Annotated in this window: 190 protein-coding genes, 5 tRNA genes and 2 pseudogenes (1 of these 197 running past the window's edge); 99 read left to right on the top strand and 98 right to left on the bottom strand. The window is 60.0% G+C overall.

What is annotated here, in order from left to right; translation table 11 throughout:
• A protein-coding gene (locus AC1Z24_RS23885; protein ID WP_483742979.1) for a S9 family peptidase crosses the window boundary here: on the bottom strand, positions 1–1,291 show its 5' portion. It extends 767 nt beyond the left edge of the window; the window shows 1,291 of its 2,058 coding nt (coding positions 1–1,291); the start codon lies at positions 1,289–1,291; the stop codon falls past the left edge of the window.
• 151 nt (positions 1,292–1,442) lie between these two features.
• On the opposite strand from AC1Z24_RS23885, the gene AC1Z24_RS23880 reads away from it, so the two are divergent.
• The 6 genes from AC1Z24_RS23880 (at position 1,443) to AC1Z24_RS23855 (ending at position 5,974) form a co-directional block, all read left to right on the top strand.
• Positions 1,443–1,922 (top strand): MFS transporter, encoded by a 480-nt coding sequence (locus tag AC1Z24_RS23880; protein WP_483742978.1) that lies wholly within the window; start codon positions 1,443–1,445, stop codon positions 1,920–1,922.
• Between the two features lie 59 nt (positions 1,923–1,981).
• Positions 1,982–2,755 (top strand): class II glutamine amidotransferase, encoded by a 774-nt coding sequence (locus AC1Z24_RS23875; RefSeq protein ID WP_483742977.1) that lies wholly within the window; start codon positions 1,982–1,984, stop codon positions 2,753–2,755.
• A 30-nt stretch (positions 2,756–2,785) separates the two neighbouring features.
• A complete protein-coding gene (locus tag AC1Z24_RS23870; protein WP_483742976.1) occupies positions 2,786–3,313 on the top strand; it encodes a DUF2937 family protein in 528 nt (175 codons plus the stop codon).
• 284 nt (positions 3,314–3,597) lie between these two features.
• Complete coding sequence (locus tag AC1Z24_RS23865) at positions 3,598–4,350, top strand: 5-oxoprolinase subunit PxpA (protein ID WP_483742975.1); 753 nt, start codon at positions 3,598–3,600, stop codon at positions 4,348–4,350.
• Positions 4,347–5,051 carry a 5-oxoprolinase subunit PxpB gene (gene pxpB, locus AC1Z24_RS23860; protein WP_483742974.1) on the top strand — a complete coding sequence of 235 codons (705 nt, stop codon included), beginning with the start codon at positions 4,347–4,349 and terminating at the stop codon, positions 5,049–5,051. Before AC1Z24_RS23865 ends, pxpB begins: the two co-directional genes overlap by 4 nt.
• Complete coding sequence (locus AC1Z24_RS23855; RefSeq protein WP_483742973.1) at positions 5,048–5,974, top strand: 5-oxoprolinase subunit C family protein; 927 nt, start codon at positions 5,048–5,050, stop codon at positions 5,972–5,974. Before pxpB ends, AC1Z24_RS23855 begins: the two co-directional genes overlap by 4 nt.
• Positions 5,975–6,133: 159 nt before the next feature.
• Here the strand turns inward: AC1Z24_RS23855 and AC1Z24_RS23850 are convergent, their stop codons facing one another.
• Together AC1Z24_RS23850 and AC1Z24_RS23845 are read right to left on the bottom strand one after the other, a co-directional pair.
• Complete coding sequence (locus AC1Z24_RS23850) at positions 6,134–7,312, bottom strand: vWA domain-containing protein (RefSeq protein ID WP_483742972.1); 1,179 nt, start codon at positions 7,310–7,312, stop codon at positions 6,134–6,136.
• A gap of 21 nt (positions 7,313–7,333) precedes the next feature.
• Positions 7,334–8,179, bottom strand: a complete 846-nt coding sequence (locus tag AC1Z24_RS23845) for an AAA family ATPase (RefSeq protein WP_413308986.1) — start codon at positions 8,177–8,179, stop codon at positions 7,334–7,336.
• Positions 8,180–8,459: 280 nt separating this feature from the next.
• Between AC1Z24_RS23845 and cysK the strand changes: the two genes are divergently transcribed.
• From cysK to AC1Z24_RS23820, 5 genes are all read left to right on the top strand, one after another.
• The gene (gene cysK, locus AC1Z24_RS23840) at positions 8,460–9,434 is read left to right on the top strand and encodes a cysteine synthase A (RefSeq protein ID WP_483742971.1); all 975 of its coding nucleotides are present in this window, start codon (positions 8,460–8,462) and stop codon (positions 9,432–9,434) included.
• A gap of 174 nt (positions 9,435–9,608) precedes the next feature.
• Positions 9,609–10,547: an aspartyl/asparaginyl beta-hydroxylase domain-containing protein gene (locus tag AC1Z24_RS23835; protein ID WP_483742970.1), complete on the top strand. Its 939-nt coding sequence runs from the start codon at positions 9,609–9,611 to the stop codon at positions 10,545–10,547.
• Positions 10,548–10,687: 140 nt separating this feature from the next.
• Entirely contained in the window at positions 10,688–11,608 is a 921-nt protein-coding gene (locus AC1Z24_RS23830) for a glyoxalase (RefSeq protein ID WP_483742969.1), read from the top strand.
• Positions 11,609–11,727: 119 nt separating this feature from the next.
• Entirely contained in the window at positions 11,728–13,131 is a 1,404-nt protein-coding gene (locus AC1Z24_RS23825; RefSeq protein ID WP_483742968.1) for an alginate export family protein, read from the top strand.
• A 477-nt stretch (positions 13,132–13,608) separates the two neighbouring features.
• A complete protein-coding gene (locus AC1Z24_RS23820; protein WP_483742967.1) occupies positions 13,609–14,463 on the top strand; it encodes a DMT family transporter in 855 nt (284 codons plus the stop codon).
• Positions 14,464–14,634: 171 nt separating this feature from the next.
• Here AC1Z24_RS23820 and AC1Z24_RS23815 read toward each other — a convergent pair whose 3' ends face one another.
• The 4 genes from AC1Z24_RS23815 to AC1Z24_RS23800 form a co-directional block, all read right to left on the bottom strand.
• Positions 14,635–16,068 carry a catalase gene (locus tag AC1Z24_RS23815; protein ID WP_483742966.1) on the bottom strand — a complete coding sequence of 478 codons (1,434 nt, stop codon included), beginning with the start codon at positions 16,066–16,068 and terminating at the stop codon, positions 14,635–14,637.
• A 268-nt stretch (positions 16,069–16,336) separates the two neighbouring features.
• A complete protein-coding gene (locus AC1Z24_RS23810; RefSeq protein WP_483742965.1) occupies positions 16,337–17,242 on the bottom strand; it encodes a DMT family transporter in 906 nt (301 codons plus the stop codon).
• 168 nt (positions 17,243–17,410) lie between these two features.
• Positions 17,411–17,623: a DUF6124 family protein gene (locus AC1Z24_RS23805; RefSeq protein ID WP_483742964.1), complete on the bottom strand. Its 213-nt coding sequence runs from the start codon at positions 17,621–17,623 to the stop codon at positions 17,411–17,413.
• Positions 17,624–18,047: 424 nt separating this feature from the next.
• A complete protein-coding gene (locus AC1Z24_RS23800) occupies positions 18,048–21,518 on the bottom strand; it encodes a hybrid sensor histidine kinase/response regulator (RefSeq protein ID WP_483742963.1) in 3,471 nt (1,156 codons plus the stop codon).
• A gap of 317 nt (positions 21,519–21,835) precedes the next feature.
• On the opposite strand from AC1Z24_RS23800, the gene AC1Z24_RS23795 reads away from it, so the two are divergent.
• Both AC1Z24_RS23795 and AC1Z24_RS23790 read left to right on the top strand, forming a co-directional pair.
• Entirely contained in the window at positions 21,836–22,981 is a 1,146-nt protein-coding gene (locus tag AC1Z24_RS23795; RefSeq protein WP_483742962.1) for a TDT family transporter, read from the top strand.
• 65 nt (positions 22,982–23,046) lie between these two features.
• Entirely contained in the window at positions 23,047–24,921 is a 1,875-nt protein-coding gene (locus tag AC1Z24_RS23790) for an MFS transporter (protein WP_483742961.1), read from the top strand.
• Positions 24,922–25,063: 142 nt separating this feature from the next.
• Here AC1Z24_RS23790 and AC1Z24_RS23785 read toward each other — a convergent pair whose 3' ends face one another.
• Positions 25,064–26,026, bottom strand: coding sequence for a bile acid:sodium symporter family protein (locus AC1Z24_RS23785; protein WP_483742960.1), 963 nt, complete (start codon positions 26,024–26,026; stop codon positions 25,064–25,066).
• Between the two features lie 149 nt (positions 26,027–26,175).
• Positions 26,176–27,096 carry a recombination-associated protein RdgC gene (rdgC, locus tag AC1Z24_RS23780; RefSeq protein WP_259102611.1) on the bottom strand — a complete coding sequence of 307 codons (921 nt, stop codon included), beginning with the start codon at positions 27,094–27,096 and terminating at the stop codon, positions 26,176–26,178.
• A 161-nt stretch (positions 27,097–27,257) separates the two neighbouring features.
• Between rdgC and AC1Z24_RS23775 the strand changes: the two genes are divergently transcribed.
• The 3 genes from AC1Z24_RS23775 to AC1Z24_RS23765 all read left to right on the top strand — a co-directional run bounded on the left by AC1Z24_RS23775 (position 27,258) and on the right by AC1Z24_RS23765 (position 27,921).
• Positions 27,258–27,333, top strand: a tRNA-Val gene (locus AC1Z24_RS23775).
• A 22-nt stretch (positions 27,334–27,355) separates the two neighbouring features.
• Positions 27,356–27,432 (top strand) — tRNA-Asp (locus tag AC1Z24_RS23770).
• Positions 27,433–27,726: 294 nt separating this feature from the next.
• Positions 27,727–27,921: a DUF7740 domain-containing protein gene (locus AC1Z24_RS23765; RefSeq protein ID WP_259102609.1), complete on the top strand. Its 195-nt coding sequence runs from the start codon at positions 27,727–27,729 to the stop codon at positions 27,919–27,921.
• An 18-nt stretch (positions 27,922–27,939) separates the two neighbouring features.
• On the opposite strand, the gene AC1Z24_RS23760 is transcribed toward AC1Z24_RS23765, so the two are convergent.
• Entirely contained in the window at positions 27,940–28,350 is a 411-nt protein-coding gene (locus AC1Z24_RS23760) for a winged helix-turn-helix transcriptional regulator (protein WP_483742959.1), read from the bottom strand.
• A gap of 70 nt (positions 28,351–28,420) precedes the next feature.
• Between AC1Z24_RS23760 and AC1Z24_RS23755 the strand changes: the two genes are divergently transcribed.
• The 5 genes from AC1Z24_RS23755 (at position 28,421) to AC1Z24_RS23735 (ending at position 32,312) form a co-directional block, all read left to right on the top strand.
• Positions 28,421–29,545 (top strand): NADH:flavin oxidoreductase, encoded by a 1,125-nt coding sequence (locus AC1Z24_RS23755; protein ID WP_483742958.1) that lies wholly within the window; start codon positions 28,421–28,423, stop codon positions 29,543–29,545.
• Positions 29,546–29,791: 246 nt separating this feature from the next.
• Complete coding sequence (gene bamJ, locus AC1Z24_RS23750; protein ID WP_259102604.1) at positions 29,792–30,559, top strand: BamJ family beta-barrel-assembly machinery protein; 768 nt, start codon at positions 29,792–29,794, stop codon at positions 30,557–30,559.
• A gap of 490 nt (positions 30,560–31,049) precedes the next feature.
• On the top strand, positions 31,050–31,520 hold the full coding sequence (locus tag AC1Z24_RS23745) for a YkvA family protein (RefSeq protein WP_483742957.1): 471 nt from the start codon (positions 31,050–31,052) through the stop codon (positions 31,518–31,520).
• A 97-nt stretch (positions 31,521–31,617) separates the two neighbouring features.
• Positions 31,618–31,950, top strand: coding sequence for a helix-turn-helix domain-containing protein (locus AC1Z24_RS23740; protein WP_483742956.1), 333 nt, complete (start codon positions 31,618–31,620; stop codon positions 31,948–31,950).
• The gene (locus AC1Z24_RS23735) at positions 31,947–32,312 is read left to right on the top strand and encodes a hypothetical protein (RefSeq protein ID WP_483742955.1); all 366 of its coding nucleotides are present in this window, start codon (positions 31,947–31,949) and stop codon (positions 32,310–32,312) included. Before AC1Z24_RS23740 ends, AC1Z24_RS23735 begins: the two co-directional genes overlap by 4 nt.
• A gap of 115 nt (positions 32,313–32,427) precedes the next feature.
• On the opposite strand, the gene AC1Z24_RS23730 is transcribed toward AC1Z24_RS23735, so the two are convergent.
• Together AC1Z24_RS23730 and AC1Z24_RS23725 are read right to left on the bottom strand one after the other, a co-directional pair.
• Positions 32,428–34,206, bottom strand: a complete 1,779-nt coding sequence (locus tag AC1Z24_RS23730; protein WP_483742954.1) for a bifunctional diguanylate cyclase/phosphodiesterase — start codon at positions 34,204–34,206, stop codon at positions 32,428–32,430.
• Between the two features lie 114 nt (positions 34,207–34,320).
• Positions 34,321–36,402 carry a carboxy terminal-processing peptidase gene (locus AC1Z24_RS23725; protein ID WP_483742953.1) on the bottom strand — a complete coding sequence of 694 codons (2,082 nt, stop codon included), beginning with the start codon at positions 36,400–36,402 and terminating at the stop codon, positions 34,321–34,323.
• Between the two features lie 141 nt (positions 36,403–36,543).
• Between AC1Z24_RS23725 and AC1Z24_RS23720 the strand changes: the two genes are divergently transcribed.
• Positions 36,544–37,506: an NAD(P)H-quinone oxidoreductase gene (locus AC1Z24_RS23720; protein WP_483742952.1), complete on the top strand. Its 963-nt coding sequence runs from the start codon at positions 36,544–36,546 to the stop codon at positions 37,504–37,506.
• A 114-nt stretch (positions 37,507–37,620) separates the two neighbouring features.
• On the opposite strand, the gene AC1Z24_RS23715 is transcribed toward AC1Z24_RS23720, so the two are convergent.
• The 6 genes from AC1Z24_RS23715 to AC1Z24_RS23690 all read right to left on the bottom strand — a co-directional run bounded on the left by AC1Z24_RS23715 (position 37,621) and on the right by AC1Z24_RS23690 (position 43,019).
• Complete coding sequence (locus tag AC1Z24_RS23715) at positions 37,621–38,274, bottom strand: HAD family hydrolase (protein ID WP_483742951.1); 654 nt, start codon at positions 38,272–38,274, stop codon at positions 37,621–37,623.
• A 145-nt stretch (positions 38,275–38,419) separates the two neighbouring features.
• On the bottom strand, positions 38,420–39,409 hold the full coding sequence (locus tag AC1Z24_RS23710) for an ABC transporter ATP-binding protein (RefSeq protein ID WP_483742950.1): 990 nt from the start codon (positions 39,407–39,409) through the stop codon (positions 38,420–38,422).
• A 1-nt stretch (position 39,410) separates the two neighbouring features.
• Positions 39,411–40,208, bottom strand: a complete 798-nt coding sequence (locus AC1Z24_RS23705; protein ID WP_259102592.1) for an ABC transporter permease — start codon at positions 40,206–40,208, stop codon at positions 39,411–39,413.
• Positions 40,195–41,040, bottom strand: coding sequence for an ABC transporter permease (locus tag AC1Z24_RS23700; protein WP_259102591.1), 846 nt, complete (start codon positions 41,038–41,040; stop codon positions 40,195–40,197). Before AC1Z24_RS23700 ends, AC1Z24_RS23705 begins: the two co-directional genes overlap by 14 nt.
• On the bottom strand, positions 41,037–41,843 hold the full coding sequence (locus AC1Z24_RS23695) for an alkaline phosphatase family protein (RefSeq protein ID WP_483742949.1): 807 nt from the start codon (positions 41,841–41,843) through the stop codon (positions 41,037–41,039). Before AC1Z24_RS23695 ends, AC1Z24_RS23700 begins: the two co-directional genes overlap by 4 nt.
• A 108-nt stretch (positions 41,844–41,951) precedes the next feature.
• Complete coding sequence (locus AC1Z24_RS23690; protein ID WP_483742948.1) at positions 41,952–43,019, bottom strand: ABC transporter substrate-binding protein; 1,068 nt, start codon at positions 43,017–43,019, stop codon at positions 41,952–41,954.
• A 361-nt stretch (positions 43,020–43,380) separates the two neighbouring features.
• Here AC1Z24_RS23690 and AC1Z24_RS23685 point away from each other — a divergent pair, with 361 nt between their 5' ends.
• The gene (locus AC1Z24_RS23685; protein ID WP_259102583.1) at positions 43,381–44,100 is read left to right on the top strand and encodes a UTRA domain-containing protein; all 720 of its coding nucleotides are present in this window, start codon (positions 43,381–43,383) and stop codon (positions 44,098–44,100) included.
• Here the strand turns inward: AC1Z24_RS23685 and AC1Z24_RS23680 are convergent.
• The 7 genes from AC1Z24_RS23680 to minC form a co-directional block, all read right to left on the bottom strand.
• The gene (locus tag AC1Z24_RS23680) at positions 44,097–46,268 is read right to left on the bottom strand and encodes a mechanosensitive ion channel family protein (protein WP_483746699.1); all 2,172 of its coding nucleotides are present in this window, start codon (positions 46,266–46,268) and stop codon (positions 44,097–44,099) included. The genes AC1Z24_RS23685 and AC1Z24_RS23680 overlap by 4 nt on opposite strands.
• A 64-nt stretch (positions 46,269–46,332) precedes the next feature.
• Positions 46,333–46,497 carry a hypothetical protein gene (locus AC1Z24_RS23675; protein ID WP_259102581.1) on the bottom strand — a complete coding sequence of 55 codons (165 nt, stop codon included), beginning with the start codon at positions 46,495–46,497 and terminating at the stop codon, positions 46,333–46,335.
• Between the two features lie 135 nt (positions 46,498–46,632).
• Positions 46,633–47,919 carry a M18 family aminopeptidase gene (locus AC1Z24_RS23670; RefSeq protein WP_483742947.1) on the bottom strand — a complete coding sequence of 429 codons (1,287 nt, stop codon included), beginning with the start codon at positions 47,917–47,919 and terminating at the stop codon, positions 46,633–46,635.
• Positions 47,920–48,135: 216 nt separating this feature from the next.
• Positions 48,136–48,771, bottom strand: coding sequence for an RluA family pseudouridine synthase (locus tag AC1Z24_RS23665; protein ID WP_483742946.1), 636 nt, complete (start codon positions 48,769–48,771; stop codon positions 48,136–48,138).
• A gap of 87 nt (positions 48,772–48,858) precedes the next feature.
• Entirely contained in the window at positions 48,859–49,113 is a 255-nt protein-coding gene (gene minE / locus AC1Z24_RS23660; protein ID WP_259102577.1) for a cell division topological specificity factor MinE, read from the bottom strand.
• A complete protein-coding gene (minD, locus tag AC1Z24_RS23655) occupies positions 49,113–49,925 on the bottom strand; it encodes a septum site-determining protein MinD (protein WP_259102575.1) in 813 nt (270 codons plus the stop codon). The genes minE and minD overlap by 1 nt, the downstream gene beginning before the upstream one ends.
• A gap of 180 nt (positions 49,926–50,105) precedes the next feature.
• Positions 50,106–50,846: a septum site-determining protein MinC gene (gene minC / locus AC1Z24_RS23650; protein WP_483742945.1), complete on the bottom strand. Its 741-nt coding sequence runs from the start codon at positions 50,844–50,846 to the stop codon at positions 50,106–50,108.
• A gap of 119 nt (positions 50,847–50,965) precedes the next feature.
• Here minC and AC1Z24_RS23645 point away from each other — a divergent pair, with 119 nt between their 5' ends.
• Complete coding sequence (locus AC1Z24_RS23645; protein WP_483742944.1) at positions 50,966–51,898, top strand: lipid A biosynthesis lauroyl acyltransferase; 933 nt, start codon at positions 50,966–50,968, stop codon at positions 51,896–51,898.
• 20 nt (positions 51,899–51,918) lie between these two features.
• A complete protein-coding gene (locus tag AC1Z24_RS23640) occupies positions 51,919–53,103 on the top strand; it encodes a patatin-like phospholipase family protein (protein ID WP_483742943.1) in 1,185 nt (394 codons plus the stop codon).
• A gap of 150 nt (positions 53,104–53,253) precedes the next feature.
• Here AC1Z24_RS23640 and AC1Z24_RS23635 read toward each other — a convergent pair whose 3' ends face one another.
• From AC1Z24_RS23635 to AC1Z24_RS23625, 3 genes are all read right to left on the bottom strand, one after another.
• Positions 53,254–54,108, bottom strand: a complete 855-nt coding sequence (locus tag AC1Z24_RS23635) for a pirin family protein (RefSeq protein ID WP_483742942.1) — start codon at positions 54,106–54,108, stop codon at positions 53,254–53,256.
• 170 nt (positions 54,109–54,278) lie between these two features.
• Positions 54,279–55,088 (bottom strand): MlaA family lipoprotein, encoded by an 810-nt coding sequence (locus AC1Z24_RS23630; protein ID WP_483742941.1) that lies wholly within the window; start codon positions 55,086–55,088, stop codon positions 54,279–54,281.
• A complete protein-coding gene (locus AC1Z24_RS23625) occupies positions 55,081–56,379 on the bottom strand; it encodes a serine/threonine protein kinase (protein ID WP_483742940.1) in 1,299 nt (432 codons plus the stop codon). Before AC1Z24_RS23625 ends, AC1Z24_RS23630 begins: the two co-directional genes overlap by 8 nt.
• 1,253 nt (positions 56,380–57,632) lie before the next feature.
• Between AC1Z24_RS23625 and AC1Z24_RS23620 the strand changes: the two genes are divergently transcribed.
• The 3 genes from AC1Z24_RS23620 to AC1Z24_RS23610 all read left to right on the top strand — a co-directional run bounded on the left by AC1Z24_RS23620 (position 57,633) and on the right by AC1Z24_RS23610 (position 60,725).
• Positions 57,633–58,481: a glycine betaine ABC transporter substrate-binding protein gene (locus AC1Z24_RS23620; protein ID WP_483742939.1), complete on the top strand. Its 849-nt coding sequence runs from the start codon at positions 57,633–57,635 to the stop codon at positions 58,479–58,481.
• Positions 58,482–58,758: 277 nt separating this feature from the next.
• The gene (locus tag AC1Z24_RS23615; protein WP_483742938.1) at positions 58,759–59,070 is read left to right on the top strand and encodes a DUF485 domain-containing protein; all 312 of its coding nucleotides are present in this window, start codon (positions 58,759–58,761) and stop codon (positions 59,068–59,070) included.
• Positions 59,067–60,725, top strand: a complete 1,659-nt coding sequence (locus tag AC1Z24_RS23610) for a cation acetate symporter (RefSeq protein ID WP_483742937.1) — start codon at positions 59,067–59,069, stop codon at positions 60,723–60,725. The genes AC1Z24_RS23615 and AC1Z24_RS23610 overlap by 4 nt, the downstream gene beginning before the upstream one ends.
• 77 nt (positions 60,726–60,802) lie before the next feature.
• On the opposite strand, the gene AC1Z24_RS23605 is transcribed toward AC1Z24_RS23610, so the two are convergent.
• Positions 60,803–60,961: a DUF3309 family protein gene (locus AC1Z24_RS23605; RefSeq protein ID WP_231651111.1), complete on the bottom strand. Its 159-nt coding sequence runs from the start codon at positions 60,959–60,961 to the stop codon at positions 60,803–60,805.
• A 383-nt stretch (positions 60,962–61,344) separates the two neighbouring features.
• Between AC1Z24_RS23605 and AC1Z24_RS23600 the strand changes: the two genes are divergently transcribed.
• The 3 genes from AC1Z24_RS23600 (at position 61,345) to csrA (ending at position 63,033) form a co-directional block, all read left to right on the top strand.
• Positions 61,345–62,154 (top strand): SDR family oxidoreductase, encoded by an 810-nt coding sequence (locus AC1Z24_RS23600; protein WP_483742936.1) that lies wholly within the window; start codon positions 61,345–61,347, stop codon positions 62,152–62,154.
• A 49-nt stretch (positions 62,155–62,203) separates the two neighbouring features.
• Positions 62,204–62,536: a YnfA family protein gene (locus AC1Z24_RS23595; RefSeq protein WP_483742935.1), complete on the top strand. Its 333-nt coding sequence runs from the start codon at positions 62,204–62,206 to the stop codon at positions 62,534–62,536.
• A 293-nt stretch (positions 62,537–62,829) separates the two neighbouring features.
• A complete protein-coding gene (csrA, locus tag AC1Z24_RS23590) occupies positions 62,830–63,033 on the top strand; it encodes a carbon storage regulator CsrA (RefSeq protein WP_259102556.1) in 204 nt (67 codons plus the stop codon).
• A 5-nt stretch (positions 63,034–63,038) separates the two neighbouring features.
• Here csrA and AC1Z24_RS23585 read toward each other — a convergent pair whose 3' ends face one another.
• The 4 genes from AC1Z24_RS23585 to AC1Z24_RS23570 all read right to left on the bottom strand — a co-directional run bounded on the left by AC1Z24_RS23585 (position 63,039) and on the right by AC1Z24_RS23570 (position 68,154).
• A complete protein-coding gene (locus AC1Z24_RS23585) occupies positions 63,039–63,266 on the bottom strand; it encodes a YheU family protein (RefSeq protein WP_259102554.1) in 228 nt (75 codons plus the stop codon).
• A 31-nt stretch (positions 63,267–63,297) separates the two neighbouring features.
• Positions 63,298–64,497, bottom strand: a complete 1,200-nt coding sequence (locus AC1Z24_RS23580) for an osmoprotectant NAGGN system M42 family peptidase (RefSeq protein ID WP_483742934.1) — start codon at positions 64,495–64,497, stop codon at positions 63,298–63,300.
• A gap of 135 nt (positions 64,498–64,632) precedes the next feature.
• Positions 64,633–66,378 (bottom strand): N-acetylglutaminylglutamine synthetase, encoded by a 1,746-nt coding sequence (gene ngg / locus AC1Z24_RS23575; protein ID WP_483742933.1) that lies wholly within the window; start codon positions 66,376–66,378, stop codon positions 64,633–64,635.
• Positions 66,379–66,381: 3 nt separating this feature from the next.
• Positions 66,382–68,154 (bottom strand): N-acetylglutaminylglutamine amidotransferase, encoded by a 1,773-nt coding sequence (locus AC1Z24_RS23570; RefSeq protein ID WP_483742932.1) that lies wholly within the window; start codon positions 68,152–68,154, stop codon positions 66,382–66,384.
• Positions 68,155–68,486: 332 nt separating this feature from the next.
• Here AC1Z24_RS23570 and AC1Z24_RS23565 point away from each other — a divergent pair, with 332 nt between their 5' ends.
• Positions 68,487–69,356: a putidacin L1 family lectin-like bacteriocin gene (locus AC1Z24_RS23565; protein WP_483742931.1), complete on the top strand. Its 870-nt coding sequence runs from the start codon at positions 68,487–68,489 to the stop codon at positions 69,354–69,356.
• 402 nt (positions 69,357–69,758) lie between these two features.
• Here AC1Z24_RS23565 and AC1Z24_RS23560 read toward each other — a convergent pair whose 3' ends face one another.
• The 5 genes from AC1Z24_RS23560 to mnmC all read right to left on the bottom strand — a co-directional run bounded on the left by AC1Z24_RS23560 (position 69,759) and on the right by mnmC (position 76,631).
• Positions 69,759–69,980, bottom strand: a complete 222-nt coding sequence (locus AC1Z24_RS23560; RefSeq protein WP_483742930.1) for a DUF6124 family protein — start codon at positions 69,978–69,980, stop codon at positions 69,759–69,761.
• A 331-nt stretch (positions 69,981–70,311) separates the two neighbouring features.
• The gene (locus AC1Z24_RS23555) at positions 70,312–71,373 is read right to left on the bottom strand and encodes a lipocalin-like domain-containing protein (RefSeq protein WP_483742929.1); all 1,062 of its coding nucleotides are present in this window, start codon (positions 71,371–71,373) and stop codon (positions 70,312–70,314) included.
• Complete coding sequence (locus tag AC1Z24_RS23550) at positions 71,363–73,822, bottom strand: ABC transporter permease (protein ID WP_483742928.1); 2,460 nt, start codon at positions 73,820–73,822, stop codon at positions 71,363–71,365. The genes AC1Z24_RS23555 and AC1Z24_RS23550 overlap by 11 nt, the downstream gene beginning before the upstream one ends.
• Positions 73,819–74,481, bottom strand: a complete 663-nt coding sequence (locus AC1Z24_RS23545; RefSeq protein ID WP_483742927.1) for an ABC transporter ATP-binding protein — start codon at positions 74,479–74,481, stop codon at positions 73,819–73,821. The genes AC1Z24_RS23550 and AC1Z24_RS23545 overlap by 4 nt, the downstream gene beginning before the upstream one ends.
• A 173-nt stretch (positions 74,482–74,654) precedes the next feature.
• Positions 74,655–76,631 carry a bifunctional tRNA (5-methylaminomethyl-2-thiouridine)(34)-methyltransferase MnmC2/FAD-dependent 5-carboxymethylaminomethyl-2-thiouridine(34) oxidoreductase MnmC1 gene (gene mnmC / locus AC1Z24_RS23540; RefSeq protein ID WP_483742926.1) on the bottom strand — a complete coding sequence of 659 codons (1,977 nt, stop codon included), beginning with the start codon at positions 76,629–76,631 and terminating at the stop codon, positions 74,655–74,657.
• A gap of 136 nt (positions 76,632–76,767) precedes the next feature.
• Here mnmC and AC1Z24_RS23535 point away from each other — a divergent pair, with 136 nt between their 5' ends.
• Together AC1Z24_RS23535 and pap are read left to right on the top strand one after the other, a co-directional pair.
• On the top strand, positions 76,768–81,789 hold the full coding sequence (locus AC1Z24_RS23535) for an NEL-type E3 ubiquitin ligase domain-containing protein (protein ID WP_483742925.1): 5,022 nt from the start codon (positions 76,768–76,770) through the stop codon (positions 81,787–81,789).
• A gap of 232 nt (positions 81,790–82,021) precedes the next feature.
• A complete protein-coding gene (gene pap / locus AC1Z24_RS23530) occupies positions 82,022–83,518 on the top strand; it encodes a polyphosphate:AMP phosphotransferase (protein WP_483742924.1) in 1,497 nt (498 codons plus the stop codon).
• Positions 83,519–83,927: 409 nt separating this feature from the next.
• On the opposite strand, the gene AC1Z24_RS23525 is transcribed toward pap, so the two are convergent.
• On the bottom strand, positions 83,928–84,650 hold the full coding sequence (locus AC1Z24_RS23525; protein WP_483742923.1) for a FadR/GntR family transcriptional regulator: 723 nt from the start codon (positions 84,648–84,650) through the stop codon (positions 83,928–83,930).
• A gap of 159 nt (positions 84,651–84,809) precedes the next feature.
• Positions 84,810–86,546 (bottom strand): IlvD/Edd family dehydratase, encoded by a 1,737-nt coding sequence (locus tag AC1Z24_RS23520; protein WP_483742922.1) that lies wholly within the window; start codon positions 86,544–86,546, stop codon positions 84,810–84,812.
• 192 nt (positions 86,547–86,738) lie between these two features.
• Here AC1Z24_RS23520 and AC1Z24_RS23515 point away from each other — a divergent pair, with 192 nt between their 5' ends.
• The 8 genes from AC1Z24_RS23515 (at position 86,739) to AC1Z24_RS23480 (ending at position 92,716) form a co-directional block, all read left to right on the top strand.
• Positions 86,739–88,058, top strand: a complete 1,320-nt coding sequence (locus AC1Z24_RS23515; protein ID WP_483742921.1) for an MFS transporter — start codon at positions 86,739–86,741, stop codon at positions 88,056–88,058.
• Positions 88,059–88,204: 146 nt separating this feature from the next.
• Complete coding sequence (araD1, locus tag AC1Z24_RS23510; RefSeq protein ID WP_483742920.1) at positions 88,205–89,200, top strand: AraD1 family protein; 996 nt, start codon at positions 88,205–88,207, stop codon at positions 89,198–89,200.
• Positions 89,201–89,255: 55 nt separating this feature from the next.
• Positions 89,256–89,546 carry a DUF5629 family protein gene (locus tag AC1Z24_RS23505; protein ID WP_483742919.1) on the top strand — a complete coding sequence of 97 codons (291 nt, stop codon included), beginning with the start codon at positions 89,256–89,258 and terminating at the stop codon, positions 89,544–89,546.
• A gap of 234 nt (positions 89,547–89,780) precedes the next feature.
• Positions 89,781–90,287, top strand: coding sequence for a hypothetical protein (locus AC1Z24_RS23500; RefSeq protein ID WP_483742918.1), 507 nt, complete (start codon positions 89,781–89,783; stop codon positions 90,285–90,287).
• Between the two features lie 63 nt (positions 90,288–90,350).
• The gene (locus AC1Z24_RS23495) at positions 90,351–91,514 is read left to right on the top strand and encodes a lactonase family protein (RefSeq protein WP_483742917.1); all 1,164 of its coding nucleotides are present in this window, start codon (positions 90,351–90,353) and stop codon (positions 91,512–91,514) included.
• Positions 91,515–91,698: 184 nt separating this feature from the next.
• A complete protein-coding gene (locus tag AC1Z24_RS23490) occupies positions 91,699–91,878 on the top strand; it encodes a hypothetical protein (RefSeq protein WP_483742916.1) in 180 nt (59 codons plus the stop codon).
• 428 nt (positions 91,879–92,306) lie between these two features.
• Complete coding sequence (locus AC1Z24_RS23485) at positions 92,307–92,498, top strand: hypothetical protein (RefSeq protein WP_483742915.1); 192 nt, start codon at positions 92,307–92,309, stop codon at positions 92,496–92,498.
• Positions 92,495–92,716 (top strand): hypothetical protein, encoded by a 222-nt coding sequence (locus tag AC1Z24_RS23480; protein ID WP_259102517.1) that lies wholly within the window; start codon positions 92,495–92,497, stop codon positions 92,714–92,716. Before AC1Z24_RS23485 ends, AC1Z24_RS23480 begins: the two co-directional genes overlap by 4 nt.
• Before the next feature lie 25 nt (positions 92,717–92,741).
• On the opposite strand, the gene AC1Z24_RS23475 is transcribed toward AC1Z24_RS23480, so the two are convergent.
• The 9 genes from AC1Z24_RS23475 to AC1Z24_RS23435 all read right to left on the bottom strand — a co-directional run bounded on the left by AC1Z24_RS23475 (position 92,742) and on the right by AC1Z24_RS23435 (position 105,310).
• On the bottom strand, positions 92,742–96,383 hold the full coding sequence (locus tag AC1Z24_RS23475) for an AAA family ATPase (protein ID WP_483742914.1): 3,642 nt from the start codon (positions 96,381–96,383) through the stop codon (positions 92,742–92,744).
• Positions 96,380–97,624, bottom strand: coding sequence for an exonuclease SbcCD subunit D C-terminal domain-containing protein (locus AC1Z24_RS23470; RefSeq protein WP_483742913.1), 1,245 nt, complete (start codon positions 97,622–97,624; stop codon positions 96,380–96,382). The genes AC1Z24_RS23475 and AC1Z24_RS23470 overlap by 4 nt, the downstream gene beginning before the upstream one ends.
• Positions 97,625–97,803: 179 nt before the next feature.
• Complete coding sequence (locus AC1Z24_RS23465) at positions 97,804–99,447, bottom strand: BatD family protein (protein ID WP_483746698.1); 1,644 nt, start codon at positions 99,445–99,447, stop codon at positions 97,804–97,806.
• A complete protein-coding gene (locus tag AC1Z24_RS23460) occupies positions 99,447–101,180 on the bottom strand; it encodes a VWA domain-containing protein (RefSeq protein WP_483742912.1) in 1,734 nt (577 codons plus the stop codon). Before AC1Z24_RS23460 ends, AC1Z24_RS23465 begins: the two co-directional genes overlap by 1 nt.
• Positions 101,177–102,247, bottom strand: a complete 1,071-nt coding sequence (locus AC1Z24_RS23455) for a vWA domain-containing protein (RefSeq protein ID WP_483742911.1) — start codon at positions 102,245–102,247, stop codon at positions 101,177–101,179. Before AC1Z24_RS23455 ends, AC1Z24_RS23460 begins: the two co-directional genes overlap by 4 nt.
• Complete coding sequence (locus tag AC1Z24_RS23450) at positions 102,240–102,734, bottom strand: DUF4381 domain-containing protein (RefSeq protein WP_259102509.1); 495 nt, start codon at positions 102,732–102,734, stop codon at positions 102,240–102,242. Before AC1Z24_RS23450 ends, AC1Z24_RS23455 begins: the two co-directional genes overlap by 8 nt.
• Positions 102,731–103,696 (bottom strand): DUF58 domain-containing protein, encoded by a 966-nt coding sequence (locus tag AC1Z24_RS23445; protein ID WP_409033904.1) that lies wholly within the window; start codon positions 103,694–103,696, stop codon positions 102,731–102,733. The genes AC1Z24_RS23450 and AC1Z24_RS23445 overlap by 4 nt, the downstream gene beginning before the upstream one ends.
• Positions 103,677–104,636 (bottom strand): AAA family ATPase, encoded by a 960-nt coding sequence (locus AC1Z24_RS23440; protein WP_259102507.1) that lies wholly within the window; start codon positions 104,634–104,636, stop codon positions 103,677–103,679. Before AC1Z24_RS23440 ends, AC1Z24_RS23445 begins: the two co-directional genes overlap by 20 nt.
• Positions 104,637–104,950: 314 nt before the next feature.
• Positions 104,951–105,310 carry a hypothetical protein gene (locus AC1Z24_RS23435; protein WP_483742910.1) on the bottom strand — a complete coding sequence of 120 codons (360 nt, stop codon included), beginning with the start codon at positions 105,308–105,310 and terminating at the stop codon, positions 104,951–104,953.
• 462 nt (positions 105,311–105,772) lie between these two features.
• On the opposite strand from AC1Z24_RS23435, the gene AC1Z24_RS23430 reads away from it, so the two are divergent.
• Positions 105,773–110,629: an NAD-glutamate dehydrogenase gene (locus AC1Z24_RS23430; RefSeq protein ID WP_483742909.1), complete on the top strand. Its 4,857-nt coding sequence runs from the start codon at positions 105,773–105,775 to the stop codon at positions 110,627–110,629.
• Between the two features lie 279 nt (positions 110,630–110,908).
• Here AC1Z24_RS23430 and acnB read toward each other — a convergent pair whose 3' ends face one another.
• Entirely contained in the window at positions 110,909–113,509 is a 2,601-nt protein-coding gene (gene acnB / locus AC1Z24_RS23425) for a bifunctional aconitate hydratase 2/2-methylisocitrate dehydratase (protein WP_483746697.1), read from the bottom strand.
• Between the two features lie 390 nt (positions 113,510–113,899).
• Here acnB and AC1Z24_RS23420 point away from each other — a divergent pair, with 390 nt between their 5' ends.
• Positions 113,900–114,364, top strand: coding sequence for a DUF1289 domain-containing protein (locus tag AC1Z24_RS23420; RefSeq protein WP_483742908.1), 465 nt, complete (start codon positions 113,900–113,902; stop codon positions 114,362–114,364).
• 50 nt (positions 114,365–114,414) lie between these two features.
• Here AC1Z24_RS23420 and AC1Z24_RS23415 read toward each other — a convergent pair whose 3' ends face one another.
• Entirely contained in the window at positions 114,415–115,290 is an 876-nt protein-coding gene (locus AC1Z24_RS23415) for a universal stress protein (RefSeq protein WP_483742907.1), read from the bottom strand.
• Positions 115,291–115,454: 164 nt separating this feature from the next.
• On the opposite strand from AC1Z24_RS23415, the gene AC1Z24_RS23410 reads away from it, so the two are divergent.
• The 5 genes from AC1Z24_RS23410 (at position 115,455) to AC1Z24_RS23390 (ending at position 121,199) form a co-directional block, all read left to right on the top strand.
• On the top strand, positions 115,455–116,069 hold the full coding sequence (locus AC1Z24_RS23410; protein WP_483742906.1) for a MiaE family protein: 615 nt from the start codon (positions 115,455–115,457) through the stop codon (positions 116,067–116,069).
• A 345-nt stretch (positions 116,070–116,414) separates the two neighbouring features.
• A complete protein-coding gene (locus tag AC1Z24_RS23405; protein WP_483746696.1) occupies positions 116,415–116,870 on the top strand; it encodes a MarR family winged helix-turn-helix transcriptional regulator in 456 nt (151 codons plus the stop codon).
• Complete coding sequence (locus tag AC1Z24_RS23400; protein WP_483742905.1) at positions 116,867–118,348, top strand: efflux transporter outer membrane subunit; 1,482 nt, start codon at positions 116,867–116,869, stop codon at positions 118,346–118,348. Before AC1Z24_RS23405 ends, AC1Z24_RS23400 begins: the two co-directional genes overlap by 4 nt.
• A 10-nt stretch (positions 118,349–118,358) precedes the next feature.
• A complete protein-coding gene (locus AC1Z24_RS23395; RefSeq protein WP_483742904.1) occupies positions 118,359–119,597 on the top strand; it encodes an EmrA/EmrK family multidrug efflux transporter periplasmic adaptor subunit in 1,239 nt (412 codons plus the stop codon).
• A gap of 63 nt (positions 119,598–119,660) precedes the next feature.
• Entirely contained in the window at positions 119,661–121,199 is a 1,539-nt protein-coding gene (locus AC1Z24_RS23390) for a DHA2 family efflux MFS transporter permease subunit (protein WP_259102487.1), read from the top strand.
• Between the two features lie 109 nt (positions 121,200–121,308).
• Here the strand turns inward: AC1Z24_RS23390 and lpxH are convergent, their stop codons facing one another.
• Positions 121,309–122,055: a UDP-2,3-diacylglucosamine diphosphatase gene (gene lpxH, locus AC1Z24_RS23385; RefSeq protein ID WP_483742903.1), complete on the bottom strand. Its 747-nt coding sequence runs from the start codon at positions 122,053–122,055 to the stop codon at positions 121,309–121,311.
• Complete coding sequence (locus AC1Z24_RS23380; RefSeq protein WP_259102484.1) at positions 122,052–122,555, bottom strand: peptidylprolyl isomerase; 504 nt, start codon at positions 122,553–122,555, stop codon at positions 122,052–122,054. The genes lpxH and AC1Z24_RS23380 overlap by 4 nt, the downstream gene beginning before the upstream one ends.
• Before the next feature lie 215 nt (positions 122,556–122,770).
• On the opposite strand from AC1Z24_RS23380, the gene AC1Z24_RS23375 reads away from it, so the two are divergent.
• Both AC1Z24_RS23375 and cysS read left to right on the top strand, forming a co-directional pair.
• A complete protein-coding gene (locus AC1Z24_RS23375; RefSeq protein WP_483742902.1) occupies positions 122,771–124,465 on the top strand; it encodes a glutamine--tRNA ligase/YqeY domain fusion protein in 1,695 nt (564 codons plus the stop codon).
• 10 nt (positions 124,466–124,475) lie between these two features.
• Positions 124,476–125,858 (top strand): cysteine--tRNA ligase, encoded by a 1,383-nt coding sequence (gene cysS, locus AC1Z24_RS23370; RefSeq protein ID WP_259102481.1) that lies wholly within the window; start codon positions 124,476–124,478, stop codon positions 125,856–125,858.
• A 154-nt stretch (positions 125,859–126,012) separates the two neighbouring features.
• Here the strand turns inward: cysS and AC1Z24_RS23365 are convergent.
• A pseudogene (locus tag AC1Z24_RS23365) lies at positions 126,013–126,933 on the bottom strand (sigma-54-dependent Fis family transcriptional regulator); the annotation flags it as partial.
• Between the two features lie 1,278 nt (positions 126,934–128,211).
• Between AC1Z24_RS23365 and AC1Z24_RS23360 the strand changes: the two are divergent.
• The 6 genes from AC1Z24_RS23360 to AC1Z24_RS23335 all read left to right on the top strand — a co-directional run bounded on the left by AC1Z24_RS23360 (position 128,212) and on the right by AC1Z24_RS23335 (position 134,227).
• Positions 128,212–129,306 (top strand): ABC transporter ATP-binding protein, encoded by a 1,095-nt coding sequence (locus tag AC1Z24_RS23360; protein WP_483742901.1) that lies wholly within the window; start codon positions 128,212–128,214, stop codon positions 129,304–129,306.
• Complete coding sequence (locus tag AC1Z24_RS23355) at positions 129,306–130,406, top strand: ABC transporter ATP-binding protein (protein ID WP_483742900.1); 1,101 nt, start codon at positions 129,306–129,308, stop codon at positions 130,404–130,406. Before AC1Z24_RS23360 ends, AC1Z24_RS23355 begins: the two co-directional genes overlap by 1 nt.
• Positions 130,399–131,262 carry a carbohydrate ABC transporter permease gene (locus tag AC1Z24_RS23350; protein ID WP_259102474.1) on the top strand — a complete coding sequence of 288 codons (864 nt, stop codon included), beginning with the start codon at positions 130,399–130,401 and terminating at the stop codon, positions 131,260–131,262. Before AC1Z24_RS23355 ends, AC1Z24_RS23350 begins: the two co-directional genes overlap by 8 nt.
• 9 nt (positions 131,263–131,271) lie before the next feature.
• Positions 131,272–132,072: a carbohydrate ABC transporter permease gene (locus AC1Z24_RS23345; RefSeq protein WP_259102472.1), complete on the top strand. Its 801-nt coding sequence runs from the start codon at positions 131,272–131,274 to the stop codon at positions 132,070–132,072.
• An 11-nt stretch (positions 132,073–132,083) separates the two neighbouring features.
• Complete coding sequence (locus AC1Z24_RS23340; RefSeq protein WP_259102697.1) at positions 132,084–132,356, top strand: DUF2160 domain-containing protein; 273 nt, start codon at positions 132,084–132,086, stop codon at positions 132,354–132,356.
• Positions 132,357–132,454: 98 nt separating this feature from the next.
• On the top strand, positions 132,455–134,227 hold the full coding sequence (locus tag AC1Z24_RS23335; RefSeq protein ID WP_483742899.1) for an ABC transporter substrate-binding protein: 1,773 nt from the start codon (positions 132,455–132,457) through the stop codon (positions 134,225–134,227).
• Between the two features lie 64 nt (positions 134,228–134,291).
• Here AC1Z24_RS23335 and folD read toward each other — a convergent pair whose 3' ends face one another.
• Positions 134,292–135,146 carry a bifunctional methylenetetrahydrofolate dehydrogenase/methenyltetrahydrofolate cyclohydrolase FolD gene (folD, locus tag AC1Z24_RS23330; protein WP_259102468.1) on the bottom strand — a complete coding sequence of 285 codons (855 nt, stop codon included), beginning with the start codon at positions 135,144–135,146 and terminating at the stop codon, positions 134,292–134,294.
• Positions 135,147–135,440: 294 nt separating this feature from the next.
• Between folD and AC1Z24_RS23325 the strand changes: the two genes are divergently transcribed.
• From AC1Z24_RS23325 to AC1Z24_RS23285, 9 genes are all read left to right on the top strand, one after another.
• Positions 135,441–135,517 (top strand) — tRNA-Arg (locus AC1Z24_RS23325).
• Positions 135,518–135,566: 49 nt separating this feature from the next.
• Positions 135,567–135,642 (top strand) — tRNA-His (locus AC1Z24_RS23320).
• Between the two features lie 61 nt (positions 135,643–135,703).
• Positions 135,704–135,788: transfer RNA gene (locus tag AC1Z24_RS23315), tRNA-Leu, on the top strand.
• A gap of 345 nt (positions 135,789–136,133) precedes the next feature.
• The gene (tig, locus tag AC1Z24_RS23310) at positions 136,134–137,444 is read left to right on the top strand and encodes a trigger factor (protein WP_483742898.1); all 1,311 of its coding nucleotides are present in this window, start codon (positions 136,134–136,136) and stop codon (positions 137,442–137,444) included.
• 91 nt (positions 137,445–137,535) lie between these two features.
• A complete protein-coding gene (gene clpP, locus AC1Z24_RS23305; RefSeq protein WP_259102465.1) occupies positions 137,536–138,171 on the top strand; it encodes an ATP-dependent Clp endopeptidase proteolytic subunit ClpP in 636 nt (211 codons plus the stop codon).
• A gap of 111 nt (positions 138,172–138,282) precedes the next feature.
• The gene (clpX, locus tag AC1Z24_RS23300; RefSeq protein WP_259102463.1) at positions 138,283–139,566 is read left to right on the top strand and encodes an ATP-dependent Clp protease ATP-binding subunit ClpX; all 1,284 of its coding nucleotides are present in this window, start codon (positions 138,283–138,285) and stop codon (positions 139,564–139,566) included.
• Positions 139,567–139,715: 149 nt separating this feature from the next.
• Positions 139,716–142,112, top strand: coding sequence for an endopeptidase La (gene lon, locus AC1Z24_RS23295; protein WP_483742897.1), 2,397 nt, complete (start codon positions 139,716–139,718; stop codon positions 142,110–142,112).
• Between the two features lie 139 nt (positions 142,113–142,251).
• A complete protein-coding gene (locus tag AC1Z24_RS23290) occupies positions 142,252–142,524 on the top strand; it encodes an HU family DNA-binding protein (RefSeq protein ID WP_002552737.1) in 273 nt (90 codons plus the stop codon).
• 221 nt (positions 142,525–142,745) lie between these two features.
• The gene (locus AC1Z24_RS23285) at positions 142,746–144,620 is read left to right on the top strand and encodes a SurA N-terminal domain-containing protein (protein ID WP_483742896.1); all 1,875 of its coding nucleotides are present in this window, start codon (positions 142,746–142,748) and stop codon (positions 144,618–144,620) included.
• A gap of 152 nt (positions 144,621–144,772) precedes the next feature.
• On the opposite strand, the gene fabI is transcribed toward AC1Z24_RS23285, so the two are convergent.
• The 8 genes from fabI to gloB form a co-directional block, all read right to left on the bottom strand.
• Entirely contained in the window at positions 144,773–145,567 is a 795-nt protein-coding gene (fabI, locus tag AC1Z24_RS23280) for an enoyl-ACP reductase FabI (protein ID WP_483742895.1), read from the bottom strand.
• Positions 145,568–145,585: 18 nt separating this feature from the next.
• Entirely contained in the window at positions 145,586–147,196 is a 1,611-nt protein-coding gene (locus AC1Z24_RS23275) for an ABC transporter ATP-binding protein (protein ID WP_483742894.1), read from the bottom strand.
• 1 nt (position 147,197) lies between these two features.
• Positions 147,198–148,217: an ABC transporter permease gene (locus tag AC1Z24_RS23270; RefSeq protein WP_259102334.1), complete on the bottom strand. Its 1,020-nt coding sequence runs from the start codon at positions 148,215–148,217 to the stop codon at positions 147,198–147,200.
• Between the two features lies 1 nt (position 148,218).
• The gene (locus AC1Z24_RS23265; RefSeq protein ID WP_483742893.1) at positions 148,219–149,292 is read right to left on the bottom strand and encodes a microcin C ABC transporter permease YejB; all 1,074 of its coding nucleotides are present in this window, start codon (positions 149,290–149,292) and stop codon (positions 148,219–148,221) included.
• Between the two features lies 1 nt (position 149,293).
• Complete coding sequence (locus tag AC1Z24_RS23260) at positions 149,294–151,150, bottom strand: extracellular solute-binding protein (protein ID WP_483742892.1); 1,857 nt, start codon at positions 151,148–151,150, stop codon at positions 149,294–149,296.
• Positions 151,147–152,985: an extracellular solute-binding protein gene (locus AC1Z24_RS23255; RefSeq protein WP_483742891.1), complete on the bottom strand. Its 1,839-nt coding sequence runs from the start codon at positions 152,983–152,985 to the stop codon at positions 151,147–151,149. Before AC1Z24_RS23255 ends, AC1Z24_RS23260 begins: the two co-directional genes overlap by 4 nt.
• Before the next feature lie 109 nt (positions 152,986–153,094).
• Positions 153,095–154,600: a lytic transglycosylase domain-containing protein gene (locus tag AC1Z24_RS23250; protein WP_483742890.1), complete on the bottom strand. Its 1,506-nt coding sequence runs from the start codon at positions 154,598–154,600 to the stop codon at positions 153,095–153,097.
• A 98-nt stretch (positions 154,601–154,698) separates the two neighbouring features.
• Complete coding sequence (gene gloB / locus AC1Z24_RS23245; protein ID WP_483742889.1) at positions 154,699–155,478, bottom strand: hydroxyacylglutathione hydrolase; 780 nt, start codon at positions 155,476–155,478, stop codon at positions 154,699–154,701.
• A gap of 83 nt (positions 155,479–155,561) precedes the next feature.
• On the opposite strand from gloB, the gene AC1Z24_RS23240 reads away from it, so the two are divergent.
• From AC1Z24_RS23240 to AC1Z24_RS23225, 4 genes are all read left to right on the top strand, one after another.
• Complete coding sequence (locus AC1Z24_RS23240; protein ID WP_483742888.1) at positions 155,562–156,320, top strand: class I SAM-dependent methyltransferase; 759 nt, start codon at positions 155,562–155,564, stop codon at positions 156,318–156,320.
• 132 nt (positions 156,321–156,452) lie between these two features.
• Positions 156,453–156,905 carry a ribonuclease HI gene (gene rnhA / locus AC1Z24_RS23235; RefSeq protein ID WP_483742887.1) on the top strand — a complete coding sequence of 151 codons (453 nt, stop codon included), beginning with the start codon at positions 156,453–156,455 and terminating at the stop codon, positions 156,903–156,905.
• An 84-nt stretch (positions 156,906–156,989) separates the two neighbouring features.
• Positions 156,990–157,763 carry a DNA polymerase III subunit epsilon gene (dnaQ, locus tag AC1Z24_RS23230; protein WP_483742886.1) on the top strand — a complete coding sequence of 258 codons (774 nt, stop codon included), beginning with the start codon at positions 156,990–156,992 and terminating at the stop codon, positions 157,761–157,763.
• Between the two features lie 14 nt (positions 157,764–157,777).
• Entirely contained in the window at positions 157,778–158,323 is a 546-nt protein-coding gene (locus tag AC1Z24_RS23225) for a GNAT family N-acetyltransferase (protein WP_483742885.1), read from the top strand.
• A 99-nt stretch (positions 158,324–158,422) separates the two neighbouring features.
• On the opposite strand, the gene AC1Z24_RS23220 is transcribed toward AC1Z24_RS23225, so the two are convergent.
• Positions 158,423–158,647, bottom strand: coding sequence for a hypothetical protein (locus AC1Z24_RS23220; protein ID WP_483742884.1), 225 nt, complete (start codon positions 158,645–158,647; stop codon positions 158,423–158,425).
• Between the two features lie 262 nt (positions 158,648–158,909).
• Here AC1Z24_RS23220 and AC1Z24_RS23215 point away from each other — a divergent pair, with 262 nt between their 5' ends.
• On the top strand, positions 158,910–159,467 hold the full coding sequence (locus AC1Z24_RS23215; RefSeq protein WP_483742883.1) for an NADPH-dependent FMN reductase: 558 nt from the start codon (positions 158,910–158,912) through the stop codon (positions 159,465–159,467).
• A 126-nt stretch (positions 159,468–159,593) separates the two neighbouring features.
• Complete coding sequence (locus tag AC1Z24_RS23210; protein ID WP_483742882.1) at positions 159,594–164,888, top strand: dermonecrotic toxin domain-containing protein; 5,295 nt, start codon at positions 159,594–159,596, stop codon at positions 164,886–164,888.
• Positions 164,889–164,894: 6 nt separating this feature from the next.
• Here AC1Z24_RS23210 and AC1Z24_RS23205 read toward each other — a convergent pair whose 3' ends face one another.
• From AC1Z24_RS23205 to egtB, 3 genes are all read right to left on the bottom strand, one after another.
• On the bottom strand, positions 164,895–166,046 hold the full coding sequence (locus tag AC1Z24_RS23205; protein ID WP_483742881.1) for an acyl-CoA dehydrogenase family protein: 1,152 nt from the start codon (positions 166,044–166,046) through the stop codon (positions 164,895–164,897).
• Positions 166,047–166,049: 3 nt separating this feature from the next.
• Positions 166,050–167,147, bottom strand: coding sequence for an enoyl-CoA hydratase/isomerase family protein (locus AC1Z24_RS23200; RefSeq protein ID WP_483742880.1), 1,098 nt, complete (start codon positions 167,145–167,147; stop codon positions 166,050–166,052).
• A 230-nt stretch (positions 167,148–167,377) separates the two neighbouring features.
• The gene (gene egtB, locus AC1Z24_RS23195) at positions 167,378–168,628 is read right to left on the bottom strand and encodes an ergothioneine biosynthesis protein EgtB (RefSeq protein ID WP_483742879.1); all 1,251 of its coding nucleotides are present in this window, start codon (positions 168,626–168,628) and stop codon (positions 167,378–167,380) included.
• Positions 168,629–168,874: 246 nt separating this feature from the next.
• Here egtB and AC1Z24_RS23190 point away from each other — a divergent pair, with 246 nt between their 5' ends.
• The 3 genes from AC1Z24_RS23190 (at position 168,875) to AC1Z24_RS23180 (ending at position 173,119) form a co-directional block, all read left to right on the top strand.
• Complete coding sequence (locus AC1Z24_RS23190; protein ID WP_483742878.1) at positions 168,875–170,041, top strand: XdhC family protein; 1,167 nt, start codon at positions 168,875–168,877, stop codon at positions 170,039–170,041.
• A 235-nt stretch (positions 170,042–170,276) separates the two neighbouring features.
• Positions 170,277–171,956 carry an MFS transporter gene (locus AC1Z24_RS23185; RefSeq protein ID WP_483742877.1) on the top strand — a complete coding sequence of 560 codons (1,680 nt, stop codon included), beginning with the start codon at positions 170,277–170,279 and terminating at the stop codon, positions 171,954–171,956.
• On the top strand, positions 171,953–173,119 hold the full coding sequence (locus tag AC1Z24_RS23180; RefSeq protein ID WP_483742876.1) for an HlyD family secretion protein: 1,167 nt from the start codon (positions 171,953–171,955) through the stop codon (positions 173,117–173,119). The genes AC1Z24_RS23185 and AC1Z24_RS23180 overlap by 4 nt, the downstream gene beginning before the upstream one ends.
• 182 nt (positions 173,120–173,301) lie before the next feature.
• Here AC1Z24_RS23180 and AC1Z24_RS23175 read toward each other — a convergent pair whose 3' ends face one another.
• The 8 genes from AC1Z24_RS23175 to AC1Z24_RS23140 form a co-directional block, all read right to left on the bottom strand.
• On the bottom strand, positions 173,302–174,918 hold the full coding sequence (locus AC1Z24_RS23175; protein ID WP_483742875.1) for an inorganic phosphate transporter: 1,617 nt from the start codon (positions 174,916–174,918) through the stop codon (positions 173,302–173,304).
• 108 nt (positions 174,919–175,026) lie between these two features.
• On the bottom strand, positions 175,027–176,043 hold the full coding sequence (locus tag AC1Z24_RS23170; RefSeq protein WP_483742874.1) for a transporter: 1,017 nt from the start codon (positions 176,041–176,043) through the stop codon (positions 175,027–175,029).
• A 122-nt stretch (positions 176,044–176,165) separates the two neighbouring features.
• Complete coding sequence (locus AC1Z24_RS23165) at positions 176,166–176,987, bottom strand: aldo/keto reductase (RefSeq protein ID WP_483742873.1); 822 nt, start codon at positions 176,985–176,987, stop codon at positions 176,166–176,168.
• Between the two features lie 159 nt (positions 176,988–177,146).
• A complete protein-coding gene (locus tag AC1Z24_RS23160) occupies positions 177,147–178,583 on the bottom strand; it encodes an efflux transporter outer membrane subunit (protein ID WP_483742872.1) in 1,437 nt (478 codons plus the stop codon).
• Complete coding sequence (locus tag AC1Z24_RS23155; RefSeq protein WP_483742871.1) at positions 178,580–179,491, bottom strand: efflux RND transporter periplasmic adaptor subunit; 912 nt, start codon at positions 179,489–179,491, stop codon at positions 178,580–178,582. The genes AC1Z24_RS23160 and AC1Z24_RS23155 overlap by 4 nt, the downstream gene beginning before the upstream one ends.
• On the bottom strand, positions 179,488–179,697 hold the full coding sequence (locus AC1Z24_RS23150; protein WP_259102282.1) for a DUF1656 domain-containing protein: 210 nt from the start codon (positions 179,695–179,697) through the stop codon (positions 179,488–179,490). The genes AC1Z24_RS23155 and AC1Z24_RS23150 overlap by 4 nt, the downstream gene beginning before the upstream one ends.
• Positions 179,694–181,781 carry an FUSC family protein gene (locus tag AC1Z24_RS23145; protein ID WP_483742870.1) on the bottom strand — a complete coding sequence of 696 codons (2,088 nt, stop codon included), beginning with the start codon at positions 181,779–181,781 and terminating at the stop codon, positions 179,694–179,696. The genes AC1Z24_RS23150 and AC1Z24_RS23145 overlap by 4 nt, the downstream gene beginning before the upstream one ends.
• Positions 181,778–182,230 (bottom strand): MarR family winged helix-turn-helix transcriptional regulator, encoded by a 453-nt coding sequence (locus tag AC1Z24_RS23140; RefSeq protein WP_483742869.1) that lies wholly within the window; start codon positions 182,228–182,230, stop codon positions 181,778–181,780. Before AC1Z24_RS23140 ends, AC1Z24_RS23145 begins: the two co-directional genes overlap by 4 nt.
• Before the next feature lie 185 nt (positions 182,231–182,415).
• Between AC1Z24_RS23140 and AC1Z24_RS23135 the strand changes: the two genes are divergently transcribed.
• A complete protein-coding gene (locus AC1Z24_RS23135; protein WP_483742868.1) occupies positions 182,416–182,982 on the top strand; it encodes a YbhB/YbcL family Raf kinase inhibitor-like protein in 567 nt (188 codons plus the stop codon).
• 466 nt (positions 182,983–183,448) lie between these two features.
• On the top strand, positions 183,449–184,117 hold the full coding sequence (locus tag AC1Z24_RS23130) for a polysaccharide lyase family 7 protein (RefSeq protein WP_483742867.1): 669 nt from the start codon (positions 183,449–183,451) through the stop codon (positions 184,115–184,117).
• A 5-nt stretch (positions 184,118–184,122) separates the two neighbouring features.
• Here AC1Z24_RS23130 and AC1Z24_RS23125 read toward each other — a convergent pair whose 3' ends face one another.
• Together AC1Z24_RS23125 and AC1Z24_RS23120 are read right to left on the bottom strand one after the other, a co-directional pair.
• Positions 184,123–185,517 (bottom strand): heavy metal sensor histidine kinase, encoded by a 1,395-nt coding sequence (locus AC1Z24_RS23125; RefSeq protein ID WP_483742866.1) that lies wholly within the window; start codon positions 185,515–185,517, stop codon positions 184,123–184,125.
• Positions 185,493–186,185 (bottom strand): heavy metal response regulator transcription factor, encoded by a 693-nt coding sequence (locus tag AC1Z24_RS23120; protein ID WP_483742865.1) that lies wholly within the window; start codon positions 186,183–186,185, stop codon positions 185,493–185,495. The genes AC1Z24_RS23125 and AC1Z24_RS23120 overlap by 25 nt, the downstream gene beginning before the upstream one ends.
• A 203-nt stretch (positions 186,186–186,388) precedes the next feature.
• Here AC1Z24_RS23120 and AC1Z24_RS23115 point away from each other — a divergent pair.
• A protein-coding gene (locus AC1Z24_RS23115; RefSeq protein ID WP_483742864.1) for an IS3 family transposase occupies positions 186,389–187,941 on the top strand; the annotation gives its coding sequence in 2 pieces (ribosomal slippage) (positions 186,389–186,851 and positions 186,851–187,941; 1,554 coding nt in all).
• A 218-nt stretch (positions 187,942–188,159) separates the two neighbouring features.
• A complete protein-coding gene (locus AC1Z24_RS23110) occupies positions 188,160–188,738 on the top strand; it encodes a hypothetical protein (protein ID WP_483742863.1) in 579 nt (192 codons plus the stop codon).
• Between the two features lie 62 nt (positions 188,739–188,800).
• Here the strand turns inward: AC1Z24_RS23110 and AC1Z24_RS23105 are convergent, their stop codons facing one another.
• Together AC1Z24_RS23105 and AC1Z24_RS23100 are read right to left on the bottom strand one after the other, a co-directional pair.
• Complete coding sequence (locus AC1Z24_RS23105) at positions 188,801–189,481, bottom strand: hypothetical protein (protein ID WP_483742862.1); 681 nt, start codon at positions 189,479–189,481, stop codon at positions 188,801–188,803.
• On the bottom strand, positions 189,478–189,708 hold the full coding sequence (locus tag AC1Z24_RS23100; RefSeq protein ID WP_483742861.1) for a hypothetical protein: 231 nt from the start codon (positions 189,706–189,708) through the stop codon (positions 189,478–189,480). The genes AC1Z24_RS23105 and AC1Z24_RS23100 overlap by 4 nt, the downstream gene beginning before the upstream one ends.
• A gap of 305 nt (positions 189,709–190,013) precedes the next feature.
• On the opposite strand from AC1Z24_RS23100, the gene AC1Z24_RS23095 reads away from it, so the two are divergent.
• From AC1Z24_RS23095 to AC1Z24_RS23085, 3 genes are all read left to right on the top strand, one after another.
• Positions 190,014–190,619, top strand: a complete 606-nt coding sequence (locus tag AC1Z24_RS23095) for a hypothetical protein (RefSeq protein WP_483742860.1) — start codon at positions 190,014–190,016, stop codon at positions 190,617–190,619.
• A 74-nt stretch (positions 190,620–190,693) separates the two neighbouring features.
• Positions 190,694–191,308: a cytochrome b/b6 domain-containing protein gene (locus AC1Z24_RS23090; protein WP_483742859.1), complete on the top strand. Its 615-nt coding sequence runs from the start codon at positions 190,694–190,696 to the stop codon at positions 191,306–191,308.
• Positions 191,301–192,071 carry a molybdopterin-dependent oxidoreductase gene (locus tag AC1Z24_RS23085; RefSeq protein WP_483742858.1) on the top strand — a complete coding sequence of 257 codons (771 nt, stop codon included), beginning with the start codon at positions 191,301–191,303 and terminating at the stop codon, positions 192,069–192,071. The genes AC1Z24_RS23090 and AC1Z24_RS23085 overlap by 8 nt, the downstream gene beginning before the upstream one ends.
• A 153-nt stretch (positions 192,072–192,224) precedes the next feature.
• Here the strand turns inward: AC1Z24_RS23085 and efeO (AC1Z24_RS23080) are convergent, their stop codons facing one another.
• The 5 genes from efeO (AC1Z24_RS23080) to AC1Z24_RS23060 form a co-directional block, all read right to left on the bottom strand.
• Positions 192,225–193,049 (bottom strand): iron uptake system protein EfeO, encoded by an 825-nt coding sequence (gene efeO / locus AC1Z24_RS23080; RefSeq protein ID WP_259102259.1) that lies wholly within the window; start codon positions 193,047–193,049, stop codon positions 192,225–192,227.
• 28 nt (positions 193,050–193,077) lie between these two features.
• Positions 193,078–194,340: an iron uptake transporter deferrochelatase/peroxidase subunit gene (gene efeB, locus AC1Z24_RS23075; protein WP_483746695.1), complete on the bottom strand. Its 1,263-nt coding sequence runs from the start codon at positions 194,338–194,340 to the stop codon at positions 193,078–193,080.
• Positions 194,341–194,502: 162 nt separating this feature from the next.
• A complete protein-coding gene (efeO, locus tag AC1Z24_RS23070) occupies positions 194,503–195,711 on the bottom strand; it encodes an iron uptake system protein EfeO (protein WP_483742857.1) in 1,209 nt (402 codons plus the stop codon).
• An 8-nt stretch (positions 195,712–195,719) separates the two neighbouring features.
• A complete protein-coding gene (efeU, locus tag AC1Z24_RS23065; RefSeq protein WP_483742856.1) occupies positions 195,720–196,583 on the bottom strand; it encodes an iron uptake transporter permease EfeU in 864 nt (287 codons plus the stop codon).
• Positions 196,584–196,878: 295 nt separating this feature from the next.
• Positions 196,879–197,760: a LysR family transcriptional regulator gene (locus AC1Z24_RS23060; protein WP_483742855.1), complete on the bottom strand. Its 882-nt coding sequence runs from the start codon at positions 197,758–197,760 to the stop codon at positions 196,879–196,881.
• A 194-nt stretch (positions 197,761–197,954) separates the two neighbouring features.
• Here AC1Z24_RS23060 and AC1Z24_RS23055 point away from each other — a divergent pair, with 194 nt between their 5' ends.
• From AC1Z24_RS23055 to AC1Z24_RS23045, 3 genes are read left to right on the top strand one after another with little or no spacing between them, the layout of a single operon-like run.
• Complete coding sequence (locus tag AC1Z24_RS23055; protein ID WP_483742854.1) at positions 197,955–199,247, top strand: CitMHS family transporter; 1,293 nt, start codon at positions 197,955–197,957, stop codon at positions 199,245–199,247.
• Positions 199,248–200,603 carry an acyclic terpene utilization AtuA family protein gene (locus AC1Z24_RS23050; RefSeq protein ID WP_483742853.1) on the top strand — a complete coding sequence of 452 codons (1,356 nt, stop codon included), beginning with the start codon at positions 199,248–199,250 and terminating at the stop codon, positions 200,601–200,603. It abuts the gene before it with no gap.
• A complete protein-coding gene (locus AC1Z24_RS23045; RefSeq protein WP_259102242.1) occupies positions 200,600–200,908 on the top strand; it encodes an AtuA-related protein in 309 nt (102 codons plus the stop codon). The genes AC1Z24_RS23050 and AC1Z24_RS23045 overlap by 4 nt, the downstream gene beginning before the upstream one ends.
• A gap of 118 nt (positions 200,909–201,026) precedes the next feature.
• Here AC1Z24_RS23045 and AC1Z24_RS23040 read toward each other — a convergent pair whose 3' ends face one another.
• From AC1Z24_RS23040 to AC1Z24_RS23030, 3 genes are all read right to left on the bottom strand, one after another.
• Entirely contained in the window at positions 201,027–201,731 is a 705-nt protein-coding gene (locus AC1Z24_RS23040) for a DUF3142 domain-containing protein (protein ID WP_483742852.1), read from the bottom strand.
• A 5-nt stretch (positions 201,732–201,736) separates the two neighbouring features.
• Positions 201,737–203,938, bottom strand: coding sequence for a PA5441 family protein (locus AC1Z24_RS23035; RefSeq protein ID WP_483742851.1), 2,202 nt, complete (start codon positions 203,936–203,938; stop codon positions 201,737–201,739).
• A gap of 257 nt (positions 203,939–204,195) precedes the next feature.
• Complete coding sequence (locus AC1Z24_RS23030) at positions 204,196–204,678, bottom strand: cytochrome b (protein WP_483746694.1); 483 nt, start codon at positions 204,676–204,678, stop codon at positions 204,196–204,198.
• Between the two features lie 935 nt (positions 204,679–205,613).
• On the opposite strand from AC1Z24_RS23030, the gene AC1Z24_RS23025 reads away from it, so the two are divergent.
• On the top strand, positions 205,614–206,378 hold the full coding sequence (locus AC1Z24_RS23025; RefSeq protein ID WP_483742850.1) for a hypothetical protein: 765 nt from the start codon (positions 205,614–205,616) through the stop codon (positions 206,376–206,378).
• 34 nt (positions 206,379–206,412) lie between these two features.
• Here the strand turns inward: AC1Z24_RS23025 and AC1Z24_RS23020 are convergent, their stop codons facing one another.
• Positions 206,413–207,720, bottom strand: a complete 1,308-nt coding sequence (locus tag AC1Z24_RS23020; protein ID WP_483742849.1) for a methyl-accepting chemotaxis protein — start codon at positions 207,718–207,720, stop codon at positions 206,413–206,415.
• Positions 207,721–208,125: 405 nt separating this feature from the next.
• On the opposite strand from AC1Z24_RS23020, the gene AC1Z24_RS23015 reads away from it, so the two are divergent.
• Together AC1Z24_RS23015 and AC1Z24_RS23010 are read left to right on the top strand one after the other, a co-directional pair.
• Positions 208,126–209,145, top strand: a complete 1,020-nt coding sequence (locus AC1Z24_RS23015; RefSeq protein WP_483742848.1) for a Gfo/Idh/MocA family protein — start codon at positions 208,126–208,128, stop codon at positions 209,143–209,145.
• A 367-nt stretch (positions 209,146–209,512) separates the two neighbouring features.
• Positions 209,513–209,917 (top strand): TraR/DksA family transcriptional regulator, encoded by a 405-nt coding sequence (locus AC1Z24_RS23010; protein ID WP_259102222.1) that lies wholly within the window; start codon positions 209,513–209,515, stop codon positions 209,915–209,917.
• Positions 209,918–210,004: 87 nt separating this feature from the next.
• Here the strand turns inward: AC1Z24_RS23010 and AC1Z24_RS23005 are convergent, their stop codons facing one another.
• The 4 genes from AC1Z24_RS23005 to AC1Z24_RS22990 all read right to left on the bottom strand — a co-directional run bounded on the left by AC1Z24_RS23005 (position 210,005) and on the right by AC1Z24_RS22990 (position 213,332).
• Positions 210,005–210,844, bottom strand: coding sequence for an ATP synthase subunit B family protein (locus tag AC1Z24_RS23005; protein ID WP_483742847.1), 840 nt, complete (start codon positions 210,842–210,844; stop codon positions 210,005–210,007).
• 75 nt (positions 210,845–210,919) lie between these two features.
• Positions 210,920–211,117 (bottom strand): bacteriocin immunity protein, encoded by a 198-nt coding sequence (locus AC1Z24_RS23000; RefSeq protein ID WP_483746693.1) that lies wholly within the window; start codon positions 211,115–211,117, stop codon positions 210,920–210,922.
• A 63-nt stretch (positions 211,118–211,180) separates the two neighbouring features.
• A complete protein-coding gene (locus AC1Z24_RS22995) occupies positions 211,181–211,444 on the bottom strand; it encodes a bacteriocin immunity protein (RefSeq protein WP_483742846.1) in 264 nt (87 codons plus the stop codon).
• Positions 211,437–213,332, bottom strand: coding sequence for an S-type pyocin domain-containing protein (locus AC1Z24_RS22990; RefSeq protein WP_483742845.1), 1,896 nt, complete (start codon positions 213,330–213,332; stop codon positions 211,437–211,439). Before AC1Z24_RS22990 ends, AC1Z24_RS22995 begins: the two co-directional genes overlap by 8 nt.
• A 509-nt stretch (positions 213,333–213,841) precedes the next feature.
• Here AC1Z24_RS22990 and AC1Z24_RS22985 point away from each other — a divergent pair.
• Together AC1Z24_RS22985 and AC1Z24_RS22980 are read left to right on the top strand one after the other, a co-directional pair.
• The gene (locus tag AC1Z24_RS22985) at positions 213,842–215,476 is read left to right on the top strand and encodes a methyl-accepting chemotaxis protein (RefSeq protein ID WP_483742844.1); all 1,635 of its coding nucleotides are present in this window, start codon (positions 213,842–213,844) and stop codon (positions 215,474–215,476) included.
• A gap of 297 nt (positions 215,477–215,773) precedes the next feature.
• Positions 215,774–217,243, top strand: a complete 1,470-nt coding sequence (locus AC1Z24_RS22980) for a T6SS phospholipase effector Tle1-like catalytic domain-containing protein (protein WP_483742843.1) — start codon at positions 215,774–215,776, stop codon at positions 217,241–217,243.
• A gap of 138 nt (positions 217,244–217,381) precedes the next feature.
• On the opposite strand, the gene AC1Z24_RS22975 is transcribed toward AC1Z24_RS22980, so the two are convergent.
• Complete coding sequence (locus tag AC1Z24_RS22975) at positions 217,382–217,618, bottom strand: DUF2789 domain-containing protein (protein WP_483742842.1); 237 nt, start codon at positions 217,616–217,618, stop codon at positions 217,382–217,384.
• A 395-nt stretch (positions 217,619–218,013) separates the two neighbouring features.
• Here AC1Z24_RS22975 and AC1Z24_RS22970 point away from each other — a divergent pair, with 395 nt between their 5' ends.
• Positions 218,014–218,481, top strand: a complete 468-nt coding sequence (locus AC1Z24_RS22970; RefSeq protein WP_259102212.1) for a hypothetical protein — start codon at positions 218,014–218,016, stop codon at positions 218,479–218,481.
• 48 nt (positions 218,482–218,529) lie between these two features.
• Here AC1Z24_RS22970 and AC1Z24_RS22965 read toward each other — a convergent pair whose 3' ends face one another.
• The gene (locus tag AC1Z24_RS22965; RefSeq protein WP_483742841.1) at positions 218,530–219,534 is read right to left on the bottom strand and encodes an NADP-dependent oxidoreductase; all 1,005 of its coding nucleotides are present in this window, start codon (positions 219,532–219,534) and stop codon (positions 218,530–218,532) included.
• 231 nt (positions 219,535–219,765) lie between these two features.
• Between AC1Z24_RS22965 and AC1Z24_RS22960 the strand changes: the two genes are divergently transcribed.
• From AC1Z24_RS22960 to AC1Z24_RS22940, 5 genes and pseudogenes are all read left to right on the top strand, one after another.
• Entirely contained in the window at positions 219,766–220,527 is a 762-nt protein-coding gene (locus AC1Z24_RS22960) for an SDR family oxidoreductase (RefSeq protein ID WP_483742840.1), read from the top strand.
• Positions 220,528–220,611: 84 nt separating this feature from the next.
• Complete coding sequence (locus tag AC1Z24_RS22955; RefSeq protein ID WP_483742839.1) at positions 220,612–222,096, top strand: mechanosensitive ion channel domain-containing protein; 1,485 nt, start codon at positions 220,612–220,614, stop codon at positions 222,094–222,096.
• Between the two features lie 69 nt (positions 222,097–222,165).
• Positions 222,166–223,098: a S66 peptidase family protein gene (locus AC1Z24_RS22950; protein ID WP_483742838.1), complete on the top strand. Its 933-nt coding sequence runs from the start codon at positions 222,166–222,168 to the stop codon at positions 223,096–223,098.
• A gap of 198 nt (positions 223,099–223,296) precedes the next feature.
• Positions 223,297–224,370: pseudogene (locus AC1Z24_RS22945) on the top strand (MCP four helix bundle domain-containing protein); the annotation flags it as partial.
• A 21-nt stretch (positions 224,371–224,391) separates the two neighbouring features.
• Entirely contained in the window at positions 224,392–225,276 is an 885-nt protein-coding gene (locus AC1Z24_RS22940) for a methyl-accepting chemotaxis protein (protein WP_483746692.1), read from the top strand.
• 136 nt (positions 225,277–225,412) lie between these two features.
• On the opposite strand, the gene AC1Z24_RS22935 is transcribed toward AC1Z24_RS22940, so the two are convergent.
• Positions 225,413–226,603 (bottom strand): benzoate/H(+) symporter BenE family transporter, encoded by a 1,191-nt coding sequence (locus AC1Z24_RS22935; RefSeq protein WP_259102196.1) that lies wholly within the window; start codon positions 226,601–226,603, stop codon positions 225,413–225,415.
• Between the two features lie 134 nt (positions 226,604–226,737).
• Positions 226,738–227,199 carry a MarR family transcriptional regulator gene (locus tag AC1Z24_RS22930; protein WP_483742837.1) on the bottom strand — a complete coding sequence of 154 codons (462 nt, stop codon included), beginning with the start codon at positions 227,197–227,199 and terminating at the stop codon, positions 226,738–226,740.
• A gap of 82 nt (positions 227,200–227,281) precedes the next feature.
• On the opposite strand from AC1Z24_RS22930, the gene AC1Z24_RS22925 reads away from it, so the two are divergent.
• The 3 genes from AC1Z24_RS22925 (at position 227,282) to AC1Z24_RS22915 (ending at position 229,643) form a co-directional block, all read left to right on the top strand.
• Entirely contained in the window at positions 227,282–228,448 is a 1,167-nt protein-coding gene (locus AC1Z24_RS22925; protein ID WP_483742836.1) for an aminotransferase-like domain-containing protein, read from the top strand.
• A gap of 27 nt (positions 228,449–228,475) precedes the next feature.
• Positions 228,476–229,078: a glutathione S-transferase family protein gene (locus AC1Z24_RS22920; protein WP_259102189.1), complete on the top strand. Its 603-nt coding sequence runs from the start codon at positions 228,476–228,478 to the stop codon at positions 229,076–229,078.
• 178 nt (positions 229,079–229,256) lie between these two features.
• On the top strand, positions 229,257–229,643 hold the full coding sequence (locus AC1Z24_RS22915; RefSeq protein ID WP_483742835.1) for a lysozyme inhibitor LprI family protein: 387 nt from the start codon (positions 229,257–229,259) through the stop codon (positions 229,641–229,643).
• A 15-nt stretch (positions 229,644–229,658) separates the two neighbouring features.
• Here AC1Z24_RS22915 and AC1Z24_RS22910 read toward each other — a convergent pair whose 3' ends face one another.
• Together AC1Z24_RS22910 and folE are read right to left on the bottom strand one after the other, a co-directional pair.
• The gene (locus AC1Z24_RS22910; protein WP_483742834.1) at positions 229,659–230,030 is read right to left on the bottom strand and encodes a glutaredoxin family protein; all 372 of its coding nucleotides are present in this window, start codon (positions 230,028–230,030) and stop codon (positions 229,659–229,661) included.
• 66 nt (positions 230,031–230,096) lie between these two features.
• Positions 230,097–230,642 (bottom strand): GTP cyclohydrolase I FolE, encoded by a 546-nt coding sequence (folE, locus tag AC1Z24_RS22905; protein ID WP_413306032.1) that lies wholly within the window; start codon positions 230,640–230,642, stop codon positions 230,097–230,099.
• Positions 230,643–230,686 lie beyond the last annotated feature (44 nt).

Here is a 230,686-nt window from a genome sequence, read left to right as displayed (position 1 = left end):
GCGCTGTGGCCCACAGACGCTGGCTGATATAGGCGTCAGCGTCGAACGGGCCGAGCACCGGGGTTTCCTTGAGCACCTGTTGTTCGCCAGTGGCCAGGGTCAGTTGACGCACTTGCGCCGGACGGTTCAGGGACTGGTAGCGCAGGCGGATCTTGTCGCTGTTGAATTCCAGGGAGTCCTGCACATACAGGCTGTAGGCGGCGTCCGGCAGTTGCACGCGGTAGGCGGGCAGGCCTTGCGGGCGCACTTCGATGATCGGCAGGCCGCCCTCACGCAGGCTCAGGCTCAAGGCCTGGGCGTTGAGGCTGACACCTTCGAGCATCACCGCTTCGTCGTGGGCGATCAGGGTCTGCCAGTCGGCGCGGGTCGGCACGGCGCTGGGCTGTTCGGCCGCCTGATAGAGGGCAAAGTTGATGCCGTCCTGATTGCTGCGGATCAGCCAGCTCCAGACGCCATCGACCTGGCCGTGATCAGGGAAGTACTCATGACCTTCGACCCGAGGCGCCAGGCAGATGAATCTGTCCTGCGGATGCTCGGCATCCAGCACCCAGGCTTCGCTGGTGGTCTTGCTGTTGAGCAGCACGATCAGTTGCCGTTCGGAGCTGCTGCGATAGCAATGCAGGAAGAAACGCCCGTCCGGCTCGTCGAACACCAGTTCGGCGCCTTCTTCGCCCAGTTGATGGCGATACAGCTTGCCGGGGCGATGGGTGTCGTCCAGTTCGCCGAAGAACAGGGTCTGGCTGTCGTTGGCCCAGGTCATGCTGCCGTCGCAGTCCTCGAACGGCAGGCTGCGCACTTCGCCGCCGGCCAGTTCCTTGACGTACAACTGGTAGACCTCTTCGCCGCTGGTATCCAGGCTGTAGGCCAGGCGTTGATGGTCAGGGCTGATGCTGAACGTGCCGAGGGAGAAGAAACCGCCGTTGGCCAGCACGTTGGGGTCGAGCAGCAGCTCTTCACGGCTTTCATCGACCTGCTGGGAATCGTCCGCCGGGCGCGGGCAACGATAGTGGCGGGCGTACTCGTCGCCTTCGGTGGTGCGGGTGTAATACAGGAACGGGCCCCAGGGGGAGGGCAGCGACAGGTCGGTTTCCAGAATGCGACCCTTGATCTCCTGGAACAGGGTTTCGCGCAGTTGCTTTTCCCCGGACAGTTGCTGTTCCTGCCAGGCGTTTTCGGCCTTGAGGTAGTCGAGCACTTCCTCGGTGTCGCGGTTCTGCAGCCAGGCATAGGGATCGGCGCCATCGGCCTGGCGGGCTGACGGGGCGGCGGAGGGTGCTTTGGATGCGGACATGGGCGGGTCTCTAAGAAGGTGCAAACCGTAAGGGGGCCGGGCGTAGCGCCTGATTTACAGGGCTGGCGGGCGAATACTTATGCCGGGGCAAGCCCGTTGGGCGAAAAGCCGTTATCATAAGCGCCACTCTACCTGCCTTACCACGGACACCATGATCAACAACGACTATACGATCGCCTGGAGCCTCTACGCCGTCGCCGCGCTGGGATGTCTGTGGGTGTGGCTCAAGCTGACCGGCTGGATGTGGCGCTATGTGAAAGAGCCATTGCGCGTGATCGGTCTGGTGCTGCTGTTCACCCCGACTATCGTCGATCCGGCGCGCGAGCAATACGCTCCGGCCCTGGCCATCAGTGCCATGGACCTGGCGCTCAAGGTCGGCAGTAACGTCTGGCGTGCGGCGTCGGACCTGCTGATGTACGGCATGTTCGCCTTTGGCCTGTATCTGTTGTTCGTGCTGATTCGCTGGCCGATTGAAAAAAACCGCAAGGCCCGTCAGCCCCAGCCTGTGGCCGAACAGCCAGCCAGTGAAGCGGATGCCGGGGATGATGACGAGCCGTTCGCCCGACCTGCCGCGCGCAAGCCGGCACCGGCGGTCAACGCCAGTCGTGCCAGGGTCGAGCCACGTTTGTAGCGTTTCCGCTTCGTTGGCAGGCGCCAACTGAGTCACAGGATTGAAGCGAGAACCCGAGCATGTGTGAACTATTGGGCATGAGTGCCAATGTCCCGACCGACATCGTTTTCAGCTTTACCGGGCTGATGCAGCGCGGCGGTCGCACCGGCCCCCACCGTGATGGTTGGGGTATCGGTTTCTATGAGGGGCGCGGCCTGCGCCTGTTTCAGGACCCGGCGGCGAGCAGCGAGTCGCAAGTCGCGCAACTGGTGCAGCGCTACCCGATCAAGAGCGAAGTGGTCATCGGCCATATCCGCCAGGCCAACGTCGGCAAGGTCTGCCTGTCCAACACCCATCCTTTTGTCCGTGAGCTGTGGGGCCGCAACTGGTGCTTCGCCCATAACGGCCAGCTCGCCGACTTCCAGCCCCCGGCCAGTTTCTACCGGCCGGTGGGCGATACAGACAGCGAAGCGGCGTTCTGCGACTTGCTCAACCGGGTGCGCGAAGCCTTCCCTGAGCCGGTCGACATCGAACAACTGCTGCCTTCACTGGTCGATGCCTGTAATGAGTATCGCGGCAAAGGCGTGTTTAACTGCCTGCTCAGTGATGGCGACTGGCTATTTTGTTTCTGCACCACCAAACTGGCGCAGATTACCCGTCGTGCGCCCTTTGGCCCGGCGCGACTGAAGGACGTTGATGTGATTGTCGACTTCCAGGCGGAAACCACGCCCAACGACGTGGTCACGGTAATCGCCACCGAACCCCTGACTGAAAATGAAACCTGGAACCGTTACGAGCCCGGCCAATGGGCGTTGTGGCGTCGCGGTGAGTGTGTGGCCCAAGGGCAAGGCTGAGTACCCATAACCATAACGAGAGGGATCTAAATGCTGCGAAGTTATCTGCGATTGGTCTTGTTTACGGCGGGTCTGTTGTGTGGCGTGCAGATTCCCGGTTTTGTCAGTGACTATGGCAAACGGGTCGAGGCGCACCTGATCGAGGCGCAGCAAAGCTTCAAGGGCTATAACGCAACCGCGCAGCAGTTCTTCAAGGGCGATGTGCAGGCGCTGATCCAGCATTACCGCAGCAGCGATGATCCGGTATTTCGCAGTGATGCCGACACCATCGCCAACCTGATGCAACGCACCCAGATCCTCGACCGCGAATGGCTGGCCATGCAGGGGCCGTGGTATGCCAAGGCTTGGCACGTCGCGGTATTCGCCGACGACGATATCCGTCGCGAGACTTACAACGGTTACACCTGGCAGGTCTTGATGTCTCCGGATGTGATTGCCTGGGGCATCGTCTCTGCACTGGTGCTGGCACTGGTGATCGAGAGTGTCTTCCTGCTGCTGGGCTGGGTGGTCAATGGTGGACGGCGACGCAAGCCGACCTTTGAGCGCGACTGGCGCTGAGTGGCCTCAAGGGCTTTTGTGGGACCGGCTTCAGCCGGGAAGACGCAGGTAAGATCGATATATTTCTTTCGCCAGCGATATCATCTTCCCGGCTGAAGCCGGTCCCAAATTGATTTCCTGTTTGCCGCCCCCATCAACTTTTCTTATCCCCCCCAGCGGCTTTTATTAGTTGGACGTCCCGAGCGCGCCCCTCAAGAATGCCAGCACAAGAATGGTTTGTTGCGGCGTGGTGAGCGCTAGACTTCAATCCTGTACCTGAATAGTCCCGCACAGGAGATACGCCCTTGGGCCGCCTGTTACTCAACTGTGATATCGGCGAAAGCTACGGCGCCTGGACCATGGGTCTGGATGCTGAAGTCATGCCATTTATCGATTGCGCCAACGTCGCCTGCGGCTTTCACGCCGGTGACCCCAGCGTGATGCGCAAGACCGTCAGTCTGGCGCTCAAGCATGACGTAATAATTGGTGCGCACCCGGCCTATCCGGACCTGGTCGGCTTCGGACGGCGCTCCATGGCCTGTACCCCGGAAGAAATCCAGGATCTGTTGCACTACCAGATCGGCGCTCTGGACGGTGTCTGCCGGGCCCAGGGCGGCCATGTGCGTTACGTCAAACCCCATGGTGCGATGTACAACGACATGATGGCCAACCCGACCCAGTTGCGCGCGGTCATTGAGGGTATCGCCCGTTACGACGAAAGCCTGCCGCTGATGCTCCTGGCGATGCGTGATAACCGCGCCGCCCAGGCCATTGCCGACGAATACGGCGTGAAACTCTGGTTCGAAGCCTTTGCCGACCGTGGTTATGACGCAGAAGGGCGATTGATGTCGCGCAAGCTGATTGGCGCTGTGCATCACGAACCCGATGTCATCGTCGCTCAGGCCATGACCCTGGCCCGTGGCGAACCTCTGCGCGCCTGTGACGACAGCGAACTGCGTCTGGCCGTCGATACCCTGTGTGTACATGGCGACAACGCCAGTTCCATCGCAGCGGTCCAGCGCATTCGTCAGTCCCTGGACGAGCTGTCGGCCTCATGAACTGGCGCATAGAAATCGTCGCCATCGATTGCCTGATGGTGCGCCTGTTCGACGCCATCGACGAAGCCAATATGCCGTGGATGCTGGCCGCCACCGCCCGTCTGCGGGAAGCCTTTGGCAGCCATCTACGCGATTTGGTGCCGTCCTATACCACCCTGATGGTGCATTACGACCTGCTGGCCGTCAGCCCGCAGCAGGCGCGCCAGTTGATCGCCCAGGCCATGGCCGACCTGGCTCCGGGCCCGCAAGCCAAAGGTCGGCAGCACGTCCTGCCGGTCTGGTATGACCTCAGCGTTGGCCCTGAGCTGCCACTGCTGGCACGCAATAGCGGGTTGTCGGTCAGTGACGTGATCCGTTGCCACAGCGAGCGCGAATATCAGGTGTTTGCCCTGGGCTTTGCGCCGGGCTTCGCTTTCATGGGGCTGGTCGATCCGCGCATCGCCACGCCACGCCTGAGTACCCCGCGCAAACGGGTGGCGGCGGGCAGTGTCGGGATCGGCGAGCAGCAGACGGCGGCCTATCCGGTGATGTCTCCCGGTGGCTGGAACATTATCGGGCGTACGCCAGCAAAACTGTTCGACCGTGAACTGGATGGCTACAGCCTGATGCAGCCCGGCGACAGCGTGCGGTTTGCCGCGATCGATCGAGCCGAGTTCGTCCGGCTGGACGGCGATGACACACCTTTGGAGGCGCAGGCATGACCGCACTGTTGATTGAGAGCAGCACGCCACTGTGCCTGTTGCAGGACGCCGGGCGCTTCGGCGTGCGTCACCTGGGCGTGACTCAGGGCGGGGCGGCGGACTGGGTATCGATGTCCTGGGCCAACTCGCTGCTGGCCAATTCGCTGGACGCCGCAGTGATCGAAATTACCCTGGGCGGTTTCAATCTGCTGGCCGAAGAAGACTGTTGCCTGGCCCTGGCCGGTGCCGATCTGGGTGCCATGCTCGACGACCGGCCCGTGCTGCCATGGCGCAGCTTCTTTTTGCGCAAGGGCCAGCGCCTGCGTTTCGGTCAGCCCGAAGTCGGCGCCCGAGCCTATCTGGCGGCCCCCGGCGGCTTTAATGCGCCTCAGGTGCTGGGCAGTTGCGCCACGGTTGGTCGTGAAGAACTGGGCGGCCTGGACGGTCACGGCAAGGCCTTGAACAAGGGCGATCGCCTGAGCTATTCCGGCTCGTCATTCCTGCTGCGCAGCCTCACAGATTTGCAGGCACCGAAGCTCGACGACAACGCGCCGCTGGAAGTTGTACTGGGGGCGCAGATCAGCGAGTTCAGCGGCCTGAGTTCATTCGAGGCGTTCAACAGCGAGTGGACCATCGACAGCCGCGCCGATCGCATGGGCATCCGCCTGTTGGGCCCGGTGTTGCAATATAAGGGCGCGCCGATGATTTCCGAGGGTATCCCCTTGGGCGCGATCCAGGTGCCGCCAGATGGCCAGCCCATTGTGCTGCTCAATGATCGCCAGACCATCGGCGGCTACCCGCGGATCGGCGCTCTGACGCCGCTGTCCCTGGCGCGTCTGGCGCAGATGTTACCGGGCGCTGCCCTGCGCTTGAAACCGGTGGTGCAGACCGTGGCGCATCAGCGGCAGGTGGATTACATGCGGGCGCTTCAGGCGTTTGCCTGAACGACTTCAAACAGCGTCGGATCTGTGGGACCGGCTTTGGCCGGGAAGGCGTCATTTCTGATCACGGAAATGTGTTGTCAGTCCCTCTTCCCGGCTGAAGCCGGTCCCACAAACATAATTCCAATTCAGATGGTTATGGCGTGTTTGATCGGAGCGCTTTCACTTTGAGAGAAACCGCATCCCTTCCTCCAGCCCCCGCAGCGTCAGCGGGTACATCTGATCCTCTACCAGATCCTTCACGATATGGGTCGAGGTGGTGTAGCCCCAGGCGTCCTTGGGGTAGGGGTTGATCCAGATAAGCTTCTTGAACTTGGCCATGAAGCGCTGCATCCACAGGTAGCCGGGTTCTTCGTTCCAGTGCTCGACGCTGCCGCCGGCCTGGGTGATTTCGTAAGGTGCCATGGCCGCGTCGCCGATGAAGATCACTTTGTAGTCGGCGCCGTACTTGTGCAGCAGGTCCTGGGTGGAGAAACGCTCGGAGGTGCGGCGCAGGTTGTTCTTCCACACCGACTCGTAAACGAAGTTGTGGAAGTAGTAATACTCCAGGTGCTTGAACTCGGTCTTGCAGGCCGAGAACAGCTCTTCGCAGGTCTTGACGTGAGCGTCCATCGAACCGCCGATATCGAACAGCAATAGCAGCTTGATGGTGTTGCGTCGCTCTGGGCGCATCTGGATATTCAGCAGCCCGGCGTCGCGGGCGGTGTGGTCGATGGTGCCGTCGATGTCCAGCTCGTCCGCCGCGCCTTGACGGGCGAACTTGCGCAGGCGGCGCAACGCCACTTTGATATTGCGCGTGCCCAGTTCGACCTGATCGTCGAGGTTCTTGTACTCACGCTGATCCCAGACCTTGACCGCCTTGCCCTGGCGCTTGCCTGCATCGCCGACGCGGATGCCTTCCGGGTTATAGCCGCCCGAGCCGAACGGGCTGGTGCCGCCGGTGCCGACCCATTTGTTGCCACCGGCATGACGTTCCTTCTGTTCTTCCAAGCGCTTCTTGAATTCCTCGATCAGCTTGTCCAGGCCGCCGAGGGTCTGAATCTGCGCGCGTTCCTCGTCGGTCAGCGAGCGCTCGAACTCCTTGCGCAGCCAATCCTCGGGGATCAGCGCCTGCAAGTGGTCATCGAGCTTTTCCAGACCGTTGAAATAGGCGCCGAACGCCCGGTCGAACTTGTCGTAATGGCGCTCGTCCTTGACCAGGATCGCCCTGGACAAGTAGTAGAACTCGTCCATGTCGGCGAAGGTCACCCGCTGTTTCAGGGCGTTGATCAGGTCCAGCAGCTCGCGCACCGACACCGGCACCTTGGCTGCGCGCATTTCGTTGAACAGGTTGAGCAGCATGGCTGACGTACCTCCGGGAAATCAGCGACTGCCGCGACGGCTCATGAACGCCAGGCGCTCGAGCAACTGCACGTCCTGCTCGTTCTTGACCAGGGCACCGGCCAGGGGCGGGATGGCCTTGGTGGGATCGCGCTCGCGCAGCACCGCTTCGCCGATATTGTCGGCCATCAGCAGCTTGAGCCAGTCCACCAGCTCCGAGGTCGACGGCTTTTTCTTCAGGCCCGGCACCTTGCGCACGTCGAAGAACACGTCCAGGGCTTCGCTGACCAGGTCCTTCTTGATATCGGGGTAGTGCACGTCGACGATGCGTTGCAGGGTCGGACGGTCCGGGAAGGCGATGTAGTGGAAGAAGCAGCGGCGCAGGAAGGCGTCCGGCAGTTCCTTCTCGTTGTTGGAGGTAATGATGATGATCGGGCGCTTCTTGGCCTTGATGGTCTCGTCGATTTCGTAGACGTAGAACTCCATCTTGTCGAGTTCCTGCAACAGGTCGTTGGGGAACTCGATATCGGCCTTGTCGATCTCGTCGATCAGCAGGATCACCCGCTCTTCGGACTCGAAAGCCTCCCACAGCTTGCCTTTCTTCAGGTAGTTGCGCACGTCATGGACCTTGTCCACGCCCAGTTGCGAGTCGCGCAGGCGGCTGACGGCATCGTATTCATACAGGCCCTGATGGGCCTTGGTGGTGGACTTGATATGCCAGGTAATCAGTTTGGCGCCAAAGGATTCGGCCAGTTGCTCGGCGAGCATGGTCTTGCCGGTGCCCGGTTCACCCTTGACCAGCAGCGGGCGCTCCAGGGTGATGGCTGCGTTGACCGCCAGTTTCAGGTCGTCGGTGGCGACATAGGCTTGGGTGCCTTCGAACTTCATCGGTGAATCCTCGAACGGAGCGCAATAATGCCCCGACTATAGCGTGCGGCTGCGGGCGCTGTGAACGCAGACGGGGCATTCAGTAGCTGAATGGAGCGTCACATGATGACTCATGTACTTTTGTGGGACCGGCTTTAGCCGGGAAGAGGTACGTACATCCAATACACATTTATAGCCTTGAATATTGCCTTCCCGGCTAAAGCCGGTCCCACATACTGGACGTGCACAGGCCGTGGGCATAGGCTTTGAACCCTTCATTACTGCCAACAAGGAGCTTGCCATGAGTCGCATTTACGCTGACAACGCCCATTCCATCGGTAATACGCCCTTGGTGCAGATCAATCGCCTGGCGCCGCGCGGTGTGACGATCCTGGCCAAGATCGAGGGCCGCAACCCGGGTTACTCGGTCAAGTGCCGCATCGGCGCCAATATGGTCTGGGACGCTGAAAGCAGCGGGCGGCTCAAGCCGGGCATGACCATCGTAGAACCGACCTCAGGTAATACCGGCATCGGCCTGGCCTTCGTCGCTGCCGCCCGTGGTTACCCACTGGTGCTGACCATGCCCGCGTCCATGAGCATCGAGCGGCGCAAGGTGCTCAAGGCCCTGGGGGCCGAACTGGTACTGACCGAGCCACCGTTGGGCATGAAAGGTGCCATCGCCAAGGCTGAAGAATTGGTCGTCAGTGACCCGGCCAAGTACTTCATGCCGGCCCAGTTCGAAAACCCGGCCAACCCGGCCATTCATGAAAAGACCACCGGCCCGGAAATCTGGAACGACACCGACGGCGCCATTGACGTACTGGTTGCAGGCGTCGGCACCGGTGGCACCATCAGCGGTGTGTCGCGCTATATCAAGCAGACGGCGGGCAAGCCGATTCTGTCGGTGGCCGTGGAGCCGTTGAGCTCGCCCATCATCACGCAAAAACTCGCCGGTGAAGAGATCAAGCCCAGCCCGCACAAGATCCAGGGCATCGGCGCCGGTTTCATCCCGAAAAACCTCGACCTGTCGTTGGTTGACCGGGTCGAACTGGTCAGCGATGACGAAGCCAAGGCCATGGCCCTGCGCCTGATGCAGGAAGAGGGCATTCTTTGCGGGATTTCCTGTGGCGCGGCCATGGCGGCTGCCGTGCGTCTGGCGGAAAAACCGGAGATGCAGGGCAAGACCATCGTGGTGATCCTGCCGGACTCCGGCGAGCGCTATCTGTCGAGCATGCTGTTCAGCGATCTGTTCACCGATCAGGAGTTGCAACAGTAAGGCGACAAGGGACCTGACCGCAGCGGCCACAAGGGTTTATCATGGCCGCCTTCTAACCCGCCGGATCTTGTCCTGCATCATCCGGCGGTGCTGTGCAGTCCTTTACTATCAACGGCATTTATCAAGACAGCGGCGCGTCCGATGACCGCTCATTGCCGTTTCGAGGAGATCTTCATGACGTGGTCATTTGCTGCCAAGGCATTGATTCTGATGCTGTTTGTGGCCAGCACGCTGTATGTGCACCTGCGCGGCACCGCGCGTCTGCCCCTGTTGCGCCAATTCGTCAACCATTCGGCGCTGTTCGCTCCTTATAACGCCTTGATGTACCTGTTTTCCCGCGTGCCGTCCGAGCCGTACCTGGACCGCAGCAAATTTCCCGAGCTGGATGTGTTGCGCGATAACTGGGAAGTGATCCGCGACGAAGCCATGCACTTGTTCGACGAGGGTTATATCCGCGCCGCCGAAAAGAACAACGACGCCGGTTTCGGTTCGTTCTTCAAGAAAGGCTGGAAGCGCTTCTACCTCAAGTGGTACGACAAAGCCCTGCCGTCCGCCGAAACCCTGTGTCCGCGTACTGTGGCCTTGGTCAACAGCATTCCCAACGTCAAGGGCGCGATGTTCGCGCTACTGCCCGGCGGCAGCCACCTGAACCCGCACCGCGACCCCTTTGCTGGCTCCCTGCGCTATCACCTGGGCCTGTCGACACCGAACTCCGATGACTGCCGCATCTTTGTCGATGGCAAGGTCTACGCCTGGCGCGATGGTCAGGACGTGATGTTCGACGAGACCTACGTGCACTGGGTCAAGAACGAAACCGAGATCACGCGGGTGATCCTGTTCTGCGATATCGAGCGGCCACTGCGTTCGCGCCTGATGACCTCGATCAACCGCAGCGTCAGCGCCTTCCTCGGTCGCGCCACCGCGCCGCAGAACCTCGACGACGAACGCGTCGGCGGGATTAACCAGGCCTATGCCTGGAGCAAGCGCTTCAGCGACGGTTTCAGTGGCAAGGTCAAACGGTTCAAACGCAGCAACCCCAAGGCCTACCGCATCCTGCGTCCGGTGCTGGCGGTGATCGTCCTGACCCTGCTGGGCTACTGGCTGTTCGGCTGATCCTTCGTTGCATCCCCTGGCCCGTTCGTGGTCAGGGGCTCTAAATCGGCCATTTCCGGCAAAGAAAGCACAGCCATACAATTTCACCACCGGTACTCGGTGGAGCATGAGCGCAGTCCTTTCTCCAGGAGATGCTGTTCATGGGTTCCAGATTTTTCGTGATTTCCGCTGCCGTGCTCACCCTGTCCGTGCCGGTGGCGGCGGTGGTGGCGCCGGCTGCGGCGCTGGCTGCGTCGAGCAAGTCGGCCATCGCCGTCGCCGTGGCGCCGCAATACGACACCACCCACGTCTATGTGGCGCCGGAAGATGTCGACAGCTTCGTGCAGAGCTTCACCGCTACCTTTGGCGGCAAGAGCACCCCGCAATACGTGGTGACGGTGACGCCAACGCCGAGCACCACCTCTTCGCAGTTGATCCAGACGCCGGTGGGTACTGTCTCGCTGTTCGGCTTCAAGACGCCGATCCCGCACCCATTCGGATACGAGCGCAACGGCTATCTGGTCAAAGACATTGATGTCGCCCTCAAGGAAGCGCGCAAGGCCGGGGCGGACGTCATCGTCTCCGACTTCCCGGACCCCATCGGCCGCGATGCCGTGGTGCAGTGGCCGGGTGGCGTGAACATGCAGCTGTACTGGCACAATACGGTGCCCAGCTACGCGCCGTTCCAGACCGTGCCGGAGAACCGCGTTTACGTTTCGGCGGACCGCGAGGCGGCCTTCGTCAAATCCTTCCTGGCCTTCTCCCACGGCAAAGTGGTGAGCGATGACAAGAAGGCGCCGGGCATCGAGATCGGGCGTCCCAACGACACCTACCATCGCCTGCGCATCGAGTCGGACTTCGGCAAAATGGCAGTCCTGGTCACTGACGGCCACCTGCCGTACCCCTATGGCCATGACAACACCGGATACGAAGTCAGCAACCTCAAGGACACCCTCGACAAGGCCAAGGCAGCCGGCGTAACCACCCTGGTTGAACCGTTCAGCACTGATGGCCGGACTGCGGCCGTGGTGAAATTCCCGGGCGGTTATGTCGCGGAAATTCATCAGTTGGCCGCCAAGTAATCTGTGGGAGCGTGGCTTGCCCGCGAATCGGTATTTCAGGCGCTAGAGATGTGATGAATGTACCGGCCTCTTCGCGGGCAAGCCTCGCTCCCACATTTGAATAGCGTTGGGAACGAACCATGACTATGCGCCCCACCCATCTGACCGGCCTGTGCGTGGCCATGCTGTTGCCCTTGTACGCCGCTGGCGCCAAGGCCGACAGCAGCGAAACCCGGCCCGCCATCAAGGCCAATCGCTGGCAGGAAGACTGGTCGGTGCTGGCCGATCCGGCGCTGCGAACTGCGCCCCTGGACAGCCTCAAGTACATCCCGCTGTCCGCCGACGATCCGGCGGCTTACCTGTCCCTGGGCGCCACGTTGCGTGAGCGTTTCGAGATGCAGGATGCCAGCGGCTTCGGCACCAAGGGCGTCGCCCGGGATGCCTATCAGCTGCAGCGCTTTCAGGTCCATGCCGACCTGCACCTGAATGAAAACTGGCGCATCTTTACTCAGCTTGAAGATGTGCGCGCCTTTGACAAGACCACCCTGTCACCTGCGGATCAGAACCGAACCGACTTGCGTCTGGCCTTTCTTGAATACACCAGGGCCTTTGGTGCCGACACCTTCAAGGCTCGGGTCGGACGTCAGGACTTTGCTTTCGACTTGCAGCGCTTCATCTCGTCGCGGGACGGCCCCAACGTGCGGCAGTCTTTCGATGCCCTGTGGGCTGACTGGGAGACGGGGGAGTGGCGTTTCATCGGCATTGCCAGCCGCCCGGTGCAGTATCAGGACGAACGCAATTTCGATGACCGCTCCAACCATGAGCAGCGCTTTCACATGCTGCGGGTCGAGCGCCAGGTACTGGGCAGCAATGAACTGTCGGCCTATTACGCGTTGTACGAGCGCGATATCGCCAGCTATCTGGACGCAAGTGGTGCCGAGCACCGCAATGTCTTCGATGGTCGTTTTGGCGGCGCCGCTCAAGGCTATGACTGGGACCTGGAGGGCATGGGCCAGACCGGTTCGGTGGGTGGCAAAAGCATCCGCGCGTGGGCGGCGGGCAGCCGTCTGGGCTACACCTTCAAGGATCAGCCCTGGACCCCGCGCCTGGGCCTGCAATTGGACGCCGCCTCGGGTGACCGGCAAAAAGGCGACAACACCCTGGGCACCTTCAACCCGCTGTTCCCCAATGGCTACTACTTCTCCTTGGCCGGTTACACCGGTTATGCCAACCTGCTGCACGTCAAGCCGTCGCTGACGGTTACGCCGCTGAACAAGCTGACCGTGATGACCGCCATCGGCCTGCAATGGCGGGAAACCACCGAGGATGCGGTCTACGTGCAACCCAATATCCCCGTCGCGGGCACGGCAGGGCAGGGTGGTCGCTGGAGCGGGGCCTACGCCCAGTTGCGCACCGACTATGCCTTTACCGCCAACCTGACCGGCGCCATCGAGGCAGTGCACTACGACATCGGCCAGGCCGTGCGCGATGCCGGTGGGCATGACAGTAATTATCTGGGGGTTGAATTGAAGTTCGGCTGGTAGCCCCAGGCTGTGGGAGCGAGGCTTGCCCGCGAAGGCAATCTTGCAGGCAACGATAGATGGGTTGAATGTATCGGCCTCTTCGCGGGCAAGCCACGCTCCCACATTGGCTGCAAAACAATGTTGCGCATTTCCCTCGGCGCTGGTTATAGTCAGCCCCGGTATGTAACGCCTTGTTGCGAACCATCTCCTCCTTTCAGAAGACGAGCCTAATGCCAGCTTCCAGCCCTCAATCGATGTTCGATGCCGCAGCATTCGCGGCTGTCGGGCTATTTGAGTGCAAGCAGCTCGCCTTCATGCGTTTCCCGCCTCCATCCCCTGTGACCAGTCCGGTCGTGTGCGCAGTTGTCGCACCGCCAGGCGTTGTCCTGCTCGGCTGATCGGTTTCCCCGGAACGCCGATTCGCCTGCAAACGCCCGCAAAACTTCCGTGCATCCGGTTCGTACCGGGTCCGATTTTGTCTGAATCACAGGTGACACCATGTTTGCCAATACACGACTGGCCTCGCTGGCCACGACGACCTTGTTTGTCCTGCTGTGGAGCAGCGGCGCCATTGTTTCGAAATGGGGCCTGGCCCACGCATCGCCCTTTGCCTTTTTGCTGTTCCGCTTTCTGCTGGCCCTGATCGGCCTGGCGCTGCTGTTCCCGATGCTCGGCTACAAGTTGCCGACCAGCCGCAGCGCGATGCTCTACGCAGCAGCCACCGGCACGGTGCTGTTGGGGGCTTATCAGATCTTCTACCTGCTGGCCCTGAACATGAAGGTCGCCCCCGGCGTCATGGCGACCATCATGGGCGTACAGCCGATCCTCACTGCCGTACTGGTGGAGCGCAACCGTTCCTGGAGTCGCATGTTCGGCCTGGCCCTGGGGCTGGCCGGGTTGGTCCTGGTGGTTTATCAGGGGATCGGTGATGGTGGTTCATTGGCCGGAATGTTGTTTGGCGTGTTGGGCATGTTGAGCATGACCGGCGGCTCGATCATGCAGAAACGCATCACCAGCAACCCCCTGGGCACCGTGCCTGTGCAGTACCTGGCCGGTGCATTGGTCTGCGCGGTGTTTGTGCCGTTCCAGCCGTTTCACTTCGAACAGAGCATCGGCTTCTTTGTACCGGTGCTGTATATGGGCCTGATCGTCTCGGTACTGGCGACCCTGCTGTTATATCGGCTGATCGCCCAGGGCAACCTGGTCAACGTCACCAGCCTGTTCTACCTGGTACCCGCGGTGACCGCGATCATGGACTACCTGATCTTCGGCAACCGCCTGGCCTGGTTGAGTCTGTTCGGTATGGTGCTGATCATCGTCGGATTGGGGTTTGTGTTTCGCAAGACTAAATGATGCCGGTTGAATAAAAGAAAAGGCCGGTGCAGTCAATGCACCGGCCTTTTTTGTGGGGCGCTGGCTTATGTGGGACCGGCTTCAGCCGGGAAGAGGCCCATACATCCGATACATCTTTATCGCCTGATAGTCACCTTCCCGGCTAAAGCCGGTCCCACACTCTTCAGGTATTTAGCCCAGTTGCTCGATGGCCTTGCGCACTCCCGCGCCATAAGCCGGATCAGCCTGGGTGCAGTGACCGATATGGCGCTCGATCACTTGTTGCGACGCGCCTTTGATCGCCCGTGCGGTGTTGTCGAACAGCGCCTGTTGCTGCTGCGGGTTCATCAACTGGAACAGCGCGCGCGGTTGGGAGAAGTAGTCGGTGTCTTCGCGATGGTTCCAGTGATCGGCTGCGCCTTCGATGCTCAGAGGCGGCTCGGCGAAGTCCGGTTGTTCTTCCCACTCGCCATTGCTGTTGGGCTCGTAGGACGTGGTGCCGCCCATATTGCCGTCCACCCGCATGGCGCCATCACGGTGGTAGCTGTGGGTAGGACATTTCGGCGCGTTGACCGGGATCAGGAAGTGATTGACCCCCAGGCGATAGCGCTGGGCATCACCGTAGGAAAACAGCCGGCCCTGGAGCATTTTGTCTGGCGAGAAACTGATACCCGGCACGATATTGGCCGGGTTGAACGCGGCCTGTTCCACTTCGGCGAAGAAGTTGTCGGCGTTGCGGTTCAGCTCCATGACGCCTACTTCGATCAGCGGGTAGTCGCCGTGTGGCCACACTTTGGTCAGGTCGAACGGGTTGATGTGGTAAGTCCCGGCTTCGTTCTCCGGCATGATCTGCACGAATACCGTCCAACGCGGAAAGTCGCCGTTTTCGATGCTTTCATACAGGTCGCGCTGATGAGTCTCACGGTCGCCGCCGACACGTTCGGCCGCTTCGGCGTCGGTCATGTTCTGGATGCCCTGTTGAGTCTTGAGGGTGAACTTGACCCAGAAACGCTCGTTGGCGGCATTGAGGAAACTGAAGGTGTGGCTGCCGAAGCCGTGCATATGGCGGAAGCTGGACGGAATGCCGCGATCGCTCATGACGATCGTGACCTGGTGCAGCGCTTCGGGCAGCGAGCTCCAGAAATCCCAGTTGCTGTTGGGGCTGCGCAGGCCGGTGCGTGGGTCGCGCTTGATGGCGTGGTTGAGGTCAGGAAACTTCAGCGGGTCGCGCAGGAAAAATACTGGCGTGTTATTGCCCACCAGGTCCCAGTTGCCTTCTTCGGTGTAGAACTTCAGGGCGAAGCCGCGAATATCACGCTCGGCATCCGCTGCGCCACGCTCACCGGCCACGGTGGAGAATCGGGCGAACATTGGCGTCTGCTTGCCGATCTGCGAGAACAGTTTGGCTTTGGTGTAGCGGGTGATGTCGTGAGTCACGGTGAAGGTGCCGTGGGCGCCGGAGCCCTTGGCGTGCATGCGGCGCTCCGGGATCACTTCGCGGTCGAAATGGGCCAGCTTTTCCAGGAACCAGACGTCTTGCAACAAGGCCGGGCCGCGCGGGCCTGCGGTCTGGATATTGTTGTTGTCGACGACGGGAGCGCCAAATGCAGTGGTCAGCTTTTTCATGCAGTCATCCTCAGGTCAGGCTTTGATTCACGGGATTCGATCTGTTTTTTCTAATGGTCCGCCCCCGAGATGACAGCGTGGGGGTGGCAATGAATTCGAATGGATGGCATCGAGCGCAGGTGAGTGTAGACAGCCTGAAGACACAGAAGTGCGGGATTGAACGGTGATCCGTTGGAGCGTGGCTTGCCCGCGAATTGCCCCATGCGTTAGATCAGAAAGACCGCGTCGAGGCCTTCGCGGGCAAGCCTCGCTCCCACGGGAAAGCCTGTCAGCCGTCAGTCGCCGCCTTGACCACCGCCCCAGGCTTCAACACCAGCCACAACGCCACACCAATCAGCAGGCCGCCATACAGGTGGGCCATGGACAGGGGTTCGTCGAGAAATAGCGCGCCCCACAACACGCCGAATGGCGGAATCATGAAGGTCACGGTCATGGAGCTGAGCGGGCCGATGCTGCTCATCAAGCGGAAATACAGGATGTAGGCGAACGCCGTGCAGACAAGGCCCAGGCCCAGCAGCGACAGCCAGACATTCAGCCCGCCCCAACTGGCCGGTGGATGAGCCAATGCGTTATAGCCGAACAGCGGCAATAGCAGCAGGGTGGCGCCGAGCATGCTGCCCATGGCCGACAGACGACTGTCGAGGCCGCCTTGATGATCGAGCCAGCGGCGTGTGAGAAATCCGGCAAAGCCGTAGGACGTGGTCGCGAGCAGACAGGCGACAGCGCCCATCAGCAGGTCGGCATTGAAGGTCACCGGCCCCGCGCGGGTCAGCACCGCCACGCCGAACAGCCCGAGAAACACGCCAGCGAGTTTGTTGAGGGTGAATTTCTCCGCGAAGCACAGGCCGCCGACCAGAATGCCCATCAAGGGCGTGGTGGCGTTGAAAATCGATGAGTAACCGGCAGGCAATACCTGGGCGGCCAGCGAGTAGAGGGTGGCGGGCAAGCCGGAGTTGATCACCCCGAGCATCAGGCAGATTTTGAACTTGCCGCGAAAGTCCCATTTGACCCGCATCACCCAGAGGATCAGCAGTAGCCCAACCGCCGCAATGGAAACCCGGAAGAACGCCGTAGGCATTGTCCCCAGTACCGGTGCGACGATACGCATGAAGAGAAAACTGGCGCCCCAGATGGCGGCCAGCACCAACAAACGGACGATATCGACAGGCTTCACGGTAAAACTCCTTCCATGGTCAGGGACGGAGTTTTACCGGGTGTTTCAAGCAGTGGCAATGGTTACAACACAAACCTCGACACCAAGCCATTCAAACCTGTGGCCAGGCGCGACAGCTCCTGACTGGCCGCTGATGTCTGGGTCCTATCTTGGAGAAAGCAGTGTGAATCAACGCGGTTCGAAATACGCCAGCGAGCTGTCCAGATCGCTTTGGATAACCTCGGTCAGATGCAGCGCCGAGAAAGCCAGGTCACGCTTGGCGCCGCTGAGGCTGTCGCCGGTTTCGTAGATGACTGCGGCGAGGCAGCGCACTACGGCTGAGGCGTGGAGAAGGGATTGTTCGAGTGCAGCCAGGGATGGATCTCTAGGTATATCGCTCATATTTACTCGCTCTGTTAAGGCCACCTGAGGTTCGCTGCTAAACGAAAGAGGTGGCGGCTTTGACGCGGGTTAGCAGACCGGAGAGCGATAGAACCCGGCGCGCCCGAAGACGCCCCACGCAAAGCCACCATGACGGTGAAACTTGCGCGATCTAACGCTGGCAGGCTGCTAAACCCGATCGCTGATATTCAGCGACCGGCGCAGACTAGAGAGCGAAAACGACCCGCACAAGTGGGCGGGGATTGTCTCGGAAACTTCACACAGAAGAAAGGGAAAGGCCCGGCGTAGAAGGGTTACGGCATCTTTCGGCGTTAGCCCTGACACCCGGGGTGAGGGGCAATGGAAGGCTAATGTGGGACCGGCTTTAGCCGGGAAAGCACTTCCCGGCTAAAGCCGGTCCCACAGGAAATTGAGAGCATCGGCCCTACAACGCAATATGCCGACTCAACAATGCCCGCAACGCCGCCGGCTTGACCGGCTTGGCCAGATAGCCCAGCCCGGCAGCATTGATCTGGCTGACCAGTTCCGGGCGGCCGTCGGCGCTGATGACCACGCCTGGCAGCGGCTCGCCCAGGCGGGTACGTAGCCAGGCCATGAGTTCGGTACCGGTATCGCCGTCGTCCAGGTGGTAGTCCACCAGGGCCAGTTGCGGGCGTACGCCGTCGTCGAGCAGAGCCTGGCATTCTTCACGACTGCGGGCGGTCCAGACCTGGCAGCCCCAGCGGGTCAGCAGGCTGTTCATGCCGATCAGGATGCTGTCTTCATTGTCCACACAAAGCACCGAGGTGCCGCTCAATGCCGTGCCGTTGGTTTCCTTGGGCGCGGCGGCTTGGCTTTGCTGGCGCTGGGCCAGTGGCACGCTGACGCTGAACACGCTGCCCTTGCCCGGCCAGGAGCGCACTTGCAGGCGATGACCAAGCACCCTGCACAGGCCGTCGGCAATCGCCAGACCGAGCCCCAAGCCCTTTTCAGCGCGGGTCTGATGGCTGTCCAGGCGTTTGAATTCCTCGAAAATCACTTGGCGCTTGTCTTCAGGAATACCGGGGCCGCGGTCCCAGACTTCCAGATTCAAGTGATTGCCCTGGCGGCGCACACCCAGCAGTACCGGGCCCTTGGCGTAGCGGAAGGCGTTGGTCAGGAAGTTTTGCAGGATGCGCCGCAGCAGTTTGATATCGCTGTCGACCCGTAGCGCCGTGCCGCGCACACGGAATTGCAGGCCCTGTTCCTGGGCCAGGGCCTTGAACTCAGCGCCCAGGGTGTCGAACAGGGCGTTAAGGGCAAAGGGCTGGCGGTCCGGGGTGATCTTGCCGTTTTCCAGACGGGAAATATCCAGCAGGTCGCTGATCAGGTCTTCGGCTGAGCGCAGGGAGCTGTCCAGATGCTGAATCAGCTGTTGAGCTTCATCCGGCAGGTGATCGCTGGTATGGGACAGCGCGGCGGAGAACAGCCGTGCGGCGTTCAGCGGCTGCATCAGGTCATGGCTGACGGCAGCAAGGAAGCGGGTTTTGGACTGGTTGGCGCTTTCTGCCACGCCCTTGGCTTCGGTCAGGGCCACGTTGAGTTGCGACAGCTCGCGGGTACGCTCGGCCACGCGCTGCTCCAGGCCCTCGTTGGCGCCCTTGAGCATGTGCTCGGCTTCGCGGAAGGTGGTGATGTCGGTGAAGCTCATGACAAAGCCGCCGCCGGGCATGGGGTTGCCGATCAGTTCGATGACCCGGCCATTGGGGAACATGCGTTCGGAGGTGTGGGCACGGCCCTGGCGCATCCAGTGCAGGCGCCGGGCCACATGAACCTCGGCCTCGCCCGGCCCGCACAGGCCACGCTCGGCGTTGTAGCGGATGATGTCGGCGATGGACCGGCCGACGCTGATCAGTCCTTCGGGGTAGTTGAATAGCTCCAGATAGCGGTGATTCCATGCCACCAGGCACAGGGACTGATCGACCACGCTGATGCCCTGGGTGATGTTTTCGATGGCGCCTTGCAGCAGGGCACGGTTGAATTGCAGCACCTCCGAGGCTTCGTCGGCGATGCGCACCACGTCCTCGAGCTGCATGTCGCGGCCTTCGATGGCCGCCTTGACCACCGCACGGGTCGAGGAGGCACCGAGGACACCGGCCAGCAGCCGTTCGGTGTGGGCGATCCAGTCGCCATTGGCATTCTGGTTGGGGTTGAAGCCCTTGCCCTGGCGGTAGGCGAAACGCATGAAGCTCTGCCGCGCCCGCTCTTCACCGACAAAGCGGGCCGAGAGGCTGAGCAGGTCGTCGATCTGCACCGCCAACAGTGGCCGGTTATTGCTGCGCGCATGGGTTTCCTGACCGATAAAACGCCCGGCCTGCCAGTGCTCGGACACCCGCGTGCGGGACAGTACCGAGACCCAGGCAAATAGAATGAAGTTACCGGCCAGGGACAGCACTACGCCTTGGGTCAATGGAGTGATCGGCAGGTTCAACGGGTTATTGTGCAGCCAACTCAGCAGCGGAAAAGTGCTCAGGGGCAAGCCCAGGCTATGGGCGGTGATCGGCAGGACCAGGGTGTAGAACCAGATGAAAATGCCCGCCGCCAATCCGGCAAACACGCCGCGACGGTTGGCCTGTTTCCAGTACAGCGCACCGCACATGGCCGGGGCCAGTTGGGTGATGGCGGCGAAAGCGATCTGGCCGATGGTCGCAAGGCTCGCCGTAGAACCGAGCAGGCGATAGCAGACATAAGCCAGCAGCAGAATGACCACGATGCTGACTCGGCGCACCGAGAGCATCCAGTGGCGGAACACTTCGAACGGCCGCTCGGCGGTCTGCTTGCGCAATAGCCAGGGCAACAGCATGTCATTTGAAACCATGGTCGACAGCGCGACACTGGCGACGATGACCATGCCGGTGGCCGCTGACGCACCGCCGATAAACGCCAGTAGCGCCAGGGATGGATGAGCGTGGGCCAAGGGCAGGCTAATGACGAAGGAGTCCGGCAGTACCGAGGCGGGCAACAGCAACTGCCCGGCCAGGGCAATGGGCACGACGAACAGGCCGGCCAGGGCCAGGTAGGCCGGGAACACCCATTTGGCCAGGCGCAGGTCCTGAGGATTGATATTTTCCACCACCGTGACATGGAACTGCCGGGGCAGGCAGACCATGGCCATCATCGCCACGCCGGTCTGCACCACCATCGATGGCCAGTTGATGGTTTCCTTCCAGTACTCTTCAAGGCGCGGCGCCAGCATTGCCTGATTGAACAGATCGTCAAAACCGTCGTACAGGCCATAAGTGACGAAAATGCCCACGGCCATAAAGGCAAACAGCTTGACTAGCGCCTCGAACGCTATGGCCAGCACCATACCCCGGTGGTGCTCGGTAACGTCGAGGTTGCGGGTGCCGAAGACGATGGTGAACAGGGCCAGGATCAGCGAGACGATCAGCGCCGTGTCCTGGGCCCGGGTGCCGGTAGCGTCGGCCACGGCGCCGATCAAAATGTTCACACCGAGGACAATGCCCTTGAGTTGCAGGGCGATGTACGGCAGTACGCCGACCAGGCAGATCAGCGCGACGACGACAGCCAGGGACTGCGATTTGCCGTAACGGGCGGCGATAAAGTCGGCGATGGAGGTGATGTTCTCCTGCTTGCTGATCATCACCATCTTTTGCTGCACCCACGGTGCCAACAGCATCAGCAGTATCGGGCCGATATAGATCGGCAGGAACGACCAGAACTGCTCGGCCGCCTGACCCACGGCGCCGAAGAAGGTCCAACTGGTGCAATACACCGCCAGCGACAGGCTATAGACCCACGCGCGCAGCGTCGGCGGCAGCGAAGCACTGCGCCGGTCGCCCCAGAAGGCGATGGCAAACATAATGGCCATATAGGCCAGGGCGACGGCGGCGATCAGTCCGCTGGACAACGACATAGCAAATTCAAGCCTCAAGACGTAACGATTCAGCTGGAGTCGGACAGTCTCGCATGCCGGGTGCGTGGCGTCTGTCTCGACCAAGGTCTGATCGGGTAGATGAACGTTGGGCTGTGGGAGCGAGGCTTGCCCGCGAAGAGGACAGTACAGTCGATAAATAATCTGAGTCTGATAAAACGCCTTCGCGGGCAAGCCTCGCTCCCACAGAGGAGAGTTTTTATCTATAAAATAGATGACCCATAGAGATATTACCCGCTTAGTAGATAAGCCCGCCCACCGTACCATGACTCCACCTCACCAGAGGACAGGAGCCCACCATGACCCGCATTGCCTTTTACCCCGCCAGACCCCTGAGCCAGCTTGGCCAGCCACTGGATGTGATCCGCCATTTCACCCCCAACTGGTTCGCCGCGACCATGGGTACGGGGATTCTCTCGTTGCTGCTCGGCCAGTTCGCCGCTCTGCGGGCCGTGGGCGAGGCGTTGTGGCTGCTCAATATCGTCCTGTTTGTGCTGTTCAGCCTTTTGTATGGCGCGCGCTGGGTGCTGTTTTTCGATGAGGCGCGGCGGGTGTTTGGGCATTCCACGGTATCGATGTTCTTCGGCACCATTCCCATGGGCCTGGCGACGCTGATCAACGGCGCCATGCTCTATGGCCTGCCCCGTTGGGGTGATGGCTTGCTGCCGTTGATCGAAGGGTTGTGGTGGCTGGATGTGGTCATGGCGCTGGTCTGTGGCGTGGCGATTCCGTTCATGATGTTTACCCGTCAGGAACACAGCATCGATCAGATGACCGCCGTCTGGCTGTTGCCGGTGGTGGCGGCGGAAGTGGCGGCGGCCAGTGGCGGGCAACTGGCGCCGCATCTGGCCGATACAACCACCCAGTTTCATGTGCTGATCACCAGTTATGTGCTGTGGGCCTTCTCGGTGCCGGTGGCGTTCAGCATTCTCGCCATCCTTATATTGCGCATGGCCCTGCACAAGCTGCCCCACGAAAATATGGCGGCATCGAGCTGGCTGGCCCTGGGCCCCATCGGCACCGGCGCATTGGGCATGCTGCTGCTCGGCAGCGAGGCCCCGGTGATCTTTGCGGCCAACAGTCTTGAAAGTGTCGGCGCCATGGCCGAAGGCATTGGCCTGGTGGCAGGGATCACGCTTTGGGGCTTTGGCCTGTGGTGGATGTTGCTGGCAGTGCTGATCACCCTGCGCTATCTGCGCAGCGGCATTCCGTTCAACCTGGGCTGGTGGGGGTTTACCTTTCCGTTGGGGGTCTATGCCACGGCCACGCTGAAGCTGGCGACGACTCTGCATTTGGGCTTCTTTACGGTGATGGGGGAGGGCCTGGTGGTCTGTCTGGCGCTGCTCTGGCTGCTGATCATGAGCCGGACTCTGCGCGGTGCCTGGCGTGGCGAGTTGTTTGTTTCGCCATGTATCGCCGGTCTGTGTAAACGCACCGACGGTTAGAGAGCTATCGACATCCGGCGGCTTAACGTCTTCAATGGCGCACGAGCCATTCAGGACCACGGATGATGAGCCAACCGTCACAATTCAAATTACTTGGAACCCGGCGCTTCCTGCCGTTTTTCATTACCCAGTCCCTCGGGGCGTTCAACGACAATATTTTCAAGCAGTCGCTGATCCTGGCGATCCTCTACAAATTGAGCATCACCGGGGATCGCTCCATCTGGGTCAACCTCTGCGCGCTGCTGTTTATTCTGCCGTTCTTTCTGTTCTCGGCCCTGGCCGGGCAGTTCGGCGAAAAGTACGCCAAGGACGCGCTGATCCGCCTGATCAAGCTGGGCGAGATCGCCATTATGGTGGTGGCCGCCCTGGGCTTTCTGTTCGATCACCTGTGGCTGATGCTGGTGGCGCTGTTTGCCATGGGCACCCACTCGTCGCTGTTCGGCCCGGTGAAGTATTCGATCCTGCCCCAGCACCTGCGCGAAGAGGAGCTGGTGGGCGGCAATGGTCTGGTGGAGATGGGCACCTTCCTGGCGATTCTGGCGGGGACCATTGGTGCCGGGATCATGATGTCGTCCGGTCACTACGCGCCGATTGTCGCCACGGCGATGATTCTGACCGCGGGCCTGGGCTACTTCGCCAGTCGCAGCATTCCTCGCGCTGCGGCCGCTGCGCCGGAGATGGTCCTCAACTGGAATATCTTCAGCCAGTCCTGGGCGACCCTGCGCATGGGCCTGGGGCAGACGCCTGCGGTGTCGCGCTCGATTGTCGGCAACTCGTGGTTTTGGTTCGTCGGGGCGATTTATCTGACGCAGATTCCGGCCTACGCCAAAGAGTGGCTGTATGGCGATGAGACCGTGGTCACCCTGATTCTCACCGTGTTCTCCATTGGCATCGCGGCCGGCTCCATGCTCTGCGAGCGGCTGTCGGGGCACAAAGTGGAAATCGGCCTGGTGCCTTTTGGCTCGTTCGGCCTGACCGTTTTCGGCCTGCTGCTGTGGTGGCATTCCGGTGCTCTGGCGCAGGATGCGCTGGCCTATGACTGGCTGACCCTGCTCGGCCATGGCCAAGCCTGGTGGGTGCTGTTTGACATCATGGGCCTGGGGCTGTTTGGCGGCTTCTATATCGTGCCGCTGTATGCGCTGATCCAGTCGCGCACCCCGGAGAACCAGCGTTCCCGGGTGATTGCCGCGAACAACATCCTCAACGCCCTGTTCATGGTGATCTCGGCGCTGTTCTCCATCGTCTTTCTCAGCCTGCTCAAACTACCGATTCCGGAGCTGTTCCTGGTGGTGTCGCTGATGAACATCGCGGTCAACACCTACATCTTCAAGATCGTCCCCGAGTTCACCATGCGTTTCATGATCTGGCTGCTCAGCCATTCCATGTACCGCGTCGAACACCGTGAGCTGGAGCGGATTCCCGATGAAGGCGCGGCACTGCTGGTGTGCAACCATGTGTCCTTCGTCGACGCTCTATTGATCACCGGGGCAGTGCGTCGGCCGATTCGCTTTGTCATGTACTACAAAATCTACAACCTGCCGGTGCTCAACTTTATCTTCCGCACCGCCGGGGCCATCCCGATTGCCGGACGCAGCGAGGACATCAAGGTCTTCGAGCGCGCGTTCGAGCGCATCGGCCAGTACCTGCGCGACGGTGAACTGGTGTGCATCTTTCCGGAAGGCAAGTTGACCGGGGATGGCGAGATCGACGAATTCAAGGGCGGCATGACGCGGATTCTCAAAGAGACGCCGGTGCCGGTGATTCCCCTGGCGTTGCAGGGGCTGTGGGGCAGCTTCTTCAGTCGTGATCCGCAGAAGGGCTTGTTCCGCCGCTTCTGGTCACGAGTGACGGTGGTGGCAGGGGCGCCGCTGGAAGGTGAGGATGCGGTGCCAGCCAGTGCCCGGGAGCGGGTGGCGGCGTTGCGTGGGGATGTGCGCTAGCAACAAATTCATGATTTGAAGCAGGGTTTTGTGGGACCGGCTTCAGCCGGGAAGACGTCCTTCCTGGCCAAGCAAATGCAGCGTCTGTGCCGGCTCTTTCCCGGCTAAAGCCGGTCCCACATAAAACCACTTCCGCAGGGACTCAGTTCAAGACCGGCTTGTCTTCGCTCACTACTGCGTCAGGCTCCATCTTCCTGAAATACGTCGACAGCAACGCTCCGGAGATATTGTGCCAGACGCTGAACAGCGCGCTCGGCACCGCCGCCAGTGGTGAGAAGTGGGCGCTGGCCAGGGCGGCGCCGAGGCCGGAGTTCTGCATGCCGACTTCCAGGGACAGCGACTTGCGCTGGGCCAGGGGCAGCTTGAACAGCTTGCCGGTGAAGTAACCCAGCAGGAAACCGAAGCTGTTGTGCAGGATCACCACGGCCATGATCAGCAGGCCGGATTCGGCGATCTTCGCCTGACTGGCGGCGACCACTGCGCAGACGATCATGACGATGCTCACCACCGAGATCAGTGGCAGGACGTCCACCGCGTAGCTGACTTTTTGCCCCAATACGCGCTGGGCTATTACGCCGAGGACGATCGGCAGCATGACCAGTTGCAGGATCGACCAGAACATTTCCATGAAGGACACCGGCAGCCAGGCCGAGGCCAACAGCCAGATCAGTGCCGGGGTCAGCAGCGGAGCGAGCAGGGTGGTGACGGCGGCGATGGCCACTGACAGCGCCAGATCGCCCTTGGCCAGCCAGGTCATGACATTCGACGAGGTGCCGCTCGGGCAGCAGCCAACGAGGATCACGCCCACGGCGATTTCCGGCGGCAGGTGGAACAGCTGGCACAGCAGCCAGGCCACGCCTGGCATGATCACGAAGTGGGCGACGACGCCCAGGGCCACGCGCCAGGGATGGCGCACGACCTCAGAGAAATCTTCGAGCTTGAGGGTCAGGCCCATGCCGAACATGACCAGGCCCAACAGGGGCACGATCAGGGTCTTGAGGACAATGAACCAGCTCGGGAACAGGAACGCCAGGACAGCGAACAACAGCACCCAGTATGCAAAGGTATTACCGACAAAACGACTCAATGCAGCCAGGGCACGCATGGCTCGCTCCTTTTATTTATTGTTGAGGCAGGTGTAGGTGGGACCGGCTTTAGCCGGGAAGGCAATATGGCAGATGATAGAAATGTATCGATCATGCCTGCGTCTTCCCGGCTAAAGCCGGTCCCACATGATTGGTGCGTGTTCGCTGGTCAGATCCCCTGGGGAATCTCCTCGCCACCCAGGGCCTCGAACAGCTCCGGCAGGAACTCGCCGAAGGTCAGCATCATCAGGGTGAAGCTGGCGTCGAGTTGGCCCAGGGCTTCTTCGCCGCCGTCCTGTTCGGCCTGATCCTGCAGCAGGTCTTCGAACTTCAGGCGCTTGACCACCATTTTGTCGTCGAGCACGAAGGACAGTTTGTCCATCCACGCCAGAGACAGCTGGGTCACCACTTTGCCGGTGCTCAGGTGCAGCTGGATCTCGTCGCTGGTCAGGTCCTGGCGCTTGCACCGGACGATGCCGCCATCTTCGTGGGTATCGCGCAGCTCGCATTCGTCGAGGACGAAGAAGTTGTCGGCGGCTTTCTGGGTCTTGACCCAGTCGGTCATGATCGCAGTTGGCGCGGTCTTGACGGTCAGCGGCCGCACCGGCAGCGTGCCGATCACTTCACGCAGGGTCGACAGCAGGTCTTCGGCGCGCTTGGGGCTGGCGCTGTTGACCAGGATCAGGCCCTGTTTCGGCGCGATGGCGGCGAAGGTGGACGAGCGACGAATAAAGGCACGGGGCAGGAAGGCCTGGATGATTTCATCCTTGAGCTGATCGCGCTCCTTCTTATAGACCTTGCGCATCTGCTCGGCTTCGATCTCCTCGACCTTCTCTTTAAGGGCATCGCGCACGACGCTGCCGGGCAGGATGCGTTCTTCTTTACGGGCCGCGATCAGCAGGAAGTCGCCGCTGACGTGAACCAGTGGAGCGTCAGCACCTTTACCGAAAGGGGCGACGAAACCGTAAGTGGTCAACTCCTGGCTGGCACAGGGGCGCGCCAGTTTGGTCGCCAGTGCAGTTTCCAGCGCCTCGGCGTCGAACGGCAGATCCTGGGTCAGGCGATAGACAAGCAGGTTTTTGAACCACATGGGGTATGTCTCTCCTTCTATACAAAGGGGGGCATTATTAGCTGCCCGGCCCCTGCGGCCAACCCTGCGCTAAGCCTTTGGAAGGATTATAAAATTTATTTCAAAAAGTGCTTGCCAGAGGTGAGGTCGCTCCGTAGAATGCGCGCCACACCGAGAGACATGGGTGATTAGCTCAGCCGGGAGAGCAGCTGCCTTACAAGCAGCGGGTCGGCGGTTCGATCCCGTCATCACCCACCACTCGATGTAAAAGGTGTTACGCGCAGCGGTAGTTCAGTCGGTTAGAATACCGGCCTGTCACGCCGGGGGTCGCGGGTTCGAGTCCCGTCCGCTGCGCCATATTGAGATACGAGGCCCTTGAACTCCTCATATCGACCAGAGAAGCGACTTTAGGGTCGCTTTTTTGTTGCCTGCGATTTTTATCGGCAGATCCCATTTGGGCAGATATTGATCCAGATCCGGTAGCGCGGTGACTTCTCAAGTCAAATCAAGCAATTAACAGGCTTGCGGCATTTCGAACAGTTGTTTGATGGAATTATTGAACTACTGTTTCGCGCTATCTGCAATAAAGTCGTGGTATGTAGTGCCGCAAGACCCAGTAAACTTCGCTGCGGATTTCTTCTGGACCCTGCCATGAATCTTTCGGACGCCACCCTGGTATTGCTGCTGGCCGCGCGTATCCATGGAACAGACGACGCTGTGCGTGCCTCGGCGCGGCGTTGCATGGAACAACTTCCCAATGACCTGCGCGATGTCATGCGCCAGGTCATCGCCAGCCCCCAACCCCTGCAATCGGCAAGAGACCTGGCGCGCACGCTGGAAGGCTGAAGCCATTGCCCTAAGCGGTCATGCCGGCTCTGTCTGGGTCGTGCGTTGATCGAATGCCTGCTGTGCCTGTTCGACCTGCTGTTTGTGCTGCTCGGTCCAGGCGTAGAGCATCTGGAAGGGCGCCTTCAGGCTCTGGCCCAAGGGCGTGATGCTGTACTCGACCGCAATCGGTGAGTCGGTAATGACCCGGCGGGCGATCATGCCATTGCGTTCCAGGCGTCGCAGGGTCTGGGTCAGAGACTTTTGCGTGATGCCCTCCAGCCGACGGCGGATCACGTTGAAGCGCGTGGGCGAGGCGCACAGCGCGGCAATCACCAGAATCGACCATTTATCGGCGATCTGGTCCAGTAGCAGGCGGCTGGAGCAGTTGGCGTGAAAGACCGGTGGTTGCTGGGCGTCAGCAGTTTCCTCGTGGATACCTGGTTTCATAAAAGTGCCTGATTGATATTAAGTATCCGGAAGATACCATAGCGCCTTCACGAAATTGGAGCGTCCTGGTATGACCGCACAAAATGTCGCTGCACTGTTCCAGCCTTTCCAGGTGAAATCTCTGGCGTTGAAGAACCGTATTGTCATGGCGCCGATGACCCGCTCCTTCGCCCCCGAAGGCGTGCCGGACAGCAATATCGCCGCTTACTATCGCCGTCGCGCCGAGGCGGACGTCGGCCTGATCCTCTCCGAAGGCACAGTGATCAACCGTCCGGCTGCGCGCAATCAGCCGGGTATTCCTTTCTTTCACGGTGAAGCGGCCCTGGCCGGCTGGCAGCAGGTCATCAATGGCGTGCACGCCGCAGGTGGCAAGATGGGGCCGCAGATCTGGCATACGGGCTCTGTGCCGAGCACCCAGACTGACTGGGTACCGGACAGCCCGGTAGAAAGCCCTTCGGGTCTGGTGGCGCCTGGCACGCCCCGTGGCGAGATCATGAGTGACAACGCCATTGCCGACACCATCGCCGCGTTCGCCCAAGCCGCCCTGGATGCCAAGACCCTGGGTTTCGACACCGTGGAAATTCACGGCGCCCACGGTTACCTGATCGACCAGTTCTTCTGGGAAGGCACCAACCTGCGCACTGATGCGTTCGGCGGCGCGACCCTCAAGCAGCGTTCGCGATTTGCCGCTGAAGTGGTCAAGGCTATCCGTCAGGCTGTCGGCCCTGAATTCCCGCTGATCCTGCGGGTCAGCCAGTGGAAGCAACAGGACTTCACCTCGCGCCTGGCCACCACGCCGGACGCCATGACCGACTGGCTGTTGCCGTTGGTAGAAGCGGGCGTCGACGTGCTGCACTGCTCGCAACGGCGTTTCTGGGAAGCGGAATTTCCGGAACTCGACGGCGAGCAAGGGCTGAATTTCGCCGGTTGGGCGAAGAAACTCACCGGCGCGGCGACCATCAGCGTCGGTTCGGTCGGCTTGTCCGGCGACTTCGTCGATACCTTCACCACCGGCCAGTCTTCGTCGCCTGCCAGCCTGGACAATCTGGTCCAGCGCCTGGAGCGCAATGAATTTGACCTGATCGCCGTCGGCCGCGCCCTGCTGAGCGACCCGCGCTGGGTCAGCAAAGTGCAGGGCGGCGACAGCGCCAGCCTCGAGGACTTCACCGTAGCGGCACTGGGCCAGTTGGTCTGATCCGCAGGCGACAGGGTCATCGGCCCTGTCGCCCACAAGGCCTAAAGATGCGACAGCGGGTCGCAGGCGAGCAGGGTGGATGACTGAACCCCGACTGAACGGCGGGGCAACTGTCCGGGAAAACCTTTGGATACCTGAACTTATCTCTCTTTTTCCTCTCTGATGCCGGTAGCCATTGGTCGCGGCGGACTGATAAGCTCGCGGCTTTACTCGTTTGCCCTATTGGCGCATGAACAAGGAAACAGCATGAAACAGCATCGGTTGGCAGCGGCGATTGCCCTGGTCGGTCTGGTACTCGCGGGTTGTGACAAGCAGGCCAGCACCGTTGAGCTGAAAACCCCGGCACAAAAAGCGTCTTATGGCATCGGCCTGAACATGGGCAAGAGCCTGGCTCAGGAAGGCATGGACGATCTCGACTCCAAGGCTGTAGCCCTGGGTATCGAAGACGCCATCGGCAAGAAAGAACAGAAACTAAAAGACGAAGACCTGGTTGCTGCTTTCGCCGCGCTGCAAAAGCGTGCTGAAGAGCGCCTGACCAAGATGAGCGAAGAGTCGGCAGCCGCCGGCAAGAAATTCCTCGCCGACAACGCCAAGAAAGCCGGTGTAACCACCACGGCTTCGGGCCTGCAATACGAAATCGTCAAGAAAGCCGACGGCCCACAGCCTAAGCCGACCGACGTCGTCACCGTTCACTACGAAGGCAAGCTGATCGATGGCAAGGTCTTCGACAGCTCGGTTGAACGTGGCAGCCCGATCGATCTGCCGGTCAGCGGCGTGATTCCGGGGTGGGTCGAAGGCCTGCAACTGATGCACGTAGGCGAGAAGATCAAGCTCTACATCCCGAGTGAACTGGCTTACGGCGCACAAAGCCCAAGCCCGATGATCCCGGCCAACTCGGTTCTGGTCTTCGACCTGGAACTGCTGGGCATCAAAGATCCGGCAGCCGCTCCAGCTCCAGGCGCCGATGCTGATGAAGAAGCAGCCCCGGCTGCCGACGCTCCAGCCAAGAAGTAAGCGTTCTACCGGCTACAAGACAACGCCCCGTTTCGACGGGGCGTTGTCGTTTTTGTCGAACGCCGTCGAACGGATGAGAGGTCGGACAGTCCCAATTAGCGGATAAAGTCCTTCGAAGGAGCGGGATTGTCAGACGATCCAGTAAAACGGTGGATAAACGCTGTGGGTAACTTCTGAACAAGCCTAAGTCAACGAATTTATAGGTTTTTTTTATGTGAGTAAAAAATGCCCGATTTAAGCCCAGGCCCTGTAGAACGGGGGTTCTGGCGTTTTATTACGCTGCTGTTCACAAGGTTATCCACAGGATGTGTGGATAACCTTGTCATGGAAAAAGCACGGATGCGTGTATTGCTGTAGGAGAACCTTGTGGGACCGGCTTTAGCCGGGAATGGGCTGTGAGGTCGATAGATTTTCAGCGCCGATAGCATTGCCTTCCCGGCTAAAGCCGGTCCCACCGACTCCACCATTCAGATGTTTCAGGGGACAAATCATGAAAGCACCATGGAATATCCTGCGCTATCTACCCATGGCCCGTCGTCTGATGGCGGCCGGGCGCTTGCCGGGCCTGTTGTTTGCCGTGGCGCGCAAGGGCGCCAGCGAGGGCAGTCGCTTGGGCAAGCTCAAGGAAGATCTGCGCCTGTTGCAGGCCCTGTGCCTGGCCTATTGGCGGGGTGAGTACCGTGCCATCAGCCCGAAGGCGATTCTCTCGGTAGTGGCGGGGCTGATGTACTTTCTCAGCCCTCTGGACGCTATTCCTGACTGGATTCCCGGCATCGGCATGCTCGACGATATCGCCGTACTGGCCTGGGTCATGAAAAGCCTCGAGGCCGAACTGGATGCCTTCCGCGCCTGGCGAGCCCGGCAGGTTCCGGAGAAGCTCGCGGTGGTCGAGCGCCTGCCGGCCAACCAGGCTTTGCTGGAACAGGAAAAGTCCAAGGATTTGCCCCATAGCGGCGACTAGATATGTTCATGGCAAGTAAGTACAGGCGTACCGCCCCCGAGCGCTGTTAAGATGCCGGTACATGGATATGCCTAATTGCACAGTTGTTGGGGGTTGTATGGATCTTCAGGTCATTTCTCGTGATGGAGAGCCAGAATACGCGGTCTTGCCATGGGCGCAGTACCAGGCCTTGCTCAAGGCCGCCGGTCTTGCCTCTGCGCCAACACCACAGGCTGCGGCCGCCGCTACCGAAGGCGAACTGCCCGGCTTCGAACAGCTCGGCGCCCTGCGCACTGCCAAGGGCCTGGAGCTTGCTCAATTGGCCCGTACCGTCGGTATCAGCCCCTCCTATCTGCAAATGATCGAAAGCGGTGAGCGTCTACCGGACGCCGCGATTCGCCGCAGTCTGGCCTGGGAGTTGGGCGTGGCGGGCTGGAGGGATACGCCATGAGCGTGCGCATCAGCCGCCAGCATTGGGACGCGCTGCTGACGGAGCTGGACCAGGCGCGCCGCCAGCGTCATCTGCTGACCTACCGCGCGCTGCTCGAACGCCTGCACCTGCCCAGCCCGGCCATGCAGACCCTGACTGCGGCCCTTGAACACCTGGCCGCACTGGATGCCCGCGCCGAACAGCCGCTGCGCAGCTCCCTGGTGATCAGCCAGGGCGCCAGTCGGTTACCGCGGACTGGTTTTTTCGAGTGTGCCGAACGACTTGGACGTTTTTCCGGGCCGTCCGATGGCGTCGCTGCGGCGTCGTGGCATGCTTCGGAAGTGGTGCGGGTATTCGAGTTCAGTTATCCGGTGGCGGAGTAACTTGTGGGACCGGCTTTAGCCGGGAAAGGGTCGACATATCTTTATTGCTGCACCATGGCCTTCCCGGCTGAAGCCGGTCCCACAGGATTGCATCCGGGTCCCACGGGGTCGCGGTTCAGGCCAATTTCTGGGTCAGATCCACATCCCGCAGATCAATCACATGCACACTCGCTCCCGGTACATCCTTGGCGTAGTGCTTGGCCTGTGAAGCCAGCTCGGCCAACTGGCTGGCATCGACCAGAGTGCAGGCTTCCGGGCGCAGGTGCACCACGCCGATGGACAAGGACAGCAAGGGAAACTCCTGACGCTGGCCCTGGCGGTTCAGGGCGATGAAGCAGCCGGCTTCCAGGTGTTCGGCGCGGTAGAAGCGCCGGCACTGGTTCTGGAAGTCTTCCAGCAGATGGTTCAGACGCTTGCGCCAGTCGTCCGAGCCCAGCACCATGAGAAAGTCATCGCCGCCAATATGGCCGACGAAATCGCGGCTGGGGTCGATGCGGTCGTTCAGGCACTGGGCCAGGCACAACAGCACTTCATCGCCGCGCCCGTAGCCGTAGATATCGTTGAACGGCTTGAAGCTGTCGATATCCACGTAGCAAATCATCGACTCGCGCCCTTGTTGCAGCAGGCGCGTCAGACACTGCTGGATCGGCACGTTGCCGGGCAGCAGGGTCAGCGGGTTGGCGTAGCGGGCCTGCTGGATCTTCAATTCGGTGATCAGCTTGAGCACGTCGATCACCCGTCCCAGGCCCAGGTAGGCCCCGTTGAGGGTGATGACAAAATCTTCTTCGATCCGTTGCCGGGCGCGGCTGGTGATCAGGCGGCTGACCTGTTGCAGCGACTGATTCAGTTCCACGGCAAGGAAATCGTCGCTCATCAGGCGGCTGATCGGCTTGCGCGCAAACAGTTCGGTGGCAAAGGGTTGCAGCAGCACATCGGACAGCGAATGCCGATGCACGATACCGACCGGCTGCGACTGACTGTCCAGCACTGCCAGGGAATTGAGATTGGCCTGCTTGCGGAAGGCTTCGAGGACGTTGGCGGTAGGTGTTGTCTGGTCCACAGCGGGCTGTTCGATCAGCAGGGCGCTGAGATCGGCGCTTTCGTCGGCCATGTTCGGCGAACCTAGGGGCTCAAGCCTGGACAGCATCACCCGTGCATCCCGCGGCGGCAGCTCCTGGGGGCGGCAGAGCAGGTAGCCCTGAACTAGGTCCACGCCCATGTCGATCAGCACCGCCAGTTCTTCCGGCAACTCGATGCCTTCGGCGATCACCAGTGCCCGGGAGGCCTTGGCCATTTGCAGCATGGAGCCGACGAACTCGCGCTTGACCGCGTCCTGATGGATGCCGTCGATGAAGTGGCGGTCGATCTTTACATAGTCGGGGCGCAGTTCTGACCACAGGCGCAGGCTTGAGTAGCCCGCACCGAGGTCGTCCAGGGCGATGGAGAAACCCATGTCGCGATAGTGATGCAGTGCGTTGTAGAGCAGCTCGAAGTCATCGGTGGGGGTCTGCTCGGTCAGCTCGATCACAACGTTCTTCGGCTCGATGCCGTAGCGTTGCAGCAGTTGCAGGGTGCGACCCGGCGGGTGCGAGGCTTCGAGCAGGGATTCGGGGGAGATGTTGAGGAACAGCTTGCCGTCCAGATTCTGCTCGGCGAAACGGCGGCAGGCGCTTTCCCGGCAGGCCAGTTCCAGCTCGCTCAAGCGTCCGGCCTGACGCGCCACGGCGAACAGGCTGACAGGAGAATGCAGTGAGCTGTTGGATGGACCGCGAGTCAAGGCTTCGTAGCCGAGGATGCGGCGTTCCGACAGTGAAACGATAGGTTGGAACAGGCTGGATAGATCACGTTGAGCCAGAATTGAACTCAAGGCGCTCAGCTGCTCGGTCACGGTCATGGCAATCTCGGTTCAAAAAAAGGGGCTGGGCGATCAAGCCGCCCAGCCCCGTTATTTCACGACAGATTCATGACTGTTTGATGACGAAAGACTCTCCGTCATCGGTTTCGGCCTTTATTTATTGGCCACAGACGAGTTCAAGCCGAGATAGTCGATCAGGATTCGCCCGGTTTCCGACAGGTAGGCGTCGTCTTCCGGTTTGGTCTTGGAATCGTCCGGCGGCAGAGCGTCTTCGTCTTCCTTTTTGAGTTCCTTGAGCGGTGCTTCACCCTTGGCCTTGCGGCGGGTGTTTTCCATCACCAGTTGCTCGTTTTCGATGCGAGCGTGTTCGGCGCGACGATCGGCTTCGTTGAGGCTGACGGTTTTTTCGCTCATCAGCTTTTTGGCCAGGGCCAGTTTCTCTTCGACGAAGACAAACTCGGCGTCCTTGGCCGAACGGGCGTCGTGACGGGCCTGCAACTGCGCCAGGAACGGCTTGAACGGATCGACTACGGGCTTGATGGCCGGTTTGATCGTGTCGTAGGCCATGGCCTCAGGCAGGGCGCTCTCGCCGATTTCCTTGGTGTCGATGATCGACGGGTAGGAAATGTCCGGCAGTACGCCCTGATGCTGGGTGCTCTGGCCGGAGACGCGGTAGAACTTGGCCAGGGTCAGCTTCAGCTCGCCATGGTTCAGCGGCTGAATGGTCTGCACGGTGCCTTTGCCGAAGGTCTGGCCGCCGATGATCAACGCGCGGTGGTAGTCCTGCATGGCGCCGGCGAAAATCTCCGAGGCCGACGCCGAGAGGCGATTGACCAGCAGAGCCATCGGGCCTTTGTAGAAGGCGCCGCTGTCTTCGTCTTCGAGAACGTCGACCTTGCCGTCGGCGTTACGCACCAGCACGGTCGGGCCCTTGTCGATGAACAGGCTGGTCAGCTCGGTGGCTTCCTGCAACGAACCACCACCGTTGTTGCGCAGATCCAGAACCACGCCATCGACCTTCTCAGCCTGCAGCTCGGTCAGCAGTTTCTTCACGTCGCGGGTGGTGCTCTTGTACTCGGGGTCGCCGGCACGGTAGGCCTTGAAGTCCAGGTAGAAAGCCGGGATGTCGATCACGCCGAGCTTGTAGTCACGGCCGTCCTGGTTCAGGTGCAGGATGGATTTCTTCGCCGCCTGCTCTTCAAGCTTCACCGCTTCACGGGTGATCGGCACGATCTTGCTGGTCTGGTCGTTCGGTGCATTGCTGGCCGGGATCACTTCCAGGCGGACCACCGAACCTTTCGGCCCGCGGATCAGCTTGACCACTTCATCCAGGCGCCAGCCGATCACGTCGACCATTTCCTTGTCGCCCTGGGCGACACCGACGATCTTGTCGGCGGGTGCAACCTGCTTGGTCTTGTCGGCGGGGCCGGCCGGAACCAGGCGCACGATCTTGACGTTGTCGTTGTCGCTTTGCAGTACGGCACCGATACCTTCGAGCGACAGGCTCATGTTGATATCGAAGTTTTCCGCGCTTTCTGGCGACAGGTAATTGGTATGCGGGTCGTAGGACATCGCAAAGGTGTTGATGTACGCCTGGAAGATATCCTCGGCGCGGGTCTGGGACAGACGCGCCAATTGATTCTTGTAGCGCTTGGTCAGGGTTTCCTGGATTTTCGCCGGGTCTTTGCCTGCGATCTTCAGGCGCAACACCTCATCCTTGACGCGCTTGCGCCAAAGGTCGTCCAGCTCGGCTTCGTTCTTCGGCCAGGCGGCGTCCTTGCGTTCGATCAGCAGGGTTTCGTGGGTGTTGAGGTCGATCTTGTCGACGCCCTTGCTCAGCTCGGCCAGGGCGAAGTCCAGACGCGACTTGATGCGGTCCAGATAACGCTTGTAGATGGTGAAGCCGGGGTTCAGGTCGCCGCTCTTGAGGAAGTCGTCGAACTGAGTCTGCCACTTGTCGAACTCGGCGATATCGCTGGCCAGGAAGTAGCTGCGTGCCGGATCGAGCAGTTTCAGGTAGCTCTGGTAGATGATCACCGAGCGCTTGTCGTCAAGCGGCGGCTTGCTGTAGTGGTGCCGTTTGAGCAGCTCGACGATGTTCAGGCTGGCAATGGTTTCATCGCGGTCAGGCTGAAGATTATCCCAGCTGTTGGCGGCAAAAGTGCTGGCGGACATTGGCAGGACGCTGAGGCCGATGACAAGGGCGAGGGCGCTGCCTGGTAGAAAATGCTTCATGCCGATTCGACGCGGGGACAATTGATAACGCATATTAGGCCGTCTTTGAAGTCGCCGGCTCCGTCGGATCCGGTCGCATAATGCAAAAAGCCCGGTCGTTTACTAGCTCCGGGCTCAGTCCAGACTCACTATGGAGGCACTGTGAAGGCATTGCAAGGCGTTGACGGTCATGTGGAATGGGTCGAGGAGCCGAGTCCGGCCCTTGATGTGGGTCAGGTTCGGATCAAGGTGGCCGCTGCCGGTTTGAATCGCGCCGATTTATTGCAGCGCGCGGGACTGTATCCGCCGCCGCCGGGGGTGACGCAGATCCTCGGCATGGAGTGCTCCGGGGTGATTGCCGAAGTCGGCTCCGGCACGGCCTGGCAGGTCGGCGACCGCGTCTGTGCGTTGGTTGCGGGCGGCGCCATGGCTGAAGAAGTGGTGGTCGATGCGCGTCATGTGCTGGCGGTGCCCGAGGGCATCAGCCTGGCTGAAGCGGCGGGGATCCCGGAAGTTTATGCCACGGCCTGGCTGAATCTGTTCCAGCTGGCAGGCCTCAAGCCCGGTGAAAAAGTTTTGCTGCACGCCGGCGCAAGTGGCGTTGGTTCAGCCGGTATTCAGCTGTGCAAGGCCTTTGGCAACCCGGTCTGGGTCAGCGTCGGTTCGGCCGAGCGTCTGGCCTACTGTGAAGCGCTGGGCGCCCAAGGCGGGGCGATCCGTGACGAGAGTCTGGACAGCCTCAGCGACTTCGCGCCTTTCGACGTTGTGCTCGACCCGGTCGGTGCCAACTATGCCGCGCTGAACCTCAAGGTGCTGGGTGTCGACGGGCGCCTGGTGCTGATCGGTTTGATGGGCGGGCGCAAGGCCGAGCTGGATTTTGCCCAGGTGTTGGGCAAGCGCATTCAGATTCTCGGTTCGACCCTGCGCAGCCGCAGCGATCAGTTCAAGGCCGATCTGTTGAGCGATCTGGGCCAGCACGTCTGGCCGCTGTTCAGCGAAGGCCGACTGAGCCCGCAACTGGCCAGAACCTTCGCCATCACTGACGCCGAAGCGGCGTTTGCCGAGCTTGCGACCAATCAGGTGTCGGGCAAGGTGGTGTTGGTGATTGATGACAGTCTGACCTGATCCAGTGGGACCGGTTTTAGCCGGGAAGACAATGTGACAGACGATAGAGATGTGTCGGTCATACCTATGCCTTCCCGGCTAAAGCCGGTCCCACATCGGCGTTTAGCCGGGGGTTTATTTCCAGCTATGCACCGGCCAGCCGTTCTTTTCTGCGTGTTCGCGCAGCACCGGATCCGGATTGACCACTTGCGGGTGATCGACCTTGAGCAACAGCGGCAGGTCGTTGCGCGAGTCGGAATAGAAAAACGCGCCTTCGAGATTTTCCCCTTCCTTGTCCAGCCACTCCATCAGGCGGGTCACCTTGCCGTCGCGGTAGGTCAGCACGCCTTCGGTGGCGCCGCTGTAGACGCCATTGATCACTTGCAGGTCGATGGCCAGCACTTCGTCGACGCCGATGCGTGCGGCGATGGCCTGGACCAGATGCACGCCCGACGCCGAGATCACCAGGATACGGTCGCCATTGGCGCGGTGTTTGGCGATGCAGGTGCACGCTTCGCTGTAGATGATCGGTTCGATGAAGTCCTCGACCCAGGGCTCGACCAGATGATCGATCTCTTCCGGCGTGCGCCCGGCCATGGGCTCCAGGGCGAAGGTCATGTAGTCCTCCATCGCCAGTTCGCCTTTGCTGTAGGCGTCCATCAGCTCGTTGTTGCGCTGCATGAATGACGCGGGATCGACCCAGCCCAGGCGTCCCATCTGTTCGGCCCACAGGGTGGCGCAGTCGCCACCGATGAGGGTTTCGTCCAGGTCAAAAATTGCCAGTGCCATTGCGCGCTTCCTTCTAAATCCTAGTCTGTTGGATCGGTGGTTCGCGGGCGGCTACAAGCTTCAAGCTGCGGCAGCCCTCAAGATCGACGCGCTGTTCTCTTGCAGCTTGTAGCTTGAAGCTCGTAGCTGCCCGCATATATAACTCTTAAGCCACTACACAGAGGGCGGAGGGCTCAATATTAAGCGTCACTCGCCGCCCATCCGGGTGCAGATCATCCGCGCTGCGGTTGAGTACGTCGACCACTACTTCCACGCCACGGGCTTCGACGCGGTAGCGAATAACGTTGCCCAACAGGCTGTGGCTGCGTACTTCGCCTTCCAGGCTGCCGGTCAGGCTCAACTGAATGGCTTCCGGGCGGATGGCCACGCGGCTGTTGATTGGCCGTTGCAGCAGGCGGCTGGCGTCGTCGGCTTCGAGCAGATTGTAGTTGCCGATGAAACCGGCGGCGAAGGCGTCCACCGGTGCGGTGTAGAGGGTTTCGGCGTCGCCGCTCTGGACGATGCGGCCCTGATTCATCAGGAAGATGCGGTCCGACATGGTCAGCGCCTCTTCCTGATCGTGGGTCACGAAAATGGTGGTCAGGCCCAGTTCGCGCTGGATGGCGCGGATCTGTTCGCGCAGGTGTTTGCGAATCCGTGCGTCGAGGGCCGACAGCGGCTCATCGAGCAGCAGCAGGCGCGGGCGGGTGACCAGAGAGCGGGCCAGGGCCACGCGTTGGCACTGGCCGCCGGACATCTGGTGCGGATAGCGGCTGGAAAAGTCGGTCAGTTCGACCATCTTCAGCGCCTCGGCTACGCGCTTGTGGGTGTCGTCGCTGTTGATCTTCTGCATGCGCAGACCGAAGGCGACGTTCTGCTCCACGGTCATGTTGGGGAACAGCGCGTAGCTCTGGAACACCATGCCGATATTGCGCTTCTGCGGGCTCAGGGGAACGATGTCCTGGCCGTCGAGGATGATCTTGCCGCTGTTGACCGACGTCAGGCCGGCGATGCAGCGCAGCAGGGTGGACTTGCCGCAGCCGGACGGGCCGAGCAGGGTGACGAATTCGCCCCGGCTGATGGTGCAGTTGATATCGCTGAACACAGCCGTGCTGGCGTAGCTCTTTTGCAGGTTTTCAACGCTGACGTAACTCATCTCAGTCTTTGTCCTTGTTCAGTCGATTGGCAGCCCAGGTCAGCACCAGCACGAAGAGGAAGTAGGAAATCACCAGCGCACTGTTGAAGTGACCGCTGCTGTTACGCATGTTGTTCAGATAGACCTGCAGGGTTTCGTAACGCGTGCCGACCAGCAGGTTGGCGAAGACGAACTCGCCGAACAGGAAGGAGAACGACAGCAGCAAGGCCACCATCAAACCCTTGCGCAGATTGGGCAGTACCACCAGCACGGCGGCCTGCCAGGTGCTGGCGCCGAGCAGCTGCGAGGCGTCCATCAGGTCGCGCAGGTTGATCGCCTGCAGGTTGTTGGTAATGGCGCGGTACATGAACGGCAGGGCTACGGTGAAGTAGCAGCCGATCAGAATCCATGGCGTGCCGACCATGGCCAGCGGCCCCGAGCCGTAGAGCTGCAATAAGCCCACCGAGGACACCACGGGTGGCACCGCGAAGGGCAGCAGGATGAGGATGTTCATCAGCGCATCCAGGCGCGGGAAGTGGTAATGCACCACGAACAGCAGCGGCAGGATCAGCACCACGGAAAGGATCAGCGCACTGACGCACACCAACAGCGACTGGCCGAACGCCATGAGAAAGCGCGGGTCGCTCCACAGGGCGATGTACCACTTGAAGGTCAGGCCGCTGGGCAAAATGGTTGCGCCCCAACTGCTGGCGAAGGAATACAGCAGCGTACCGGCCAGGGGCAGCAGCAGGATCAGGAACAGGGCATAGACCACGAAACGGTGGTAGAGCCCGACGGGACTGCGTTCAGCGCGAGACATGGTAGCTCCTCTTGAGCAGCCACTGATGGACGATGGTCACCAGCGTCATCAACCCCACCAGAATCATGGCCAGCGCACTGGCCATGTTCGGGTCCAGGGTGATATCGCCGGCAACCATCGCAGCGATTCGGATCGGCAACACGTTGAAGTTGCCAGTGGTCAGTGCATACACCGTGGCGTAGGCGCCCAGGGCGTTGGCCAGCAGGATGACGAAGGTGCCGAGCAGCGCCGGAGTCAGCACCGGCAGGCCGATATGCCGCCAGAAATCAAAGCTGCTGGCACCGAGCAGGGACGCCGACTCACGCCAGTCTTCACGCAGGGCGTCGAAGGCCGGGTAGAGCAGCAGCACGCCCAGGGGGATCTGGAAGTAGGTGTAGAGAATGATCAGGCCGGTCTTGGAGTACAGGTTGAAGTCTTCGATGATCCCGCTTTGTTTGAGGATCAGCGTGATGCAGCCGTTGAAACCCAACAGGATGATGAAGGCGAAGGCCAGTGGCACCCCGGAGAAGTTACTGGTCATGTTGGCAAAAGCGTTGACGAAGTCGCGCAGCCGCGAATCGACCTTGCGCAACGAATAGGCACCGAGGATCGCAATGAGAATGCCGAACAGGCTCGACCAGAAACTGATCTCCAGGCTGTATTGCATGGCCTGGCGATAGAAGCGCGAGTCGAAGGCGCGGACGAAGTTGCTGATGCCCCAGCCGCTGTCTTCCGAGTACAGGCTGTTGATCGCCACCCAGGCCAGCGGGGCGATCTGGAACACGATAAAGAACAGGGCAAAGGGCACCAGGCACAGGATCGCCAGCCATTTGCCTCGGGTGAATGTTTTCACTTGAGCATCTCCCGGCAGACCGGTTTGTCGTGGGCAACGCCCAGCAATTCGCAGACCGTGCCGCATAGCTCGGTCTGCAATGGCTGGGCATCGGGGTTGAGGCTGAAAGCATCGCCCAGCACGAACAGCGGCACTTCGCGCTCTTCGGGCAACAGGCCGTTATGGGAGCGGTCGTTGTTCATGCCGTGGTCCGCAGTCACCAGCACCTGATAACCGGCGTCGAGCCAGCCTTGCAGGTAGTCGGCCAGGATAATGTCGGCGCTGCGCGCGCTATTGCGGTATTGCGCGGTGTCGAGACCGTGCTTGTGCCCGGCGTCGTCGATATTCATGGGGTGGATCAGTAGGAAGTTCGGTGCGTGGGCCAGGCGCAGGCTCTCGGCATCGGCGAACAGGTGCGAATCCGGGTAATGGTCGACCCAATAGAACAGGCCATGCTGGATTGGCAGGTCGGCATCGTTGGTGTGGCGGTCCCGGGCCGCCAGAAACGGCGTGCGGTTATACAGCTCGCTGACCCAGTGATAGGCCGCTGCGGCGGTACTCAGCCCGGCGTCGCGGGCGTAATGGAAGATGCTGCGCTGGTTGGACAGGCGCGAAACATTGTTGTGCACGATGCCGCTGTCGATGGGCGCAACGCCGGTCATGATGCATTCGTACAAAGGCCGCGACAGGGCGGGCAGCTCGCATTCCAGCTTGTACAGCGCGGCGCGGCCGGCGTTGGCGTAGGCCTGCAAGTGCCCCATCGCATGCTGCGCCACCTGATAGTTCAGGCCGTCGAGCACGATCAGGATGACGTTGTGTTTCATGAGCAGGTGCTCCGGCAAGGTTTGCTGCGGTTTTTACCTAAAAGGGGCGAGGCAGCTAATGCTGGCTCGCCCTTTTTTGTCTTCATCCCTGAAGACCTGAAAACGGGATCAATTCATCTCGATGATGACTTGCTCGTTCCACTTCTGAGGCAGGGCTTTCGAGGTTTTTTCCCACGCGGCTGGGTCTTTGATCGGGGTGACGCCTTTGTACTGCTCGTTCGGCAGCAGCTTGGCCTGTACGTCGGCTGGCAGGGTCAGGTGATCGGCACGGATCGGACGCGCGTTGCCTTTGGCCAGGTTGATCTGGCCAGCGTCGCTGAAGATGTACTCACGAGCCCATTTGGCAGCGTTAGGGTGCTTGGCGTATTTGTTGATGATGGTGGTGTAGCCCGAGATCACCGAACCGTCGGACGGGATCAGGACCACGTAGTCATCCGGGTTGGCCATCTTGGCCTTGTAGCTCAGGCCGTTGAAGTCCCAGACCACGCCCACTTCCACTTCACCCTTTTCCATGGTCTGGATGGTCGGGTTAGCCAGGGAAATACGCTTCTGCTTGGCCAGTTCAGTGAACAGTTGCAGGCCTGGTTCGATATTGCTTTCGCTGCCTTTGTTGGCGATGGCGGCAGCCAGTACACCGTTAGCCGCTTGTGCTGCAGTGCTCACGTCACCGATGGCAACCTTGTACTTACCGGTTTTCAGGTCAGACCACTTGGTCGGAATGGCCGAGCCGTGTAGCAGTTTCTTGTTGACGATGAAAGCGATGGTGCCGGTGTAGGCCAGTGCCCAGTGACCGTCTTTGTCTTTGGCCCAGTCCGGAACCTGGCTCCAGGTGCTTGGCTTGTAGGGTTGGGTAACACCCTTGGTCACGGCGATGGGGCCAAAGGCCGCACCCACGTCACCGATGTCGGCGCTGGCGTTGTCTTTTTCGGCATCGAACTTGGCCACTTCCTGGGCCGAGCTCATGTCGGTGTCCATGTGGGTCAGGCCGTATTTGGTTTTCAGATCGGACCAGGTGTCTTTCCAGTTTGCCCAGTCATCGGGCATACCCACGCTATTGACCGCGCCTTCAGTCTTGGCGGCTGCTTCCAGTGCCTTGAGGTCGGTGTCTGCGGCCATGGCGGCTGTGCTCATGGCAATGGCGGAACCCAGGAGTGATGCCAACAAAACATGTTTCATTCGATGCTCCTTATGCACTTCAGCGGTGTTGTTCTAGAAGTGGTCGTTGCGGGGTGGTTGGTCTAGATCAGCAATACCTGAGCCAAGTTAGGCTCTTTCGATGACACTTTCATGTCGAAGGCTGCTTTTAGTGGCCCATTGAGCGTCTTTTTCTCAGGCTGCCGCATAAGCGTAGACCACCCGTAAACACTCGGTTTTATGAGGCTGCAGCACTGTTCAGGCGATGATTGGCATGCTTTATGAAGCGCTTTGTCACAGAACAGTCATCTGCACTGCCTAGGCTGGAACGCACCAGAAATCGGTGCACCAGGTGCGGGCACTGCCCTGTAATGGCGCTGGTCTAGTCCAGATAGGTAACCTGATGCGCGAAGATGTGCCACGAGCGGTGACGATCATCTGCAACGCTCTGCAAGAACAGATTGAACATGGCCTGCTGCCGCCGGGCAGTAAGTTGCCTGCCGAACGCAAGCTCAGTGAAGTATTCGATACCACGCGCATTACCTTGCGTGAAGCGTTGGTGCAATTGGAGGCCCTGGGGCTGATTTATCGCGAGGAGCGCCGTGGCTGGTTCATTTCGCCGCCACGCCTGGCCTATGACCTGATCCGCCGCAGCCACTTCCATGCCATGGTCACGGCCCAGGGGCGGGTGGCCGAGACCCAGGTCATCAGTGCGCGCCTGCAACCGGCGTCAGCGAGTATTTGCGAGCTGCTGCAATTGCCGGCGCTGTCCAGTGTGATCCAGATCTGCCGGGCGCGACGCATTGATCAGCGTCTGGTGTTGTACGTGGAGCACTATCTCAAGCCCGAGTTTTTTCCCGGCATCCTTGAGTTCGATCTCACTCAGTCCCTGACTGAGCTGTACGCCAGTCAGTATCAGTTGCGCTATGGCAAGGTGCGTTTCGAAATGGTGCCAACGGCGCTGCATGCCGAGGCCTCGGCGGCGTTGAAGGTGTCGTTGGGCAGCCCGGGCCTGCGCATTGCCCGGGTCAACTATGACCAGCAGGGTCGCCTGATCGACTGCGACCTGGAGTACTGGCGTCACGACGCGATACACGTCAGTGCCGTGGTCGAAGACATTTAACCTTGCACGGGCTGCTCGGCCTTCAGCGCGCCGCCCGCTGTCATCACCTGCACACTCAAGCGCGGTGTGGCCAGATCCAGTCCGGCCTCGTCCAGATGGCGCTTGAGCGACAGGTTGAAGGCCCGTGACACCTCCCACTGCTTGATCGGCGCGGTCTTGAAGCGGGCGCGCAGGATGGCATTGCCCGATTCGAAACTCTCTACACCCTGAATCTCCAGCGGCGACCAGATGTTCCGGCGCTGCAACGGATCGGTGCGCATTTTCTGGCCGACCTCGCGTACCACTTTCAACGCGTCATCGATGCTCATATTGAACGGGATGGCGATGCGGAAAATCGCGTAGCCGAACTCCCGGGAGTAGTTCTGGATGCTCTTGATCTCGCTGAACGGGATGGTGTGGACGATGCCGTCGATATCGCGCAGACGCACGGTACGGATGGTCAGGCCTTCTACAGTGCCGAGGTGGCCGCCGACGTCGACGTAGTCATCGATGGCCAGGGAGTCTTCGATAATGATGAACAGCCCGGTGATCAGATCCGCTACCAGGGATTGCGCGCCGAAACCGATGGCCAGGCCGATGACACCGGCACCGGCCAGCAACGGCGTGACGTTCATGCCCATGTTTGCCAGGGCGACGATAATGGCGATGACAAAAATGGCGAAGAACAGCACGTTGCGGATCAGCGGCATCATGGTTTGGGCGCGGGTATTGGCCAGGCCCTTGCGCGAACGGGTCAGAGCCAGCTGCACGGCGGTGTCGGCGACGATCCACAGCAGCCAGGCGAACAGCAGGGTCGCGCACAGGCTGACCAGTTTGACGCTGATATCGCGACCATCGCCTTCAGCGAAGCGAATCAGCGACAGCCCCCAGACCCGCAGGCCCAGTTCGATAAACACCAACCAGATGGCAATGTGCGCCAGGGTGTAGAAGAAGTTGCGCAGGCGGTCGGAATACAGGGCATGGCGACGGTGGCCATGGGGCTCCTTCAGGGCACGGCGTCGCACCAGGCCGTTGACCACCATGCACACCACCAGCAGCACCGTGCTGAACAGCGCCTGGCGCAGGGCGGTGCTGGTATCGCCGGCAGCAAAGAACGTAGAGAACAACGAGACCGTGACCAGCAGCAGGGCCGGGACGAACCAGAAGCTGCCGAGGATATCCAGGGTTTCGGTCAGTGCGCGGCGGGTCAGGCGCCGGGACAGCGGCTGGTTGCGGATCAGGTGGGCGATGGGGCGGCGGAAATGCAGGATGAACCAGCCGCTGCACAGCGCAGCGACGACGTTGGTGCAGGTTGCGGCCATATGGGCCAGGTGCGGGCCGAGGCTGCTGATCAGGCGCGGATCATTGAGCGCTTCACCAAAGGCGGCGAAGCTGCCGATCAGCCACAGCGGGCGGAAGGCCCGGTGCCGAAGGATATCCAGAGCGCGGTGGCGGTGCGGGCCGTCGAGAATGGAAAAGGCAATGACGCAGATCGCGGAAAACAGCGTGCCGACCATCAACGCATAGGCCAGCACCATGGCCAGGTCCTTGCCCAGAGAGTGGGGCAGGGAGTAGCTCAAGTAGACGGTAATGATCAGGGCAATCAGCCATGGCCCCAGCTTGCTCAGGGCAAAGCGCAGCAGGTCCAGGGTGCGTGGATGTTGCGGCAGTTTTTCCGACAGGTTGAAGCGCATGCGTACCCAGTGAGCCAGCCAGATCAGCGCCGCCGCCAGAAGACTCCAGACCAGTAGCACCAACGCGAAGGCAAAGATGATCGGCAGCCATTGCCGGGCAGGCAGCATCAGCGCCATTAACTCATCCTGAGCCAGGGCCAGTTCGTTGTCCCAGCGATTGATCGGGCTGTCGTCGCCCGTCAACTTCTTCTCGAAACTGCGCAGGGTACCGCTGATCAGGCCCAGCACCCCGTCGTCGGCCGTGGCCTGGGCCTTTTTGTTGGCATCGCGCAGGGTCTTGAGCTCAGTGAGCAACTGCGCCCGCTGTTGATCATTTTCCAGGCGGGTGATGACTTCATCCAGAGACTGGGCCAGCGGCTCCTGCGCCTGTGGTTGGGCCTTCGCCGAACCCCCCAGGGCGGCAGGCAAGGTCACCGCGTGGGCGGCGCTCATTGGCGCGAGAATCAGCAGGCAAAGGAAAAGCAGGCGGGGCAGGGTAAGCAGGCGGGCAATCACCAGTGAACCTCGGATCGGCATTTTCAGGCATGACAATGCAAGGAGTGTACGAGCGACGTGGGCGTCAGGCGAGCTTTTCGATGATCTTGAAGCCGATGGTGCCGATGATGAAAAACATGCCGATCCAGATCATGAACACTCCGCTACCACGCTCCTGATAGCTGAAGCCGACACACAGCAGCAACATGCCGAATACGATGGGTATCAGCATGGAATGGAAGGCGTCCATGGGAGTGGCCTGGGTGGACTGGATAGGTTCAGTCTAGACCGCAAACACAGGGCTGTAGGACCGGCTTTAGCCGGGAGGGCGCTCTCGCGGCTAAAGCCGCTCCTACAGAAAATCCTGTGATTGGTTCAAGTGTTGTTACGGCAACTCGTGACTGGCGTAGAACGCCGTCAACACCTTGACCAGATGGCTCAGGTCATGGCTGCCCGCCAGTTCGCGGATCGAGTGCATGGCGAAGGTCGGCAGGCCGATATCCACGGTGCGCACGCCCAGGTGGCTGGCGGTGATCGGACCGATGGTCGAGCCGCAGGCCATGTCGCTGCGCACCACGAAGCTCTGCACCGGGACTTCTTCGGCCATGCACAGATGGCGGAAGAACCCGGCGGTTTCGCTGTTGGTGGCGTAGCGCTGGTTGCTGTTGACCTTGATCACCGGGCCGGCATTGAGTTTCGGGCCGTGGTTGGCGTCGTGCTTGTCGGCGTAGTTGGGGTGCACGCCGTGGGCGTTGTCGGCGGAAATCAGCAGCGACCGCTGGATGGCGCGGACATAGTCGTCCCCCGGCAGCAGGCGTTGCAGGGTCTGCTCGAGCATTGGGCCGTCAGCGCCACAGGTCGACGAGGAACCTACTTCTTCATGGTCGGTGCAGACCAGCAGGCAGGTTTCCGATGTATCGCTGGTGAGCAATGCCTGCAAACCGGCGTAGCAGGACAGCAGGTTGTCCAGGCGCGCACCGGCAATGAAGTCGCCATTGAGGCCGACAACGGCAGCGCGTTGGGTATCGTAGAAACTCAGTTCGTAATCCAGCACCACGTCGGCGTTCAGGCCGTGTTCGCGAGCCAGTTGCTCGGTCAGCAGGGCGCGGAAGTCGGCGCGCTCGTCACCGGCGACCTGGGCGAGGATCGGTGGCAGTTCGTTCTGCGCATTGATCGGCCAGCCTTCGTTGGCGGTGCGGTTCAGGTGGATAGCTAGGTTGGGGATCACTGCAATCGGCAGCTTGAAGTCGATCAACTGGCTTTCGACCTTGCCGTCGCGACGGAAGGTCACGCGCCCGGCCAGGGACAGATCGCGGTCGAACCACGGCGCCAGCAATGCGCCACCGTAGACTTCGACGCCCAGTTGCCAGAAGCCTTGGCGTTGCAGCTCAGGCTGCGGCTTGACCCGCAGGCATGGGCTATCGGTGTGGGCGCCGACCATGCGGATACCGCCGACCAGTGGAGACTGGCGGCCCAGACGCAGGGCGATCAGCGACGAGTCGTTACGGGTGATGTAGTAGCGGCCGCCGGTCTCGGTGGACCAGGTTTCACGCTCGTCCAGACGCTGGAAGCCCGCGGCCTCCAGGTGCTGGACCAGGGTGGCGGTCGCATGAAAGGGGGTGGGAGAGGCCTTGAGGAAGTCGATCAGGCCCTGGTTAAGCTCTTCGCGCATAAGTTACTCCAGACAGCAATGGCGCGAGTTTACCGTATTTCCCAGCGCTGATAAGGAGAACGGTGCCCGCCATTTAGCCCTCAATCAAACACTCTGCAATCTCTGAACTTGTGGGAGCCGGCTTGCTGGCGATGACGTCAGTGAGTTCACCGACGCCATTGCGAGCGCTTCGCACTCGATCGCCAGCAAGCCAGCTCCCACAAGTAAGCGGCAGCTTCAGAACGGTGCCGGGCACTCAAAGCGCAAACGCTCACCGGTCTGCGGATGGGTAAAGCTCAGCATGCTGGCATGCAGGCACAGGCGCGGGTAGGCGGCGAGGGCATCGGGGTGGCCGTACAGGCCGTCACCGAGCAGTGGGTGGCCGATAGACAGCATATGCACGCGCAACTGGTGCGAACGTCCGGTAATCGGCGTCAGCTCGACCCGGCAGTGCTTTTCATAACGCTCCAGCACTTTCCAGAAGGTCAGGGCATGCTTGCCGAATTCGTGATCCACCACATGGCGCGGTTTGGTCGGCGGGTCGTAGCGCAGGGGCAGGTCGATGCTACCGCTGTCCAGCTGCGGTTGGCCCCAGCACAGGGCTGTGTAGGCTTTTTCGGTTTCGCGGTCGTGAAACTGCCGGGACAGCTCGCGATGAGTGTCAGGATCACGGGCGAGCAAAATGATTCCTGAGGTTTCCCAGTCCAGACGATGGACGATACGGGCCTCGGGGTAGCCGTTTTCCTGCAGGCGGGTGATCAGGCAATCCTTGTTGTCATCGGCACGGCCGGGGACGGAGAGCAGCAGGGTGGGTTTATCGACGACCAGAACGGCGGCGTCCTGGTGAATGATGCGGATGTTCGACAGCGGCATGTGGCCTCGAAGCGCTAAAACGCCGACGGCGACATGAACGGCGCTCCGTATGGAACGCCGCTCATGCCGCCGCGGACAACTGCCGGATCAACGATCTGGCAGGGTGATATTGAGTTCCAGAATCGAGACCGTACCCTGGTTTTCCAGGGCGACCTGAACCTGGTCACTGTCGATATTGACGTACTTGCGGATCACTTCCACCAGTTCCTTCTGCAAGGCTGGCAGGTAGTCCGGTGTGCTGCGCTGGCCGCGTTCGTGCGCCACGATGATCTGTAGACGCTCTTTCGCCACCGACGCGGTACTTACCTTTTTGTTGGCACGAAAGAAGTCAAAAATATTCATTAATTACCCCCGAACAGACGTTCAAAGAATCCTTTCTTCTGGACATCGAGGAAGCGATGTTCTTTGTCTTTGCCCAACAGGCGGTCTACGGCGTCGCTGTAGGCCTGGCCGGCATCACTCTGTTCGTCGAGGATGACCGGCACGCCCTGGTTGGACGCTTTGAGTACAGCCTGGGACTCCGGGATCACGCCCAGCAGGGTGACGGCCAGGATTTCCTTGACGTCTTCGACGCCGAGCATTTCGCCCTTGCTGACGCGCTCCGGGTTGTAGCGGGTCAGCAGCAGGTGTTCCTTGATCGGCTCTTCACCGCGCTCGGCGCGGCGCGACTTGCTCGCCAGCAGACCCAGCATGCGGTCGGAGTCACGCACCGACGACACTTCCGGGTTGGTCACGACGATGGCTTCATCGGCGAAGTACATCGCCAGATGGGCACCGGTCTCGATACCGGCCGGGGAATCGCAGACGACGAATTCGAAGGTTTCCTTCAATTCCATCAGGACTTTTTCCACGCCTTCCTTGGTCAGCGCGTCCTTGTCACGGGTCTGGCTGGCGGCCAGCACGTACAGACCTTCGATCTTCTTGTCCTTGATCAGGGCCTGTTGCAGGTTGGCTTCGCCGTTGACGACGTTGACGAAGTCATACACCACGCGGCGTTCGCAGCCCATGATCAAGTCGAGGTTACGCAAGCCGACGTCGAAGTCGACGATAACTGTCTTGTGGCCGCGCAGAGCGAGACCGGTGCCGATAGCGGCGCTGGTGGTGGTCTTACCCACACCACCCTTGCCGGATGTAACCACGAGAATCTTGGCCAAGGTGTTTCACCCCTAGAGGAATAGGACGATCAGTCCCAGAAGAGCATCCCTGATTGAAGCAGCGTTATTCGAACAACGACACATATCGGGTGTGAAACAGTACTTTTCCCGAACTAACTACAGTCTTTGCCACGTTTCGCGATGAGTCAGAGATGCTTTGAAAATGGCGGCAAGTATCCGTTAAAGCCGGGTGATGTTCAACACGTCACCGGTCAGGCTTATCTGGACTCCGCTGCCCCAGGCCGGATCACGGCGCAGGTCTTCGGAGACCTTGTATTGCCCGGCGATGGAGATCAATTCAGCGACCATTTGCTGGCAGAAAATCCGCGCCGTGGTATCACCTTTGATACCGGCCAGCGCTCTGCCACGCATGGGGCCGTAAACATGGATGTTGCCATCGGCCAGAAGTTCCGCACCGGGACTCACCGCCGCAATCACCACGAGGTCGCCACCCTGGGCATAAATCTGCTGTCCGCCGCGCACCGGCGCGGTTATCACGCGGGTTGGGCGGATCACCGGCTCGGGTGGTTTTTCCGGAATTTTTTTCGACGCTTCGGTTTCCACCGGGTCCACGGGCCGTTCCCGGGCACCGGATGGCGGAAGTACGGGCAAATCAATGGCGATGGCCGCAGCGATGTCTTCGATGCGGTTGGCGCGAATGGCCAGCGTGCGCAGGCCGTGCTGGCGGCAGACGCGCATCAGGCCGGGCAGGTCCACCGCGCCATCATCGGCCGGGAGCTTGTCCAGGGCCAGTACCAGCGGGGTGTTGCTGAAAAAGTTGGGGGCCTGCACGACTTTTGCCGCCAGTTGGCGATCCAGTGCGTCGAGGTTGTTGCGGGCCAGCTCCAGCACCGTGATGGCGAGCATGCTGCCCTTCAATTGAAAGACGGGATCCTGGTCTTGCGATTCGATTTGGCTCATGGTCGGCATACAGCAGCTTGTCGCTAAAAGTGCCGAGACTTATAACGATAACGCCCGCGACCCGCAAGCCGGGTCGAACCGATGTAGAATGCGCGGCCTTTGTTCTGACGGAAGCCTTAATGGACCGCCCGCAATTTCAAGCCCGTTTTCTTTCCCCGCGTTTCTGGCCGCTCTGGCTGGGGCTGGGGCTGCTGTGGCTGGTCGTGCAGCTGCCGTTTCGCGTACTGCTGGTCATCGGCCGCATTCTCGGCATGGTCATGTACCGCTTTGCCACTGATCGCAAATATATTGCCTCGCGCAATCTGGAACTGTGTTTCCCGCATATGTCCAAGGCCGAGCGCAAACGCCTGCTCAAGGAAAACTTCGCCTCCACGGGCATTGCATTCTTTGAGATGGCCATGAGCTGGTGGTGGCCGCGTGAGCGTCTGGCGCGCCTGGCCCATGTCGAAGGCCTGGAGCATCTGCGCCATGCCCAGGAGCAGGGCCAGGGGGTGATCCTCATGGCATTGCACTTCACCACCCTGGAAGTCGGTGCGGCCCTGCTGGGCCAGCAACACCCCATCGACGGCATGTACCGCGAACACAAGAACCCGTTGTTCGATTACATCCAGCGTCGCGGCCGCGAGCGGCACAACCTCGATTCCATTGCCGTGGAACGTGAAGACATTCGCGCCATGGTCAAGCAACTGCGCGCCGGCCGGGCGATCTGGTACGCGCCGGATCAGGACTACGGCGCCAAGCAGAGCATTTTCGTGCCGTTGTTCGGCATCCAGGCGGCTACCGTCCCCGCTACCAGCAAGTTCGCCAAGATGGGCCGCGCCGTGGTGGTGCCGTTTACTCAGCAACGGCTGGCCGACGGCAGCGGTTACAAACTGGTGATCGAGGCTCCGTTGACGGATTTCCCCGGCGAAAGCGACGAAGCCGACTGCATTCGCATCAATCAGTGGGTTGAACTTGCCATCACGCAATGTCCGTCCCAATATCTGTGGGCCCATCGGCGCTTCAAGAGCCGACCACCGGGAGCGCCTAAGCTGTATAAGAAACGCGGTTGATCATAGAGGCCGATCTATAAATGCCAGCTCCTGCCGTAGCGTCAGATGTTGTGAATGCCGTAGAACCCGTTACCGGGTTGATTCTTTCTGGAGGCGGGGCTCGCGCCGCGTATCAAGTCGGGGTACTGGCGGGGATCGGTGATCTGCTGCCTCCCGGTTCACCCAATCCGTTTCCGGTGATTGTCGGGACGTCCGCCGGGGCCATCAACGCGGTCAAACTGGCCAGCGGCGCGGCCCACTTCAGCAATGCCATTCATGAGCTGACCGCCTTCTGGCAATCATTCCGCAGCCATCAGGTGTTGCGCAGTGACTGGACTGGCGTATTGCGTCAGGCCACGCGCTTTTTCGGCAACAGCCTGATGGGCTTCGGCTCCCAGGTGCCGGTGGCGCTGCTCGACAGCTCGCCCCTGCGCGACCTGCTCAACGAGCGCCTGCGCATGCAGGGCATCCAGGAAGCCATCAACGCTCAGCATTTGCGCGCGGTAGCGGTTACGGCCTTTGGCTATGAGTCGGGCCGGGCGGTGACCTTCTATCAAGGTAAGGGCGCCATTGATCCCTGGCTGCGCCATCGGCGTATCGGCGTGCCCACCGAATTGACCGTCGACCATTTGCTGGCCAGCTCGGCGATTCCCTTGCTATTCGCCCCGGTGCGTCTGGATCAGGAATATTTCGGTGATGGCGCGGTGCGTCAGTCGGCGCCGATCAGCCCGGCCCTGCACCTGGGCGCCAACCGTGTGCTGGTGGTGGGCGTCAGCGGCAACCCACGGGGCACGGCGGCCAATAGCGGCGTACAGCGCGTGCTGAACGGCGTGCAGCCGAGCCTGGCGCAGATCAGTGGACACCTGATGAACAGCACCTTCATTGACAGCCTGGAAAGCGATATCGAACTGCTCGAACGGATGAACCTGGTCGGCCAGTTGCTGCCGTCCGAAGGCCAGTTCCATCGCCCTGGCCTGGCGCCGGTAGAAGTGCTGGTAATCGCCCCCAGCCAGCCCATCGACGAAATCGCCGCTCGCCACCGCCACGAACTGCCTCGGGCGCTGCGCACTTTCCTGCGCGGGCCGGGCGCGACCAAGACCAGCGGTGCCGGGGTGCTGAGTTATCTGCTGTTCGAGGCGGGGTATTGCCGGGAACTGGTCGAACTGGGCCGCCACGATGCAATGGCCCAGAGCGAGCAGTTGAAGAAGTTTTTGCGGTTGGAATAGCAGTGACGGAACCTATTGTGGGAGCGGATTCATCCGCGAAGACTCTAGTCTGGGCGACACGAATATGTCGGGTGTACTGGCCTCTTCGCGAATGAATTCGCACATTCGCTCCTGCAAAACTCCATTAAAAGCAGAATCTGTATTGGCAGCTCAAGCCGTCAACCGATCATCACGAAAATCCCGCAACGCCTGTTCGATCTCTTCGCGGCTGTTCATCACGAATGGGCCGTATTGCACGATCGGCTCGCCCAATGGTTTGCCGGCCAGCAACAATACCCGCGCGCCTTGCGTGCTGCTCAGATGCAGCTCGCCTTCTTCAGACAGGCGCACCATGCGGCTGGCGCTGATGGTCTGGTCCTGGCCTTCAATGTTCAGGCTGCCCTCATAGACATACAGCAATGCACGATGGCCTTTGGGCAGGCGCGGGTTGATGCGGCTGCCTGCGGGCAGGTGCAGGTCGAAGTACAGCGGTTCGGTGTCCGGGCGTTGCACGGCGCCGAGCTGCTGGACCTGGCCGTCATCGAAGGTCCCGGCGATGACGACGACACCGATACCGTCCGGCGTGGTGATACGCGGTACGTTCTGCGGCTGGATGTCCTGATAGCTGGCCTTATCCAGTTTGTTTTTGCCCGGCAGGTTCAGCCATAGCTGGAAGCCGCGCATGACGCCTTCTTCCTGCTCGGGCATCTCGCTGTGGATAATCCCGCGCGCAGCGGTCATCCATTGCACACCGCCGCCTTGCAGCAGGCCGACGTTACCCAGATGGTCTTCGTGGCGCATGCGCCCTTCGAGCATGTAGGTCACCGTCTCGAAGCCGCGGTGCGGGTGGGCGGGGAAGCCGGCGATATAGTCATCGGGCTTGTCCGAACCGAACTCGTCGAGCATCAGGAAGGGGTCGAACTGTTCAACGCCCGGCCCGCCAAACACGCGGGTCAGGCGCACACCGGCGCCGTCCGAGGTCGGCTGGCCAGCCTGGATCGACAACACTTTGCGCAGCAGGGTCATGGGAGTGCTCCTGATCGAATGGAATTGCTGATCATGGTATGCCTGTTGCTCCGATAGATGGTTGATGATTTTCTCAGTCAATCATCGAATAAATCGATTGTTACCGGATTTTTAAACAAAAAAACGGCCAGCCCGGTTACCCGACTGGCCGTTATTGCTACTTTGCGCTGTTACTCGGCGATCTGCAGTTTGCGTGACTCGGTGTAGACGTAACGCACTTTCTCGTACTCGAACGGCGAGTTCATCTGACCGTAACGGAAGCTGTTGGTGTAGCGCCGGTCGATGGCGCGCAGCACGTAGAGCTCCGGATGGTCGCTGCTGACCTGGGAGACATTGAGGAAGTTGATCTGCGCTTCAGCAGCGAAGTCAAAGACCAGGCCACCGGTATCACGCAGGTTCGACGGCCCGAGGATCGGCAGGATCAGGTAAGGACCGGCTGGCACGCCATAGAAGCCCAGGGTCTGGCCGAAGTCTTCGCTCTGCTTGGGCAGGCCGATTTTGGTCGCCGGGTCCCACAGGCCGACGATGCCGACGGTGGTGTTGACCAGCAGGCGGCCGGTGGTCTCCAGCGAGCGCTGGCCCTTGAACTGCAACAGGCTGTTGAGCAGGTTGGGCACATCGCCCAGGTTGCTGAAGAAGTTGCTCACGCCACTGCGCACGAAACCGGGGGTGACGTAGCGGTAGCCGTCGACCACGGGCAGGAACACCCACTCATCGAAGCGATAGTTGAAGTGGTAGACCCGGCGGTTCCACGATTCCAGCGGGTCATAGACTTCCAGGGCGTTGAGGGTCGCGCGTTCGAACTCCCGCTGATCCAGGCCTGGGTTGAATTTCAGCGACTTCAACGGCTCGGTAAAGCCGTCGGCATCGTTCTGCCGTTCGACAGTGGCGGGGCGCGTAGCCACGTTGTTGCTGCCATCAGCCGCATGTACGGCGCCGGCGCAGAGCAGGGCGGCGAGTAATACAAGACGTTTAGCCACGGAAGAACTCCAGCATGGCGTCGCTGTTGACGCGGTAGTTGATATTGCCGCAATGGCCGCCATACGGATAAACGGTCAGGCGATCGCCAAAGGTCTTGCGTAGAAAGCCCAGGTCGCCAGGGCCGAGGATAACGTCGTCGGCGTTATGCATGACCGAGATTTTCGGGCTGTTGTGCAGGTAATCCTTGATGCCATAGAGGCTCACCTGGTCGACCAGTTGCAGCAGGCTGCCACCGTCGGTGCGGGCGCGCCACATTGGAATGACCTGCTCGGTCAGGTAGCAGTCGAAGTCGCACTGCAGCGCGCGGCGCAGGTACGGTTCCAGGCTGGTGCCTTCAGTAATCGCCAGCTTGGGCGGGGTGATCAGGCCGCGGCGGTTGATCAGGTCGGAGGTAAAGGCAATGTCCGCCGACGAGAAACGGAACGAGGTGCCGATCAGCATGGCCATCTGTTCGTTGGTCAGGTGCTGCTTGGACTGTTGCAGGTCATACAGCAGGGCGTCGTTAAGGTCGATGTAACCTTTCTGCTGGAAGTAACGGGTCAGCTTGGCCAATACCAGTTCATAAAAGGTGGTGCTGTTGTTGATGCCCTTGACGCTGGTCTGCACCAGTTTGTCCAGGTTGCTGATGGAGGTGTACAGGTTGACCGGCGGGTTGAGCAACAGGACCTTCTTGAAATTGAAGCTGCGGCGGGTTTCGTCCAATTGGCTGACAAACGCCGCATCCAGCGCACCGAGGCTGTACCCGGTCAGGTAGTAGTCGGTGACTTGCAGTTTGGACTGCTGGGCACGTACGGCCTGCATCACGCGATAGAGGTCTTCAGCGTCTTCCTTGGAAACCCCCGGCGTGGCGAAGCGTGAAGCGGCGCTCATGAAGTCGTAGCTGGTTGGCGACGACAGCTGTACGACGTTGTAGCCGGCCTTGTAGTACAGCTTCTTGAGGAACTCGTTGATGGTGCTGGTATACGGAGCGCCGGTCCCGGCGATCAGGAAGATCAGCGGTGCCGGGTGATCCTGCTTGGCCAGGCGATAACGCAGTTTTTTCACGGCCCAGAAGTTGTCGGGCAGGATGAACTCGCGTTCTGGGTGCAGGTTGAGGCTGTAGTCGGCCTGGTCGATGTCTTCATCGGCCGGCAGATCTGGACGCAGGTCTGGTGGTGTTGTCGCAATGGTGGCTTCGAACGGGTTGGTCAAAGGGTAGCCATAGCTGGCGGGGTCGACGTCGACCGCCAGTGCGGACGCACTCAGACAGAGGCCGCCGATAACAGCAGCGAAGCGCAGGAAACGGAGCATGACTAAATCCCTTGGGAAAGAAGTGCTGATGAGGTAACGCAGGCTATGACCACCGGTGTAGTGCCAAAGTGCCGTACCTGCAAACAAACCGTGTAAGGCCGCTGTGACAATACACGTTCCGGGGGCTGGAGAGAGAGTAGCCTTGTGCTTTTATCCGTGGGTCGGCGGGGCTTGCGTGCTGTCGGGTAGAGGCGGACAAGGCAAACTCCAGGCAAGACAAAGGGGAGCCTTAGCTCCCCTTTTAATGGTGTCTTGCCTGCTCTTTTTATTGTTCTAGGGCGGCCTGTTGTTGTTTTTGGCGACCAGCCCTTCACAGCGTTATGGTCGATCCCCATCCGGGATCAAGAGCAAACGTATTTTTTTGAGCGCTGAGCCATTTTCATCACTGACGTGATCCAACCGGTTCTGGAGCTACCTGAAGGTAGTTTTATTGTTCTCTGTCCGATTGCGAAGCCTGAGCTTCTGTAAAACGGTCTACTCCAAAAAAATCTGTTAGCTGCGTCTCTGTGCCTTTGTTCTTGTTATGTCAGAGCCGATACGTCTTGTTTTTATTGGGTTTGCTGCGTTTTATTCTTGTTGTGCGATAGATATAGCAGGAGCTGTGCCAACTTTTTAAAGTTGTTATAAATCAAGTGGTTGTGAGTTTTTGGTTTTTGCCCAGGTTGAATAATCGTGAGGAGGTGTTTCCGTGTTACCCGTTTGCGCAGGCTCAGGCGTAGAGGGGGTAACACTCTGGGTGGGATGGGCCACATCTTTACAGCTCAGAGTTGGACTGTAATCCGTGGGACCGGCTTTAGCCGGGAAAGCGTCTGAGCGGATCAAACAAATGTACAGGATGTGCCGACGCCTTCCCGGCTGAAGCCGGTCCCACAATCGGCGAGGCCGACAGGACCTGAAATGGCGCATGCCGGTGCAGCCATGCCAAAGCTCTTCTACTGTTACGACGTTGGCCAGATGAGAGCCATTGCCTTTGGCATGCAAGATTCGGACAGGCAAACCGACGTTTTTGTCGCTGAATGTCGTTAGTGGCTTAGTGATGTCGTTTCCCGATGTCTCAATGTCGCTGACAGAGAAAGCCCCATGAGCGCCGAGGTTGATTATCAGGGTGTCGATGCGGTGTCCAACACCGGCGGCTGGAGCGACTGAGGCGTTATTGGAACGTGGTGCCCCAAAGCTGGGCACCCGTTGCGACCTTATAAAAACGTTAACGGCGCCCGACGACCGTCGGGTGCAGGACTTTCGGGGAAGTAACGATGAAGATACGAATGATCCTGGGCGCAGGTGCCGCATTGGCACTGGCTATCAGTTCCACGCTGGCCTCTGCCGCAGAAGTAAGCATTGGTTATGTCGAAGGCTGGTCTGACAGCGTCGCGACCACCAACGTCGCCGCAGAAGTGATCAAGCAAAAGCTCGGTTATGACGTCAAGCTGCAATCCGTTGCGGCCGGGATCATGTGGCAGGGTGTGGCCACCGGCAAGCTGGACATGATGCTGTCCGCCTGGCTGCCTGGCACCCACGGCGAATACTGGGCCAAGAACAAGGACCTGGTTGTCGACTACGGTCCGAACTTCAAAGACGCCAAGATCGGCCTGATCGTGCCTGAGTACGCGACCGCAAAAACCGTTGAAGACCTCAAGGGCGATGCGTCCTACAAAGGCAAGATCACCGGTATCGACGCAGGCTCGGGCGTGATGCTCAAGACTGACCAGGCGATCAAGGACTACGGCCTGACTGACTACAAACTGGTCGCCAGTTCGGGCGCCGGCATGATCGCCGAGCTGACCCGCGCCGAGAAGCGCAACGAATCCATCGTGGTCACCGGTTGGGTGCCGCACTGGATGTTTGCCAAGTGGAAACTGAAATTCCTCGAAGATCCAAAAGGCGTTTACGGCGCGGCTGAAACCGTCGACAACATCGGCAGTAAGGACCTGGCGACCAAAGCCCCTGAAGTGGCCGAGTTCCTGAAGAAGTTCTCCTGGCAGTCCAAGGATGAGATCGGCGAAGTCATGCTGGCCATCCAGGACGGTGCCAAGCCTGAAGCTGCTGCCAAGGATTGGGTTGCCAAGCACCCTGATCGCGTGAAGGAGTGGACCGGCAAGTAATACTGTCGATCCTCTCCCGGCTAAAGCAGGTCCTACAGGCCGTCTGGCGTTATAGCCAGACGGCCTTTTGCGTTTCTGGCATTTGTTCGCGCCGCGACTATGCTGTGGGACCGGCTTCAGCCGGGAAATTGCCTTCCCGGCTGAAGCCGGTCCCACGGTTATATGATTTTTTTGCGGTCTTACATGGCTTTCTAATACTAAGGTCGTCTGGAGTGCGCCGCGCACCTGACTAAAGTGGAATACGTAACATCTCATCTGTGCTGCGAGGACAAAAACAATGAACGACAGCATTTACCTCTCGATTCAGAACAGCCCGCGCTTCAAGGAGCTGGTTTCGAAAAGGGAACGATTCGCCTGGATTCTCTCGGCGATCATGCTGGGGCTGTATGCCGCATTCATCCTTTTGATTGCGTATGGGCCTCAGATTCTCGGGACTAAATTGAGTCCTGAATCATCCATTACCTGGGGAATGCCGATTGGGGTCGGTCTGATTGTCTCCGCCTTCGTGCTGACAGCTATCTACGTGCGCCGTGCCAACGGTGAGTTCGACGAGCTGAACAATGCAATCCTGAAGGAGGCACAACAATGATCGGGCGCCTTTCAGCAGTACTGGGCCTCAGTGCCTTCGCTCCGACCCTGTGGGCAGCCGATGCCCTCACCGGTGCCGTGCAGAAGCAACCGTTGAACGTCGCGGCGATCGTCATGTTCGTCCTGTTCGTCGGTTTCACTCTGTGCATCACTTACTGGGCGGCGAAGAAAAACAAATCGGCAGCGGATTACTACGCTGCGGGCGGCAAGATCACCGGTTTCCAGAACGGCCTGGCCATCGCGGGCGACTACATGTCGGCTGCTTCATTCCTGGGTATTTCCGCGCTGGTATACGCTTCCGGCTACGACGGTCTGATCTACTCGATCGGCTTCCTCGTCGGCTGGCCGATCATTCTGTTCCTGATCGCCGAGCGCCTGCGCAACCTGGGTAAATACACCTTCGCTGACGTGGCGTCCTACCGCCTCAAGCAGAAGGAAATCCGCACCCTGTCCGCCTGCGGTTCGCTGGTGGTGGTGGCCTTCTACCTGATCGCGCAAATGGTCGGTGCCGGCAAGCTGATCCAGCTGCTGTTCGGCCTGGACTACGCGGTTGCTGTGGTTCTGGTGGGTATCCTGATGTGCCTCTACGTGTTGTTCGGCGGCATGCTGGCAACTACCTGGGTACAGATCATCAAGGCAGTGCTGTTGCTCTCCGGTGCGTCGTTCATGGCTCTGATGGTCATGAAACACGTCAACTTCGACTTCAACGTGCTGTTCTCCGAAGCGGTCAAGGTCCACCCTAAAGGTGCTGCGATCATGAGCCCCGGCGGTCTGGTCAAAGACCCGATCTCGGCATTCTCTCTGGGCCTGGCCCTGATGTTCGGTACGGCTGGCCTGCCACACATCCTGATGCGCTTCTTCACCGTGAGTGACGCCAAGGAGGCTCGCAAGTCGGTGCTCTACGCCACTGGCTTCATCGGCTACTTCTACATCCTGACCTTCATCATCGGTTTCGGCGCGATCCTGCTGGTCAGCACCAACCCGGCGTTCAAGGATGCAGCTGGCGCTCTTCTGGGCGGCAACAACATGGCGGCGGTGCATCTGGCCAACGCGGTGGGGGGCAGTCTGTTCCTGGGCTTCATCTCGGCGGTAGCCTTCGCCACCATCCTGGCGGTGGTAGCAGGCCTGACCCTCGCCGGTGCCTCGGCGGTGTCCCATGACCTGTATGCCAGCGTGATCAAGGCTGGCAAGGCCAACGAGAAAGACGAGATCCGCGTTTCCAAGATCACCACCATTGCCTTGGCAATCGTGGCAATCCTGTTGGGTATCGCCTTCGAAAGCCAGAACATTGCGTTCATGGTCGGCCTGGCGTTCTCCATTGCGGCAAGCTGCAACTTCCCGGTACTGCTGCTCTCGATGTACTGGAAAAATCTGACCACTCGCGGCGCCATGATCGGTGGCTGGATGGGCTTGATCAGTGCCGTGGTGCTGATGGTTCTCGGCCCGACCATCTGGGTGCAGATCCTGCATCACGAGAAGGCGATCTTCCCGTACGAGTATCCGGCGTTCTTCTCCATCATCATCGCGTTCGTCGGTATCTGGTTCTTCTCGATCACCGACAAATCGGCCTCCGCCGCTGGCGAACGTGCGCTGTTCGACGCGCAATTCGTACGCTCGCAGACTGGCCTGGGTGCCAGCGGTGCGGTGTCGCACTAAACGCTGACGCAGTAAATAAAAAAGCAGCCCTGGGGCTGCTTTTTTATTAACCGTAATTCGCCGGTTTCAGGACGGCGTTATATCCTGCCCAGCAACACCAGAATCAACAGGATCACCAGAATGGTCCCGATGATGCCCGACGGTCCATAACCCCAGCTACGGGAGTGGGGGAACACCGGCAGACCGCCGACCAGCAACAGAATCAAGACAATGATAAGAATCGTGCCAAGGCCCATGATGAATTCCTTCCTTTAAGTTCTTTTTTGATCAGGTTTGCAGTTCAACTTCTACCCTGGGGCTTAAAGTATGTACTGCTTAACTACTCCGACTGTGACGCCTTCTAAAAAATTCAACCGGTTATTAAAGAAAGTTTTGTTTTAATGAAAAATCTTTATTTTTCAGTGCGTTGGCTATTTTTTGAGTTGCTCGATACCGCTATTTTAATTGCAGTACCGGCCCAATAAAAACTGAACTAAAGCTTTATGGAATGCTCCGCGCGCCAGCAGCCTGCCAAGGCGTTGGTTTGCCTTGGCTATTCAGCGCCCTGATGTTGGGTCTTGGGGCTCGGGGCTGTGGTTACACTGCCAACTACTTCCCGCACATCACAAGGCAGTTTCCTATGCAAAACCGCATCATGATCACCGGCGCCGGTTCTGGCCTGGGTCGCGAAATAGCGCTGCGCTGGGCCCGTGAGGGTTGGCGTCTGGCGTTGTCGGATGTCAACGACGGCGGCGTACAGGAAACCCTGCGCCTGGTGCGCGAAGCCGGTGGCGATGGCTTCACCCAACGCTGCGACGTACGCGACTACAGCCAACTGACCGCTTTTGCCCAGGCCTGCGAAGAGAAATTCGGCGGTATTGATATCATCGTCAACAACGCCGGGGTGGCCTCGGGCGGGTTCTTCAGCGAGCTGTCCCTGGAAGACTGGGACTGGCAGATCGCAATCAACCTCATGGGCGTGGTCAAGGGCTGCAAGGCCTTCCTGCCGCTGCTGGAAGCCAGCAAGGGCCGGATCATCAATATCGCCTCCATGGCCGCCCTGATGCAGGGCCCGGCCATGAGCAACTACAACGTCGCCAAGGCTGGCGTGGTGGCCTTGTCGGAAAGCCTGCTGGTTGAATTGCGTCAGCAGGAAGTCGGCGTGCATGTGGTCTGCCCGTCGTTCTTCCAGACCAACCTGCTGGACTCCTTTCGCGGCCCGACCCCGGCGATGAAGGCTCAGGTCGGCAAGCTGCTGGAAAGCTCGCCGATCAGTGCCAGCGACATTGCCGCCTATATCTACGATCAGGTTGCCTTGGGCGAGTTCATGATCCTGCCCCATGAGCAAGGACGCATGGCCTGGCAGTTGAAGCAGAAAAATCCACAGCTGCTGTACGACGAAATGGCGAGCATGGCCGACAAGATGCGGGCTAAAGCGCGTCAGGGCTGATTTCTGATAGGGTTGCCGTCACTTTCCGGCAACCCTTGAAGACTTTGCGATGCTCAATTACCTGTGGTTTTTCCTCTCGGCGTTATTCGAGATTGCCGGTTGTTATGCCTTCTGGATGTGGTTGCGCCAAGGCAAAAGTGCGTTGTGGATCATTCCGGCGCTATTGAGCCTGACCCTGTTCGCCGTGCTGCTGACCAGGGTCGAAGCCAACTACGCCGGACGTGCCTATGCCGCCTATGGCGGGATCTATATCGTCGCGTCCATTGCCTGGCTTGGGCTCATCGAACGGGCGCGGCCGTTGAGCTCCGATTGGCTTGGGCTAGTGTTTTGCCTGATTGGTGCCAGCATCATCCTGTTCGGGCCTAGATTTTCGGCGCCTTGATATTGCGCGGATAGTTCATGTGGGACCGGCTTTAGCCGGGAAGGGGCAGATATGAACGATGCATTCTTCGTTGCCTGTCCCGATGTCTTCCCGGCTAAAGCCGGTCCCACAGATTCGACCTTGCAAGTCCTACCGGTAGGGTCAAATTTCCAGTGTTTTAATGGAAATGTAGGACCTTTCTTTCATTCTTTTCCGATCATCTTGCAGGACGTTACTGATTTGCTTCCAGCGCATTGAAGCACTGGCATTTGCGCGCCACGCTGCGGTTTTATGGCGTAGCGGGGGTAGGAAATATGCTGGTATTAACGCGGGAAGTAGGTGAGACGTTCTCCATCGGTAACAACATTACCGTGCAGATTCTCGGGGTCAGCGGCAATCAGGTGCGTCTGGGCATTACCGCCCCGGAACATGTGAAGATCCATCGAGCCGAAATATTCCGGCGCATTGCCGACAAGCTGAGTCAGGAGGCTCGGGAGCCCGCAGCGGACAATGTCTGACCCTCTCAGTCAAACATGTCCTTGGGCACTTCGTGCCTGGCCATCAACTGGCACTGCTGGCTTTCCACATCGAAGAAGATCACCGCCTGGCCTTTTCCCAAGGCCTGGCGGACCCGCAGCACACGGGTTTCCAGCGGGGTGTCATCGCCATTGTCGGTGCCGTCGCGGGTGACGAAATCCTCAATCAGGCGGGTCAGGGTCTCGGCTTCGAGTTGGTCGTAGGGAATCAGCATGGCGTTCTCGCATCAGTGACCTGCGATCATATCAGGCCTCTTCCCGTTTGTTTCCGACCAGACTGTCCACCGGTGGCACGCGTGTGTCGCTTTCCATCTGCGCGTCGTGCTCGATTTGATGGCTGAAACGCTCCAGTGAGGTCTGCGCCGGTTGCGCGTCGCTGGCGAAGACCGGCGGGCTGAGCATATAGGCTGTGAGCAGGCGGCTCAGGGCGCTGAGGCTGTCGATATGGGTGCGCTCATAGCCATGGGTCGCATCGCAGCCAAAAGCCAGCAGGGCGGTGCGGATATCGTGCCCGGCGGTTACGGCCGAATGGGCATCGCTGAAGTAGTAGCGAAATACATCGCGACGCAGCGGCAGCTCATTCTCGCGGCCCAGATCCAGCAGATGGCGCGACAGGTGATAGTCATATGGCCCGCTGGAGTCCTGCATCGCCACGCTCACGGTGTGCTCGCTGGAATGCTGACCAGGGGCGACCGGGGCGATGTCGATGCCGACGAACTCGCTGACATCCCAGGGCAGGGCGCCCGCCGCGCCGGTGCCGGTTTCCTCGGTGATGGTGAATAGCGGGTGGCAGTCGATCAAAGGTTCTGCACCACTGTCGACGATACCCTTGAGCGCCGTCAGCAGCGCCGCGACCCCGGCCTTGTCGTCCAGGTGGCGCGCGCTGATATGGCCACTTTCGGTGAACTCCGGCAACGGATCGAAAGCAACGAAATCACCGATATTGACCCCCAGGGACTCGCAATCGGCCCGGGTCGAGCTGTAGGCATCCAGACGCAGCTCGATATGCTCCCAGCTGATGGGCATTTCATCGACTGCGGTATTGAAGGCATGCCCGGAGGCCATCAGCGGCAGAACGCTACCGCGGATCACGCCGGTATCGGTAAACACGCTGACCCGGCTGCCCTCGGCGAAACGACTGGACCAGTGGCCCACTGCAGCCAGGGCCAGGCGCCCGTTATCCTTCACTTCGCGCACGGTGGCGCCGATGGTATCGAGGTGCGCCGAAACCGCCCGGTCCGGGCTGTTCTGCCGACCCTTGAGGGTGGCGCGGATGGTGCCACGGCGGGTCAGCTCGAAGGGAATGCCCAGTTCTTCCAGACGCTCGGCGACGTAGCGCACGATGGTGTCGGTGAAGCCGGTGGGGCTGGGGATGGAGAGCATTTCCAGCAGGACTTTTTGCAGGTATTGCAGATCCGGTTCGGGGGTTTTCTTGGCGGCAGTCATAGAACTCCTTTGGAGCATGGGCTCGTTGGAGCGAAGCCTGCCCGCGAAGGCTGTGGAACAGACTCAAACAACGGGTCGGATGTACCGGCCCTTTCGCGGGCAAGCCACGCTCCTACAGGAAGGTGGCGTCGTGTCCTAACCGTGCACGGGCAAACTGTGCGGAAACAACAGGTCAACAAATCGCTCGGCCGTCGGCTGCGGCTCGTGGTTGGCCAGGCCGACGCGTTCGTTGGCTTCGATAAACACGTAGTCGGGTTGATCGGCGGCAGGGACCATCAGGTCCAGGCCGACCACCGGGATATCCAGGGCACGGGCCGCGCGTACGGCGGCGTCGAGCAGGACCGGATGCAGGATCGCGGTGACATCTTCAAGCACGCCCCCGGTATGCAGGTTGGCGGTACGTCGCACGGCCAGGCGCTGATCCATGGGCAGCACATCGCTGTAGCTGAAACCGGCGTCGGCCACGGTGCGTTCGGTTTCTTCGTCCATGGGGATCTTGCTTTCGCCGCTGGTGGCGGCAGCGCGGCGCCTGCTCTGGGCCTCGATCAGCTGGATGATGGTGTGGCGGCCGTCGCCGATGATCTCGGCCGGGCGACGGATCGCAGCGGCCACTACCTCAAAACCAATGACGACGATGCGCAGGTCGAGACCTTCATGGAAGCTTTCCAGCAGTACGCGACTGTCGAAGGCCTTGGCCCGCTCGATGGCGTGCTGCACGTCTTCGATGCTGCGCAAGTCCACGGCCACGCCATGGCCCTGTTCGCCATCCAGCGGCTTGACCACGATGCGCTTGTGGGCTTCGAGGAAGGCCAGGTTGTCATCGCCGTTGCCCGCCAGTTGCTGGGCGGGGAGTTGCAGACCGGCCGCTTTCAGGGTGCTGTGGGTCAGGCTCTTGTCCTGGCACAGGGTCATGCTTACGGCAGTGGTCAGGTCGCTGAGGGATTCGCGGCAACGCACCCGGCGCCCGCCATGTGTAAGGGTAAACAATCCTGCGTCGGCGTTGTCGACCTGCACTTCGATACCGCGTCGGTGTGCTTCTTCGACAATGATCCGCGCATAGGGGTTGAACTGCGCCTGTGGGCTTGGGCCGAGAAACAGCGCTTCGTTGATACCGTTCTTGCGCTTGACGGCGAAGGTCGGCAGGTTGCGAAAGCCCAGCTTGGCGTAGAGGCTCTTGGCCTGCTCGTTGTTGTGCAGCACCGACAGGTCGAGATAGCTCAAGCCGCGACTCATGAAGTGTTCGATCAAGTGCCGTACCAGCACTTCGCCAACACCGGGGCGGGTGCAGCGCGGGTCCACTGCCAGGCACCACAGGCTGCTGCCGTTTTCCGGGTCGTTAAAGGCCTTTTGATGATTGAGGCCCATGACGCTGCCGATCACTGCATTAGTGCCTTCGTCCTCGGCCAGCCAGTACACCGGGCCGCCCTGATGGCGCGGTGTCAGCAGTTGCGGATCGATCGGCAACATGCCACGGCTGATATACAGCTGATTGATTGCCTGCCAATCGGCGTCGCTCTGCGCCCGGCGGATGCGAAAACCGCGAAACACTCGCTGAGCCGGGCGGTAGTCGCTGAAAAACAGACGCAGGGTGTCGGACGGATCGAGGAACAGCTGCTGCGGCGCCTGGGCCAGCACCTGTTGGGGCGCGGCGACGTACAGGGCAATGTCCCGTTCGCCGGGTTTTTCCTTGAGCAGTTCTTCGGCCAACGCCGCCGGGTCAGGGAAGGTGTGCCCGAGCAACAGCCGCCCCCAGCCGCAATGCAGGGCCAGTGGCTGGGTGTCGGGTTGGCTGCCGTCCTCGGCAAAGCGTGCCTGCAAGCGCTCCCACGAGGGCGACTGCCCGCGCAGCAGGCGTTGGTTATAGGCCATCGGATGCTTCATCGATCAGAGTCCTTGTTCACTGAGCCACAGGTTAAGAGCCGCCAGTTGCCACAGCTTGGAGCCACGCAGGGGCGTCAGTTGGCCCTGGGGATTGGTCAACAAGGTATCGAGCATGGCCGGGTTGAACAGACCACGATCCTGGCTCGGATCGGTCAGCAGATCGCGGACCCAACCCAGGGTGTCGCCTTCCAGATGTTTCAGGCCGGGCACCGGGAAGTAACCTTTCTTGCGATCGATCACCTCGGACGGGATGACCAGGCGTGCCGCCTCTTTGAGCACCTGTTTACCGCCATCAGGCAGCTTGAAACGTGCCGGAATTCGCGCTGAGAGCTCCACCAGACGGTAATCGAGGAACGGCGTACGGGCTTCCAGACCCCAGGCCATGGTCATGTTGTCCACCCGTTTGACCGGGTCATCGACCAACATGACGGTACTGTCCAGGCGCAGCGCTTTGTCCACTGCGGCATCGGCGCCAGGCTGGGCGAAATGGTCGCGGACAAAGTCCCCGGCCGCATCGTTTTCGGTCAGCCAGCGTGATTGCACGGTAGCGGCATATTCGCGGTAGCTGCGGTCGACAAAGGCATCACGATAGGCGGCCACCGGGTCGCTGGCGCCGTCCACTTGCGGGTACCAGTGGTAGCCGGCGAACAACTCGTCGGCACCCTGGCCGCTCTGCACCACTTTGCAGTGCTTGGCGACTTCCCGGGACAGCAGGTAGAAAGCGATGCAGTCGTGGCTGACCATCGGCTCACTCATGGCGCGGAACGCCGCTGGCAGTTGCTCGATGATTTCCTTTTCGTTGATGCGTAATTGGTGATGACGGGTGCCGTAATGCTTGGCGATCAGGTCGGAATACTGAAACTCGTCACCGCGTTCGCCACCGGCATCCTGAAAGCCGATGGAGAAAGTGGACAAGTCTTCTACGCCAACCTCACGCAACAGACCGACCAACAGACTGGAATCGACACCGCCGGACAGCAGCACACCGACATCCACCGCTGCACGCTGGCGAATCGCCACAGCTTCGCGGGTGGCATCGAGTACCCGATCGCGCCAGTCTTCCAGTTCCAGATGTTCTTCGTCGGCGTGAGGGCCGTAGGGCAGGGTCCACCAGACCTTCTGCTCGACCTTGCCGCTGGCATCGAAGCGCATCCAGCTGGCGGGCGGCAGTTTCTCTACGCCTGCCAGCAGCGTGCGCGGCGCTGGCACCACGGCATGGAAGTTCAGGTAATGATTGAGGGCAATCGGGTCCAGCAGGGTACTGACATCGCCACCCTTGAGCAGCGCAGGCAGCGTCGAGGCAAAGCGCAGGCGCTTATCGGTGCGCGACAGGTACAGCGGCTTGACGCCCAGACGATCGCGGGCGATGAACAGGCTCTGCTTGTCGCGCTCCCAGATGGCAAAGGCAAACATGCCGTTGAGCTTGGGCAGCATATCCTCGCCCCAGGCGTGATAGCCCTTGAGCAGCACTTCGGTATCACCGCCCGAATGGAAGGCATAACCCAGCGCTTCCAGCTCGCCACGCAACTCCGGAAAGTTATAAATGGCGCCGTTAAAGGCCAGGGACAGACCCAGATGACTGTCGATCATCGGCTGCGCAGAACCGTCCGACAGATCCATGATTTTCAACCGCCGATGACCCAGGGCAACCGGCCCCTGGCTATGGAAGCCCCAGGCATCCGGGCCCCGTGGCGCCAGGCTGTGGGTCATGCGCTCAACGGCGGCAAGGTCTGCCGGTTGATGGTCGAAACGTAACTCACCTGCTAATCCGCACATCTGCCTGAATCCTGTGTGACTCGTAACGTTTTGGCCCTGCGGCGCTGCGAAATATCGCCTTGCGCCGTCAGCGACCTCGTTTTATCGAGTGCAGGAAAGACGGGATCGTTCAATAAAACTTGTCTGGGGAGCGCTTAAGTCGCTGGTCGGTTAGCAAGGGTTGCAAATGCCTCGGACATCAATTACTGTTCATCCATACAGTAATTGAAATATGCCTTTTAACCTGAGGATCATTTCAGGACAGCTAGGAGCTGCGCTGTTGCAGATCGCCTTTGAGCGGCATGAATGCGGGATTTTCCGCGACTAATCATTCGACTCATTAGGTGAACAATATGACGGTTTACACCACTCTTCCAGAAAATGGCCTAGCGATCCTCCCTCCGCGCGGTCAGATGCTGCCCGATCAGTACCTCGAATCTCCGAGCAAGCAATTCAGATTGGTCTTCCAAAATGATGCCAACTTCGTGCTTTATGACGGCGGCAATGCAGTGTGGGCGGCGTATAGCGGTACGCCTTATTCGACGGAAGTCATTGTTCAGCGGTGGAGCGGGGACACGGTTGAAAGCGTACATATGGACTACTTTATCGTTCTTGCTGATCTCCACCGGTCACGTGCGTGGAATACAGTGAATAGTACGCCTTTGGACGGGAACACTGCCGCTGCTGCAGCGCGGGCCTTTCTTCAGGTTCAAGACGATGGCAACCTGGTAATCGTCGATGCTATCCCGGTCTGGGCCAGCAATACGTCGATTCCCGTAACGATCGATTTGCGCGCCGTAATCATCCCGCCAGGCACCTCCCTGGCTCCCGGTGATTCGATCAGCTCCGGCACCACGCAGCTCTACTTCCAGGCAGACGGCAACTTGGTTCTATACGGCCCTGGCATGTCTGTTTTGTGGGCAAGCTACACGCAGAACAAAAGCGCGACCGTTGCGGTCATGCAAGCGGATGGCAACTTCGTTATCTATGACGCAAACAATCAGCCTCTTTGGTACACGGGTACCGGATCGTTCCCAGGTGCGTACGCCCGTATCCAGGCCAACGGCAGTTTCTCGATCGTGACTGACAAGGTGGTATGGGCTCGTTTTGGATTCGTGCCCGAGGTGCGTGCGCGTTCGGTGTATTACCCCAATCATGCTGATCCGGTGGAGGACAGCACCAAGCCGTATGACACCTACCTGCACATCGGCTATGACTTCTAGTCTGAGCGTGTATTGATGCAACAAGAGCCCCGGATCATACTGGGGCTTTTTGGTTTTTGGTGATGTGGCGGCCATCTGATCCGTATTTTTATTCAGAATCTGACGCTGTTATGAGTGCAGTAGCGGGCGGACAATTGCCCCAACGATCAAGCCGTGAAACGTTGGAGGCAATTATGTCTATGGGCAAGATGGCTGTTTTGGTATTTGGATTTCTGGTGCTGACTTTGGTGATTGCTACCCTGGCGACCATTCCGCCGAGTTGAGTGGCGGCGGCTCCGGCTCCGGGTTTGGATTTGCCCTGTGGGACCGGCTTTAGCCGGGAAGGCGATGGCATTGGCACAGAAGATAGGTCGGCTGCACGGTCGTATTCCCGGCTGAAGCCGGTCCCACAGGGGGAGCGCCTCAACTCGCTGCTTTTGGTTCGAAATAGGCCAGTGAGCTGTCCAGATCAGCCTTGAGTACGTCGACCAGGTGGGTCATGGAAAAGGCCAGGTCGCGTTTCGGGCCGCTAAGGCTGTCGCCGGTTTCGTAGGCGACGGCGGCGAGGCAGCGCAGGACGTCGGATGCGTGGAGCAGGGATTGTTCCAGTGCAGCGAGGGATGGATCATAAGGTCTGTCATTCATTGCTTGATTTACCTCTTCGGGCCACTCAATGAATGCTGCTAAACAAGCATTGGGGTGGCGGCTTTGACGCGGGTTAGCAGACCGGGAGGAAAACCAAGCAAAGAACCGGCGCACTCGAAAGTGCCCCACGCAAAGCCGCCATTGAGGCGTCTCTTGCTTGGTTTTTTACCTCGTCAGGCTGCTAAACCCGATCACTGATATTCAGCGACCGGCGCAGACTAGAGAGCGTTTTTTACCCACGCAAGAGGCTGCGGATTGTCTCGGAAACTTCATACGCAATAAAGGGAAAGGCCCGTCGTAGAGCGGTTTTTTCGTGAGCGAAAGTAACTATCTAATACCCGGTCATCTCCAGATACCCCATGCCCTGATGACTGCCTGAAAACCGCACCGGCCCCTCCCAATAGGGCAGGGTCAGGTTCATCCAGGCATTGCTGTTCAGCGCCTCGACGCTGATCGTCACGGCCTTGCCGGGAATACTCACGGTCCAACGGGTGGGCAGGCGATGCCCGGCCACGCTGGTTTCATTCTCGGGCTTGAGACTGACGGCCTTGGCATCGAGAGTTTGCGTCGAGCCATCCGGATTTATCCAGGTGCCGGTGACATACGGCTCGCCCTGTTTCTCACGCATGCGATAAAGCATGACTTCGCTGCCGTCGTTCAGGTGCAGGGAGAACCAGTCCCAACCGGTCTGATTGTCGGTCAGGGGCTGGCTGCTCCACTCGCGATCAAGCCAGGCCGGGCCGCTGACGGTGTAGGACTTTGCGTCTATTTCCACCTGTCCCTGGGCCTGAAAGAACGGCTGGCTGTAGTAATACGAGGCCTGGCCCTGTTCGGATTTCTGGCTGAAACCCTGCTGACCTTGCAGTACTGGTGCTTTGCCCGAGGTCAGTTGCAGGCGATAGCTGAAGCGCGGGTCTCTGGCTTGCAGTTCCAGTTTGCTCAGGTCGTTCTGGCCTTCCAGCGCCCAGTCATCGATGCGCGCGCTAAAGGGCCCGAGGCTGACCCCGGCCTGGCCGACGCCGCCCCGTGCATAACGTTCGGCGGCGTAGTGGCGGGTGGCTGAGGTGACGGCGGCGTGGCCCATCCAGATCGTGCTGTCGGCCCAGCCCGAGGCTTGCGGGCCGGGGCGCAGGGCGTTGCGGAACAGCGTCCATTGCACGCCAAAATCGTTGCCTTGGGCATCCTTGAGATTAGCGGTGATGTACCACCATTCGATACGAAAGTCGGGATGCGGACCGTGATCTGCGGGGAATGTCAGCACCTTGCCGGGCACAACCTGGGCGAAGTCGGCGGCCTGATTGCCCAGCCCGGCGAAGCCTTGGCCCGGCTCGGGTTTGTCATCGCAACCGCTGAGCAGCAACACGATGCACAGGAGCGCGCCGTTAATCTTCATGGGCAAAAGTCCTCAGCAGGTCCACCGGCCGCGTACGGTACAGCTTACGCAGCGGCCAGGCCGAGGCGAGCAGGGTGGCGAGCATGGCCAGGGCCAGCAGTTGCAGCAATTGCCAGGGGAAAATCTGCAAAGGCAGGCGCCAGCCAAAGGCCTGCACGTTGATCACCGCATCCAGGCACCAGGCCAGTAGCAGGCCCAAAGGCAGGGCGAGGACCAGGGTCAGTACGGCGAGCAGCCAGGTCTGGCCGAGATTGAGCAGCATCAACTGGCGCCGCGTCACGCCCATGGCCCACAGCGGCGCCAGTTGTCCGAGGCGGCTCTGGCTTTGGGTCAGCAGGCTGATAAACAGCGCCACGCCCGCGACGCCGAGGGTCAGGCTGTTGAGGGCGGCGGTGGCGGCGAAGGTGCGTTCAAAGACCTGACTCGACCAGGTTTTCAAACGTTGCTGATCGATCAGGTGGTTATCGTCCAGTTCGAAGCGCTGGCGCAGTGCGTCCATCATGGCGCTGACGTTGCTCGAATCCAGGCGCAGGTTGAAGCGCAGCGGCTGTTGATCCGGCCAGTGGCGCAGCAGTTGTTCGTTGTTGATCAGCAGATGGCCCTTGGGATTACCGTAATCGGCGTAGATACCGACGACCCTCGGCGACCAATCTGAGGTTACTGGCAGCATGTCACCTACACTGATTTTCAGATGCCGGGCCAGTTGTTCGCTGAGCATCACGCTGTCTCCCGCTGCGAGTTGCTGCCACGGATCGCCCGCGACGGACTCAAGCAACGGCCAGTGTTGGCGATAGTGGGGATGGTCGATGATGCCGAACAAGTCAGCGGGCCAGCCTTGCAGCGTCAGGGGGATTTGCCAGGTGGGCAGCACGGCCTGAATGCTCGGTTGCTCGCTTAGCCATTGCTGCAGGGGTTGGGTTTGTTCGGGCGTTTGCGGGCTGACGTAGAGCTCGGCGCTCAGACGCTGTTCCAGCCAGTTGCCGAAGGTCTGGCGAAAGCCCGAGGTCATGCTGCCTGCACCGATATTGGCGGCCAGGGCCAGCAGCAACGCCATCAAGGCCAGGCTCAGCGCGGGCAATTGCTGGCGGCAATCAGCGAGAAACCACTGGCCCAATACCGAGCGACTGCGGCCGAGCAAGGCGTCGAGCAGGCGACTGAGCAGCACCGGCAAGCCGAGTGAAGCACTCAGCAGCAGCGCCGCCATCAACACGAAACCGGCTGCCAGGCTGTTGCCGAAAACCAATGCCGCCACTGCGATAACCGCTGCAGTCGAAGCCACCCAGGCCTGCCGTCGCAGCCAGCGGGCATAGGCCTGATGCCAGGCCTGGGCATTGGCCAACGCCAGCAAGGGCAGGCGCGCGGCACGCAGCAGGCTATTGGCCCCGGCGAGCAGGGCGCCGAACAGGCTCAGGCCAATACCGCTGAGCCACCACCACGGGTTGAGGCTCAGTTGCCCTGCCACTTCGGCACCGTACAACCCGCGCAGGCTGGCGGCGACATCCGGCAGCAAGGCACTGGCCAACAGGTATCCGCTGATCACACCAAGTAGGCCGCCCAGCACCGCCAGCGCGCCCAGTTCCAGGACCAGGGTGAACAACAACAGCCGCGCACTGACCCCGCAGGCGCGCAGGTTACGCAACAATCCCCGACGTTGTTCCAGGGCCAGGCCGATGGCGGCATGGACGATAAACAGGCCGACCACGAAGGACAGAAAACCCAGGGCATCGAGATTGAGGTGAAAGCTTGCGGTCAGGCGCGCCAGGCTGTTTTCTTCGCCGCCCTTGTTCAACTGCAAACCTTCCGGCAGCGGCGGAGGATTAGCGGCGAAAGCGCTGGGCAATAGCAGGCGCGTCAGTTGGCTATTCATGCCCAGCAAGGGTTGGGCGAAACCAATATCCATCAGCAGCAGGCCCGGTGCCATATCCACTTGAACCTGTAACGGCGGCAGTGTCTGGCCGCTCTCTGTCTGCACCTGCTGGCCCGGTTGAAAACTCAGCTCGTGCAGGGTCTGTGGGGCGATCCAGGTGCGCCCCGGCGTGAGGAAGAAATTGACCCGCTCGGCGACATCGAGTTTTTGCCCGGCGATGGCCGAGCCGCCGGGCAGCGACACCGGCTCGATGCCCATGACCCGCAGGCGCTGCTGGGGGTGAGCCTTGAGGCTGATACGCCCTTCGACCACAGGCGACACTGGCCATCCTGTTCGACGCAGATCGACGAACAGACTCTGTGGTAATGGATTGCCGGTGACACTGACCAGGCTGGCTGGAGGTTCGCCGCCGATCAACTGGCTGGCTTTGGCATAGCTGTCCCGTGCCTGCTGATTGAGGGCTTCGACGCCGGTCAGCAGGCCGGTCGCCAGCCATAGCCCGGTCAGTACGCTGAAAAACTGTACGGGATGGCGGCGCCAATGACTGAGCAGGGCGCGCAGGGTCCAGTACAGAACGTTCATGACTGCGTAGCCAGACGGCCAAAGTGCAGCAGTTCGGTGCGTTGCAGGCGCTCGGCAACCCGCGGGCTGTGGGTGACCATCAGCAGGCTGGTGCTGCTATGGGTCAGCAGGTCGAGCAGCAGTTGCAGCACTTCATCACTGGTGGCTTCGTCGAGATTGCCGGTGGGTTCGTCGGCCAATAACAGCGCCGGTCGCGAGGCCAGCGCCCGACCAATCGCCACACGTTGTTGCTGGCCGCCGGACAGTTGCTCGGGGTAACGCGTGAGCAAGTCACCCAAACCCAGACGCTCGATCAACTCAGCCTGCCAGCCCGGCTCATAGCGCCCGGCCAGTCTTGCCTGAAAGGCCAGATTGTCTTCGACCTTGAGGCTGCCGATCAGGTTGAACTGCTGGAAAATCAGGCCGATTTCGGTGCGCCGCCAATTGGCGAGCTGCGCTTCATTCATGCGCTCCAGGCGCTGCCCGGCGATATCGATGGTGCCCGCGTCGACCTGATCCAGCCCGGCGATCAGGTGCAGCAGGGTGCTTTTGCCGCTGCCGGATTCGCCCATCAGCGCCAGGCTTTCGCCCTGTTGCAAGTGCAGGTCGACACCGCGCAATACGGCCAGCGGGCCTTGGGCGGTGGCGTAGTTCTTGAAGACGCCGGTTACCTGGAGCATGGGCGGTCTCGATGTGGGGGCAAGTGCGCAGGATAACGGCAATTTGATGATGGAGGAGATTATGTGGGACCGGCTTCAGCCGGGAAGGCGATATGAAAGGCCATGAATATGTAGGGGATGTACTGGCCTCTTCCCGGCTAAAGCCGGTCCCACAATTACGCTCGATGTATCGATTACACCCCGCGAATCAACTCCCGCAACATGAACCTGTTGGGGTGGCAGGCCTTGACCACGCTCAGGGGCAACGGCAGCGGTTCGTTATCCAGCCAGGCCGCCAGCAGTTCGGCGCACAGCGGTGCAGTAATCAGCCCGCGAGAGCCGTGGCCGCTGTTGACGTACAGGCCGTCAAGCCACGGGCAGGACGTGTCCGGCACCTGGCGGGCGTCCTTGGCGAGGGCGGCGTAGGTGTTGAGGAAGGCCTGTTTATCCGCCAGCGGCCCGACGATGGGCAGGTAGTCGGGGCTGGTGCAGCGGAACGCCGCCCGGCCTTGCAGCGTTTCCGGAGGCAGATGCCGGGCGTCGAGACGGGTGCTCAGGTCGGCGGAGATCTCCTGCAACAGCGCCAGGTTACCCAGGTGATCTTCGGCGGTCGTACTCAAGTCCGTATTGGTGAAGTCGAAACTGGCGCCCAGTGTGTGTTCGCCATGACGTGCCGGGGCGACATAGCCTTCGGCACAGACCACGGTTTTCAGTGCCTGGCTGGCCTCGGTCTGAGGCAGGCGGGTGATCTGCCCGCGAATGCGCTTGAGGGGCAGGTCGGCGCTGGCCGGGAAGCGTTTGATCTCCGCCGCGCCCGCCAGTACGACGACGGTGGCGCTGTCGATCAGCCGCTCGCCGTCCCAGGCCTGCCATTGCCCGGCTTTATGACGCAGTTCGACCACGTCCCGATGCAGTTGCACTTGGATATTCGGGTGCGTGACCTGTGCCTGACACAACGCTGGAGGATGCACCCAGCCGCCTTCGGGGAAGAACAGCCCGCCCGAGTCCAGGCCGATCCCGCTGAGCTGTTCGGCGCCGGCCGGCTCGACGTGGTGCAGCAGTTCCCTTGGGAAGGCCGCCGCCAGTTGCGCCTGACGCAGCAGTTCCTTGTCGTTGAAGGCCAGTTGCAGGACGCCGCAGGCATCCCAGTCGACGCCCCGTTGCAGGCTTTCCAGCAGGCGGCGGGTGTAGCCGAAACCGCTGAGGATCAGCTGCGACAAGGTCGTGCCATGGGCCGACAGCTTGAGGTAGAGCACACCCTGGGGGTTGCCGGAGGCTTCCTGGGCCAACTCGTCGTGACGTTCCAACAGGCTGACTTGCCAGCCCCGTGCCGCCAGGCTCGCGGCCGTGGTGCAACCGGCCATGCCGCCGCCAATCACCAGGGCCTTGCGTGGGCCGCCAAGGGCCTGGGGCCGAGCGAACCAGGGTTTGCTCGCGGGCAATGGCTCGACGTCTTCGGGCCAGCCTTCGAAGGTGCCGCGCAGCACTTCCCACTTGTGGCCGATGCCTGGCACGCGCTTCATCTTGAAGCCTGCGGTGTTCAAGGCGCGGCGCACCCAGCCGGTGCTGGTGAAGGTGCCGATGGTGGCATCAGGCGCACAAAGCCGGGCCAGTTCGGCGAACAGTTCCGGGGTCCACATTTCCGGGTTTTTCGCCGGGGCAAAACCGTCGAGGAACCAGGCGTCAATCTGCCCGTCCAGTTGCGGCAGCATTTCCAGGGCATCGCCGATCAGCAGGGTCAGGGTCACCCGGCCATTATCGAATACCAGGCGCTGAAAGCCGTCATGTACCGCGACGTATTGCTTGAGCAAGGGTTCGGCAAAGGCGGCCAGTTCCGGCCACAGGCCGAGGGCACGATGCAGGTCGGCCTGGCTCAGGGGAAATTTTTCCACGCTGACGAAATGCAGGCGGGCATCAAGCGGTGCGCATTCGGCAAAGAGCTGCCAGGCGCAGAGAAAATTCAGGCCCGTGCCGAAACCGGTTTCACCAATCACCAGGCGTCCACTCGCAGGCAGTTCGCTGAAGCGTTTGTGCAAATCGTTTTGCACGAGGAACACATGCCGCGTTTCTTCAAGGCCCGACTGGGTGGCGAAGTAGACGTCAGAGAAGGTTCGAGAATGAGGGTTGCCCTGATCGTCCCAATCGATCTGGGCATGGCGGGTAATAGTCACGATTGCGCTCAGCTTGTGTACGGACTGTTGATATTAGCGCAGCGCCGGACGCAGGCGGACGCTATTAACTATCTACCGCTACTGACAGGTTAAAAGCTGATCACGTGCTCACTCTCTTATCACTTGGAGTTGAGCCGTGACGAATTCCACGACCAATGTTCACCATGACTTTATAAAGGGCGCGCTGCCTGGCTGGTACGTCAATTCATCCGCTGAGCTGCGCAAGCGTCTGAACCGGGATATTGCCTTCGCGCGTCAGTTACAGACTGCTCAGGCCACGGCGTTGAGGGATTTGAAAGGCCTGGGTGAGTTTGTCAAACCCTTGCTTTCAGAGGCGCTGGAGCAGGCATTCGGACCGGGCCTGGACATCGAGCGTGACGAAATCTGGCAGGCCACTCTGAGCCCGCCCGAGTGCACGGCCTGCAAAGGCTACCTCGGTACATCGGGGCCGACACGCAGGAGGACCTGGCTGGAAAATCAACTGGAGATAGATAGCGGCAAGCTGCCCGTTGGCGTCGAGGCAATCAGTCGTCGAACCTTGTTGCAGGCTGCGTTGAGCAATTATCAGCGTGAAGAAGTAACGGCAGCGACGGACGAGCGTTTTTCCAGTGTGCGTAAATATCGACCAGACCCGGCAACGCCGACGACGTATTTGCCGAACATATCGGCCGCAGCTTTTATGCAGTTGTGCCGCCAACTTGATCTGGGCGAGCAGTATCAGACCCATCTCAACAGCGTATTTGCGCCATCGACTGAGGCGGTAATGCGCGCTACGCCGGGCTCCGAGCAGATCACGCAGGCGCTCAATTACAGCGCGCTCTACAAAATGCTCGTCGAGGCGCATATCGCTCGCATGAAAGGCAAGCTGTCCCCCGCTGCCTATCTGGCAGTGCTCTCGGCTGCCGGTTATCAGGACGATGGAATTGTTCACGTTTCCACAGAGGTGTCGTACCTCAATATTTTGCAGACTCATTTGAGGGATGTGCTGGTTTTGCAGTCGACGGTGTCGAGTCGCTGCATCGTCTATATCCCCGATGAGCCCGCCTCACCGTTCAGCGAACATGGCTCGCTCGATGAGTTGCAGTACTGGCTTCGTCGCAGGCTCAGGAACAGTAATTTTCAACAGTTCTTCGGCAACTTTGCCCGGTTGCGCGATAAGGGCCGGTTGCTGGCCCGGCTCAAGAGCCGCTTGAGTACCCTGACCACCAGAACCGAGCAATACGGCAGTGGCCTGCTGAGCAGCACCCAGACCCTGGTAGTGCCTGACGATAGCGTGAGCCTTGATCTGAAGCTGACGCCGGTAACCGACCTGACCACCAATCACTTCGCTATCACGACCCAGGTGCGTATCCGCGAGGACGCGCGGGTGCTGGCGGTGCCGGTCTTCGAGAAGGATCAGGCGTCCGAAGTCGCCAGCCTGACCGAGTTTGCCGAGGACGTGCTGACCGTGGCCGGCTTTATCCCCGGTCTCGGTGAGGCGGTGGCGGTGATTATCGGCTTGCAGTTGCTGGGGGAGGTATTCGAGGGCGTGGTGGCCTGGACCCAAGGTGATCTGGAAGCGGCGCTCGGGCATCTGGAAAACGTTGCGGAAAATCTTGCGATGGCGGCGAGCATGGCGATCGCTGGCCATGAGCTGTCGGTGTTATTGACCCCGGTCAGGGCGTCGTCTTTTGTCGACAGCATGCGGCCTGTCACCCTCAACAATGGTGAGGTGCGCCTGTGGTCGCCGAACCTTGTGCCCTTCGCCAGTGATGTTGTGTTGCCGCCGGGCCTCAAGCCTGATGCCGAGGGCGTATTCAGCCATCGGGGTAAGCAATACGTGTCGCTGGAGGATCGGCTCTACCCGGTTCGTCAGGATACGGCGCTGAACACCTGGCGCGTCGAGCCGCCGCGCAGCGGGCGCTTTTCGCCGACTTTGGAGCACAACGGTGCCGGTGCCTGGCGCCATGAGGGCGAGAACCCTGGCGACTGGGATGCAAGAAAGTCCTTCAGGCGCCTGGGTCATCCTGTTGCGTCACTGTCCGAGGAGGCAGCAGAACAGGTGATGCGGATCAGCGGCGCCGATCACTCGCTGCTCGCGGTGCTGCACCTTGATCGCCAGGCGCCACCGGCTGGCTTGCTCGACACCATCGAACGCTTCGGTCTGAACCAACAGGTCTCGACCTTCATCGAGTTGATCAACGATGGCAGCCGCTTTGAGTCTGCAGACCCGCGGTTGCAGCTCAAGCTGCTACCGTTGATTCGCGGCTGGCCGAAGGAAAGGGCCATTCATGTGTCGAGTGGGTTGGCGGGCGAGGCCCTGCCTCCCGGTCGCCCCATTGTGGTCAGTCAGGCCCGGATCGATCAGGGCAAGCTAATGAGCACGGTACTCGACGCCCTGAGCGAAGATGAAAAGGCCCTGATCTTCAGCCCGCGAAGGCCGGCCAGTCCGATGAATCTGGCATTCGAAGTCGGCCGTGTGAGCTGGGACAGCCGGTCGCTGTTGTTCGACACCTTGAACCTGCTGCGTGAACAAAGCGCCGATCCTCTGGTGATGTTGCTCAAGCGTGACTTTCCGGGGCTGCCCACGGCTGCGGCGCGCGAAGTGCTGGCCGAGGCCGATGCGCAGCAACTGACGCAGATGCAGTCCACGCAGCGCATCCCCCTGGCGCTCAATGAGCGGGTTCGCGGCTATTTGCAGGAGGCGCGGGTCAATCAGGCGCTGGAAGGGTTTTTCCTGGCGTCCCGGGCGGATCACGGCGATACCCACAAGCTGGCCCTGCATCTGCTTGAACGCTTGCCGGGTTGGCCCAAGCGCTTGCGTGTTGAGGTGCGTGACGGTGCGCTCAGTGGCCCATTGCTGGATGCCATCGGTGAGCGCTCGGCAACGCAGCGCGGTGTTCTGGTCAAGAGCGGCAGCCGCTATCAGGCGTTTGATCGACGAGGCCAGGCGCTGCAGGAAGAGGTTCTGGAACGTCACAATTTTTTCTCGGCGGTGCTGCAGGCTTTGCCTGAAGAAGCACGTCAGGCCATCGGCTTCAACGATTCGGCGGTGGGTGCCCTGGCGCTGCGTGAGCGCATTTTCAGGGAGGCGACCAGCCAGCGTCTGCGGGTGGCGAAGATACTGGGCATGCAGCCCGTCAAACCGGGTTTTCGTCGGCCCAAACGCCTGCTTGATGGACGTTTCGGTTATCGCTTGAGCGGTCGCGGCCTGCCGATTGCCAGCTTGCCTGAAGCCGACCGGCAGCGGCTGAGCGCTGCCTATGCCCGGTTATATCCCGATCTGGCCGACAATCCGGCATTCGTCACCGACATGGCAGACTATGTCCGTGGCCGGTTGGAGGACGGGGCGACGGTGGAACTGCTATGGCAAGAAGCCCAAGGCCGCTTGCAGGAGCTCGACACCTTGAACACGGCGCTTGATGGCTGGGTGGCATCGGCGCAGCCCGGCACTCAGTCAGCGGTGCGGCGTGAAGTCGCTGATGCGATCACCGATGCCTGGCGCTTCAATGCTGAGTCTTCGCCGAACATGGGGCGGCGTGTGGTGTTTCTCGCTGACCTGGATATGCGAGAACTTGCCGGGCTGCCCGAGTTGGCCGGGCATTACGCGCAGATCCGTTCCATCACCCTTGATACGGTCACCGCGACGGCCGCACAGCTCGACAGCTTTCTTGGCCTGTTCCCCAATATTACCAACCTGAGCCTGGTCAGGAGCCAGGTTGCCGGGCTGCCCGAGCGCCTGCATACGTTCGGGCAACTGACCTACCTGTCACTGGACGGGGCGGGCCTGACCCTCGATCAGACCGCCATGGACCGCCTGATGCAGATACCCAATCTGGTGTCCCTGGACCTGGGTGGCAATACCCTGGGCGAACTGACCCCTGTGCACCATGCTCATCTTGAACGGCTATGGCTGTACCGCACGGGCCTGACGCAATGGCCGCAATGGACTGACAATCTGGGGCTGCGCTTGCTGGATATCAGTGCCAACCGTATCGAACATCTGCCCTTGCAGGTCATCCAGAACGGCAGCCATGCCCCCTATCGAATGACCATCCTGGCCTATGGCAACCCCCTCGATCAGGCTGAGCTGCGCCGTTACTGGGCCAATACCCATGGGCGTGCGGACGATGTCTACCGCCTGGAGTTCGATGCCCCCGGCGATAGCCGGGACAGTGTCAGTGAGTTCGCGGACGCTTCCGATGATTCCAGTACCCTGAGGGAGATCTGGTCTGATTCGGACGATTCCGAGCGCGCCACGCCCATGCCGACCGTGGATATCTGGGAGGAGTCGGGGCAGACGGAATTCAACACGCGGGTGCACGCGGCCTGGGACAGCATCGAACAGGCAAACGATGCGCCGGACCTGCTGCTGTTGACCCAGCAGTTGCACCAGACTCAGGATTTCCGGCGCTATCACTCGCAATTGAGCAACGACGTCCTGCAGGTACTGGAGATGGCGGCGGGGGATGCAGAACTGCGTGTCGATTTGAATGCCATGGCCAATGACCGCATGCACGGCGCCAACCAGACCTGCCAGGACGGCATCAGGCTGATCTTCAGCGATATTCAGGTGACGGCCTATGTGCGTCGCGCGCTGCTCGACGCCGATACTTCGCAAGGTGCTCACATCGAGGCGCGGTTGAAGGTGATGCGCAGCCTGTTTCGCCTGGACGAGATACAGACCATCGTCGATGAGGAGATCGTTGCTCGCAAGGCCCAGAGCCTGACGGTCGATGACGTGGAGGTGCGTCTGGCTTACCGCATCGGCCTGGCACGGGCGCTGGATCTACCCAGGCAGCCCCACAGCATGGTCTTCGCCAAGATCGCCGAGGTCAGCGAACAGGCTCTGGAAAGTGCCAGGCAACGGGTTCTCGAGGGCGAACGGGGCGCCGGGTTCATTGGCTTTGCCGTAGCCAACCGGCAATGGAGTGAATTTCTGCGCAATGAATACAGCGCTGACTTTGCCCGCATAACCCAGCGGTTTGAGCCGCAGATGAGTGCGCTGGAAGATCTGCGCGAAAGCGATGCGGATGAGTATGAGCGGCGCAGTCAGGAGGTGATGGCCAATCGCGAGATTGCCGAGCATGAGTTGCTGGAGCAGCTTACGGAGAATATTCGAGAGCTGTTTTTTACGGCAGCGGATACGGGCTCCGGTCAAACAGACGCCAATAGCTGATTTGAAATGAGGTGTTGTAGGAGCTGCTGAAGGCTGCGAAAGGGGAGTATCAGATATATCCACTCGCAGCCTTCGGCAGCTCCTACAACGGACCGCGTTTGCTACGCCAGTTCACGCCCACCCATCCGTTGACCGATCAGCCTTGTGCCAGCGAAGGATTATTAATTGATCCATCACCGGCAAACCATGCGCCGATAAAGTAGTCTCAATGATTCCAGAGAGGGAGACATGCATGTTCGAATCCGCTGAAATCGGTCACGTCGTTGCCAAGGAAACCTACGACGCAGAAGTCCCGGCCCTGCGCGAAGCCTTGCTTGATGCCCAGTACGAGCTGCACGAGCAGGCCGGGCGGCAGATCATCGTGCTGATCAATGGCATCGAAGGCGCGGGCAAGGGCGAGACGGTCAAGTTGCTCAATGAGTGGATGGACCCGCGCTATATCGAAGTCCGTACCTTTGACCGCCAGACCGATGAAGAGCTGGCCCATCCCACGGCCTGGCGTTACTGGCGCCAGCTTCCCGCCAAAGGCCGCATGGGGGTGTTTTTTGGCAACTGGTACAGCCAGATGATTCAGGGCCGGGTCCATGGCAATTTCAAGGACGCCGTGCTCGACCAGGCCATCAATGGTGCCGAGCGTCTGGAAAAGATGCTCTGCGACGAGGGTGCGCTGATCTTCAAGTTCTGGTTTCACCTGTCCAAGAAACAGATGAAAACCCGCCTGAAAATGCTCAAGGACGACCCGCTGCACAGCTGGCGCATCAGCCCGCTGGACTGGCAGCAATCCAAGACTTACGACAAGTTCGTGCGCTTCGGCGAGCGGGTACTGCGCCGCACCAGTCGTGATTACGCGCCCTGGCATGTGATTGAAGGCATGGACCCTTACTACCGCAGCCTGACCGTGGGCCGGTTGCTGCTCGAAGGCATGCAGGCGGCCCTCAAGGCGCCGAAGGTCGAGGCGACCAGCCTGACCCTGGGGCCATTGGCGGCCAACCACGGCGAATTCACCTTGCTCGACAGCCTGGACATGACCCTGTCCCTGGACAAGAGCGACTACGAAGAACAACTGATCACCGAACAGGCGCGCCTGTCCGGCAACATCCGCGACAAGCGCATGCAGCGCCATGCCCTGGTGGCGGTGTTCGAGGGCAATGATGCGGCAGGCAAGGGCGGCGCGATCCGTCGCGTGGCCGCCGCTCTGGACCCGCGTCACTACAACATCGTGCCGATTGCTGCGCCGTCCGAAGATGAGCGCGCGCAGCCTTATCTGTGGCGTTTCTGGCGGCAGATTCCGGCGCGGGGCAAGTTCACTGTCTTCGACCGCTCCTGGTACGGCCGGGTGCTTGTCGAGCGGGTCGAAGGTTTTTGCAGCCAGGCCGACTGGTCCCGGGCCTACAGCGAGATCAACGACTTCGAGGAGCAGCTCACCGAGGCCGGTGTGGTGGTGGTCAAGTTCTGGCTGGCCATCGATCAGGACACCCAACTGGAGCGTTTTGAAGCCCGGGAGAAAATCCCGTTCAAACGCTACAAGATCACCGAAGACGACTGGCGCAATCGCAAGAAATGGCCAGCCTACCGTGAGGCCGTGGGCGATATGGTCGACCGCACCAGTACCGAAATCGCCCCCTGGACGCTGATCGAGGCCAATGACAAGCGCTGGGCCAGGGTCAAGGTCCTGCGCACCCTCAACGAAGCGCTGGAAGCGGCGTTTGCCAAGGATAAGAAGAAATAACGCTTTTTGTGGGACCGGCTTTAGCCGGGAAGGGGCCGGTACAGCCGACACATTTTCGGCGCCTGAGCCATTGCCTTCCCGGCTAAAGCCGGTCCCACACAAGGCCGTTCCGGCCGTTGTGAATCGCTATGGTCATCACCTGCCAAAACCTGCGACAACGCCTGAACGACGGCGCTGTAGAGCGGAGTCAAATCGCGCATGTCTACCTCTCCTTGTAAACCGGTTGTCAAAAAAATGGCATTACAAGGCTGATATTCGTTTCAGCCCTGTAACAACATAGCTAAGAACAACTTTCGGAAAAGGTAGGAAGGATTTTTCATAAGGGTTATGCGTTTTTTGTGGGAGCGGCTTTAGCCGCGAGGGCAGTCTCCCGGCTAAAGCCGGTCCTACGGATTTATGCAGGGCCGGTCTACAGTGACAAATCCTGCCCCAACACCACACTCAGGGCGTTACGCGCATCGTCCAGCTGCACCAGCGTTGCATGGCGGGCGCCGAGGGCATCACGGTTTTCGATGGCGGTGAGGATTGCCTTGTGCCGCGGCAGGGCCAGTTCGTGCAGGTTGGGCCGCTGGTTGGAATGCTTGAGGGCTTCGCGCAGGGCCAGGGAGAGCATGTTGCACAGATGCGCAAGCAAGTCGTTGTGGGTGGCGTCGGCGATGCGGCTGTGGAAGTCCAGGTCGGGTTGCAGCAAGGCTTGCGGGTTCGCTGCGGTTTCCATGCGTTGGTAGGCTTCGCCGATGCTGGCGATTTCTTCCTCGGTGGCGTATTGCGCAGCCAGAGCGGCTACGGCCGGTTCGATCACCGCACGCACGCTGGTCAGCAGGTTGAAGAATTCATTCTGTGGCGTGCTTTGCATGACCCAGTGCAGCACGTCCGGATCGAGCAAGTGCCACTCGCGCCGGGCCTTGACCACTGTGCCGACCCGTGGCCGCGAATAGACCAGCCCCTTGGCGACCAGCACCCGCGTGGCTTCGCGCAGAACCGGGCGACTGACTGCGTACTCCTCGCAGAGCAGGGCCTCGGCGGGCAGTTTCTCATCAGGCTTGAAGCGGCCGGAGACGATCTGCATGCCGATTTCCTGGACGATGCGGGCATGCATGCTTTTACGGTCGGAGGGCTTTCGGTAATCCATGTGGACGCGGTCAATCCTGAGCGGGAATGCCGCGCATGATAGCACCTGTGGGACCGGCTTTAGCCGGGAAGGCGTAGACATGATCAACACATTTCTATCGCCTGTCCCATGGTCTTCCCGGCTAAAGCCGGTCCCACAAGAGGGTTCGCTTCGCTCAGGTCAATGGGAATGCCTTGGCACCTCCGATCCACGGCTGCCCACCAGGAAGTCAAAATCGCAGCCCTGATCCGCCTGCATCACATGGTCGATATAGAGCTGGCGATAGCCGCCGCTGAGCAATTTCGGTGGCGCCTGCCAGTCGGCCAGGCGGGCCTCCAGTTCAGCGTCGGAAATTTCCAGATGCAGGCGGCCACTGGCGCAGTCGAGTTCGATCCAGTCGCCTTCCTGCACCACCGCCAGAGGCCCGCCGGCTGCGGCTTCCGGGGCTACGTGCAGGACCACGGTGCCGTAGGCGGTGCCGCTCATGCGCGCATCAGAGATCCGCACCATATCGGTGACGCCCTGGGCCAGCAGCTTGGCGGGCAGGCCCATGTTGCCGACTTCGGCCATGCCCGGATAACCCTTGGGCCCGCAGTTCTTCATGACCAGGATCGAGTTGGCATCGACGTCCAGATCCGGGTCGTTGATGCGCGCCTTGTACATATCGAAGTTCTCGAAGACCACGGCGCGGCCACGGTGCTGCATCAGCGCAGGGGTTGCTGCAGAGGGCTTGAGCACCGCACCCAATGGCGCCAGGTTGCCGCGCAGTACGCAGATGCCGCCGTCGGCGCGGATCGGGTTGTCGAGGGCGCGGATAACTTCGTCATCGCCGTAGATCGGCGCGTTCTGATTGTTCTCGCGCAGGCTTTTGCCGTTGACGGTCAGGGCATGGGGGTTGGGCAGCAGATTGGCTTCGTCGAGACGACGCAACACCGCAGGCAGGCCACCGGCGTAATAGAACTCTTCCATCAGGAAACGCCCGGACGGCTGCAGGTCGACGATGGTCGGCATGCCCCGGCCGATACGGGTCCAGTCGTCCAATTCCAGATCGACGCCGATGCGCCCGGCAATGGCCTTGAGGTGGATCACCGCGTTGGTCGAACCGCCGATGGCGGCGTTGACGCGGATGGCGTTTTCGAAGGCTTCCTTGGTGAGGATCTTCGACAGCTTGAGATCTTCGCGGACCATGTCCACGGCGCGCATGCCGGACATATGCGCCAGCACATAACGTCGTGAATCCACCGCCGGAATCGCCGCGTTGTGGGGCAGGGAAGTACCCAGGGCTTCGGCCATGCAGGCCATGGTCGAGGCCGTGCCCATGGTATTGCAGGTGCCTGCCGAGCGCGACATGCCGGCTTCGGCAGAGAGGAATTCGTCGAGGCTGATCTGCCCGGCTTTATAAGACTCGTGCATCTGCCAGACGATGGTCCCGGCACCGATGTCCTTGCCATGGTGTTTGCCGTTGAGCATTGGCCCGCCGGTGACGACGATGGCCGGCACGTCGCAACTGGCGGCGCCCATCAACAGGGCCGGGGTGGTTTTGTCACAGCCGGTGAGCAGCACCACGCCATCGATGGGGTTGCCGCGAATGGCTTCTTCGACATCCATGCTGGTCAGGTTGCGGGTGAACATCGCCGTGGGGCGCAGGTTCGATTCGCCATTGGAGAACACCGGGAATTCTACTGGCCAGCCACCGGCTTCGATGATGCCGCGCTTGACGTGTTCGGCGATGGTACGGAAGTGGGCGTTGCACGGGGTCAGCTCTGACCAGGTGTTGCAGATGCCGATGATGGGCTTGCCGAACTGATGGTCGGCGATGCCCTGGTTCTTCATCCAGCTGCGGTACATGAAGCCGTTCTTGTCGGCGGTACCAAACCATTGGGCAGAACGCAGGGGTTTTTTATCGGAATCAGACATGATCGGGGTTCTCTTATTGTAAGACTTAATTTTGGAGCTGTTCGCTAAAATAGGCCGAAAACTCTGCCGTGTGAAGAGTTGTTGTCTAAATAGTAATACTATATAGTCCGTGGCACATGAGGGACGACTCTGTCTGAAGGCAGCGCGCATCCCCCGGGATTCCATAACAAAAACAAATTGGAGACCGCACACATGAGCCAGGAACTCGGGCTTATACGCCGCATCACCCTGAAATTGATTCCCTTCCTGATCCTGCTCTACCTGATCGCTTATGTGGACCGCTCTGCCGTGGGCTTCGCCAAGCTGCATATGGGCGCGGACATCGGTATCGGCGATGCCGCCTACGGGTTGGGCGCCGGGCTGTTTTTCATCGGCTACTTCCTGTTGGAAATCCCCAGCAACCTGATGCTTGAACGCTTCGGTGCGCGGCGGTGGTTTGCGCGAATCATGATCACTTGGGGCGCCATCACTATCGGCATGGCTTTCGTTCAGGGGCCGTCGAGCTTTTATGTCATGCGCTTTCTGTTGGGCGCGGCAGAGGCGGGCTTCTTTCCTGGTGTGCTGTACTACATCACCCAGTGGTTCCCGGTACGCCATCGCGGCAAGATCCTCGGCCTGTTCATCCTTTCCCAACCCATCGCCATGATGATCACCGGGCCGGTCTCCGGTGGCCTGCTGGGCATGGACGGCGTGGCCGGTCTGCACGGTTGGCAGTGGTTGTTCATCGTTATTGGTACGCCGGCGATCCTGCTGACCTGGCCGGTGTTGCGCTGGCTGCCGGACGGCCCGCAACAAGTGAAGTGGATGGACCAGGGCGAAAAGGACTGGCTGGCCGGTGAGCTGAAAAAGGATCTGCAAGAGTACGGCCAGACCCGCCACGGCAACCCGCTGCATGCCCTCAAGGACAAGCGCGTGCTGTTGCTGGCGCTGTTCTACCTGCCAGTGACCCTGAGCATCTACGGCCTGGGCCTGTGGCTGCCGACCCTGATCAAGCAGTTTGGCGGCAGCGATCTGGTGACCGGCTTCGTTTCGGCAGTGCCCTACATCTTCGGCATTGTCGGCCTGCTGATCGTGCCGCGCAGTTCCGACCGCTTGAACGACCGTTACGGACATCTGGCGGTGCTCTACGTGATCGGCGCCATTGGCCTGTTTGGCGCTGCCTGGTTCAGCTTGCCCATGGCGCAACTGGCGGCATTGTGTCTGGTGGCGTTTTCGCTGTTTTCCTGCACGGCGGTGTTCTGGACGTTACCGGGGCGTTTCTTCGCCGGGGCCAGTGCCGCAGCCGGTATTGCCCTGATCAACTCGGTGGGCAACCTGGGCGGCTATATAGGCCCGTTCGTTATCGGCGCGCTGAAGGAATACACCGGCAATCTGGCCACGGGGCTGTACTTCCTGTCCGGGGTGATGGTGTTTGGCCTGATCCTCACCGGCATCGTTTATCGGGTGCTGGAGCGCAAGCATGTGTTGCCGAGCGAGCAGTTTGCGGCGAGTGCGCGCACTCAGCGGGTTTGAATCAAACAACCAACAGGTAGGAGCGAGGCTTGCCCGCGAAGAGGCCGGTACATCCGGTACATTTTCAGAGGTTGAAAGAATGTCTTCGCGGGCAAGCCTCGCTCCTACGATCCGCAGCAGAGCGGACATCTTCAAGGAGCATGAACATGCGCTTAGTACAGTTCGAATTGAGCAATGGCCAGCGTCGCGTTGGTCTGGTAGACGGTGATCGGGTCCATGAAGTACTCGGCGCGAACAGCGTGCGCGAGCTGGCCCTGGCGGCCATCGACGCTGGCGTGAGCCTCGCTCGGCAGGTCGATGGCCTGGGTTTGGGTGAGCATCACGATTACGCGCAACTGCTTGAGCAGTTGCGCATCCTGCCGCCGCTGGATCATCCGGATCCGGCCCATGTGCTGGTCAGCGGTACCGGCCTGACCCATCTGGGCAGTGCGTCGGCGAGGGACAAGATGCACCAGCATGATGGCGAGGTCGAAGCGGGCATGACCGACACCATGAAAATCTTCAAGTGGGGCATCGAAGGTGGCAAACCTGCGGCGGGCAAGGTCGGCGCGCAGCCGGAGTGGTTCTATAAAGGTGACGGCAGCATCATCGTACGCCCAGGCGCGGCATTTCCGGTGCCGCCCTTTGCCGAAGATGCCGGTGAAGAGCCGGAACTGAGCGGCCTGTATGTCATCGGTAACGACGGCAAGCCGTATCGTCTGGGATTTGCCCTGGGCAATGAGTTTTCCGACCATGTCATGGAGCGCAAGAATTACCTGTACCTGGCCCACTCGAAGCTGCGCGCCTGCTCTTTCGGCCCGGAACTGCGGGTCGGCGAGCTGCCGCAGAACCTGGCGGGCACCAGCCGCATCGTCCGTGATGGCCAGGTGTTGTGGGAGAAGGAATTCCTAAGCGGCGAGGCCAACATGTGCCACAGTCTGGAAAACCTAGAATACCACCACTTCAAATACAGCCAGTTCCTGCGTCCCGGAGATGTGCATGTGCATTTCTTCGGCACTGCGACCCTGTCCTTCGCCGATGGTATCCGCACTCAGGTGGGGGACCGCTTCGAGATCAGCCAAGGGGAATTCGGTGAGCCGCTGACCAACGGTATCGCAGCGAGCGAAGCGGCCTTTGAGCCGGGAGGCATCGGCAAACTCTGACTCGATGGGGTGTTTTGACCTATCATCCGCGTTTTTACCCAAGCGAATGACTGATATGACTGACACCCCCGCAACCTTGCTGGCCGCCCTGGAAGCCTCCCAGATGCTGGAAATCGACGGGCTGCATGCCTTCGATTTCGTCCTTGGCGCTGAATTGCATATCGAGAGCATGGACGGCCGCGAGCGCAAGGTCTGGCGTTTCAGCCAGGCCCAGGTCCAGGCCGCGACCTTCGATGCCGATCTGCAAAGCTGGGTTATCAATGACGGTAATGCCGATCACCGCATTGTGTGCATCAGCGACGCTTTCGCCGCCAGCGAGGCCGAGGATGAAGACGAGCAGGGTTGATCCAGATCAATTTTTTGCCCGGTTATCTGTAGTAATCTTATTTCCATGCGTCCCGCGTTTTTATGACGACGGGATCGGCATGGGCACGATGAGCAGGCCTGGCCTGCCATTACACACGGATGTGCTTGCCTTTCTCTTATGTAGCCCTGGCTGCATAACGACATTGCAACGACTGGCCCGGCCAGTCACCGCCCGACGGATTCAGGCGGCTCGATATAGATAGGGAGATCCATCGTGAACACTCAACGTCCCATGCGTTGCACCCGGCTGTTGCCGGTCGTCTTCGGCTCGATTCTGCTGCTGGTCGGCATGATGCTGGCATTCGCCGGCGCCCGCCTGGCCAGCATGGGGGCTTCGTTTCACTACATGATGTCGGGTATCGGCCTGCTGAGCATCGGCGTGTTGCTGCTCATGGCCAGGCGTTGTGCCGTCAGCCTGTTTGCCTTGCTGCTGTTGCTCAGCACGCTGTGGGCGCTGTGGGAAGTCGGTGTGACCGGCGAAGAACTACTGCCGCGCCTGGCCATCTGGTTTGTGGTCGGGGCCCTGCTGTTGTTGCCGCGCATGCGCACCGGCCTGCGCCCGACCGGGCAGGACTTATCCACAGCCTGGTTGATCATTGCCCTGGTGCTGGCGGTGGTCTCGATCGAGCCACTGCGTCAGGTCGAGGGCGCGAAGACCTGGGCCTCGCGGCTGATCCCCAGTTTGCAGCCGGATGTACGGGAGGCGGTGGCGGAAAACTAATAGGGGTCACCCATGGTCCCAACTACTGCGTCGTGCATAACACCAATAAAAGGACATGCCCCAATGAATGCACCCTTGTTGCCGTGGCTGGCTTTGGCCAGCGCTTTAACGCTACTTCCCGTCCAGGCTCAAACCATGACAACTGCCGATGTACTGGTAGGCTCCTACACCCAGGGCGCCAGCAAAGGGATTTATCGGCTGGGGTTCGACAGCCAGACCGGCAAGCTCGACCCACAGCCGCGTCAGGTCATCGACAGTGAAAACCCCTCGTGGCTGACCCTGTCCAAGGATCAGCGCCACCTCTATGTAGTCAACGAGAACGGGCCGGGTCAGGCCGACGCGACCGGCAAGGTCAGCAGTTTCGCCATAGACGGTAAGACCCATCAGGTTACGCCGATCAATCAGGTGCAGAGCCGTGGCGATGAACCGACCCACTCAAGCCTCAGCCCCGATCAGCGTTTTCTTTTCGTCGCCAACTATGCCGTGCACCCTGAGCCCGGTGGTGTGCTGGCGGTGATTCCGGTAGGCAAGGACGGTAAATTGTCCGGCGTGGTGCAGACCGAAACCCACCCGGCCGGCCATGTCGATGCCGAGCGCCAGGCGTCGTCCCACGTGCATTCGGCGGTGCCGACTCCGGATGGCAAGTATCTGGTGGCCAGTGACCTGGGGGCCGACCGCTTGTTCGTCTATCGCTATGACGGCAGCAAGGAAAAGCCTCTGGAAGCCGCGAAGGTGGCGTTCGTTGAGCTACCGCCGGGTAGCGGGCCGCGTCACCTGCTGTTCAGTGCCGACGGCAAGCATGCCTGGCTGACCCTGGAGATGGCCGCTCAGGTCGCCGTGTTTGAATACCACGATGGCACCTTCAAGCAGACCCAGCAGGTCGATCTCAAGGGCGATGCGCAGAAGAACGGCGCGGGTGGCCTGCACGCCTCACCGGACGGCAAGTTCCTCTATGTGGCCAATCGCGGCGATGCCAATGAGTTGCTGGTGTTCGCCATCGATAAGGCCAGCGGCAAGCTCAAGGAGATTCAGCGTCGCTCGGTCGAAGGCAAGGAGCCGCGGGAGTTCAGTTTTGACCCCAGCGGCAAGTTCGTGCTGATCGCCAACCAGAAAAGCAATGCCATCGTCACGCTAAAACGTGACCCGAAAACCGGTTTGCTGGGGGACACGGTGCAGAAAATCGACTTCGATTCGCCGTCTGACTTCAAATTTCTGTCAGGCAAATAGGCGCAAAACAGGCGGCAAAATGTCGCAGACCCGCGCAGCACGCGGGTTTGCGCTTGTATTAATCGAATCGATAACGGCTATATGCGCAAAGCATTTTCATGATGGGCTCCTCAAGCGTAACTTCTCTCTCACGGCCTGACGGTCAAGACTTGAAACGCAACAATCAACACCGAGGAATACCGACATGAACTTCAATCTCTTCTCCATCATTGCCGCTTCCGCCATTTCTGCCAGCGTTGTATTACCTGCCAGCGCCAGCACCGAAGTGACCGAGAAAAAAGCACAAGCAACACAAACTTATACCCCGCAGTATCTGCAAAAAAGCGCAAACTTCTATGCTGCACTGGATCACAAGACCCAATAATGAATAAGCGCCTTAAGCGAATCCATTCCCCGTCAACGAAAGTTTCGATCACAGGGAATGGGTTCCAATAAAAACTGAAACGGTAACATCAGGAATCACAGCGTCAATGCAGACGTTTTCGCGAGCATGTTCGCTTTAACACAGGTCTTTGCGACCACTGCCCACTGCGTGGCAGACCATGCAATTACTGTGGTGTGAGCTTGCTTGCGAAAGCGCCTGGCGCAAACTGGATTCCCTCCCTTGGTCCCCATCGCTTCGCAGCCTTGGGGATTTTTTTGCCTGTTATAAATACTCACGCTATCGACCTGATCAACGGCCTCAATCATTAAGCCGACTGATATCCGCTATGCCGAGCCATCGTTTTCAATAATGTCGTGATTCTTCGATCATGGCGCCACTGGAAACACATGACTACGGAGTTACACAACATGGCCACTGCCATCCTGCAATCCATTAAACATGGCGCGTATGTTGCCATCTCTCTTTATGTTGTCTTCATTGCCGTGGTCACTGTTACCAGCATGAGTCCGCAACTTAAAAGTCACACTTTCCAGCCGGAACGCGCTTCCCTGGTTGAACTTGAGCGTGCCTCACCTGCAGCGCAGGAGCGTGCATCATGAGCGGCAGTAAATTATGGGTGACCGCAGGGCTGGCCCTGGCGATCAACGGCGGCTCGTTGCTGGGCATGGGCTTCGGCTCGGCCGGCGGGGTGGCGCGTAGTATCGAGTGCAAGCACGAGATTGCCCACGCCATAGAGAATGCCCGGGCGCTGAAATGGGCGGTGGAGAATCCACCGTTCAAGATTGGGCAGGGTTTACCCGGTTGGGCGTACACATAATCCCCAACGATGACCGTTTCAGGCCTTACGTTACTTCAATGGTGCTCAAGCCATTGCCCTGTCGCCGCACCTGAATCTGTACCGGGATTCGCTCGTGCATTTCTTGCACATGGGAGATGACCCCGACCTTGCGGCCCTGAGCCTGCAGGCCGTCGAGGGCGTCCATCGCCAGTTGCAGGGATTCGGGATCGAGGCTGCCGAAGCCTTCGTCGATAAACAGCGACTCGATTTTCAGCGTGTTCGAAGCCATCGATGCCAGTCCCAAAGCCAGCGCCAGGGACACCAGAAAGGTTTCGCCCCCCGACAATGAATGCACCGAGCGCAGTTCGTCGCCCATTTCCGTATCCATGACCAGCAGGCCGAGCATGCTGCCACCGCGTTTGAGCCGATAGCGCCTTACCAGTTGGCGCAGTTGGCTGTTGGCGTGATGCACCAGCAGGTCGAGGTTATAGGCCTGGGCGATCTTGCGGAAGCGGTCGCCTTCGGCCGAGCCGATCAGGGTCGACAGGCGTGCCCAGCGCTGCCATTCCTGGCTGGCCTGCTCGATCTGCTGTGCCAACGCCTGATTGGCTTGCTGGCGGCGTTGATCTTCGCTCTGCCGGGCGCGCAGTTCGGCGCAGAGGTCTTCGCTGGCGGCGAGCTGTGTGTGCAGTTCGGCGGTGGCACTGGCCAGTTGCTCGGCAGGCAGGTCGCCATTGTGCTGGGCCTGATGCTGAGCCAGGCGCTCTTCGCGCTCTTGCAGCAGCACCTGGAACTGCTCGATGGCCTTTTCCGTATTGTGCAGGCGCTGGCGCAACTGGCTGAGTTGCTCATCGTCAACAGCCAGCAACCCGGCCAGTTCTTCGTCGCTCATCTCGGGATGACGGGCGCGCCACTCATCAATCTTGCCGACCAGTTGTTGCTGTTCCTGTTGCAGGCTGTCCAGGCGTTCGGCTTTGGCCTTGAGCTCGCTGGCCAGTTGCAGCAGGTGCGTGCGGGCGTCCTGCAGGGTCTGGGCGGCGCTGCTTTCGGCTTCCCGGGCCTGTTGCTCCTGTTGTTGCAGATGCTGTTGCCAGTGTTCGGCGTCGACATGGGTGCCGAGCCACTGAGCCAGTTGCTGCTGGCTGGCCTGTTGTCGGGTGCTCAGCTCGCTGCAGTGTTGGGTCAGCCGGGCGCGATCTTTTTCCCGAGTCTGTTGGCTGGCCTGTTCCAGTTCGATCTTCTGCTGGCGCTCGCGCTGTTCCTGTTGCTCGTCGTTGCGCTGGTCGAGCTGGGCCAGGCGTTCGCCGACCTGCTGCTCCAGTTGCATCACGGTCTGCGCCGCCTGAGTGCGCAGGCCGTCGATGTGCTCGGCGGACAGCACCGCAGAGAACGCGTCCAGCTCTTGTTCCAGCCGTTCGCGGTCGCCACTCAGTTGACGCTGCTGATCCTGCCATTGCTGGTTGGCCAGCTGGCTGGCTTCGCCGGTGGCCTGCACCTGTTGTTGCAGGCGCGCGGCGTCCTGTTGCAGGGTCAGCAGGGCATTTTGCCGTTGCTCGTCCTGGGCGATGTTGTGTTGCAGTTGGCTCAGTTGCTGATTGAGCCAGGCTTCGCGCGTGTTGACGTCCTGTTCCAGCAGGCGGGCGCCCAGAGCGTGGGCGGCAAGGCTCTCGCCCAGTGCCTGCTGCTGTGGTGCCAGTTGCTCCTGCTGTTGCAGGCTGTCTTTCTGCTGGGCGATCAGGGCGCCGACCTGGGTGCGCAAATCGTTCAGGCGTTCATTGAGCGCGGTGACGACTTTGAGCGCGTTGCTTTCTTCCTGTTCATCGTGGCGGCCGAGGCTGTCGAGCAAGGCCTCGGGCTGATGGTAGGGATGTTCGTGGCTACCGCAGACCGGGCAGGGCTGGTCGTCCTGCAGTTGCCCGCGCAGCTCTTCGACACTGGCACTGCGGGCCAGGCGCTGGCGTTCGAGCAATTGGCGAGTGACGCTCAAGGTCTGCTCGGCGACGGTCAGCTCGTTTTTGGCTTGCAGGCCTTCGGCGGTCAGGCGTTCGCGTTCCTGCTGGGCCTGTTGATGTTTTTGGCTCAGCTCAAGGGCGCGGGAATCGAGTTCCTGCAAGCGGGCCCACAGCCGCGCCAGTTCTTCGACACTGCGCTGTTGCTTGCGGTTGTCCTGGAGCAGGTTGCCGAGCAGTTGGATCTGCTCGGTCACCGCATGGGCTTCAGCGCCGGCCTCGCGGTAGAGCAGGTCCAGGGCGGTGCGATGCTGATTGAGTTGTTCGCTGGCGCTGTTGGCCCGTTGTTCCAGGGCCGGTAGTTCGGCCTGGCCCTGATTCAGACGGTTGCCGATCAGCATCGCTTGCTTGAGGCGGTCGCGCCAGGCGGTCCAGGCTTCGGCCAGGGGCGCCAGTGCGTTGCTTTGTTGCAGTTGCGTGGCGATCAACTCAAGGCGCTGGCTGCTGGCCTGTTGCCGGTCGAGCATGCCTTGCAAGGCTTGTTGGCCCTGAGTGCATTGCTCGTCGAGTTGCTGGCGTTCGCCGTCGGCCTGGCTCAGGTCCTGATTCAGGCGCGCCAGCTGGCTCTGCTCGTCGAAGGCCTGGCGCAGCAGTGGCGCGGCATCGGCCAGTTGCTGGCGGGCGTCGAGCAGCGTGGCATGGGCCTGCTGCTGCGTGCTTTCGAGCTGTTGCAACTGGGTATGCAGGGCCTGTTGCTGTTGGTTCTGGGCGTCAATCTGCGCGGCCAGTGGCGTGAGTTGGCTATTGAGCTCCTGTTGGCGAACAAACTGATGGCGTTGAGTGGCCAGTTGCTCAAGGCGGCCGAGCTTGAGGCGTTCGGCGCCTTGTTGCTGTTCTTCGTTGCGCGCCTGTTGCAGTTGTTCGGCGGCGGCTTGCCGGGCTTCCTGCAACTGGCCGAGCAAGGTCAGCCACTGTTGTTGCTGTTCGAGCTGCTTGAGCCGGGCCTGGTGGGTCTTGAGCTGGCCTTGTTCTTCCAGCAGGCGCTGATCCAGCGCCGTGCGCTCTTCTTCACTCAATGGGCTGATGCCGGCCGAGCGAGCCTTGAGCTCGTCATGGGCCTTTTCCGCTTCCCTGGCCTTGCTGAAGGCGCGGCGGCCCAGTTGGCTATAGATGGCGGTGTCGGTGAGCTTTTCCAGCAGCTCGCTGCGCTCCTTGTCATCGGCCTTGAGGAAGGCGCTGAACTCGCTCTGGGCCAGCATCACGGCCCGGGTGAACTGCTCGAAATTCAGGCCCAGGCGGGCTTCGAGCATGCTCTTGTATTCGGTCTTGTTCTGGCTGCTGAGGATCTGTTCGCTGTCCAGGTCGGTCAGGGTCTGGCGGCTGGCCTGGAGTTTTTTCGTGGCGTTATCGCGAGCGCGGTTGGTTTCCCAGCGGGCGCGGTAACGGCGTTGATCGATGCCGACAAAGTCCACCTCGGCATAACCGCTGCCGGTGCCACGGCGCAGCAGGGTGCGCGGGTCGTTGGTGCTGATGTCGCCGTCGATCTCCGGGACCTTGGATTGGCCGACATTGCTCAGCCGTGGAATCGCCCCGAACAGCGCCAGGCACAAGGCGTCGAGCAGCGTGCTCTTGCCCGCGCCGGTTGGCCCGGTAATAGCGAACAGCCCGGCACTGGCCAAGGGCTCGGCGGTGAAATCCAGTTCAAAGGGCCCGGCCAGGGAGGCGAGGTTTTTCAGGCGGATGGCGAGGATTTTCATGGCTGCTCGCCCTCCAGCTGGACTTCCTGCAACAGGATGGCGAAGTCATTGAGGGTCTGTTCATCGACCGGGTTGCCGTAGTGGTCCTGCCAGGCGCGGCTGAACAGTTCCCGAGGGCTGAGCTGATCGAGTTCGATCAGATCGCTTTCGCCGTCGCCGCCATTTTCGCCCCCTTTACCTGCGTATTCGGTGGAGATGCGCACCAGGCGCACGGCCTTGCCTTGCAGGGCGCCTTCGATCTGGTTGCGCAGGTCCGGTTGTGGCTCGTCGAGGCGCACCCGTACTTCCAGCCAGGGCTGGCGGTCGATATCGGCGAGCAGGTCGATGTCCGGCAGGTCCTTGAGTTGCTCCATTAGCTCGGCCAAAGGCGCAGGGCCCAAGCGTTGCAGGTTGACGGCGCGGGGGATCAGACGGGTTTCGACGCTGGCCAATTGGCCGTCCTGGCAGTTGATTTCGAGGATCTGGTGTTGGTAGCCGATTTCCGAAAACGACAGGGGAATAGGCGAGCCGCAGTAACGAATGCGCTCCTCGCCATTGACCCGTTGCGGCTTGTGCAGGTGGCCGAGGGCGACATAGGTGATATCAGCGCTGAACAGGCTGGCGGGCAGGGCTTCGGCGGTGCCGATGATCAGGCTGCGTTCGGAGTCTTCCGAGACCGAGCCGCCGGCCATATGGGCGTGGCTGATGGCGATCAGCACCTGGCCCGGCTGACGCTTGCTTTGCGCTGCGGCGATCAGGGCTTCATGGACCTGGCCGATGCCTCGCAGATAGTTATCCCCCAGCACGCCGCCGGTGACTTCGGCCGGGCGCAGGAACGGCAGCGCCAGGCACCAGCCACCAATGCTGCCATCGGCGGCGGGCAGCGGTAGCAACAGGCGTTCGGCATCGAGCACGCCATCATCCAGCCACAGCACGCGACCCAGGGCATGGGTGCGCAGGCGACGCATCAAGGGGGCAGGCAGTTCAATACGCGAACCGGAATCATGGTTGCCGGCGATCATGACGATGGTCAGCTGCGGCAGGCGCTCGTGGGCGTTGACGATGAAATCGTAGAGCCGCTCCTGGGCTTTGACCGGCGGGTTGACCGTGTCGAAGATATCGCCTGCGATCAGCAGGACCTCGGGCTTGCGTTCGCTCAGGCTGGTGAGCAGCCAGTCGAGAAACGCCCCGTGCTCGAAGTCGCGCTCCTGGCCATGAAGGTTCTGGCCCAGGTGCCAATCGGAGGTGTGAAACAGACGCATGGGGTTTCCTTGTTGGTGCTGTTCAGCCTGTTTGATGAGTAAAAGAGCCGCTGCTGTTGCTGATATTGCACTGTCGCGCTGCAAACACGGACTGTAGGACCGGCTTTAGCCGGGAGAGCGCTCTCGCGGCTAAAGCCGCTCCTACGAGAAAGCCGTTTATTGTGCCTGATGAATGGCCGCTATTTCGGATAGAGCGGCGGCAGGCCGCTGTCGCCGGTCGAGTCATCAGGCCGTTCGAGAGCGGGCAGGGTACGGACCGCCCGCCACAGGTCTTCGCCGAGCCACAGTTGCCCGGTTTCGCTGTACAGCGCGCCGTTCAGGCCATCGAGGGCATCGGACAGCGGGACGAAGCGGGCGGCCATGTCGGCCAGGGTTTCCGGTTGTTGCCGCGCCCAGGCGTCGAGGGCCTGGCGGGTGGCATGGGGGTCATTGGCCAGGCTCGCGCGCTTGAGGTCATCGAGCACGGTGCGCGGGCTTGGGCCGGTCTGGGCCGAGCGCGGCAGGGCCGGTTGCCAGCGCCCGCGCCACCACAGGCCGAAGCCGAGCAGGGTGCTGCACATGAAAAACAGCGTACTGAGCTGCCATGGCCAGACCGGCGGGCCGATCACCGTGACGCCGCTATTGTCGTTGCTGACCGGCGCATCCACCACCAGGCTCGGGTTGATGCCGACCTGCAAGGCGCGGGCAGGCAGGCTGCTGTGCTCCAGATGGTCTTCCAGGGTGTTCCACCAGACCACATCGACCGCAGGCAGATCAATGGCACCGGGACGACCCGGCACCAGTGCCTCGCGTTCTTCACGGCTGCCGACCAGTCCGCGTTCGCTGTTCTGGTTGCTCAGTTGCGGCTGGTCGGGATAACGGCGCAGGCCGCCGATTTCGGTGACCGGCAAGGGTGGCAACTGGGCGCTGGACAGGCCGTCGGCCTTGAGCGTGATGGTACGAGTCAGGGCATCGCCGACCTGGCTATGGCCTGGTTCCGGGCTCCAGGTTTCGCTCAAATCAATGCTGCGGGCCGGCAGCCACGGGGTGTCGGCCGGGTAATCGCTGGGCTTGGCCTTGACCGTCAGGGTCTGTTCCGGCGAGCTGACCTGCACTCGTTTGCCCGGTTGCGGCGAACCGGTCGTTGTAGTTGCATTGCTGGAATCCTGCACCTGGGTGGCGCTGAATATCTGCGCAGGGATGGTCAACTGGCCGCTTTGCTGCGGGTAGATGCCAAAGCGCATTTCGATGACGCCATGGCGAATGCCATTGATCTGCTTCTCGTAGGTGCGCGAGTTACCCAGCTTTTCGATCCGCGCGTCGGTCATTTGCAACGGGCTCAGGCTGCTGTCGTCGAACAGCGACACCGAGTGATAGATGCGCACGGTGAGCACGGCCTGGGCCTGGACATAGACGTGGTCCTGGTCGAGGCTGGCTTCGATGAATACCGGCGTCAGCTGGCTGCCCGGCTCTTGCGGTTCGGCCGGGACCACCTGCAGTTCGATGGGCTGGCTTTTCAGCTCGCCCAGTTGCAGGGCCGGGATGGTCACGCTGCCGTTCTGCTTGGGCAGCAGGGTGATGATCCAGCGGGTGGTGGCCTGGCCGCCATCGAGGGTATTTAGGCTGTTGAGCTGACGGGTGCCGCGCACGTCGAAAGACGGGTCCAGGGGCGACAGGTCGGGCTTGCCGAACTGGGTGACATCGCTGGTTTCCAGGGTCAGGTCGACGGTTTCACCGGAACTCAGGCGCGCGCGATCGACACTGGCGATCAGCTCCGCGGCCTGGCCCGGCAGGCTGAGCAGGCTCAGCATCAGACTGAGTAAAGCAATGGACAGGCGGCGCATCATCGGGTCTTTTCCTGTTGCTGTTCGTACCAGAACTTGCGGCGCAGCAGCTCGCCCGGGTCGTCCGGGATCTGCCGCAGCCACTGTTCCAGGGCCTGGCGCCGCTCGCCGTCGATATGCGGGTCTGCAGGCTGCAGGGGCGGCCGGGTGGTTTCTTCGCTGTCGTCCAGTGGCGAATTGGCCGAGGTGTTGCCTGCGGTTTTGTCCGGCGGGCTGCCGGTGCTGGTGTCCTGATCAGGTTCGGGGCTTGATTGATCCTGCGGGGTCGCGCTGCTGGCCTCGGACGGTGCGCTGTCGCTGCCCTGTTCGTCGTCCTCGGCTTCAGGGGGTTGCTCTTCTTCCTCTTCCGGCTCGTTGGCGTTGGACTGTTCGGCTTCCTGCTGCAGCACCTGTTCGATCAGGGCCTTGTTCTTCAAGGCCGGCTGCAGCTCGGGTTGCAACTCCAGAGCGCGTTCGTAGGCGTCGAGCGCTGCCTCCAGTTCGCCACTACGGGCCAGGGCGTTACCGCGATTGTAGTGGTCGGCGGCAGTATTGCCTTCGGCAAAGCGCTGAGCGGCGCCAGCGTAGTCCCCGGCTTCATAGAGGGCCAGGCCCTTCCACTGCGGGTTTTCGAAATGGCGCGCGGCTTGTGCAGGGCGATGCCGTTGCAGCAGGCGCTGGCCCTGTTGGTCGGGGCGTTGCCACAGGTCCTGGAATTCGAAGGCCTGGCTGTCCTGAGGGAACAGAAACAGCAGCGGCAGGCATAGCAGCCAGCCTCGGCGACCGGCGCAGGCGGCCAGTAATAACAGTGGCAGCAGGAGCCAGTAGCCCTGGTCGGCCCAGCTGTCCAGTTGCACAAGTTGGCCATTACTGCGCATTTCATGGGGCGCGTCGAGCAGGCCGAGGCTGTGCAGGTCGTCGTTGTCCAGGCGGGCCTGGCGGTAGTTGCCGCCGACTTGGCTGGCGAAGTCCTTGAGCATGGCACTGTCCAGGCGTGGCACGAGAATGGCACCCTGATCATCCTTGAGGAAGCCGCCTTTGTCCTGGGGCACCGGGGCGCCTTCACTGGTGCCAATGCCGAGAATCAGCAGGGGCACGGGTTGATTGTCCAGTGCTTGCTCGATGCCTCGGCGTTCCTGTTCGCTCAGGGACGAGCCGATCAATAGCAGGCGGCCCTGGCCCAGGTCGCCTTGCTTGAGCAGTTCCAGGCCCTTGCGCACGGCCAGGTCGGCGCGCTGACCGGGGGTTGGCATCAGCGCCGGCTTGAGGCTTTCCAGCAGGTTGCGGCTGGTGGCCTGGTCGTCGGACAGCGGCACCAGCGTGTGGGCGCTGCCGGCATAGACGACGATGGCGGTCTGGGAGTCGCTGCGCAGTTGCAGCAAGTCGGTCAACTTGTGCCGGGCCTGATCCAGGCGCGTGGGCGGGCTGTCGGTGGCAAGCATTTCCGGGGTCAGTTCCAGCAGCACCACCAACGGGTCGGCGGGTTTCTGACTGGTCTGTTCCACGCGCTGCCAGGCCGGGCCGAGCAGGGCCAGCAAGGCCAGGAGCCAGGCCAGACCAAGGGCGATCCATGGCAGTTTGCTGTCCCGGCCACGACCACCATTGAGCAACACGCTATGAAAGGCCGAGGGCAGAATCATCTGCCAGCGGCCGGCGCGTTTCTGCCGATGCCAGAGTTGCCACAGCAACCAGCACAGCAGTGGCAACAGCAGCAGCCACCAGGGACGGTACCAATACGGCCAGAGCGCGCTCATCGACGCCTCCGCAAGCGTTTGATCCGTTCGCGCCAGCGCTGGCCATCACGCACAAAGCGTTTCTGGTTGAGCAGGCGCTGGAGGGCATTGTTCGGCCAGCGTTCGAGAATCACCAGGACCAGGCTCATCAATAGAGCTGCGCCCAGTGGCCATTGGTACAGTGGCAACGCCGGGCGGGCCTGGGTCGGTTGTTGGGTGACCGGTTCCAGAGCATCGAGGGTGGCGCGGATCTTTTCCATTTCCTGGCCGTCACGGGCACGGAAGTAGCGACCGCCGCTGATGTCGGCAATCTGCTTGAGGGTCGGTTCGTCCAGATCCAGGCTCGGGTTGATGCCCAGTACGCCCAGGCCGCCTTCCTTGTCGGGATCGGCGCCCATGCCGATGGGGTAGATTTTCACGCCTTCATCGGCGGCCAGGCGCGCAGCGGTCAGGGGATCAATCTGCCCGGCGTTGTTGGCGCCGTCGGTCACCAGTATCAGCACCCGGCTCTGGGCCGGACGCAGGCGCAGGCGTTTCAGGGCCAGGCCGATGGCATCGCCGATGGCGGTGTTTTTCCCGGCGATGCCGATCCGCGCCTCGTCCAGCCAGACCCTGACGGTGCGGCGGTCGAAGGTCAGCGGCGCCTGAACGTAGGCCTGGCTGCCGAACAGGATCAGGCCCACGCGGTCACCCTGACGGGCTTCGAGAAAATCTCCCAGCATGTGCTGGACCAGAGACAGGCGGCTGACGTCGTCGTCCTTCCATTGCATGTCGGGGTAGTCCATGGAGCCGGACACATCCACCGCGACCAAAAGATCGCGGCCACTGGCGGCAATCGGCAACGGCTCGCCGAGCCATTGCGGGCGGGCGCTGGCGATCAACAGCAGCAACCACAGCAGCAGGAACGGCGCCTGCTGCCGCCACGCCGGCAGGTTGGCCCGGGCGCGACGGCCGACCAGGCCTTCGAGGTCGCTGAGAAAGCTGACCTTGAGTGCTGCCTCACCGCTGTCGGCCACCGGCAGCAACAGGCGCATCACCCAGGGCAATGGCAGCAGGGCGAAGATCCACGGCCAGGCGAACTCAAACATGTTTGCGGATCCAGGTGTCGACCGCCTGGGTCAGGCCGATAATGGCCTTGTCGTCGAGTTTGCATTCCGGCTTGTAGGCGCCTTCGACGAGCACCATCCAGCGGGTCAACCCGGCGGCCGGGCAGCGGTTGTCGAGGAAGGCCAGCCATTTGCGCCCGTTAAGGGTGTGGCTCTGGCTGTAGGGATAGTGGTTGCGGCACAGGCGTTTGAGCAGGCCGTTGATCTGTTGCAGCCAGGCACCGGCCGGGGCGCCGTCATAGGGTTTGGGCAAGCGTTCAAGCTCGGCCAGGGCGGCCAGGCGCACCGGGTCCAGAGGCTGTTCAGCGGGGGCGGCCTGGCCTTTGCCGGGCAGGAAACGACGCAGGCGCCAGAGGCCCCAGGCGGCCAGGGGGATCAGCAGTAATAACAGCCACCAGCCGGGCGCCGGCGGCCAGAAGCCGATGGGCGGTGGCGCGATCAGGGGCTGCAGCTGATCCAGCGGGTTCATTTCTGTTTTACCGGTTTCTGCGCGTTCAGGTACTCACGCAGTTGCTCGACCATTTCGCGCTGGGTGCTCAGTGGCATCAACAGCACCCGCAGTTTCTGCGCCAGCAGGTCCCAGCGAGCCACCCGTGATTCGCCCTGGGCGCGATAGGCCTGGCGCAGGTCGGGATCGAGGGTGTCCAGTTCCAGCTGGGCGCCGCGCTCGGCAAAACGCAGCAACCCGGCAGCGGGCAGGGCGTGGTCAAGCGGGTCGGACAGCGGCAGCAGCAACAGATCGCAATGCCGCGACAGCAGGCTCAGTTGCTGTTCGGCGGCATCGGACAACGCGCGCTCGTCGCACAGGACGATCACCAGACTGCCCGGGCGCAGCACCTCGCGAGCCCGGCGCAGGGCAATGCCGAAAGCGTCGCGATCTGCGGCGATCTCGGTATGCAGGGACTGATTGACCCGTACCAGACGGTTGAGCAATTGCAGCAGGCTCTGCTTGCTGCGCCGGGGTTTGATTTCGTAGTGCTCGTTGTCGCCGAACACCAGGCCGCCGACCCGGTCGTTATGGCCTAGGGCCGCCCAGCCGATCAGCGCCGCTGCCTGGGCGGCCAGCACCGATTTGAACATTTGCCCGGAGCCGAAGAACAGGCGGCGGCTTTGTTCGACCAGGATAAAGATCGGCCGCTCGCGTTCTTCATGAAACAGCTTGGTATGCGGCTCTTGCGTACGTGCGGTCACCCGCCAGTCGATGCTGCGTACGTCGTCGCCGGCCTGATAGACCCGCACCTGATCGAAGTCCACGCCACGCCCGCGCAGCTTGGAGTGGTGCAGGCCGATCAGCGGGCTGCGCCGACTGGGGGTGGAAAACAGCTGCACCTCGCGCACGCGGTGACGCATCTCGATCAGTTCGGCGAGATTGACGCGAATACCCGGCTGGCGAAGGAAGGTGTGCATGGCGTCAGGCGACGGCCACGACATCGAGGATGCGCTGGATCACCCGGTCCTGATCGATACCGGCCGCTTCGGCCTCGAACGACAGGATCACGCGGTGGCGCAGGACATCGAACAGCACGGCCTGGATATCTTCGGGGCTGACGAAATCACGTCCGGCCAGCCAGGCATGGGCGCGGGAACAGCGGTCCAGGGCAATCGAGCCCCTTGGGCTGGCGCCGTAGCTGATCCATTCGGCCAGCTCCGGGTCGAACTTGGCCGGGGTGCGGGTAGCCATGACCAATTGCACCAGGTATTCCTCTACGGCGTCGGCCATGTACAGGCCGAGGATTTCCTTGCGTGCAGCGAAAATCGCCTGCTGGCTGACCCGGCGCTCGGGCTTGGTCTCGCCATGCAGGGCTTCGCCGCGGGCCTGGGCGAGAATCTTGCGCTCCACCGAGGCATCGGGGAAACCGATCTTGACGTGCATCAGGAAGCGGTCGAGCTGGGCTTCGGGCAGCGGGTAGGTGCCTTCCTGCTCGATGGGGTTCTGTGTGGCCATGACCAGGAACAGCGGCGACAGCTCATAGGTGCTGCGACCGATGCTGACCTGGCGCTCGGCCATGGCTTCGAGCAGGGCCGACTGGACCTTGGCTGGCGCCCGGTTGATTTCGTCGGCCAGTACCAGATTGTGGAAGATCGGCCCCTGTTGGAAGACGAAGCTGCCGGTTTCCGGACGATAGATCTCGGTGCCGGTGATGTCGGCAGGCAGCAGGTCAGGGGTGAACTGAATGCGATGGAACTGCGCTTCAATGCCTTCGGCCAATTCCTTGATGGCCTTGGTCTTGGCCAGGCCGGGGGCGCCTTCGACCAGCATATGGCCATCGGCGAGCAAGGCAATCAGGAGGCGTTCGACCAGTTTTTCCTGTCCGAGGATCTGCGTTGAAAGAAAGGTTCGCAGCGCAATGAGCGCTTCACGATGTTCCATCGGTGACGGTTCCTGGCAAGGTATTGCGCGGTGTCCGGGGACTCCGGAGCTGGGGGCGATACTTTAATCCATCCAGGGGGGTGCCGACTAACGGGTACGGGGTTTTTTGTTGAAAACTCAGGGTTTGGCTACACGGCTTAAGGAAATCTCCTACACGGCCGGTTTAAGGCTTACTGCCGAATTCTACAATCAGGTCACGTTGGAGCGAGGCTTGCCCGCGAAGAGGTTGGTTCATTCAGATGACTGTTTGAATCTGAAACACTGCTTTCGCGGGCAAGCCTCGCTCCTACATAGCCTGGTTTCTCTATCAAGACTCAGCCGATCTCGCTGACATAACTGCCCACATCTTTCAGGATCAGGCGCAACGTCCCATCCAGCTCAGCCAGTTCATCGGCGGGCGTGTTGTGAGTGATCTCGTAGCGGGTATCGCCGCCCAGTGGCGCGGCGTCCTCGGCATCGATTTCAACCAGTAGTTGTGTGGGTTTGAGCGTGACTTTCAGGTTGTCGGCGACATGAATGGTGTCGTCACGAAAGGTAATATCGACTTCATCTTCGTCCGGAAACCGCGCCAGCAGGAACAGGTCACCATCGCTGCCGTGGCAACAGACCAGTGCCATGTCATCTTCTTCCTCGTCGCAGGGATTGAAAATGAAGCTGTCGGTGGTCATGTGCATGGTCGTGGTTCCTTCAAGCGTACGTTCGGGCAAAAAGCAATTTTGCCTGTCCTGATTATTTTTTGTCGGCTAATCGCTGCGAGCTTACCAGCCTGCCTGGATACATCCGGAAATTCTCGGCTGGGCGGCACCCGCGAAAAAAACATACCCATCCAGGTGCTCACCCCGCAACACCCTGCAACTTTTCAACCGGGTCCACTTGCAAGCTGATGACTGAATATGTCGCAGCATGGCAAGCAACCGCGTGGGTGCAGTCGTTAAGCTGGAAGGTAGATGAGCGGTAGCGTCAATGCGTGCGCTTTTTCGTTGCCAATCTCGCAATTTGAATGTGACGAGTCGTTCGCGGCAAGCGTTAGTTCTTTGGCCTATGCTGCGCTTCTGCCCGTTCACCCAGGCGCAGCATGCGCAGGCAACACTTCCTTCAAGCTTCCTCTCTAAAAAAGCACAAGCGGAGTACCTCAGATGGCGTTCTTCACCGCAGCCAGCAAGTCTGACTTCCAGCATCAACTGCAAGCAGCACTGGCGCAGCACATCAGTGAACAGGCACTGCCACAAGTGGCGCTGTTCGCTGAGCAATTTTTCGGCATCATGCCGCTCGATGAGCTGACTCAGCGTCGCCTCTCCGACCTGGTCGGCTGCACACTCTCGGCCTGGCGCCTGCTTGAGCGCTTCGAGCCCGCCCAGCCACAGGTGCGTGTCTACAACCCGGATTACGAGCGTCACGGCTGGCAATCGACCCATACCGCCGTTGAAGTCCTGCATCACGACCTGCCGTTCCTGGTGGATTCGGTGCGTACCGAGCTCAATCGTCGCGGCTACAGCATCCATACCCTGCAAACCACTGTGCTGAGCGTGCGTCGCGGCAGCCAGGGCGAGTTGCTCGAAGTGCTGCCAAAAAGCAGTGCCGGTGCCGACGTCAAGCAAGAGTCGCTGATGTACCTGGAGATCGACCGCTGTGCCAATGCCAGCGAGTTGAACGTGCTGGCTCGCGAGTTGGAGCAGGTGCTCAGCGAAGTGCGGGTGGCCGTCGAAGACTTTGAGCCGATGAAGGCCAAGCTGCATGAACTGCTGGCCGGGATCGATAGCAGTGCGTATCAGGTTGATGGCGAAGAGAAGGAGGAGATCAAGGCCTTCCTGCAATGGATGGTCAACAACCACTTCACTTTCCTCGGCTACGAAGAGTTCACCGTCAGCAGCGAAGCCGATGGCGGCCAGCTCGAGTACGACCCGTCTTCGTTCCTCGGTCTGACCAAACTGCTGCGCGTCGGCCTGAGCAAGGACGACCTGCATATCGAAGGCTATGCGGTTAATTACCTCAACGAGCCGATGCTGCTGTCCTTTGCCAAGGCCGCGCATCCGAGCCGTGTGCATCGTCCGGCCTACCCGGACTACGTATCGATCCGTCAGATCGATGCCGACGGCAAGGTGATCAAAGAATGCCGTTTCATGGGCCTGTACACCTCCTCGGTGTATGGCGAGAGCGTGCGGGTCATTCCGTACATTCGCCGCAAGGTCGCCGAAGTCGAGCGCCGTTCCGGCTTCGACGCCAAGGCGCACCTGGGCAAGGAACTGGCTCAGGTGGTCGAAGTGCTGCCTCGTGACGACCTGTTCCAGACCCCGGTAGACGAGCTGTTCAACACCGTGATGTCCATCGTGCAGATCCAGGAGCGCAACAAGATTCGCGTGTTCCTGCGCAAAGACCCCTACGGACGTTTCTGCTACTGCCTGGCCTATGTGCCGCGCGACATCTACTCCACCGAAGTGCGACAGAAGATCCAGCAGGTGCTGATGGAGCGCCTCAAGGCCAGCGACTGCGAGTTCTGGACCTTCTTCTCCGAGTCGGTACTGGCCCGTGTGCAGTTGATCCTGCGCGTGGACCCGAAGGTGACTCTGGACATTGACCCGCTGCAGCTGGAAAACGAAGTGATCCAGGCCTGCCGCTCGTGGAAGGACGACTACGCCAGCCTGGTCGTGGAGAGCTTCGGCGAAGCCCATGGCACCAATGTCCTGGCCGACTTCCCGAAAGGCTTCCCGGCAGGTTATCGCGAGCGTTTCGCCGCCCACTCGGCGGTAGTCGACCTGCAACATCTGCTCAGTCTGAACGATGCCAATCCGCTGGTCATGAGCTTCTACCAGCCACTGTCTGGCGACAAGGCACAGCTGCATTGCAAGCTGTACCATGCCGATACCCCGCTGGCGCTGTCCGACGTACTGCCGATCCTGGAAAACCTCGGGCTGCGCGTGCTGGGAGAATTTCCGTATCGCCTGCATCACAGCAATGGCCGCGAATTCTGGATTCATGACTTCGCCTTTACCTATGGCGAAGGGCTGAACCTGGATATCCAGCAGCTCAACGACACCCTGCAGGACGCCTTCGTCCATATCGTTCGCGGCGATGCCGAGAACGATGCATTCAACCGTCTGGTGCTCACTGCCGGCCTGCCGTGGCGTGACGTGGCACTGCTGCGTGCCTATGCCCGCTACCTGAAGCAGATTCGCCTGGGCTTCGACCTGGGCTATATCGCCAGCACCCTGAACAACCACACCGATATCGCCCGCGAGCTGACGCGTCTGTTCAAGACCCGTTTCTATCTGGCGCGCAAGCTTGGCACCGATGATCTGGACGACAAGCAACAGCGTCTGGAACAGGCCATTCTCAGTGCCCTGGACGACGTTCAGGTGCTCAACGAAGACCGCATTCTGCGTCGCTACCTGGACCTGATCCGCGCCACCGTGCGGACCAACTTCTATCAGCCTGACGCCAATGGCCAGAGCAAGAGCTATTTCAGCTTCAAGTTCAATCCGCGCCTGATCCCTGAACTGCCAAAACCGGTGCCGAAGTTCGAGATCTTCGTCTACAGCCCCCGTGTTGAAGGCGTGCACTTGCGCTTCGGCAACGTCGCCCGTGGCGGCCTGCGCTGGTCCGACCGTGAAGAGGACTTCCGTACCGAAGTGCTGGGCCTGGTTAAAGCCCAGCAAGTAAAGAACTCGGTCATTGTGCCGGTGGGCGCCAAGGGCGGCTTCCTGCCCCGTCGCTTGCCGACTACCGGCAGCCGCGACGAGGTTCAGGCAGAGGCGATCGCCTGCTACCGCATCTTCATTTCCGGCCTGCTGGATATCACCGACAACCTCAAGGAAGGCGAACTGGTGCCGCCGGCCAACGTCGTGCGTCATGACGACGATGACCCGTACCTGGTAGTGGCAGCGGACAAGGGCACTGCAACCTTCTCCGACATCGCCAACGGCATTGCCATCGACTACGGCTTCTGGCTCGGCGATGCCTTCGCCTCGGGCGGCTCGGCCGGTTATGACCACAAGAAGATGGGCATTACCGCCAAAGGCGCCTGGGTCGGCGTGCAGCGTCACTTCCGTGAACGCAATATCAACGTGCAGAAAGACAGCATCAGTGTGATTGGCATTGGCGACATGGCCGGTGACGTATTCGGCAACGGCCTGTTGATGTCGGACAAACTGCAGATGGTCGCCGCTTTCAACCACCTGCATATCTTTATCGATCCGAATCCGGAGCCGGCCAGCAGCTTCGCCGAGCGTCAGCGTCTGTATGACCTGCCGCGTTCGGCCTGGACCGACTACGACACCAGCATCATGTCGGCCGGTGGCGGCATCTTCCCGCGTAGCGCGAAGAGCATTGCCATCACCCCGGAAATGAAGCAGCGCTTCGATATCAGTGCCGACAAGCTGACCCCGACCGAACTGATGCACGCGCTGCTCAAGGCACCGGTGGATCTGTTGTGGAACGGCGGTATCGGTACTTACGTCAAGGCCAGCAGCGAGACCCACGCAGACGTCGGTGACAAGGCCAACGATGCGCTGCGGGTCAACGGTAACGAGCTGCGCTGCAAGGTGGTGGGCGAGGGCGGTAACCTGGGCATGACCCAGCTCGGCCGCGTCGAGTTCGGCCTGCTGGGCGGCGCGACCAATACCGACTTCATCGACAACGCCGGTGGTGTGGACTGCTCCGACCACGAAGTGAACATCAAGATCCTGCTCAACGAAGTGGTGCAGGCCGGCGACATGACCGAGAAGCAGCGTAACCAGCTGATGGAAGGCATGACCGACGAAGTGGGCAATCTGGTCCTCGGCAACAACTACAAGCAGACCCAGGCCCTGTCCCTGGCTGCCCGTCGCGCCTACGAGCGCATCGCCGAGTACAAACGCCTGATTGCTGACCTGGAAGCCCGTGGCAAGCTGGATCGCGCCATCGAGTTCCTGCCGAACGACGAGCAACTCAACGAGCGCGTCGCGGCGGGCAAGGGGCTGACCCGTCCTGAGCTGTCGGTGCTGATCTCCTACAGCAAGATCGAGCTCCAGCAAGCGCTGCTCGACTCCCGCGTGCCGGATGATGATTATCTGGCTCGCGACATGGAAACCGCCTTCCCGCCATCCCTCGGCGCGAAATACGGCAGTGCCATGCGTCAGCACCGTCTGAAGCGCGAAATCGTCAGCACCCAGATCGCCAACGACCTGGTCAACCACATGGGCATCACCTTTGTGCAGCGACTCAAAGAGTCGACCGGCATGAGCGCGGCGAATGTCGCCGGTGCCTATGTGATCGTGCGCGATATCTTCCACCTGCCGCACTGGTTCCGTCAGATCGAGGCGCTGGACTACAACGTCCCGGCTGAAATCCAGCTGGCGTTGATGGACGAGCTGATGCGCCTGGGTCGTCGTGCTACGCGCTGGTTCCTGCGCAGCCGTCGCAACGAACTGGATGCCGGTCGTGATGTGGCTCACTTCGGTCCGCATATCGCGGCCCTGGGTCTGAAACTCGATGAACTGCTTGAAGGGGAAACCCGTCAGGTCTGGCAGACCCGCTATCAGGAATACGTCGATGCTGGCGTGCCTGAGTTGCTGGCGCGGATGGTGGCGGGCACGACCCACCTCTACACCCTGCTGCCGATCATCGAAGCGTCGGACGTTACCGGGCAGAACGCGGCCGAAGTGGCCAAGGTCTACTTCGCCGTCGGCAGCGCCCTGGACGTAACCTGGTACCTGCAACAGATCAGCAACCTGCCGGTGGAAAACAACTGGCAGGCGCTGGCGCGGGAAGCATTCCGCGACGATATCGACTGGCAACAACGGGCGATCACCGTCTCGGTCCTGCAAATGCCCGACGGCCCTGCCGATGTCGAAGAGCGCCTGAACCTGTGGCTGGAACAGCACAAGGCAATGGTTGATCGCTGGCGCGCCATGCTGGTCGAACTGCGTGCCGCCAGCGGCACCGACTACGCCATGTACGCCGTAGCCAACCGCGAACTGCTCGATCTTGCCATGAGCGGGCAGGTTGCGGTGGTTTGAGGATGTAGCTTAAAGCGGTAAACGAAAGCCCTGCATCGAGAGATGCGGGGCTTTTTTTTGCCTCGCTTCAGTGGGCTGTTGCACCGCGCGATCTATGGGAGCAATTTGTGGGAGCGAATTTATTCGCGAAAGCGGTATTTCAGACGATATAAGTGCGTCGAATGTACCGGCCTCTTCGCGAATGAATTCGCTCCCACCCCTTTCCTTCCACTCAAAGGAAGACAGGCAATAAAAAACCCCGTCACCAGGACGGGGTTTTTTTAACGCTGGATTTCGTGATTAAGCTTGAACGACCGGGATATTGGCGTTCGCAGCAGCTTCACGGAACTCGGCGATCTGATCGAAGCTCAGGTAGCGGTACACGTCCGCTGCCATGGTGTCGATCTGGTTCGCGTAGCCCATGTACTCCTCGACGGTCGGCAGGCGACCGAGGATCGAAGCAACGGACGCCAGCTCGGCCGAGGCCAGGTAGACGTTCGCGCCATCGCCCAGACGGTTGGGGAAGTTACGAGTCGAGGTCGAGACCACGGTAGCGTTAGGTTCAACGCGAGCCTGGTTACCCATGCACAGCGAGCAGCCCGGCATTTCCATGCGCGCGCCAGCCTTGCCGTAGATGCCGTAGTAGCCTTCTTCGGTCAGTTGATGAGCGTCCATCTTGGTCGGCGGCGACAGCCACAGACGAGTTGGCAGCTGGCCTTTGACCTGATCCAGCAACTTGCCCGCAGCGCGGAAGTGGCCGATGTTGGTCATGCAGGAACCGATGAACACTTCGTCGATCTTCTCGCCTTGTACCGAAGACAGCAGGCGGGCATCGTCCGGGTCGTTCGGCGCGCAGAGCACAGGCTCTTTGACGTCGGCCAGGTCGATTTCGATGATTTCAGCGTATTCGGCGTCCTTGTCGGCTTCCAGCAGCTCAGGGTTGGCAACCCAGGCTTCCATCGCCTGAGCGCGGCGCTCCAGAGTGCGTGGATCACCGTAACCCTGTTCGATCATCCAGCGCAGCAGGGTGATGTTGGAGTTCAGGTATTCGATGATCGGCTCTTTGGCCAGCTTGATGGTGCAACCGGCAGCCGAACGTTCGGCCGAGGCGTCGGACAGCTCGAAAGCCTGTTCGATGCTGAGGTTTTCCAGGCCTTCGATCTCCAGGATGCGACCGGAGAATGCGTTCTTCTTGCCTTTCTTCTCTACGGTCAACAGGCCTTTCTGGATCGCGTAGTAAGGAATGGCATGAACCAGGTCACGCAGGGTGATGCCCGGTTGCAGCTTGCCTTTGAAGCGAACCAGGATCGACTCCGGCATGTCCAGCGGCATGACGCCGGTGGCCGCAGCGAAGGCAACCAGACCGGAACCGGCCGGGAAGGAGATACCGATCGGGAAACGGGTGTGGGAATCACCACCGGTACCGACGGTGTCCGGCAGCAGCATACGGTTCAGCCAGCTGTGGATGATGCCGTCGCCCGGACGCAGGGAAACGCCGCCGCGGGTCATGATGAAGTCAGGCAGGGTGTGGTGGGTCTTGACGTCGATCGGCTTTGGATAAGCCGCGGTATGGCAGAAGGACTGCATGACCAGATCGGTGGAGAAGCCCAGGCACGCCAGGTCTTTCAGTTCATCACGGGTCATTGGACCTGTGGTGTCCTGGGAGCCGACAGTGGTCATCTTCGGTTCGCAGTAGGTACCCGGACGGATGCCTTCTACGCCGCATGCCTTGCCGACCATTTTCTGCGCCAGGGTGAAACCCTTGGTGCTGGCAGCCGGTACGTCAGGCAGCTTGAACAGGGTCGAAGGTGGCAGACCCAGCTCGGCGCGAGCCTTGCTGGTCAGGCCGCGGCCGATGATCAGCGGAATACGGCCACCGGCGCGAACTTCGTCGAGCAGGACCGGGGTCTTCATTTCGAAGGTAGCCAAGACTTCGTCGCTGTCGTGCTTGGTGACTTTGCCTTCGTACGGGTAAACGTCGATCACGTCGCCCATGTTCAGCTTGGTAACGTCGAATTCGATTGGCAGAGCGCCAGCATCTTCCATGGTGTTGTAGAAGATTGGAGCGATCTTGCTGCCGAAGCAGAAGCCACCGGCGCGCTTGTTCGGTACGTAAGGAACGTCGTCGCCGAAGAACCACAGCACCGAGTTGGTTGCCGATTTACGCGACGAACCGGTACCGACTACGTCACCGACGTAGGCGATCGGGAAGCCGTCGTTGCGCATCTGCTCGATTTGTTTCATCGGGCCGATGGAGCCCTGGACGTCCGGAACGATGCCGTCACGGGCCATTTTCAACATGGCCAGGGCGTGCAGCGGGATGTCAGGACGGGACCAGGCATCCGGTGCCGGGGACAGGTCGTCGGTGTTGGTTTCGCCGGTGACCTTGAAGACGCGCAGGCTGATCTTGTCGGCCAGGGTAGGGCGCTTCTGGAACCACTCGCCGTCGGCCCAGGATTGCAGGACGCCTTGGGCGTGAGCGTTGCCGTTCTTGGCTTTTTCAGCCACGTCGTGGAACGCATCGAACATCAGCAGCGTGTGCTTGAGTTGTTCGGCGGCTACTGGCGCCAGGTCGGCGTCGTCCAGCAGACCGACCAGCGTCACGATGTTGTAGCCACCTTGCATGGTGCCCAACAGTTCAGTGGCGCGCTTTTTATCGATCAACGGAGAGGTTGCTTCGCCTTTGGCGAGTGCGGAGAGGAAGCCGGCCTTTACATAGGCTGCTTCGTCCACTCCAGGCGGTACGCGGTTGGTGATCAGGTCGACAAGGAAAGCTTCTTCACCAGCCGGAGGATTTTTCAGCAGCTCAATAAGGCCAGCTGTTTGTTCGGCGTTAAGCGGCTGGGGCACGATACCCTGGGCGGCACGCTCTTCGATGTGTTTACGGTAGGCTTCAAGCACAGTTATTACCCTCATCAGTGGTCCCAAATGGGTGTCCGGGACGCTCATCCAGAAATTGCCCATACCCTCTGTATTAAAGGCTTTTTGAGCCTGGTTACCAGGGTGCGGCAATCTCCAACAGAAGCTGTTTTCAAAGTTTTACGCCTGCATCACGGTTTTGGGGAGGGGACGCAGGCGAACCTGCGTCAAACCGGAACTGCCGGGTTAACTTGACTGTGCTCGTGACGCTTTGAAAACAGCTTCCAACGGACATTTGCGCCTTAAAAGGCCCGGTGATTCTACGGCATATCTTTGCCAAAGGTAAGTTGGCTAAAGAATCTTCGGGGGTGATCGTCTTTAGACAAAGGGCTAAGATGGGGATCTGTTTCTCCTGCCCCACCCTGGTCCAGCATGCCCAATCAAACCATCAAAACCCCCTGCGTCGGCCTTTGCTCCACTGTTTACGGGGATCTGGTGTGTCGTGGCTGCAAGCGTTTCCATCACGAAGTGATCCACTGGAACGGCTATAACGAGGACGAAAAAAGGGCGGTGTGGCTGCGTCTGGAGCAGTTGCTGGTGCAGGTCATGACCGCCAAGGTTGAAGTGTTCGATGCACAAAAACTGCGCCAGCAGCTGGAACAGCGGCAGATTCGCTTCGTGCCCCATCAGTCCGAATATTGCTGGGCCTACCAGTTGATCGCCCGCGGTGCTCGGATGATCAGCCAGTTGGAAGCCTATGGTCTGGTGCTGATGCCGGAATTTCGCGACTGGGAGCTGCCGCAATTGCGCGATGCCATTGATCGCGAGTTTTTCCTGCTGTCGGAGGCCCATTATCAGCGTTATATCGCCCCGGCGTTTTTGCGTGATGCCATATAGGGGGGGGGCTGTATCCGCCTGGTGGGACCGGCTTTCACCCGTCTCGCCATTCAGGATGCCGCCAACTCTGCCTCCAGATGCCCGATAAACTCATCGGTCTTGAGCACCAGCACATCCCCTTCCAGCGAATCGAGCACCACTTCGGCGGTATTGCCGATCAGTGCGCCCGCGATGCCGCTGCGGGCCACGGTGCCGATGACGGTGACCACGGCATCGAGCTTATGGGCGGTGTAGGGAATCAGCACGTCGGCGGCACCCTCGGCGATATGCAGGTGTTGGTCGTCGATATCGAACTCTTGCTGAAACGCCTGGCACTGTTCGCGATAGGTCGCGGCAAGATCTTGCGTGGGCGGGTAGAGCGGGTCTGCGGCCGACAGCATGGGTGACGGATGGGCGGCTATCACATGCAGAGAGCCCTTGGCCAGGCTGGCGATATCAAAGCCGTGATCAACGATGTCGAAGTGCAGTTGCTTGTGCTGTTCGTCGCGGTTGCCGACGTCGACGGCAGCCAGGATTACGCCTCCGTGCCAGGGCCTGTCACTCTTGACCATCAGTACCGGAGCGGGGCACTGGCGCAGCAGTTTCCAGTCTTCGGGTGTCAGCAGGGCTTTTTTCAGCGGGTTGTCCGGGAAGTGCTGTTTGATCACCAGGCCGCAGCCTTCGGCCTGTTGCGAGCGAATAATGGTCTCGTGCACCGAGTGATGCCAGTTCTGCTCAATCGAGACGCTGAAGTCATCGGCCTGCAGGTCGGCCAGCAGTCGTTTCAGGGCGGCGCTGTGATCGTACTTTTTATCGCAGATCAACAGATGCAGATGGGCGTTGGTTACCCCTGCAATGAGACAGGCACGATCCAGTGCCAAGCTTTCGTCGGCGTCCTTCTCCAGTGTCGGTTCAAGGACTACAAGCAGACTGTGGATGGATTGCATGACGGGCTCTCCTGTCTGACATCGCGATGCGTGCTTTCACTATAGATGGCTCCGCCCATCTGTGACGTTGATCCAGATCAGCGCCCACAAGCGCAAAGACACTGGCCCTGTGGCGCCGCCCTCGTATAATGCTGCGCCTTGCCCATCCTCTTACTTGTGAAGCCATGTTCCCGATCCCTGAAATCGAAGCCTTCCTGCTCTGCCGTACCCCCGACAGCTGGGTGCAGGCGGCACTGCAAAACCTTGACATCCTGTTGATCGACCATGCCAACAACGAGAAGAAGGCGGCCGGGGCGGCGTTTCAGTTCATGTTCCAGTACAACGACAAGTTCGACCTGCTGAGCAAGATGTCGCGTCTGGCCCGGGAAGAGCTGCGCCATTTCGAGCAAGTGCTGAGCATCATTCGCAAGCGCGAAATTCCCATGGCCAATGTCAGCTCGGCGCGTTACGCCGGGGCCTTGCGCAAGCTGGTGCGCAATCACAACCCCTTCCGCCTGACCGATGCGCTGATTGTCGGCGCTATTGTCGAGGCGCGTTCCTGCGAGCGGTTTGCCGCCCTGGTACCGCATCTGGACGAAGAACTGGGCAAGTTCTACGCCGGTCTGCTCAAGTCCGAGGCCCGTCATTTTCAGGATTACCTGAAGCTGGCCTATGCCTACGGTGAAAAGGCTGATGTCGACGCCAAGATCGAAGAAATTCGCCTGGCCGAGCGTGAGCTGATCGAAAGCCCTGACGAAGAGTTTCGGTTTCACAGTGGAGTGCCTGCCTGGGGCGCTTGAGCAACAGCCACAGACATAGTGTGGGACCGGCTTTAGCCGGGAAGGCTGGGTGAAGTCGATCAATCTCTTGCGCCTTTCATCCCGTCTTCCCGGCCAAAGCCGGTCCCACCCAATACGCGTATGCCCAAAGGCCGGCTCCAGTGAGCTGGCCTTTTTTTTTGCAGAAATTTTGTGCAAAAAAACTGAGCCAATCCCCCCTCTCGTCTGTCGGAGCAGCAATAAGGTTACTAATTGTTTCGTTGACATTAGCTGCCTAGGCAGTAATATCACCATTAATTCCCTGCCTAGGCAGCTTTATGGGTGGTTCACGTGCATTTTTCCCCTGATAATTTCCGCTCCAACCTCATGGGCATGCTGATCGGTCGTACCAACGTGCAGAAAGACCGCCTGCTCGATAAGTATCTGGAGCCCCACGGCGTCACGTCCTCGCAGTTCAAGGTGCTGATCATCATTTCCCAGTTCGGTGCCGATACGCCGGCCGAGCTGTGCCGCAGCCTCTCTCTGGACAGCGGATCGATGACCCGCATGCTCGACCGTCTTGAGCAGAAAGATCTGCTGGCTCGTAACCGCTCCGTCGAAGATCGCCGCCAGGTTCGTCTGGTGCTGACCGAGGGCGGACGCAAACTGACCGACCTGCTGCCAAAAATCGGTGCTGACGCCATGAATGACCTGCTCGGCGTGCTTGACGCCGCCGAAGTGCAGGCACTGGATCAGATCCTGACCAAGGTGCTGCGTTCGGTTGAAGACCCAATCACCATTGCTCGTCTTGAGTCCTTTGCAGCCAAAAAAGGTGACCAATGAACGGCAGGAATTTGCGTGCCAGTTTCAGTCTGCTCGCGTTGGCCTTGAGCCTGGCCGGTTGTGCCAATTACGAAGGGCTGTTGACCAGTGGCAAGGGCGTCGATGCCAAACAACTCCAGGCCAATCAGACCCTGACCGGCGTCACCCTTACGCCTGCGGCCTGGCCTGCCAGTGACTGGTGGAAAAGTCTGGGCGACAGCCAGCTCGACGGCCTGATCGGCGAAGCCCTGCGCGACAGCCCGGACATGCAGGTCGCCAGCGCTCGTACGCATCAGGCCACGGCCGCAGCCTATGCCGCCGATGCCGATCGTATGCCGACCGTGGATGCCAGCGGCAGCGTCAGCCGTTCGCGCCTGGCCAAAGATCAGGACCCGAGCGGGCAGGGCGGTACCCTCAGCACCGTGCGCAGCCTGTCGGCGAGCTTCAATTACAACTTCGATCTCTGGGGTGGTCAGCGCGACGCCTGGGAAGCGGCATTGGGTCAGGCCCGGGCCGCCGAGGTCGATCAGCGTGCGGCACAGCTGACGCTGGCTGCCGACGTTGCCCGCGCCTACAGCAACCTGGCTCACGCCTATGCGGTACGGGATCTGGCCGAAGAGGATCGCAGCCGTACGCAGCAGATGCTCAAGCTCGGTAACCAGCGCCTGAAATCCGGGATCGACAGCCAGTATCAATATCAGCAGACCGAAAGCCTGGCCGCGACCTCGGAAGAACAGTTCATCGACGCGGAGAAAGGCCTGCGCAGCGCCCAGATTGCGCTGTCGGTGCTGCTCGGCAAAGGCCCGGACCGCAGCAACCAGATGGTCCGCCCGAATGTCCTGCAACCGGCCGTGGTTGCGCTGCCATCGACCTTGCCCGCTGAGCTGTTGGGGCGCCGTCCGGACCTGGTTGCCGCGCGCTGGCGTGTGGAAGCAGCGAGCAAGAGCATTGCCGCGAGCAAGACCCGGTTCTATCCGAACCTGAACCTCAGCGCCGCTGCGGGCACCGAGTCGTTGCTCGGTGATGCGCTGTTCGGTTCGGCCAGCCGCTTCTTCAATGTGGCGCCGACCATTTCCCTGCCGCTGTTCGACGGCGGCCGCCTGCGTGCCGACCTCGACGCTCGGGATGCCGACTACGACCTGGCGGTGGCGCAGTACAACAAGAGCCTGATTCAGGCCTTGGGTGATGTCAGTGACGACATCAACCAATTGCGCGCCCTGGAAGGGCAGATCAAGGCGACCCAGCACGCCACCGATGTGATCAAGCAATCCTACGACACCGTGAGCCAGCGCTACGGCTCTGGCATCGGCAACTACCTGGATGTGCTGACCATCGAACAGACTTTGCTGCAATCGCAGCGCCAACTGGCGGATCTCAACGCCGAGCGTATCAATCTGTCGATCCTGTTGATGCAGGCACTCGGTGGCGGCTTCGAGGGCAACGGCCCTGCGCAAGACCAGGCCCCGAACGTCCCTTCAACTGCTTCGCTGACTCATTAAGGTAACTGCCATGGCTACTGCCACTAGCGAAAACAACGCGCCTGCATCGAAAGATGAAAATGCTTCGAAAGAAAAGTCGCCTCAGGAAAAGGCCAAGAGCTCGGGTAAACGCAAGCTCATGCTGCTGATCCTGCTGGTCGTCGTGATCCTGGGTGGCGTAGGCGTGTGGTTCTGGTACGACCTGTACGGTCGCTGGAATGAAAGCACTGATGACGCTTATGTGAACGGCAACGTGGTCGCCGTTACCCCGCTGGTCACCGGCACCGTGGTCAGTATCGGTGCCGATGACGGCGATCTGGTGCGTGAAGGCCAGATGCTCATCCAGTTCGACCCCAGCGATGCCAAGGTCAGCCTGCAAAGCGCCGAGGCCAATCTGGCCAAGACCGTACGCCAGGTGCGCGGCCTGTACAGCAATGTCGACGGCCTGAAGGCGCAGTTGGCCGCCCAGCGTGCCGAAGTGCAGAAGAATCAGGACAACTACAACCGTCGGCGCAATCTGGCGGCGGGCGGAGCGATTTCCCAGGAAGAGCTGTCCCACGCCAAGGATGACCTGACCAGCGCGCAGAACGCCCTGAATAATATCCAGCAGCAACTGGTCGGTAGCCAGGCGTTGGTCGATGACACCATCGTTTCGTCCCATCCGGATGTGAAGGCCGCCGCTGCGCAAGTACGTCAGGCTTACCTGAACAATGCCCGCAGCACGCTGATTGCCCCGGTGACCGGTTATGTCGCCAAGCGCACTGTGCAACTGGGTCAGCGGGTTCAGCCGGGTACCACGCTGATGTCGGTGATCCCTCTGGATCAGCTGTGGATCGACGCCAACTTCAAGGAAACCCAACTGCAGAAAATGCGCATTGGCCAGCCAGTGGATATCGAGTCCGATGTGTATGGCAGTGACGTGAAGTTCAGCGGCTCCATCGACAGCATCGGCGCTGGCACCGGCAGTGCGTTCGCCTTACTGCCGGCGCAGAACGCCACCGGTAACTGGATCAAGATCGTCCAGCGCGTGCCGGTGCGGATTCACCTGAATCCCGATCAACTGGCGCGCTACCCGTTGCGTATCGGTCTGTCGACAGTGGTAGACGTCAATCTGCACGACCAAAGCGGGCCGATCCAGGCGCAGAAACCGCCGCAAAAGGCCTCGTTCAGCACCGACATCTACGATCAGCAACTGCAACAGGCCGAAGCCGACATTACCCGCCTGATCCATGAAAACAGCGCCGACAACAGCAAGACCGTGCAGCGCTGAGCCGCCAATCCGTGAGCCCCGGCCGACTGGTCGGGGCGCCGTTCAAGTGTCAAAGGATTCGCGATGAGCGCTAACGCCCCTGCCTCTTTTACGCCTCCCAGTCTGCTGCTGACCACCATCGGCCTGTCGCTGGCGACCTTCATGCAGGTACTCGACACCACTATCGCCAACGTTGCCCTGCCGACCATCGCCGGCAACCTTGGGGTGAGTTCGGAGCAGAGTACCTGGGTGATCACCTCGTTTGCCGTGAGCAACGCGATTGCCTTGCCTTTGACCGGCTGGCTCAGTCGCCGCTTTGGTGAGGTCAAGCTATTCCTCTGGGCGACCATTCTGTTCGTCATGGCTTCTTTCCTCTGCGGCATTTCCACCTCGATGCCCGAGCTGGTGGGCTTTCGCGTGCTGCAAGGCGTGGTCGCCGGGCCGCTGTACCCCATGACCCAGACCCTGTTGATTGCGGTCTACCCTCCGGCCAAGCGGGGGATGGCCCTGGCGCTGCTGGCGATGGTCACGGTGGTGGCGCCGATTGCCGGGCCGATTCTCGGCGGCTGGATCACCGACAGTTACAGCTGGCCGTGGATTTTCTTTATCAACGTGCCGATCGGCCTGTTCGCTGCTTTTGTCGTGCGCATGCAGATGGCCGCGCGGCCGGTGACCACCAGTCGCCAGCCGATGGACTATATCGGCCTGATCAGTCTGATCCTCGGGGTCGGCGCCCTGCAGATCGTGCTCGACAAGGGCAACGACCTGGACTGGTTCGAGTCCAACTTCATCATTATCGGCTCGGTGATCTCGGCGATCTTCCTGGCGGTGTTCGTTATCTGGGAAATGACCGACAAACACCCCATCGTCAATCTGCGTCTGTTTGCCTACCGTAACTTCCGTTTCGGCACCATTACCCTGGTCGGCGGTTATTCGGCGTTCTTCGGCATCAACCTGCTGCTGCCGCAGTGGTTGCAGACCCAGATGGGCTACACGGCGACCTATGCCGGGCTGGCGGTGGCGCCGATTGGCGTGTTGCCGGTGTTGATGTCGCCGTTTGTCGGCAAATACGCCACGCGCTTCGACCTGAGGGTGTTGGCGGGGCTGGCCTTTCTCGGTCTGGGCATGAGTTGCTTCATGCGCGCGGGTTTCAATACCGATGTGGATTTCGAGCATGTGGCACTGGTGCAGCTATTTATGGGGGCGGGGCTGGCGCTGTTCTTCATGCCGACCCTGACCATCCTGCTGTCCGATCTGCCGCCCAGCCAGATCGCCGACGGCTCCGGGCTGGCGACTTTCCTGCGTAACCTGGGTGGCAGTTTTGCGGCTTCCCTGACCACCTGGATCTGGAGTCGCCGGGCCATCCAGCACCACGCCTATCTGAGCGAAAGCATTACCACCTACGACCCGGCGACCCGGGATGCCCTGACGACCATGGGCGGGGCCAGCCAGTCGGCCTATGCGCGTCTGGAATCGATCATCAGCAGCCAGGCTTACATGCTGTCCACGGTGGATTATTTCTACATGCTGGGCTGGGTGTTCATGGCCTTGATCGCCATCGTCTGGATGGCCAAGCCGCCGTTTGCCGCGAAAGCGGGGCCTGCGGCGGGTGGTGGGCATTGATGGCTTTGAATTAGCTAGGTGGGAGCCGGCTTGCTGGCGATTATGGCGGGTCAGTCGATAAAGATGTCGCCTGTCATGCCGCTATCTCCAGCAAGCTGGCTCCCACATCTCATTCCAATCCGAGATTGCTGTGCTGCACAAAATCAAACGCCGCCAGATTGAACCCCTGTTCATCCACCTGCAATGCCCAGCCCTGACGATCCCAGTCGCCCAGCACGATGCGCTGAGCGGTCTGGTCGTTGACCTGCAGTTTATGAATGGCCGGGCGGTGGGTGTGGCCGTGGATCAGGGTGCGTACGCCGTACTGGCTCATGATCCGCGGCACTTCTTCGGGCGTTACGTCGACGATGTCGTTGGCCTTCATGCGGGTTTGCGCGCGGCTTTCGCTGCGCAGCTTGCGCGCCAGTTTGTGCCGGGTGCGCAGCGGCAGGTGGCGCAGGATCCACAGGGTCAGCGGATGGCGCAGATAGCGGCGCAGACGCATGTAGGCTTCGTCGCGGGTACACAGGCTGTCGCCGTGCATCAGCAGCACGGGCTCGCCATTCATCGGGATGACGCTCGGGTCGTTCAACAACGTGCAGCCAGCCGCCTTGCAAAAGGCCTGGCCGAGCATGAAGTCGCGATTGCCGTGCATCAGGAAAATTTCAGTACCGCTGTCGCTGAGATCGCGCAGGGCCTGGCAGATCGAGCGCTGGAAGGGCGACATGGCGTCGTCGCCGATCCAGGCTTCGAAGAAATCTCCGAGGATATACAGGGCCTTGGCAGTGCGGGCACGCCCGGTCAGCAGATCCAGAAACGCCTGAGTAATGTCCGGGCGTTGCTCCTCAAGATGCAGGTCGGAGATCAGTAAAATCACTCAATGATCTCGGCTTTCTCGATGATCACGTCGTCAGCAGGTACGTCCTGGTGGCCGGACTTGGATGTAGTGGCCACGCCTTTGATCTTGTCGACAACGTCGCTGCCTTCGATCACTTCAGCGAATACTGCGTAGCCCCAGCCCTGCACGTTCTTGCCGGAGTGGTTGAGGAAGGCGTTGTCGGCAACGTTGATGAAGAACTGCGCGGAGGCCGAATGCGGCTCCATGGTACGGGCCATGGCGACCGAGTACTTTTTGTTCGGCAGACCGTTGTCGGCTTCGTTCTGGATGCTTGGGCGCTTGTCTTTCTTTTCTTTCATGCCAGGCTCGAAACCGCCGCCCTGGATCATGAAGTTGCCGATGACGCGGTGGAAAATGGTGTTTTCGTAGTGACCGGCGTTCACGTACTCGATGAAGTTGGCGACGGTGATCGGCGCCTTTTCAGCGTTGAGTTCCAGGACGATATCGCCGTGGTTGGTCGTCAGTTTTACTTTGGACATGTTCGAATCGCTCTTGTGGGGATGCGTGAATGAAGGTTTGGCGTGCATCGCCAGTGCTGCCGATTTAACCCAGGCGCGCAGTTTAAAGGCGTTATTCGTCGAGCGGTAGTTTGGGTTTTCTCACAGCGCCCTGTCAGGGCCTTGACAGCTTGGGCTATGATAGACGTTTTGTTTGGTCGGCCGCCGCTGGCCGCACTAGTATGTCCAAGGATCCCATGAGCAAGCCCACTCAAGACCCCGCTGCGAATTCAAAGGCAGGCCCTGCTATTCCAACCAACTTCCTGCGCCCGATCATTCAGGCCGACCTGGACTCCGGCAAGCACGTCAAGATCGTCACCCGCTTCCCGCCTGAGCCCAATGGTTACCTGCACATCGGCCACGCCAAGTCGATCTGCGTCAACTTCGGCTTGGCCCAGGAGTTCGGCGGCGTCACGCACCTGCGTTTCGACGACACCAACCCGGCCAAGGAAGACCAGGAATACATCGACGCCATTGAAAGCGACGTCAAGTGGCTGGGCTTCGAGTGGGACGGCGCCGTGCGCTATGCCTCGCAGTATTTCGATCAACTGCACGACTGGGCTGTCGAGCTGATCAAGGCAGGCAAGGCTTACGTCGACGACCTGACCCCCGAGCAGGCCCGCGAATACCGTGGCACCCTGACCGAGCCGGGCAAGAACAGCCCGTTCCGCGAGCGCGGCGTCGAGGAAAACCTCGACCTGTTCGCCCGCATGAAGGCCGGTGAGTTCGAAGACGGCAAGCGCGTGCTGCGCGCCAAGATCGATATGGCCTCGCCGAACATGAACCTGCGCGATCCGATCCTGTATCGCATCCGCCACGCTCATCACCACCAGACCGGTGACAAGTGGTGCATCTACCCGATCTACGACTTCACCCACGGTCAGTCGGATGCCATCGAAGGCATCACCCACTCGATCTGCACCCTGGAGTTTGAGAGCCATCGGCCGCTGTACGACTGGTTCCTCGATAACCTGCCGGTGCCGTGCAAGCCGCGCCAGTACGAGTTCTCGCGCCTGAACCTGAACTACACCATCACCAGCAAGCGCAAGCTCAAGCAATTGGTCGATGAGAAGCACGTCAATGGCTGGGACGATCCGCGCATGTCCACGCTGTCGGGCTTCCGCCGCCGTGGCTACACGCCGAAATCGATCCGCAATTTCTGCGAAATGATCGGCACCAACCGTTCCGACGGTGTCGTGGACTTCGGCATGCTTGAATTCAGCATCCGTGACGATCTGGACCACAGCGCCCCCCGCGCCATGTGTGTGCTGCGCCCGCTGAAGGTTGTGATCACCAACTATCCGGAAGGCCAGGTCGATCACCTGGAACTGCCGCGTCACCCGAAAGAAGACCTGGGTGTGCGCAAGCTGCCGTTCTCTCGCGAGATCTATATCGATCGCGACGACTACATGGAAGAGCCGCCAAAGGGCTATAAGCGCCTGGAGCCTAACGGCGAAGTGCGCCTGCGCGGCAGCTATGTGATTCGTGCCGACGAAGCGATCAAGGACGCCGATGGCAATATCGTCGAGCTGCGCTGCTCCTACGATCCGGACACCCTGGGCAAGAACCCCGAGGGCCGTAAGGTCAAGGGCGTGATTCACTGGGTCCCGGCGGCTGAAAGTATCGAATGCGAAGTGCGTCTGTACGATCGCCTGTTCCGCTCGCCAAATCCTGAGAAAGCCGAAGAAGGCGCCAGCTTCCTGGACAACATCAATCCGGACTCCCTGCAAGTACTGACGGGTTGTCGTGCTGAACCATCATTGGGGCAAGCACAGCCGGAAGACCGTTTCCAGTTCGAACGCGAAGGTTATTTCTGCGCGGACATCAAGGACTCCAAACCTGGTCAACCGGTCTTCAACCGCACAGTGACCCTGCGCGATTCCTGGACCTGAGGTTAAGTCATTGCTTTCTATCTACAACACGCTCACCAAGAGCAAAGAAGTCTTCAAGCCGCTGGATGGCAACAAGGTGCGCATGTATGTCTGCGGGATGACTGTGTACGACTACTGCCACCTGGGCCATGGCCGCAGCATGGTGGCTTTTGACCTGGTGACCCGCTGGCTGCGTTTCAGCGGTTATGACCTGACGTACGTGCGCAACATCACCGACATCGACGACAAGATCATCAATCGCGCCCGTGAAAACGGCGAGTCGTTCGAAGCCCTGACCGCGCGCATGATTGACGCCATGCACGAAGACGAAGCCCGGCTGAATATCCTCAAGCCGGACATGGAACCCCGTGCCACCGGGCATATCGCCGGCATGCACGCGATGATCCAGACCCTGATCGACAAGGGCTATGCCTACGCGCCGGGCAATGGCGACGTGTATTACCGCGTCGGCAAGTTCCTCGGCTACGGCAAGCTGTCGCGCAAGAAGATCGAAGACCTGCGCATCGGTGCGCGGATCGAGGTCGACGAATCCAAGGACGATCCGCTGGACTTCGTCCTGTGGAAAGGCGTCAAGCCGGGCGAGCCGAGCTGGGAATCACCCTGGGGCCCGGGGCGTCCGGGCTGGCACATTGAATGCTCGGTAATGTCCACCTGCTGCCTGGGTGAGACTTTCGATATTCATGGCGGCGGCAGCGACCTGGAGTTTCCGCACCATGAAAACGAAATCGCCCAGAGCGAAGCGGCCACCGGCAAGACCTACGCCAATGCCTGGATGCACTGCGGCATGATTCGCATCAATGGCGAGAAGATGTCCAAGTCCTTGAACAACTTCTTCACCATTCGCGACGTGCTGGAGAAATACCATCCGGAAGTGGTGCGTTACCTGCTGGTGTCGAGCCACTACCGCAGCGCGATCAACTACTCCGAAGACAGCCTGAAAGAGTCCAAGGGTGCGCTGGAGCGCTTCTATCACGCCCTCAAGGGTTTGCCGGTGGCTGAGCCTGCCGGTGGCGAGGCGTTGGTCGAGCGTTTCACTGCGGCCATGGACGACGATTTCGGCACGCCGGAAGCCTGCGCGGTGCTGTTCGAGATGGTCCGGGAAATCAACCGCCTGCGTGATACCGATCTGGCCGCTGCGGCAGGTCTGGCGGCACGTCTGAAGCAGTTGGCCAGTGTGCTGGGTGTCTTGCAGCTCGAAGCCGATGACTTCCTGCGTGCCGGTGCTGAGGGCAAGGTCGATGCGGCTGAAGTCGAGGCGCTGATTCAGGCGCGTCTGCAAGCCCGTACCGACAAGAACTGGGCCGAATCCGACCGCATCCGCGACCAGCTCACCGCCATGGGCGTGGTGCTGGAAGACGGCAAGGGCGGGACTACGTGGCGCTTGGCGGATTGATATCCGCCTGACATGCATCAAGCCTGTGCAGACTGTGTGGGACCGGCTTTAGCCGGGAAGACGATATCCAGGACGCCGAATATGTATTGGGTGTACCGACCTCTTCCCGGCTAAAGCCGGTCCCACATTTGCGGGGCAATCCTCGCAGAATTTTTCAGGTGCTTTGTTCGCGCAGGCGCTTGTACAAGGTATTGCGGCTGACTCCCAGCTGCTTTGCCAGCTGTGAAATATTGCCCCCCGCCGCCTGCAACAGGCGGTTCAGATCTTCGGGGTTGTCCAGGCTGGCCTGATTAATGAACGGCTGCGGCACCTGCGAGCGATTGTCTTCCTGATTCAGATCCAGATCGGCAAAAAAGTCTTCCGGTAAATGTTCGGTGCTGATTGGCTCGTCATCGGCCAAGGCCAGGGCGACCTGGATCACGCTGCTCATCTGCCGCAGGTTGCCGGGCCACGGGTGCTGGTCGAACAGTTCCAGCACCTCGGGCTCGAAGCCCGCTACTTGCCAGTCTTCGCGATGTTGATTCCACAGGCGCTGAATCAACGCGGTCTTGTCGCTGCGCTGGCGCAGGGGCGGCAGTTCCAGGTTCAGACCGCTGATGCGGTAGTACAGGTCCTGACGGAAGTGGCCGGACTGCACCTGCTCGCGCAAGGGACGGTTGGTGGCCGAAACCAGACGGATATCCACCGGGAATAACTCGCTGCTGCCCAAGGGCTGCACGCAGCGTTCCTGTAAGACCCGGAGCAGGCGGGCCTGTACGGGCAGGGGCATATCGCCGATTTCATCGAGGAACAGCGTGCCTTTATCGGCCTTGCGGATCAGGCCGATGCTGCCTTTCTGATTAGCCCCGGTAAAAGCGCCACGCTCGTAGCCGAACAGTTCCGACTCCACCAGTTCGGCCGGAATCGCCGCGCAGTTCACCGCAATGAATGGTTGTTCTGCCCGCGACCCGCCCTGATGCAGCGCCTTGACGAACACCTCCTTGCCCACCCCGGTTTCGCCATGGATCAGCACCGGGATGTTCTTTTCAATCAGTTTGCCTGCCTGACGCACGGCCTTCTCTATGCGCGCATCGCCGGGCCCGATGGCGTCCAGAGCAATGCCTGAGGTGCTCGGGGCAGGGCGCGGCGGCGTCAGTGGCTTGACCGAATGCAGGATCCGCGATGAGCGGCCCGGCTGGCGTTGCGGGCGGCGCAGTACGCCGTGGAAACGGTTATGCCCCGAGGCTTGCAGGGCGAAGGGCTGGCCTTCGGTCTTGTCGAGCAGTTGCGCGATGGGCGTCTTGAACAGGTTTTCGATATTGGCCCGCAACAGACTCAGGCCCAGCAGGCTGTCGGCGCGACGGTTGGCGCAGAGGATGCGCCCGCTTTCGTCGAAGATCAGCAGCCCGGCCCACTGGCTGTCGAGGTTGTTCAGGCCGGTATTGAACGTCAGCTGGAAGCAGCCGTCCTGGAATTGATCGAGGATCAGCCGGTTTTCCACCGACTGACTCATCATCCGCACCACGCCCAGGGTGTGGGAGGGCGGCAGGAAGCTGTCGCTGGAGACATCGAGCACCGCGATCACCCGTCGATTGGCGTCGAAAATCGGCGCCGCCGAGCCGGTCATGAAACGGTTGGCCTTGAGAAAGTGTTCGTCGTGCTGGATATGCACGGCCTGCTCGCAGGCCAGGGCGGTGCCGATGGCATTGGTGCCGGTGCCCTGTTCGACCCAACAGGCGCCTGCGACGAAACCCAGGCCCTGGGCCGGATCTACAAAACGCTTGTTGCCCCAGGAATTGAGCACCTGCCCGTGTTGATCAGCCAGCAAAATCAGGCAGTCGGAGTTGCTCAGGATGTTTTCGTAGAAAGGCAGCACTTGCTGATGGGTGGTCTGTACCAAGGCTTCATGGCGCTCCAGCAACTGGCTGACTTGCGCATTGGGCAGTTGGCCGAAAGACGGGCGTGATTGATGGTCGAGGCCGAAATCCCGACAGCGGCTCCAGGAGTCCTGAATGATGATGTCGTGGGCGAGCGATGCACTGGGGTTGGCCATGGGTATCGATCCTGCGGTGCTTTTATTGTTTTTGTCGTTCGACCTGCGCGCATGCCTGCTGAGGGGGGCGCCGGTGTGCACAGAGTGTCGTTCAGTAGTGTTCAAAGTCAATGTTCATTTTGTTCAGGTGTTCAGGCTTTGGTGTTCACTTTTGTTCAGCTTTGAACGTAGGGTTTTTCGCTGATTTGCGCGGAAGGCTCTAAAGCGGTGCTTTAAGGCGTTGCGATAGGTTTGGCACGGTTATCGCTAACGAATAATCATTCGAATGTTTGTGAATGCTACTCGTAAACACCCTAATAAGAATGAACAAAAGGGCACACCATGTCTCTCACCCTGGAGCACGTCAGCCGTACGGTTGATGGTCAAACCTGGATCGACGACGTATCCCTGAGCTTCGAAGCCGGTTCTTTCAACGTACTGCTGGGGCGGACGTTGTCCGGCAAGACCAGTCTGATGCGTCTGATGGCCGGGCTGGACAAGCCAGACAGCGGTCGAATCCTGATGAACGGCGTTGATGTCACCGGCCAGCCGGTACGCCAGCGCAATATCTCGATGGTCTATCAGCAGTTCATCAACTACCCGAGCATGACCGTGTTCGACAACATCGCCTCGCCTCTGCGCCAGACCGGTGTATCGAAGGATGTGATCGAAAGCAAGGTGCGGGAAACCGCGCGGATGCTGCGTATCGAGAAATTCCTGCCGCGCTTCCCTCTGGAGCTCTCCGGTGGTCAGCAGCAGCGCACGGCCATGGCCCGGGCGCTGGTCAAGGACGCCGACCTGATTCTGTTCGACGAACCCTTGGTCAACCTTGACTACAAGCTGCGCGAAGAGTTGCGTCAGGAAATGCGTGAGCTGTTCGCGGCGCGCAATACCATCGCGGTTTACGCCACCACCGAGCCGAACGAGGCTCTGGCCCTGGGCGGCACCACCACTATTCTGCATGAAGGCCGGCTGATCCAGAGCGGTGTGACCCCGCATGTCTATCACCAGCCGCAGACCGTGCTGGCCGCGGAGCTGTTCTCCGAGCCGCCGATCAACCTGATGCCGGGCCGTATCGATGGCAACGAAGTCAGCTTCGCCAATTTCGTGCACTTCCCGCTCAATGTCGATCTGCGCACTATCGGCGACGGTTACTACCGTTTCGGCGTACGCCCCAGCCATTTGAGCCTGGTGCCGTCCAACGATGACGACCTGGAGTTGGCGGTCACCGTGGAACTGGCCGAGATCAGTGGTTCGGAAACCTTCCTGCATGTGCGCAACGAGCATTTCTCGCTGGTATTGCACCTGCCGGGCGTCCACGCCTATGACGTCGATGCGCCGATCCGCGTGTATATCCCGACCCACAAACTATTCGTATTCGATCAGCAGGACCGCTTGATTCAAGCGCCGGGCCTGCGCATGGCGAGGGTTGCCTGATGGCCGAAATCCGTTTGCAGAACCTCGCCCACAGCTACAGCAAGACGCCGGGCGGCCCCGAAGACTACGCGATCCGCGAGATGACCCACATCTGGAACCAGGGCGGCGCCTATGCGTTGCTTGGCCCTTCCGGTTGCGGGAAGTCGACCCTGCTCAATATCATTTCCGGCCTGCTCAGCCCTTCGGAAGGGCAGGTGCTGTTCGATGGCAAGCGAGTCAACGATCTGACCCCGGAAAAGCGCAATATCGCCCAGGTTTTCCAGTTTCCGGTGGTCTACGACACCATGACGGTGTTCGACAACCTGGCTTTCCCGTTGCGCAATCAGGGCGTCGATGAGACTCGGGTCAAGATCAAGGTCAACGAGATTGCCGAAGTTCTCGACCTGCAGGAGCTGCTGAAAAAGAAAGCCAGTAACCTGACCGCAGATGAAAAGCAGAAGGTCTCCATGGGCCGCGGTCTGGTTCGGGACGACGTCTCGGCCATTCTGTTCGACGAACCCCTGACCGTGATCGACCCGCACCTTAAGTGGAAACTGCGGCGCAAGCTCAAGCAGATCCATGAGCAGTTCAATATCACCATGGTCTACGTCACCCACGATCAGTTGGAGGCTTCCACCTTCGCCGACAAGATCGCGGTGATGTACGGCGGCCAGATCGTTCAGTTCGGCACGCCCCGCGAGCTGTTCGAAAAGCCGTTGCACACCTTTGTCGGCTACTTCATTGGCAGCCCCGGCATGAACCTGATCGACGTCAAGCCCGAGGTCGGTGGTGTCGGCTTTGGCGATGTGCATCTGGCCTTGCCGCAAGCGATGCTCGACACCCTCGCTGCGACGCAGTGGAAGACTTTGAAAGTCGGTATCCGCCCTGAGTTCGTGCATGTCTGGGACGGCCCGTTCGAAGAAGCCATGTGCGCGGACGTGACCTATGTCGAAGACCTGGGTACCTACAAGATCCTCACCCTGGACCTGGCCGGGCAGAAGCTCAAGGTGCGCCTGCAGGAAGACAAGCCGGTGCCCGAAGGCAAGGCCTGGATCAGTTTTCCCGGGCAGTGGCTGATGCTGTACGCCGATGACTTTTTGCTGGAGCCTGGCCATGAATAAGGTGCATAACAACAAGGCCTGGTGGTTGGTGCTGCCGGTCTTCCTGCTGGTGGCGTTCAGTGCCATCGTGCCGATGATGACCGTGGTCAACTACTCGGTGCAGGACATCTTCGACCAGTCCAGCCGCTACTTCGTCGGCGCCGACTGGTTCCGTCAGGTGCTGCGTGATCCGCGCCTGCACGACTCGCTGCTGCGTCAGTTCATCTACTCGGCCTGTGTGCTGCTGATCGAAATCCCCCTGGGGATTGCGGTGGCCCTGTGCATGCCGACCAAGGGCCGCTGGTCCACGGTCTGCCTGATCCTGATGACCATTCCGCTGCTGATTCCGTGGAACGTGGTGGGCACCATCTGGCAGATCTTCGGTCGTGGCGATATCGGCCTGCTGGGCTGGACCCTGAACAAACTCGGCGTCAGCTACAACTACGCTGCCAACAGCGCCGACGCCTGGGTCACCGTGCTGGTGATGGACGTCTGGCACTGGACTTCGCTGGTGGCGATGCTCAGTTATTCCGGCCTGCGTGCCATTCCGGACGTGTATTACCAGGCCGCGCGGATCGATCAGGCATCGTCCTGGGCCATCTTCCGCCATATCCAGCTGCCGAAAATGAAGAGCGTGCTGCTGATCGCGGTGATGCTGCGCTTCATGGACAGCTTCATGATCTACACCGAGCCCTTCGTGCTCACGGGCGGCGGGCCGGGTAACTCCACGACCTTCCTCAGCCAGACCCTGACCACCATGGCCCTGGGGCAATTCGACCTCGGCCCGGCGGCGGCTTTCTCGCTGGTGTATTTCCTGATCATCCTGTTGGTGTCCTGGCTGTTCTATACCGCCATGACCCACAGCGACAAGAACTGAGGAGCGGCCATGAACGCGCGCAAAATGGTTCCGTTAGTCCTGTATATCCTGTTTCTGCTGGTGCCTATCTATTGGCTGGTGAACATGTCGTTCAAGACCAATGGCGAGATCCTCGGCGGCCTGAGCCTGTGGCCGCAGGATTTCACCCTGGCCAACTACAAGGTGATCTTCACCGATGAGAGCTGGTACAGCGGCTATATCAACTCGCTGTACTACGTTTGCCTGAACACGGTGATTTCGCTGACCGTGGCGCTGCCGGCGGCCTATGCGTTCTCGCGCTATCGTTTTCTCGGCGACAAGCATCTGTTCTTCTGGCTGCTGACCAACCGCATGGCGCCACCGGCCGTGTTCTTGCTGCCGTTCTTCCAGCTGTATTCGTCCATCGGTCTGTTCGATACCCATATCGCCGTGGCACTGGCTCATTGCCTGTTCAACGTGCCGCTGGCGGTGTGGATCCTGGAAGGCTTTATCTCGGGTGTGCCTAAGGAAATCGACGAAACCGCCTACATCGACGGTTACAGTTTTCCCAAGTTCTTCCTGAAGATTTTCATTCCCCTGATCGGCTCCGGCATCGGCGTCACGGCGTTCTTCTGCTTCATGTTCTCCTGGGTCGAGCTGCTGCTGGCGCGGACCCTGACTTCTGTGAATGCCAAGCCAATCGCCGCGGTGATGACCCGCACCGTGTCGGCCTCCGGCATTGACTGGGGGGTACTGGCTGCGGCCGGGGTGCTGACCATTTTGCCGGGCATGCTGGTGATCTGGTTCGTTCGCAATCACGTGGTCAAGGGCTTTGCCCTGGGCCGGGTATAAGGAGTCGCATGATGGATTGGATGGCCTGGACTACCCTCACTGCTGCCTTCTTCGGCGCCATTGCGGCGGCGCTGGTCGGCATGACGATCTGGGAGCTGCGTTCGCCGTGTGTCGAGCGCCGCGGTTTTCTGCCGATCACCACCAGTCGTGGCGATCGCCTGTTTATCGGACTTCTTGGTAGCGCCTACCTGCATTTGCTGGTGATAGGCGTGACGGACTGGAGCATCTGGATCGCTTCGGTGATTTCCCTGGTGTGGCTGTTGTTGGTGATGCGTTGGGGGTAGTCGCCCGTTGCTGGGGCGACAAGAGTGGCACGCTTGAGATTTCAGGACCCCGGTCGGATCAGCATCCGGCCGGTTGATAACAACAACTGGAGGTATCTATGTTCTATAAAAACAACAAACTGCGACATAGCGTGTCGCTGGCAGCGATGCTGGCGTTGAGTGGCTTGAGCGTGACCGCATGGGCAGATGCCTATGAAGACGCCGCGAAAAAATGGGCAACGACCGAATTCCGGCCATCGACCCTGTCGCCAGAAGATCAGCTCAAGGAGCTGGAGTGGTTCATCAAGGCGGCCGAGCCGTTCCGCGGCATGGACATCAAAGTGGTCTCGGAAACCCTGACCACTCACGAATACGAGTCGAAGGTGCTGGCCAAGGCGTTCGCTGAAATCACCGGGATCAAGGTCACCCACGACCTGCTCCAGGAAGGTGATGTGATCGAGAAGCTGCAGACCGCCATGCAGTCGGACAAAAGTATCTATGACGGCTGGGTCAACGACTCCGACCTGATCGGTACCCACATGCGTTATGGCAAGGCTCTGTCGCTGACCGACCTGATGGCCAGCCCTGAAGGCGCGAAGGTCACTTCGCCGACCCTGGATATCAAGGACTTCATCGGCACCTCCTTCACCACCTCTCCGGACGGCAAGCTGTATCAGCTGCCCGACCAGCAATTCGCCAACCTGTACTGGTTCCGCGCCGACTGGTTCGAGCGTCCTGATCTGAAAGAGAAGTTCAAGGCCAAGTACGGCTACGAGCTGGGTGTTCCGGTCAACTGGTCGGCTTATGAAGACATTGCCAAATTCTTCAGCGAAGACGTCAAGGAAATCGACGGCAAGAAAGTCTACGGTCACATGGACTACGGCAAGAAAGACCCGTCCCTGGGCTGGCGCTTTACCGATGCCTGGTTCTCCATGGCCGGCAGCGGCGACAAGGGCCTGCCTAACGGCTTGCCAGTGGACGAGTGGGGCATCCGCGTAGAGGACTGCCATCCGGTCGGTTCCAGCATCACCCGTGGCGGCGATACCAACGGCCCGGCGGCTGTTTTCGCTACCCAGAAATACATCGACTGGCTCAAAGCCTATGCACCACCTGAAGCGGCAGGCATGACCTTCTCCGAGTCGGGTCCGGTGCCTTCCCAGGGTAACGTTGCGCAACAAATCTTCTGGTACACCGCTTTCACCGCTGACATGACCAAACCAGGTCTGCCGGTCATGAACGCTGATGGCACGCCGAAATGGCGCATGGCGCCGTCGCCGAAAGGTCCGTACTGGAAAGAAGGCATGAAGCTGGGCTATCAGGACGTGGGTTCGTGGACCTTCCTGAAGTCTTCCGAAGAGAAGAAACGCAATGCGGCCTGGCTGTATGCGCAGTTCGTCACTTCCAAGTCGGTATCGTTGAAGAAGACCATCGTCGGCCTGACGCCGATTCGTGAGTCGGACATCAACTCCAAGGAAATGACCGAACTGGCACCGAAACTCGGTGGTCTGGTGGAGTTCTACCGCAGCCCGGCCCGCGTGCAGTGGTCGCCGACCGGCACCAACGTACCGGACTATCCGAAACTGGCGCAGTTGTGGTGGAGCCACGTGGCTGAAGCCGTGACCGGCGAGAAAACCGCTCAGGCAGCGCTGGATGGTCTGGCCAAGGATCAGGATGCCATCATGACGCGTATCGAGCGTTCCAAGGTTCAAGAGGCGAGTGGTTGCGCGCCGAAGATGAATCCGGAAACCTCGGCTGAAGAGTGGTACACCAAGGCTGAACAGAGTGGCGGCAAGTTCCTCGCGCCACAGCGCAAGCTGGCCAATGAGAAGCCTAAAGGCGAAACCATTGCCTATGCTGACCTGCTGAAAAGCTGGGAAAACGCCAAGAAGTAACATTTGCTAGAAACAAAAACGGCACCTCTTGAGGTGCCGTTTTCATTTGTGCGCTGCTGCCCGATCAGCTGTGCAGTGTTTCTGCCGCGTACAAGGTGTTTTCCAGCAGGCAGGCGCGAGTCATCGGGCCTACACCGCCCGGTACTGGCGTGATCCAGCTGGCACGGGGCAGGGCGGTTTCGTACACCACGTCACCGACCAGCTTGCCGTCGTCCTGACGGTTGATACCGACGTCTATGACGATGGCGCCTTCCTTGACCCATTCACCCTTGACCAGGCCCGGCTTGCCGGCAGCCACTACCACCAGATCGGCGCGGCCGACATGGCCGGCCAGATCCTTGGTGAAACGGTGGGTTACGGTCACGGTGCAGCCTGCCAGCAACAGTTCCATCGCCATGGGGCGACCGACGATGTTGGAGGCGCCAACCACCACTGCATCCATCCCGTAGAGATCAACGCCAGTGCTTTCCAGCAGCGTCATGATTCCTTTCGGTGTGCAGGGGCGCAGCAGGGGGATGCGCTGAGCCAGGCGACCGACGTTATAAGGATGGAAGCCGTCGACGTCCTTGTCCGGACGAATGCGCTCCAGCAGCAGCGATGCATCCAGATGCTCCGGCAGCGGCAGTTGCAGTAGCACGCCGTCGATAGTGGCGTCGTCATTGAGGCTGTCGATCAGGTCGGTGAGTTCGGCCTGGGTAGTTTGCGCAGGAAGATCGTAGGCCTTGGAAATAAAGCCGACTTCCTCGCAATCCTTGCGCTTGTGCGAGACATAGACCTGGGATGCAGGATCGCTGCCCACCAGAATCACCGCCAGGCCCGGCGTACGCAGGCCCTGTTGGCGACGTTCGGCGACACGTTTGGCGATCTGCTGGCGCAGGCCTGCGGCGATCGCTTTGCCGTCGATTAGTTTTGCAGTCATGACGGGTGATTAACCATCGAGAGGGATTGAAAAAGAGCGCGCATTCTCGCATGTCATGACGCAGGGGCAAAGGCGCTTGCTCGGCATATTCCGCTAACCCCTTTATCTAGCTGAATTTTTTTTGAAAAAGAGTTGACGACCTCAGGGCTCGTCTATAAGATTCGTCGCACTTGTCGGGCAGAGCCCAGCACTGGTTAAGCTAGCACTGGTTGATTCGGTCGGTCAGAGTTGCAAATTGGCTCGATGTGATGAAAGCCTTTAATTTGTAGTCGTTAAAGAATGCAGATTATATAAGTGCCCGTAGCTCAGCTGGATAGAGCATCCGCCTTCTAAGCGGATGGTCGCAGGTTCGAGTCCTGCCGGGTGCGCCACTAAAGGCAGCTTTGGCACAAGTAAGATGTAACGTCACAACGCAATATGGTGGGCGTAGCTCAGTTGGTAGAGCACAGGATTGTGACTCCTGTTGTCGTGGGTTCGATCCCCATCGTCCACCCCATATTCGAACAAAGAAGGCGCCAGACTTATAATCTGGCGCCTTTGCTTTAAAAGCCTGTAACGCGGATGTGGTGGAATTGGTAGACACACTGGATTTAGGTTCCAGCGCCGCAAGGTGTGAGAGTTCGAGTCTCTCCGTCCGCACCAGACAATAGAAAAAGCCGCCTAGTGCGGCTTTTTTTGTTTCAGCGTTTTGTTTTTCGCGTCGCAGGTCAGTCGGCTCAGGCTGCCGCCGGTCTTGTGGGGCGTGTTTTATGGTTGGGGACAGTGTCAGGGTCTGCGTATTCCTTCCTTTATATAAGGGCCGGGCCAGACACCTTTTCGACAGATGGAAGGCAGTCCCGATTGCCCCTGGCTGTCCGCCTGTCTCCGCCATCCTAATTTGCCCTTTTTCAGTAGGGTGACTTCTTGAGTTCGACCCACTAGAATGCTTGCCCTTAGATTCTGGGGTCGGGAAACGGCCGGCTAACGTCTGTGCAACGAGGAATATCCATGCAAGTTTCTGTTGAAAATACTTCCGCTCTTGAGCGCCGCATGACCATTGGCGTGCCTGCCGAACGCATCGAGACTGAAGTCAACAAGCGTCTGCAGCAGACTGCACGCAATGCCAAGATTCCAGGCTTCCGCCCTGGCAAGGTGCCAATGAGCGTGATCCGTCAGCGCTACGAAGAAGGCGCGCGTCAGGATGCACTGGGCGAAGTCATCCAGGCTTCGTTCTACGAAGCTGTTGTCGAGCAAAAGCTGAACCCGGCAGGTGCTCCTTCCGTAGAACCCAAGTCCTTTGAAAAGGGCAAGGATCTGGAATACGTAGCCACCTTCGAAGTGTTCCCGGAGTTCACCGTTGCCGGTTTCGAGTCGATCGCTGTAGAGCGTCTGTCGGCCGAAGTCGCTGACAGCGATCTGGACAACATGCTGGAAATCCTGCGCAAGCAGAACGTTCGTTTCGAAGTGGCCGATCGCGCCGCCCAGAACGAAGACCAGCTGAACATCGATTTCGTCGGCAAGGTCGACGGTGAAGTCTTCGCAGGTGGTTCGGCCACCGGCACCCAGCTGGTTCTGGGTTCCGGCCGCATGATCCCTGGCTTCGAAGACGGTCTGGTTGGCGCCAAGGCTGGCGAAGAGCGCGTTCTGAACGTGACCTTCCCAGAGGACTACCAGAACCTGGAGCTGGCTGGTAAAGCTGCTGAGTTCACCGTCACCGTCAACACTGTTTCCGAGCCTAAGCTGCCTGAGCTGAACGAAGAGTTCTTCAAGCAGTTCGGTATCAAGGAAACCGGCATCGAGGGCTTTCGCACCGAAGTTCGCAAGAACATGGAGCGCGAGCTGCGTCAGGCCATCAAGTCCAAGGTCAAGAATCAGGTAATGGACGGCTTGCTGAGCGCCAACCCGATCGAAGTGCCGAAAGCCCTGCTGGAAAACGAAGTCAACCGTCTGCGCGTGCAAGCGGTTCAGCAGTTCGGTGGCAACATCAAGCCTGACCAACTGCCGGCCGAGCTGTTCGAAGAGCAGGCCAAGCGCCGCGTCGAGCTGGGCCTGATCGTTGCTGAAGTGGTCAAGCAGTTCGAACTCAAGCCTGATGACGCCCGCGTTCGCGAGATGATCCAGGAAATGGCTTCCGCTTATCAGGAGCCTGAGCAGGTTGTGGCCTGGTACTACAAGAACGAACAGCAAATGAACGAAGTGCGTTCGGTTGTGCTGGAAGAACAAGTTGTGGATACTGTTTTGCAGAAAGCTAGCGTGACCGACAAATCGGTCTCCTACGAAGAAGCAGTCAAGCCGGTAGAAGCTCCAACAGCCGACTGATTTCTTCTCTCGTTCGAAAACACCCATAAGCCAGCCTTCGCGCTGGCTTATGCGTATTCAAGCCATGACTATTTGGGAGTGAATGCAGGACATGTCCCGCAATTCTTATATTCAGCAGCACTCTGACATCCAGGCCGCAGGCGGCCTGGTCCCGATGGTTATCGAGCAGTCCGCCCGTGGCGAACGCGCCTATGACATCTACTCGCGCCTGCTCAAGGAGCGAGTGATCTTTCTGGTAGGTCCGGTAGAAGACTACATGGCCAACCTGATCTGTGCGCAACTGCTATTCCTTGAAGCGGAAAACCCGGACAAGGATATCCATCTCTACATCAACTCACCGGGCGGTTCGGTGACTGCAGGCATGTCGATCTACGACACCATGCAGTTCATCAAGCCCAACGTTTCGACCACCTGTATCGGTCAGGCCTGCAGCATGGGTGCGTTCCTGTTGACCGCCGGTGCTGAGGGCAAGCGTTACTGCCTGCCGAACTCGCGCGTGATGATTCACCAGCCACTGGGCGGTTTCCAGGGCCAGGCTTCGGATATCGAAATCCATGCCAAGGAAATCCTCTTCATCCGCGAGCGTCTCAACACGCTGATGGCCAAGCACAGCGGGCACACCCTGGAAGAGATCGAGCGTGATACCAACCGCGATAACTTCATGAGTGCCGAAGCCGCGCGTGAGTATGGGTTGATCGATGAAGTGATCAGCCAGCGCCCTGCTTAAACCCAGCAGCGCAAAATAAGGTTGGTCGGCTGCTCTGATCACTTGCGGGCTTGAAAAAGCCCGCAATAGCCTTCATCTTGTGTTGCAAGCCTACCGGATTGGATCGATCGAATGACTGACACCCGCAACGGCGAGGACAACGGCAAATTGCTCTATTGCTCCTTCTGCGGCAAAAGCCAGCATGAAGTACGCAAATTGATTGCCGGCCCCTCGGTCTTTATATGCGACGAGTGCGTCGACCTGTGCAACGACATCATCCGCGAGGAGGTGCAGGAAGCCCAGGCCGAAAGCAGTGCGCATAAATTGCCATCGCCGAAAGAAATCAGTGGCATCCTGGATCAGTATGTAATTGGCCAGGAGCGTGCGAAAAAGGTTCTGGCCGTAGCGGTTTACAACCACTACAAGCGTCTGAACCAGCGCGACAAGAAAAACGATGACGTTGAACTGGGCAAAAGCAACATCCTGCTGATCGGCCCTACGGGCTCCGGTAAGACGCTGCTCGCTGAAACACTGGCGCGCCTGCTCAATGTTCCGTTCACCATCGCCGACGCCACCACCCTGACCGAAGCCGGTTATGTGGGTGAGGACGTGGAAAACATTATTCAGAAGCTGTTGCAGAAATGTGATTACGACGTAGAGAAGGCCCAGATGGGTATTGTCTACATCGACGAAATCGACAAGATTTCGCGCAAATCCGACAACCCTTCCATTACCCGTGACGTGTCCGGCGAAGGCGTTCAGCAGGCTCTGTTGAAGCTGATCGAAGGTACCGTGGCTTCCGTACCGCCCCAAGGCGGCCGCAAGCATCCCCAGCAGGAGTTCCTGCAGGTGGACACGCGCAATATCCTGTTCATCTGCGGTGGCGCATTCTCGGGCCTGGAAAAAGTTATCCAGAACCGTTCCACCAAGGGCGGCATCGGTTTCAACGCCGAAGTCCGCAGCAAGGAAGAAGGCAAGAAGGTTGGTGAATCGCTGCGTGAAGTCGAGCCCGACGATCTGGTCAAATTTGGCCTTATCCCCGAGTTCGTCGGCCGCCTGCCGGTCCTGGCGACATTGGACGAGCTGGACGAAGCTGCATTGATGCAGATTCTGACCGAGCCAAAAAATGCCCTGACCAAGCAATACGCCAAGCTGTTCGAGATGGAAGGTGTGGACCTGGAATTCCGCACCGATGCGTTGAAATCGGTTGCCCGTCGCGCGCTTGAGCGCAAGACCGGTGCCCGTGGCCTGCGCTCCATCCTGGAAGGCGTGCTGCTCGACACCATGTACGAGATCCCCTCGCAGACCGACGTCAGCAAGGTGGTCATCGACGAAAGCGTGATCGACGGTACTTCCAAGCCGTTGTTGATCTACGAAAACAGCGAGCCGCCTGCCAAGGTTGCTCCTGAGGCGTGAGTCACACTGCTGCGTGAAACAAGAAGGGGCCTTCGGGCCCCTTTTGCATTTCCTGCATCAGCGCTTGTTTTTTCAGGAAGCTACCCCCATCTTGAATTCAAGCTCATTCCACCTGTCCACGGCCGTTTGGCCGCCGTAGAGGCGAAATCATGAAAACCACCATTGAATTGCCTCTCTTGCCATTGCGAGATGTTGTGGTTTATCCGCACATGGTTATCCCGCTGTTCGTGGGGCGCGAGAAGTCTATCGAAGCCCTTGAGGCTGCGATGACGGGCGACAAGCAAATCCTCCTGCTCGCGCAAAGAAATCCTGCCGATGATGATCCCGGCGAAGATGCGCTCTACAGCGTCGGCACTATTGCTACAGTCCTGCAGCTGCTGAAACTCCCGGATGGCACGGTCAAAGTGCTGGTCGAAGGCGAGCAGCGAGGTTCCGTCGAGCGCTTCATTGAGGTTGATGGCCATTGCCGCGCCGAAGTCGTGCTGATCGACGAAGTAGACGCCCCTGATCGTGAATCTGAAGTGTTCGTGCGCAGCCTTCTGGCGCAGTTCGAGCAATACGTGCAGTTGGGCAAGAAAGTCCCTGCCGAAGTCCTGTCCTCGCTCAACAGCATCGATGAGCCGGGTCGCCTGGTCGATACCATGGCGGCGCACATGGCCCTGAAGATCGAGCAGAAGCAGGAAATTCTCGAAATCATCGACCTGCCTGCGCGTGTCGAGCACGTACTCGCTCTGCTGGACGCTGAAATCGATCTGTTGCAGGTCGAGAAGCGCATCCGTGGGCGGGTCAAGAAACAGATGGAGCGCAGTCAGCGCGAGTACTACCTGAATGAGCAGATGAAGGCCATTCAGAAAGAACTCGGCGACAGCGAAGAAGGCCACAACGAGATCGAGGAGCTGAAAAAGCGTATCGATGCCGCCGGCCTGCCCAAGGACGCCCTGACCAAGGCCACTGCCGAGCTGAACAAGCTCAAGCAGATGTCGCCGATGTCGGCTGAAGCGACCGTGGTGCGCTCTTACATCGACTGGCTGGTCCAGGTGCCTTGGAAGGCCCAGAGCAAGGTGCGCCTGGACCTGACTCGTGCCGAAGACATTCTCGATGCCGACCATTACGGTCTGGAAGAGGTCAAGGAACGCATTCTCGAATATCTCGCCGTGCAGAAGCGTGTGAAGAAAATTCGCGGTTCGGTCCTGTGTCTGGTAGGCCCGCCGGGTGTCGGTAAAACCTCCCTGGCCGAGTCCATCGCCCACGCCACCAATCGCAAGTTCGTGCGTATGGCCCTGGGTGGCGTGCGTGATGAAGCGGAAATCCGTGGTCACCGCCGGACTTACATCGGTTCGATGCCAGGAAGATTGATACAAAAGATGACGAAAGTGGGCGTGCGCAACCCACTGTTCCTGCTCGACGAAATCGACAAGATGGGCAGCGACATGCGCGGCGACCCGGCCTCGGCGCTGCTTGAGGTGCTCGATCCGGAGCAGAACCACAATTTCAACGACCATTACCTGGAAGTCGACTACGACCTGTCCGACGTAATGTTCCTGTGCACCGCGAACTCCATGAACATCCCGCCGGCGCTGCTGGACCGGATGGAAGTCATTCGCCTGCCTGGTTACACCGAAGACGAAAAGATCAATATCGCCACCAAATACCTCACGCCCAAGCAGATTACTGCCAACGGCCTGAAAAAAGGCGAGCTGGAGTTCGAAGAAGAGGCGATCCGCGACATCATCCGCTACTACACCCGTGAAGCGGGCGTACGTGGTCTGGAGCGCCAGATTGCCAAGGTCTGCCGCAAGGCGGTCAAGGAACATGCGATGGAGAAGCGTTTTTCGGTGCGCGTCAGTGCCGAAATGCTCGAGCATTTCCTCGGTGTGCGTAAATTCCGCTACGGCCTGGCCGAGCAGCAGGATCAGATCGGTCAGGTGACTGGCCTGGCATGGACTCAAGTGGGCGGCGAATTGCTGACCATTGAAGCCGCTGTCGTACCTGGCAAAGGCCAGTTGATCAAGACCGGTTCCCTGGGCGATGTCATGGTCGAATCCATCACCGCAGCATTGACCGTAGTGCGCAGCCGGGCCAAGAGCCTGGGGATTCCCCTGGACTTCCACGAGAAGCGCGACACCCATATCCACATGCCGGAAGGGGCGACGCCCAAAGACGGCCCTAGCGCTGGCGTAGGCATGTGTACGGCCCTGGTTTCGGCATTGACCTCGATCCCTGTGCGTGCGGACGTTGCCATGACCGGGGAAATCACTCTGCGTGGCCAGGTACTGGCCATCGGTGGTTTGAAGGAGAAACTTCTTGCTGCGCACCGGGGCGGGATCAAAACTGTGATCATCCCGGAAGAAAACGTACGCGATTTGAAGGAAATTCCTGACAACATCAAGGCAGATCTGCAAATCAAGCCAGTTAAATGGATTGACGAAGTCCTGCAAATTGCGCTGCAATACGCGCCGGAGCCCTTGCCGGATGTAGCTTCCGACATGGTGGCAAAGGATGAAAAACGCGAGTCTGACTCTAAGGAAAGAATTAGCACGCATTAAGTCTGGGAGGCCTTCCTTGACAGCTTTTTGAAGCCCTTGTTATAAAGCGGCTCTTCTAGTGTCTGTTGGCCTTCAGCGCCCGTTTTGCTTAAACCAAAAACTTAGAAATATCTCAAATATAGACATAAGGGGACTTAGAGTGAACAAGTCGGAACTGATTGATGCTATCGCTGCATCTGCTGATATCCCGAAAGCTGCTGCTGGCCGTGCGCTGGACGCAGTAATCGAATCCGTCACTGGCGCTCTGAAGGCTGGCGACTCTGTGGTACTGGTTGGCTTTGGTACGTTCTCTGTTACCGACCGTCCTGCTCGCATCGGTCGCAACCCTCAGACTGGTAAGACGCTGGAAATCGCAGCTGCCAAGAAACCAGGCTTCAAAGCCGGTAAAGCACTGAAAGAAGCTGTCAACTAAGTTCTTCTCGCCTTTGCCCTGCCGCAGCAGCGTATGGCTGCTGTGGTAGCGGAGCGGTAAACCAGCCGGTCGCAATACCTGTCTGTCATCCCGGGTCTCGTTAACGAGCCTGTCCGCTTCGCGATTTACGAGAAGGCGCATCCTCGGATGCGCCTTTCTTCTATCCGCTTTCTACCCACGCTCAGCGGTTGGTTAGTCAGTTCAACCGTTTTGGGGGACGCATGCTGCAGAACATCAGGGACAATTCACAAGGCTGGATTGCCAAAACAATCATCGGCGTGATCATGGCGTTGATGGCATTGACGGGCTTCGATGCCTTGTTCCGGGCCACCAGTACCAGTCAGGACGCGGCCAAGGTCAACGGCGAAGAAATCACCCAGACCGAGCTGAGCCAGGCTGCCGACCTGCAACGCCGTCAGCTGGCGCAACAGTTGGGCAAGGATTTCGATCCTGCACTGCTGGACGACAAAATGCTGCGCACGTCGGCCCTCAAGGGCCTGATCGATCGCAAGCTGCTGCTGCAGGGCGCCCACGACGCCAAGTTTGGTTTCTCTGAAGCAGCGCTGGATCAGCAGATCCTGCAAATGCCGGAATTCCAGGTCGACGGCAAGTTCAACGCCGATCGTTTCGATCAGGTCATCCGTCAGTTGGGCTTCGGTCGCATGCAATTCCGTCAGATGCTGACTCAGGAAATGCTGATCGGCCAGATGCGTGCGGGTATCGCCGGTAGCGCGTTCGTAACTGATGCTGAGGTCGAGGCCTTCGCCCGTCTGGAAAAACAGACCCGCGATTTCGCCACGCTGACCCTGCCTGCCGACGTGGCCGCCGCGAAAGTGACCGACGACGAAATCAAGGCGCATTACGACGAACACGCCAAAGAGTTCATGAGCCCCGAGCAGGTCGTGCTTGATTACATCGAATTGAAGAAGTCTGCCTTCTTCGACAAGGTGCAGGTCAAGGACGCCGATCTGCAGGCTGCCTACCAGAAAGAAATCGCTAATCTGGCCGAACAACGCCGTGCCGCGCACATCCTCATCGAAGTCAACGACAAGATGAACGATGCCCAGGCCAAAGCGAAGATCGAAGAGATTCAGCAGCGTCTGGCCAAGGGTGAAGACTTTGCGGCCCTGGCCAAGGAGTTCTCTCAGGATCCGGGTTCGGCTGCCAAGGGCGGTGACCTGGGCTACGCCGGCAAGGGCGTCTACGACCCGGCGTTCGAAGAGTCCCTGTATGCCTTGAACAAGGATCAGGTTTCGGCGCCGGTACGCAGTGAATTTGGCTGGCACTTGATCAAGCTGTTGGGCGTTGAAGCGCCTTCGGTGCCGACCTTCGCCAGCCTGAAAGACAAGCTGACCCACGATCTGAAAGCCGACCTGGTCGAGCAGAAGTTTGTCGATGTCAGCAAGCAGCTGGAAGACGCTGCATTCGAAGCCTCTGACCTGGCCCAACCGGCTCAGGACCTGGGTCTGAAAGTGCAGACCACTCCGGCATTCGGTCGCGACGGTGGCGCTGACGGCATTATCGCCAATCGTGCGGTCATCCAGGCGGCATTCAGCCCGGAAGTGCTGGAAGAGGGGGCTAACAGCAGTGTGATCGAGCTGGATCCCGAGACCGCCGTGGTGGTTCGCGCGAAAGAGCATCGCCAGCCAGAACAGTTGCCATTGGCCGCTGTGTCTGACGCGATCCGTGCCCAGTTGCTCAAGCAGCATGCCAGCGACGCGGTCAAGGCCAAGGGCGATGCCCTGCTGGCTGGCCTGCGTGACGGCAAGATCCCGCTGACTGCCAAGCAGGACGGTGTGAGCTGGAAGGTTGTCGAAGCAGCTACCCGCAGCCAGGAAGGCCTGGAGCCATCCGTGCTGCAAACGCTGTTCCGCATGCCCAAGCCTGAAGGCAAGGACAAGCCGGTCTACTCCAGCCTGACCGCCGCCGATGGCAGCTTTGTGATCGTACGCCTCAATGGCGTCAATCACGCAGCCGCGCCGACCGATCAGGAGAAGGTGCAGTACCGCCGCTTCCTGGCCTCCCGCGCTGGCCAGCAGGACTTCGCATCGTTCCGCGCCCAGCTGGAAAGCAAGGCGAAGATCGAGAAGTTCTAAGCGATCCGCAGCAACAAAAAAGGCCGCTCTTTGAGCGGCCTTTTTTGTTGTGCTTGTGGGACCGGCTTCAGTCGGGAAGGCGTCTTTCCTGATCAAGGAAATGCTGCGGATGTACCGGCTCCTTCCCGGCTAAAGCCGGTCCCACAATCAGATCACTCTTCGATATTGCCCATCGCCGTGGTGTTGAAACCGCCGTCGACGTACATGATTTCACCGCTGATGCCCGACGCCAGGTCGGAGCACAGGAAGGCGCCAGCGTTGCCGACTTCGTCGATGGTGACGTTGCGACGCAGTGGGGTTTGCGCTTCGTTGGCGGCCAGCATCTTGCGGAAGTTCTTGATGCCCGAGGCTGCCAGGGTGCGGATCGGGCCTGCCGATACAGCGTTGACGCGAGTGCCTTCCGGGCCGAGGCTGCCAGCCAGATAACGTACGCCCGCTTCCAGGCTGGCCTTGGCCATGCCCATCACGTTGTAGTTAGGCATGGTGCGCTCTGCGCCCAGGTACGACAGGGTCAGCAGGCTGCCGTTGCGGCCTTTCATCATTTCGCGACCGGCCTTGGCCAAGGCCACGAAGCTGTAGGCGCTGATGTCGTGGGCAATGCGGAAACCGTCACGGGTGGTGGCTTCGGTGAAGTCGCCATCAAGCTGGTCGCCCGGAGCGAAGCCGACGGAGTGAACGATCACGTCCAGGCCGTCCCACTTCTTGCTCAGGTCTTCGAAGACCTTGGCGATTTCTTCGTCGCTGGCCACGTCGCAAGGGAAGCACAGCTCAGGGTTGGAACCCCAGCCTGCGGCGAACTCTTCGACACGACCCTTTAGCTTGTCGTTCTGGTAGGTGAAGGCAAGTTCAGCGCCTTCACGGTGCATGGCGGCAGCAATACCGGATGCGATGGACAGTTTGCTGGCGACACCGACGATCAGGACGCGCTTACCGGCGAGAAAACCCATGTGTTGTTCCTCTTCAGGTTAATCGACAGCCACTGGAGCCAGGAAAGCGGCTTCCAGCAGCTGCTGTGTATAAGGATGTTGCGGTGCAGCAAAGACAGCCTCTGCCGCACCCTGTTCGACCACTTGGCCGTGTTTGACCACCATCAACTGGTGGCTTAACGCCTTGACCACCGCCAGGTCATGGCTGATGAACAAATACGTCAGGTTGTACTTGGTTTGCAGTGACCGCAGCAGCTCCACTACTTGACGCTGAACGGTGCGGTCGAGGGCCGAAGTCGGCTCGTCCAGCAAAATCAGCGCCGGTTTTAACACTAATGCACGGGCAATGGCGATTCTCTGTCGTTGCCCGCCGGAGAACTCATGGGGGTAGCGGTGCCGGGTTTCCGGGTCCAGGCCTACTTCCCTGAGTGCTTCGATGATTGCCGCTTCCTGCTCCGCCTCGCTGCCGATACGGTGAATACGCAAGCCTTCGCCGACAATTTCACCCACCGACATGCGCGGGCTCAGGCTGCCGAACGGGTCCTGGAACACCACCTGCATCTGGCGGCGAAGCGGTCGAATCTGCTGTTGCGACAGGCAGTCTAGCGTTTTGCCTTGAAACCGTATGCTGCCTTTGCTGGCGATCAAGCGCAGGATTGCCAACCCCAGTGTCGATTTGCCCGATCCGCTTTCGCCGACAATCCCCAGGGTCTGACCCTGAAGCAGGCTGAAGTTAATGCCGTCGACCGCCTTGACGTGATCCACGGTCTGCTTGAACAGGCCTTTCTTGATCGGAAACCAGACCTTCAGGTCCTCGACTTCCAGCATCGGCGCCCCGGCCACATTGGCTGAAGGACCGCCGCTGGGCTCGGCGCTGAGCAACAATTTGGTGTACGGATGCTGGGGCGAGCGAAACAATTCGTCACAGGATGCCTGTTCGACGATGCAACCGCGCTGCATGACACATACGCGGTTGGCTATTTGCCGAACCACGTTCAAATCATGGCTGATCAGCAGCAGGGCCATGCCCAGGCGGGCCTGCAATTGCTTGAGCAATTCGAGGATTTTCAGCTGCACGGTGACGTCGAGGGCAGTGGTGGGTTCGTCGGCGATCAACAGCTCCGGTTCATTGGCCAGGGCCATGGCGATCATCACACGCTGTCTCTGGCCGCCTGAGAGCTCGTGTGGCAAGGCTTTGAGGCGTTTTACCGGCTCGGGTATGCCCACCAGCTCCAGCAGCTCCAGGGTTCGCCTGGTGGCGCCCTTGCCGGTCAGGCCTTTGTGCAGGCCCAACACCTCGTTGATCTGCTTCTCGATGGATTGCAGCGGGTTCAGTGAGGTCATGGGCTCCTGAAAGATCATGGCGATGCGATTGCCACGGATGCTGCGCAGTTTTTTCTCGTCCAGAGTCAGCAGATCTTGCCCGGCATAGCGGATCGTGCCGCTGGGATGGCGCGCCTGGGGGTAGGGCAGCAGGCGCAGGATCGAGTGGGCGGTGACCGACTTGCCCGAACCGCTTTCGCCGACCAGGGCCAGGGTCTCGCCCTTGCGGATATCGAAGCTGATGCCCTCGACGGCGCGTTGCTGGTTGTCCCCGGCCACGAACTCGACCGCCAGATCGCGGATTTCGATCAGATTGTCCTGATTCATGTCATTTCCTTGGGTCGAAAGCGTCGCGGGCGGACTCGCCGATAAACACCAGCAGGCTGAGCATCACGGCCAGTACGGCAAAGGCACTGATGCCCAGCCATGGCGCTTGCAGGTTGGACTTGCTCTGTGCCACCAGTTCGCCCAGGGACGGCGAGCCCGCGGGCAGGCCGAAGCCGAGAAAATCCAGCGCGGTCAGGGTGCCGATCGCGCCGGTGAGGATGAATGGCAGGAACGTCATGGTCGAGACCATGGCGTTGGGCAGGATATGACGGAACATGATGCCGATATTTTCCATGCCCAGGGCCCGTGCCGCGCGCACGTACTCCAGGTTGCGCCCGCGCAGGAACTCGGCGCGTACCACGTCGACCAGGCTCATCCAGGAAAACAGCAGCATGATGCCTAACAGCCACCAGAAGTTGGGCTGCACGAAACTGGCGAGGATGATCAGCAGGTACAGCACCGGCAGGCCCGACCAGATTTCCAGGAAACGCTGGCCAAGCAGGTCGACCCAGCCGCCATAGAAACCCTGCAGGGCCCCGGCAATGACGCCGATGATCGAACTGAGCACAGTCAGGGTCAGGGCGAACAATACCGACACGCGAAAGCCGTAGATGATCCGTGCCAGCACATCGCGGCCCTGATCGTCGGTACCCAGCAGGTTATCCCGTGAGGGCGGCGCCGGGGCCGGGACTTTCAGGTCGTAGTTGATGCTCTGGTAGCTGAACGGGATCGGCGCCCACAGGGTGTAGCCGTCCTTGGCTTTCAGCAGTTCCTTGATGTAGGGGCTCTTGTAGTTGGCTTCCAGGGGGAATTCGCCGCCGAAGGTGGTTTCCGCATAGCGTTTGAACACCGGGAAATACCACTCGCCGTCATAGCGCACGGCCAGGGGTTTGTCGTTGGCAATCAGTTCGGCGCCCAGGCTCAGGCCGAACAGGATCAAAAACAGCCACAGCGACCACCAGCCGCGCTTGTTGGCCTTGAAACGCTCGACGCGGCGGCGATTGAGAGGAGACAGCTTCATATCAATGCTTCCTGCTTTCGAAGTCGATGCGCGGGTCAACCAGGGTGTAGGTGATGTCGCCGATCAGTTTCACCACCAGGCCCAGCAGGGTGAAGATGAACAGCGTGCCGAAGACCACCGGATAGTCGCGGTTGATGGCCGCTTCGAAACTCATCAGGCCCAGGCCGTCGAGGGAGAAGATCACTTCCACCAGCAGGGAGCCGGTAAAGAAGATGCCGATAAAGGCCGACGGGAAACCGGCGATGACCAGCAACATGGCGTTACGGAAAATATGCCCGTACAGCACGCGATGATTGCTCAGGCCCTTGGCCTTGGCGGTGATCACGTATTGCTTGCCGATTTCGTCGAGGAAGCTGTTCTTGGTCAGCAGAGTCATGGTGGCGAAGTTGCCGATGACCAGGGCGGTGATCGGCAGGGCCAGGTGCCAGAAATAGTCGAGGATCTTGCCGCCCAGGCTCAGCTCATCGAAGTTGTTCGAGGTCAGACCCCGTAGCGGGAACCAGTCGAAATAGCTGCCTCCGGCGAATACCACGATCAGCAGGATGGCGAACAGGAAGGCGGGAATGGCGTAGCCGACGATGATTGCCGAACTGGTCCATACGTCGAAATGGCTGCCATGGCGCGTGGCCTTGGCGATGCCCAGGGGGATCGACACCAGGTACATGATCAGGGTGCTCCAGAGCCCGAGGGAAATGGACACGGGCATCTTTTCGATGATCAGATCGATGACCTTGGCGTCGCGGAAGAAGCTGTCGCCAAAATCCAGTCGGGCGTAGTTCTTGACCATGATCCACAGACGTTCCGGTGCCGACTTGTCGAAGCCGTAGAGGTGCTCGATTTCCTTGATCAGCGCCGGATCCAGGCCTTGGGCGCCACGGTAGGTGGAGCCCGCCACGGCCACTTCAGCACCGCCACCGGCAATCCGGCTGGTAGCGCCATCGAAGCCTTCGAGTTTAGCGATCATCTGCTCCACAGGCCCGCCTGGGGCGGCCTGGATGATGATGAAGTTGATCAACAGGATGCCGAACAGCGTCGGGATGATCAGCAGCAGGCGGCGAATGATGTAAGCCAGCATGTTATTGCTCCGTGCCAGGCGCAGGGGCCTGGGTATCTACCGGCGGTATTTCTACCGCGGGCTTGGCATCGGGCTTGATCCACCAAGTGGAAATGCCGACGTCATACAGCGGCGGCACCTTGGGGTGGGCGATATGGTTCCAATAGGCCACGCGCCAGGTTTTGATGTACCAGTTGGGGATCACGTAGTAACCCCACAGCAGCACACGGTCCAGGGCCTTGGCATGATCGATCAGGCTTTGCCGGGTGTCAGAGTTGATCAGGCCGTTCACCAGCGTATCAATGGCCGGGCTTTTCAGACCGATCAGGTTGTAGCTGCCCGGTTTGTCGGCGCTGGACGAATCCCAGTATTCGCGCTGTTCGTTACCGGGGGAGCTGGACTGGGGAAAGCTGCCGATGGTCATGTCAAAGTCACGGGTGCGACGGCGAGTGATGTATTGCGACACATCGACCCGGCGCAGCACCAGTTCGATACCCAGATCGCTCAGATTGCGCTTGAACGGCAATAGCACCCGCTCGAATTCTGGCTGGGCCAGGAGAAACTCCAGGCTGACCGGTTTGCCCTGGGTATCGACCATCTTGTCGTCGACGATTTTCCAGCCGGCTTCCTGCAATAACTGGAAAGCCTGGCGCTGTTGCGGACGAATCATGCCGCTGCCATCGGTGACTGGCAGGGTGAAGGCCTGGGTAAAGACTTCGTCCGGGATCTGCCCGCGCAGCGGGTTGAGGATGTCAAGTTCTGCCTGGGACGGCAGGCCACCAGAGGCCATGTCAGAATTGGAAAAGTAGCTGTAGGCGCGGCTGTAAGCGCCGTTGAACAGCTGCTTGTTGGTCCACTCGAAGTCCATCAACAGGCTCAGGGCATGGCGCACGCGCACGTCCTGGAAAATCGGCCGACGAATGTTGAAGACAAACCCCTGCATGCCGGTGGGGTTGCCGTTGGGAATTTCTTCCTTGATCAGGCGGCCTTCACGCACTGCCGGAATGTCGTAGGCGGTGGCCCAGTTCTTCGCCGTGCTTTCCAGCCAGTAGTCGAACTGCCCGGCCTTCATGGCTTCCAGGGCAACATTGTTGTCGCGGTAATAGTCCACGGACATCACGTCGAAGTTGTACTGGCCTTTGTTGATCGGCAGGTCCTTGCCCCAGTAATCCTTGACCCGGGTGTAGCTGATCGAGCGCCCGGCCTTGACCTGGCCGACCTTGTACGGGCCGCTGCCCAACGGCACGGTGAGGTTGCCCTTGGTGAAATCACGGTTTTCCCAGAAGTGCTTGGGCAGTACCGGCAACTGGCCAATGATCAGCGGCAGCTCGCGGTTGTTGGTGTGCTTGAACTTGAACAGCACCTGCAACGGGTTTTCCGCCACGGCTTCGTCGATATCGGCGTAATAGCTGCGGTATAGCGGTGCGCCGCTCTTGATCAGGGTCTGGAAGGTGAACACCACATCTTCGGCACGGATAGGGTGACCGTCATGGAAGCGCGCTTCCGGGCGCAGGTAGAAGCGTACCCAACTGTTGTCCGGGGCCTTCTCGATCTTGCTGGCGATCAGCCCGTATTCGGTGAACGGCTCGTCCAGGCTTTGCCGGGCCAGGGTGTCGTAGATCATGCCGATATCGTCGGCGGGTACGCCCTTGCCGATGAACGGGTTGAGGCTGTCGAAACCACCGGACCCGGCCTGGCGGAACATGCCGCCCTTGGGCGCATCGGGGTTCACGTAGTCGAAATGCTTGAAGCTGGCCGGGTATTTGGGCGCTTCGCCATACAGGGTCAGGGCGTGTTCCGGCGCTGCCTGTGCTGCGCAGGCCAGGCTCAGCAGCAACAGGCCGCTGGCCTGAATGCGCAGCGAGCGTAGGACGGTCATTGAGTTTTCTCCACAGATTTGAGCCACCACGCGCGCAGCCCGAGGGTGTAGGGCGGGGTAGTGACCATGGCGAATCGATTGCGCCAGGCCAGACGATGATTGTTGAGATACCAATTCGGAATCATGTAGTGCCCGGCCAGCAGTACCCGGTCCAGGGCGCGGGCGGTGGCGACTTGTTCATCACGGGATTGCGCCGCCAGCAATTGGTTGAGCAACTGGTCCACCACCGGGTTGGCAATGCCTGCGTAGTTCTTGCTGCCCTTGATCGTCGCCTGGCTGGAGTGGAAGTACTGCCACTGTTCCAGGCCGGGACTCAGGGTCTGGCCGAGGGTCATCAGGATCATGTCGAAGTCGAACTGATCCAGGCGCTGTTTGTATTGTGCCCGGTCAACGGTGCGCAGCCCGGCGTCGATGCCGATATGGCGCAGATCTTCGATATAAGGTTGCAGGATGCGTTCGAGATTGGGATTGACCAGCAGGATCTCGAAACGCAGCGTCTGGCCGTTCTTGTTGACCAAACGCTGATCGGACAGCTTCCAGCCTGCTTCGGCCAGCAGACCCAGAGCCTGGCGCAGGGTTTCCCGGGGAATACCGCCGCCATCGGTTTTCGCCACGCTGAATGGCTGGGTAAACAGGTTGGCAGGCAATGGGTCCTTGAACGGCCTCAGCACCAACCACTCGCGACCACTCGGCACACCGGTGGCAGCAAACTCGCTGTTGGGGTAATAGCTGGTCGAGCGGCGGTAGGCATTGTTGAACAGGGTGCGGTTGGTCCACTCGAAATTGAACATCAGGCCCAGGGCCTCGCGTACCTTGATATCGGCGAAGGTGCCCCGGCGGGTGTTCATGAACAGGCCCTGGGTCTGGGTCGGGATCCGGTGGGGGATCTGCGCCTTGATCACCTGGCCGTTGCTCACGGCAGGGAAGTTGTAGCCATTGGCCCAGTTCTTGGCTTGATGTTCGATATAAATGTCGAATTCGTTGGCCTTGAAGGCTTCGAAGGCCACGTCGCTGTCGCGGTAGAACTCGACGATGGCGCGATCAAAATTGTACTTGCCGCGATTGACCGGCAGGTCCTTGCCCCAATAATCCTTGACCCGTTCGAACACCAGTTGCCGCCCAGGTTGTACGCGTGTGATGCGATACGGCCCGCTGCCCAGAGGCGGTTCGAAGGTGGTGGCCTTGAAGTCACGCTTTTCCCAGTAATGCTGCGGCAATACTGGCAATTCGCCCAGGCGCAGGATCAGCAGCGGATTGCCCGAGCGCTTGAAGACAAAACGGATGCGCTGGCGATTGAGGATATCGACCCGCTGCACTTCCTGCAGGGCTGTGCGGTATTGCGGATGGCCGTCCTTTAGCAGGGTGCGATAGGAAAACGCCACGTCATAGGCGGTGATTGGCTTGCCGTCATGGAAACGTGCCTGGGGACGCAGGTTGAACACCACCCAACTGCGGTCTTCGCTGTACTCGACACTCTCGGCGATCAGGCCATAGCTGGAGGTCGGTTCGTCGCCGGACGGATCGTACTGACCGGTGCCGACCATCAGCGGCTCGTTCAGCTCGTTGATGCCGTATTGCAGGAAATTGGGCGTCGACACCGGGCTGCTGCCCTTGAGGGTGTAGGGGTTGAGCGTGTCGAACGTGCCGAAGGCCATGAAACGCAGGGTGCCGCCTTTCGCCGCCTCGGGGTTGACCCAGTCGAAATGAGTGAAGCTGGCCGGGTACTTCAACACCCCAAACTGCGCATAACCATGGCTTTCACTGATGGTCGCGGTTGCGGGAGCGCTCAAGGCCAGGCTCATGATGAGCAGCAGAGGGCGTATCAATTCAGGCATCCGATCCATAGACCGGCAACAGTAACAGCTTGTATCGACACGAAAAAGCGCGGCACGGCAAAGGCGCTGGCGACCCGCCCGGGTTGTCCGGCGCGGGCGGGTCATGGCATCAGTGCGGCAGATAGACGGTCAGGGTCTGGCCCGGCTTGAGCGCTTGGCCGGTACGTGGGTTCCAGCGCTTGAGATGTTGCATCTCGACGTTGAAGCGCTTGGCGACCAGATACATCGAGTCACCTTTCTGGATCTTGTACTGCATGGACTTCTTATCGCCTTCGCCGTTGCTGGCGACTGCCTTGTCGGCGCCTTTGGCCGGGGCCTTGGCGGCGATGGTCTGGTTGATCCGGCCCTTGGTCGAGCCCTTCGGCGCGGCGCTGCCGGGTGCCGACATGACCAGAACCCGGCCGACCTTGAGGTCCTTGCCGGAGAGCTGGTTCCAGTGCTGGATATCCTTGACCTCGACCTTGTTCGCCTTGGCGATGCTGGTCAGGTTGTCACCGGCCTTGATCTTGTAGGTGCGGCCGCGAACCGGCTTGTCATTGCTGGCCAGGGCTTCCTGCTTGCCCTTGCGCACCTGCTGCCAGTCCACCAGCAACTCGTCCGACTTCATCTTCAGGTTGGCGCTGAGCAACTGCGCCTTGGACGTCGGCACCAAGAGGTGCTGCGGGCCATCGATGGTCATGCGCTTCTTGAACGCCGGGTTGAGCTGGAACAGCTCGTCCTGATCGATATCGGCCATGGCCGCGACCTTGTTCAGATCGACGCTCTGGTTCAGCTCGACGACTTCGAAGTAGGGTTCGTTGGCGATCGGGTTGAGGTTCACGCCGTAGGCTTCCGGCGCCAGGACCACTTGGGACAGGGCCAGCAGTTTAGGCACGTAGTCGCGGGTTTCCTGGGGCAGCGGCAGGTTCCAGTAATCGGTGGGCAGATTGAGCTTTTCGTTACGCTCGATGGCCCGGCTGACGGTGCCTTCACCGGCGTTGTAGGCCGCCAGGGCCAGCAGCCAGTCGCCGTTGAACATGTCGTGCAGGCGGGTCAGGTAGTCCAGCGCGGCAACGGTGGACGCCTGGATATCGCGACGACCATCGTAGAAGTTGGTCTGGCGCAGGCTGAAATAACGCCCGGTCGACGGGATGAACTGCCACAGGCCTGCGGCATTGCTGCGCGACAGGGCCATGGGGTTGTAGGCGCTTTCGATCACTGGCAGCAGGGCCAGCTCCTGGGGCATGTTGCGTTCTTCCAGGCGCTCGACGATGTAATGCATGTAGAGGCTGCCGCGTTCACTGGCGTTTTCCAGGAACGACGGGTTGTTGGCGAACCACAGGCGCTGTTGCTCGATGCGCGGGTTCATGTCGTTGCCCTGTTGCAGCTGGAAGCCCTGGCGCATGCGCTCCCAGACATCCTGCGGCGGTGCCAGGGGGCTGGGTTTGTGCGTCAGGAACACCGGTTTTTGCTTGATTCCGGCGGCAAGATTGGGCACACGATGGGTGGCCGCGTCAGGCTCAAGGGTGCTGCTGGTCTGGCAGCCGACCAGGGTCGCGCTCAAAGCGACGGCCACGGCTTGTGCCAGCCGGGTCAGAGCACCGGAATTAATGGTTTTTATCAGGGTTGACGACATTGTCTGGGAGAGAGTCCAGGCGAAAATGTCGGGCGATTCTAGGAAGCGCCCTGCCGCTGGTCAACCATTGTGAATTTTTGTGCGGCTTTGATGGTCCCTTAGAACTTATCTTTCCAAGCCCTGAGGCTGGCAAAAATCGCGCTTGGCGAGGCGTTGTCGATGCCGGTCCGTTCGTCCGCTTTTTCTTTAACGGATGTTTCATGGGTCCGTATAAATGGATTGGTGCGCAGTTCCAGTTCGATGGTGGACGGCAGGCTGATGCGATTTTCTTCGCGCCAGCGGCTGACCTGAGCAAAACGCTCGGCGATATCGCGATTGTCCGGCTCCACGGCCACGGCAAAGCGCAGATTGCTCAAGGTATATTCGTGGGTGCAGTAGACCAGAGTGTTGCCGGGCAGGGCGCTGAGGCGGCTGAGGGAGTGGTGCATTTGTTCCGGTGTGCCTTCGAACAGGCGCCCGCAACCGGCGGCGAACAGCGTGTCGCCGCAGAACAGCAGCGGCCGTTGCGCGTCGGCATGGTAAAAAGCCACATGGCCGAGGGTATGGCCAGGTACGGTGTAGATCTCGAAGTCCAGGCCCAGCACTTCAATGTGCTGGTTGTCGCTCAGGGCGATGTCCCGTGCCGGGATGTTTTCCGTGGCCGGGCCCAGGACCCGGGCGCCGCTGGCCTGTTTGAGCTCGGCGACGCCGCCGACATGGTCGTTATGATGGTGAGTGACCAGAATGTCGCTCAGTTGCCAGCCTGGATTTTTTTCCAGCCAGGCCAGCACCGGCGCGGCATCACCGGGGTCGACCACGGCACAGCGGCGGCTGGAAGCATCCTGCAACAACCAGATGTAATTGTCGTTGAAAGCGGGCAGGGCATCGATCTGTATCATGGCGCAATTCGCATGGCGGAAGACAATGGTGCATCTTAGGCTCTGAACCCGCTCCGTGCGAGCACCCCCGGAGGAGATCACACATGACCGATAAAGCGTTCGCCCAAGCCGATCCTGAATGGCTGGCGTTGATCAGCTCGGCCCGCGAGTGGCTTTCCGGGCCTTTGGGGCGGCTGTTGCTGGAGGAAGAGCGCCAGGTTCTGGAAGAGGAGCTGGGGCGTTACTTCGGTGGTTATCTGGTGCATTACGGCCCTTCGGCGCAAAACCCGCCCGTCGCCCACCAGGTGCAACGCAACGTACGCCTGGGTGCGCCTTTGCCCGGCGTCGAGATCGTCTGTGAGGAACAGGCCTGGCCCCTGAGCGAGCACGCCGCCGATGTGGTGGTGCTGCAACATGGCCTGGATTTCTGCCTGTCGCCCCACGGTCTGCTGCGCGAAGCTGCCAGCAGCGTGCGTCCGGGCGGGCATCTGCTGATCGTCGGAATCAATCCCTGGAGCACCTGGGGCCTGCGCCGTGTCTTTGCCAGAGACGCCTTGCGCAAAGCGCGCTGCATTTCACCTTCGCGGGTCGGTGACTGGCTCAACCTGCTGGGCTTCGCGCTGGAGAAACGCCGCTTCGGGTGCTATCGTCCGCCGCTTGCCTCGGCTGCCTGGCAGTCGCGTCTGGCGGGGCTTGAGCGTCTGGGCGACGGTTGGCAGAGTCCCGGTGGCGGCTTCTATCTATTGGTCGCGCGCAAATTGGTGGTCGGCCTTCGACCCTTGCGCCAGGCGCGTCGCGAGCCCATGGGCAAGCTGATCCCGCTGCCGATGGCCAAGGTCAATCGCAGTGGACCGGATTCCTGATCCACCTTCAATTGAATTGGAATAAAGCTTTGTAGGAGCTGCCGAAGGCTGCGATCGGATTTTCTGATACGCCGCTTTCGCAGCCTCCGGCAGCTCCTACCGAGGGGTTGGCATTCTTACGGAAAGAAATAAATGAACGACAGTGTTGAGCTCTTCACCGATGGCGCCTGTAAGGGCAATCCCGGCCCCGGCGGCTGGGGCGCCTTGCTGATCTGCAAGGGCGTGGAAAAGGAGTTGTGGGGCGGCGAAGCCAACACCACTAACAATCGCATGGAACTGCTCGGCGCCATTCGCGGCCTGGAAGAACTCAAGCGGCCCTGCGATGTGTTGTTGGTGACTGACTCGCAATACGTGATGAAGGGCATCACCGAGTGGATGACCAACTGGAAGAAGCGCGGCTGGAAGACTGCCGCCAAAGAGCCGGTCAAGAATGCCGATCTGTGGAAGCTGCTCGACGAGCAGGTCAGCCGCCACAACGTCAAATGGCAGTGGGTACGCGGGCACATCGGCCATGCGGGCAACGAGCGTGCCGATCAGTTGGCCAACCGTGGCGTCGACGAAGTGCGCAGCGCCCGCTTGGGATAATGCCGGTGACCGCAGGGTGCGATGCAGGCTCATGGCCGTTTGCACCGTGCTAAGATCGCCGCCTGTAGATGAGGCAGCAAGGCAATGGCAGTGGAAAACACAGATAACAGATCGATCGTCCTCGATACCGAAACCACCGGTATGCCGGTTACCGACGGCCACCGCATCATCGAGATCGGTTGCGTCGAGTTGATCGGCCGCCGCCTGACCGGGCGGCATTTTCATGTGTACCTGCAACCTGACCGCGAGAGCGACGAAGGGGCGATCGGGGTGCACGGCATCACCAACGAGTTCCTGGTGGGCAAGCCGCGTTTCGCCGAAGTGGCCGATGAGTTCTTCGAGTTCATCAAGGGCGCGCAGCTGATTATCCATAACGCACCGTTCGACGTTGGCTTCATCAACAACGAATTCGCCCTTCTGGGTCAGCAGGACCGTGTCGATATCACCCAGTACTGCACGGTGCTCGACACCCTGCAAATGGCCCGTGAGCGTCACCCCGGCCAGCGCAACAGCCTCGATGCCCTGTGCAAGCGCTACGGCGTTGACAACTCCGGCCGGGAACTGCACGGCGCCTTGCTCGACTCGGAGATTCTCGCCGACGTCTACCTGACCATGACTGGCGGCCAGACCAGCCTGTCCCTGGCGGGTAATTCATCCGATGGTCATGGTTCGGGCGACGGTTCCGGCAGCCAGGCCAGCGAAATTCGTCGCCTGCCCGCCAGTCGTACCCCCGCGCGGATCATTCGCGCCAGCGACGAAGAGCTGGCCGCCCACGAAGCGCGCCTGGCAATCATTGCCAAGTCGGCGGGTGCCCCGGCGTTATGGGTGCAATTGCTTGAGGCCCAGGCCAGCGCCTGACGGCAGGTAATCCGATGGCAGAGCCCGGCCTGAGCATTCGCGTCGCAAACGAATGCTTCGAGGATTACATCCTCAATAGCGAATTCACCTTCACCGTCAAAGGTTACGCGCAGGTTCGTCCGGGCGAGCCTGTCGATAGCTGGCCGGTCGAAGCCGTTGAGCCCTATTGCAAGAATTACGGCATCGACTCCCAGGAGTTCTGTGATCACCGCGACGCGGCCGACAGCACCATTCTGGTGGCCTGGCTGGGCGAGCGGGCGGTGGGACATATCGTGCTCAGCACCCACTGGAATGGTTTTGCTCACGTCGATGAGCTGGCGGTGGATGTTTCGGCGCGCCGTCATGGCGTGGCCCGTTCACTGCTGGACGTGGCGCAGTTCTGGAGTCGCAGGCGCGAATTGGCAGGGGTCATGCTGGAAACCCAGAACAACAACCTGGCGGCCTGTCGTTTATACGAGCGCTGTGGTTTTGTCGTGGGCGGGGTCGATCACCTGCGATATCGCGGCATCAACCCGCAGAGCCGCGAGGCGGCGGTGTTCTGGTATCTGTTATTTGATTGATGTGGCGAATGCTCTGTAGGAGCGGCTTCAGCCGCGAGGGCGCTCTCCCGGCTAAAGCCGGTCCTACAGGGGAATGCGCATAGTCCTGGGAGTTGGTGCTCAGGGCGTACGCGTCATCTTCACGCCGGACTGCAATAGTTCGAAATCGTCGCCACCCAGATGCGTCACACGGTCGCCGATGGCCAGGCGATAGGTCGAAACAGGTTGCCCGGTGTCGGCTTGCGAACCCGCCCCGGCGGGCGATGATTCCTGGAACTCATGCACCGAGTAGACCCGTCCCTCCGCGTCCCTTGCATGAAATTTTCCAACCAGAACTGCAACCATTTGCTTTGTAACCTCTGAAAATAACCGCTTGTTTACCACGCCAGCCTGCCATCGATGTGGGCTGACTCTGTGCCAGCCAAGACTTGTAACATCTTTGCAGGCGCTCTGTAGACCGATGTTTTTGCGTGGAGTTTTCCCGCAGCGAAAAAATACCGGGCCCATGGCCGTGAATGGGTGCTTGCGCAATAAAGCCGTGGCAGGACGGCAGGATCATCTATAACTAGAGTTCCGATTTTTCCTGAACTGATAACGGATGTATGCCATGAGCCAGATCTATTCAATTGCAGTAGTTGTCGGCAGTCTCAGAAAGGATTCGATCAACCGCAAGATCGCCCAGGCCCTGGCTGACCTGGCTCCTCCCAGCCTGAAGCTGTATATCGTCGAAATTGGCGAACTGGCGCTGTACAACGAAGACATCGATACCGCTACCCATACGCCGCCCACCTATGCGGCATTTCGCCTGCAACTCAATGCCGCCGATGGCGTGCTGTTCGTGACTCCGGAATACAACCGTTCGGTGCCCGGCGTGCTGAAAAACGCCATCGATGTAGGGTCGCGCCCGTACGGGCAGAGTGCCTGGTCCGGCAAACCCGGTGCGGTACTCAGTGCTTCGCCGGGCGCCATCGGCGGTTTTGGTGCCAACCACCATTTGCGCCAGTCCCTGGTCTTCCTCAACGTGCCCTGCATGCAGCAGCCGGAAGCCTACCTGGGCAATGCCGGGACTTTCTTCGATGAGTCTGGCACGTTGTCCGAGAAAACCCGGCCATTCCTGCAGACGTTCATCGACGCCTACGCGGCCTGGGTGGCCAGACACGTCTGAGCGAAATAAGCAGCGGCGAGTATCTATCTACCGCTTTCTCTGGGACGTGCCTCATTAAGCTCTTTTTCATTCTCGACCCCGTGCGCCTTGCTCGCACGGGGTTTCAGCGTGAAAAGGACAGGCTTGATGACTTCTACACTCTCCGATCATTTTCAGATCGAACTGCTGCGACGACGATTTATCCAGAACGTTGACGATGCGTTTCGCGATGGCGGTATTTCTGCCGACGAGCGCCGCTGGCTGGCGCAATTGGGAGCGCTGGGCGACGACAACGATGTACCGTTAAACCCGCCGCGGGTAGACCGCCTGTTGCTTGAGGACGGTACGCTGTCAGGCTCGGAAATGACCGGCGCGCTGTTACTCAGCAGCCGGAACTCCGCAATCAGAACGGTTTATCTCGATACCCTGCTATATGGGCTGATGCGTTTTGATACTCGAGAGGCTTTGCTTGTCGCGGTCAAGCGGCTCTTTTCCGAGGAGGCCAGCGGTAACGGGACCTTCGAATACCAGTTGCTCGAAGGCGACCCCTTCGAGCAACGCATGTATCTGCTGGTCGATCAACAGATGCAGTATCTGCGTCTGCTCAATCAGGTCCTGCAGCGCCTGCCCTCCCTGCGCGAGGCTTTGGCCGACACCCTGATCGACAATCTGCGTGCTGCCTTGCCCGATACCACGATCGATGTAAAAGGCCTGGCAACCCAGATTGTTCGAGACGAGCCGCAGGCGGCCGAGGGCATCCCCCTGAACTCCGTGCTTCGCTTGCAGACCCTGGAACAGGCTCTGGTCGGTGACTTCATGGGCGATGTTCCGGGGGCGGGGAAGAAGCGCCAATGGCTTGGCAGTACGGGGAAATTGCTCAACGAAGAGGTTGCGGCAATCTGCCAACAGGCGTTGACCCGTACCTGTACGCAATTCAAATCAGCGTATGCGGCCCTGCTCCATGGCTTTTGGGATGAGCCCGACGAAAAGGGCACGACACAGCGCGAAATACTGGCGCAGGCGGTAGCAGAAACCTTCCATCAGGAGCTGCTGGGCCGCTCCGAGGACGGCACCTTTGGTGCGAATGAGTTTCGTCAGCTGGCGAGCCTGCTGCAGCCGATGGCCGTGCGGCAGGGCCTGGAACATCGGGCTCAGACCCATCGATTGGCAATCAGGCTGGGTGAGCAGCAACCGATCCCGCTGGCCGGGTTGTTTACCGTAGAGTTTGATAACTTGCCCGGCCTGCTGCTGTACTCGACTATCAATGGTCTGCAGCGCTTCCAGGATAGAGCGGCTCTGGCCGAGTATTACGCCAGTACGAATGGTCGTGAGGAGTTATTGCATTACCTGAGCGCCGGCGATCAGCTTCTGCTGACGGCTGCTGCCTCGTTCTCACTGAGCTCTGCGGCGGTCAAGGATGCACTGTTTATCGAGATCAGCGACTCGATCGTTGCCTTGCAGTTGGATAACCTTGAGTTCGTTCTCGATCAGCCACGCAAGGATTTTGGCGCCCTTGCCGCGATGGTCGATGACGCTCTGGATATCCGTCATCTGGTGGATCGCCGCTTGTTGCGCTTTGAGGGCGGCGGGCGTTGGCTTGGCCAGCTTCAGGCCTTTACCCGACGCTGGCCGGAGGCGGTGCCTGTGCCTGAGCCGCGCCCCCAGGTTCAGGTTGTGCGCGATGTGCTGACGGCCAGGGACCCGGCTCTGATGTCCTGGGGTGATCAGGTTGTTGCGCTGGAGTCCTTGACCCTCCAACGGATACAGAATTGTCCTGACCCCCGCCGTCATGCCTGTGCAGCGCTCGATGAGTACCTGGTGACCATGGGCACGGCGGCGCCTGACGCACAGAGCATCGTCGTGCAATGGGCAGGCAATGGCGACAAGACTGACGCAGCGCGTTCCGCTATTACGAACATTGACCTGCCCGACCTGCTGCTGGACCGGGTCATGGGCCTGCGCGCCGTAAATCTGCCCGCTGGCAGCCGGATAGTGCGTCGCAGCAGTGATGGCAGCGCTCTTATGCCCGAGCCTCTCCTGACCCCCGGCCTGATCGATCACCTGACGGCACGTGTTGCCGACGGCTTCGTTATCGAACACCTGGCGCTGGTGCGGCGCTATCTGGGGCGTTCCCTGCGCTTGCCTGCGCGGCGACTGGAGCCCGAGGCAATGGGCACGCAGATACTTCATGAGCTGTTGTACCTGGACAGTCTGCTGCTCAGGCGCAGTGGTTTCATGACCGAGTACATTCTCAACGCCATCACTCAGGTCCTCACGCGTCCTGTGGCGAACCTGCGTGAAGTCTTCGGTGAGGAACGGGTTGAGGTGTGCTCCGTCTCAGTGATTATCGACGGTCGGCAAGCACCACTGCCCATGACGAATGTGTTTTTCCTGCGCCATCCCGCACACGGTGAACGGCTCAAGCTGTTTTGGTCGGTCATTTCCGGCCTGGATCTTTTCCGCACGCAGCAAGCTCTGGAAGAAAAACTCGATGAGCGCTTGAGTACCGGGGATTTTCAGGACAGGTACTTGTCACTGTTCAGCGATTCAGATCAGTTGGTGTTGCGCGAGCATCTGCGTACGCCGGATCGCTCACCTCTGAAAGTCAGCCTTTCGTCGGTCGAGGGACACTTTATCCGGGAGTTGCAGCATAACGAACAGGCCCGACACATCGCCGGCATTTCCCTGGCACTGGATCGATCCATGGCCAGCCGGCTTCCAGCCGCGCTGTTCAATCGCTTTGTCGAGATCGCCCAGACCGATGACAAACTGTCCCTGGCCGTTGACTTGTTGTCATCGGAAATTCAGAACCTGAGCTACACCGTGCATATCCTCGACTGGTTGAAAACCGCCTCCGTCGACGATCTGGTGAGCTACGTTCAAATGCTTGAACGCTACTACCTGAGTAATACCCCCAGTGAGGACTTTCTGTCCGGCATTGAGGGGCTCAAGAAATTTTCCGCTCAGGCGCTGCAAAAGCAGATCAAGCTGGATTTCCCCGATTACGTCCTGGATTCCGACGCCGTTACGGTGAAAATGACTCGTTATGTGGGCACTCCCGTTGCCGTTGGCGATACGCCCTCTGGTATCGCGGCAGTGACCCAGGTTTATCAGGAAAGCCTGACCCTGTTTGCCCTCAATCACTTTGCCGAACTGCAGAATGCGCTGCTGACCCTTGAGTTTGTGCCCGATACACCTGTCCCGTCGGGGCTGACACCTCAGTATGTCAATGCTCTGGTAAGCAAGCTGGATGTAGGGCATCACTACCGCGTCATGCTGGAAAGCAAGCTGGATGTGCGCGATCCGGAGTACGTCCAGCGCCGCGAGCGCTTCATTGCCCAGATACCGTCGCGCATGCTGATCATTGCGCTCGAACTGAAAATGCGCAACCTGCTAAGCGCCAAGGCGTACGCTTATATCGAAGGCTTGCTCGATATGCCCGACGGGCTTGCCCGCCAGCAGGTGCTGGGACAGGACATCACTTTGCGCCCCCTGCAATTGCTGCCGCGTGCGGGCATGCCGGTGGACGCTGTCGAGGGCGCGTACCTGATCGGCCCGAAAGACCGGACCCAGGGGCCGGTGATCCTGCATGCGTTGTTCAATCATTCCTACAGTTTCAAGGAGTTTCGCGATGAGGCGCACTTGCTGACCGAACTGCGTACGTCGCCGTCCTTGCAGGCGCTGGTGCTGGGGCGTCTTGATCCCAAGCGAATCTCGCGCTACAGCAACGGTGGTTTCCTTGAAGCACATGTGCCATGGATTGTCGGGGCCTCGTTCGACGATCCCATACCGCAGCGAGAGACGGTGACCCTGGGGGACGCCCCGGTGATGGGTAACGCGCTGCAGTTTCTGTTTGTTGAAACCCTGAGTGTGCTCAAGTCCATGAGTCGTAAGCAGACGGTGACCACGGCCCAGGCCGATTGGGATGCGTTTGTTTACCTGATGGGCCTGGGGGTTGACCAGATTCTCATGTTCACGCCAGGCAGGCTGGGCATGCTGATCAACCTGCTGCAGAGCCAAAACTTGTTCAAGGCTTCGTTCGAGGCCGCTTATGACCAGCAATGGGGCAAGGCCCTGTCGGAGTTGTCTGCTGCGATAGGTGGCATCATTTCATTTCGCAGCGGCAAGGAAGATCTCAAGAGTGACAGACAGGAGCCAACCGCAACTGAAACTGTTTTGACCGGCCTGCCGAAATTTTCCTGGAGAAACTCACAGCTGACCCCGGCAATGAAAAGCCGTCTGCGGCTGTTCGAGGTGCATGACGTGGCCTTGAACACCCTGGAAAAAGATCCCTTGCTCAATATCTACCGGGACCCGGCAACGAAACGCCAGTACGCCGCAGTGGCAGGGCAGGTCTATCGTGTGCAATTTGCCAGCGACCATTGGCATATCATTGATGACACCCAGAGAGGCCCGCGAATAAAGCTGAACGACCAACAGCATTGGGAGCTGAATCTGCGGCTGGGCCTGTACGGCGGCGGCGGTACCGTCAGCCGGTTACGTGCTGCCAGCCTGACTCCGTCCATGGTCGAGCAGATATTCATTCCTGAGTTTTACGGCATGCGGGAGATCCGTTCGGCCGCGCGTTATAAGGCGCGAATGATCATCGAGGCATATCACCAGGCGGTGAATTATCTGGAGACCTGTCTGACCAACCTCAATCCGCTGACTCAGCTGGATGCGCAAGTCAGTCAGATACTGAGCGAGTTTTTCGGCGTGACGACCGTCGATAGCCAACTGCTCACTGAGGTCAAGAGCAAAGTGACGACGCTATTCAGGGAGTTCAGCGACCCGAGCCTGAGGCCTTACACATCAGAGCGATTCATCATCGGGCAAAACCGACCTGGTCAGGAGGGCACCACGGCTTTTATCTCCAAGAGCGATCCGCAACGGCGTATCTACCTCACAGAAGAGTATTTCTCCATTCCGGGGCGTGACCTTAACCGGCAACTATTTACGATCTCGGGCTTCAATACTGGCACGCATTTTCGCGCCACCATATTGCTGCATGAGTTGTCCCATATGGCGCTCGATACCCATGACCTGGCCTATGTGCGGGCTGCGGCACCTTTCCCTGACCTGCTGGATGAGGCGGATGCGTTCAAAACCATGATCAAGCGGGAACTGGTGCGGTTACGGACTCAGGGCTTCTCCCATCTGTCAACACCGGCCGACCTGTTCGTCACGTTGGAGGGGCACCAGTGGCGTGACTTTGTCGATGCTGACGGCGCCGAGTTTTCGACGATCCTGGATGTCACCAACACGTTCGCATTGCCCCAGGCACGTGCGGTGTTTCTTAGTGATGCCGCGAAGCGACGGGAGTTGATGCTGAAAAATGCCGACTCTGTCGCTTTGCTGATCACGCTATTGGGGCGCCAACGCTATACCACCCCGGCGCCCACGCCAGCTGCCGTCGTTCCGTCTCCTGGACCTACGCCGTGAACCGATTCACGCCAGGTAATGGCGCAGCTCACGGGCAATCAGCAGGCGCTGGATTTCACTGGAGCCTTCGTAGATCTGGGTGATCCGGGCGTCGCGGTAATAGCGCTCCACCGGGTAGTCCTCCAGATAGCCGTAGCCGCCATGGATCTGGATTGCCTTGGAACAGACCCATTCGGCCATCTCCGAGGCGAACAGCTTGGCCTGGGAGGCTTCCGACAGGCATGGCTTGCCGGCGCTGCGCAGGCGCGCCGCGTGCAGTACCAGCAGGCGCGTGGCGTTGATGCGGGTGTGCATGTCGGCAAGCATGTTCGACACGCTTTGGTGCTCAATGATCGGCTTATCGAACTGCACCCGATCGCGGGCATACAGCAACGCGGCTTCGAACGCTGCCCGGGCGATTCCCAATGCCTGGGCGGCAATGCCGATGCGCCCGCCTTCCAGATTGGACAAGGCAATCGCCAGACCCTTGCCGCGTTCGCCCAGCAGGTTGGCGGCTGGGATATGGCAGTCATTGAGGGTGACAGCGCAGGTGTCCGAGGCGCGGATGCCCATCTTGTGTTCGCTGCGATCAACGCTGAAGCCGGGAGTGTCGGTGGGCACCAGAAATGCCGACAGGCCTTTCTTGCCCAGCTCCGGATCGGTCACGGCAAAGACAATGGCCAGTTGCGCCCGCTTGCCGTTGCTGACGAACTGCTTGGCGCCATTGAGGATCCACTGGCCGTCACGCAGCTCGGCACGGGTGCGCAGGTTGTGGGCTTCTGATCCGGCCTGGGGCTCGGTCAGGCAGAAACAGCCAATGGCAGCACCGCTGGCCAGGCGCGGTAGCCACTCCTGCTGTTGCTCGGGGCTGCCGTACTTGAGCAACGGGCCGCAGCCTACCGAACTGTGCACACTCATCAAGGTGCCGGTAGCGGCGTCGCCTGCCGAAATTTCTTCTACGGCCAGGGCATAGGCCACGTAATCGATATAGGTGCCGCCCCATTGTTCCGGGACGATCATGCCGAGCAGGCCCAGCTCGCCCATTTTGCTGATCATCGCATCGTCGATCCAGCCAGCCTTTTCCCAGCGCTGGGCATGGGGGGCGATTTCGTTGCGGGCGAATTCGCGAGCCATGTCGCGGATCATGATCTGTTCTTCGCTCAATTCCAGGTCTTGCATGGTTCAGTTCTCCTGGCCACTGAAGAAACTCGCCACATGCTCGGCGTTCAGCTCCTGCACGCGGGGTGGGTTCCAGTGTGGCTTCTTGTCTTTATCGATAATGAGGGCACGCACGCCTTCGAGCAGATCGCCGCGGGCAAACCACTGACGGTCCAGATGCAATTCGAGGGCAAAGCAGTCTTCCAGCGACAGATGACGGCCGCGACGAAGCAGCTCAAGCGTCACCGCCATGGCCAGGGGCGAGCGGCTTTCCAGCAGTCCGGCGGTGGCCAGGGCCCATTCATGAGTGTCGGCGACGGTGACCGCGCGCAATTGTTCGATGATGCTCGCCAGGTCCGGCAGAGCGAAGAAGTGATCGATGACCGGGCGCAGTTGCTCAAGTGGGGGATTGGGCAGGCGTTGAGTGGCGATTTTTGCCAGCACACCCTGCAGGTCCTTGAGCGGATTTTTCTTCCAGGCCAGGTGATCGAGCATGTGGTCCAGGCGTGGCAGCATGTCGCTGTTCAGGCACCAGTCGGCCAGGCCGCAGTACAGCGCGTCGGCGGCACGAATCTGTACCCCGCTGACCCCGAGATAAATGCCCAGCTCGCCCGGCACCCGTGGCAGGAAATGACTGCCGCCGACATCCGGGAAATAACCGATGGCAACTTCCGGCATGCCCAGGCGGCTGCGTTCGGTAACCACCCGCAGATCGGCCCCCTGCACCAGCCCCATGCCACCACCGAGGACAAAACCGTCCATCAGCGCCAGCACCGGCTTGCGGTAGTGGTGGATCGCCAGATCCAGGGCGTATTCCTCTTCGAAAAAGTCCAGATGCAGGCGCTGGCCGCTCTTGTAACTGTCGTACAGTGCGCGGATATCACCGCCGGCGCAAAAGGCCTTGTCCCCGGCGCCACGCAGGACCACGGCATACACACCATCGTCCTCGGCCCAGCGTTCAAGCTGCCGGTGCAGCGTGCGCACCATGTCCAGATCGATGGCGTTCAGCCCGGCCGGGCGGTTCAGGGTCAAGTGCCCGATGTGGTTGCGCACCTCGAGCAGAATGCTGTCGTTGACGGATTGCCGGTCCGCGGCATGGGCAGGTAAAACCTGTGAACTCATTACTAGCTCCCTGCAATTTTTATTGTTTTGCGTGTGCCAGACACACTAGCAGTGCACCTGCAAAAGACAATTGGCAAATGTGACAGGCAGAGTGGGCATTTTTGCGATAGGGCGCAGCAAGTCCGGTGACTGCATAGCTTGCGTCGACCTTTGTAGGAGCTGCCGAAGGCTGCGAATGGGATCTGCCTGATATACCGCTTTTGCAGCCTTCGACAGCTCCTACGGGGGGATCACTCCATGTCGGGCTTTTTCGAGTTCAATCCTTCCGGCAACCGCGCGTCCCGCGCCAGCCGTAACCCCGAGCACACCCAGCGCTTTTCAGTCGGGAAGAAATTGCGGTAGGTCGCCCGGCAATGCCCCGGCGAGGTGTTGCTGGCGCCGCCGCGCAGGACGATCTGGTTGATCATGAACTTGCCATTGTATTCGCCCACCGCACTGGCTGCCGGTCGAAAACCCGGGTAGGCGTTAAAGGCCGTTTGCGTCCATTGCCAGGCCACGTCATCGACCTGCTCCAGCAATCCGGCTACGGCGGCAGCTTCCCATTCGGCCTCGGTGGGCAGGCGGGCATCGGCCCACTGGGCGAAGGCGGCGGCTTCGTAATAGCTGATGTGGGTGACGGGGGCATCGGGGTCAATGGCCTCCATGCCGCGCAGGGTCATGCACTGCCAGCCCTGCTGCTCATCGTGCTGCCAGTACATCGGCGCGTCCCAACCATTGTCCTGAATCAGGCTCCAGCCTTCGGACAACCACAGGCCGGCCTGGCGATAGCCGCCGTCGCGCATGAACGCCAGCCATTCGCCATTGGTTACCAGACGGTCACTGATCTCGAAGGGTTGCAGGTAGATTGTGTGGCGCGGGCCTTCATGGTCGAACGCGAAATCCGGCCCGGCATGGCCGATTTGGGTCAGGCCGCCCTTGAGCGGTTTGAATTGACCGCGACGCCCCGGCAAATCCCGTGGCCATTGCGTGTCGTAAGCCGGGCGCAGGGGCGACAGGCTGAACAGATGGAGGATGTCCATCAACAGCAGTTCCTGATGCTGCTCTTCATGGGCCAGGCCCAGTTCGATCAGGCTGCGCAGCTCCTCTGATTGGGGAGACTGCAGCAGCGCGGCCATATGCTCGTCGACATGCTTGCGATAGGCCAGTACCCGATCCACGCCGGGACGGGTCATTAGCCCGCGCTGGGGGCGTGGATGGCGCGGGCCGAGGGCTTCGTAGTAGGAATTAAACAGGTAGGCGAAGTTCGCATCGAAAATCGGGTAATCGGCACACGCGTCCTTGAGCAGGAAGGTTTCGAAAAACCAGGTGGTATGGGCCATGTGCCATTTGGCCGGGCTGGCATCGGGCATCGACTGCACGACCATATCCTCGGCATCCAGCGGTGCGATCAACTGTTCGCTACGGCTGCGCATGCTGCGGTAGCGTTGCAGCAGAGTCTGGGGCTCAGCGGTTTCGTAGCATTCGCTTGCAGGGCTGCTCATCAGGGCGTTCTCCGGTCTTAACGGTGCTCAGCTGTTTTATAGGGCAAATGGGTATGATGTTCGCTGTTCGATGAATGTTCCATGTCGTACGACAGATAATGAATTTAATTCACCACCTGCCGTCACAATGGCATCGGTCTTGAATCAAGGCCTTCTGGTCATTCAATTCATGCAACGCCGATTCAATTGTCGTGCCTGCGGGTCTGCGACTATGGGGATGGGTTTATCAGGTTCAGGGGACATCCGATGAACGATCAATCGCAGCTGCTCGCTGCACTGGACGCTGCGCAGGCGCAAGGACAGGACGCAGTCATCGCCACGGTGATCAAGGTCGAAGGCTCGGCCTATCGCCGCCCAGGCGCGCGCATGATCATTCCACAGTTGGGCGGCGCCACAGGCACGGTCAGCGGCGGTTGCCTGGAAAGTGACGTCAGCAAAAAGGCCTGGTGGCTGACCGAGAGCGGCAAGCCGGTTATCCGCACCTATAGCACCGGCGAAGACGATGACGACCTGGAAGAGGCGGAACTGAGTTTCGGCCTGGGCTGCAACGGTACGGTGCATATTCTGTTCGAACGGGTCATGGCGGGGCAGTCGTCGCTGCCGGTGCAGATGCTGCGGCAGGTGCAGACCAGTCAGCAGCCTGCTGCGTTGGCGACCGTGATCGATACACAGAACCCGCGTTTTACCGCTATAGGCGAGCGCCTGGCCCTGGCTCCGGTCGATGGTCTGTTGAGCGAGATGCGCGATCAGGGCCTGGCCGCCAGCATTGCCGAAGACTTGCAGGCGGTGCTGACCCTGGGGCGTTCGGCGAGTTGTCTGTATGAAGGCCTCGGCGGAACCGTCGAAGTGCTGTTGGAGTTCATTCCGGCGCCACGGCGTCTGGTGATTTTCGGCGCAGGCCATGATGCTGTGCCATTGCTGGGCATGGCACGTCTGCAGGGCTGGCATACCATCGTTATCGACGCGCGGCCGCAGTACGCGCGTGCCGAGCGCTTCCCCGAGGCGGATCAGGTCTTGGCCATGACGCTCAATCAGCCTCTGCCTGACGTGCTCGACGGCGCCGCAGTGGTGATCATGACTCACAGTTATAGCCAGGACCGCCACTGGCTGGAAGCCGCGCTGAACGCGCAACCGGTGTATATCGGCCAGCTCGGTCCGCGCAGCCGCACCGAACGTTTGCTGGATGAAATGGACCACGGCTTGCGTGAAAAGCCTGCGTTCGCTGGACTGCATTATCCGGTCGGCCTGGACTTGGGGGGCGATACCCCTGAGAGCGTCGCCTTGTCGGTTCTGGCGGAGATCAATGCAGTAGCAAATCGCCGTAATGGCGGCATGCTCAAGCATCGCGTTGCCAGTATTCATGGGGTAGAACCGGCCAAGACGGCTGGCTCGGCGTTGCGCATGATTGGCTAGGGATGTCGCTGAATCAAGGTGGACCGGCTTCAGCGGGAAGGCTGAATCACAGGCAACACATAGGTATTGATTCTGCTGGCCTCTTCCCGGCTAAAGCCGGTCCCACATTGTCCTGTGCTTGCAGCCTGGACCGAACCATCTGATCACGCCTCGCTCCAACGGTCCGTGTCGTCTCAAATGGCTATATGCTATTTGCTACGAATATCCCGGCACCGCATCCTTCAGGCTCAGGTCAATGACTGACAAGTACGCCCCGCACCATTGGGCACCCCATGAGCGGCCGACCTTGCCGGGTTCGCCGTCCACGCCGTTGCACCCCACGGCCAAGCGCCTGGCCTTTGCCGTCGTGGGTTTGATCGTGGCCCTGACCGGCGGCTTGGGCAATGCTCTGGTTGTGGCTAACCTGCCGTACCTGCAAGGGCCATTGGGGGTGACGTCGGCGGAAATCGCCTGGCTGCCTGCTGCCTACGTGATGACCAACGTGTCGATGAACCTGCTGCTGGTGAAATTTCGCCAGCAGTTCGGCCTGCGTGCCTTTACCGAAGTGTTTCTGGTGCTCTATGCCCTGGTGACCCTGGCCCATTTGTTCGTCAATGACATCGCCTCGGCCATCGCTGTGCGAGCGGCTCACGGCATGGTGGGGGCGGCCCTCAGTTCTTTGGGCCTGTATTACATGATCCAGGCCTTCGCGCAAAAGTGGCGAATCAAGGCGTTGGTGTTGGGGTTGGGCACCTCACAGCTGGCGATTCCCCTGGCCCGGCTGTTCTCCGAGAACCTGCTGGAAATCGCCGAATGGCGCGGTCTGTACCTGTTCGAACTGGGCATGGCGTTGCTGGCCCTGGGCTGCGTGCTGCTGCTCAAGCTGCCACCGGGCGACCGTTTCAAGGCCTTCGAGAAACTCGATTTTCTCACCTTTGGCCTGCTGGCTGGCGGCTTTGCCGCGCTCTGTGCGGTGTTGTCCCTGGGGCGTATTGTCTGGTGGCTAGAGGCGCCATGGATCGGCATCACGTCGGTGTGCGCCATTGTCCTGATCATCAGTGGCCTGGCCATCGAACATAACCGCGCCCGGCCTCTGTTGATCACGCGCTGGCTGGGCAGTGGACGAATCCTGCGCCTGGCCCTGGGGGTGACACTGTTTCGGGTTGTGCTGTCGGAGCCGGCAACCGGGGCCATCGGTTTCTTGCAGACACTGAATATGGGCGCCGAACAATTGCGAACCCTGTATCTGGTCATGCTGCTGGGCAGTGTCGCAGGGCTTGCGACCAGCGTCCTGACGATCAACCCCCAGCACCTGTTCAAGCCGCTGATCATCTCCCTGGCCCTGATCGCCACAGGCTCCTGGATGGACAGCGGCTCGACCAGCCTGACCCGGCAATCGAACATGTATTTCAGCCAGTTCCTGCTGGCCTTTGGCGGCACCTTCTTTCTTGGCCCGACCATGGTTCTCGGGATCAGCGGGGTGATCAGTAACTCACGCAACCTGATCAGCTTTTCCGTGCTGTTCGGGATTACCCAGAGCGTCGGCGGGCTGATCGGTTCGGCGGCGTTCGGCACCTTTCAGGTGGTGCGGGAAAAATTTCATTCCAGCCTGCTGGTCGAGCATGTGACCTTGCTTGACCCTCAGGTGGTGGCTCGTTTGCAAAGTGCCGGGGGCGCTTACGCGAGCTTCTTTGCCGACCCGGCCCTGCGTACCAGCCAGGGCATGCGCAGCCTTGCGGCTCTGGCGACTCGCGAAGCCAACGTTCTGGCCTATAACGATATGTTCATGCTTATTGCTCTGATCGCCGTGCTGACCATGGTCTGGACCTCGGCCCGGGCGCTCTGGCTGAAAATGAGCACAAAACCCATAGAACCGGCGCCCCCAGTGCCGGTAAGTTCGCCCCCAGTTCAACCCGATGGCGCCCACTCTTCATGACTGAAACGACTCCGCCAGCAGCACCTGCACCCACGCCGCCACCCGCTGTACCGCCACCGCCGGTAACCGCAGCGCCGACCAGCGAGCCGCGGTCAGTGCGCACCCGCGTCATCTCATCGATGATCTTCGCCAGCGTCGCCCTGGCCGGTGTGCTGATCGTGCTGTACGCCTGGCAGCTGCCGCCGTTCAGCAGCCCCATCGAAACCACGGACAACGCCCTGGTGCGCGGTCAGACGACGATCATTGGCCCGCAACTCAGCGGCTACGTTTACGAAGTGCCGGTCAAGGACTTCCAGTTCGTCAAGACCGGCGACCTGCTGGTACGACTGGATGACCGCATCTATCGCCAGCATCTGGATCAGGCCCTGGCCCAACTGGGGGTGCAGAAGGCCGCCCTGGCCAATAACCTGCAGCAACGCCGCAGTGCCGAGGCGACCATCGCCCAGCGCCAGGCGGCCCTGGAAAGCAGTGTTGCGCAAAGTCGCAAGGCTGCCGCCGATCTACGTCGCAGCCAGGCGCTGGTTACCGATGGCTCCGTTTCCAAAAGTGAACTGGATGTCGCCCGCGCCGCCGATGCCCAGGCGACTGCCGCCGTGGCCGAGGCCAAGGCAACGCTGGAAATTTCCCGGCAGGACCTGCAGACCGTGATCGTCAACCGCGCGTCCCTGGAAGCCTCGGTGGCCAATGCCGAGGCGGCCATCGAACTGGCGCGCATCGATTTGACCAACACGCGCATTCTCGCTCCACGGGATGGCCAACTCGGCCAGATCGGCGTGCGCCTGGGGGCCTACGTCAACTCCGGGGCGCAACTCATGGCCCTGGTGCCCAAGCATCTCTGGCTGATTGCCAATATGAAAGAAACCCAGATGGCCAACGTGCGCCTCGGCCAGCCGGTGAGTTTCACGGTGGATGCGCTGAATCATCAGAAGATGCACGGCCGCGTACAGCGCATTTCCCCGGCTGCCGGTTCCGAGTTCAGCCTGCTGCCAGCCGACAACGCCACCGGCAACTTCGTCAAGATCGCCCAGCGCATCCCGGTACGCATCATCGTCGACGCCGACCAGCCCCAGGCCGATCGCCTGCGGCCGGGGATGTCGGTGGTGGTGAGTATCGATACCAGTGCCGATGGCGGCGAGGTGCCGCAGGATCCATTGGATCAATAGCCTCTTGCTCTGTGGGACCGGCTTTAGCCGGGAAAGGGCCGGTACAGCCGCTACATTTATTTAATCAATGAGCACGCCTTCCCGGCTGAAGCCGGTCCCACGGGACCTATGCAGGCCCAAGGTTCTCAGAAAGCAAAAAGCCCACGCATTGGCGTGGGCTTTTTGTGTAGCTGGCAGAGTTCTTAGAACAACTTGGTAAACACCCAGTACAACGAACCCGACAGCAGGATCGCCGCTGGCAGGGTCAGGACCCAGGCCATGGCCAGATTGCGCAGGGTCCGCAGTTGCAAACCGGAGCCGTTGGCGACCATGGAACCGGCGACACCCGATGACAGCACATGGGTGGTGGAGACCGGCAGGCCGTACATGTCCGCAGCGCCGATGGTGACCATCGCCACCACCTCCGCCGAAGCACCCTGGGCGTAGGTCATGTGGGTCTTGCCGATCTTCTCGCCGACGGTCACCACGATGCGCTTCCAGCCGACCATGGTGCCCAGACCCAGGGCGATGGCCACCGCGATCTTGACCCACAGCGGGATAAAGCGCGTGGCGTTATCGATCTGGTCCTTGAACAGCTTGAGCTTGCCCTGAGTGTCGGCGTCGAAGCTGACCGCTTTGTTCTTGTCCATCAGGCGGATGGTTTCGGACGTCAGGTACATGTCGTTACGTACGTTGGAAACTGCTTCGGCCGGTACTTTGTCGAGAGAGCCATAGCCTTTCACATCGTTGCCGATCTTGCCGACCATCACTGCCAGTGCTGGTGTCAGCTCGGGAGTGGCTTGCTTGCTGACCAGATAGTCCGACAACACCTTGCGCGAGTCGGCGGGAGCAGGCTGGGACACGCTCTTGACCAGAGCCTGTTGGGTCACTTCGGCCACGGCCGAGAAGCGCAGTGCCTCATCGGCGGGCATGGTGCGGTTCAGGGCGTAAGCCATCGGCAGGGTGCCGACCAGAATCAGCATGATCAGGCCCATGCCTTTCTGGCCATCGTTGGAGCCGTGGGCGAAGGACACGCCGGTGCAGGTCAGGATCAGCAGGCCGCGAATCCACCATGGCGGCGGTGCGTCACCTTCCGGGGCCTTGTACAGGGCGCGATTCTTGATGAACAGGCGCATGGCCAGCAGCAACAACGCGGCAGCGCCGAAACCGACCAGAGGTGAAATCAGCAGCGAGTAGCCGATCTTGCTGGCCTGGGTCCAGTCCACACCGCTGGTGCCGTCACGACCGTGCATCAGGGCGTTGGCGACGCCGACACCGATGATCGAACCGATCAGGGTATGGGAAGACGAGGCAGGCAGGCCCAGCCACCAGGTGCCGAGGTTCCAGAGGATGGCGGCGATAAGCAGCGCGAAGATCATGGCGAAACCGGCAGAAGAGCCGACTTGCAGAATCAGCTCGACCGGCAGCAGGGCGATGATGCCGAAGGCCACCGCACCGCTGGAAAACAACACACCGAGGAAGTTGAACAGACCCGACCAGGCCACCGCGAAGCTGGGCGGCAGGGAGTGGGTGTAGATCACTGTGGCGACGGCGTTGGCGGTGTCATGGAAACCGTTGACGAATTCGAAGCCCAGGGCGATCAGCAACGCCACGCCCAACAGCAGGAACGGTGTCCAGGTGGTGACGACCGTATGCAGATCGTCCATGTCCTGCTTGAGGCTGAAAGCGGTATACAGCAGGCCCAGGGCGAGCACGGCGAAGAACATCACCATGGTCATGACACCCGGCTTGCCGCCGAACTTGTGACTGGCCCCGGCGCTTTTTCCCAGCGCGTCGGCCGTCATTGTGTTGGTCGCCATCATGCAAATCCTGTTTTGAAAGGGTATTGAGTATGATCATTTCAAAATGTTACAGATGTGCGACATGGATCAACGCCGTGTCGGAAATAAGGTTCCAACAAACCACAATCAATCCGAACGCTTGCGAAACGCCCAGCGGGCGGTGATCAGGGTGAAGCTGGCAACCACCGCCACCAGCACCCAGAAGCCGTTCGGATCAGTGGCCAATGGTACGCCGCCGACGTTCATGCCAAAGAAACCGGCGACGATATTGATCGGCAGGGCCAGTACCGTGACCACGGTCAGGGTGTACAAGGTGCGGCTGCTCTGCTCGTTGAGGTTGGCGGCGATTTCTTCCTGCAACAGCTTGATCCGCTCGCCCAGGGCCGTGAGGTCATTGATCACCAGAGAGGATTCCTCGGTGGACTGACGCAGTTCCTGCACGTCTTCCTCCAGCAGCCACACCGGCGGCTTGTGCAGCAGACGCATCAGCGAGCCGGGCTCCAGGGCCAGCAGGCGTTGCAGGCGCACCAGCACCCGACGCATGGCGCCCAGTTCCGAGCGATTGGCGCTCAAGCGCTGGGACAACAACTGGTCTTCGATCTTGTCCACGCTGATGCTGGTCTTGCGCAGGAACTGGGTCAGCACTTCGCCCTGATCGCGCAACAGGTGTACGAGCAGCTCCAGGGGCGAGCGGAACTGTTCACCGCGCTTGACCGACGAACGCAGTTTGTCCACCGAGCGCAAGGGTTGCAGACGCGCGGTGATCAGCAAATGGCCGAGGGTGCAGACCCACAGCGTCGAAATATCGGTGGACACCATGTTGAAGTCAAAGACCACGTCGTTGACCACCGCCAGCAGGGCTGAGTCGACGTGTTCGATGCGGGTCGAGCGCGAGCCTTCGTGCAGCGCTTCGAAGAACTCTTCGGGCAGATCCAGATTGGACTTCATCCAGCGTTCGCAACCGGCATGGGCCAGGTTAAGGTGCAGCCAGATGAATTCCTCGGGATCTTCCGGTTCGCGCAGGCAACCCAGGGCGGTCGCCGAGCCGATTTCCCGACCGCTTTCGCCGGGGCGAAAGCGGAAACCGTAAAGCAGGCCGAAGAGATCGGAATCCTTTTGATTCTGGACGATGCTTTGGTTCATGGTTGCTCGCTGGACGGGAGGCTGCCAATCCTTGGCAATCTGAAATGTGTCCGGAGCATGACAAGCTGTTATTTCAGTTTTGTGTCAGTTTGTTGCTTCTTGTTACTGCATTGCGGCTGCGTTCAGACCATAGACAGGCGCTGCTTGCGCATGGGTGCTGGCCAGGCGCGATCGAGGTCGCGCAGGTCTTCGTCCGTCAGTTGCAAATCGACTGCTGCCGCATTGAGGCGCAGATGCAACGGATCCACCGCTTTGGGAATCGCCACGACGCCTGGATTGCGCAATACCCAGGCGAGGCTGATTTGCGCGGCGCTGGCGTTGTGCCGGGCGGCGACCTTGAGCAATTCGGGGTGATGCAGCAGATTGCCCGCCTGGCCGATCGGGCAGTAAGCCATCAATGGCATGCGCTGAGTCTGCATCCACGGCAACAGGTCGAACTCGATACCCCGGGCTTCGGGGTTGTACAGCACCTGATTGGTGGCGCAGGCCGGTTCGCCCAGCTCGAACATATCGGCGACGTCGAAATTGGACACGCCCCAGCGACCGATCTTGCCGCTGGCGCGCAGGCGTTCGAAGGCTTCGACGGTCTCTTCCAGGGGATGCTGGCCGGGCCAGTGCAGCAGATAGAGGTCGATGTAGTCGGTCTTCATGCGGCGCAGGCTGCGTTCGCAGGCAGCGGCGACGCCCTGGCGGCTGGCATTGTGCGGGTAGACCTTGCTGACCACGAAGACTTTGTCGCGCTGTCCGGCAATGGCCTTGCCGACCACTTCCTCGGCACCGCCTTCACCATACATCTCGGCGGTGTCGATCAGGGTCATGCCCAGTTCGATGCCCTGGCACAACGCCGAAATCTCGGCCGAGCCTTGCGCCGGATTCTCACCCATATGCCAGGTGCCTTGGCCGATCACCGGTACATTCTTGCCTGCCAGTTCGAGAGTGCGCATGGGGGCTCCGTCTTTTAAAAGGGGGTCAAAACCCATAGGACAGGGTAGGAGCGAATTTATTCGCGAAGAGGCCGGTAGTATCGACACATTTGCATCGTTCTCACCATTGTCTTCGCGGATAAATCCGCTCCCACCGGTCCTCGCTGCATGCCGACAAGGCTATTTCTTCGGCGCGGCGGGCGTTGCCTCCCAACCCCCACCCAATGCGAGGAACAGGTTGATCTGCCCCATGGCCACTTGAGTATTGGCGGCGGCGAGCTGGGCGCGTACATCGGTGTAGGTACGGGTCGCCTGCAAGTCGGCGAGGAAGGAAGCGCGACCGGCCTGATAGAAACGGTGAGTCTGGTCGGCGGCCTGTTGCGCGGAGGCCTCGGCATCGGCCAGGGCGTCGCGGCGTTCCAGCAGGGCGGTGTACTCGGCAAGGCTCGTCTGGGTTTCACGCACGGCGTTGAGCACCACCCCGTCGAAATGCGCCAGGGCGGCCTGGGTCGAGGCTTCGGCTTCATGGATGCGAGCGCGGGAGCCATTGCTGGGGATAGTCCAGCTGATCAGCGGGCCAAAGCCCCAGCGGTTGGTCGAAGGCTTGCCCAGATCGTCGAGGATACCCACGGTGGCCACGGTGGCGCCGATACTGACGCTCGGATACAGCTCGCCGGTAGCGACGCCGATGCCTGCGGTATACATCGCCAGACGTCGCTCGGCCTGGCGCACATCCGGACGGCGGGCCAACAGCGAGGCGCCGTCGCCCACCGGCATGACTTGGGCGATATGGGGCAGCTCATTACAGTCGCCGACGTCTTTTGGCAGTTGCTCCAGAGGTTTGGCCAGCAGCATCGACAGGCGATACAGCCCGGTCTGCCGCGCGGCCTGGTAGCGCGGCAGTTCGGCGCGCAGGGACTTGAATTGGGTCTGGGAGCGGGTGACCTGAGTCTCGTCGCCGCGCCCGGCATCGCGCAGGCGCTGGGTCAGGTTCACGCTCTGCTGCTGCAGGTCCAGGGAGTGCAGGGCGATTTCATGTTCTTCGTTGGCCGCGCAGATCTGCGTATAGGCCCGCACCACATCGGCAACCAGGGTGATCCGCGCCGTGTCCGCGGCAGCCTGGCTCGCATCGATATTGGCCTGGCTCGCCTCGATGCCGCGCTGCAGGGTGCCGAAAAGATCGAACTGGTACGAAGTGCTGATGCCGACATCACCGATATTGGCCACCGGGACTTTCTCCGTCAACAGGAAGGCCTGCCCGGACTCCTGAAGGCGTTCTGCCGCTGCGCTGGCCTTGCCGCTCCAGCCACCGGCGGCCTCGGCCTCGGCATTCTGATAGCGGGCCCGCTGCAGGTTGGCGGCGGCGACGCGCAGGTCGGTATTGGAGGCCAGTGCCTGCTGTACCAGAGCGTCGAGGCGCGGGTCCTGATACAGGCGCCACCAGTCCTGGGGAACCGGCGCCGAGACTACATTGACCGAGGTGCCAGCCAGTTCGCCCTGCAAATCCGGGCGATTGACGGCGGCGTCCTTGGGCAGGTGGTAATCCGGGCCGACCATCTGGCAGCCCGCCAGCAGCATGCTGAAACAGAGAGCTGTCAGGGGTGTGCTGCGTTTCATTGCACGGCTCCTGGGGCGGCAGCGCCGTCTTTGTGTGCCTTGCTGTCATCGATGATCGACACCGTGGCGGTACGTCCGGCGATCATGCGGAAGTCCTTGGGCACGTCATCGAAGGCAATACGCACTGGAATGCGTTGGGCCAGGCGTACCCAGCTGAACGCCGGGTTGACGTTGGGCAGCAGGTTGCTGCCGCTGGTGCGGTCACGGTCTTCGATACCGGCGACGATGCTCACCACATGGCCGCGCAGACGGGCGTTGTCGCCGATCACGCGGATATCCACGCCCTGGCCGATATGAATGCCGTCGAGCTTGGTTTCCTCGAAGTAGCCGTCGATATGGAACGAGTTACTGTCCACCACCGCCAGCACCGGGCGGCCGGCGCTGACGAATTCGTGCTCGCGAGGTGCGCGGTCGTTGAGGTAGCCGTCTACCGGGCTCTTGATCACCGAGCGGTCCAGGTTCAGCTGTGCAGCATCCACCGCCACTTGGGATTCATTCAACGCTGACAGGGCGCGGGCTTCTTTGGACTGGCTTTCTTCCAGTTGCTCCCGGGCGACCAGGTTGCCCAGGCCACGGTTACGTTTACTCTCGCGCTGAGCCTGTTCCCAGGTTTCCTTGCGCTCGGCCACGGTGGCCTGGGCCTGGCGCAGGGCCAGACGGAAGCGGTCCTGATCGATGGTGAACAGCACCTGGCCCTTGCGTACCGGCTGGTTGTCGGTCACTTCGACTTTCTGGATCAGCCCGGACACGTCCGGGGCGATCTGGATGATATCGGCGCGGATATGTCCGTCGCGGGTCCAGGGCGCATACATGTAGTACAGCACCATGCGCCAGACGACGATGGCGGCAAAGATCACGATCAGCAGGGTCAGGACCACACGGCCCAAAGTCAGCAGCGGTTTTTTCATGTCATCAGATATCGACTGAGGGTGTCCACGGCGCCGAGCAGCAGGGCGTAGAGACAGACGTTGAACAAGGCCCGGTGCCAGACCAGGCGGTAAAAATGCGCCCGTAGCAACAGGGCGTGCAGCGGCACGAACAGCAGGTAGGCGATGCCCATCAGTGCCAGAAAGGTCGGAACGAAGACCCCGCTGATATCCAGGTCACCGATCATATGGGGGCTCCATCAATGCCATAGGGCGGTTGTTCTTCCGGCTCGCTGGCCACGTCGACGATCTCCACACCCGGCAGCAACGCCAGGCGCAGGCCGCTGAGGGCGTGCAGCAAGTGCAGGCGCGAAGGATCATCGGCCAGGGCCTGACTGCTCAGAGCGCGGCGGGCGCGGTCCATGGTCATCAGCAGACCCTTGGGCGCCACCAGGCGTTCGCGGGCTTTCAGGCAGGTCTTGAAATAGGCGCCGACCTCATGCACCACTTGGCGCAGTAACAGTTGTTGCGCCGCATGGGCCCGGGGGACGTGGGCCAGCAGGTCGAGCAGATTCAGCGCCACGCGCAGTTCGCGCAGGGCAATGCCGGTGTCCTGGGCGGTGGCGGCCAGGCGCGGCAGGTGCTGCATCAGCCGGTCGAGCATTTTCACGCCCATGCGCCGATGTTCGGCCAGGGTGGCGGGTTCGGTCAGGGCAACGATGTCCTTCCAGCTGAAGCGGGTCAGGCGTCGGGCGGCCATTTCCGTGCCGAACGGGCGCATTACCAGGGTCCAGATAAAGGCGAACAGCAAACCTGCCGGCCCGGCCAGGTTGGAATTGAGAAAGTTGAGGAAATCGGCGTCGTAGGCGCTCTGGATGCTGATGAAGGACGAGGTGTTGACGATGGTCAGCAGGGTGCCCAGGTAAAAGCGCGGTTGCACGGTCAGGGTGCCGACGCAGATGAACGGCACGGCGAAGGCCAGGACCAGCATCGGGAAGTCATGCAGGTTGGGCAGCACCACGAACAGATACAGGCTGGCGAACAGTACCGAGAGCAGCGTCCAGAAGAAAAACCGGTAGATCTGCGGCGCCGGGTCGTCCATGGCGGCGAAGAAACTGCACGCCACGGCGGCCAGGGCCACGGCGGCGCCACCGTCCTGCCAGCCCAGCAGAATCCATAGTACCGACGCGACGATGATTGCCAGCACCGAAGTCGCGACTGAATAGAGCATCAGGCCGCGGTCGAGGAACGGCGTCAGTCGCCCCAGGCGCCAGTGCCGATAGACCGCGCGCCACGGCGACGGGTCGTCGGTATTGATGGCCAATTGCAGACTGCGGCAGTCCTGCCACAGGTCGATCCATTCGCCCAGGCGATAGAGCGCGTTGGAGAGCACCAGTTGGCGACGATCATCCAATTGCGTAGCGGTGGGTTGCAGGCGTTCCAGCTCGGCGTGCAGGGCGCGCCATTGTTGATCCTGCGGGCCTTGGGCGGTGTTTTCCAGCCAAGCCCGCGTCTCGATCAGCAGCGGTGCGAGATTGGCCAGTTGTTCCGGAGTGCGCCGCTCCAGTGCCCACAGGGCGTCGTCGAGGGCGTCCATCACCGGCAGAAGGTGGATCATCCGCCCGCGCAGCTCCTTGGCATTGCGTACGGTCTGGGGCCGAGCGCCTTCATGGGCCAACTGACCGATCATGATTTCCAGACCATTGAAGGTGGTGACCATGGCCGTGCGCAGGGCGGCGATGGCCTCGGCCTGAGCCGTGCGGCTGAGAAAACGGTCGCTGTAGGCCGAAGCGTCGCTGAACCATTTGGCGGTGGCGTCGTGCAGCACCGGAGCCAGACGTCGCGGCCAGAACATGCTGCCGACCACGGCGGCGCAGACGATGCCGAGGAAAATTTCTTCGGTACGGGCTACGGCGATATCGAACACTGCAAGGGGGTTATCCACCACCGGCAGGGAAATCAGCGGCATGGTGTAGCCGGCCAGCATCAATGCATAGCTGTTGGCCGTGCGCAGGTGCAGGGACAGAAACAGCAGGGTGCCGGTCCACAGGGCAATTACTACCGCGAGCAGAAACGGGGTCTGCACGAACATCGGCACGATGAAGACCGAAGCCGCTGCCCCGGCCAGGGTGCCCAGGGCACGGTACAACGCCTTGGAGCTGGTAGGGCCGACGAAAGGGCTGGAGACGATATAGACCGTGGCCATGGCCCAGTAAGGACGGGGCATTTCCATGATCAGGGCGATATACAGCGCCAGCATGGACGCAGCGAAGGTGCGCACGCCATAGACCCAGTCCCGCGCCGGTGGCACACCATCGAAAAAGCCTTTCACTGCGCCTCCGGGTTATCCGGGTTGGTGGCATCGGCGAAAGCCTTGAACACCCGCAGTGCTGCATACAGGTCGGCCGGGGCGACGTTTTGCAGTACGTCTCGGCGCAGGCGGATCAACTCGTTCTCGATCTTCAGGCCTATGGTGCGACCACTGTCGGTCAGGCTCAGGCATTTGGCGCGACGATCGGTGGGGTCTTCGCTGCGCAGGACGATATCGGCCTTGCACAGCTGATCGAGCAGGCGCACCAGAGACGGGCTTTCCATCCCGCAGGCGTGGGCCACGGTGACCTGACGCACGCCATCACCCAGGCGCATGATCATCAACAGCGGTGCTGCACACGCTTCGGACACACCGGAAGAACCCAGCGTGGTCTGGCAAATGCGTCGCCATTGGCGAGACGCTGCGACCATGCCGCCGGTGACGTTCATTTGCAGGAGATCGAGTTGCATGGCTGGACCATTTGGCGCGAAGTGAATAGTTAGGCTTCATATTGCTAGGTGTGACATTATTAGGAAGCTAACTAAATATCCCGTAACAAATGCCTGCCGTCAAATGAAAAATGCCAAGCGGCGGCGTTAACTCATTGTTCACCGGGATGGCCTATCCTGACGGGCTGATCTGACGAGGGATGTGTATGCACGGTTTATCGCGATATCTGCGCCGCAGCTGGTGGGTGACCGGCGCTCTGCTAGTGGGCCTGACGGGCTTGGCCGAGGCTGGCGAACCTTTCAACGTGCAGACTCCGGGGGCGGGCGATGGCGCTTTTTTCAGTCGCGAGAACGCCAGCAACGCCGGTGATTGCGGCGGTGACAATGTCTCCCCGGCGCTGCATTGGGGCCAGGTCCCGGCCGGGACCCAAAGTTTTGCCCTGATCCTGCAGGACCCTGACGGCCAGAAGGGGTTGGGTGTCGATCACTGGGTGCATTACGGTTTGCCTGCCGATCTCAGCAAGCTGGCCGAGAACGTTGGCGGCGAGGGTAAGCTGCCCGGTGTCGGCGGCAAGAACACCCGCGGCGTGACGACCTATCTGGGCCCATGTCCGCCGATAGGCGATAGCCCGCACCATTATGTGATTCAGCTCTATGCCCTTGACCTGGCGCCCGATGCCCTTGAGGCGGGGCTGACAGCCAGCGAATTGCGCACGCGGATCAAGGGGCATGTGCTGGGTAATACCAGCGTAGTGCGCAGGTATCAGCGCTGAGGTGACATTCGCTTCGTCACCGCGATTCTGTGGGAACTGATTCATCCGTGAAGAGGGCCGAGTATCAAAAGATATGTGTCGGCTGAAAGTATTCGCGAATAAATTCGCTCCCGCAGGCACTAGAGCCAGTGTTGGGTATGACCGCTTGTCGGTAAATGACGTTTTTCAGGAACTATTTTTCGCTAAATCCGCCTCGCCGTCATCAAAAAAATGACGCCACTCTACTGACGCTCCGCCACGGCTTTCAATGCCTGCACTCAAACCCCCGTTTCTTATCTCCCAGCAAATGTAATCTCAAAATAATGGCATAGCTCCTCTATAGGGGCTTTTTCGCCAGTTTCTTGGCGACTTCCCTGTTTAAAAAATAAACGATTCAGCCGATAGCCGTGAGGTCACAAATCCGGTGTTGCAGGCACCGGTCCGAAACCTTGAACCGGTGCGCAAAGCGCACCAACGAGCTACTGTCATGATCGATCTCGCCACCTGGAATCTCTCAGTCCCCGTCGGCACACCCGCCCTGACCATTGCCACCCCGCGTCTGGTCCAGGGTTACCAGGATGGTTATTTCCGCTCAGGCGACACGTTGTTCTTCTGGGCTCCGGTCACCGGCAGCAAGACTGACAACGCCATCTACCCGCGCACCGAACTGCGCGAGACCAATGCCGATGGCAGCGTGCACAACTGGCTGTTTTCCCAGGCTGACAACTTTCTGCGGGCGGCACTGATGGTCAGCCAAGTGCCGTCCACCGGCAAGATCGTCATCGGCCAGATCCATTGCTACCAGAGCACTGAGCCGCTGGTGAAACTGGAGTACCAGTACAAGGAGAAAACCGCGACCGGCAACATCGTCGCCAAGTTTCGCCCGACGCCGACTTCCGAGCCGCTGGTGATAGAGATCGCTACCGGTGTGAAGCTCAATCAGCGCTTCACCTACACCATCCACCTCACGGCCAACGGTAATCTGAGCATCAACGCCGCCAACTTCTACTGGAGTACCGCTCTCGATCCGTCCTGGGGCAGCAAGCAGCTGTACTTCAAGGCCGGGGTCTATACCCAGGACAACACCGGATATGCCACCGAAGGCGGGGCGGCGACGTTCTATACGCTGACGATCAACCACGACAAGAAGTCCTGAGGCGGTCAGCGCAGTACCGGAAACGCCAGGCTAAAGCAGATCCGGCCATAGGCGGGTTGCGTCACGCTGACCCGCCCACCGTGCAAATGCATGATGGCGGCGACAATGGCCAGGCCAAGGCCGTTGGAGTCGGAGCTTTGGTTGCGTGATGCGTCGCCGCGGTAGAAGCGGTCGAAGAGTTTGTCCAGAGCCGCCTGGGTCAGCACCGGGCCCTGGTTCTCCACTTCGATCAGGCAGTGTCCGTCCCCCTGAGCGATGCGCAGGGTGATGGTGCTGTCCGGGTCGGCATAGCGGATGGCGTTGGCCACCAGATTGCTCAAGGCCCGGCGCAGCAGGGTTGGGTCGGCCTGTACGCTGCCGTCGCCCTGGGTGTGCAGAGTCAGTTGACGTTCTTCGGCCAGGCCTTCGAAATACCCGGCGACCCGTTGCAGTTCGTCATGCAGTTGCAGGGATTGGCGTTCCAGTACCGACTGCGCTTCATCGGCACGGGCCAGGAACAGGATGCTTTCGACCAGCCGCGATATCCGCTCCAGCTCTTCCAGATTCGACGCCAGCAAGGCCTGATATTCATCGGCACTGCGCGGCTGACGCAAGGCCACTTGGCAGTGCCCCATCAGCGAACCCACCGGGGTACGGATTTCATGGGCCAGATCGGCGGAAAACTGGGTCAGGCGCTGATAACCGTCGTGCAGGCGGTCGAGCATGGCGTTGAAGGCCTCACCCAACTGGTGCAGTTCCACGGGGGTGTCGTGGTAATCCAGGCGGTTGTGCAGGCGCGCCGGGGTAATGGCGCCAGCATGGGCGGCCATATCCCGCAAGGGGCGCAGGCCTCGGCGCAGCAGCACATAACCGAGCAGCGCGGTGATCAGGAAAGCCATGGCCATGGCGGCATAGATGCGTTGGCGAAAGGTCGCGAGCATGGCCATTTCCCTGGTCAGGACATGGGCGGCCTGCAGATGCAGCTCAATACCATTGGCCAGTACCTGCACCGATGCTGCCCGCAGGGGAATACCCTGGGGACTGGCGCCGCTGCGCAGATCGGAGATATGCAGCGGTTGATCCTGTTTGACGGTTTCCAGACTCGGCAATCGGGCTTGCAGCGGATTGACCTGAATCACCGGCACCTTGCCCGGTTCGCCGAGGATGAAAATGTCGTCCTCGTTATTGAGCATGTTCTCGAACAACTGCGGGCTGGCCATCAGCTGATCGAGCGTCAGGTCATAACGCAGTAGCTTGCGAAAGTGATCCAGGCGCGCCAGTACGCTGCCATCGGAGCGTTCCAGCACCGTGGCCTTGGTGGTTTCGTACAGGAACATGCCAGCGCTGCCGACGCTGATCATCGCCACCAAGGCAAAGGCCAGGGTCGAGCGCAGGGTCAGGCTGGGCGGTCGGGCTCGCATGGCCGCACCTCGCAGACGTAGCCGATGCCGCGCACGGTATGAATCAGCTTGACCGCAAAGGGCAGGTCGACTTTGCTGCGCAGACGCTTGATCGCCACATCGACGACATTGGTGTCACTGTCGAAATTCATGTCCCAGACTTCCGAGGCGATCTGCGCCCGTGACAGCACGTCGCCTTCGCGACGCAGCAACAGATGCAACAGCGCAAATTCTTTGTTGGTCAGGACGATGACCTGCTGCTGGCGGGTGACCCGTCGGCGCAACAAATCCAGTTCCAGATCGGCCAGATGAAAATGATCAGCCTCGCGCACCACACCACGACGCAGGATGGTGCGGATGCGCAGCAGCAGTTCGGTAAAGGAAAACGGTTTGACCAGATAATCATCGGCGCCCAGTTCAAGGCCACGGATGCGGTCCTGCAACTGATCCCGTGCGGTCAGGAACAACACCGGCACGTCCTGTTTGGCCCGCAGCACTTCGATGATCTGCCAGCCATCTATGCCGGGCAGCATCACATCCAGCACGATCAGGTCATAGCGGTTCTCCAGAGCCAGATGCAGGCCATCGGCCCCATGCTGAGCCCAATCCACCTTATAGCCGGACTCGCCAAGGCCCTTCTTCAGGTACTCGCCGGTCTTTGTGTCGTCTTCGATGAGGAGGATATGCATGGCACAGGCCGTCTGGTGCAGCGGGGCTTGAAGTCTAACCAAGTGGTCGGCGCTTGTCGGTTACATTTCTGTCATCGAGTGCGGGGTGATGTCCAATGGTGGGCGCGAATTCATTCGCGAAGTGGCCGCTTCCCCCCGGTGTCAGGATAGTTGTCGCCTCTGCGAATTCTTAAACGCATTCCGGGGGCGGCAAGAGTATGGTCATGTCTTTCTACTCACCCGAACGAAAAGCATCACTGCTGAGAATGATGCTCCCGCCCCTGAGTCTCTCTGTAAAAGAGGTCTCACGGCGTGAGGGGTGCAGCGATGTTTCTCTCTATCAATGGCGCAAACAAGCTGCGGCGCAAGGAACTCAATTGTCCGAAACCAAGCAACCGTCGGAGAATTGGTCAGCCGAATCCAAACTGACGGTGATCATCGAAACATCGCCCCTGTCTGAGCTGGAGCTGGGCGAGTACTGCCGTCGCAAGGGAATTTTTCCCGAGCAAATTGCGGCCTGGCGTAACGCGTTTATCACCAACAGCTCTAATCAGCCGACCGCTAAAAGAGCAGAGGTCGGACAAGCGCGCGAGGATAAAAATCGTATCCGTGTTCTGGAGCGTGAGTTGCGACGTAAAGACGCGGCGCTGGCTGAAACAGCAGCCTTGTTGGTACTGCGAAAAAAGCTCAATGCCTACTGGGGGAACGACGACGAGGACAGCTGACCTTGTTGCCAGAACGGTATTTACTCGTGAGTTGGCTCAATGAAGCCATTACCGCGGGCGCCCGAAGGGCGCCTGCTTGTCAGGAAGTCGGCATTTCCCTGAGAACTTTGCAGCGCTGGAGCTTGCCGCTGGAAGTCCTTGCCGATGGGCGCACCACGACGCTCAGGCCAACACCCCGTAATGCACTCAGCGAGCTGGAGCGCCAAGGTATCGTGACGCTGTGCAGCAGCAAGGCTTATGCGCATCTGCCACCGAGCCAGATCGTGCCGCAGCTGGCTGATGAGGGACGCTATCTGGCCTCGGAAGCTACTTTTTACCGGGTGTTGCACACAGCAGGTCAGCAACAGCATCGCTCGCGCGCCAAACGTCCACAGCACCGTGCAACCCCCACGACGTATGCAGCAACATCGGCCAATCAGGTGTGGTCATGGGACATCACCTACTTACCCTCGCCGGTTCGCGGGCAGTTTTACTACCTCTACCTGATTGAGGATATTTACAGCCGCAAAGCCGTGGGCTGGGAGGTCTACGAAGCAGAAAGCGGGGAAAAGGCAGCAGCGTTACTGCAACGAAGCGTGACCCAGGAGCAGTGCTGGCGCCAACCGTTGGTGCTGCACTCGGATAATGGAGCGCCCATGAAGTCGGTGACGCTTCTGTCCAAAATGCACGATTTGGGAATAACACCTTCGCGGGGACGGCCACGCGTCAGCAACGACAACCCCTATTCGGAGTCGCTGTTCAGGACGTTGAAATATTGTCCGCAATGGCCCGTGAATGGGTTTGGAGGCCTGGACGAGGCGCGTACCTGGGTCAGAGACTTCATGACTTGGTACAACACAGTGCATCGCCATAGCCGAATCCGCTTCGTCACACCGACCCAGCGGCATGACGGCAAGGACAAGGAAATACTTGCCCGCCGTCATGATGTTTACCGACTCGCCCGAGAGAAAAAGCCTGAACGATGGTCCGCTGAAACACGCAATTGGAGTCCGATCGGAACGGTCTATCTAAATCCTGAAAGGGAGCTCAGCGTGATCGTGAAAGTGGCATAGCAACACCGCCGACGCGACAACTACCTTGAAAAACGCCGCTTCATTCGGCATAAATTCATCGTTTGAAATGCAGTGTTCGCGGATAAATCCGCCCCCACCATCCATGGCGTAAGTCTTTTCATACACGAAATGCAGAAGTCCCCTTCCTCATTGTCAGGTCAGCGTTTTTTGAAGGCTGCCGTTAAGCCGACTGGAACCGCTGATAATGAGGAATAACCATGACGTTGTGTATAAACATCAACCCAAACCATACTTATAAACAGGCGGTGGAAGCCGCCTACTACAAAGCGAAAAGAGAAGGCGTTGTTCTCGATAAAGGTATCGAGGAGGATTGCCTGCGAGTGATGAGCGAGCCGGGAACTCCGGAAGGGGCGGTTTATCATGAGTCTGAATTAAGGCAAGTGGTTACCAAGGGTGCAAGTGGTGGTACAACTATCTCCAACACGTCGAGCTGGAAAAGTTATGAGTATGAGAAAATACATAAGATGAAGAGTTATGCCAGCGCACTGGCCCGAGACATGGACTCGATTGCTGATGATTTGCAAAAAGAGTTGGTTGCGGCAGGATTAAATCCGAAGGATGTACGTTTTTCAGTGGGTGAAACAGGTGAGTTAAGAGCGTGTTCGCCATTGGGTAAATTAAGTTCGGATGAAATAAGCTTGTTCTCCAAGCTGGCAAATGAGCATTCTGAATTTAAATCACACGCTGTCCAGTATGCCCGGGCGTTGATCAGTTTCGTCGATCGTACAATTGACGGAATGAATGGAAAATTTGCACGGTATTTCTCTCGTTTTTGATAAAACAGGCGCAGACCAGCTGACGGATGGCTTTCCGTCAGCATGGTCAATTTAGTTATGTATTACCCGACTATTTTTTGGGTGCAAATATGTACCAATGGCACGCGATCACCGTATCGTCTGCCAACTCCTCCCTCTTCATTACCTTCAGGGCTCATGTACCAATTGCCGATGTTGTAAGTCAGTTGCCATTTGGTCCTGAAGTCGAACACGCCTACGAATGGAGTCGTCGTATACCTACCCACGCAGGCGGGTAGGGTGATGTTGGTAAGCATGGCTCCACCCTGATTACTGTCTTTGCGGTAAACCTGGCCGCCCAAGGGGGATTGATCATCTATATCCATACGTAGCTCGATAGTGACTCCTTTTAGAGGGTGGCCTGTTGAGTCACGCACGTGGGTAAACCATTCGAAGGTGTTGACGAATTTATAAACAGGGAAGTGAATGGCATAGCGATCAGCATCCCCGATAACCCTGTGATTGACGAGATAAGGGGCCGAACTGATTTGCAGTTCATAAGGCGTCCCAGGTGGGACTGGTTTTCCAGGGTCGTTTGAGATTCTAACCTTCACCTGCTGATTGGGGATTAGCGTATCTGTGATTTCGGACTTGCCGGGTGTCACAATCGTCCAATGCTGATCAACCTTATACTCGATTTTCCACGGAGATTGCTGATCGTTATAGCGAATCTCACGAATCATCACCTTTTGCCCTCGGATAGCCGTAAAGCTGTAGTACTTCACAGACTCGCCAATCTCCAGACTACCCTGATCTTGTTCAGTTCGTCCGGCAAATCAATAGCCACAGGCTCAGTCTGTTCTACTTCCATTATTTTCGGCGTAATTGATTGCGCTGCATGCCCGTCAGCATGAAGAAAAGCCATCGGGTGACCTGAACTCATAGCTGAGCCAGAATACGCAAGAAAAAGTGCTACGAAAAAAGTATTAAATTTACAAAATTTACTTGGCATAAAAAATTCCATTTTTATTTTGGATAGCCGCCACCGTGCAATGCGCAATTGCGCCTGCAGGATAACTTTGCTGTTTATATCGATTGAGTTAAGTGCCCGTTTTGTTCCAGACCTTTGCCGGTTGTGTTTATCAACTGACAGCCCGACGTAACCAATAGTCAGAAATGTTGTCAACCCCTTTGAGCGACTTAAACGACCTGCGTGGTCGTCCGGTTAAATGACAAAAATGTCACGCCCCGGTCATGCCTGAGTGCCGGTAGCCGCGCAATGATCGGTACACATTCAACCCTGCCAAGGAATCTTTGATGAAGACTGCATTGCACACCACGTTCGGCTTGCTCATGCTCGGCGCCGCGATTGCCGCACAGGCAGCCGATATGCCGGTGGTCAAGCCGCTGCGCGGCACCATCGACAGCGTTCAGGCCGATACCCTGAACTACACCACTCGCGCCGGTCAGCACCAGAGCATCATGCTGACCGACAAGACCGGTATCCGCCTGATCTCCAAGACTGACCTGGACTCGATCAAGGCCGACAGCTTTGTCGGTTCCGCCGCCATCCCGCAGTCCGACGGCAGCCTCAAGGCCCTGGAGGTGACCGTGTTCGAGGCCAGCCTCAAGGGCAGCGGCGAAGGTCACTACGGTTGGGAAAATGCTGATGGCACCACCGGCACCATGACCAATGGCACTGTGGGCAAACTGTCCAAAGCCAATGGCCGGACCCTGACCGTGCAGTACAAAGGCGGTGAGAAGCAGCTGGTGGTTCCGCAAGACGTGCCGATTGCTTACGTGCAACCGGGTGAGCGCAGCGAGCTGAAGGCCGGCGCCAAGATCGTGCTGTTCCCGGCCGATGACGGCAAGAGCGCCCGTGGCGTAGCCGTTGGCAAGGATGGTTTCACTCCGCCGATGTAAGCTGAGTGATGCCTGCACCTGGCCTGCCTGCACCCCTTCGCGGGCAGGCTCGGTGCGCCTACAAGGAGATCCCGATGAAACCTCGTCGCATTCATCCCTGGCCGGTGCGCCTGACCCATTGGCTCAACGCCATCGGCATGACCTGTATGTTCATGAGCGGCTGGGAGATCTTCAATGCATCGCCCCTGTTCGCCTTTACCTTTCCCAAATCCCTCACCCTCGGTGGCTGGCTCGGCGGCGCTATCGCCTGGCACTTCGCCGTGATGTGGCTGTTGGTGATCAATGGGATGATCTATGTGCTGTATGGCCTGTTCAGCCGCCATTTCAAGCGTGACCTGTTGCCCGTCTCGCCGAATGCGGTGAAGCGTGACCTGATCGCTGCATTGCGCTTTCGTCTGGTCCATGAGCACGGGCGCTATAACGCCGTGCAGCGCCTGATGTACTGGCTGGTACTGGCCATGGGGGTGCTGATCGTGCTCTCGGGCTTGGCGATCTGGAAGCCGGTGCAGTTTCAGGAACTGGCGGCCTTGATGGGCGGCTTCGACACCGCGCGCAAGGTGCATTTCGTTGCCATGGCCGCCATCGGCGCCTTTGTCGTCGTGCATCTGGCACTGGTGCTGTTGGTGCCCAAGACCCTGCTGCCGATGATCACCGGCGGGCGTCATTCTGCGGAGCAAGGCCATGAATAAACCGCGCAAGCGCATCACCTCGGCCGTTCGCCTGGAACCGGCGCAGCAGACGCAACTGGCCAATATCCAGCGCCGGGCCTTCCTGCGTGGCGGCCTGACCGTCGGCGCCATGGCCATGCTCACCGGCTGCAATCTGCAGGACGGCGATCAGGTCGACAAGGCGTTGTGGGCCATGTCGCGCTGGAATGACCGGGTCCAGGCCTGGCTGTTCAGCGGGCAAAAGTTGGCACCGGTCTACAGCAAGGCGCAGTTGACCAATCCGTTCCCGTTCAACGCGTTCTACCCCGAGTACAACGTGCCGGACCTGGATATCTCCGACTACAAACTGGCGGTCTCGGGCCTGGTGCGGGACAAACAATCCTGGACCCTGGACGGCCTGCGCAAGCTGCCGCAACGCACGGATATTACCCGGCTGATCTGCATCGAAGGCTGGAGCGCCATTGGCCAGTGGGGTGGGGTGCCGCTCAAGACCTTCCTCGAAGCCGTCGGCGCCGATACCACGGCGCGCTATGTCGGCTTCAAGTGTGCGGATCGCTATTACTCGACCCTGGACATGCCCACGGCGTTGCATCCCCAGACCTTGCTGGCACTGGACTTCGGTGAAGTCGCCTTGCCACCGGATTACGGTTATCCACTGCGCGTGCGGGTGCCGACCAAACTGGGCTTCAAGAATCCCAAGCATATCGTCGAGATTATCGTCAGCAACGAGAACCTGGGCGGGTATTGGGAAGATCAGGGGTATAACTGGTTTAGCGGGATTTGATTGGAATGATGTCCGTGGGACCGGCTTTAGCCGGGAATGGGGCGGTACATTTACTGAGTTACCGCTGAGCAGCAATGACGCCTTCCCGGCTAAAGCCGGTCCCACAGGCATTTAACAGGCCGGACAACCCTTGCGGCTGTCCGGCACCGAGTCTTAGTTCAGACCCAGTTTGCCACGCAGGGTGGACAGGTCTTCAGCCAGGGTGTTGACCGGGCCAACCAGGGCTTTGCGGTCGTTTTCTTTAACTTTGTCATAAGTCTCGAAACCGCCGTCCTTGGTTTTGTACTTGGCCAGGATCTTGTCCACGGTGGCGAAGTTCTTGTCGACCTTGGCAGCGAAAGCCTTGTCGGACTTCTCGATCTGCGGACGGAACAGGTCAACGATTTTCTTCGCGCCGTCTACGTTGCCCTGGAAGTCATACAGGTCAGTGTGGCTGTAGCGGTCTTCTTCACCGGAGATCTTGGTCGCGGCAACTTCTTCCAGCAGTGCAGCTGCACCACCGACGACTTTCTCGGGCGGGAAGGTCAGGCCGGCGATGCGGGTCTGCAGGTCCTTGACGTCAGTCATCAGCTTGTCGGCCAAGGCAGCCTGGTCCTTGGTGCTGTTCTGCGAGAACAGTGCGTATTCCAGACGGTGGAAGCCGGTGAAGTCTTCAGCGCTTACGCCTTGCTCATGGTCATCGACGCGGGAGTCGATAGAGGCGTCCAGGTCACTGAACAGCTCTGCGATCGGCTCGATGGCTTCGTAGTGAACGCGGGTTGGCGCGTACAGTTTCTTGGCGGTGGCGATATCACCTTTCTTCACTGCATCAGTGAACTTCTGGGTTTCATCGACCAGTTTGCCGACTTCCTCAGTCACATAGATTTTGTAGTCCGAAACCGGACCCACCAGATCCAGCGGCGCGGTTGCGGCGAAGGCGGCCAATGGGGTCTGGAGCAAGCCCAGGGTAAGCAGCAAAGCGAGAGGCGTCTTTTTCATGGATGGTTTCCGGTTAAGGGTTGTGGGTTCAAGCAGTTTTTGTTGACGGAGGGGCCGACGCTGCCAGCAGCGAGCGACCGATGAAGTCCTGGTCATTGACCACGCCCGGCAGGGTGAAGAAATAACCGCCGCCCACAGGCTTGAGGTATTCCTCCAGCGGCTCGCCGTTAAGGCGGGTCTGCACGGTGATAAAGCCTTTCTCCAGGTCATGCTGGTAGCAAATGAACAACAGGCCCATGTCGAGCTGGCCGTTCTTCATCACGCCATTGGAGTAGTTGAACGGACGACGCAGGATCAGGTTGGCCTGGCTCTCACGGGTGCGCGGGTTGGCCAGACGAATGTGCGAATCCATGGGCGTTTTCTTGCCTGCGGCATCGGCGACGTAGTCGGGGATGTCGGTTTCCTTGTGGCCGTCCATCGGTGCACCGGTGGTCTTGACCCGGCCGATGATGCCTTCCTGTTCCTGCAGCGGCGTACGATCCCAGCGCTCGACCAGGTTGCGGATAATGCGCACTGCCTGATAGCTGCCATGTACCGCCCAGGCCGGCTCGTCGCTGCCCGGCTGGACCCAGACCACTTCGTTCATGGTCTTCTGGTTGTTGGAGTCCGGGTTGGCCGAGCCGTCGCGGAAACCGAGGAAATTGCGCGCGCTTTCAGCAGGTTCGCTGGCCTTCTTCGGCGCCTGTGCCGGGACCGTGCCTTCCTGTTTCCAGCGCACCAGCAGCAGGTCAGGCAGGTTCTTGATCACATCACGCAGGGCGTGGATATTGGTGTCCGGGGTGTTGGAGCAGAACTGCAGGCTCAGGTCGCCGTGGCAGCAGTCCTTTTCCAGCGCGTCGTTAGGGAAACCGACCATGCGGATCAGGCGCTTGGGCTTGACGCCAGCCAGACCGAAGCGTTCGTCGAACAACGACTCGCCCACCGAAACGGTAATGGTCAGGTTGTCCGGCGTGACCACCGGTCCGAGGATGCCCGAGTCCAGCGGCGGCAGTTTCGGATCAACCTGGGGCACGGCGCCGCCGGTCATCAGGAAGGCAATGCGCTCGTTGAGGGTGCGGAACAGGCGCTCAAGGTCGTCGCGGTCCTGGGCCAGCACGTCAAACGACACCAGCATGCCCGCAGCCGGGCGCGGCGTGACGATGCCGGTCTGATGCTGGCCATGGAAAGTGTTGTGATCCTGGGTCTTGTCGCTGGGCGGTGCTTCGGCGACCTGGGCAGGTGCGGTCGCGGCCAGGGCATTGCCCGCCAGACTGCTGCCTGCCAGTGCGGCACCGGCGGCGCCGAGGCCCATCAGGACCCGGCGACGATCCACTGAAACAGGGGTGTTGCATTTATCTGCGTCTTTCTTCACGGCAATCTTCACTCGATAGTCAGCTTAAAGGGCTCTCGATCAGAGAGGCCGACAAGGCATCCGGGGGCCTGGGCGGCCCCTCTTGTTAATGACCGGCTACTGTCACAGACCGGACAAGCCGAGCGCAGGGTCGATTCCATCGAGTACATCCGCCAGAGCCTTGGCGTTATCTGCAAGTTGCTTGCGTTGCGCGGCATCGACCTGATCGTACGGGCGGTAGCCACTGTCGGTTTTCAGGTTATGGATGCTGCTGTCCAGCGCTGTCATGGCGCTGTCGATTTTGCCGAGCAGTTCACCGGCGGACTTGGCCAGCAGAGGGCGCAGCAGGTCGATGACCTTGCGTGTGCCTTCCAGGTTGGCGGCAAAGCCGTTCAGGTCGGTGTGGCTGTAGCGTTCTTCTTCGCCGTTGCTGCGAATCTCGGCCAGGCTGCGCATGTTGCGGGCAACGATGCCGGCCAGTTGCTCCGGGGCGATGCTCTGGGCCAGCAGTTGCTGCTTGAGGCTGTCGCTGTCCGTGCGCAGGCGCTGCACCACAGGGGCCAGGCCGTCGAGGGAGTGCTGTTGGAACAGCGCGTATTCGACGCGGTGGAAGCCACTGAAGCCCGGGTCCTGCTCGCGTTTTTCGTAGTAGTCGGCGCGGGCGTTGATGGCGTTGTCCAGCTCGGCCAGACGCTGTGCCGCCGGGGCGATCCGCTGGTAGGCGGCACGGGCCGGGGCGTAGGCGGCCTGGGCGAGGCTCAGGTCACCGGCATCCACGGCTTGTTGCAGGGCGTCGATCGCCTTGAGCAACTGAGAACTCTGCATGCTCAGATAGACGCGGTATTCCGACAGCGGGCCGATAAAGGCCACCATTGATGGACGGGCCTTGGCCAGGGCGTCGGACTCGGCAGTCGGCGTGACGTGCAGGGTTCCGCGCGGGTTGCTCAGCAGGCCGCAGGTGATGGTGTAGTCGCCGGGCAGCAGGTTGGCGTTGATCACCTGGCTCAGGCCGGGAGCAATGTTCTCGCGTTCTTCGATGACCAGCACGCCATCGAGAATTTCCCACTCAACGGCACGTTCCGAACGGTTGACGATGCGGAAAGCATTCTTGCCGGCCGCGACCGTCAGGGCGTTAGGCTCGCAACTGTGAGCGTGAATGGTGACCAGTGTTTCAGCACCGGCAGTGGCGGCGCGTTTTTTCATGGCGGTCTGGGAGGCGGTGTAGAACATCGCGCCGCCAGCGATCATGAGGATTACGGAGCCGGCCAGCACCCAACGCAAGGCGCGGGGAGGCGTGGCTTGCGGCGCAAGCCCTGAGGGACTGTTGGTCATGGAGGCCCTTATTTATTCGTAACGGAAGAAGACGGGAGATGCGCAGGCTTGGTGGGCAGACTCACCACTGGGGCGTGCGGCAGGAAAAACAGCACCAGGGCACCGATCAGATAGACCAGATAGGCCGTCAGAGTGCTGATGGTCGGCGCGTCCTGATAACCGAACATGCCGGCCAGCACCGAACCGGTCGGGCCATCCATCGGCAGGGTGGCGCTGATATCGAAGACCACGGTCTGGAAGTGATTCCACAGACCGGCTTCATGCAGTGCCTGCACGGAGTTGGAGAGGATCCCGGCCGCGACCACGAGGATGAACAGCCCGGTCCAGCGGAAAAAACGGCTCAGGTTCAGACGCATGCTGCCTTTATAAATAGCGATGCCGACACCAATGGCCAGCAACAGACCGAGCAGGGCGCCCAGAGGTGCACCGACGCCTTCGCTCTGCTGGAACACGGCGAGCAGGAAGAACACGGTTTCCAGACCTTCCCGGGCTACGGCAAAGAACACCATGCCGATCAGCGCGTAGGTCTGGTTTTTTGAGCCGGCGAGGGCGGCATCGAGGGAGACATGCAGCTCATGCTTGATCGAACGCGCTACTTTGCGCATCCAGAACACCATGGAGCTGAGGATGATCACGGCAAGCAGCCCGACCAGGCCTTCGAACAGTTCCTGTTGTTTCTGCGGGAATTCAGCGCTGACCATTTCCAGGCCGCCACCGACGAACAGGGCCAGGGCACCGGCCAGGAAGACACCGATCCACACGGCGGGCATCCACTCGCCACGGCCGGTCTGACGCAGGTAGCTGGCGATGATGCCAACGATGAGCGCGGCTTCAATACCTTCGCGCAGCATGATCAAAAAAGGAACGAGCATGTTTCATCCGGGGTAAATGCTTTAAAATGTCTCGCTTCGTTGCGTGCCTTGGGCTTCTGTCAACGAAACAACGTGTAACATAATGATACTCATTATTGAATGCGGATAGTTGTTTTTTTGCAAAGGTTTCATTTCGCATTCGCGTTCAGCTGCAGTTCAGTTGACCTGAATCAGCTCGCAAACGGCTCCGCATCAACTTCGGTGGGACCGGCTTTAGCCGGGAAGAGGCCGCTGTATTCGCTGCATCTCTATCGAATGTTCAAAGACGCCTTCCCGGCTAAAGCCGGTCCCACAGTCAGGTGTTGGCATTTCTCATCAATTCGACAAACCGCTGCGCCGCCGGGCTCAGGCCATGCCCTACGCGGGTTATCAGGCCGATCTCCCTTGCCACGTCGGGATGGTCAACCGGCACTCGTACCAGTTCGCCGCGACCTTCGTCGGCGGATTCCGGCAGCAGCGTCATCCCCAGCCCCTGACGCACCAGGGCCAGTACCGTGGACATGTAGTTGGCTTCCAGGCCCGGCACCAGGGTCAGTTCCTCGCGGGCAAACAACTGCTCCACGCGTTCGCGCACACTGCTGTCGCGGCCGGTGAGGATGATCGGCTGACCGGCCAGGGCTGTCAGTTTCACCGAGCGTTTCTGCGCCAACGGGTGATCGGCGGGGACGAACAGGCATAAGCGGTCGACCCATACCACCTCAAAGTCCAGGCCATGGCCCAAGCGTGCCCGTACGCCCAGGCCGAAATCAACTTCGCCTTCGCGCACCAACGCATCAATACGCTGCGCAACGACGTCACGCAGACGCACCTCGACACCGGGAAACTGTTCGCGGAAGACGCGCAAAACCGGTGGCAGCACGCTGGAGCACATGGATGGCAACGCCGCCAGGGTGACCACACCGCGGCGCAGGGCGGCCAGATCCCGGGAGCCGCTGACGATGTTGTCCAGGTCCAGCAAGAGCTTTTCCATGGGCCCCAGCATGTTCTGACCGGCCGCCGTCAGGTTGACCTGGCGCGGGCTGCGTTCGAGCAGGACGACGCCGAGCCAGTCTTCCAGTTGCTGGATCTGCACGGTCAGGGCCGAGGGCGACAGGTTCAACTGGATCGCTGCCTTGGTAAAACTGGCGCTGTGGGCGACAGCGAGGAAAGCACGGATGTGCTGGATGGAGTTTTTCATAGTCACCTGGAGTACGGGGACAGTAGGACCGGCTTTAGCCGGGACAGCGGCCTCGCGGCTAAAGCCGCTCCTACGGGTGAGTGCGCATCGATGATTCGTATTTTTAGAATATGAGGCGGTGAACATTTCAATTTACAAAGCATACCCCGCTTTCAATACTCGCTGAAAACAACAATGAAAATCGGAACCCACCCATGCTCGCTACCCTTGGCGTCATCACGATTCTCTGTTTGCTCGCCGCTGTCATGAGCAAACGCCTGTCTCCCCTGGTTGCCCTGATCGCCTTGCCGATCATTGCCGCGTTACTCGGCGGCTTCGGCCTTCAGACCAGTGCCTTCATCATTACCGGTATCAAGAACGTCGCCCCGGTGGTCGGCATGTTTGTGTTCGCCATCCTGTTCTTCGGGGTGATGACCGACGCGGGCATGCTCGACCCCATCATCGACCGCATCCTGCGCACCGTCGGCACAAGGCCGACACGGATTGTCATGGGCACTGCGTTGCTGGCCTTGCTGGTGCATCTGGATGGCTCCGGCGCGGTGACCTTTTTGGTCACGGTGCCAGCCATGCTGCCGCTGTATATAAGGCTGGGCATGGACAAGCGCATCCTTGCCTGCGTCGCGGCCATGGCGGCGGGGGTCAACTTCCTGCCCTGGACCGGCCCGGTGCTGCGCTCCTCGGCCGCCTTGCATGTGCCGGTGGCGGAGCTGTTCCAGCCGCTGATCCCGGTGCAGATCGTCGGTCTGCTGTTCGTCTTTGCCTGTGCCTGGTGGCTGGGCCGTCGTGAAGAGCGGCGCCTGGGCCTGGGTGCCGATGCGGCGGTGGATGTGGTGCCGCAACGGGTGCTCAGTGCCGACGAAGAAGTGCTGCGTCGCCCGCGCCTGTTCGCAATTAACCTTATCCTCACGGTACTGGTGATGGCGGTGATGATTGCCGGCTGGGTCGACCCGGTGGTGATGTTCATGCTCGGCACAGTCGTCGCCCTGTGCATCAACTACCCCAATGTCGACGCCCAGCGCGCCCGCATCGATGCCCATGCGAAAACCGCCCTGACCATGGCCAGTATCTTGCTGGCCGCCGGGGTGTTCACCGGCATCATGCAAGGTACAGGCATGCTCAAGGCTATGGCCGAAGTGGCGGTGGCGCAGATTCCGGCCGGGCATGGTCATTTGATTCCGGCGCTAGTGGGTTTCCTGTCGATGCCGTTGAGCCTGTTGTTTGACCCGGACTCCTTCTATTTCGGTGTGATGCCGGTGATTGCTGAAGTCGGCAAAGCTCTGGGCGTTGAGCCGCTGCAAGTGGCCCAAGCCTCGCTGTTGGGCGTGCACACCACCGGTTTCCCGGTCAGCCCGCTAACCCCTGCGACTTTCCTGTTGGTGGGCCTGTGCAAGGTCGAGTTGGCCGATCACCAACGTTTCACCATCCCTTTCCTGTTTGCCGCGTCGGTCCTGATGACCCTGACGGCATTGCTCCTGGGAGTGTTCTGAATGAAAACCCTACGTATCGGTTCCGGCGCCGGATATTCGGGCGACCGCATCGAGCCGGCGGTTGAACTGGCCGAGCTTGGCGAGTTGGATTACCTGGTCTTCGAATGCCTGGCCGAACGCACTATCGCTCTGGCCCAGCAGGCGCGCCTGAGCGACCCTGAAGCCGGTTACGACCCGCTGCTCAGCGAGCGCATGCGTCGGGTGCTGCCCTTTGTCGGCGCTGGCCGCGGTCGGCGTCTGCGCCTGATCACCAACATGGGCGCGGCCAACCCTCTGGCGGCGGCGCGGGAGGTGCGGCGCATTGCCAGTGAGCTGGGTCTGCATGGCCTCAAAGTCGCAGCCATTACCGGCGATGACGTGCTCGATACCCTCAAGCGTGAGCCGCAACAATTACTGGATAACGGTGCAACCCTGGCCTCTCTGGGTGAACGGCTGATCTCCGCCAATGCCTATCTGGGCGCCGAAGGTATTGTCCAGGCATTGCGCGCCGATGCCGACGTGGTGATCACCGGCCGTGTGGCCGACCCGTCGCTGTTTCTCGCACCCCAGCTGTTTGAATTCGGTTGGGCCAGTGATGACTGGGCGCGTTTGGGGCGCGGCACCTTGATCGGCCATTTGCTCGAATGTGCCGGGCAGATCAGCGGCGGCTACTTTGCCGACCCCGGTTTCAAGGACGTGCCCGATCTGGCGCGCCTGGGCTTCCCCCTGGCCGAGGTCAACGAGCAGGGCGAGGCGACCATCAGCAAGGTGGCCGGCAGCGGCGGGCGTATCGATACCGCCACCTGCACCGAGCAGATGCTCTATGAAGTGCACGACCCGGCGGCGTACCTGACCCCGGATGTCTGCGCGGATTTCAGTGGAGTGTCGTTCGATGCAGTGGCGACCAATCAGGTAGCGGTCAGCGGCGCCGATGGTCGTGAGCGACCCCATAGCTTGAAGGTCTCGGTGGGTTACCTCGATGGCTGGATCGGTGAAGGGCAGATGTCCTACGGTGGGCCGGGAGCAGTCGCACGGGCGCAGTTGGCGCGGCAAGTGGTGCTTGAGCGTCTGCAACTGATGGGGGTGGTTTATGACGATCTGCGCGCCGAGTTGATCGGTGTCGACAGCCTGCACGGCGGCGAGCTGGGCGCCCGGACCAATGGCGAGCCGTGGGAGGTGCGCCTGCGCGTGGCTGCCCGTTGTGCCGACAAGGCCTGCGCGGTGCGCGTCGCCAACGAAGTCGAAACCCTCTACACCAATGGCCCCTACGGCGGCGGAGGCGCAAGCAAAAACCTGCGTCAGGTGGTGGCCGTGGCGTCGCTGTTCCTGCCGCGCACTGCTGTCACCGTGGCCGTGCATATGGAGACAGCCTCATGAAGCTGCGTGAACTGGCCCACTCCCGTACCGGGGACAAGGGCGACACCTCGAACATTTCCTTGATCGCCTACCGCGGCGAAGACTATGCACGCCTGGCTGAGTTTCTGACGGTGGAGCGGGTCAGCGCCTATTTCGCCGAACTGCTCGATCCGGCAGCGGCACCGATTCGTCGTTATGAGCTGCCGAACGTTCATGCGCTGAATTTTGTCTTGCCCGGCATCCTGCGCGGCGGCGTGACCCGTTCCCTGGCGCTGGACGCCCATGGCAAGGCGCTGGGAGCGGCGTTGCTGGATATGGACATCTGATGCTTGTGACTCTGTGGGACCGGCTTTAGCCGGGAAGGGGCCAGTACATCTGCCACATTTGCTTGTTCAGCAATGACGCCTTCCCGGCTAAAGCCGGTCCCACATTGTTTCTCTGTGATCACGGATTCTGCAAAAACACCACATACCCCCTGAACCACTCGCTGCCTTGCAAGTATCCCGGCACCTGCCATTCACCACCCTGGATCAGACCGATTTTGTAGGGCAGGCCCAGACGGTTGATGCGGGGCAGATAGGCGCCATAGTCGGGGATGCTGTGGCGGCCCTGGTAGGTCTGTACCACCACTTCGTCGACGATGCCTTTGAGCTGGCCGATGGCCGCTGGGTCAGCGTTGCTGCTCCAGTCCATCAGGCCCGTAATGCTCAGACGGTATTCGCCGGGCAGGCGCTGGCGCAGGTCGCGCAGGAATTCGACATATTCATTCAGATAGCGAGTGCGCGCGTCGAAGTCGATCTGGATGCCGACTACGTGATTGCCTGCCCGCTTCCAGCGTTCAACCTGTCCGAATAACTGTCGATAGACCGATTCCGGCCAGTGCAGGGTGTGGGCGCGGTAGACGATCCACAGGTCCGGCTGGGGCAGGGCCTTGACGCTCATGCCCTGGGCAATGAAGTTGACCCGCTGTTGCGGGTCGCGTTTGGCGATGCTGATCTGCCCTTGCAGCAGATACAGGGTCCTGGCCTGGGCCAGCACCGGTTGGCCGTTGACCCCACCCCACAGCCAGAAGGCGTCGTAGTTCCGGGCATCCACGGCGGCTGTTGCCGAGGTCGCGAGCAGCAACAGCAGCCAGGCCAGCAGGCGCATCCGGCTTACCAGTAGAACTGCAGGGATTTGCCCCAACTGGTGTCGGCGTAAGTGGTTTTCAGCTGTTTGAACCAGGCTTTACGCGTGGACGGTTCGACCTCCTTACCGCCACAGCTGTTATTGCCCGACGGCGCATAGCAGTTGATGGCGCGGAACAGCGCGTAGGCCTGGTCCTTGTGCTCGGCCTTAGTGTTGCCTATCACCTGCTTGTAGCCCTCCAGGCGCGAGAACACTTCCCCGGCATAGCCCGGCGCTGTGCCACCGAGGCGGTCGGGGTTACGGCGCTGGTCCAGGCTCATGCCGTCCAGGCCATTGCGCAGGATGAATTCACCCTGACACAGCAAGCCTTTGGGGTCCTTGGCGTCCTTTTGCAAACGCGCTGCGATTTCCGGCAGGCTCGGGCAGGCATAACCGGAGTCGGCCTTGTCGCCGTTCCACAGAAACAGGGTCAGGGACTGATTGGAGCTGCTATAGCTGTCGCCCAGAGCGTAACCGAGCTTTTCTTCCGGCGGCTTGGAGGGCAGGCGCTTTACATCTTCGGCGTAGGCGGCGTATTGGCTGCGCATCAGGTCCTTGTAGAGCAGCACGAACAGCGCGGTATTGCGTTCGGTTTCGCTGACGCCTTTGGTCACTTGCTGACGCAGCAGGTCTGCATCGGCGACCTGGCGCAACAGGGTGTAACGCACCTGCGTGGCCTTGATGGGCGAGCCCTCGGCAAACACCCTGGACAGCTGCTGATCCCGCTCGTAGTTCATGGCCAGGGCCAGTTCCAGCTGATCCTGTTGCAGCGGCTGGGTACTCAGCGGCATCAGTTGTAGCCACAGGGCGGCGGCGCCCTTGAAGTCCTGCTTGGCTTCCATGGCCAGACCACGCAGGGTCTGCTGGCTGAAGGCCAGGTAATTGAGCTTCTCCGGCAACTGGGTCGGCAGCAGTTTGAGGGCTGCGTCCGGGTCATTGCCGACATAGAACGCCTGGGCGGCCTGCAAGTAGCTGAACAGCTCTGGTTGCTCGGCGAAGGTGGCCTTTTGTGCCAGCAGTTGCTCGCGGGTCAGTTTGCTTTTCGATTGCTCGCGCATCCACATCAGGTCGTTGAGCGCGGCCACCAGATAGGATTTCACCGGCTGGGTATTGCCCGCGATCAGTTTGGCGTCGGCTTCCTGTACCAGGCTGTCGAGGTAGTCCTCGTCACGCTCGTTATCGCCGGTGGCGAAGAATTCGTTCTGGTAGTCCTCGGCGAGCTTGTCGGTGTCGGCGCCCAGCCAGTGCACGCGGCGCAGCAGGCCGGTGGCGGAGGTGGAGTAGTAACCGAACGGATCGCTGTCGACATAAGCCTTGAAGCCATCTTCGGCGCGCTTGAGTGCGGCCTTGTCGACCTTGCTGAGGTCCAGGTCGCCATATTCGGTAAGGGCGTTTTCCTGGGCGAGATTCAGCTCGGTGCGCGCCACCATATAGACGGCTGTTTCATGCAGCCAGGGCAGCGGAGTATCGGTGACGGCGGTGAAGCCTTGTTTGGCTTCATCGAAGCGGCCGCTATAGAAGTCGCCGGCGGCCTTGAGGTATTGCGCCAGCTCCTTGGCCGACGCCGAGTTCATGTTGGCTGGCATCAGGGCCTGCAATTGTTCCGGCTCCCAGGTACAGGCTTGCAGCATCTTCATCCGCACGCTGGCCAAAGCCTGGCGCTCGCTGTCCGAGAGGTTAATGCTCTCGACGACCTGATTCACAAAGCTCAGTGCGCTGTTATTGTTGTTGCTCTGACAGCGGCTGCCTTCCCCCTGGATCAGGTCGGCCGAACCATTGGCAATTTCTTCTCGCTGGATATGCAGTTTGGCCAATGCCTTGTCCAGCGTGCTGCTGACCGAGTCAACAACGGTGACGTCAGTGCTCTCACCTTCGCTCTGCGGCGCCGGGGCCTGGCTCAGGTACAGGCGCGACAGGGCAAACGGCACCTCGCCATAGCCTTCGGCAAGATCGTCCACGGTCAGCGGGTTGGGCGTGACCTGCATGGAACCGCCGTTGGCCAGCAGCAGGCGCAGATTGACCTGGCTATCGTTGCCGGGGCTGAGGAAGGCCAGGTTGCTGCATGCGTCGTAGTTTTTCTTGAGCATGGAAAAGCTCGGCGAGCATGAGTCATCGCTACTGGCATGGGCCTGGGCACATACGGTTGCACTAATGGCAAGAGTCAGGGAAGTCAGCAAGGGGGAGCGCATGGAAGGTCCTTTCCGATACAGCCTGGAGGGCGGGGGAGTCGCGGTCATTGGCGCTGGCGATGATACCTGCGGTACAGGTAGGGCTGTGGAGATGTAACCAAATATTTTTCAAAAATGAGAGCTGCTGAGCACATGCGTGCCTGGCGTTCGTTGGAGCGAGGCTTGCCCGCGAAAGTTATTCCTCAGGCTCGGAAATATGGCGGATTCACCGATCTCTTCGCGGGCAAGCCTCGCTCCAACGGCCTGATGGCGAAGCTCTAGAGCATGCGTTTGAGGGTGTCGTCCTTGCGCACCAGGTGATGCCACAACGCCGCGATCCCATGCAGGCCGATCACCCAGTAGAAAATGCTGGCAAGCAGCTTGTGCAGGTCTTCGAACTTTTCCGCCAGGCGATCCGATGTGGGGAAGGGCGAGGGGATTTGCAGGTCGGTCAAGGGAATCGGCAGTGCGCCGGTTTCGATGACCACTGCCGACAGGCCGAGGATCGGCTGGATTAATAGAAAGGCATACAGCGCATAGTGGGTCAGGGTGGCAGCCCGGCGCAGGGAGGTTTGCAGTGGCGGGCTAATGGGCGGCGGCGTATGTCGACGCCGCTCTGCTACACGAAAAAAAGCCATGCCCAACACAAACAGGCCGGTCCAGAAGTGGCTATGCACGACAAAGGCCCGCACGGGGGATGATTTGCCAAACTCGACGCGGCTGAGGATCAGGCCATAGGCCAGTACGACCAGCGCCGCCATGCTCCAATGGAACCAGCGGGCTTTGGCACTGTAGCGGTGCGCCGAAGATGTGCTCACAAATCGGATGTCCTGATCAGGTAACGAAAAGTGCCGGTTTTTCAGGCACGTAACGGGCGAAGCAATCCCCATGCCGTTTATTTGCTTCTGGCATGAGGCTGAAGTCTTCAATATATCGGCAGTATTTGTACAGATATTAGTTCGCATTATAAGAATTGTATAATCATGGCCGTTTGATATTTTTTAATTATGCGCCACTTGGGTGGTATTCATCTTTGACGTGGTCTTTCAGGTTGACATGTATAGTTATGGGTTGCATTGTTATATGCCTGACTAGTTGGCAGTGTGTCACTGTTAGAATAAAAATTCGCGCTCAATAATCCAGCTTGTCGTCTGGGCGTTACATTCAATCGAGTGGAACAGCCATCATGAGTTTTCTGAATCTTGTCCTTCGGGTACTTTCATTGCGCGTGGCCCTGTCTGCGCGCAGCCCGCCTCTATAAAGGCTGTGTTGAAAAAAAATAATGATAATGATTCTTATAATGGATGCTTGTCCGTCGTAGCATCGAGGAAGATTCGTGGACAAAAAGAAACTTCTTATCATTGGCACTGGAAAGTTGGGGCGGCAGATTCTACAAATACTGGCCCCGCGCAATGTATTTGTCTTCTATGTCGCCACCCGTGAACTGGAGAGCGCAAACCGTATATGCAATCTGATCCGCCAGGGCTGCCTGCATATAGGTGTTAATTGTGCGTTACACCCAATTGCCCTTGAGCTTGGCCTCCGTCAGATCGACGAGAGTGCTGCGGTAATCGCCCGTATCAGGCCTGACATTATTTTGAATTGCGCCTCTCTGCAGCCGTGGCACTGGTTGCGGGATCTGCCTGCGCCTCTGCAAGCGGCCCTTGGCGATGCGCAATCAGGACCATGGCTGCCCATGCACCTGGCCCCCGCCTATGACCTGATGCGCGCAGTGGTGAGTTCGGGTGTCAAAGCACTGACCGTCAATGCGGCATACCCCGATGTGGTCAATATGGTGCTGGATAAGGTGGGGCTGGCGCCGGATGTCGGGGTGGGGAATATCGCCAACCTGATACCGGCCATGCGCCTGTCGATTGCCCGGTTGGCGCTGTGTGACAGCCAGCAGGTGCAGGTCAAGCTGGCAGCCCAGCATTTCCTTAGCCTTCAACTGGCCCGGATGGGCGTGCCGGCACAGGCGCATTACCGTCTGGCTTATCGAATCGATGGCAAGGACTGCACGGGAGCGTTCGACGACGCGCTGATCTTTAATGGCGTCTGCACGCATTTTCGCAGTCTGGACGATCAATTCCTGACGGCGGCTTCTGCGGTGAGCGTGATAGAAAACCTGTTCTCCCTGAATGAGGCAGAGACTCATGCGCCGGGACCTCACGGCTTGCCGGGCGGTTATCCGGTGCGCATCGGCATGGGCCAGGTGTTGTTGTCATTGCCTTACGGGGTGTCGCGTAGCGATGCGATCAGCGTCAATCAACTGGGCCAGCGTCAGGACGGCATTCGTGAGGTGCATGCCGATGGTCGCGTGTCGTTCGAAAGCAAGCAGATGGCGATCATGGAAAGCCTGCTGGGCTATTCCGCGCAGTGTCTACACCTGACCGATGTGCATGGCTGGGCCGAAGAGCTGGGGCGCAAATATCAGGCACTGATCTACCAGAGCCGGGTCTGAAGCCCGCCGGTGCAGCGAGCTTCAGCCGTCTCGATCATTTTTGGGCAAAGATTCGCACCGCATCCACGGCATTGTTGGTGCCCTGGCTGATTTGCACGATCACGGAGCCTGCCTGGTCTGCCAGGCCAACACCTTTGGTCGCACTGTTGCGGGTGTTGTCCATGCTGTCGATGGCCTGCTGCGTCTCGCTCTGGATCTTGCCGATCATTTCCGAGATCTCGGCTGTCGAGCGACTGGTGCGTCCGGCCAATTGGCGTACTTCGTCTGCGACTACGGCAAAGCCTCGGCCCTGATCACCGGCGCGGGCAGCCTCGATAGCCGCGTTGAGGGCCAGCAGGTTGGTCTGTTCAGCGATACTGCGAATGGTATTGACGATGGCGGTGATCTGCTCGGAGCGCGAACCCAGTTGGGCGATGATGCGCGATGAGTCTTCGATGTTGGAAGAGATCTGGCGCATCTCGCTGGCGGCCTGTTGAATCACTTCGGTGCCTTGCTCGGTGACTTTCTGGGTCTCCACGGAAATATGGTAGGCCTGCGCCGCGCTGTGGCTGTCCTGCTCGTGTTTTTCGACCCGCGAGGTGATATCGGAAGCAAACTTGATGATTTTGCTTAACTTGCCATTGGCGTCATACACCGGGTTATAAGTCGCCTCGAGCCAGAGTGTCTGGCCGTTGCGAGCAGTGCGCTTGAATTGCCCACTAAAGAACTCGCCCTTATTCAGACGGCGCCAAAAGTCTGCGTATTCGGAGCTGTTGGATACTTCAGGCGGGCAGAGCTGACGGTGGTTCTTGCCGATCAACTCTGCTGCGCTATAACCGACTAACTGCAACAGATTCTTGTTGGCGGACAAAATGCGTCCTTCCAGGTCGAACTCAATGACGGCCATGGCGCGGTCAATGGCTTCCAGTTTGCTCCTGGCGTACTGCTCGGCTTCGATACGCGCGGTGACATCCAGGGCGTACTTGACCACCTTGAGCACCTTCCCGGATTCATCCTTGACCGGGTTGTAGGTTGCTTCGAGCCAGACGGTGTGGCCGTCTGCAGCGACCCGACGAAAGGTCTCGGAGACAAAATCACCAGCACGCAGGCGCGACCAGAACTGTTTATAAGCTGTGCTTTGGGCTTCTTCAGCAGAGCAGAACATGCGGTGTTCGCGGCCAATCACATCTTCACGGCGGTAGCGCATGGCGGCCAGGAAGTTATCGTTGGCACTGAGTACGACTCCGTTGAGATCGAACTCAATGGTGGCCATCGAGCGATTGATCGCGTGCAGCAAGCCGGCTTGCTGATCGATGGTCTGTTGGAGTACGGCCAACTCTTTCTTGGAAGATGTGAATAACATGATGGCGGCCCGATAAATAATGGGAATAAGAGGGTGTCCAGCTTAATGGCCGATCAACGGTCGACCTCAGGCTTCTCCTTATGCCATGTTGCCATCATAGGGTGCAGGCTAGAGTTTTGTACAACTAATTGTAGATAGTATTTTAGTTGTAACAGCGGTCCATTCCTTTGGGTGGGTTGGGAAGAATCATTCTCGGTAACATCCGGGAAACGCCCGATTTTACGCCCTTTGTGGCGGAAACTTGGCGTCAATATAGTCGGCGATCGAAGGGGTTGGGTCAACAGGGTTTGTAGTGGTTTTGTATAGGATCTGTATAGGAATTATTATGGCTTTTAGCTGTCGCCCTTAAAGGGCTGTATCTATGTATTCTTCCAGCCCGATTCAAGCAACGACAGGGAGTAAACCATGCGCATTGGATTAGTCGGGTACGGCAAGGGCGGACGGTTTTTTCATGCCCCTTTGATCGCCAGCCTGCCGGACGCGACCTTTGTCGGCGTAGTGACACGCTCCGTCGAGCGCCGCCGGGAACTGCTGGCGGATCACCCCGGGGCAGCGGCCTTTGACAGCCTCGCGGAACTTGCCGCAGCCGGTGTCGAGGCGGTGGCTATTTCCACTCCGCTGGCGACGCGGCGGGCTTTGATTCTCGAGGCGATCGAGCTTGGCCTGGCTGTAGTCAGTGATAAGCCTTTCAGTGCCGACGCTGCTCAGGCCCAGGAGCTGCTGGAGGCGGCTGAACGGCGCGGGGTGTTACTCAGCGTCTATCAGAACCGCCGCTGGGACTCGGATTTTCTTACCCTGCGCAAACTGTTGGCCGACAGCGTCCTGGGCGTTATCAGTCGCTTCGAGTCGAGCATAGAGCGTTATTCGCCGCGCTCCGTAGGCAAGCTGGCCGGAGGCGGGGTCCTGCTTGATCTGGGCAGCCATCTGGTGGATCAGGCCCTGCAATTGTTCGGTCCTGTCGCCAGGGTGTACGCCGAGTTGCAATACGCCAGCCCGCAACAAAGCGTCGATCACGGCTTCTTTATAGCCTTGACTCACCGCAATGGCGTTGTTTCGCATCTGTCGGGCAGTTGCCTGCAGAACACACCCAGGCCGCGCTTTCGCCTTAGCGGCAGTGAGGGCTGTTACAGCATTCATGGCCTGGACGGTCAGGAAGCTGCCGTATTGGCAGGTCTGACGCCAAAATCCGAGGGCGAAGGCTGGGGCGTCGAAGCCGAAGACTGCTGGGGATGGCTTGCGCAGGGCGAGCGGCGCGAACGGGTTCCCTCGCAGCGGGGTGAGTGGTTGTCCTTCTATATAGCATTCCAGCGGGCTTTGGCCGGGCAGAGCGGCAATCCGGTAACGGCTGCGCAAGTCCTGGCGAATGCGCAGGTGTTGGACGCGGCGCGCCTGAGTGCGCTGGAAGGGCGGGTGGTGGTTTTGTAGGCGCGATATGTTTGAATTCTGGCAAAGGCTTTACCTTTGTGGGCATGGATGCTTATATTCAAGGTTGTCATCAGAAGCCTGAGCAGTCTTCGGAGCAGACAAACATCCCAAAGGGGCCGATTTCGGCCCTTTTTGTGTTTTTATCACCTGGCTGGAACCGAACGCCATGGATGCCCTCAAAGCCCCGCGCTGCAAGGCTTTTGCGTCCAATCGCGTCAATTAGGTTGCCGATGACACAAGCCGGCCTTAGACTGCCGCCCCTCGTAAATTGAGTGCCAGGTGGCGCTTGGAGACTGTGGCGCTTTTACGGCAACGACGAGCCGCTCCCTAAATCGCCTTAATGCACGTTTTTTTTATAGAGAAATCAATGACAAAGGAAAAGTTGCTGGCCATGCCGGCCGATGACTACATGAATGCCGAACAGCACGCTTTCTTCGTCGAGCTGCTGCAGGGCATGAAGGTCGAAATCCACGAGCGCATCGAGCAGAGCCGCATTGCCATCGAGAGCCTGGATACACCTGCCGACCCGGCTGACGCTGCTTCCGTTGAAGAAGAGCGCCACTGGCTGGTCAATGTCATCGATCGTGATCAGCGCATGCTCCCACAGCTGGAAATGGCCTTGGCGCGTATCGCCGATGACAGTTTCGGCTGGTGCGACGACAGCGGCGAGCCTATCGGGCTCAAGCGCCTGCTGATCAGCCCGACCACCAAATATTGCATCGAGGCGCAAGAGCGTCACGAGCAGATCGACAAGCACCAGCGCCAGGCCTGATAGCCGCCGCTGATCCACTGCTTGTCTGTCCGACGCCGGGGGCCATCAATGGATGGCCCCCGGCGTTCTTGTGTCTGGGTGTTTTTGTCAAGGCTGTAAAGAGGCTTCGCCGAGGCGTTGCGTATCCACGCCGTTCTGTTTAAAGGCATACAGCATGGCACTGAATGCGTCGAGTCGTGGTCCGGTAGCTTGGCAGAAATCCGCTATGGCCGAGCGGATGTCACGCTCGGCTGCGGATAAGGCGCTATTCATGGCCCTGGGTCCTGTTACCGATACAACGAAGTTGCCTGAGGACTGTGCCACGAGCGTTTTGCTGTTTTCACTACGGGGCGCTTTTACCCGCTCTAGTAGCTGTTTGACCGCAAGCTCCACGATACGAGGGCGTATGACCGCTAAAGCGGCTATCTCAGCCTGCTCCCGGGCCAATTGGCGTGCAGCTTCGTCGGCTTGGCGTTGTGCCAATTGTCGGGCTGCTTCTTCAGCCTGACGCTGGGCCAATTGACGGGCGGCTTCCTCTGCCTGTTGCCGGGCTCGGTGGTGGGCTGCCTCTTCCGCTTGCGCTCGTGCCTGAATAGGCAGGAGGCTGTTTTTGAATTGGGTCAGGTAACGGATAGATTCTGCTGTCAATCTGGACTGCCATCCAGCCAATATTAAACTGGCTCTACCTCGGGGACCTAAGCTGGGGTCAAGCGAAGCCTTTAATTCTTCCATCTTTTGCTTGCTAAGGGGGCCGTTGCCGAACCTGTTGGAACGGTTGGGCTTATGTCGATAGTGAGCGTTCTTTTTCGCAATCCAGTAGTCTGCGGCAGCGATATGGCGAGTCGAAATTTGAATAAGTGTTAAACCGCTCCAGGAGCCGACGTACCCGGTGAGTTCGGACTGAATAAAGTTGGGGAGTTGTTGGAAGTGGTGATTGAATTCTTGCATGAGTTATTAATCCTGACTGGAAATAAAGATATTTTAGGGTTGGGGGCGCTATGAATCCGCCCCCAAAGTCTCTAGTTAACTGTCTTTGAATCCCGGCCTACCGTTTTCGGCGCGCCATTGTTTTACTTTTGCAACGATGCCTTCAGGGGTGTCGTCTTTCATACCTTTGGGGAAGTAAATTAAGTCGGAACCATACGGGTGCTCGCTTAGATCTCTGAATAGCTGAACGGCCTTCGTTTGTTGATATTCTGTCGGATAGTCAGAGTTGCATATTTTTTACAAAATATAAAAACTCTTGTTCTGTGATTTCCTGTATTGATTGTTTTTTTCATGTGATTAGTCTTCTTTAAATCCGGGCTTGCCGTTCTCTGCCAGCCATTTCTTGATTACCATTGTGATACCTTCTGGCGTGCCATTTGCATTTGTATCAGGATAGAAGATAAGATCGGTACCAGCAGGATGCTTCACTATGCTGCGGAAGTGTGTTAATAGCTTGCGAAGTTCATGGTCTGTCTTCGCGCTACATTCATTATAGATCGACTTCATGAAGTCAATGAATGCTTGTTCGGTGTAATCAGTTATTGAGTTATATTTAGTCATTGGTTTCGCCTTCTTGATGTTTTCGTAAGTCTCTATTTTTTGCCGTGATTTCTTTATGTGCGCTGGGCGTTAGTAGTATTATATTGTCCATGTCATAGACGGGCCCGCCATCCTGGATTTCCCACACGTGATGAAGTTCAAAAACCTCACTTCTGGACCCGCTTTCTCCTTCCTTGACATTAGGAGCTTTTCCCGCATGTAATTTCTCTTGATTGAAAGGGGAGAATTGATTCATAAGTTCTGGGTCTCTACCCACCTCAGTCCAGAACGCCTCTCTAAATTTGTCGAAACGGGAGAAGTTTCTTCCTCGTAGTTTTTCAGCAATGTTGGATGGGATATAAGCGCCTTTTTCATGTGTTAAGTTATCTGACCATTTTCCTGATATGTTTTTCCCTTGGCCGCTTGCCTTTCCAGGCAAGTACCGTGGGCTCTTGAACATTACATACTGCGCTTCCAGCCCGGAGTCATCCGGAAAGATCAGGATGTAATCGTCCAGAAACTCAGGGTCGGCTTCCGGATATATCTCTAATTCCGGTGAAGCAGGGGTCGCCGGAAAACCGGGGGTACCTGGATGTTCGGGTGGTGTAGCCGGTGAGTGTGTAGAGCTGTTACCCGGATGAACGATTGGAGTCCAGATCAGCGCAGGTTGATCTTCGCCGTCGCGAGTAAATTCATAGATATTGTTCTGGGTATTATGTAGGACGTTTCGTACGCGAACTTCGCCTGGTACATTGACTCCATCGGTGCGTAGCCACTGGGGCGGTGATTCGGCGGTTGTGTCGAATCGCAAACGATGGGGGGCATTGATGGTGCCTTTGGTATTTGCCAGCTCACGCAGATGGGTGACGTTTGTCAGGCCCAATTGTGTCAACGGCATGGTCTTAGCTGCAGCTGGACGTTCACCGTTACCCAGGCCGGAAGGGAATCCCATGCCGACTGCGAACGCAGCGACCTGCGGGCCAAGGTGTTTAACCAGAGCCGCTGCCTTGAGTACGTCGGATATACGTTGATCCAGTCGGCCTGCCTCTGCCGCGTTCTTTGGCGCTGTCGCAGGCGCAGCGATGGCTGCCTTGATTGCTGCGTTTACCTGGGAAGTGGTCTCTGTTTTTATTGCTGTTTCTTTAACTTGTTGTTCGGCGCGCTGTCGTGCTGCTTCGGCTTTATGGCTCGCCTCCATTGCTTGTTGTCGTGCATCCGCCTGGCGTTGGGCTGCCTCTCTCTCTGCTTCAGCTTTATTGATTTTTGCTATGGCATCGCCAAGCGTATTGGAATGTTGATTGAGAATATGGATCTTTGCGTCAAGAATCTGAATCGATTTTGCAGCTCGATAAGCTTCGTCCCATTCGTAAAAATTATTGGCTATCTCGCCTTGATCCCAGGTACGGTTATAGAAAAAGTCTCTGGAGAGCAGGGTGACTGGTTTACCTAATGGGTTTGCACCAAAACTTTTCGTGAAAATTTTCGTGTTGTTCTGGATGTCTAGCCTTTTTCTATTTATAAGGTCGTCAATTGCTTTTTTGTTTTCCGCATTGTCTCCTCCGCTGACAGCGGCTATTTCTTTTTCGACAATGTGATGGAGGTTGGCAAGAGCCCATTCTGCTTCTCTATCGGCAGCAGCTGTTAACTCTGCTATTTCCGTATCCGCAGCAAATATCAACGTATTGGGTTCGCCGAAAGTTGGATGGAACCCATCCTTTGGACCGTTGCGTCCTGTAGACCAGCGAATGGTTGATTTACCTGTATATTCCTCAGGGCGGCTGGGTTTTCTGTTTCCCGAGCCGCCTCTTCCTGTCGTGCCGCTCCCCTCTCCCCTTACCTCGTTGGGGTCATAGGTAACCGGAATATTAAGTTCGCCGTTTTCATCGAATCGACTTCCGTTCTTGCTCATACAAAGCTTCCTTGTGAATGTATGAGCTGCAAGTAACAGTATTTATGCGATTAAAGTGATATATATCTAACGCAAAATAATTTATTTGCGACGTATATGGGGGTGGCTGCGGAATACTTATGTGCTTTGGCTGCGACGCTCAGACTTGTGAGAAGAACAAAAGGGCAATCAAGGGAGGCGCTCGAAGCAGGTACGCACTCCAACCGGGTGCACATTTTGTCGAGCGCGATTTTTTTCTGAACCGGTCTTGGCCAAAGAGGCGCGTTGCGGGCTGAAGTCTGGTCCCGCATTCGCAGACCTTCGTTTACCGCGCAGAGCTGCATGTCAGAGAGCGCCTGCAGGCCCTCTCTATTGTGTCGCCATTCGCCCATGCTACCGATGCGCTTCGCACAGCGTGTAATGTTGCCTATTCTCCATCTTAATGGGCTACAACTAACGACTCATGGCGCCGTGCCGGTATCTGACGTTTAATCCGTACAAATAACGATAAAACAGAGGGAGTGAGGCATATGGCAAACGGATCGTTGCTGGGGTCGCTGCCCGTGCCGGGCGAGTCCGGCGATGGGGCTGGCAGTGCCCGTGCCCTGGGTTGGCTAATGCCCGTCGTGCAGACTCTAGTGCTGTGCTTGGTGCTGGTGGCCGTGGTTCTATGGGGGCTGTCTCTCTATCTGGCAGTGCCGATCGTGCTCGTGGCGGTCTGGTTGCCGCGGGTTTTCGCGGCGCGTCCGGCCGCTGTCGACAGGCAGGCGGATGACGGCGGTATTGCCCGCCTGACCCGGGATTTGTCCTACACCACCAGTCATAACGCGCTATCCGCCGCCGGGGTGGCGTTTTCCGTGCGGCAGCTGGCTGGCAAGGTGCAGTCCCAGCTTGATGCGGCAGAGAAGATCGTCAGCAGCGCCGATGCCATGATCGCTACCGAGCATCAGACCTCGCTGCTCAGTCAGCAGGCGCTGTCTGCGGCCACGGAGGCAAGGCACAGCAGCGCTGCCGGTAGCGGCGTGCTGGCCGAGTCCATTGAGCGCATGCGCATGTTGAGCAAGCGTGCGGTGGGCAGTCGCGAGCTGATCGAGGCCCTGAGCCAGCGCAGTGAAGAGATCCAGCGCGTGACCCTGGTGATCCAGTCCATCGCCAGTCAGACCAATCTGTTGGCCTTGAACGCGGCCATTGAAGCCGCCCGTGCCGGTGAGCATGGGCGCGGGTTTGCGGTAGTCGCCGATGAGGTTCGTGGACTGGCGGCGCGAACCGCCAGTGCGACCGAGGAGGTCGGGCAGATGGTCGCCGATATCCAACTGCGCACGGGGCAGGTGGTGGAGCAGATTCGTCAGCTGTCCAGCGATCTGGACAGCGGTCTTGAGCAAGTCGAACACACCGGCGCGCAGCTGGAAAATATCGCCCGCCTGGCCGCTGGCGTAGAGAGTGAGGTCAGTGAGATCGCCCTGGGCGCGCAGACCAATCAGGAGCAACTCGCCAGTCTTTTCGTCGCGGTGCAGCAGATGCGCAGCGACCTGGCTATCAGCGACGAGCAGACTCGTCATCTGGCCAAGACCGCCGTGCAGATGGAAGGACAGGCGGAAACCATCAGCGAGCGCCTGGCCGAGGTGGGCCTGGACGATTATCACCAGCGTATCTACGACCTGGCCCGGGAAGGGGTGGCGCAGATTGCTGCCAGGTTCGAGCAGGATATCGATCAGGGCCGGGTCAGCCTGGAAGACCTGTTCGACCGCAGCTACCAGCCAATCGCCAAGACGGTGCCAGCCAAGTATCAGACCCGCTTTGATCGTTATACCGATCAGGTCCTCCCGGCGATCCAGGAGCCCCTGCTGCCACGCCATGAGGGGCTGGTCTTTGCCATCGCCTGTACGCCTCAAGGCTATGTGCCCACCCATAACAATGCTTTTGCCGAAGCGCCAACGGGGGATCCTGCAGTGGATATGGTGCGCAGCCGCAGCAAGCGCAAATTCGACGACCGCACCGGCATTCGCTGCGGCAGCCATCAGAAGCCCGTGCTGTTGCAGACCTACACCCGTGATACAGGAGAGCTGATGCATGACCTGTCGGTGCCTATCATGATCAAGGGGCGGCATTGGGGCGGTTTGCGTATGGGTTATAAGCCCGAGGGAGCGGCCACCGCCAAGCGCTGAACAGCCACTAAGCGGCAATCCGGCCCTGTTCGCGATTATTTCGCGAGCGGGGCTTTTCTTTTTATGGAAAACGGGATTAGGTGCATTGGTTGCGGAAATTAATGCTGCATTTGAATTGTTTATTTACGTTGAACGCTTTTTTGTTTTTTATAAGTTTTACCTTGGTTTGATGTAGGAGCTTTCTGATATGTAAGGTTTCTACTTGACGTTCTTTTGCTGTGTATCAATATATTAAACTTAATAAGGATTTTGATGTTGGCGGCGAGCTTCATCGTCGCGCACAAAAGGGAAGCAATCATGGAAAGTACAAGGAAAGTACAGGTGACAGGGGCTTCGTCAGCCGCTATCGCATCGGCGGTGGTCGTGCGCGTCGGCTTGTTTTTTGACGGCACGGGAAACAATCGGGTCAATAGTCGTATTGGTGCCGATTGCCGCGCCATGGCTGAAGTCAATGAGTACGAGCATATTATTGAGTGTCGGGGCTGTCGCGATAATCCCCTCAGCAGTTATGCCACTGCGCTGAGCAATATAGCCTGGTTGTTTGAATTATATCCGGACCGGCCGAAAGCCGTTCAGCAAGCGGGGCAGTTAAATGTGTATTGGCCTGTTTATATCAGCGGCGTCGGAACAACTTCCAAAGGCGGTGATTCGTTATGGCCGGGGCAGAGTTTTGGCCGGGGTTCTACAGGAGTGGTCGCCAAGGCAGAACAGGCAATCAGAAAGCTCGGTCGCTGTCTGGACGCGTTCAGGACGCATAACCCGGATTGCTGCATCGCACGTCTTGAACTGGACCTGTTCGGCTTCAGTCGCGGTGCGGCCTCGGCGCGGCATTTTGCCAATGAAGTGCTGAAACGGGATAAGGGTGGGCTGGATCCACTGTTCAACCGTTACGCCAGCGCATTCAGTGAGGGCTTCGCCTGGGGTGATGACGCTGTGCAGCTCAAGGTCATCGGGCTGTTCGACACCGTCGCTGCGGTCGCCGGTCTGCTGGACATGGGCAATGTGCGGGACTCCACGAACAGTCAGGTCAACCTGTATCTGCCGCCGGGCTGTGCACAGCAGGTTTTGCATCTGGTGGCGCGGGATGAGCAGCGGCGCAATTTCGCCCTCAACAGTATTGCCCCGCAATGGCCTCGGGAGATCCTGCTGCCTGGGGTGCACTCGGATATTGGCGGGGGTTATCACCCGCAGATCAGGGAAAAGGTTCTGGTGACCCGTCCCCGACGTTGTGTGGTCAGCTGTGGCACGCCCAAAGAGTCGACATCTGCCTGGATTCAGGCCCAGGCAGATCTGCAGGCACTGGATGCCGGGCAATGGCTGGACCCTGAAGATCCGCTGGCTTCGTTGCAGGTAGAGTGTGCCGAAGAGGAGACGACCCGTTTACGTGGACGCTGTTCGTTGGGGCTCAAATCGGTGGTGGCGGCGTGTTGCCTGCGGCGTCAGGTATTCGGCCATCTGGCCCTGGTGTCATTGCGGGTGATGCACGCCCTGGCCTGCGACGAAGGTGTGCCCTTCGCCCCGATTGGCGGGCAGCATGAGCTGCAGTTGCTGCCGGAGCTGTTCGATATCAACGCCAAGTTGATTCGTTATGCCCGGGGTGCTGACTATGCGCTCGATGCCCGTGAAGAGCGCATGCTGCGTCATCGCTACATTCATCGTTCGGCGCACTGGCACAGTCTGATCGGGCGCAGCGGTCGCTTGGGTCAGATGTGGTTCGTGCATGCGCCGCAGCCGGGAGGTCGCATACGCCATCCGAATCAGATCTAGCTGAGGTTAGGGGCTAAGCGTGGTTGTGAGGGCTGTTTTGGTGGCGATGGTGTTGCGATTGCTACACACTCGATCGCCACCAAGGCGGTCCCCAGACATTCGGTTCCAAATCATCAAGTCACGTTGGCAGGTTTGTGATCATTTCTTGTGCAGCAACACATTCAGTTCGTCCACCACCGGTGCCCATTCAGCGTCTTCAATTATTTCATCCTTCAGCAGCTTTGCCTGTTGAGGTGTCCAGAAATCGGCTTCCGACAGCTTCACGTCATTGGGCAGCGGCGAATGAGTGCGGACGAAATCTTCTATGCCTGTCTTATCGCTAGGCAATCCCAGTTGATCGAACAGCAGGCTCAGTGTTGGAGTATCAGTATTCATGTCGTCTCCTTGAGGCGTTGGGTTGATGCACCCGTACGTCAAATGTGAGCATGGGGCATGCCCGATAGTTCAGTCTTTCATTCCTGCCTGATAATCACTGGTGAATCTGTGCTCTTTTTCAGCCGGGTGGTAAGTGATAGTGTGCGTGTCTTGCAGGATGCGCATCACCATGACGGCCCTGAGCCGACTGAATAACCCGTCGCTGTCAAAACCAGTCAATGTCTGCTGCCGATGCAGCGGTGGACAGTGCGCCTGAGCGTGCATGCTTTTGATGGCTGAGTCCTGTGGCCTTGCCCGGGCCTGAGGCGGCGAAGGGGCCGATTCCGTATTTTTCCACTGTCCGTGGTCCATGGCTGGCTGGACAGCATCATTTGTTATGTTTGGGGGTTGGTACTTTGGCAGTCAGTAATCTGGATACGCACGCGCTGTTCGTGCTGGGCGACCTTCGGGCCAAGTTGGTCAAGCAATTCCAGTCGCGCTTCGTTTATGTGTGCGAGCAAACCGCCGAAGGTATTTATATTGCCGAGATCGATACCGAAACCGCACTGGTAGTGGACGACAAGCCACGCCTGGAGCTCAAGGTCGGCGATCATTTTCGTGCGGCGGTATTGCCCAGCCGTGAGGGCGGCAAGTTCGAATTGAAGTTTCGCGAAGTCAAATTGACCGTCTATGGGCTGGGTGAGTACGCCTTTGTCTCGACGGCAGACGGCACGGGTATTGTCTTCAAGGAAGGTCATACCGTGATGATGGTGTTTTCCGGTCCCGAACAATTGCAGGGCGGCTTGACCAAGACGCTGAAGGCGGCAACCGCCAAAGCAGCCAAGTGGCGCAAAGGCGAGTTGACGTTCAAGGCCAGCGAATAATCCAACACAACGAATGAGCGCATGGGCGCTCGATTCGTTAGTGGCTGCTTAGATCTTCAACACAAGTTTGCCGAAGTTTTCCCCGCTGAACAGTTTCAGCAAAGATTCAGGGAAAGTTTCCAGGCCTTCGACGATATGTTCGCGGCTCTTGAGTTTGCCCTGGGCCAGCCAGCCCGCCATTTCCTGGCCCGCCTCGGCGAAGCGCGGGGCGTAGTCCATGACGACGAAGCCTTCCATTCGTGCGCGGTTGAATAGCAGCGAAAGATAGTTGGCCGGGCCTTTGACCGGCGTGGTGTTGTTGTACTGGCTGATTGCACCGCAGATCACCACTCGAGCCTTGGGGGCCAGACGGCTGAGTACGGCATCGAGGATATCGCCGCCGACGTTGTCGAAGAACACGTCCACGCCGTTGGGGCATTCGCGTTTCAGGGCGGTGTGCAGGTCTTCGCTTTTGTAGTCGATGGCGCCGTCGAAGCCCAGTTCGTTGATCAGCGAGTAGCACTTCTCTTCGCCACCTGCGATGCCGATGACCCGGCAACCCTTGATTTTGGCGATCTGCCCGGCAACGCTGCCCACCGCACCGGCCGCGCCGGAAATCACTACGGTATCGCCGCGTTTCGGCGCGCCGACGTCGAGCAGGGCGAAGTAGGCGCTCATACCGGTCATGCCCAGTGCCGAGAGGTAACGCGGCAGTGGTGCCAGTTTCGGGTCGACCTTGTGCAGGCCCTTGGGGTCACCGAGAAAGTAGTCCTGCACGCCGACGGCACCCTGCAAATAATCACCCACGGCGAATTGCGGGTGTTTCGAGGCAATCACTTCACCCACGCCGAGGGCGCGCATCACATCGCCCAGCGCCACCGGGGCGATATAGGACTTGCTGTCGTTCATCCAGCCGCGCATGGCAGGATCCAGGGACAGGTAACGGTTCTTGAGCAGCACCTGGCCATCCGCCGGCTCGGCAACCGGGACTTCCTGGAAGGTGAAGTCTTCCCGGCTGGCCTGGCCAACGGGGCGCCGGGCGAGCAGGAATTGACGATTGGTCTGGGCGGTCATGGCAGTTCCTCGAAAATAAGGCGAAGGCCTGATTGAAGCCCCGCTATGGGCGCGACGCAAGCAGGGCGGTTGCGGCGAATGTGCGGTGATCCAGATGGATGATGAAGCGGTGCAGGCTTAATCACCATGATTCATGAGGTCCTAACCGACACCTTGATAGTGCTGACCGACAGGCCCTGACCCTGTCTAGACTCTCGCCAACTTCCCACAACGATAAAAAGGATGAAGGCGATGAGCATGACGTTTTCCGGTCAAGTGGCTCTGGTTACCGGCGCAGCGGCGGGCATTGGCCGGGCGACGGCGCTGGCGTTCGCAGCGCAGGGCTTGAAGGTGGTGGTGGCCGACCTGGATGCCGCTGGTGGCGAAGGCACGGCCGCGCTGATCCGCGAGGCGGGTGGCGAGGCCTTGTTCGTGCGTTGCGACGTGACCCGGGATGCCGAGGTGCAGAGCCTGATGGCGTCGGTAATCGACGCGTACGGCCGTCTGGATTACGCCTTCAACAACGCCGGAATCGAGATCGAGAAGGGGCGTCTGTCCGAAGGCAGCGAGGCCGAGTTCGATGCCATCATGGGCGTCAACGTCAAGGGCGTCTGGCTGTGCATGAAGTACCAGTTGCCGCTGATGCTGGCCCAGGGCGGCGGTGCCATCGTCAATACCGCGTCGGTGGCGGGGTTGGGGGCTGCGCCGAAGATGAGTATTTATAGCGCCTCCAAGCATGCGGTGATCGGCCTGACCAAGTCGGCGGCCATCGAGTACGCGAAGAAGAAAATCCGCGTCAACGCCGTGTGCCCGGCGGTCATCGACACCGATATGTTCCGCCGTGCCTATGAGTCCGATCCGAAGAAGGGTGAGTTCGCCGCCACCATGCATCCGGTCGGGCGTATCGGCAAGGTCGAGGAAATCGCCACGGCGGTGCTGTACCTGTGCTGCGATAACGCCGCCTTCACTACCGGCCAGGCCCTGGCGGTGGATGGTGGTCTGACAGCCATGTGACGTTGACGCTCTCGCTCCGCTCCGGGCTCTCGGTTAAGCTGCGACGTTAGCCACAATCCAGTAACGCCGGGATGGAGCAAGTCGATGGATCTTCCGTGGGTCGCTTATCCGCTGACCAGTGCTTCGCTGCTGCTGGTCGTCGACCTGCTCCTCTGGCACAACCTGGAGCCGCGCTGGTTACGCTGGAAGGTGCTGCTGCGCCTCGGGCTGTTCCTGGTGTTCAGCATGTGCCTGACCAACGCCGGTCTGAGCCCGTTGAATGTGGTGCCAGCGGACCTGCCGGTATCACGGCACGCGCTGTCTGCGATTCTGAGCATCGCCTGGTGGCTGCTGGGTGCACGCACCCTGACCATTCTCACCGGACTGGTTCTGGAGCCGCGCATCGGCGGCAAGGGCCACCTGCTGCAGGATGTGCTCGGTGCGATTATCTTCCTGGTGGCCGCCGTGGCTGCCGCCGCTTATGTCCTCGATCTACCGGTCAAAGGCTTGTTGGCAACGTCCGGAGCCGTGGCGATCATTCTCGGCCTGGCGGTGCAGAGCACGCTCAGCGATGTATTTTCCGGGATTGTGCTCAACGCCACCAAACCGTTCATGGTCGATGACTGGATCAAGGTCGATGACACCGAAGGCAAGGTGGTGGAAATCGACTGGCGTTCCACCCATCTGCTGACCGCCGAGGGCAGCATGGTGGTGATTCCCAACGCCATCGCGGCGAAGAACCGCATCGTCAACTTCAGTCGTCCCGATCACTATCACTCCATCACCCTGAACATCGAGTTGCCGGTGCGTTTGCGGCCCAGTCTGGTGCTGGACTCCATCGACAAGGCGCTGCAAGGCAGTCGCGAGTTGCTGGCCAAGCCGGCACCGGGTGCGGTCGTGCTCAAGTCCGGCTTGCGCAGCGTGCAGTACCAGGTCACCGGTTATGTGAAATCCCGTGATCGGCGTTCAGCGGTGAGCAACCAGTTGCACGACCTGATCTACCGCCAGCTCGCCGCCACCGATATCCGTCAGGATCAGGCTCGACCGACGACCCGTTCCCTGGCGGTGCTCAATACCGTCAGCGCTCTGCGCATGCTCAGCGAGGCCGACCTGGCCGGGCTTGAGCGCAACATGCGTTTGCATGCCTTCGGCGCCCGCGAGGTGGTGCTGGCCCAGGGCGTGGTGCCGCAGGCACTGTACATCATCGAGTCGGGAGTGGTTTCGGTGTCGGTGGAGCAGGGCGAGACCTGGCAGGAAGTCGGGCGCATGGGGCCGGGGGAGTTGCTGGGCGAGACCGGCTTTGTCGACCAGTCGCCGAGCATGGCGCGCTTCTGCGCCATGACCGATTGCATGATCTATCGTATCGACTATCAGGACCTGGAGCCTTGGATCAAGGAGCATGCCGAGCTGCGCGGTGCCCTGGCCGGCCTGGCGCGCTTCCGGGCCAAGGCGCGGGCTTCGATGCTGGAAAGCAAACCCGTGGCCCCGCCACCGGGCGGCTTTATCAATTGGCTGAGCAAGAGTGTTACGCGTTGGCAGGGAAGCAGAAGCCGAAGCCGCGCGGACAAGAGCAGTGACAACAACAGTTGAAGTCGCCCCTGTAACCGTTGCAATGCATCGCCTACAGTGTCGCTTCACTCATCTAGTGGACTTATTCAAATGCCTGGCAAGACCTTACCCATCCTGCGTCCCAACGTATTGCGCCCTGGGGATGCCGTCGCACTGGTTTCTCCCGCCGGGCCGGTGCCTGCCGACAAGATCGAGTCTGCCGTGCAAGTGCTTAAAAGTTGGGGCTTGCAACCACGGGTTTACCCCCACGCTCTGGACCGCCACGCATTTTTTGCCGGAACCGACGAGGATCGGCTCGCCGACCTGAATGCGGCTCTGGCCGATCCGGAAATTCGCGGTATCTTCTGCAATCGTGGCGGTTACGGCATGCAACGTATCGTCCAGCAGCTGGATTTCGCTGCGGTACGCCGTGACCCCAAGCTGGTCATCGGCTTTTCTGATATCACTGCTTTGCACACGGCCCTGTGGACCCAGGCCGGGCTGGTTTCGGTGCATGGCCCGGTATCGACGCAACTGGAGCGCGGTGATGATTTCACGCGCAGCATCCGCCATGCCCTGATGAGCACCGAAGCGGTGCGGATCGAAGCCGATCCCGCCGAGGCGACCTTCTCTGTACGCACGACGGGCCGCGCCCAGGGCCTGTTGCTGGGCGGCAACCTGAGCATCCTCTGCACCTCCATCGGCACCTCGTTCATGCCGGACCTGCGCGGCGCCATCCTGTTGCTTGAGGATGTCGGTGAGGCGGCGTATCGGGTCGACCGCATGCTCACCCAACTGGGCAACTGCGGCATCCTGCAAAGCCTGGCGGGCATTGCCATCGGCCAGTTCAGCGAACCATCCGGCATGAAGGGCTCCATCAGCCCCTCCGATGTTTTGCGAGAGCGCCTGTGCGGCTTGGGTATTCCTGTGTTGGGTGGCCTGTCGATCGGCCATGAACAGAAGAATATTGCGGTGCCTTTGGGGTGCGAAGCTACACTGGATGTCGAAGCTGGCACCTTGCTAGTGGCTTGCGCCGGGCAATGAAAATCGGCGCAAATCCACAGGACTGATCGGCCCGACCGGGCCACTGTCCTGAAAGCGACCTTGACGTAGCTTTTTGCCATTATTCCGGCGTCAGAGACTTGTTTTGCCTTTGCCCCGGCGTGAATCTGCACGATTATTGAATGGCCAGATTTGGTGGCCTGATTCGTTGGTCAATGTGCCGTGAGTATTCGATCGGGGATGAGCGCTATGATTTCGGCCGTGCAAGCACGCTTCGCTAACCTGGGAATGGCTAAAAAGCTGGCCCTGGGCTTTACCCTGGTCCTGCTCCTGACCGCAGTCGTTGCGGCTATTGGTGTCTGGTCCCTGAAAAACATCAGCCTGCATGTCGACAGTCTGCAGCAGATGTCGAATCTTAATAGCGGCCTGCTCAAGGTGCGTCTGCTCGAACAGGAATACGCCCTGCACAGCAACCCCAAGACCGTCGACGCACTGCACAAGGGCATCGAGGATCTGAACGCCTTGGCCGAAGAGCTCAAGGGCCAGTCGAAAAACAATCAATCGATGATGACTGCGGTACAGCAGGCCCTGGGTGACTATCGCAAGTCCTTCGATCAGTTCGTGTCGATCAGCCAGAGCAAGGACCTGGCGCTGGAAATGGCCGCCTGGTCGGTCTCCAGCGTGGCCAACAACCTCGATGTGTTGCAATCGGGCCTCAACGATGACGGCACCTATGAACTGAAGAAATCCAACGGCGCAAGCGGCAGTGAGTTCATTGAGCAGGCCAATCAGGTCAGCCAGGTCTCCAAGCTGATGATGCAGGCCATGGACGAGGCGCGGGTGCGTCTGGACCAGAGTCGCAAGACCGGCAGCGGCGATGAAGCCAAGACCGGCAAGATCGAACAGGCTGAGCAGGCCAAGGTCATCGCCGAACAGCTCAAGGGCTTGATCAAGGACGATGGCTACCTCACCGTACTGGGCGAAGTTGGCACCCATATCGTCAACTTCAGCGACAAACTCAACGAATACACTGGCCTGCTCAGTGACGAAGCCAAGGTCTCCCTGCAACTGGCGGCCAACGCCAGGCAGGTCGTGCAGCAGGTGGATCAGGCTTATGCCGCTGAAGATCAGTCCATGGCCAGTGAACTCAAGCTCAACTCGCTGCAGATCATCGGTTCGTCCATCGTCGCCCTGATCGTCGGGGTGATCGCTTCTCTGCTCATTACCCGCCTGATCGTCGGCCCCCTGCGCAGTGTCATCGCCATGGCCCAACGCATTGCTGCCGGTGACTTGAGCGGCAGCGTGACGGTGACCCGTCGCGATGAAATCGGTCAGATGATGCAGGCCATGCAACAAATGGGGGCAGGGCTGAGCCAGATCGTCAGCGGCCTGCAGGCAGGCATCGAACAATTGGCCAACTCGGCGCACTCGCTGTCAGCGGTGACCGAGCAGACCAATCTTGAGGTCAACAGTCAGAAAGAGGAAACCGAGCAGGTCGCTACGGCCATGAATCAGATGACCGCCACCGTGCTCGACGTCGCTCGCAACGCCGAAGAAGCCGCGATGGCGGCCCAGACCGCCGATGAGAAGGTCGACAGCGGCCAGATGGTGGTGCGCCAGAGCATGCAGCGCATTGAGCAACTGGCCAGCTCATCGGCTTCGGCCAGCCACGGCATCGAAAGCCTGAGCGCGGAAATCCAGAATATCGGCAAGGTTCTGAGTGTGATCAAGAGCGTTGCCGAGCAGACCAACCTGTTGGCCCTCAACGCCGCCATCGAAGCCGCCCGTGCCGGTGAGCAGGGCCGCGGCTTCGCCGTCGTGGCAGACGAAGTACGGGCTTTGGCCAAGCGCACTCAACAGTCCACTGAAGAAATCGAACGCTTGGTCATCAGCCTGCAAAGCGGGGCGCAGGCCTCGGTCGCGCAGATTCAAAGCAGTGGTGAATTGGTCAAGCTGGCGGTGAGCGATGCGCTGCAGACCGAAAGCGCCCTGGGCAGCATCGCCGCAGCCGTATCGATGATTCAACAGATGAACCAGCAGATCGCCGCAGCCGCCGAAGAGCAAAGCTCGGTGGCCGAGGAGATCAACCGCAGCGTCACCAGTATCCGCAGCAGCGCCGACCAGTCAGCCCTGGCCATGCAGGGTAACGCGGCGTCGAGCATCGAACTGGCTTCGCTGGGGATGGAACTGAAGGGTATGGTCGGGCATTTCCGCTTGTAATAGAAATGTCGGACCAGCTTTAGCCGGGAAGAGGCAGGATCGATACATGCTTATCGCCTGCCACATTGTCTTCCCGGCTAAAGCCGGTCCCACACATATCATTTCAATCCCTGGACCTGTGTTTGAAGTCCCTGCTTCAGCCCTTACGGGCATTCAGAATCACCAGCGTCAACACCCCCGCCACAATCCCCCAGAACGCCGAACCAATGGAAAACAGGGTAAGCCCTGAAGCCGTGACCATGAAGGTGATCAACGCTGCTTCACGCTCCTTGGGCTCGGTCATGGCCACGGTCAGGCCATTCATGATCGAGCCGAACAGCGCCAAGGCTGCAATCGACAGCACCAGTTCCTTCGGGAAGGCGGCGAACAACGCGGCCAGGGTCGCGCCGAAGATTGCCGCGATACCGTAGAAAATCCCGCACCACACCGCTGCGGTGTAGCGCTTGTTACGGTCTTCATGGGCGTGCGGACCGGTGCAGATGGCCGCGCTGATGGCCGCCAGGTTGATGCCGTGGGAGCCGAACGGCGACAGCAGCAAGGAGGCGATACCCGTCACGGAAATCAGCGGCGAGGCGGGCACCATGTAGCCATCGGCGCGCAGTACGGCGATGCCGGGCATGTTCTGCGAGGTCATGGCGACCACAAACAGCGGAATGCCGATGCTGATGGTTGCGGCCAGGGAAAACGACGGCGTGGTCCACACGGGCACCGCCACTTCCAGGGCGAAGCCGCTGAAGTCGAGCAGGCCGAGTAAGCCCGACAAGGCCGTGCCGACCAGCAACGCTGCCAGCACCGCATAACGTGGCGAGACGCGCTTGACGATCAGGTAGGTGAAGAACATGCCCAGCACCAGGCCGGTGCGGTGTTGCGCGGCGACGAAGATTTCGCTGCCGATCTTGAACAGGATTCCCGCCAGCAAGGCCGCAGCGAGGGAGGCGGGCAAGCGCTTGACCAGGCGTTCAAAGCTGCCGGTCAGGCCACAGATCATCACCAGTACCGAACAGGTGATAAACGCGCCGATGGCCTCAGGGTAGGTGACGCCGCCCAGGCTGGTGATCAGCAACGCGGCGCCAGGCGTCGACCAGGCTACGGTGATCGGCGAGCGATAGCGCAGGGACAGGCCGATACTGCACACCGCCATGCCGATGAACAGCGCCCAGATCCACGAGGAAATCTGCGCGCTGGTCAGCCCGGCGGCCTGGCCGGCCTGGAACATCAGCACCAGTGAACTGGTGCAGCCGGTCATCATGGCAATGAAACCGGCGACGACGGCGGACAGCGAGGAGTCGGTCAATGGGCGCAGCGGGGCTTGAATCGCATCGGTCACAGCGGTTTTCCTTGGGTGGCACGAATGACAGGCGCCAAGCCTAAACGCAATGGCTACGGGGCTTTGCAATACAGCCAAGGACGTATTTGACAGTACAGTTGCGGGCAGTTGCTCACTGCGGCACTTTTGTACTGTTAGTTGTCGGTGGGCTTTAAGGCGCTCTGCAAAGTCTGGCCCAGCGCCTGATTCACCGCCAGCCAGCCATCGACGGCCTCTTGCCCGGCCTCATTGAAAACCCGTTGCAGTAGCTTGACCTGCTCGCGCCGTAACGCCTGTTCGAACTTCTCTCCTTCGGCGGTCAGGCCCAGCAGGCGTTTGCGCTTGTCGGCGTCCGGGGCAACGCTTTGCACCAGTTCCATGCCGAGTAACTGGCGAAGCGGTGCATTGAGCGCCTGCTTGCTCACGCCCAGTACATCCAGCAGTTCCTTGACGCTCAGGCCGGGGTAGCGGGCGATGAAAAACACGATGCGCTGATGCACCCGGCTGAGGCCGCGCCGGGCCAGCATTTCGTCGGCCTTGGCGGTGAAGGCCTGGTAGCCGAAGAAGAACGCTTCCATGGCGGCTTGTTGCGTGGCTGAATTTTTAAGGTCAAGCATATTGACGTATCTATGTCCGGCATCGTAGTTTCGGTCAACCAGTTTGACGTATTTCCCTTTGTCTCTGCCAGTGGTGATCTTGATGGCCTTCTCCGAACGTATCACTCGTCTCAATAGCTCGTTGATTCGCGAAATCCTTGCAGCGGCCCAGCGCCCGGAGGTGATGTCATTTGCCGGCGGCCTGCCGGCCCAGCAAATGCTGCCCCATACCGACTGGACCGAAATGCCGCGCGGCATCGGCCAGTACGGCATGAGCGAAGGCGAGCCGCAGCTGCGCGAAGCCCTGGCGGCCGAAGCGCGGGCCATTGGCGTGCCCTGTGAGGCGAGCCAGGTGCTGATCGTCAACGGTTCGCAGCAGACCCTTGATCTGGCCGCCAAGCTCTACCTGGACAAGGGCACCGAGATCCTCCTTGAGGCGCCGACCTATCTGGCCGCGCTGCAAACTTTCCAGTTGTTCGGCGCCGAGTGTCTGACCGTGCCGCTGCAAGCCGAGGGACCGGATCTGGTCGCTCTGCGTCAGCGTCTGGAGCAGCACAAGCCGGCGTTCGCCTACCTGATCCCGACCTTTCAGAATCCGTCAGCGGTGCGCTACAGCGAAGCCCGGCGCGATGCGGTGGCGGCGTTGCTCGACGAGTTCGGTGTGACCCTGATCGAAGACGAGCCCTATCGCGAGCTGAATTTCGACGGCGGCAGCGCAACGCCCATTGTCAGCCGCCTGAAAAAAGCCAGCTGGATCTACACCGGCACTGTGTCGAAAACCCTGGCTCCGGGCCTGCGCGTGGGTTTTCTGATTGCCTCCGCTGACCTGTACCCCTACCTGTTGCGCTTGAAACAGGCGGCGGACCTGCACACCAACCGCGTCGGCCAGTGGCAGGCCCTGCAATGGATCGGCACCGAGCGTTATCGCGAGCATATGGCCGGGCTGCGCGACTTCTATCGACAGCGCCGCGACGCCTTCGAGGCTGCCCTGCAAGAGCATTTCAGCGATCTGGCCGAATGGAACAGCCCTCAAGGCGGCCTGTTCTTTTGGCTGACCCTCAAACAACGCTTCGACACCCGCACGATCCTCAACAAGGCCTTGGCCAAGGACGTGGCCTTCATGCCGGGCGAACCTTTTTTCACTGACCCCGATGCGAATCCGGGTTATCTGCGGCTTAATTTCAGTCATATTGATCCGTCTCGGCTGGACGAAGGACTGAAAAGGCTGGCAGCGGTCATCAGACAGGCGCAGGCGGCACAGGCGGCCTGATTCGGGAATTCACAGGAGAGCGTGGCGATGTACAAGGTTTACGGGGACTACAACTCGGGCAACTGCTACAAGGTCAAACTGATGCTCAACCTGCTGGGCGCCGAGTATCAGTGGGTCGATATCGATATTCTCAAGGGCGAGACCGAGACTGAATTCTTTCTGGAAAAGAACCCCAACGGCAAGGTGCCGGTGCTGGAACTGGAAGACGGCACCTGTCTGTGGGAGTCCAATGCGATTCTCAACTTCCTCGCCGATGGCAGTCATTACCTGCCCAGCGAGCCGCGCTTGCGTACCCAGGTGCTGCAATGGCAGTTCTTCGAGCAATACAGCCATGAGCCCTATGTGGCGGTGGCACGTTTCATTCAGTTCTATCTGGGGTTGCCGGAAGAGCGCCTGGCCGAGTACCGCAAGATGCACAAGGCCGGTTACCGGGCACTGAATGTCATGGAGCAACAGCTCAAGCGCACGCCGTTTCTGGTCAGCGATACGTTCTCCATCGCCGACATTGCGCTGTATGCCTATACCCATGTGGCCCACCAAGGCGGTTTTGACCTGGCGGCCTATCCGGCCATTCAGCAATGGCTGGAGCGGGTCAGTCAGCAGCCGGGGTATGTCGGGATGCTGGATTGAAGTGCGGCCCGCTGTACCTGTAGGACCGGCTTTAGCCGGGAGACGTCCTCGCGGCTGGAGCCGCTCCTACAGGGTCGGTGAGTCTGTCCGTCACACATCAGGTAACAAGTGCATGCTTTGCCCCCGCTGCGCTTTGTCATTAGCCTGCGCGGCTTTATCAGCACGAGGGAGCAGTTTTATGGGTAACTGGATGAAGGGCGTCGCCGCGTTGATCGCCCTGGCGGGCAGCGGTGCGGCGTTGGGGCAGGATTGTGATTCGAACCAGGCGGCCATGAACGTCTGTGCGGCCAATGACTTCAAGGCTGCCGACAAAGAGCTCAACGAGCTCTACAAGACTCAAATGGATTACCTGCAGGATGCCAAGACCAAGGCGGCGTTCAAGGACGCCCAGCGCAAGTGGATCGCCCTGCGCGATGCCGATTGCCTGTATCAGGTCGGCCCGCGCGAAGACTCCGGCTCAATCTGGGCGCTGCTGCAATTCAGTTGCGAGACCGAGCAGACCAAACTACGCATCGAGCAGCTTAAGAAATACGTCGCCTGCCGCCAGGACATGTGTCCGAACTGATCGGTTGACGATGTTTCAGACGGCTGCGAAGCGCTGGTTCAGGTAATCGATAATGACCTTGGATTCGTACATCCATACGGTCTTGTCACCTTCCTCGATACGCAGGCATGGCACTTTGATCTTGCCGCCTTGCTCAAGCAGGGCCTGGCGATCGATCTCACTGTTCTTGGCATCGCGCAGGGCCACGGGCACGTTGAGACGGCGCAGGGTGCGGCGGGTCTTGACGCAGAACGGGCAGCCGTTGAACTGATACAGGGTCAGGTCCTTGGCCGATTGCTCGACCGCCGCCTGAGCGTCGGGGCTGCGCTTTTTCTTTGCCGGACGGGTAAGGAAGTCGATCAGAATGACCAGTTGGCCAAGACCAACCCTTAATGCCTTCATGAACACGGTAGAGCCTCGCTGGGAAACACGTGCGCCGTGACCAGGGCCACGGCGCGGGGACTGCCTGGGTGGTTACTTGATCAGGCTGAGAAATTCGCTGCGGGTCGCGGCGTTTTCGCGGAACTCGCCCAGCATCACCGAAGTGATCATCGACGAATTCTGCTTTTCCACACCGCGCATCATCATGCACATGTGCTTGGCTTCGATAACCACGGCCACGCCCAGAGCGCCGGTGATCTGCTGGATCGCCTCGGCGATCTGGCGGCTGAGGTTTTCCTGGATCTGCAGGCGACGGGCGAACATGTCGACGATGCGTGCGACCTTCGACAGGCCCAGCACCTTGCCATTGGGGATGTAGGCCACATGGGCCTTGCCGATGAACGGCAGCAGATGGTGCTCACACAACGAATACAGCTCGATGTCCTTGACCATCACCATCTCGCTGGCGTCGGAGCTGAACAGCGCGCCATTGGTGACTTCTTCGAGCGTCTGCTGGTAACCGCGGCACAGGTACTGCATCGCTTTGGCGGCGCGTTTTGGCGTGTCGAGCAGGCCTTCGCGGGAGACGTCCTCGCCCAGTTGGCCAAGGATCTCGGTGTAATTCTGTTCCAGTGTCACAGGGCTGTGTTTCCGTGTGGATGTCGATGAACGCGAGGGCAGGG

The sequence above is a fragment of the Pseudomonas sp. JL23 genome (genome assembly GCF_056933585.1).
The sequence above is the reverse complement of the archived record's forward strand: the minus strand, read 5'-3'. Positions and strand labels throughout refer to the sequence as shown.

Coding starts and splice junctions, on each gene's coding strand:
- AC1Z24_RS23375 (WP_483742902.1), top strand. CDS start 122,771: ATGAGCAAGCCCACTCAAGACCCCGCTGCGAATTCAAAGGCAGGCCCT.
- AC1Z24_RS23710 (WP_483742950.1), bottom strand. CDS start 39,409: ATGAGTTACGTCAGCGTTGAAAACCTGCAAAAGAGCTACGCCAGCACG.
- AC1Z24_RS22920 (WP_259102189.1), top strand. CDS start 228,476: ATGTACAAGGTTTACGGGGACTACAACTCGGGCAACTGCTACAAGGTC.
- AC1Z24_RS23395 (WP_483742904.1), top strand. CDS start 118,359: ATGGCTACTGCCACTAGCGAAAACAACGCGCCTGCATCGAAAGATGAA.
- AC1Z24_RS23035 (WP_483742851.1), bottom strand. CDS start 203,938: ATGCGCTCCCCCTTGCTGACTTCCCTGACTCTTGCCATTAGTGCAACC.
- AC1Z24_RS23585 (WP_259102554.1), bottom strand. CDS start 63,266: ATGCTGATTCCCTACGACCAACTCGAAGCCGAGACCCTGACCCGCCTG.
- AC1Z24_RS23690 (WP_483742948.1), bottom strand. CDS start 43,019: ATGAAACATGTTTTGTTGGCATCACTCCTGGGTTCCGCCATTGCCATG.
- AC1Z24_RS23615 (WP_483742938.1), top strand. CDS start 58,759: ATGAACGACAGCATTTACCTCTCGATTCAGAACAGCCCGCGCTTCAAG.
- efeB (WP_483746695.1), bottom strand. CDS start 194,340: ATGGGCCTCGGCGCCGCCGGTGCCGCACTGGCAGGCAGCAGTCTGGCG.
- clpX (WP_259102463.1), top strand. CDS start 138,283: ATGACTGACACCCGCAACGGCGAGGACAACGGCAAATTGCTCTATTGC.
- bamJ (WP_259102604.1), top strand. CDS start 29,792: ATGAAACAGCATCGGTTGGCAGCGGCGATTGCCCTGGTCGGTCTGGTA.
- AC1Z24_RS23580 (WP_483742934.1), bottom strand. CDS start 64,497: ATGACTGCCGCCAAGAAAACCCCCGAACCGGATCTGCAATACCTGCAA.
- rnhA (WP_483742887.1), top strand. CDS start 156,453: ATGAACGACAGTGTTGAGCTCTTCACCGATGGCGCCTGTAAGGGCAAT.
- AC1Z24_RS23805 (WP_483742964.1), bottom strand. CDS start 17,623: ATGAGCGATATACCTAGAGATCCATCCCTGGCTGCACTCGAACAATCC.
- folD (WP_259102468.1), bottom strand. CDS start 135,146: ATGACTGCAAAACTAATCGACGGCAAAGCGATCGCCGCAGGCCTGCGC.
- AC1Z24_RS23695 (WP_483742949.1), bottom strand. CDS start 41,843: ATGAAACACAACGTCATCCTGATCGTGCTCGACGGCCTGAACTATCAG.
- AC1Z24_RS23185 (WP_483742877.1), top strand. CDS start 170,277: ATGACTGACAAGTACGCCCCGCACCATTGGGCACCCCATGAGCGGCCG.
- AC1Z24_RS23725 (WP_483742953.1), bottom strand. CDS start 36,402: ATGAAGCATTTTCTACCAGGCAGCGCCCTCGCCCTTGTCATCGGCCTC.
- AC1Z24_RS23265 (WP_483742893.1), bottom strand. CDS start 149,292: ATGCTGGCTTACATCATTCGCCGCCTGCTGCTGATCATCCCGACGCTG.
- AC1Z24_RS23745 (WP_483742957.1), top strand. CDS start 31,050: ATGAAAGCACCATGGAATATCCTGCGCTATCTACCCATGGCCCGTCGT.
- AC1Z24_RS23670 (WP_483742947.1), bottom strand. CDS start 47,919: ATGCGCGAAGAGCTTAACCAGGGCCTGATCGACTTCCTCAAGGCCTCT.
- AC1Z24_RS23140 (WP_483742869.1), bottom strand. CDS start 182,230: ATGCAACTCGATCTCCTGCAAATGAACGTCACCGGCGGCATGGTCGCA.
- AC1Z24_RS23470 (WP_483742913.1), bottom strand. CDS start 97,624: ATGCGTCTGTTTCACACCTCCGATTGGCACCTGGGCCAGAACCTTCAT.
- AC1Z24_RS23340 (WP_259102697.1), top strand. CDS start 132,084: ATGGATTGGATGGCCTGGACTACCCTCACTGCTGCCTTCTTCGGCGCC.
- AC1Z24_RS23475 (WP_483742914.1), bottom strand. CDS start 96,383: ATGAAAATCCTCGCCATCCGCCTGAAAAACCTCGCCTCCCTGGCCGGG.
- AC1Z24_RS23025 (WP_483742850.1), top strand. CDS start 205,614: ATGCACCTGGCCCCCGCCTATGACCTGATGCGCGCAGTGGTGAGTTCG.
- AC1Z24_RS23620 (WP_483742939.1), top strand. CDS start 57,633: ATGAAGATACGAATGATCCTGGGCGCAGGTGCCGCATTGGCACTGGCT.
- AC1Z24_RS23450 (WP_259102509.1), bottom strand. CDS start 102,734: ATGAACCCGCTGGATCAGCTGCAGCCCCTGATCGCGCCACCGCCCATC.
- AC1Z24_RS23880 (WP_483742978.1), top strand. CDS start 1,443: ATGATCAACAACGACTATACGATCGCCTGGAGCCTCTACGCCGTCGCC.
- AC1Z24_RS23285 (WP_483742896.1), top strand. CDS start 142,746: ATGCTGCAGAACATCAGGGACAATTCACAAGGCTGGATTGCCAAAACA.
- AC1Z24_RS23485 (WP_483742915.1), top strand. CDS start 92,307: ATGGCCACTGCCATCCTGCAATCCATTAAACATGGCGCGTATGTTGCC.
- AC1Z24_RS23360 (WP_483742901.1), top strand. CDS start 128,212: ATGTCTCTCACCCTGGAGCACGTCAGCCGTACGGTTGATGGTCAAACC.
- AC1Z24_RS23160 (WP_483742872.1), bottom strand. CDS start 178,583: ATGAAACGCAGCACACCCCTGACAGCTCTCTGTTTCAGCATGCTGCTG.
- araD1 (WP_483742920.1), top strand. CDS start 88,205: ATGCGCTTAGTACAGTTCGAATTGAGCAATGGCCAGCGTCGCGTTGGT.
- efeU (WP_483742856.1), bottom strand. CDS start 196,583: ATGCTCGTTCCTTTTTTGATCATGCTGCGCGAAGGTATTGAAGCCGCG.
- AC1Z24_RS23645 (WP_483742944.1), top strand. CDS start 50,966: ATGGACCGCCCGCAATTTCAAGCCCGTTTTCTTTCCCCGCGTTTCTGG.
- AC1Z24_RS23525 (WP_483742923.1), bottom strand. CDS start 84,650: ATGGATTACCGAAAGCCCTCCGACCGTAAAAGCATGCATGCCCGCATC.
- AC1Z24_RS23460 (WP_483742912.1), bottom strand. CDS start 101,180: ATGAGCGCGCTCTGGCCGTATTGGTACCGTCCCTGGTGGCTGCTGCTG.
- AC1Z24_RS23175 (WP_483742875.1), bottom strand. CDS start 174,918: ATGGCGACCAACACAATGACGGCCGACGCGCTGGGAAAAAGCGCCGGG.
- clpP (WP_259102465.1), top strand. CDS start 137,536: ATGTCCCGCAATTCTTATATTCAGCAGCACTCTGACATCCAGGCCGCA.
- AC1Z24_RS23640 (WP_483742943.1), top strand. CDS start 51,919: ATGCCAGCTCCTGCCGTAGCGTCAGATGTTGTGAATGCCGTAGAACCC.
- AC1Z24_RS23480 (WP_259102517.1), top strand. CDS start 92,495: ATGAGCGGCAGTAAATTATGGGTGACCGCAGGGCTGGCCCTGGCGATC.
- AC1Z24_RS23220 (WP_483742884.1), bottom strand. CDS start 158,647: ATGGTTGCAGTTCTGGTTGGAAAATTTCATGCAAGGGACGCGGAGGGA.
- AC1Z24_RS23130 (WP_483742867.1), top strand. CDS start 183,449: ATGATCGATCTCGCCACCTGGAATCTCTCAGTCCCCGTCGGCACACCC.
- fabI (WP_483742895.1), bottom strand. CDS start 145,567: ATGGGTTTTCTCGCCGGTAAGCGCGTCCTGATCGTCGGTGTCGCCAGC.
- AC1Z24_RS23605 (WP_231651111.1), bottom strand. CDS start 60,961: ATGGGCCTTGGCACGATTCTTATCATTGTCTTGATTCTGTTGCTGGTC.
- rdgC (WP_259102611.1), bottom strand. CDS start 27,096: ATGTGGTTCAAAAACCTGCTTGTCTATCGCCTGACCCAGGATCTGCCG.
- AC1Z24_RS22995 (WP_483742846.1), bottom strand. CDS start 211,444: ATGACTAAATATAACTCAATAACTGATTACACCGAACAAGCATTCATT.
- AC1Z24_RS23050 (WP_483742853.1), top strand. CDS start 199,248: ATGAAAACCCTACGTATCGGTTCCGGCGCCGGATATTCGGGCGACCGC.
- AC1Z24_RS23255 (WP_483742891.1), bottom strand. CDS start 152,985: ATGCCTGAATTGATACGCCCTCTGCTGCTCATCATGAGCCTGGCCTTG.
- AC1Z24_RS23335 (WP_483742899.1), top strand. CDS start 132,455: ATGTTCTATAAAAACAACAAACTGCGACATAGCGTGTCGCTGGCAGCG.
- AC1Z24_RS23030 (WP_483746694.1), bottom strand. CDS start 204,678: ATGGCGGCGCTGGTCGTACTGGCCTATGGCCTGATCCTCAGCCGCGTC.
- AC1Z24_RS23850 (WP_483742972.1), bottom strand. CDS start 7,312: ATGCTGCTCAACCTGTTCAACGAAATGCGCGCAGCCAAGGTGCCGGTG.
- AC1Z24_RS23040 (WP_483742852.1), bottom strand. CDS start 201,731: ATGCGCCTGCTGGCCTGGCTGCTGTTGCTGCTCGCGACCTCGGCAACA.
- AC1Z24_RS22950 (WP_483742838.1), top strand. CDS start 222,166: ATGCCTGGCAAGACCTTACCCATCCTGCGTCCCAACGTATTGCGCCCT.
- AC1Z24_RS23610 (WP_483742937.1), top strand. CDS start 59,067: ATGATCGGGCGCCTTTCAGCAGTACTGGGCCTCAGTGCCTTCGCTCCG.
- AC1Z24_RS23430 (WP_483742909.1), top strand. CDS start 105,773: ATGGCGTTCTTCACCGCAGCCAGCAAGTCTGACTTCCAGCATCAACTG.
- AC1Z24_RS22975 (WP_483742842.1), bottom strand. CDS start 217,618: ATGAATACTGATACTCCAACACTGAGCCTGCTGTTCGATCAACTGGGA.
- AC1Z24_RS23570 (WP_483742932.1), bottom strand. CDS start 68,154: ATGTGCGGATTAGCAGGTGAGTTACGTTTCGACCATCAACCGGCAGAC.
- pxpB (WP_483742974.1), top strand. CDS start 4,347: ATGAACTGGCGCATAGAAATCGTCGCCATCGATTGCCTGATGGTGCGC.
- AC1Z24_RS23835 (WP_483742970.1), top strand. CDS start 9,609: ATGACGTGGTCATTTGCTGCCAAGGCATTGATTCTGATGCTGTTTGTG.
- AC1Z24_RS23545 (WP_483742927.1), bottom strand. CDS start 74,481: ATGCTCCAGGTAACCGGCGTCTTCAAGAACTACGCCACCGCCCAAGGC.
- ngg (WP_483742933.1), bottom strand. CDS start 66,378: ATGAAGCATCCGATGGCCTATAACCAACGCCTGCTGCGCGGGCAGTCG.
- AC1Z24_RS23830 (WP_483742969.1), top strand. CDS start 10,688: ATGGGTTCCAGATTTTTCGTGATTTCCGCTGCCGTGCTCACCCTGTCC.
- AC1Z24_RS23020 (WP_483742849.1), bottom strand. CDS start 207,720: ATGTTATTCACATCTTCCAAGAAAGAGTTGGCCGTACTCCAACAGACC.
- AC1Z24_RS23795 (WP_483742962.1), top strand. CDS start 21,836: ATGACCCGCATTGCCTTTTACCCCGCCAGACCCCTGAGCCAGCTTGGC.
- efeO (WP_483742857.1), bottom strand. CDS start 195,711: ATGACCAACAGTCCCTCAGGGCTTGCGCCGCAAGCCACGCCTCCCCGC.
- AC1Z24_RS23400 (WP_483742905.1), top strand. CDS start 116,867: ATGAACGGCAGGAATTTGCGTGCCAGTTTCAGTCTGCTCGCGTTGGCC.
- AC1Z24_RS23760 (WP_483742959.1), bottom strand. CDS start 28,350: ATGAAACCAGGTATCCACGAGGAAACTGCTGACGCCCAGCAACCACCG.
- AC1Z24_RS23270 (WP_259102334.1), bottom strand. CDS start 148,217: ATGAAGCTGTCTCCTCTCAATCGCCGCCGCGTCGAGCGTTTCAAGGCC.
- AC1Z24_RS23060 (WP_483742855.1), bottom strand. CDS start 197,760: ATGAAAAACTCCATCCAGCACATCCGTGCTTTCCTCGCTGTCGCCCAC.
- AC1Z24_RS23735 (WP_483742955.1), top strand. CDS start 31,947: ATGAGCGTGCGCATCAGCCGCCAGCATTGGGACGCGCTGCTGACGGAG.
- AC1Z24_RS23150 (WP_259102282.1), bottom strand. CDS start 179,697: ATGATCGGTGACCTGGATATCAGCGGGGTCTTCGTTCCGACCTTTCTG.
- AC1Z24_RS22960 (WP_483742840.1), top strand. CDS start 219,766: ATGAGCATGACGTTTTCCGGTCAAGTGGCTCTGGTTACCGGCGCAGCG.
- AC1Z24_RS23135 (WP_483742868.1), top strand. CDS start 182,416: ATGCACGGTTTATCGCGATATCTGCGCCGCAGCTGGTGGGTGACCGGC.
- AC1Z24_RS23085 (WP_483742858.1), top strand. CDS start 191,301: ATGAATAAACCGCGCAAGCGCATCACCTCGGCCGTTCGCCTGGAACCG.
- AC1Z24_RS23275 (WP_483742894.1), bottom strand. CDS start 147,196: ATGAATCAGGACAATCTGATCGAAATCCGCGATCTGGCGGTCGAGTTC.
- AC1Z24_RS23845 (WP_413308986.1), bottom strand. CDS start 8,179: ATGAAGTTCGAAGGCACCCAAGCCTATGTCGCCACCGACGACCTGAAA.
- csrA (WP_259102556.1), top strand. CDS start 62,830: ATGCTGGTATTAACGCGGGAAGTAGGTGAGACGTTCTCCATCGGTAAC.
- AC1Z24_RS23420 (WP_483742908.1), top strand. CDS start 113,900: ATGCCCAATCAAACCATCAAAACCCCCTGCGTCGGCCTTTGCTCCACT.
- AC1Z24_RS23015 (WP_483742848.1), top strand. CDS start 208,126: ATGCGCATTGGATTAGTCGGGTACGGCAAGGGCGGACGGTTTTTTCAT.
- AC1Z24_RS23765 (WP_259102609.1), top strand. CDS start 27,727: ATGAATCTTTCGGACGCCACCCTGGTATTGCTGCTGGCCGCGCGTATC.
- AC1Z24_RS23715 (WP_483742951.1), bottom strand. CDS start 38,274: ATGGCACTGGCAATTTTTGACCTGGACGAAACCCTCATCGGTGGCGAC.
- AC1Z24_RS23380 (WP_259102484.1), bottom strand. CDS start 122,555: ATGTCCAAAGTAAAACTGACGACCAACCACGGCGATATCGTCCTGGAA.
- egtB (WP_483742879.1), bottom strand. CDS start 168,628: ATGAGCAGCCCTGCAAGCGAATGCTACGAAACCGCTGAGCCCCAGACT.
- AC1Z24_RS23625 (WP_483742940.1), bottom strand. CDS start 56,379: ATGCTCCGTTTCCTGCGCTTCGCTGCTGTTATCGGCGGCCTCTGTCTG.
- AC1Z24_RS23820 (WP_483742967.1), top strand. CDS start 13,609: ATGTTTGCCAATACACGACTGGCCTCGCTGGCCACGACGACCTTGTTT.
- AC1Z24_RS23550 (WP_483742928.1), bottom strand. CDS start 73,822: ATGAACGTTCTGTACTGGACCCTGCGCGCCCTGCTCAGTCATTGGCGC.
- pap (WP_483742924.1), top strand. CDS start 82,022: ATGTTCGAATCCGCTGAAATCGGTCACGTCGTTGCCAAGGAAACCTAC.
- AC1Z24_RS23565 (WP_483742931.1), top strand. CDS start 68,487: ATGACGGTTTACACCACTCTTCCAGAAAATGGCCTAGCGATCCTCCCT.
- AC1Z24_RS23815 (WP_483742966.1), bottom strand. CDS start 16,068: ATGAAAAAGCTGACCACTGCATTTGGCGCTCCCGTCGTCGACAACAAC.
- AC1Z24_RS22990 (WP_483742845.1), bottom strand. CDS start 213,332: ATGAGCAAGAACGGAAGTCGATTCGATGAAAACGGCGAACTTAATATT.
- AC1Z24_RS23210 (WP_483742882.1), top strand. CDS start 159,594: ATGACTTCTACACTCTCCGATCATTTTCAGATCGAACTGCTGCGACGA.
- minE (WP_259102577.1), bottom strand. CDS start 49,113: ATGAATATTTTTGACTTCTTTCGTGCCAACAAAAAGGTAAGTACCGCG.
- AC1Z24_RS23415 (WP_483742907.1), bottom strand. CDS start 115,290: ATGCAATCCATCCACAGTCTGCTTGTAGTCCTTGAACCGACACTGGAG.
- AC1Z24_RS23190 (WP_483742878.1), top strand. CDS start 168,875: ATGAACGATCAATCGCAGCTGCTCGCTGCACTGGACGCTGCGCAGGCG.
- AC1Z24_RS23260 (WP_483742892.1), bottom strand. CDS start 151,150: ATGACCGTCCTACGCTCGCTGCGCATTCAGGCCAGCGGCCTGTTGCTG.
- AC1Z24_RS23755 (WP_483742958.1), top strand. CDS start 28,421: ATGACCGCACAAAATGTCGCTGCACTGTTCCAGCCTTTCCAGGTGAAA.
- AC1Z24_RS22915 (WP_483742835.1), top strand. CDS start 229,257: ATGGGTAACTGGATGAAGGGCGTCGCCGCGTTGATCGCCCTGGCGGGC.
- AC1Z24_RS23240 (WP_483742888.1), top strand. CDS start 155,562: ATGACCGATAAAGCGTTCGCCCAAGCCGATCCTGAATGGCTGGCGTTG.
- AC1Z24_RS23730 (WP_483742954.1), bottom strand. CDS start 34,206: ATGACCGTGACCGAGCAGCTGAGCGCCTTGAGTTCAATTCTGGCTCAA.
- AC1Z24_RS23405 (WP_483746696.1), top strand. CDS start 116,415: ATGGGCATGCTGATCGGTCGTACCAACGTGCAGAAAGACCGCCTGCTC.
- AC1Z24_RS23100 (WP_483742861.1), bottom strand. CDS start 189,708: ATGCCAAGTAAATTTTGTAAATTTAATACTTTTTTCGTAGCACTTTTT.
- AC1Z24_RS23200 (WP_483742880.1), bottom strand. CDS start 167,147: ATGAGTTCACAGGTTTTACCTGCCCATGCCGCGGACCGGCAATCCGTC.
- AC1Z24_RS23440 (WP_259102507.1), bottom strand. CDS start 104,636: ATGGAACATCGTGAAGCGCTCATTGCGCTGCGAACCTTTCTTTCAACG.
- dnaQ (WP_483742886.1), top strand. CDS start 156,990: ATGGCAGTGGAAAACACAGATAACAGATCGATCGTCCTCGATACCGAA.
- AC1Z24_RS23165 (WP_483742873.1), bottom strand. CDS start 176,987: ATGCGCACTCTCGAACTGGCAGGCAAGAATGTACCGGTGATCGGCCAA.
- AC1Z24_RS23705 (WP_259102592.1), bottom strand. CDS start 40,208: ATGTCTCGCGCTGAACGCAGTCCCGTCGGGCTCTACCACCGTTTCGTG.
- AC1Z24_RS23120 (WP_483742865.1), bottom strand. CDS start 186,185: ATGCATATCCTCCTCATCGAAGACGACACAAAGACCGGCGAGTACCTG.
- AC1Z24_RS23825 (WP_483742968.1), top strand. CDS start 11,728: ATGACTATGCGCCCCACCCATCTGACCGGCCTGTGCGTGGCCATGCTG.
- minC (WP_483742945.1), bottom strand. CDS start 50,846: ATGAGCCAAATCGAATCGCAAGACCAGGATCCCGTCTTTCAATTGAAG.
- AC1Z24_RS22985 (WP_483742844.1), top strand. CDS start 213,842: ATGGCAAACGGATCGTTGCTGGGGTCGCTGCCCGTGCCGGGCGAGTCC.
- AC1Z24_RS23250 (WP_483742890.1), bottom strand. CDS start 154,600: ATGTCGTCAACCCTGATAAAAACCATTAATTCCGGTGCTCTGACCCGG.
- AC1Z24_RS22965 (WP_483742841.1), bottom strand. CDS start 219,534: ATGACCGCCCAGACCAATCGTCAATTCCTGCTCGCCCGGCGCCCCGTT.
- cysK (WP_483742971.1), top strand. CDS start 8,460: ATGAGTCGCATTTACGCTGACAACGCCCATTCCATCGGTAATACGCCC.
- AC1Z24_RS23875 (WP_483742977.1), top strand. CDS start 1,982: ATGTGTGAACTATTGGGCATGAGTGCCAATGTCCCGACCGACATCGTT.
- AC1Z24_RS23410 (WP_483742906.1), top strand. CDS start 115,455: ATGTTCCCGATCCCTGAAATCGAAGCCTTCCTGCTCTGCCGTACCCCC.
- AC1Z24_RS23170 (WP_483742874.1), bottom strand. CDS start 176,043: ATGAACCAAAGCATCGTCCAGAATCAAAAGGATTCCGATCTCTTCGGC.
- AC1Z24_RS23045 (WP_259102242.1), top strand. CDS start 200,600: ATGAAGCTGCGTGAACTGGCCCACTCCCGTACCGGGGACAAGGGCGAC.
- AC1Z24_RS23465 (WP_483746698.1), bottom strand. CDS start 99,447: ATGCGCCGCCTGTCCATTGCTTTACTCAGTCTGATGCTGAGCCTGCTC.
- AC1Z24_RS23505 (WP_483742919.1), top strand. CDS start 89,256: ATGACTGACACCCCCGCAACCTTGCTGGCCGCCCTGGAAGCCTCCCAG.
- AC1Z24_RS22930 (WP_483742837.1), bottom strand. CDS start 227,199: ATGCTTGACCTTAAAAATTCAGCCACGCAACAAGCCGCCATGGAAGCG.
- AC1Z24_RS23520 (WP_483742922.1), bottom strand. CDS start 86,546: ATGTCTGATTCCGATAAAAAACCCCTGCGTTCTGCCCAATGGTTTGGT.
- lon (WP_483742897.1), top strand. CDS start 139,716: ATGAAAACCACCATTGAATTGCCTCTCTTGCCATTGCGAGATGTTGTG.
- AC1Z24_RS23600 (WP_483742936.1), top strand. CDS start 61,345: ATGCAAAACCGCATCATGATCACCGGCGCCGGTTCTGGCCTGGGTCGC.
- AC1Z24_RS23090 (WP_483742859.1), top strand. CDS start 190,694: ATGAAACCTCGTCGCATTCATCCCTGGCCGGTGCGCCTGACCCATTGG.
- AC1Z24_RS23675 (WP_259102581.1), bottom strand. CDS start 46,497: ATGGACGCCTTCCATTCCATGCTGATACCCATCGTATTCGGCATGTTG.
- AC1Z24_RS23515 (WP_483742921.1), top strand. CDS start 86,739: ATGAGCCAGGAACTCGGGCTTATACGCCGCATCACCCTGAAATTGATT.
- AC1Z24_RS23110 (WP_483742863.1), top strand. CDS start 188,160: ATGACGTTGTGTATAAACATCAACCCAAACCATACTTATAAACAGGCG.
- AC1Z24_RS23560 (WP_483742930.1), bottom strand. CDS start 69,980: ATGAATGACAGACCTTATGATCCATCCCTCGCTGCACTGGAACAATCC.
- AC1Z24_RS23495 (WP_483742917.1), top strand. CDS start 90,351: ATGAATGCACCCTTGTTGCCGTGGCTGGCTTTGGCCAGCGCTTTAACG.
- AC1Z24_RS23225 (WP_483742885.1), top strand. CDS start 157,778: ATGGCAGAGCCCGGCCTGAGCATTCGCGTCGCAAACGAATGCTTCGAG.
- AC1Z24_RS23685 (WP_259102583.1), top strand. CDS start 43,381: ATGCGCGAAGATGTGCCACGAGCGGTGACGATCATCTGCAACGCTCTG.
- AC1Z24_RS23435 (WP_483742910.1), bottom strand. CDS start 105,310: ATGCACATGACCACCGACAGCTTCATTTTCAATCCCTGCGACGAGGAA.
- AC1Z24_RS23445 (WP_409033904.1), bottom strand. CDS start 103,696: ATGTCGTGGCCGTCGCCTGACGCCATGCACACCTTCCTTCGCCAGCCG.
- AC1Z24_RS23005 (WP_483742847.1), bottom strand. CDS start 210,844: ATGCAAGAATTCAATCACCACTTCCAACAACTCCCCAACTTTATTCAG.
- tig (WP_483742898.1), top strand. CDS start 136,134: ATGCAAGTTTCTGTTGAAAATACTTCCGCTCTTGAGCGCCGCATGACC.
- AC1Z24_RS23350 (WP_259102474.1), top strand. CDS start 130,399: ATGAATAAGGTGCATAACAACAAGGCCTGGTGGTTGGTGCTGCCGGTC.
- AC1Z24_RS23055 (WP_483742854.1), top strand. CDS start 197,955: ATGCTCGCTACCCTTGGCGTCATCACGATTCTCTGTTTGCTCGCCGCT.
- AC1Z24_RS23125 (WP_483742866.1), bottom strand. CDS start 185,517: ATGCGAGCCCGACCGCCCAGCCTGACCCTGCGCTCGACCCTGGCCTTT.
- AC1Z24_RS23785 (WP_483742960.1), bottom strand. CDS start 26,026: ATGCGTGCCCTGGCTGCATTGAGTCGTTTTGTCGGTAATACCTTTGCA.
- AC1Z24_RS23870 (WP_483742976.1), top strand. CDS start 2,786: ATGCTGCGAAGTTATCTGCGATTGGTCTTGTTTACGGCGGGTCTGTTG.
- AC1Z24_RS23390 (WP_259102487.1), top strand. CDS start 119,661: ATGAGCGCTAACGCCCCTGCCTCTTTTACGCCTCCCAGTCTGCTGCTG.
- AC1Z24_RS22980 (WP_483742843.1), top strand. CDS start 215,774: ATGGAAAGTACAAGGAAAGTACAGGTGACAGGGGCTTCGTCAGCCGCT.
- gloB (WP_483742889.1), bottom strand. CDS start 155,478: ATGATACAGATCGATGCCCTGCCCGCTTTCAACGACAATTACATCTGG.
- AC1Z24_RS23665 (WP_483742946.1), bottom strand. CDS start 48,771: ATGCCGCTGTCGAACATCCGCATCATTCACCAGGACGCCGCCGTTCTG.
- AC1Z24_RS23790 (WP_483742961.1), top strand. CDS start 23,047: ATGAGCCAACCGTCACAATTCAAATTACTTGGAACCCGGCGCTTCCTG.
- AC1Z24_RS23155 (WP_483742871.1), bottom strand. CDS start 179,491: ATGAAAAAACCGCTGCTGACTTTGGGCCGTGTGGTCCTGACCCTGCTG.
- AC1Z24_RS23555 (WP_483742929.1), bottom strand. CDS start 71,373: ATGAAGATTAACGGCGCGCTCCTGTGCATCGTGTTGCTGCTCAGCGGT.
- AC1Z24_RS23740 (WP_483742956.1), top strand. CDS start 31,618: ATGGATCTTCAGGTCATTTCTCGTGATGGAGAGCCAGAATACGCGGTC.
- AC1Z24_RS23595 (WP_483742935.1), top strand. CDS start 62,204: ATGCTCAATTACCTGTGGTTTTTCCTCTCGGCGTTATTCGAGATTGCC.
- AC1Z24_RS23205 (WP_483742881.1), bottom strand. CDS start 166,046: ATGCAAGACCTGGAATTGAGCGAAGAACAGATCATGATCCGCGACATG.
- AC1Z24_RS23180 (WP_483742876.1), top strand. CDS start 171,953: ATGACTGAAACGACTCCGCCAGCAGCACCTGCACCCACGCCGCCACCC.
- efeO (WP_259102259.1), bottom strand. CDS start 193,049: ATGAAAAAGACGCCTCTCGCTTTGCTGCTTACCCTGGGCTTGCTCCAG.
- AC1Z24_RS23215 (WP_483742883.1), top strand. CDS start 158,910: ATGAGCCAGATCTATTCAATTGCAGTAGTTGTCGGCAGTCTCAGAAAG.
- AC1Z24_RS22940 (WP_483746692.1), top strand. CDS start 224,392: ATGATGCAGGCCATGCAACAAATGGGGGCAGGGCTGAGCCAGATCGTC.
- AC1Z24_RS23455 (WP_483742911.1), bottom strand. CDS start 102,247: ATGTTTGAGTTCGCCTGGCCGTGGATCTTCGCCCTGCTGCCATTGCCC.
- AC1Z24_RS23855 (WP_483742973.1), top strand. CDS start 5,048: ATGACCGCACTGTTGATTGAGAGCAGCACGCCACTGTGCCTGTTGCAG.
- AC1Z24_RS23800 (WP_483742963.1), bottom strand. CDS start 21,518: ATGTCGTTGTCCAGCGGACTGATCGCCGCCGTCGCCCTGGCCTATATG.
- AC1Z24_RS23635 (WP_483742942.1), bottom strand. CDS start 54,108: ATGACCCTGCTGCGCAAAGTGTTGTCGATCCAGGCTGGCCAGCCGACC.
- AC1Z24_RS23345 (WP_259102472.1), top strand. CDS start 131,272: ATGAACGCGCGCAAAATGGTTCCGTTAGTCCTGTATATCCTGTTTCTG.
- AC1Z24_RS22925 (WP_483742836.1), top strand. CDS start 227,282: ATGGCCTTCTCCGAACGTATCACTCGTCTCAATAGCTCGTTGATTCGC.
- AC1Z24_RS23355 (WP_483742900.1), top strand. CDS start 129,306: ATGGCCGAAATCCGTTTGCAGAACCTCGCCCACAGCTACAGCAAGACG.
- AC1Z24_RS23095 (WP_483742860.1), top strand. CDS start 190,014: ATGAAGACTGCATTGCACACCACGTTCGGCTTGCTCATGCTCGGCGCC.
- AC1Z24_RS23010 (WP_259102222.1), top strand. CDS start 209,513: ATGACAAAGGAAAAGTTGCTGGCCATGCCGGCCGATGACTACATGAAT.
- AC1Z24_RS23490 (WP_483742916.1), top strand. CDS start 91,699: ATGAACTTCAATCTCTTCTCCATCATTGCCGCTTCCGCCATTTCTGCC.
- AC1Z24_RS22955 (WP_483742839.1), top strand. CDS start 220,612: ATGGATCTTCCGTGGGTCGCTTATCCGCTGACCAGTGCTTCGCTGCTG.